Origin of the sequence: Clostridium thermarum, from assembly GCF_006351925.1 — a bacterium.
Lineage (GTDB): Bacteria > Bacillota > Clostridia > Clostridiales > Clostridiaceae > Clostridium_AU > Clostridium_AU thermarum.
The window spans coordinates 761,545-992,230 of record NZ_CP040924.1 but is presented as its reverse complement, the minus strand read 5'-3'; the positions used below and the strand labels follow the sequence as shown (position 1 = coordinate 992,230).

Sequence of the window (230,686 nt, the reverse complement as noted above, 5' to 3'; positions counted from 1 at the left end):
TCTTTCCACCGTCATTTGAATCATGGATTTATCACCAAGCAAATTTAAAAATTGCTTTGGTTTTTCGTCAGTGGATAAAGGCCAAAAACGTTCACCTTTTCCACCAGCCATTATAAGAGCACATAGCATCTAGATCAATCCTTTCGTTAAAGATGAATATACCTTCTTCTGTATTACATACTAATAATATAAAGTTAACAAAATATATCGATTTATCTATACTTTTGTTATACTCCTTAATCAAATTTCCTTGAGGAGCTTGTTAATCATTTCTTTTACATTTGATATAAGATATGGTGAATTTTCACCTAAAAAATAATCTCTTTTTACTGAGTAATTACTAAGTTTTATATTAAGTAATTCTTCCAAACAGTTATATCCTATACCATCAACACCATTAAATTCAAGTAAAAACTTAGGTGCTATAGGAATGCAATTTAGAAACATTGCTTCTAACAATACACCGCTTGTTCTATTTTCATATCCATCACCCTTATATGGTAATACGACAAATTTTGTTCTCCCAATTAAATTATAGTACTCATCATAGTCCAAATTTTTATCTATTATCTCAATATTATCTATCTTATTTTTAAGCAATGTGCTATATCTTAATTTATCACTAAACTTACCAATTATTTTTAAATTGACATTCATTTTAGAAAAAACTCTTACTAGTCCTTCTATATCCTTAACATCATTCATCGTGCCAACACATAAAACTTCATCACTCTTCGTATTGCTATCATATTTTTTATATTGGTCAGAATAATAATAATCGGGCAAAAAAATTGAATTCTTATATTGATTATTTAATCTTCTATTCGAAGTTATAATAAAACTTGCATTGTCTAGAATCTTTTTATATAAATGGTTTTTTATCATATTAATATACTTATTGCCACCACTATAATATTCCATAAAAGATGTTACTAAAATCTTTTTATTTTAAATTTTTTTACCATATAACATAAAAAATCCCAAAAAATAATCAAAATTTACAAACCATAAAATATCATTATCATCCCGTCTAAGAGATTTAAAAATACTCTTAATCTTGTAAATGAAATTTTTAACTTTTACAGTAATCCTTGAATCAAAAGTTTTAATTTTTGATTCTAACCAAGTAATCTTTCTTACTCTTTCATCTTTTATATAATCTTTATATATTTCGGGTATAGCTAAACTAACTGATATGTCTTTATCAATTATATTAAAATATTCCTTTATAATCTTAATCTGATGTCCTATCGGTTTATAATTTTCGTCACATGTTCCAATGTAGTCAATTAACTTTACTTTTATCATTATTATAAACCTCCCAATATATATCTAGTACTGCTTTAGCAGTATTTTCCCAATTAAAAATTTTTATCCTATCAAATCCTAATTGAATCATTTTTGTTCTTGTACTCTCATCTTGGGCCTTAAGTATACATTCATATAATTCATCTATGCCATTAGGATCGAATTTTAGAACTGCCCCTCCCCCAACCTCAGGCAGTGAAGACCTATTTGAACATATAACTGGCACACCATTCGCCATAGCCTCAATTATAGGTAATCCAAACCCTTCAAATAAGGATGGAAATATGAAAGTAGTTGCATTTTTATATAGTGTCACTAATTCTAAATCAGTAACATAACCAGTATAAACAACCATATTCTCTAACCCAAATTCTTTAATTTTTGTATTGATATATTCGTAATCATTTCCTTTTTTTCCACATAGAACAATTTTATAATTTGTACCTTTAAAATACTTATTGTAACATTCTACAATAACAGATGCATTCTTAGTTCTTTCTAACTCGCTAACAAATAGAAAATATCTACCTTTAGTTAATTTATATTTATTTAGTACTTCTTCAGAAGAAACCTGTTTAACATTAGTTGCTTTTTTAAAATCTACTCCATTATAGATAACTGTTATTTTTTTATTCTTGCATTTAAATCTAGACATAATACTTTGCTTTGAAAATTCAGAAATAGTAATAATCTTTGCTGATCTCTTTATTTGAACATTTACAATAACTTTTCTAATTAAAGCTTGTAGTTTCCCATACTTTTCAGGATAATAAAACTCTGCTAAATCATGTATAGTTGAAATTGTTTTGTTTCCCATTATTAATACTGGCGATGTATCAGGTATATGAATCACATCCGGCGAATATTTTAGAGTCTTCAATGGAAAAATAATTAATTGATATAAATTTCTTAGTACCTTATTTTGACTTATATTCTCTTTAATGAATGTGAAATTATTCTGTTTAATGTTATAAAAATCAAATCCTTTCATCCACCCTCCGTAATATATATAATAATTATTCTTTTTATCAACTTCAGCTAGACTTTTTATTAAATTGTTAATATATACACCCACTCCTCTTGGATTTTCTCCCATTAGGATTGCATTTATTACTATATTCATACTCTCACCATAATACCTTCATCTATTTAATTCTTCAATAAACTTAGCAACAAAATTAATATTGTTATTAAATTTGCTACTGTAGTCCAAAGATATCTCTCCATTCTCTACAGCGACAATTATTTTCTCCAAATCTTCTATATCATACACAGCTAGAACCATATTGTCCCTTTCTAATCTTTGTGTAAACTTAATTTGATGATTGTCAACATGTTCACCGAATATAGGATTTCGTGGAACAACAATTGGTTTCTTGCCATACTTCCAAGCCTGCATAATACTACCAGGTCCCCCATGAACGATAATTATGCTTGCTTCTCTTGTATACTTTTCCATTTCTTCATATCCAATGAGTTTTTTGAAATCGCAACATTCTATTTTTTCAGTTGAATATCCAGACTGAATAAATACTGTATCTTTTATCTCATTACTTTTAACAAGAGCATCTATTTTAGAAATTAATCTGTTAAATTGCTGTTCATGTGTTCCAACACTAACAAATATCATATAATTCCTCCCAGATATATTCCCTTAGGATAAAATTTTTTTTGCTCCTCCCATTGTAAAATAAACTTATCAGTAATGGGATACACCATCTTTCCAGTTAAAGTTGGTAATTCAATTCTATCAAAGACTTCTATGTATACTAATTTTGCACCTAATAACTTTCCAATGTAAAAAAACGGTACTGCCACAGCCGCTCCAGAAGAAACTATTATATCCGGTTTCTCTTTTCTTAAAACTTTAATTGCAAGGAATGTATTTTTTATTAAATTTATAATATTTCTATTAGTTGGATAGTAACACCAGTACTTTTTCTCATCTTTTAACAAACTTCTAGCGTCTTCCTTATCAAAGGTTACCCAAAAACGTTCTTGCTCTTTCCACCAATCTTTTAATAAATATAAATGTGTTAAATGTCCTCCACTAGATCCTACAAGACATATTTTCACTTAATTCACCCCATACTCTAAAAATAAATTATAAATATTCTTTTTAGTATTGAATAACTAATTTACATTAAATAAAAATAATCATAAATTTTTATAAATTGCTTATCATATTATTTTACACTAAACATTATATTGCCTTATGGGTAGCTAGTACACAGGTCAGAAGCCTATAGAAGCGACTCTTAGCAAAGGAGACCACGTGATTGGTACATTGAAGTCCAATAAAAAAATATCGCCGTTAGGCATAACAATGCACTTAAGGAATTCGCAAAGTATATCGACACCTCTACTCTCGATGTCGTTACCATCAGGGATAAGGAGTGTAGGTACCATCTTTATGAAGGACCCGTTATCAACTTTGTAAATGCCTTGATTGTTATATGTTATGAGAGAGACGGTGATGATTTCAAGGATCCTATGTATCTACTATCTACAGATGTTGAGTTAAATGCTGAAGCAGTAATATCCTACTATAAAAACAGATGGAGTATAGAAACAAACTATAAATATCCGAAAAGTAACCTAGTTTTTGATGAATACAAAGTTTGAATCATACTTTACATTAAAAGATACTTCCTACTTGTGTTTTTAACCCTTAATTTTCTGGAAATATACAGGTTACAAATACTTAGTAGTGAAGCTACTCTCGTTGATGCTTTGAGAGAACTAAGAGGAAACTCATTCAAAATGTTTGTTTACTATATTTACAGTCAGGCAAAGAAAAATGTTCCGCTTGAGATGCTACTTAATAAACTTAAGCTAACTTCTTAAAAAATTCAACTACTCACAGGATACGTCTATCCTTTTTTATTGGATATAGTATACTATAGAGTTAAAGTAATCAACAACTTGAAAACTAACATTTTAAATTGCAGAATAAAAGTTACTTTATTGACTTTTTTAACTGTAAAAGATAATAATTTAAACAGACAAATGAAACCATAAATATTGAATTACTTCTCAAAAATTCACCCTCAATAAAATTAATAATAATGTATAGGCAAATGAAAAATACATAGAAATATGCATTAATATGCTTTTTAATTTTATAATACGCTAAACATTTAATAACATAGTTAATTATCATAATAAAGAATACTATAGTTCCAATAACGCCCAAATCCAATAGAAGGTCAATATATCCATTATGTGAATGACCAATCATAAACTCATTAGCCATACTAAAATAATACGAGTAAGGATTATTATACCAAAATCCATGATACCCATACCCAAGTAATGGTTTCAACTTCATAGCTTCTATAGAGAAATTCCAGATTCCTGTTCTCCCAGTTAATGTTATATCTCTATTAAAGTACTGTAGTAACTGAGATGCAATTGACCCGAACCATTCATTATTTTGTAAAAAAAATAAAATATAAAAAATAATCCCACTTATAAAAGTACCAATAATTATAATATATGCATTGATAAATTTATAGCTTAATATTGCTACAGTAGAAATAAGTAAAATAACAAGAGATGTTGAGCTATTACTCTTGGAAACACAAAGAACAGCTAATGCCATTGCTAATAATGCGGTCAACTTTCTAAATTTAGACTTTTCAGATATAAAATTTAGTAGCGAAAAAACATAACCTAATGCCATAGTTCTTCCGAAACCATTTTTTAGTGCGAAATAACCTCTCCAATTAAAGAATCTATCATCATAATAAGTTCCTATATCTGGTAAAAATATTACTAGAAAAATAGATAAAATGGCAGAAGAAAGATTAAAAAAGCTCATATATCTTATAAATTCACATTCATCATAATAAAAAAACATATTCAAGCTATATGCTACAGTTCCAGTAAATATAAATGCATTGATTAATGTATTTCTTGAATCATATGCCCATGTACACGATAAAAATATATAGATTATAAACGTAATTATATATTTACAAGATAAAAAATCAAACTTAGCTCTTTTGATATTTAAAAAACTAACTAATAGAATTATGATGTTAGCAAACGATATCCCTATAAGAGCAATATTTGAAGATGAATAAAATCCACCTGATATAAAAAATAAAAATATAACGTTTATAATATCTCGAATTTTTTTCATAAATCACCTCATTAGTGTAGGATAATAGCCTTGAGCATAATTCTAATGCCTTGATATTACTAGCCCGTAAGGGCTAATTTTTTTTTATCACTCAAATATATGTCATAGGATTTCCTCACTTTTTGTCGAATTATACTATATAACCACACATAATATAAAAACAATAAGGAGGAAATCTCTATGTACCAACGTCAAGAAATCTTTAACATAATTGAACTTTTTACTTCTCAAAAGCTTATCAATTTTTATACAAAAATCTTCGATAATCTTGATTTATCTTCATTACCCGATAGGGTACCTTCAAAATATGGTCCTACTGGGTTTTCACGTCATGCTCTTTTTAGAGCTTTCATTGTCATGAAATGTGAAAAATTTGCCCAAATTACTGACCTTAAAGATTTTCTAGAAAATAATCTAATAATTGCTCAGCTTTGCGGTTTCAATATTTTTAAACCTTTACCTTCATACTCGGTTTTTCAGAGATTTATAAAAAATTTATCTAATTCTTATCTTAAAGAAGTCATGAAACACCAAGTTAATATTCTTAAAGAACTTGGTTTTATTGACAACAACTTTATATCAGTTGATGCCACTCCTGTTAAGGCTAATACTAAATTTAATAATCCTAAATGCTTCGCAAATAACAAATTTTCTAAAAATAATCATCCTTCTTCTGATAAAGATTGTAAATTGAGGAAATTGCACAATTAAACTTCCTCAATTATATTTAAAAATCATTACTTTTTGTTAATAATTAACTATTTTGTTCAGAAAAAGATAATAGCAAAGCCAAGGTGCTATTGCACCTGTGGATAACTTTTAAAACTAATAAATTTATCCTGCTTGCTTTAAATTTAAGTCGTTAGACTTCTGATTAACAGCAATAGTGCCTGCTACTAAAGCCATACAGTTTAGTAGAGCTACAACTTTTGCTTTTCTAATACCTGCTGAACGCAGATTATTAACATTTAGGTACTCTTTCAATCTTGAGTTACACCTCTCGATAGAGGTGCGTTGATTATAGAGTTTTTGCCAATCTTCACTGCTCCTAAGAGGATAAGAGTAATACCTATTATTCTCTTTATAGTTTACCTTTAGGCAAAATCCATAGTTTGAATTGCTACAATGCTTTGTTCCAAATGGACAATTAACCTTACCGGTTGCTTGGGGACATCTAAATTTAAGGTAGTCACCATCTTTTCCCCAGTAAGTTAATGGATATCCCATTGAGCATATGGGTTCAAACTTCTCATTAAATCCTTCTGGTGGAGCATACTGTGCCCTAGGATTGTAAGCTATAATTGGTTGTGCTTTAACATCGTGAGTAACATAATCATAAATCTTTTGAAAATCATAACCTTTATCCATAATAAAATGCTTAGGACTCAAAACTCCAGAGTAGTTGGTGATGAACTTTTTTATCAGCGGAATAGCTAAATCTCCATCACTATAACTAGCGGGAGATAGCAATATGCTTAAGGGTAGTTCACTCTTGCAATCTGCCAGTATGTGAAGCTTAAATCCGAACCAACGTATTTTATTACCATCAGTATCGTTCTTAGCTCCCCAGTTTGGAGAAACAGCATCATTCTTAAGTTTGGATTTAGGTCTAGCTTTTTCAAAAGAATCAATTTTAGTAGAATCGATTGCTACATTTGAACCATCAACAATTCCTATACTAATGGCCTTTTTAACTAAACAATCGAAGTCATATTCCAATGAAGGTATTTTGGATAGCTTAGTTAAAAATCTACTAAAGGTTGATGCTGAAGGTGTTTTCTCTAAAATGTTAAAACCACAATTATACCTAAATATAGGATCAGTCTTAAGTCTATCGACTAACTTATTAAAATATTTAATTTTTTCAACTTGCATAGCAACTAAAGCATACAATAGTGCTAGCTCATTATGCCCTTTCGGGCCACGCGTAGCGTGTAGCTGGGCTAAACCATTTAATACATTTGAAAAATCTAGTTGGGCTAGAATTAATTCAAGCCTAGTTTTAGGTTGTAATTTTATTATTTCTTCAAAGGAAAATAGGCATTCTTGTCGAATATACATAAGTATTCACTCCTCTTTGTTGTGTATTTTTGGTGATACTTAAATATTCGACATTTTGGGGTGAATTTCCTTTTTGAATAATAAAAAAGTTAGTAAAATCAATGATTATAAAATATGAAATTTACTCAATTAGGTGTTCATACTGCTAATAACTCTATGAATGTTCAAGTTTTCTAAGATAAACCCAATAATTCAAAGAAAAAATGTGAATTTTACTGGGGATATAAAAATCATGTTATTTGTGATGCTATCTCCGGTCTCCCAATTGCTGAATTTACTACAACCGCTGATGTTAATGAAATTTCTAACTTTACAGAAATACTTTCTGATACCAATGAGTGGTTTCCACTAAAAGGTAGTTATATTATTGCTGATAAAGGTTATGACTCAAAGCAAAATCATGATTTTATTCGTAATACCCTTAAAGGCCATGCCTTCATTGCATTAAATAAACGTGGGTCAAAACCTAAAAACTTAACATCAACAGGCAATGTAATATGCGATGCCGGATTAGCAATGCATAAAGATGGCAAACAATATTTTGATTCATATATTAAACAAAAGTTTTGCTGTCCGTTTAGGACTTCTAAAGATGATTCTTTATGTCCATGTAAACACGAAAAATTCTTTAATGGTAAGAAGAACAGAGGTTGTGTAAAATACATAAGCATCGGAACTGACTATAGATCCTCTATAAATCGTGATTCTATATTTTTTAAAAAAATATACAGCCTTAGAACTGAGTCTGAAAGATACAATTCTAGGTGGAAGAATCTAAATACCGAGCAAGCTTATGTTAGAAATATTAACTCTGTTACTAATTTAAATACAATGGGACATATTTGCCTTTTAACTATTGCAATTGCTGCTATAAAATCTGGTTGTGTTGATAAATACAAATCCCTATCGGGATTAAAAAGAACAGCTTAAACTAAGTTATATCAAAATTTTTAAGCATCCATTTCACCAAGGGGATAGTCTACCCTTTTTTTGTTTCTCTCATTTCAATTTAAGTTCCATTTTAGATAGTTAGGCTACGCTTAGTAAAAATTGTAATAATTTAACTTTTGTTGTTCTATTTTTTATTTAATTATGCTCATATCTATAGGATAAATAATTTCGTAGAATAACTTTTAATCATACGAAGAGCTTTCAAATCATGTTATGTTAAATTAAGTATTGATCACTTAGAATTTCTTTATATAAATTAAAATAATTATCTACACATGTTTGTAATGAAAACTTCTCAACGACTCGATTTCTGGCATTTATTGAGTAATTTTTCAGCATTTTATCATCATTTAATGCTCTTTCAATTACGCTCTGTAACTCTTTTTCGTTACCCTTTTCAACTAACCATCCGGTTTCATCAGTTATCTGTTCACTAATCCCACCTACATTAAAACTTACTACTGGCGTACCAGAAGCCATACACTCTATAATTGTACATGGGAAATTTTCTGATAGAGTTGGCATAACAAATATGTCTGCTAAAGAATATATTTCATTTAAATCTTTTTCATCGGTAATATATCCAAATTGGCGTATCATAAATTCATTTTCTAATTGACTTTCATCAAACAATTTCCCTGCTACTAATAATACGATATTTTGCTTATTCTTTAACTTATTTAATACATTCACTAAATGTCGAAATCCTTTTCTAGGATCATTTATATCAGCTGATATAAAAAGAATATATTTTTTATTTATATCTAAACCATATTTATTTCTTAATTCACTTTTATTATTATATATAAAAGTATCTATATCTACACCATTATGGATAGTTCTGATATCTAAATCCTTCAAAATAGACTTTTCAGCTAGATTTTTAAGCCACTTAGAGGGAGTAACTATATGAATATTTTTATTTGTAAAATTCTTTTTTTTCAAATTAAGCACATATCTTGAATTATCAAAGTTCATACTCGGGTGATTTTTCAGTTTATCTCCACATTTACCACAATTATATATCCATCCATCACAATCATATGCAAATGAGCATCTGCCAGTAAAAGCCCACATATCATGGAGCGTCCATACAGTAGGAATCTCCTCAGCAATTCTTTTTACGTCTTTTATATTAAAATAATTGCCATGTAAATTATGATAATTTACAATATCATAATTCTTAACTTTATCTAATACTCTTTTAGAAACAGAGTGAGAAAATGATCCCTGTAAACTAAATATCTCTCGTATAGCTTTTGAATATGCTCTCTCAAAAAAACTTAATTTCAAATCGTAGCAGTTATCATTATTACCTATTTTTTTACCAACTAGTAAATTACACTGAATCCCTTTTTTACTTAATTCATTTGTGATTTGGTAGGCTACTTTTTCTGCACCTCCACCTATATCTTGCGTGTTTATTTGAATAACTTTCATTTCTATCACCTTTTTTTATTACTTAAATTGTTTTTTCCATTTTGTTATATTCTCAAATGGAATTTTTAAGTTTAATAAGTAATCAGAATGGATTCTCTTTTCTAATTCTCTCACATCATCTCTTGAAATTATTGGAAGACCAAAATCTTGCCCCATCTCTTTTGCTCTGTTATCTATTCCAATAATTATTGCCTTTCGAGACTTCTGTATTGCTCTTATTCCAGCATGTAACCTAGTACCTATATAATCTATATCCCCATCTTCCAGAATTTTATCAAAATCGTGTAATTTAGGTGCTAATACGGATAACTTACCTTCAAATCCTAAATCCTTAATATATGAATAATCACCAACACCTTGCGGCCATAAGTATACTGTATCATAATTTTTAATGCAGCATTCTACCAATTGCTTATCTAATAACGGTTTTTTATTATAATCAGTCAATGTCAAAACTAAGTTTTTAGATTTAATTTTATTTATTTTTTTCAAAGTATTATCATCAATAGCCCATAGCGTTGGGCAGCCCGTATTTATAACTTTAATTCCTAAATTAGATAGTTTTTTTTCGGTATATGAATCTCTAACAGAATGATAAAATTCTGAACTTAGAGTCTTTTTTAAAAGGAACTTAGTGTATAGATTAGGATCCTCCTGATATTGCCACCACCCAAGCCCAATTAGTATGAGTCCACTTACATATCTATAATTATATAAATTAACATCCCATTGTTTGTACTTATTCATAAAGCTACTTAAAGAATTCGTACCTCCAAAGAATTTAAAATTACTGCTTTTTAATACTTTTAAACTTTTACCCTTAATTATTTGATAGGGTATATTATAAAAGAAGTCCTCATGAAACAATTCATTTAATTCCCTATATACCGATTCCATAATGATTTGGTTTCCCAAATTATACTCACAAACTGATGTGTCAATTATACTAATAACTTTCATTATTCCTCCAAAAGCCAATTATATTTTTTATCTTATTAAATGCTAACTTCTTCATCATACATTTTCGTGATATAAAACCGTTACGATACATTATATCAATTAATTCTGTATAGTTATCATTCTGATATGAGGCTCCCCCAATTCTAAAATTGGTAATTACTTTGTCTATTGGTTTGTATTTTACTCCATTATTAACTAATCTTAACATTAAATCTAAATCTGCAGAAATTTTATATTTTGTATTAAATACTCCATATTTATCATATACTTTTCTTTTTACAAAACATGTAGGGTGTTGTATCAAACCATTCATTTCATTAATAAAGTCATAATTATTCCTTCTTATCATATATTCCTTTCCATCTTTTATCAATCTAATTAAGCCATAAAACAAATCGACTTCAGGATTATCATTAATCGAATTAATAATATTTTCAATTGCATCAGTCTCATACCAATCATCACTATTAATTATTCCAATATAATCTCCAGAGCATAAACTTATACCTTTGTTCATTGCATCATAAATCCCATTATCTTTCTCTGAGATATATCTCATCCTACCATCAAATTTTGGTAAATATTCTTTGATAATATTTAAAGTATTGTCTGTTGATTTACCATCTACAACTATATAGTCAAAATTCTTATTAGTTTGATTCAACAAGCTCTCGAACGTATCTCTAATTGTTTTTTCACTATTATAGCAAACCGTAACCACAGTAATTAAATACTTGTCATTCATTTTTTCACCTACTTAAAATTCTATTTTTAAACTTTGAAAACAAACTTCTAAGTATATAAATTGTAAGCTCTTCCTTTAAAATAATTAATATAGTAAAATAAGTGATTATTCCAAGGACACAAGAAATAATCAAAACTTGTAAATAATCTATGAAATAATGTTTTACAATTAAAATCGTTAAAGTCATCATAATGGTACCAAAAAAATATTTTAGTAAAGATTTTGTTAGAAGTCTGATATTACTTATTTTTTTAGATATATAGACCCCATAAAAGTTACCGAATAGCTGAGATAAAGTATATACAATTGCAGCACCAATATAAGATAAATTAGGAATTAACAATAGACTTAGGCAAAGACTAATAAATGCAGTTATCAAATGAACATTTAAACTTTTTGATTCGTTACCAGTAGGTAATAACACCTGTGAATACATCAAAGTTCCTAAAGAATTAACAATTATTACGACACCTGCGATTTGCAAGCTGTATTTTGCATTAATAAATTCGCTACCTCCTAACACCATCATTACTTCATGCGATAAAACAATAACTGCACTAGTGAGGGGAATCGAGATAATATATACATAATCAACCGATTTTTCAATAGCCTTCCTATATTCATATTTATTTTTCTGAAATAAATATGAAACTCTCGGTAACATAACTTGAGTCAGCGAAGAAGAAAAAATCAAACCTAAATTTATAACTTGTTTTGTTCTTGTATAATATGCTACAGCCGTATTACTTTTAAAAAATCCTAATATAACCGAATCAAATTGCGTATAAATACTAAATACTAAACTTGCGAAGAAAAAAAATTTTATCTTTTGCAAATGATACATAAAATTAATATCTTTAAATACAATCTTCACAAACCTTTTAGAATAAATAAAATTAATAATATTTCCAAAACTATTAGCAAAAACACTTAAAATTGCATAATAAACATAATCTTCACTTGAAGTTACAGTAATAAACATTAAAATCAAAGATATAAGTTTTAGTATTATACTGCGACTAGTTATATATCCGTATTCCTCTATCCCTTGGTAAAACCAATCCATAGAAAAGATGTTTAAAAACAAATTTAGCCCAGTGACAATATATAAAGAAAGCTCAGAACTAAATTTCTCATTTGATAATAATAATGTAACATAAGCAATCACGGTGAAAACTGTTGCGAAAAATTTAATTATCATTAATTCTGAAAAAACTTTTGATAATTTCCTTTTATCTTCCCTAACCCGCGCAATCTCCCTAATTCCATATGTTGGAATACCTACTGAAGCAATAATTATAAGCCAATTTATAAGTGATATAGCTAAATTTACCTTTCCTAAATTATCAGCCATAAGCACTCTAGATACATACGGTAATGTAATAATAGGATAGATTATGTTCATTAAGGTAAAGATTAAATTAAAAATGAAATTCTTTTTTAAAGACTTTTTACTCACATTAACTCTCCATATGTTATATGAAAATATTTTTATTTTCTACAAACCATTCGTATGTTTGCCTAACACCAGTTTCTAAATCTATTTTATGTTTCCATCCTAGCGAATGAAGTTTTGTTATATCAGTTAGCTTCCTTGGCGTACCATCAGGCTTACTAGAATCAAACACTATTTCTCCATTAAATTCTACAACCTTTTTAACCAACTTCGCTAGTTCAAAAATTGATACTTCCTCACCAGTACCAATATTTACATGTTCCTCGCCATTATAATTCTTCATTAAATAAACACATGCATCAGCCATATCGTCAACATGTAAAAACTCCCTTAACGGTTTGCCACTTCCCCATACCTCAACATTATGTTCATTATTAACCTTAGCCTCATGAAACTTTCTAATTAATGCTGGTAATACATGAGAATTATTTAAGTCGAAATTATCATTAGGCCCATATAGATTAGTAGGCATACAACTTATGAAATTATCCCCATATTGTCTCTTAAAGAACTTACACATTTCAAGTCCTGCAATTTTTGCCACAGCGTAAGCTTCATTTGTTTCCTCTAAATAACCAGACAAAAGATATTCTTCCTTTATTGGCTGTGGAGCCATCTTAGGGTAAATACATGTGCTCCCCAAAAACAACAGCTTTTTAACTTTAAAATCATGAGCTGCCTTTATTATATTACTTTGTATCATTAAGTTATCGTAAATAAAATCCGCTGGATAACTATTGTTAGCATGTATTCCCCCAACCTTAGCAGCTGCTAAAATAACATATTCAGGCCTCTCTTCTTCAAAAAAATTTCTTACTTCACCTTGATTTATTAAATCAAGTTCTTGATGGGATTTTCCAATTACATTTAAATATCCTTTACTTCTTAGGTTCCTTACAATAGCAGACCCTACCAAACCTTTATGACCCGCTACATAAATCTTAGAATCTTTTTTCATCATTTCACATCCTTAAAATTAAGTTTATTTTATGTTAAGAGTTCATAAATTTCTATAATCCAATTTATAGAAACTACTTCATTTAAACTATAAATGAGCAAATTTAATAGAGTTATTTACCACAAAAATTAGTTAGACTCTCCCTAGGCAATTTTTAGAGCTTGAAAAATTTGTTCCAAAGGCACACCGGCCTTTGATTGCTCATGTATCCATGCGACTTTACTTTGCTGGACCTTCTTACGAGCAGACTTTATTCCTTTACTAAAGTTTAAGAAATCTAAACTAACCTCAAGCCCCCAATAAGTATAGGTAAGCATAAGAAGAACAAAATATTTATTAATGGCGCTTTCGCTTCTAACTTGATATTCATCAAGACCAAGGTGCCTTTTTCTCTCTCTAAAAAATATCTCAATAGGCCATCTGTAAACGTAGTGGTTTAATATATCGAGAGTATCTAAGGTATTATCAAGGCTTATGAATGCTTTTAAGGCCTTTTCGTTGAAAATGTCGTTTTTGGGGCAGCTTAGAATAATAGTAGCTTCCTCAAGGTCATTAAGTTTACCTTTGTAAGTATAAACATAGTACTCATGTTTGCGGGCTGTAACAAGGCTGACATCTTCTTGAGTAAGTGTTTTGGCAAAGGCGTGAAGTTTTATTCCTAGTCTTTCATGGCCTTTAGGATAGATAACTCTATTCGTTTTTAAGGCACCAATGTAAGTATACCTTCTCTCTGCTGACGCCTCGAAAAGAGCCTTACAGCTATACCAACTATCACACAAAACATAACCTTTATTTACGGGAAACGGCAGATTCTTAATAACTTCTTCAGCTATCTTAATTTTGCTCATGTTGTTTTTATCGTAGAGAACTATGGTATATGGTAGCACTGTATTACCACACCTTAGCATTACAGTAACCATCTGTTGACCATACACAGTCTTACCTTTTAAGCGTGAGTTATGAAATCCACACTTTTCTGTAGGACATTTCGCCTTTGACGAGGGCACAGTCTTTTCAGAGATGGTATCATCAATAATCACATAGATAGGATTGCCTGTAGTCTCAGAGAGTTTCCGTATACGCTTTATAACATGCTCCTTCAAAGATTCCATTACAAGTTTCTCTTTCCATGGGCTCTTACTTAAAAAGTGCCCTACGGAGGTCCGATGCCTATGAGAGGAGAGTTCTGCGATAGCAGAAACCTTTCCATCATAACCTCTTAGTACCATAGCACTGATAAATGCTATGACATGTTTTAACTGAGATGCTGTGAGAAATAAGTCCAAATCTAGCTTTAAAAGGAATTTGATTATGGATGATGAAGCTGTTATAATAAAGTTCTCAAGCATTTATACATTCTCCTTTGTTATGTTTTGTGTGGTAACTTAATTATAACAAGGAACTGTATAAATGTTTTTATTTTGCTCAATTTTTATGCATGGTAATTTATTCATGCGATTTTAATCATTTATAGATTTAAAGAACTCCAAGTACACTGGTTATATATGCGCAGAGCGATTAGTACAAAAAATCAATTTTTTATATAAGGTAACCCTTAATATAGATTTTTATTTGATAAAAATAATTTTACCTTTTCACAGCGTTATGAGATAGACTATATGATAATACAGTGACAAAGATATATTAATCAGTCACATTAAACTAACTGAAAATATCTTCCATAGAATAAGACTACTCTTTGAACTATAATTATCCAAAGAGTATATCACAAAATTAAACTTACATCATAAAAATACTGCTACAAAACATAATTAATCCATTTATTATCAAGAATTATATACGATTGTTATATTTATGCACTCGTACGTTCATGAATTATACAGATTGAGCCAAAAACTATTCTTACCTAGTTAGTGCAGCTTCTTTTTTACCTAAAAACTCCCTCGTTCCTATGCCAGCAATTTCTTTCATGTCCGCATCAACCATCATACTAACTAATCCTTTAAAATCAACTTTTCTTCTCCATCCAAGTTCTTTCTCCGCTTTTGTACAATTGCCCCATAAAAGCTCAACCTCTGCAGGTCTGAAATACTTAGGATTAACGTCAACAAGTAATCTACCGGTAAACTTATCGTATCCTTTCTCGTCGACTCCTGTCCCCTTCCATTCAATTTCGATACCTACTTCCTTAAATGATAATTCTACAAATTCTCTAACAGTATGAGTCTCATTTGTTGCTATTACAAAGTCTTGCGGCTTTTCTTGCTGTAATATCAGCCACATTGCTTCTACATAATCCCCAGCAAAGCCCCAGTCTCTTTTAGCATCTAAATTACCCAAGGATAGCTTTTCTTGCTTACCAGCCATAATACTTGCTACGGCTCTTGTTATCTTTCTAGTAACAAAAGTTTCACCTCTTCTTGGAGACTCATGATTAAATAATATTCCATTACAAGCAAATAGATTATATGACTCTCTATAGTTTACAGTAATCCAATATGAGTATAGTTTAGCAGCTCCATATGGGCTCTTTGGGTAAAAAGGAGTTTTTTCGCTTTGTGGCGCTGTATCTGGAAGACCACCAAACAACTCAGAAGTTGACGCTTGATAGAACTTACATTTCACACCAGTCTCTCTGATTGCATCTAGTAACCTTAATGTACCCACTCCATCTACTTCTGCAGTATACTCAGGGACTTCAAAGGAAACCTGAACATGAGATTGAGCTGCTAAATTATATATTTCATCTGGTCTAATTTTTTCTAATAATCTATTTAAATTACTTGAATCCGTTAAGTCCCCGTAATGTAAAAATAACCTCTTATTGCCTATATTCTTATCTTCAAATAAATGATCAATTCTCTTAGTGTTGATTGTACTGTGTCTCCTTATTATTCCATGAACTTCATATCCTTTTTCTAATAATAACTCCGTTAAATATGAGCCATCCTGTCCTGTAATTCCTGTTATAAGTGCCTTCTTCAAAAAAATACTCTCCTTCCAATTTCTTTAAAATTTATTTAAACTAATGTATTATATAAATATCATTTAAAGCTATTTATATATGATTCTCCATCGACGCTAATTTATCTTTACTTAATGTTATTGTTTTTCTTCCAACAGAATAATATTCTACCCCTGATCGTTCAGCTTCTATCAAACTGTAGCAATTACGGCCATCAAATATTACTGCTTCCTTCATTAGCTCCTTATATCTACATAGCCGTATACTCTTTATTTCTTCCCATTCGGTAAAAATAAATGCAACATCCGCATTCTACTAAGCCATTTCAGGGTTATTAACATAATTAATTCTACCATTAAACAACTTCCTAAATCCATCAGCTCCGATTGGGTCATAGGCATATATATTAGCACCTTCAGCTAATAGCATTCGCACATTAGGTATTGATGGTGACTCTCTTAGATCGTCTGTTCCTGGCTTAAACGTTAGTCCTAATACCGCTACCTTCAGCCCTGAAAATCTCTTAAAACGCTTTTTAGCTTTCTTAATCAATCTAAATTTTTGATTTTCATTAACCTCTATAGTAGCTTTAACAGTCTTTATCTCATAACCATGATCTTCAGCTAACCAATGAAGAGCCTTTGTATCTTTTGGAAAGCAAGATCCACCATATCCAATACCAGCTTTTAAAAATTTGTCACCAATTCTAGGGTCAAAGGACATCCCCTTCGCAACATCCTCAACATCAGCACCAACTAGCTCACATAAATTTGCTACCTCATTAATAAAAGATATCTTAAGCGCTAAAAAGTCATTCGAAGCATACTTTATCATTTCAGCACTTCTTCTATTTGTTACAACTATTGGCTGGTTAAAAGGTTCATATATACTTCTCATAATTGCTTCAGCTTCTTTCGACTCCACACCTACCACTATCCTGTGTGCCTGAAGTGTATCTTTCACAGCTGTGCCTTGAGACAAAAACTCAGGATTTGAAGCTAATTCTATTTTCACCTTATTTTTTACTATCTTATTTATATATTCCTCTATTTCATCATTAGTTCCAATAGGAACCGTAGATTTTAAAACAACAAGACAATTTTTTTCTACATTTTCAGCAATCTGCTCAACAACTGTATATATATAATCTAGATTAGCAGAACCATCTTCTTTTTCAGGCGTGCCTACTCCAATGATGATAACATCTGCATTTCTATAAGCCTCAGAGTAATTTGTAGTAAAATCCAGCCTTCTTTCTTTATAGTTTTTTTTAAGCAGCTCATCTAAACCTGGCTCATAGATTGGTGAAATTCCCCGCTTCATTTTGTTCACTTTTTTTCATCTATATCCACACAAGTAACGGTATGTCCTACATGTGCCAAACAAGCTCCAGTCACTAATCCAACATATCCCGTACCAGCTACTACAATATTCATATACTATACCCCCACAATATTCTAATTAACTTCACTTTTTACTTTCTTATTTCAAGTACTTTTACTCTACCTCGCATTCTTATCCCCAAACAACACAAAAAACGTCCTGAATATAAGTTTTATATCCAGCCAGATACTTCTATCCCGTATATACTTAATATCCAGTTCCATCCATTCTTCAAAGCCTATGCTGCTTCTGCCCATAATCTGCCAGTAGCAAGTAATTCCTGGCTTGGCCAGTAACTTTTTCTTCTGATACTCATTAAACTCCTTCACTTCCCTGGGCAGATTTGGTCTTGGTCCTACCAGGGACATGTCCCCTCTGATTACATTAAACAGCTGGGGAAGCTCGTCAATACTTGTCTTTCTGATGAACTTTCCAATTCTGGTGATTCTCGGGTCATTTTTCATCTTAAACATGGGACCTGACATCTCATTTTTATCCAGGAGCTTGTCCTTTAGCTCCTCAGCATTAATAACCATAGACCGAAACTTGTACATCTTAAATAGGTTGCCATCCTTACCTACTCTGTTCTGCGAAAAAATGGCAGGGCCTTTGGAATCCAGTTTAATGGCTATAGCCGTCAAAATCATCAGCGGACTCAGTGCAACAATACCAATTATAGATAATACCAGATCAATGATTCTCTTCATCACATAGTACCCTGCTGATTTTTCCATGGATTCTTCTGAAACTGCCTCTAGTTCTTCCGACAATATTTCCTCCATTTTTACCCTTTCCATTTAATCACCCCTTATTTTATGCAAAACCTCATATGGTAATAGCAACTTTTTTTATTATATACTACACTTTAACTTCAATGCAACGAATAAATCTTAAAAAATAACCAATTACAGCAGATTTCAGCGATTTTTGACCAATTACACTAAATTACCTCTTCTACATTAGCCTTTTTCTTATTATTTTCGTTTTGCTTTAATTTGCTAATCTCGTCACCTGTAAAATTCGACATAATTCATTTGATTCAGCCTTATAATTGCCAATATATTTTATTTATAATTTTATCCCTATTCAACTAATAATTCAACAGGTAATATCTCCGACATAAATCCTCAATATTTTACTCCATGCAAAAAGAGAGTATCCCTACTCTCTTCTAACCTTGCCCTCTTCCTTCACATATTCAGCCTCACAGCACCTGCACCTGGCTCTGTCTCCATTAAACTCCAGCTTTTCCCCGCACTCACATACATAGCCTGCAACTCTTCCCGGGTTTCCAATGACCATAGCATAATCCGGCACATCCCTGGTTACCACAGTGCCGGCCCCTATGAGGGCATATTTCCCAATGTTATGTCCGCACACAATTGTTGCATTGGCACCGATGCTGGCACCCTTTCCTATGATTGTTGGCCTGTACTCGCTTTTTCTCTCTATGAAACTTCTGGGATTTATTACATTAGTAAACACACAGGAAGGCCCTAAAAAAACCCCATCCTCACATACAACCCCGGTATAGACAGAAACGTTGTTTTGAATTTTAACTCCGTTGCCAATGATCACTCCCGGAGAAATAACAACATTCTGTCCGATATTGCAGTTCTCACCGATGCTGCAGTCCTTCATTATATGGCTGAAGTGCCAGATCTTTGTTCCTCTTCCTATCTTACAAGGCTCATCCACATAACTTGATTCATGTACAAAATAATCTCTCTCCATTGTTCATCTCTTCCTTCCAATTACTTGTATATTTTTAAGTTTTTAAGGATTTTTTTATTCACGATTCTGTAGTATACTCTAATATGAAGAATTATAAGAATTCATCTAAGTCTAAAATATTATAACATAATTAAGTAAAATACAATAAAAATAATTGATTTATTTAATCTAACAGAAAGCAGGTACCAACTGATGACCAACACATCCAACAGCAGAAGAAAAAACACAGGCCGGCAGCCGGTAGATATAAATAAGCGGACTAGGAGAGACCCCCGCTACGATAGAAAGAAGAGGAAGCTCCGTAAGAGGAAAAGAATTATCCGGTTCTTATTTCTCTCCACCCTGCTCATATTAATACTTGGGGGTTATTTGGTAAAATCTGTAGTCTTTGACCGCCTGGATAAGCTTAATACTGAAAAAATTGCTCAGGACGACGAATCCCTGGGAATAAGTAAGGAGGTCCTGGCCCAAATCGATGCTATGAACGTGGAAAATACCATTACGAATATAGCCCTCTTCGGTATAGATGCCCGTACTCCAGGGGAAGCCACCCGGTCCGATTCCATCATGATAGCTACCATAGACTATAAGCATAAGACCCTTAAGCTTTCCTCCATAATGAGAGACAGCCGGGTGGAAATTGAGGGTCACGGCCTGGACAAGATAAACCATGCCTATGCCTTTGGCGGTGCTCAGCTGGCTGTGAACACCTTAAACCGGAACTTTGATTTGAATATAAGAGACTATGTGACCATAAACTTTTACGGCTTAGAAGAAGTTATAAACAGCTTGGGTGGTATAACCATAGATGTAAAGTCCTACGAAGTGGATGAGATAAATAAGTATATCAGAGAATTGTGTGACATAGACAAGAAGGAATATACCCCTCTTACTTCAGGCGGCACCCAGCTGCTAAATGGTAGACAAGCTACTAGTTACGCCCGTATTCGCTATGTAGGCAACGGTGATTTTGAAAGAACAGACAGACAGAGAAGAGTTATGGATGAGATCTTTAAAAAGGTCCTGGCAGGAGGGGTTTCAAATTACCCTAAGGTAGTAGATGCCTTGCTGCCCTATGTAACCACCAGCTTGGATACCAATGATATATTAGCCATAGGCATAAAGTTCCTCCGTTCTGACATAAAAAGCATAACCCAGGCCCGTTTTCCTGTAGATGGCTACTGGACTTCTCCCCTGATAAACGGAATTTCCTATATCCAGCCTGCCATGCCGGAAACCAAAGAACAAATCAAAGCCTTCATCTTTGAAGACATTATGCCGGTTTCAAAATAGATAAAAACAGTGGAGCTCCAAAACTCCACTGTTTTTTATTTCAGCTTTTTAGAGATTAGTGCCAGATCAAGAACATCCACTACCCCATCATAATTGATATCATAGACTTCCTGGAAGTCCCCTTCCCCTCTCTTGGTGTTATAGGCACCTGAGGCCTTGGCTAAATCCTGTTCATCTATATTTCCGTTCTTATCTACGTCCTCAGTATTCATATTCGAATATTGCAGAATTCCTTCACCAATGGCTGTGGCAATTTTATATTGATATTCTGAGGTCAGAAGCTTTGCTTCCTCCGTTGGATTGGTTATAAAGCCGCACTCCACAAGAACCGCTGTCATATCCGTTTCCTTTATTACATGGAAGTTGGCAGTCTTGGCACCCCTGTTAACCGCCCCGGTATTTTTAATCAATCTGTCCTGTATTTTAGAAGCCAGAGCTGCTCCGCTGGCACTTCCAGGGAAGGAATAGATCTCTATGCCCTCCGGATAGCGGTAGCTAATTACATTACCCCCAGCATCTTTTACAGGTTCCACATAGGAATTTTGGTGTACAGATACAAATAAGTCTGTCATCCATCTATTGGCCGCAGTGCTTCTTTCCGCCAGCTCCATGGTCTTATCCCTATCCCTGGTCATAAATACCTCAATACCTCTTGAATCCAGTATGTCTCTGAGCTTCAAGGCAATGGACAGGTTTATGTCCTTTTCCTTTGATTGACTGTAGCCTATAGCCCCGCTGTCACTTCCTCCGTGGCCTGGGTCTACGGTAACTGTGTATAAGCCCTTTACATAGTAAGGTAAAACTATTACGGTATCATATTCCGCTGCAGAAGTTGAATCCTTAACCTCTAATCTGAAATTATGCCTGCCATGGGTTGAGGGCAGCCACTGCAGGGAAGTGTTGGGGGAGTAATCCTGTAAAAGTCTCCAGCCCTGTTTATCCTCTACATACATTCTATATAGGGTAGTCCCCCCTCCGGAAGCTGAAGCTGCCAGATTGATAACTGTATTCATCTTTTGCGGCGAGGCCTTATTCGTCTTAAAGCCTATCACCTTGCCTGTCCTCATATCTATAGTACTGCCGCTGCTTTCATTGCCATAGGCATCTAAGGCAGTAACTGTATAAATGTACTTCTCTGCTGCGTTAACATTGTAATCCTTGTAGCTGTTGACATTGTCCACTACAGCCGCTATCTTATTTGCCTCAGCAGTATTCACAATTTGTCCTGCTTTAAATCTGTAGATTACATACTTAACGGCATCGGAGGAAGGTGACTTATTCCATTTTAACTCAATATAATTACTAGATGCTACCGCAGAAGTTATGCTGGGTGCCTCCGGCGCCACTGCATCTCTCCAAGGCATAGAAGGAATAAGAGCCTTGGTAACATATAGATTATTCTTTAACTCATCGTAAATTCCCAGCTTATTGGCCAGGATATCCCTGGTGCTATAGAAGGCACTGCCCTTGATATAGGAGTTTGTCCTATTATATTTTATTTGGTTGGGTATTTCCGCCGGGTTACCCCAGGCAGCTGCTTGGCTTGTATCCCCTATTTTATAGGCAGCATGTCCAATATATAGGGCTGTGTTCCTGCCAATAACTTGGGTTGCCCACCAGTCTGTAAGGGCCTTATAGTCCGCTGCTGTATAGCCCATATTCCAGTAAATCTGAGGTATTATGTAATCTATCCAGCCATTGGTTATAAAGGCCTTGGAATCGGTATAGAGATCATAATAACTGCTCATGCCGCTGGTACCGGCACCGCCTTCTGAGGTACTGTTCTTCCATATGCCAAAGGGACTTATTCCAAATTTAACGTTGGCCTTTTCCTGCTTTATCCTGGCAGCCAGATCTCTGACAAACTTATTTACGTTGTCCCTTCGCCAGTCATCCTTACTGGAATAGCCGCTGCCATACAATCTATACTCATTGCTGTCCGGGAAATCAACCTTTACATTTTTGCCGGAGCTGTCTGTGGTATACACGGGATAGGGATAAAAGTAATCGTCCAGATGCACCGCATCTATGTTATAGTTTCTCACCACTTCAGCAATAGTGTCGATGACATACTGCCGGGCCTCCGGTATGCCCAGATTGATCCAATAGCAGGTCTTATTGCCGGAATACTTCACAATCCATTCCTTATGGGCCTTCAGGGGACTGCTGTCCGGCAGCTTGCTGATATAACTGTCTACATTGAAATTTGCCTCTGTGGAGATCCTGAAGGGATTGAACCAGGCATGAAATTCCAGATTCCTCCTGTGGGCCTCCTCCAGGGCAAAGGCCAAGGGGTCATAGCCGGGATTATTCCCCTGGGTTCCGGTGATGTACTGGGACCAAGGGGAATAGCTTGAAGGATAGAAGGCATCTCCCATGGCTCTCACCTGGAATATCAGGGCATTGAAATTGGCATTTTTTAATTTTTCCACTTTATTTATGTAATCCTGCTTCTGAGCTTCTATATTCCCGGATATCTGGGACCAATCTATGTTATAGACAGTAGACATCCAAGCCCCTCTAAATTCATACTTGTCAGGAGCCAAGTCCTCCGAAGCTGCCTTTGTATGTACATTATAGGCAGCACTGAACACCATGGCGCCGGCCACTACCCCGCAAATCAATCTTTTTAATAATTTCATAGGATCACCTCTTTTGCTTTCACATAAATTCTTATAATTTCTCATTATTCTTAAAGTTTTCATTCTATAAATTTTTACTGATTTTTATTAACACTTTTCACTTACAGGCATAATATGTAATGTTAGCATTGCTTACGGAGGTTATTATGGAGAGCTCTAACCCGTCCAGTTCTCAGTCTGCTATGAACATATCTTTTGACTATGAATCCCTTCCCGCCTACCAGGACTATCTGGAGATCCTTGTCCAAACAGAGCACATGTTTATGGAGGATGAAGCTGCATTGAATGTTCCTTCTTCCTCTGACGTAACCAGTGAATCCGGTGCAGCCCGTATAACCACAAATATAAACTATGGACAATCATTAGAAAAGATACTCAGCGATGAAAACCATGAGCTTTCCTCTGCCTGTGAAAAACTCAAAAACATGGGCGTATCGGAAGGCCTTTCCACATATATGTTTAAACTCCTCGCTTCTTATACGATAAAAAACCATAAAAAGTACAACGGTTCTACAGAAAATAAAGCAGAAAAAATTTACGACTCCCTGGACAGCAATCTGCCAATACTATCTTTATTGATGAAAAGCCACAAAGTTCCTCCTTACATCTATGAAAAGTGTTTTAAAACAGTCATACGCAGCAGCTTGAATTATTATAGGAACAATTTCTTTGACCTGCTGCTGGAGGACTGGACCTGCTGGCAAGAACTTGGGGGACGGTTCACAACTATTCCACCATTAAGCTTGTCTAGTTCCCCCGGTCAGCCCTCGAATATACGGGGACGGTTCACAACTTCTCCTCATATATGCTCTACAGATAAAGACACGTTACATGTATTTATTCGAGATTCAGATAAAAATCTCCTGCATTGTTTGAGAAATAGTGAGGAATTTGGCGAATGGGAGAGGATAGAAGGGCAAGCAGCCTCTGCTCCCTGTGCAGTAAGCCTTGATGATAAAAACCTGGTGCTTTTTGCAAAAGGTTGTGGCAATGTACTGCTGCATAGGTTCTACAAAGACCACTGGCAACCCTGGACCACCATGGGTGGTAATATAGTCTCAGCTCCCACTGCTTGTCTTACGGAAAATGGAGACCTCCACATTTTTGCCCGTGGAAGAAATAATGACTTAGTTCATATTGTAAGTGATCCGGAAGGACTTTGGAGCAGTTGGGAAAGCCTTGGCGGTGAAATAAACTCTGCCCCAAGCTGTGTATCCTGGGGGGGCAACCGGGTGGATGTCTTCGCCCGGGGAAAAGGCAATAATATGTATCATATATACTTGTCCGATAATCAATGCGGCCTATGGGAAAACCTTGGAGGCCGCTTAACCTCCGCTCCCAGCGCCACCTCCCGCACTGCCAGCCGCCTGGACGTCTTTGCCCGGGGCAGTGAAAACCAGTTACTTTGGCGGTCCTGGAAGGGAGTATGCTGGAGTGATTGGATAGATCTCGGGGGCTATCTGACCTCTGCCCCATCCGCTGCATCTATGGAACCACACAGAATAGACGTATTTGCAAAGGGGGCCGGAGATAAGCTCATTTATATTTCTAATAAGTAGTTTTTCATAACAAGAAAGGCACTGGGTATATACACATCCAGTGCCTTGTAATTTGCAATTTGTATTTTATGTTCCAAAGCTCTCAATAACATAGTGTGCTCGTCCAAAGTACTCCTCATTGATGCCATTTCAGATTTCATTGAGATCATTTCAGACTTCATTGAGGTCATTTCTGCTTTTATTGAAATTATATCCAAACATTTGTTCAGGTAAAAGGAATCCGGCCACCGGATTCCCGCCTTAACTATTAATTCTTAATTAAATCATCCGTTTCCCGTCCTCTGCCTGATAATGGTTCCACCGGTGTTAAAGCTTACAGACCTCAGTAAAATCAGAATCTGATTAGGACCTCTTCTCTCCAGTACACGGTAACCTCTTGGTGCAGCATTGGCTATGCCTTCATCATTGGGGATACAGTAGCCGTTTTCCCTGCAGGTTCCATTATCCCGTACAAGGACCTGGCCTATCAAGGCCACAGCCACCCATTCCGGCCTAAGCTGTCTTGGAATATAGGCCTGAGTCTTGTCCCATTTAGGATTTACTATAGGCTTTCTCTCCATATGCTCCGGTATAAGTACATTGCCATCCTCGCTGTGAAGTGCCGGCACAAGCACTTCCTCATAGAGCATTCTGCCCCATTCGTCCGTAAGATATTTGTTTTTCCATCTGACATCTCCGTTGTTTCCCAATACCGTGGGTGTGGCTGTAGTGACTCCAAGGATGTACCTGTCCCTGGAATTTGCCACAACTACCTTTCTCCCCTGCAAGGTCACGAAATATCCGCAATCTATAATGCGTCCACTCAGAGTTTCAAACATCTCGGCATATCCGCCTATGCCCGTAGTAGTACCCAGTTCTACCACTCCTGCCCTGTCACTGACTATTTTCCATAACTTTGCCTCTTCCTGAAGCATTCTGTAACCACCTGTCTCATTGCTCTTGCCATTATCCTGAAAAAGCTCCTTGTCCTCTGCCATGTTAAAAACCTCCGTGCCAAAATCTTATACTATATTTGTATGTTATACTCGGAAATTTTGACATAAAAAAAAGTCTACTTATGTGCAGACTTTAGACTTTTGTTTTTATAAAGTTTTAAATCTATTTAAATAGCTATGAGGAGTATCTATTAATTCTTCACCGGCATATCTTATTTTCACATTGTTTCTCCCGGAATGTTTAGCTTCGTATAGTGCCTCATCAGCAATTTGTATCATTTCATTTCTGCTGATGTCAACCCCAATGGGCTTATAACATACACCGATACTAATGGTAATATTAATGGTCTCCCCATCTAGATTAAAGCTTTGAAGCCCTATTCTCCTTCTTATCCTTTCACATACAGCAAAAACCTTGTCTGCTGACAATTGAGAAAAAATCAGGCTGAACTCCTCTCCGCCATATCTTCCCGCTATGTCACTGTCCCTTATGCTGGACTGAATGATATCAGCAACCCCTTTTAGGACCTCATTACCCTTAAGATGCCCATAGGTGTCGTTCACTTTTTTAAAATAATCTATATCCAACATGGCAAAGGCTATGGGCCCCCCTTGTCTATTCTGCTTGCTATATTCCTTTGTCAATAAATCAATGATTAAAGCGTGATTATATAACCCTGTCAATCCATCCTTCATGGCCATCTCTTCCAGCTTATCCTGATATTCCTTATACCTTAAGGCGGACTGAATTCTGGCTATAACCTCAAGGGAGTCAACCGGTTTTCTTATATAGTCAAAGGCACCTATTTCCAATGCTGTCTTTAAATATGTAGTTTCCTTTCTGGCGGTTACCATGATTACCGGTATATTTTTCAGATCATAGTCGTTTTTCAGCTCCCTGCACACTGAGAATCCATCCATCCCCGGCATAATGACATCAAGCAGGATTATATCCGGTTTAATATTCTTCACGGCATCAAACACTTCTGACCCAGACATGACAGAGAAAACTTCATAGCCTTCGCTGTGGAGTATATCTGTAATCATTGCTATATTAAGTTTACTGTCATCAGCAATCAGCACACGTTTTGCCATTCTATTACCCCAATCCACCTGTTATTTCATCTAAAACATACATTATTATTATAACTTAGCAGCGTATATGTTTACAAGCAAATAATTGTGAAGACAGCCACTTACAAGGGAAAGAAATTCCCCCATATTTTTTAACTTTTAACCGGTAATTTTAAATTATATTAAAACCATCCATCCACTTCTTGAATTATTTTGAAGTTAGTGAGGTCGTAGTGCAGAGGTGTCACTGTAGCGTATCCCTGTTTTATATAAAATGTATCCATGTCTTCTGCTTCCGGCTCAAAGATGTTTCCCTTTATATCATATAGCCTGCGGCCTTCATCTGCCTTGCCTTCAAAGTTTTTTCTTTCAACAAAATAATTACCATATACCATGTTCCCCATTCTGCAAACCTTTATGCCCTTAATTTCCTCTGCTTTCATAGGAGGCACGTTTAGGTTGAGCACCACGTCATTTTTCATGCCCTTTTCAACGGCCTTTTTTAGTACGCGGTGGGCATAATGAGCAGCTGCAGCATACTCCTCTGCCTTGTCAAACTGTTCTGTGGACACTGCTATGGAAGGAAGCTTGTATATTGAAGCCTCTACTGCTGCAGATACAGTTCCTGAATAAAGTACGTCCATTCCGAGATTAAAGCCCCTGTTAATTCCGGATACAACCATATCTACCCTTTTATCCACCATCTGATCAAGAGCCAGCCTCACACAATCTGCGGGCGTCCCGTCCACAGAGTAGGCCTTTATATTCAGATCGTCAAAATGGTGTCGTATCACCGTCAGCGGCCTTGATATGGTTATGGAATGGCCGCTGGCACTCCTCTGCTCACTGGGAGCCACCATGGTAACATCATAACACTGATGGAATTCCTTGCCCAGGGCATATATTCCCGGTGCATTTATACCATCATCATTAACTAATAATATATGTAATTTGCTGGTTCCATCATTCATCAAAGTTTCACCGGCCCTTTCTTCTGTTTCTTTTGCTGGAAATTCAGAGTCACTGAATTTCTTACTTTATAGTTATACTTCAATAAGATAGTTTTTGTAAATAGTTTGAACAGTATTTAGCTTATTAATTCAAAGATTTTATTGGCATGTCCATTAGTCTCAATAAATGGGAAAAGCTGCGTAATAGTTGTGAACCGTCCCCCAATTAACCCATCAAATCGCAGAAAAGTTGTGAACCGTCCCCTAAAAATAGATGTCTGAAAACTCAAGGATAATCTTGTCCATGGATCCTATATCCATCTTTTCGCACTTAACACAATTTGCGTTGGTTTTATACTCGATAATTTCTTCTTTGCAGCTCTTACAGGCCGCTGCCTCCAGGTATGAATTATTTATATCACCATTATATATATCACTGTTATTGAAGGAATCTTTACAATTCAAATGATAATTATCATTTGAATTGTATTCATCAGCCTTGTCAGGTATATATATTATTATGGTGGAACCTCTGTTAAGATCGCTCTGTATTCTAATGCTCCCTCTATGGATATCCACTATGGCTTTTACCAGAGCTAAACCGAGACCGCTGCCCTCTTTTGCTCTTCTCAGAGACTTGTCCACTTGCTTGAACTTATCAAATATGTCATCCAATCTGTCCTCCGGTATTCCTATGCCGTAATCCCTGACCCTAAGCTCTATGCCGTTTTCCTTATTAAACAGGTTCACTTCTATATTGTCTGATCTATCGGAGAACTTCACCGCGTTGGATAAGAGGTTTAATAGCATTCTTTCCAGCAGGTCCCTATCCACCACCATTTCCTTTTCTTCAATATCAGTATCAAAGATAATGTACTTATTCTTGTCTACCATATAGGCAGCCACAGCTCCGGTGATATCTTCAAAAAGGCTCACTATTTCCACAATGGAGTAGCTGGTAGTATAATATCCTGAATCCATGGTAGTAACATCGATGATGTTGTTTATTGTTCTTGTAAGCCTTAAGCAGTTCTGCTTCATTGTGGTATGATAAAAATCCTCCCTGCATTTAGGATTTTCCTCCCCCCTATTTTTCTCCATCACCTGAAGGCAGCTGTAGATCAGGTTTATCGGCGTTCTGAGCTCATGGGATATGTTTGAGAAGAAGTTTGAACGGATCTTTTCGTATTCCATTGCCTCCGCCAACCGCTTTTCTTCCTCCTCAAGCTTCCTCTTCATGGTTATATCTTTGCCGATGCTTAATGTAACATTCTTTCCATCCAGATTTATGCTTATGTCTGTTACTTCTAATATTTTTGCGGAGCCGTCAAAGCAGTGACAGACCAGTTCAATAGCTGGACAATCTCTCCCTTCCATCTGAGTGGTTCTGAGTCTTTCTTTCATTGTCTCTGAACCCTCAGTATCTAACATATTGAAGATTGATATCCCCTTAAGGGTTTCATCAGGACCTATGCGGAAAAAGTTTCTGTCGGCCCTATTCATAAAAACGATATTTTCTCCCTGATGAATATAAATGGCCTCCGGTGAGTTATCTACTATTTTCTGATATTTTTCCTCAGTATATTTAAGCTTTTTTTCATAATTAACCCTGCTGATTATCTGTTTTTCCAGTTCATCTACAGTGTCTTGAAGACTTTTATTTTTTAGGCTAAGGGCATAACTCATATCGATTACTTCATTATGCAAGTCCTCTAGGGGCCTTTTTATTTTATTTTCAGCCATTACCCAAAACAGCATTATATAGGTTATAAGCATCAGGGTACTTCTGGCAAGTATAATTATTTTGGAATCTTCTGAAATACAAATCCTGAATATCACTGTGATTACGTTTAACATGATAAAATTTCTAAGCCTGGGCATATTGCTGAAACCCGTTTTTTTATTCTTATGAAATATAATTGCTAAAATAACTATATAATACCCTAATAACAGGAAATATAAAAAATCATGAAACTCAATGGTGCTCAGATTCTCAATTGTCCTTAACACATTGGGCAGCCCCTCCCAGACAACCAATTGGAGAATAGAAGCAGCAACACAAAAGGCTATTGAAATTATCTTAATATTGAATCTTCTATCAGCCAGAATAGAAAACAGGAGTATTCCTGTAGCCTGCATATATGAAGCCGATAGACATAACATGGATATCAGCTGAATATCCTCTGATATATCCAGCTTTGCAGAGATTAAAATGATATAAAAAGATGAGGCAATTCCAAAGGAAATTCCCAATATTGATACGCTTCCACCTGTTAAATCCTTCTGTTTGATGGCTGAAAGAAAAAGTACCAGTATTCCCAAGGCTACTATTCCAACACCCAATACGTTAATTACTCCATCAATGCTGTGCATAGCAGCAAGAGTTATAGTAATTATAAATCCAAAATTCACCTGCATACTTTCTACTGAAAATAAGTTATCTATTGAAGCTATAAAATGCTTTTTTCTCAGATTTTTTTGATAGTTCATACTTTTCCTCCATAAGTATATTACATAGCTTGCTCTTGTGTAACCTGAACAAGTGGCACTTTAAAAATATATATTTTTACATAATTTTCTATCAAATGACCAGATTATATTATAATTTATATTTTTTACAATTACAACATACTTTCAGCGGAATTTGGTAATTTATTTACATTTTAACATTTTTGAAACAATTATTAAGTTTTATATTTTTACTGCAAAATACCCACTTACCTACATAAGCGTATCTTTGCAATACAGATAGATCTGTGCTAGAATCTTCTATCGAATTAATGAGAAACTTACCTCTTTATTAACAAATCAAGGTGATATTTCTCAATAAAATTTATGAGAAGCTATATCCCATTGTTTATACTCTATGGGATATAGCTTCTTTTATTTTTATCTTATTAGATTTTTTTCCTTTAAAAAATTTTCTGCTACTTTTTCCGGATCTTCATTTAACTTGTCAACCTTGTAGTTTAACTTTCTCATTGCCTCATCATCTATAACACCGGCAAGCTTGTTTAGTACCTCCTCCAACTCCGGGTACTTTTCTAAAGTTTCCTGTCTAACCAAAGGAGCTGCATAGTAGGGAGAGAAAAACTCCTTGTCATCCTCTAAGACTACTAAATTGAAAGCTTCCAGTAGTCCATCGGTAGAGAAGGCATCTATTACGTCTGCCTCATTACTATTTAGGGATGTATACCTCAAGCCTCCATCTACAGCTTTAACATCGCCAAAGTTCATATTATAGGTTGACTTAAGACCTAAGTATCCATCCTCCCTGTTTACAAATTCCATGTTAGACGCCAGTGTAAGTTCCTGACTTACCTTGGCCAGATCAGAAAAGGTCTTTACATTATACTTTTGGACCAATTCCGGCTTCACTGCAAGGGTGTAAGTGTTGTTAAACCCAATAGGTTGCAGCCATTTTAGGTTATATAGCTCATGAAACTTCTGTTTTACGGTGTGGTATACTCTATTGGGGTCCGTATCTGCTGGTTCCTGTAAAATGTTTACCAAACCCGTACCGGTATATTCTACATAGAGGTCCAACTCTCCGGACTTCAGTGCGTTAAAAGCTACATTGGTGCCTCCAAGGTTTAATTTTCTGACTACTTTTATATCGGTATTATCTTCTATAAGCTCAGCAAGCATATGGCCAAGGATCAGCTGCTCATTAAAATTCTTAGAACCAATTTTTAAAGTTTCCTCTTTTTTGATAATGGAATAGGCTGTAGTACCTGTAATTATTAAAGCTAAAACTGCGGCCACTGCTCGTAAATGTTTTGCATAACTTCTTCCTGGTTTCTTTCTCTTTATGCTTCCATCTGCTTTTTTTATGCCTGCCGGGGTAACCAGATTTTCAATTTTCCCAGCTATAAAGTCCATAGCTAAGGCTAAAATACAAGCTGGAATTGCTCCGGCCAAGATCATATTATTGTTTACAGTCTGAACTCCTGAGAAGACCAGGTATCCAAGTCCACCGGCCCCGATAAAGGCCGCTATAGTCATAAGTCCCACAGCGGTCACGGAGGAGATTCTGATACCTGCCATTATAACGGGCAGGGCTAAGGGAAGCTGAACCTTTCTTAGAATCTCACCCTTGGTCATCCCCATCCCTTCAGCCGCTTCTATCATATCTGGATTTATATTTGCCAGTCCGGTGAAGGTATTCTTTACAATGGGCAGTAAGGAATATAGGAAAACCATCATTATCGCCGGCTGGCTGCCGATTCCAAGTGCCGGTATCAGGAAACCTAATAGGGCCAGGCTTGGTATGGCCTGCATCACATTTGCAAAGCCTATTACCGGTGAAGCTAGTCTTTTTATTCTTGTAATTAATATGCCTAAAGGCACACCCACAAGGACAGATATTAATACTGCCAATATAGTGAGCTGTATATGTTCTAAAAATAAGGTAAATATTTGCCCTTTTCTGTGGGATACAAACTGAAAGAAACTTTGTGCGCCTACTGATGCGTCTAATAAAATACCACCAAACATGTTCATCATTAAGCATTCACCTCCAAGTCTAGATATTGTGAACTTAGTACAGACAACAGACTGCTGCGGGTTATTAGCCCTGCAAGGCGTCCACCTTTTTCTGTTACCGGCACATAAGCTATCCCCTGGTCCTGCATCTTACTCATGACCTCTATAATGGTAGCTTGAGAATCTATTGAAATCACATTGGTCTCCATAATTTCAGCTATCTTCAGGCCCCTGTCACTGTTCTTTTTAAGATCCTTCAGAGTTACAATCCCCTCTAATATTCCTTGTCTATTAACCACCAGGAGGCTGTCTACTTTATTGCTCTTCATGGTCTCTATTCCCTGCAGAACAGTTCTTGTGGCTACTGTAATAACGGGATTTTTTATCATTATATCTTCTGCCTTTATAAATTCCGGTTGATTCCATATACGGTTTTTTCCTATAAATTCTTCTGCAAAACCATGGGCAGGATTCTTCAGCAGCACCTCCGGTCTGTCATACTGAAGAAGCTTGCCGCCTTTCATAATAGCCACCTTATCCCCAAGCTTTAAAGCTTCATCCATATCATGGGTTACGAAAACAATTGTCTTCTTCATTTCCTGCTGCAGATTAAAAAGTTCGTCCTGAAGTTGTGTACGGGTAATCGGATCTAAGGCACTAAAAGGCTCGTCCATTAAAATAACTTCAGGATTCACAGCAAAGGCCCTGGCCACACCAATTCTTTGCTGCTGCCCACCGCTTAGTTCTGCCGGATATCGGTGCAGATAATCCTCCGGTTTCATGCCAACCAGCTCCAGAAGCTCCATGGTTCTGCTCTTTATCTTATGCTCTGGCCACTTTTTCAGATTAGGAACCAATGCAATATTTTCTTCTACTGTCATATGTGGAAATAGGCCTGTCTGTTGAATGACATAACCGATTTTTCTTCTTAACTCTATGGTGTCTTCATGAGCAATATCCCTGCCCTCCATCAGTATTTTGCCAGAGCTTGGAGTTATCAGTTTATTTATCATCTTTAAAGTAGTAGTTTTTCCGCAACCGCTTGGTCCAATTAAAACTGCCATCTCTCCCTTTTCTACCGTAAGTTTTAAATTATCAAGTATCACTTTGTCCTTATAACTCTTTCCAATACTTATGAATTCAATCAAATTTATTACCCCCTTTTCAATTTTGGTTTCTGACAACTTGTATTATATCATAAAGTTGTCACTAGTTAAAACTTTTTATTTATGTAAAGTTGTCAGTTGCTAGTTTTTTCTATGTCCTTCCTGATAATATTGATCCCCTTCAATTCCTTATCAGTCAGGTCTAACGGCTTTTACACACAAAAAAAACTGAGATTAGTCCAATGACCAAGTCTCAGCCTTTTTTACTTAATTATGTGATTAATTTTCTTCCTTGTAATTTTTTATGAACTCGCTTACTTTTTCGTATACGTCATTATCTCCTATGACAAATATGGTGTCCCCGGCACAGAAAGTGTAGCCAGGTCCCGGTGATACCACAGTTTCCCCTGCCCTTCTGTAAGCGATTATGGTAGCCCCGGTCTTTTGCCAGAACTTTACCTCCAGCACCTTTCTGTTTATAACCGGGCTGTCTTCTCCTATCTTTACCTCGATTAGGGCAAAGGGAGTTATATTTTTAAATCTATCTAAAAAATCCAAAACCTTCTCCAGATTCTCTTCAAATTCACGGTCTAATTCTCTCTTTTTTTCCATTATATTAAGCATATTTTCTTTAATGCTGCTTATATATTCGTTACTGCGGAATTGCTGAATGAATTTTTCTGCTGCGGTAATGGACAATATTTCTATACCACTGCCAATGTTTGCCTCCACTACTCCTGCAGCCTCTAACAAGGCCACTGCCCTTCTTATAGTTTCAGGAGATACATTATACATGCCTGCCAGGGTAGACCTGCCACTGAGCTTTTCTTTAATTTTCATCTCACCTCTGAGAATTTTATTGGCAATATCCAAAGCTATATTTCGGTAAACCGGTGTTGATGTGCTCTTCATTTTTATCCTCCAAGCTGCGAGCGTCCAAATTCATAAATGGAACTCTATATAAATCAGCTATCATTATACTACCTTTTTTCGTAATTCTCAAATATTTTCTAGCAATTCCCTATAAGAAAAAGGCATGAAGTCCGCATGCCTATAAAAGTTTATTTTTAACTTTAAATTTTGAAGTCTAACTGTTGTCCACATTATATCCCATTGTTGTCCATATTAGGTTTAGAGCCTTCCTTTCTTAAAATTCTCTGGCCCTGTAAAACTTTAAGGACAAGGAATAGGATATTACTGCAATCACTACTGCACCACCAAGTGTTAACAGGGCTAAGAGGTTGACTGATAAACCCCTAAAGATGTCTATAGCCTTCAGCAGTGATGGATTTTCCGTACAAACAATATTTTTTACAAGATTCTGCATCAGAAAGAAGAAAGTAAAGAATAGTACGAAATTCACATATTTAGATTTAATGTAGCCAAGCTTATAAAAAAACGGAAAATAGATTGAGTTCATCAACACTACGGAAAATATTGCAGTAGCTATGGTATCAAAGCCAATTTTTATTCCCCCAGTATCTATATTTAACAGTTTTAAGATAGAAACAATAATAGTGAAAATTGATGATCCAACAAGAGCATATAAGAAAATCTGAAGGTACTTCGCCAAAACAATCTCGCTTCTGGACAGAGGCAGTGAGTTCAGCACTATATCGGAATTATTTTTGTCATCGTAAGCAAGGGAAGTTGCCACCAATACATAGGTAGAACCTACTATCCCCGTGTACAAAGCTGCCTGGGGCATATCTTTAAAGGCAAAGAACAAAACCAGCATATAAACTACAACAAATACAACCATTTTTTTAAGCAGTAACAAATCTTTAATAATTAAACTAAACATACTGACTACCTCCTATACGATTCTTTGTATGGTACAGTATTATATCCTCAAGGGTAGGCTTTTCTACTATAATCTTATTTCCAAGCTGCTTTAGTATTTTATTTTTATTTCCTGTTAAGCCCTCAAATCCAAAGCTGTTCTCTTTGAGACCCACAAATTCAGCCCGTATATTACTATCAATAAATTGGTGTCCACCCTTGATAATGCTGTAATTCTCTAGGACCTCATCCTTTTGCAAGGAGAATATGAGCTCTCCATTATTTATGAGAGTTATATAATCAGCAATCTTATCCAAATCGGAAGTTATATGGGTGGAAAAAAATACTCCCTTGGCTTCGTCCTGTATTATATAGGACAAAATTTCCAGCAGCTCACTCCTTACCACCGGATCCAGCCCGGAGGTGGGTTCATCCAAAATCAGCAGGTCTGCTCCATGGCACAGAGCTAAACACAGAGAGAACTTCATCTTCATCCCCTTGGATAAGTCCTTTATCTTCTTTTTCTCCGGCAGGGCAAATTCCTTGATGTATTTTTTATAGGTGGTTTCGTCCCAATGCTTATAAAGCGGTGCAACTACGGATTTCATTTCAGCTACAGTCAGTTCTTCATAGTAATGGTTCTCATCATATACAAAGCCAATCTTATTTTTTATCTCCTTTTCACACTTTAAATTGTCTTTGCCAAACACCTTTATTTCCCCGGTGTCTCTTTTAAGAAGGTTCATTATGAGCTTTATGGTCGTACTCTTTCCAGCTCCGTTGGGGCCTATAAAGCCCATTATAAAACCTCGCTCCAGTGTAAAGCTGAGATTCTTGAGCTGGAATCCTTGAAAGCTCTTGCTTAAGTTTTTTACTTCTAATATATTGTCCATATAAATACCTCCCTCAATAAACTTGAAAAACTATGGAATGTACATATCTTACTCTGATTGATAGAGCAGTTTTATCATATCGATAAAGTCATCTAAACTTAGCCCTATTTGTTTTCCCGCCTCCATGGCCTCCGTGAGGCTTTCCTCCACTATTTTCAGCCGGCTTTCCTTTATGAGCTCCAGGTTCTGGGGAGCAACATAGGTTCCCTTTCCTTGAACTGTGACTATAAAGCCTTCTGCTTCAAGCTCATCATAGGCTCTTTTTGTGGTTATTATACTTATCTGCAGCTCTTTCGCTAAGGTCCTCATGGATGGAAGGGGCTCTCCTTCTCTTAGTTCTCCCATCATTATGGCCTGCTTTATCTGACTCACGATTTGTTCATAGATAGGCTGCTGTGACGAGTTGGATATAATGATGTTCATGACTGCTCTCCTTTTCTGTTTTTTTCCTTTTAACAGTGCTTTGGGGTTTTTGGCTTAATTAACGTTTTTGTCTTAATTAACGTTTTTCTTGAATTATTCAAGCTGTTATGTAAGTTTATACTGTATATAAACATTATATACAGTATAAACAGGTATGTCAATGGGATATGTACCATAAAATTGAAACTTGCATAATATATACTAGTGCTAAGAAGTAATTTATTCGGAGTTGAGGTCATGAATTTTAAATATGATTTTAGAAAAATAGCTAAGTCTATCAGTGACGGAGCGGCAACTGCAGCCAAAAAATCCACTGAGCTCTATGAGATCAGCAAGCTTAACTTATCCATACAGGCTCAAAAGAGAACCATAAAGGATCTGGAAGAAAAGATAGGGCATATTATCTATAAAAGGTATAGGGATAAAGGCCATGGTATGGGAAAAGCTAATGGTAAAAGCAGAGAAAAGGATCAAAATAATGACTGGGATGACATCAAGTACAAAATAGCCCTTGATGAAAAGATAATTAAGCTCTGCAAGAAGATCGATGAGGCCTATGAAACTATCAATTCCCTAAACAAGAAGATCGAAAGAATAAAAAAAGTACGGATTTGCGGCAAGTGCGGCCTTGAAATTCCCGCTTCAGCTGACCAGTGTCCCTACTGCAATGTTTCCCAGGATGACTGAGATGGTGTATAATTAATCAGGGGACGGTTCACAACTTTTCCACCTTTTTCAGGTTAAAAGGGTGGGGACGGTTCACAACTATTCTACTTTGACGAGCTTATCCTATATGATAAACTTTGGAAAGGAGGGTTTGGTTTTTTAACTGTATAAACCCATTTGCACCACCATTTATATACGGTTAGATAAGCCACAGCTTATGAGATTACTGAATAACATCAAAGATGAGTACAATTTATACAGAGCAAAGCTGGAACAAAATGATTTACGATATATCATGGAAGCTGAGAAAAAGTTAATCCGCCATCTCAGCTGGATTAAGTCTATTTTTGCGGAGCACGCACAAAATAAGAAGATGCTACAAGAACTACAAGGAAAGAAAAAGCTTAAGGCAAAGGAAATGCGTTTAAGGAATGATTTAATAGCGGAGATAACTGTTATTGAGCGGGAATGGCAATTCCTTGAGGAGGATTATGGCTTTATTAAAGAACTCATGCTGAAGTCCTCAAGGCTTCTTTGGGAAAAATACAGCCATGAGCATGATATTCCCCATACTTTTGATGAAATTATAGGCAGTGAGAAAAATTTAAAATTCTACTACAATCAAGGTATCATAAATACTTATAAGATCCGCTTTGTGCCTAAAGTTTTGAGTGATGACATAAGAAAGGCTTTCCCGGACCATCCAAAGGATGAATTTACTGAAGCTCGGGCCATGCATAGACAATTTTATATTCATGAAGGAGGTACCAATTCAGGTAAAACCTATTCCTCCATCATGCGGCTAATGTCGGCAGAAAGCGGGCTTTATCTGGCACCGCTGAGACTTCTGGCTCTGGAGATTTTTGATAGGCTTAATGCTAATAATGTGCCCTGTCATCTTAAAACCGGCGAAGAAGAAATTATCATACCAGCTGCAAGGCATACCTCTTCCACTGTTGAGAAGGTTGATTTGCAGCACGATTATGAGGTTGTGGTCATTGATGAAGCTCAAATGCTGGCAGATGTACAGAGAGGGGCGGCCTGGACCAGGGCCATTCTTGGTGTAAGAGCAAAGGAAGTACATATTTGCTGTGCTCTTCATGCTACGGAAATAGTCAAGAAGCTGGTGGAGGATTGTGGGGACAGCTGGGAGGTTATCACTCACATTAGAGATACGGAACTTACCGTGGAAAGAGATGAATTCCGCTTTCCATCATCTGTGAAGGATGGAGATGCCCTCATTGTCTTCTCCAGAAGGTCAGTTTTGACTGCGGCTGCAGCCCTAGAGGAAAAAAATATCTCCTGCAGTATGATATATGGCAGCCTGCCTCCTGAAACCCGAAGAATGCAATTTGAGAAATTTCTGTCTAAAGAAAATAAGGTTTTGGTATCCACTGATGCCATTGGCATGGGTGTTAATTTACCCATAAAGAGAGTGGTGTTTTTAGAGAAGGATAAATATGATGGTATAAAAGAGAGGCCGTTATATACTTCAGAGATTAAGCAAATCGCCGGCAGAGCGGGCAGAAAAGGGATATATGACCAGGGCTTTGTGAATACCATTTATCAGGAGGAAAAAAAGCAGATTAGCCATGCATTAACTTCACATGAGAACCCCATAGAAAAGGCCTTCCTAGCACCTACCGAAGACATCTTAAAAGTTGATGGTGAATTAGAAACCAAGCTGAAAGTTTGGGCTTCCATAGATCCTATTGAAGAATTTTACGAAAAGATCAACGTGGATAGACTCATAAATCTTATTTCCATCATTAAGCAGATGGGCATTTTCAAAAGAATCACTCAGGAAGAGGTATTTAAGTGCATCAATATCCCCTTCGATGAGGATGAAGATGCCATACTATATCTATGGAAGGATTATGTCCGCATAATTGCCAAGGATACAGATGAAAACACTCTGTTTAAGCCCTCCTTCCCGGAAGAAGAGCTCTTAAATCTTGAAATTTACTATAGAAAAATTGATTTGTATTACTCGTTCGCTAAAACTTTTAATATGGATATGGATGAAGTCTGGGTAAAAGAAGAGCGAAGACGGGTTGCCAAACTGATCGATAAGCATCTGAAAGAACGAATTCGAAGGTATAAAAAGCACTGCAGAGCCTGTGGTACTCCCCTGCCCTGGAATTTTATGTTCCCACTCTGCGACCGCTGCCACAGCCTTAAGGTTGCAGGAATGCTGGATGAGGATGATATGGACTTTGGGTTCGAAGACCTCAGCTGTGATGATATTTAAAATTAGGGGACGGTTCACAACTTTACTATACTTAGCGATGATTTACGACAAAGATCCCTTGAAAGCAACATGAGCTTTCAAGGGTAACTTTTATTGATTCTCACTGATTTTCAATTATTTAAAGTTTACACTGTGCAAAATGCACAAGATAGGAGGAATATATTATGACCCTTAACTATGCCCACCGGGGTGCTTCAGGCTATTTTCCGGAAAATACTATGATTGCCTTTGAAAAAGCTATTGAGCTTGGATGCGATGCTATCGAAACAGATGTTCAAATGACTTCTGACGGCGTGTTAGTATTAATTCATGACGAAGATGTCAGTAGAACAACCGATGGATCTGGCCTTGTTAAGGACTATACTTTCAATAATCTTCGAAAACTCAGCGCTGGCTCATGGTATGACAAAAAGTTTTCATCAGAAAAAATCCCAACTGCCGAAGAACTTATTCTGCTGACAAAGTCTAAAGGGATAAAAGTAAACTTTGAATTAAAGACTGGGATTGTCCTATATCCCGGCATAGAAGAACAAATTATTAATTTGATATATAAGTATAATATGGAACATCACGTGGTTTTATCAAGCTTTAATCATTATTCTATGGTGCATTGTAAAGAAATAGATAAAAACATAACCACAGGTTTGCTCTATGTTGAAGGCTTGTACCGTCCTGCCCTATACTGCAAGTCCATCAGCTGTGATGCAATTCACCCCGACTATCACACAGTGACAGAAGAAATAGTCCGGGAAGCAAAGCAAAATAGGATTTTAGTAAACGCCTACACTGTAGATGATGAAAACATAATGAAAACAATGTTAAGTTGGAAAATAGACGGTATTATAACCAATTATCCTGATAAACTGGCCAAGCTTAAGGAGGCTTGCCAACGTAAGAAAAGTTGTGAACCGTCCCCATAATTTTCGGGGCTGCCCTTGAGCAGCCCGTATTCTTATACTATACAATAGGTTTTATACTATAACTGTATTCATAAACTCTGTTAGCCGGCAAGGTGAATTCGCTGTGAGTTCTTGCGCCCCAGCTGTCATCGCCGCCTACTCCCATCTGCTTGTAGTTTACTCTTATGACAGTTTTGTCACTGACAGGAAGCTTATAGTGATGATCTACACCTTCCAGCTCTTCCGGAGTATACGGAAGCACATTGATTTCAAGCTGTGGATGGCCTATGACCCTTATGCCTCTTCCCTTTTCATCTGTAACTTGAGCCCATCTCACCTCAGTCTTATTGCCGCATTCTTGAGGTTTTAGGTATGGTACCATCTGCTGAGCAACTTTGCCTTGGTATATACCTATTTTTGCTCCCCTATTTCTGTCCCAATAATTCTCATGCGGTCCTTTCCCATACCACTGAAGATTTTCATACTTTTTATCCATCACCATCATCATACCTATTTCAGGAATTTCAGGCATATTCTCTCCCGGTATCAGTACTTCATTAATATCAATAGTTCCATCCCCAAGTATATTGTAATTAATCCTGCATCTAGATCTTGTGGAAGTTAATAAGTATTCAATAGATACTTTTACAGAATCGTGTCCCTCTTTGACCGCCATATGAAGCAGCTGTTTATCTTGACCCTCAGTTCTCCATAGGCCTGCTCTGTCTTGTAGCCTGTTTCCATTATCATTGTCAGTAATTGCCCTCCAGAAATTAGGAATTGGCCCTTCTCTGAATATATCGAAATCCTTATAGATGTATGATGAAATATTACCTGTTGTTTTATTGAATCTTACAGAAAAATCTTCTCCTTGAACTTTTAGTTCATTTTCGTTCTCAACCAGATTTAAATTTCCACCTGCAATTTCTTGATGGATAACCTCTAAGGCCGGTATGGGCAGTAAAAATTGCTCAAAGGCTATTTCATGACCGCCTTCAGCCCATGGAGTATCTTCCTTTAATATAAGGCTGACAGTCAATATATATTCTTCATCTAAAGAAGTCTTAGTCATAAATGGATATGGAATATTTATCACTTGTGACTGCAGCGGCGCAACATCAATATTTTGCAGGCCCTTAATTACTTCTTCGCCATTCTTACATACATTCCAAGCCAACTTAAACTCGTTTAGATTTGTGAAAAGGAACTTATTTATTATCCTAATATCACCAGTTTCTAAATTAACGGCCTCAATTTGTACATTTTGATAGCACTTCTTAACTTCAAAGATCTTTGGAGTTAAGCTTCTGTCAGCAAAAACAATCCCATTACCTGAAAAGTTGCCGTCATTTGGCCAATCTCCAAAGTCTCCACCATAGGCAAGATAATCTATCCCTCCTTCAGTTTTAGTTCTTAGAGCCTGATCTATCCAATCCCAGATGAAGCCGCCTTGTACAATATCGTATTTGTCTGTTAATTCCGTATACTTAAACAGATTTCCGCAGGAGTTGCCCATGGCATGACTATACTCACAAAGCATAAAAGGTTTCTTGGGATTATTTCTGACATATTCCTCTATATCCTGTGGTTTGGCATACATTCTGCTTTCCACATCTGATGCAGCCTCTGATGGCCTATAATTAAACACTCCCTCGTAGTGGACAACCCTTGATGGGTCCATTTCTTTAAAGAAATCATGCATCTTGATAAAGTTCTCTCCACCAAAGGCCTCATTTCCAAGGGACCATATCAATATGGACGGATGATTTTTATCCCTCTGCAGCATGCTGTTACATCGGTCCAGCAGGGCCGGCGTCCACATAGGATAATCAAAGGGAAGAGCAGTCTCCGGTGTTATTTTCCCCTGTCTTTGCCAAGTTCCATGGGTCTCTAAATTATTTTCATCAATTACATAAAGCCCATACTCATCACAAAGATCATACCATAGGGGGTTGTTCGGATAATGGGAGGTTCTAACTGCATTAATATTATGCTTCTTCATCAATATGATGTCTTTAAGCATCTCATCATATCCGATGGCTCTGCCCTTGTCGCAGCTGAATTCATGTCTATTTGTCCCCTTGAAGACTATTCTCTTTCCGTTAATTTTCATAACTCCATCTTTAATTTCAAATTTTCTAAAGCCTATTTTGCAGCTCTCAGTTTCAGTAATTTGCCCGTCCTTGTCTCGCAGGATTAATACCAGGGTATACAAATTAGGCTTTTCTGCACTCCATTTTTTAGGATTTGATACATCAGTTTTAATTTCTATTACTTTATATTCAACATTATTTAGATCTACTTTTAATGATAGAGGTTCCTCCAGTATTTCATTTCTGTTTTTATCATAAATTCTTGCTTCAAGAGTTAATGCAGAATTAACGTCGTTATGAGAATTCTCATCTGCTCCGGTGACATTGTAGTAGGTAACTTTTGCTTTTATAGTGAGCCTTCCATCTTCATAGTTCTCATCCAAATCCGCATGGGCACTGAAGTCATATATATGGTATTGCGGTGTTGAATATAAATATACATCTCTGAAAATCCCGCTAAGTCTCCAAAAATCTTGATCCTCTAGCCAGCTGGCATCGCACCAACGGTATACTTCTACAGCAAGCTTGTTGCTGCCTTCTCTCAGGTATGGCGTTATGTCAAATTCTGCTGGGTCAAAGGTATCTTCACTATAGCCTACAAAATCTCCGTTTACCCATACATAAAAAGCTGACTCCACACCCTGAAAACTAATGTAAACCGGCTGTTTTTTCCACTGGTCAGGCACTGAAAAGTATGTTACATATTGACCAACCGGATTATACTTTACCGGGGCAAAAGGTGGCTTGATATCCTCTTTGCCTTCCCAAGGATATGTGATGTTTGTATACTGTGGGTAATCATAGCCCTGCAGTTGCCAATGTCCAGGCACGTTTATCTCATCCCACTGTTCACAGTGGTAGCTATCTCTATAAAAGTCAACTTCTCTAGTGGATGGACTCTCAGCAAATCTAAACTTCCATCTTCCATTTAATAATTTATAATAATTGGAAAGTTCTCTCCTACCTTCCAGAGCTTCTTCTATGGTGTTATAAGGTATTAATGTCGCATGTGCTTCCATTCGATTAATTTCATATATCTCAGGATTATTGTTCCACTCAGGGTAACCGTTCTTTGGTGGATTATACATAAATTTTTGCTTCAATTTTAACACTCCTTCTTGTTATGTATAGAGTTATTCTATCCTTATTGGGGACGGTTCACAACTATTCCTACAAATTTATTGTAGAATAGTTGTGAACCGTCCCCTTTTTTGATTAAATCTCTTTAATTCCGTCAATAATTTAAAAAATAAATTTGTTACGAGGTGATAACTATGCCTAGAACCGCAAGGAAAAAGTCCCCAGCCGGTATTTATCATATCATGGTTAGAAGTATCAGTGAAATTATGCTATTCCGCAACTCAAAAGACAAAGAAAGATACTTAGCAATTTTGAAAAAGTACAAAGAGATCTATCTTTTTGAAGTTTATGCCTATTGTCTTATGTCAACCCACGCCCATATTGTCATTGATTGTTGTGCTGCCGATATCAGTAAAATCATGAAATCAATAAATCAGAGCTATGCAGCCTATTATAACATAAAATATCAGAGACATGGCCATGTGTTTCAAGACCGATTTAAGAGTAAGTTGGTTGATAACGACAACTATCTCTTGAATTTAACTGCGTACATTCATAATAATCCAAAGGATATCAAAGGTTATGAAAACAATGTTCATAAATACAGTTATTCCAGCTTTGGTATTTATCTTGGGATACGGTCTGACAAGTATGATATCTTAAATTATACCCATATACTTGATTACTTCAGTAAAGATATAATAAAAGCTCGTTCCTCATATGTAGATTTAGTAAATAGATTATACACTGCTGTCAATCTCAAAGAAATTGATAAGGACATAGAATTTACTCCTCAAAGCTTTGAATATCGCAGCGAAAGAAACATTATACTGAGAAATATGCCCCCTGAGGAAATAATTAATTACATCTCAAAGGTTTCTGGTATTAAATTTGATCCTCGCTTGAAACATTCACGAAAAAATACTGAATTAAAAGCCTTGTTTGTAATTATCATGCGCTCTTTAACTGATGCAAGCCTAACAAAAATATGTACTTATTTTAGTAATATAACACTAAGTAATGTTTGGAAACTTTCTGAGATGGGATTCCGCTTACTTACAACAAATATCAAGTATATGCATATTATAGATGATTTAGTTAGTAAGTATAGGAATTACATCCCATCCCCCTAATCTATAATCATTTACTATGATTTTGCTTTCTTAAGTATATTAGTAAGCATTACTCAAAAAAAATATGTAAATTTAATCATTATTAATAAACCAGTTTTTATAGACAAGCTCCTTTATGACTAGATAAATTTCATAACTAATATTTCGCTTAAACAGCTCTTTACTTATTTTCGCCATCAAACTTAATTTAAATTAAATTTGTACAAACTTCTTCGAAAAGTTAGTCTAGTTGTGAACCGTCCCCTCAAAAAAGGATACCTTCAGGTATCCTTTTAAGAGCTTGGGTTCAGTGATTTTCTTTTTAGTTTTTCCGTCATGTCGTCCAGTTTTAATAGGCCTTGTTCTCTCAGTCTCTTGTTTTCTTCTTCTATTCGCTTGGTTTCTTCTATACCTTCCATGATTGTATTCCAAGTTTTCTCCAGAGTATCTATTCTTACACTGGTGCTACCGGCCAGTTTTGCTATGTCAATGCTCTGATTCTTTATGTTTTCTGCGTTTTTCAGCAGTAATTCGTTAGTGGTTCTGTCCAACTCAGTAAGGGAGTCTGATACTATTCGCTGTCTCTTTAGGGCTACAGCCTGAACTATACCGTTTTTGAATACCGGTATTGTAATTATGAAGGCTGAATGAATTTTAGAAACCAGCTTGTAGTTACCTCTTTGTATCATTCTGATTTGAGGTGCCGTCTGCAGTGAAACCATCTTAGCTGTTTCCAGGTCGTAAACTCTTTGCTTCATCATCTCAATAGCAGTTTTCATATTTTCCAGGTTCATATAGTCCATCTGGTCCCCGGTGGCTGCAGCTTTTGCCTCCAGTGCAGGCAGGTCTTCATTTTCCAGTTTCTCAATCACTAAGTTACCGGCTACAATATACTTCTCCAATTCTTGATAGTACTGAAAATTTTGCTCATACATATTGTCCAACATTATGTTAGCATCATTGAGATCGTTCTTGTACTTTCCAAGTTCAACATAAATCTTGTCAATTTCAGAACCTATGGTTTTATATTTTCCCATTACCTTTTCAATGCTCTTCATTGGCTTATTGAACAACTTTCCAAAGAAGCCCTCAGGCTTATCTTCGAAGTCCTGCTTGTCGAACTTCTTCATGATATTGGTCAGCTCTTTGATCATAATACCTGAGCTCTCTACGGTATTAGTTTTCATGGTCTTAAGTATCTGGTCGGCAAACTTTGATATTTCCTGTGCCGGCTGATTACCGTACTCCAAAATGGCGTTAGCATCCTTCACGTTAATGGCAGATGCTATTTGAAGCACCTCTGGAGAGCGTCTTAGCTTCTCTTTGATGCTTATAACCCTCTGTTCGGTATCATCTTCCTTAATTTGCATTATTTCGTTATCGGCCATAATTCCTCACTCCTATAAATCTTAATAATTATTAAAGTCATACCAGTCAATGATTATTTATTAATTTACTCTTGCATACATTAGTATTCTGTACAAATCTAATTTTCCCTTCATATATGACATCTAAGTAGTCTTACCAGATAGAAAAATTTTAATATTACTTACCAAAAATACTCTTGAAAAAGCCCTTCTTTTTTTCCTGATATTTTTTGAAATCAAGATTGAAGCTGACTTTTTCCAGATGATGCACGTCGTAGATATCGGGATATATATAAGTTTCTATATCTGTATAGCCTGATGGGTTATAGATCATTATATCAACTCCCATGGCATTCATAAAGGAAAGCATTATGCAGTCCTCATAGGAGACATTTCCGTTCTTTTCATTATTGTATATAACAATTTTCGGTACCTGATCCGGATAGTCAAAGCTTTGGAGCAGCTGCAGCATTGACAGATCCAAATTTATAAGTACAGAAAAGATATCTACCTGAAAATCTCTGAAGGGTTGATTTTCCACATTATATACCACGGGATTCAAGCAAAGCTGCTTGATCTTCTCGGCAATGGCCCTTTGAAGGCCTATTCTCAATTCTTTATACTTCCACCAGGACATTTTCATCAATTTATTTGTGTCAAAGTCTGCCTTACCATGCTCAGGATAGACCTGTTGAAGTTTACCATACTCCAATGGTACAACCTCAATGATGGGAAGCTTATTTATAAACTTTGTATTTTTCTGTTCTACAATTTCATTAACTTCCTTCCAGTACTTGTCGATATCCTCATGAGTGCCGCTGATCTTGGCAAAGATGTTGGGTATAAATACAGTTTTATTTTCCACCTTCCAGCCATCTCGGATCATTGCCTTTTCCTTGGCCCAGAGATTTACCTCCTCATAGGTGGTTCTCATGGTAAGTGACTGAATACTGTAATCCGCAAACTGCCATGGCCTATAGAAGCTTCCGCTCTCATCGAACAGGGTCTTGTTTAGTTCCTCTCTGGCGTTGTAGGCTGTAGTCTTTATTCTGTCCTTTAGTTCCTGGGGAAAGTCTTTTATTTCTCCACGGTTCAAATATATTATTTCTCTGGAGAAGGCATTAAATTTGTCCACTTGGGCAATGCTTCCCGCATTTATCGGGTTGAAATATAATACATCACAGCCAAGTGTTGACAAAAATATGAGGAAAAAGGCCTCTTCCGGTGTTATGTTCCCATAATATAAAACCTTTGGATTGATATCAATATAGTTAAAATTGTCAAAGAGTCCTTTGCTGTATAAATTGAGCCAATGAACTCCGTAGTTTAGCACCAGCTTGAATTCCTGCATTTGTAGCTCCGCCCTGGTTCTCATATAGTAGTCAAGCATTACCTTAAAATAATTCTTCATCTGCAGGGTAAAGGCTGGATTAGACATGGACGGAAACAGGCCTGCATTATCGATGGCATTGACAATATATGAACTGTCGATACCGCTGTCAAAATTAATGTTTTTTCCTATTTCGTTCAGCTTATTCTGCATGGATAAGCCAATATTTCTATCTAAGCCCTTGTCAAACCTCATGTATAGTCTGGTAAAGGTCCTTATATCCCTATCAATTTTATATAAATTGTTGTAATATTCCTCTTCATTAGTCTTAATACCCAGGAATCTGTAGAAATACCTTGGTATCGAAATGACATAAGAGTTATAATTGAAGCCTCTTCTGTCCTTTACCGGTGTCTTTATATCCCGCATCATGTCATCGCTGAGCTCTGAATTTATAGCTTGAATATCTAGCTTATTAAAATCAACTTTATCTACCATTATTTCTCAGACACCCTCCCTTTCTTCCTTTATCCTTCTCGGCATTGTTGGCAACTTATTGTCGGCAACTTATAAAAATGACCGATATTAATAGTATATCAATAATCCGCCGAAAATGAAAGTTAGTAATTGGGGACGTATCACACTGAAAAACTCTTTTGCCGTAAAAATATAGCTCATATATTATACGACTGCTGTCTAAACATTGACTTTCTGCAGTCATATAAAAATATAAGCTAAACTTCTCATCTAAACAAGGTAAAGAATGCTCCATATTATATGGGATACATTTATCAAAAGGTAGTATAATAAACATCCGTTTATGACAATGTTTGAAATCTTTTTTTGATTTTCATCCGCTTTCTGAATTCTTATAGCCAGTATCAATATAAGTACAAAAGGCATAATTGCTTTTACAGCCAAGCTTAATGAAGTATCTTCCACAACATTTCTCATAACGATGTTTGCTTCCATATAAAGACCGGTGTTCAGCAAAACTAGGGTAAAAATTATGTCTGATAGGTTTAGTACATATATTAACGCTAGTTTTATCCTTAGTCTTAACAGGTCATAGCCTGCAAAGAATCTTACAAGCACGTCAATACCTCCAATATTTAGTTGATACAACAAAGCTATAGGGATTAAACTCAATAAGACCTTGGCGATTTATGTCGTGTGACTAATATTCTTAATTTATAATTTCCTTGATTTTCTAACTATATGTATTAACAGCTACCATATTATAAGTATTCTTTTTGAAATTAAATTATGCTGCATCAGTTGATATGATTCTACTCAGATGGACAAACATGTAAAATCCTTGTAGCCAACAATCATAATCCAAGATATTTTGTAGCTTATGAAAATGGACCGGATTTCTAAATAAGCCAGGCCTTCTTAGAGATAGAGCTTTATTGTTTCTCATTACTAAATTATTGTTTCTCGTTATTATATTATTGTTTTTCAATAATTTAATATTGATTTTTAATATATACTGTGGTAATATACTGCTATAGATTTTGAAATTTATTACAAGGAGTGTATTTATATGAAATATTACGGTAAACATTCATTAGCATCAGTTTTAAAAGTTGTCATGGACATCCTTTTGATAGTTGCTCCCATAGTTTTCCTTTTTGTATTCATTACGTCCATAAAAAATGCTGAAGGTAACTATATAAACTTAAAAAACATCATTACAACATTGTTGTACATCATTGGTGGATCCTCCCTATTGGCTATACTATTTAACTTAAGAAATATAGTGGCATCACTTATTCACAATAACCCTTTTATCATAAAGAATGTGCACAGACTAGAAAATATAGCAGTAAGCTGCTTCCTTGTTTCTGTGTGCTATGTTATAAATTTCTTTGTTAACCAACAGTTTAAGGATTTCAAATTTATTTTCATTGACAGCAGCGGTATTCATACTGATATAGAGTTCTTAATTTTCTTCTTTACAGGATGTTTTATATTGATTCTTTCAAAGGTATTTAAGCAAGCTGTAGAATTCAAGGAAGAACATGACTTTACAATATGATGGGGGTGCAAAAACTATGGCTATATTAGTAAACCTTGATGTTATGATGGCTAAACGAAAGATTTCTTTGACAGAATTAGCCGAGAGAGTGGGTATAACCAATGCAAATTTATCTATATTAAAAACCGGAAAGGCTAAGGCTATCAGATTCAGCACCTTAGATGCCATATGCCGAGAATTGAAGTGCCAGCCCGGCGATATATTAGAATATAAAGAAGGTATTGAGGTGGAATATGATGAGTAATAGAGAAAAACTTACAAGTCTATTGGGTGCTGTTTTAATAGGAATCCTCTGGGATAGGGTGCTCTACAATGGCTTTGGTGGCCTAGGATTTTCAATAGTTATGATAGCTCTTGTATTGTTTTATTATGTAATGCTAGCTGATAAACTTGAGCTAAAAGGAAATAAGGGGCTGCTTTTTCTTGCTCCACTATTTATAATTATGATCCGCAGTACCATATATGACAATAAGCCCATACAATTGCTCAATGCCTTAATTCTTCCCGTACTTATGACCGGTACAGCCATAATATTATGGTTTAAGGATATTGACTATTCTAGGCTAAGCTTTATTGGAGAGATACTTGGCCACATGATAATGTATCCTCTGATACACCTTGGCAAGCCATTTTTGGTGCTTAAAAACCGTCTATTTTCTTCAAATTCATTGAAGGCCAAAAAAGTTAATCCTTATGTGGTAACCGGAATAGTGATTTCTGTACCTTTGCTGCTGATAGTGTTAGTTTTCCTATCTTCTGCAGACATGATGTTCAGTTATTATGTGAATAAGTTTTTCAACACCCTCAACTTCCTTGATAATTGGGGGATTTCAGATGCCTTGTCACATATCATATTAGTTTTTATTTTTGCAATATACTTTTTCTCCTTTGTCTGGGGCTTCTCCGAAAGAAAAGAGCCTACAAGCAGTTCTGCTTCTGAGTTTGCAGCGGATTCTGTGACAATTTCAATCCCCTTAGCAATGTTGAATGTCATATACTTTCTTTTTGCCATAGTACAGTTTTCATATTTATATGGCAATGGTCAACTGCCAGAGGGTTATACCTATGCCGAATATGCACGAAGGGGCTTCTTTGAACTTGTAGCAGTAACAATAATCAATTTTTCCATTATATTGTTCGGCCTTACAAAAACCAAATCTACCAGAGCAAAAGTCAGTCGCTTCTGCAGTGTTTTATATACCCTCTTAGCATTATTTACTCTTAATATGCTCTATTCCGCTCATTATAAAATGAGGTTATATGAAACAACCTATGGTTACACCTATTTAAGAGTATATGTCCATCTTTTTATGGCACTGCTGCTAATTTTGAATTTGACTGCCTTAGTTGCTATCTGGTATAAGAAAATCAAGTTGCCAAAAGTATTTGTATTGGGTTCTCTAATTTTTTATACCCTGTTAAATGTGATTAATGTAGATTCCTTTATAGCTAAGCAAAACATAGAAATTTACAGACAAAATGGGAAGATAGACTTCCATTACTTAACCTCCCTATCCGATGATGCCGTTCCCTATCTCATTGAACTTACTGAGGATTCCGAGCAGGAAATACCTCCAGTGTTGGTTGAGGATCTGAATAATAGACGTGAACGGCTTATGGAACCACAAAGCTATAGTATCTTTAGATTTAATGTAAGCAAAAACCGGGCCCGAAAACTTTTAAAGTAGGGCCTGAACTTAGAGAAATTAGGGGACGGTTCACAACTAAACTACCAATTACAGATAGTTGTCCAAGCTCCAAAAATAGCTTGTACTGAATTTAAAAGGTATGAAAAGTTGTGAACCGTCCCCTTCTTTCTATCAACTTGCCAATAAACTTGTCCACTTGTTAAAAAGTTGTGAACCGTCCCCTATAATTTTTGAGAATTTAAGAATAAAATCAAGAAAAATTTTCCGGAATTGAAAAGTTTCATGCATGTCTGTCAGGCTATTGAATTTTCAAGCCAAAGGTTTAAAATTAAACTTGGTAGGTAATATAAGAATAGATAATATAAAAATTAGATTGCTATTGCACGATGCTGACAGCCTATAGAAAGGGGTACAATTGATGGGGACAGTTAGACCAATTTTAGACTTTAAGGAAATCGAAAATGCTAAAGATAGACTGCAAGATGTAGTTAAAGAAACAAAGTTAATATACAGCAATATTTTTAGCAGTGAATGTGGTAATCAAGTTTATATTAAACCTGAAAACTTACAGGTAACCGGTTCTTTTAAAATAAGAGGAGCTTATAACAAGATTGGCAAACTTAGCAGTGAAGATAAACAAAAGGGGCTTATTGCAGCTTCTGCCGGAAATCATGCTCAGGGTGTGGCTTTTGCTGCCCAGAAGTTAGGTACTCCTGCAGTAATTGTAATGCCAAAGACTACTCCCCTTATAAAGGTTGAAGCTACTAAAAATCTTGGTGCAGAGGTTATACTTCATGGTGACTGCTATGATGAAGCCTGTGCATATGCAAGGGAACTGGAAAAAGAAAAGGGATACATATTTATTCATCCCTTTGATGATTTGGATGTAATTGCCGGACAGGGAACCATCGGTATAGAAATTCTGGAAGAACTTAAAGATGCAGATTATATACTAGCTGCAGTTGGCGGCGGCGGCTTATTAACTGGTATCGCAGTCGCAGCTAAGTCCATAAATCCTAATGTAAAGGTTATTGGAGTTGAGCCGGAGGGTTCGCCTTCACTAAAGTTGTCCATAGACAGCAACAGAATCATTGACCTGGATTCTGTTAAGACCATAGCAGACGGAGCGGCTGTTAAAAAGCCCGGTGAATTAACCTTTGCTCTGACTAAAGAATATGTGGATGAAATAATCACTGTTTCTGATTACGAACTTATGGAGGCCTTTTTAATTTTATTGGAAAAGCATAAACTCATTGCTGAAAATGCAGGTGTTCTGCCTTTGGCAGGTCTCAAACGTATTGCTGATAAGGATAAGAAGGTAGTTTGTGTTGTCAGCGGTGGTAATATAGATGTGCTGACCATCTCCTCCCTTATTAATAGAGGCCTTGTATCCAGAGGTCGAGTGTTCTGCTTTACCATGGAGCTTCCGGATAAACCAGGTCAGTTAATGAGGGTTTGTGAAATACTTGCAAGAAATAATGCAAATATTATTAAGCTTGATCATAATCAATATAAGACCTTATACCGCTTTATGCAGGTTCAGCTGGAGGTTACTGTTGAGACAAACGGTCATGATCATGTTGCCAGCATAATTGACGATTTCCAAAAAGAAGGTTTTACCATAAATAAAGTTTATTAATATAAAGTTTTAATACCATGTGCATTCATTTTCTCTATAACCAGCTATATAAAAGAAGGTCATCAGACGGACTATTTTCCACATCTGATGACCTTTATCATTTATATTTTTCTTATCATGGCTAACTATTTATCTTTCATAAGTTCCTACTGGTTCTTATGCTACCTCAGTAGTATTAACCTCTACCTTTTTTCTATTCTCATATCTATCTAAGAGAAGAGTGAATAATGCAAAGATGCTCATTATTCCACCAGTGAAAAACCATGCCCCATTGATTCCTGTAAGTTTCAATATAACTCCCATAACTCCCGGGCCCAGGATTTGCCCTGCTCCCATAATAATAGGCAGTACAGAACCTATTCTTCCTCTGTGGGAAGCCGGTGTATGGTTGGCCAAGAAAGGTGACGAACTTATTGTAACAGTTATTTCTCCAAAGGTTATTATAGCTGTAGAAAAGATGTAAAAGTATATATTTCCTCCAAAGGCAAGGGATCCAAAGCCTGCTGCATATAAAATTCCTCCATAGAAGATTCTTCTTATACTCTTTTTAGAGGATAATAGCTTAGTTATCACCGGTGTCAAGAAGATAACTATTAGTGCATTGAAGCTGACAAGACGTCCATAGATCTTTGCCCCTTGCCCCACGAAACTCTGTTCCACCTGCATTGGGTATAAATAGCTCCATTGTGCATATACGAAGTTATATCCAAACATTATGAGTGCAAAGAAGATCAGTATTGGTCTTTTAATTAATATACTTAAGGTTGATCCTTCTACATGCTTTTCCAGCTCTCTGTCTTCTCCCACTATTTCCTGATTTTTATTGAAGGATTCCGGTATGAAAACCGCTATGAGCAGCATTGACAAAATAGCTGTAAATCCATCTATAAAGAACAGGAGGTTCAAATGATTCTTCAGCAGCAAACCGCCTATTGTAGGGGATACTGCAAAGCCTATATTCATTCCCATATAGAATAGTGAGTAGGCTCCATCTCTCGTCTTTGGCTCAGTTATATCAGCAATCAAGGCTGAACTGGCTGGATCCGACATGCCCATGAAAAAGCCGGCGGCTATGATCATTGGAATCATATTGATGGAAACCGGTACAAAGGCTGCAGCAATATACAAACATGCGCCAATCAAATTCAAGGTTATAATAATTTTCTTTCTGCCAAATAAATCTGTAAGTTTTCCCCCAATAACACCGCTGAACATGAAGGCAATGCCGGAAGCGGATATTAATAAACCTGCCTTATCCTCTGGTACTTCCAGCTTTATTGTTAAGATTAATGTCAACAGGGGGTAAATAAAAGCCCCCATACTGTTTATGATCCTTGCAGCAAAAAGCACCCATATTTCTCTGGATAAACCTCTGTAAGGATTAAATAGCGAACTAATTCTTGTTGATACTCTCAAGCCACCATCCCCTTCTAAATTCAGTGTAAAAGCCTTGCAACAGTTTAAAATGCATAGCCCATTAGACCGTTGTACAAGCTATATAAAAGCATGTATAGTTGTGAACCGTCCCCTATATCAGTTGCGAACCGTCCCCCATTTTCTCCATTCCCGCAGCCAGAACATCAATACAGTGGCTACCAATGAGATTATAATTGTCAAGTTCCATAGGGCCTTTAATCCGTAGGAATCAACGTACATCCCGGCCAGGGAAGTACCAAGGGCACCACCTATAGACCAGCTCAGGTTACCGAAGGCACTAAAGGTTGCCCTGTAATTGCTTGGACTATTGTTTGCCACATATACCCCGAAGCTTGTCATTACCAGAATTTCTCCGATTGTCCATATAACCGTAGACAGTACCAACATCAGCAGGCTGTCAACGTACCCTAACATACCAAAGCCCACTGCATAGGTTATTCCGGCTAGGGCCATGTTCACCAAGGGATGTAATTTTGATGTTAAGCCTGTGATTATAACTGTAAAGCCAAGCACCGTTACAGCATTTACACTCATCAAGTAACTGAATCTCTGGGCTCCGGCATCCCCAAAAATATCCGTAACCGTTAGCGGAAGTGCAAAACGGTGCTGGGTATAGATAAAAGAATAGGCTATGTAGACAAGGAAAAACAAAGCCAGCTGCGGACGCTTTGCCAATGCTACGAAGATATTTTTCTTCTCTTCCTTTTCAGCCTGGGAGTATACCACTTCCTTAGTATAGGTAGGATGGGTTTCCTTTATATTTGCTGCTACCAGATACAATGCTATAAAGGAAGTAATGACGTCGCCTATAAAAAGCATGGGCAACAAGTTATTAAATAAAAATCCTGCCACCAGTGGGCCAAGAGCAACACCTAAGTTTATGCCAAGATACTGTAAGGCAAAGCCAGCTTGCCTCTTTTCCGGCGGAAGTACATCCGTAACAATAGCGTTCATCGCCGGCCTTATAAAGCCATGGAAGAAAGAACTAAGCATAAGACAAGTTACATTTATATATGGGTCCTTTACAAAAGCACAGGGCAGCAGGATTAAGGCTGCAAGCCCTTGGGCATATAAGTAAGTCTTCTTTCTTCCAAATTTATCCGCAAAGTATCCCCCCAGAAAGGAAGCAGGGATACCAATGATTGAGCAAATTGTCACTATGGCCCCAACCAGTATGGGTTCCAGTCCAATCTTCACAGTTAGATATAGTGTCAGAAAGGGCATTACAAAATCACCAAATCTGTTAATTATCTGTGCTATAAATAAAACATACATGCTCCTCGGCAGCCCACGGTAGGTTTTAAAAAAGTTGAACTTATCTAATATTGTTTTCATGTTGCGTCCCCCTAATTTATTCAATGTATGTTGACTAGTTGTGAACCGTCCCCCTCTGTACTGCACTATGCAGCTCTATGGCAAACCTGCAGAATAGTTGTGAACCGTCCCCTATTCTACCTCTATCCCGGCCAGCCTGATTATGTGCATGGCGTTTCTTGTGGCAGATATACCTTTTCTTAATTTATAGTCAAAGTTCAATTTTCCATTATCATAATGCTCCTGGAAATGATAGTTGGCTACCTTGGGCATTTCCTTTTCCAATTCACCCAGCTCCAGGTCATGGGTTGAAACCATGCCGGAAGCGCCACGGCGGCTCAGCTGTTTTATCAGTACTGTGGCACCTTGATGCCTATCTATGGAATTTGTACCTTTAAAAATTTCATCCAGCAGGAAGAAAATTTTGCTATTTTGTTTTGAGGCACTTACTATCTTTTTTATCCTCAGTATTTCCGCATAGAAGGAAGAGATGCTCTTTTCAAGGTTATCGCTGACCCTCATGCAGGTATATACATCCATGATTGCTGCGGAAAAACTGGAGGCACAGACTGGAGCCCCGCAGTAGCTCATCACCAAGTTTATGCCTACAGTTCTCAGAAAGGTGCTCTTGCCGGACATATTGGACCCGGTGATGAAGATAACACTGCCCTGGTCTTTTATAGTAAAATCGTTAGAGACCCTCCGGTGGCCCAGCAATGGGTGTCCAAGATTCTGTGCCTTTAGCAAGCTCACCCCTTCATGGACTTCAGGAAAGCACCATTCTTCATTTTCGAAGCTTATATTGGAAAGGCTGGCCAGTGCCTCTACTTCTGCGATAATCTCAAGCCAATTTTTTAAATACCTTCCGTACTGACATTTCCATTTATACAGCATGGAGGCTATGCGGAAATCCCATAGAAGGGCTAAATTTACTATTATATAGCCCATGTTTCTTCTGTCAGCTATTAAGTCCGATATGGTCTTCAGTTCCCCTATTACCTCAGAAGCCTTTTTCCCAGTATCGGTATAGAAGCCTTTCTTCAAATCCTTCACTGCCTGTGAGGCAAATTCTTTATCTTCAATTATTTTAATGATTCTCTCATATATCTTTATTCCGTCTTTGTACTTATGTATAGTGTCTAAGGAACCGCTGAGCTTCTTGTTGGCTGCTGTCAAAACCACTATATTCAGGGCAATGATTGCCAAAATATACTTATAGGAAATCAGCTCTGTAAATATCAGCAAGAATACAATTGTAAAGAAGGCCAAGGTAAGGCCGTTAACTATAAGTTTTATCCAAATGCTATCCATCTGAACATCATTGGTCCCAGCCCACTGGAGCAGTTCTTCCGGATCTTTGGATTTATCCCTGATGAGCATGGCTTCAGCATTAATTTTCTGCCTTGTCTCAACTTCCTGGGATAATTCCTTTACGGTCTCCTGCCTTCTTTTTATCTCACTGACGTCTTTCAAAGGATTCAGAAGGTAGTCCTTCAGCTTAAGCCTGCCCATATAGGTAGCGGTGGTATTTATCCACTGAAAGAGGGAGCTGTGACCCACAATGTCCAAGTCGCCGCTGTAGGGATGGTCTTCATCTATAAACTCAGAACCATCATCCTCAAACTTGTTCCAGCCCCCCTGTACCCTCTCTATACCTCTCTTATTTATGGTCACTAAGGCTTCGGCATAATTTTTCCTTTCAATGGCCCTTTCGTGCAGTTTAACCAAGTATATAAATACGCCAATCCAAATCACAGCAACTATTGAAAAAATCACATATTGATTTAAACTATATATATAGGCAGAGACTACTACACCTATTATAAAGTCCACAAGCCTTAAATATCCGATTTGAGAAATCTCACTTTTTAGCTCTGTGCAGATTTTTTCATTTTTTTCTTTGGTCTCAATATAATAATCAATACCCTTGTTCATCAAAACACCGCCTTTCTGTACAGCTTTGTTTACTCAAATTATTATAACATAAAAATCTACAGCAGTAGACTTTTTTAATCTTTATTGTGGCATAATAGCCAAGTATAATTTTTCAGATTATAAGATATCTTAAGAAAAGCCTTGAGAGAATTACCTCAAGAAGTGCTGAATGAACTATAAAGGTCAGAGGTAAGTTTAGCTTGCCTCTGACCTTATTCTATCCGTGTTCTATAATATCTCTTAACTTTTATTTCAGAACCTTTTGCATCCTTCTTTGAGGTATATACAATGTACTCAGGTGTAACTGAACAAAGAGTCTGAGCCCCTTCCTCCTCAATGAGAATCACTTCTCCGTTTTTCATATCATAGACCCCAAGATCTGATTTGCCATTTTTCTCTTTTTCTATGCTATCAAAACTCTCTAGGCCATTTTTCTCATCTATCCATACCATAAGCTCATCACTGACAGCAGGATCCTTTTGTCCGTAGGAATCTTTTGTTATGTCTTTAGTTCCCATGGACTTAATATCATACAGCATCACATCGGCATTGCGGTTCAATTCTTGCATTAGTTGTTCCTTATCCTTTTTCTCCTTATAAGCCTGATAGCGAAAGTAAATAAAAGTTGAAATAACTACAGTAAGTACACCTAGAAAAGCCATCAATTTCTTCATAGAAAAACACTCCATACACCGTAGTACGGCAAAAAATACTGCAATAAATTCAGCCGTAATATATATATATGGAATGTTGACGTAAATTATTAATTCTATTATGATTACTTAAGGCTATTGATTATTTTCCTTGTGTGTTCGTACATTCTTTCATACTGAATTCGTTCATCCTCATAGGGATCATAATTTACTGACTGGTTAAATGAATCCAGCACATGATCCATGTCTATAACAGCATCAAATACATATGAGGCATTACCTATAAACTGTACAAGATACTTCTCTTCTCCCTCTTTATTTACTATACACTTAATCATTCCACCGTCATTGAAGATACTTATCTCCTCTTTTAGTGGACACTTACCGGCAATACAAGCTACCACCGTTGAAGCCGTCATACCTGTACCACAGGCCTTAGTTAAGCCAACGCCTCTTTCATAGGTTTTAACATATATATTATTTGCATCTATGACTTTAACAAAGTTTACATTAACCCCTTTTGGCAATAAATCCGGTGAGTTATTGGCAGTATTACCAACCTCAACCAATTCTTCCACATCTATGTCATCAACATTGGCAACAAGGTGGGGATTTGTGACGCTTACAGCACTAAAGGTCAAGTTATCAGAGAGTACATCCAACTTACCGAAGAACAGCCTATCTTGGGGATAAATTAGCGGTAAGTCCTTAACATCGAAAGTTATAGATTCAATGGCAATCTCCACAGTCTTTACACCCTCATATAAATCTTCGACGCTCTTTACTTCGTATTCCGCCTTCATAGTTTCTATCATTACTCTTTCTTTCTTAAGCTTTTCTAAAACAAATCTGCCTACGCATCTGAGGCCGTTTCCGCACATTTCCGGCTCAGACCCGTCAGCATTGAATATCCTCATCCTGGCATCACATTTATGGCTCTTTAGAACAAACAATATGCCATCCGCTCCCACTCCGTTATCTCTGTGGCAGAGCGTAACTGCGATACACTTTCTGTCTTCCTCTGTGAAATTGTATTCCTTAGATATCTCATCTATCAATATAAAGTCATTGCCCGACCCATGGCATTTCAGTATATCAATTTTCATGGAAAATCTTCCTTTCTGAATAACTTTTTATTAGTCTTATTATATATTATTCAATCCAACTATTACAATGGTAACTGCAAATAATGACTTCGTTGACGGACAAGTCTGCTAGTGGTTGTATGAATATTAGCATTTCGCCACTATGACGCTGTGTTTTAGAAAAGTGTTGATGGCAAGCCTCATTATGACTTTAAGTATTTTTTAGTTACAGCTTATTCGCATTAATGTCCAAGATTTTTCACACTTCAGTATGGAAATATTGATTATGCTGGCAGAGACTCCACGTATTTAAAATCTTCGACCCTCAGTCTTTCACCACTGAGGGAAATCATGGCTAACATATCTGCAAAGTTATAGGCCGTAAACTTGTCTCTAAGCTTTACCATCCAATGAATCCAAACCAAATAGTGGTTCAAATACCTTGTTGCCACACCCTTAAAGTGGTTCTCTATTTTATTTTTATTTCTTGTCCAAAAATACTAACATTTTGTATATGGTACTTTTTTTCTTTTATTTCAAAACTGCCTCTCATTTTATACAGCTTACAATTAAGCCTTTTGGACAGGGGAATATAGGCCATATTATTATTTGTACATAGAGTTGAGCCTTTAGGCAACTTATTTCCCAGCAAAGCAAACACTCTATCATATCTAGCCTTGCATCGGTCTGCAGCCCTTGCAAACAAGCTATCCTTTCTATCTCTGCAGCAAAGCACAGAAACCTTTCTGCTATGAAGATACTCTCCCAGCGTCATGCCCCGTTCTCTTGACGGCCTATCCATTTCAAAGATCATGCTCTTGGAATGATTTCCTTTGAAACTTTCCGCAATGAAAACCTCATCTATTTCTATTATTCCACCTAGTTGATCTTTCAGCATTGCTAATAATGCCTTTAATATTTTATGCCTCCACTGGAAGGATGTAGCTATATTTATGCCTAGTTTATGGCCACAGGCTCGAATAGAAGTAGCCTGGCTCATTAGCTTAATATATTCTCCCCATAGTTCCAAGGATTTTTTTGTGTAACTAAATGGCGTATCCGTAAATGTTGAAAAAGTTCTTTTACATATTTTGCACTTATACCGCTGACTTCCTTTTTTCGTGAAACCATTTTTGATAATATGAATGTTCTTGCATAGAGGACAACAAGCCTTATGCTCTAGATGATACTTCTTAATAAGCCCAATAAAGTCTTCATTAGTCATTGACTTATCGTCTTTAAATATTATTTCCTTTAAGTTGATAAGTTGAGATACATTTAGTGTTTTTAAAGCCTCGATAAACATTCTTAATAAGTCCATTATTATTCCCGCCTTCAGATTTTTTCGTACATGCTCCGAACTCATTTTCGGATATCTAAATTCTTGACCAGAACTAACGTTTCTAATCATCAAATTTAAATTTTTTATAAAAAAATTTATAATTAAATTTATAGCGGTTTCCAAAGAAGGGTTATGCTTGTTCAAAATACTAACAACACTCTTTTAAAACAGAGCGTTATATTGTTGTTAATTACCACTCCCGTATACACCTTTGGACCAGCCCCGCTGCCACCGCCAAATTAAGCCTGTCCGTAACATTCATAACATAAAAAATACCCCTATTGCTAGAGGTATCTTATTGTCTCACTAATATCTATTTTTTCTCGAAAACATAGAGTTTGCCGTTTTTCGCTTTTATGAAGCCCCTGCCTTTAAAGCCCCTCCTTCTCAGGATTTTCTGTATTTCAAACATGGTTCCGGCATGGCTTACTATCAGTATATTTTTTTCGGGCTGCATAAAGATGGTTTCCATTATTTCATTTATTCTTTTTAAAGTTTTTGTACGGCCTTCCGGGTGGGCAGTATGATTTCTTCCCCAGGCAATCCGATTTAGTATGGCCCATAGATTGTATGGAAGGCGGAAATTCAACTTAAAGATTGCTACTGAAGGTATTTCTCTCAGGTCATCCGTTGGAATTATTTCGCCGTGATAAATGGTTCTGGCAGTTTTTAAAGCCCTTGGCAGGCTGCTGCAGTAGCATTTGTCCCACTCTTCATCGATTACTATTTCGTTGGGTATTACATCTGCTGTGTCATAATCTCTGCTGTATTTATCATAGTCTGCGGCAGTCATGTATCTGTTCTTTTGAATGTCAACTTTGAAATGCCTAACTAATCCTATTTTCATACCTATCCCATCCTAAAAATCATATTGGTGCTTACTTTATTTTTTCCCGAATATAAATTACTTATTCAAAGGCGGGAGGCTCTGAGAACCTCATTGTAGGCCCGAAGCTTAGACATAATTTTTTCTTTAATTCCTTCCATAATGTTATTTTCCCACTTCTCCGTAAACTCTTCAGGTAATAATATCTGCAGGCAATCTTCTACGGTTCTTACGGCATATATATGGAAGAGTCCCTTTTCTACAGCCTCTACTACCCTATCCTTTAGGATTAACTCATCCAAATTTGATATAGGTATTATCACCCCATGAGACCCATCCAGTCCAAATAAAGAGCATATGTCAAAATAGCCCTCTATCTTGTCATTTACTCCACCGATAGGCTGAATTTCGCCGCGCTGATTTACTGACCCGGTTATGGCTAGGCTCTGCTTGATGGGCACCTCTGAGAGGCTGGACAATAGGGCAATCAGTTCAGCTGCTGAGGCGCTGTCACCTTCAATACCGGAGTAAAGCTGTTCGAAAACTATGCTGGCATTAAAGCTTATTGGTATGTGCTGGCCAACTAGTTGGCCCATATAGCCTGAGAGTATCAACACACCTTTGTTGTGTATGCTTCCGCTCATTTCAGCTTCACGTTCTATATTGATGATACCGTCTCGGCCAGCATAGGTGGATACGGTTATCTTATGCTGCTGACCAATGACGCAGTCCCCGTAATTGGCTACGGAAAGTCCATTTATCTGGCCTTCTCTGACCCCCTTAAGCTCTACTACATATTTTTTGCTGCTGTACATGTCCAAGACCTTTTTCCTGATGAGTCCATGCATCTGCTCATTTTCATCCAAGGCCTTCTTTATATGAGCCTCCTGGATCAGAGGAGACTTATCTACCTTGGCGAAGTAGCTGGCCATGTCAACAATTTTCAATACTTTACTCATGGAAGCCGAATATCTCCTTCTGTTTTCTACCAGTCTGCTGGAGTACTGAAGGAGCTTTATTACCCCGGCTCTGCTGATATGCGGAAGCTTATTGTTTGTGACATAATTGCTGAAGAAGCCTATAAGGTTATGAGTATTTTCTTCGTCCCCTTCTATTTCGCTGTCAAATTCTGCTTTTATTTTAAACAGCTTTTCAAAGTCCAAGTCATGCTGCAGCAGTAAGGAGTATATCAGGTTGCTTCCCAGGAGAATTATCTTTACCTTAAGAGGTATTTCCTGAGGATTTAAGGTGGAGATAGGCAGTACTTCAATATTATATTTGGAGTTTTCAATTGATACAGCTTGAAGATTTATGCATCTTTTTAAAGTCTCCCAGGACTGCCAGTAGGATAAGAGCTGCTGGGCTTTTATGATCAAGAAGCCTCCGTTGGCTTTGTGAAGATATCCAGACTTTATCAGGGTAAAATCTGTCACAAGATTTCCCAATTTATTTTCATACTCTATATTTCCAAAAAGTAGGCCCGGCTGCGCTGAATCTGCAAAGATTACCGGTGCTCCCTTGGTAGTTTCATTGCTTACGATTACATTTACCGCATATCTTCTTAAGAATAGCTTTTCTGCTTCAGGATTTTTGGGGTGATCCTCATCTTCAATAAAGTGAGCTATATTTTGTATTATGTCATTTTTTAAAGCGGTCAGAAACTTTATAGCCTTCTCATTAATACCGTATTCAGCCAGAAGCTCCTCTAACCTTCCGGAAATTATACTCTCTGATATCCTGTCATCAAGCTCCTTCAGCTCTTCCTCCATCTTTTTATTCAGGGCTCTTGTCTGCTTAATTATGTCAAAGGAAGCATTTCTGAGTATTGTTACTGACTCTTCCAATACCTCCTTTTCCTCTTCCTTCAGTTCATCATAGTCTTCTGTGGTCATTTCCTTATCTTCCTTCAGTGGTATAAAAATAAATTCCCCGGTGGAAGCCTGTTTCACACTGAAGCCGTACTTCTTTGCCTTGCTGTTTAGTTCCTTTGTAAGAGCTACCATCATTTTTTCATATTTATCTACGATACTGTTTTTCTCATTATCATAGTTCTCGGAGTTAAAATATACTGGCACTTCCTTTTCTACAAATTTAATAAATGCCTGCATATCCTCTTTAAACTTTAGTGCCGTTCCTGGCTTTAGTGATATTGCTATGGGATTATTGGGATTATCAAAATTAAAAACATAACACCAATCCTCCGGTGTTGGCATAGAATTAGCATGTTCCTCTATTTTTCTCACTATATACCCTGTCTTACCGGTGCCGGTCTTTCCTGATATATAAATATTGTATTCCTTACTCTCCATATTCAAGCCGAGATCGATTGATTCTGCGGCCCTCTTCTGCCCTATAACCTTATCATAGGGTTCAATTTCTTCTGTGGATTCAAATTGGGGTATATTACTTATGTCCAATCTCAAATCCTCAGCTTTTATCTCTATAAAATTACTCATATTCAGCCACCCCCTATTCTAATTGTACCATATTAGTTATATATTACCTACATATAAAATATGTGCCCAATTTACCAAAAATGATTACTTAAAGTAATAGCAGCATGATGCGCATTTTCAGATGTTGAATGCCATTCTTTAATCCCAAGTTCCTGTTTTGCGGCTCAAAAAAACCCTCAATCCTTATTTGCAGTTATATTTACCTTAGTTAAAATCGAAAAGCAAGAATTAGTAGAATTTCTACCAATTCTTGCTTTATTGTCTTTATCAATAGTGTTGCACTTCCTAAGTGTAACACTATAAGGTGTCACCATCCCTTTTTGGGTCTGGGTGAATAAATCCTGTAAGTATAAGTATATTGAAGAATTTACTATATATGTACCCAAAAAACGAGCTAATCTTATTTTTTCCTTTAAAATAAATATTTTACAACAATTCTTTTTATGGTATTCTATATACGAATTTGTAAAATATAGAATTGGAGGTATTAATATGAAAAAAAGTTTATCTGCCTTACTTATTTTATTTTTATTAGTCTTTTTATTGCCAAGCTCTGCATCTGCACAGAGTATCACAAGTGATACGGACATAAAAACAACTGTAGAGAAATATTTTAAAACTTATAATAAAATTTTAATTAGTAAAGATACAAATGATTTTGAATTACTAGAGTCTTTATTCTTTAATCCTCAGTCAAATAAAACATTAAATTATGAACTTGGAAGAATAAAATATTTATTGACTTCAAGCAACCTTGCTAATGCTTCTTATGAAAATATAGAAAGTAGTTACAAATATAATTCAATTACTTCACTGGAAAATACTATAACTGTTGATTTAGAGGTAACCAATTCAATTAAATTTAGTAATTTTAACGACTATCAAACAATTACAACCCCTCACAAAGTCATCCTAACAAATATCGAAGGTGAATTGTATATTTGTGATGACATATATAACGATGAATTAAAAATGTTATATGGAAATGATACGGATTTTACACAGCCAATTAATGATCTTATAAACAGTAGTAATTTAACTAATTATACATTACAATCCTCAGTGTCAATAAAAGAACCTTCAGTGACAATAGAACCTAACGCTGTTCCTGGCGATTATTACATTACTTATAATAGAACAAATGCAGTATGGTATGCTAATTATTATACAGATAATACAGGCGGAAATGATGGCTCAAGTTACAATAATGCACAGTTTAAATACTTTAGCTATGGAAATGATTGTCAAAATTTTGTTTCACAATGTATTTGGTACGGATTTGGTGGAAGAAGCAGTTCAGCTAAAGACATACCTATGGATTATTACTGGTGGGCTGATAAAAGTAGCACTGCTCCCACATGGTATTGGACATATGTTCCATACTTTCTTGATTATATTACAGCAAATTTCAAAAATAATGATTATGGAGTACAAGGACATGCAACTGATGTATCGAATATTCAACCAGGTGATTATGTATATACACCCAGCCATGTGCTAATGGTGGTTTCTACCGATGGTACTTATGCAGGAACTTATGTTTCAGCACATACATCAAATAGATTAAATGTAAAACTATCATCTCTTTATGGATCAACTCAACCATCAAATATGAAATTTGTTCATATAACAAAAGTTAAATGGAATAGCGGTCTAGAATAGAGGTGACGTTTTATGAAATCAAGATATGTCATGCTAATAATTAATTCATCGCTTATAATTCTTCTTATTGTTATAACAATAATCTTTTATAATAAAACAAGATTTTTAGAGAATAGAATTGCTAATTTATCCTCTCAGCTTAATTATAAAGACAACGAAATCAAAGAATTAAACAATAATATTCAATCAAAAAATACTACTTTGTTGCAAGCTTCAAATGTACTTAAAATTTATGATTCCTTAATTATTGATATATACGACAATATAAACGCTCCAATATATGTATATGACAGTGATACTAAAGATGTGTTTGATAAGTTTAATAGTTATATAAATAACAGTATAGATACCAAAAATGAACTGATTTTTAAAGTCGGGCCAGTAAAAAAAGATACAGATGATACATATTTCATAGAGTATATAATGTATAGCAAGCTAGCTCTTGATGAAAATCTAAGTCAAATTATTTGGGATACACCGCCACCACTATTAACACATCATGTTCTAAAATATCACAATGGTAAAATAGAAAGTATAAATTAATACTACTATTAAAAAGTGTCCGAAAAAACAGCAGCCTCTGCAGAACTAAAATGTTTTGCAAAGACCGCTGCTATGTTTTGTTCAAAGGTTATTCATCTTACTTGACCTTACGCTAAGTTCAAGGCTGTTCAGTTTTAATTGCTTTTCCCTTATAGTAAAAAAAAGGCCTTCTACATCGTAGTAAACCCAATTGTTAAAAACATCATTTAATTCATCCAATTCGCTTCTTAATTTTTCCATCAGTGAAATTTCATCAGAAAAATCTTCTCGATTATGCATAAATCCACCCCCACTTTTCTATATATATTCAAGGGGGTGGACTTTTATGCTAACTTTTTTATTATTTTTTTACCTATTATATAATGAAACTAAAGCTTTTCTCTGTTCTTCGGTGAGTTCTATTTCAGGAGAATTTTCTAAGACTGTGTCTCTGTTTTCAACAATAAGTACAACCGCATCATCACTGAGGCTGTGGGTATGGTAGACACCTTTTTTTACATTATAAAACTTTAATGGTTCCAGCCATACTCCATGGATGTTTTCCACCTTATCCTTTCCTTCTCCGATGAAAAGCATAAATTTGCCCTGGAGGAGAACGAAAACTTCGTCTGTTTCGTCATGTCTCTGCATTTTGGTTATGTTTTCGGGAAGAAGCTCATCACAATACTTTAAAACCGCTACTCTCCATTTATCATAATCAATTAAAGGCTTATATCCTTCTCCGGTATATTCTTTGACCTCTAAGAGGCTTTCACTGATGCTCATAAATAACACCTCTGTTTACATACTTAATTGGATTGAAATTTCATGAGTTTTGTCTGCCTCAAGTGCCTCTAAAACCGCTCTCTTTATCACAGCTTTGCCTCCAGCTAACTCACAGCTGACTTCACTGCCGTTAATTGTCACAGCCTGGATCCTATACTGACCATAGTCAAGCTTCTTGCTGTTATTATAGATTACCTTGATCTTTCTATCCGCAAAAAGAGCTTCTACCCCGGCAGTGCCCTGGTCATCAAATTGACTTGCCAAAAGCTTAGGTTCAATTACCAGATCCCCTAAATCACCCTTTACACCGAAGGTCTCCGTAAGCACTGTCAACAGCATCCAGCTAGCTGAACCGGTGAGGTAGTGGTACATTCCTCTTCCCTTTTCATTGATATATTCAGGTACTCCTGGATAAATTCTGCTCTTTTCAAAGTCAACACACTGTGAGTAAATTGAGTTAATTACTTCATAACCAGCCTTTGCAAAACCTCTCTTGTAAAGAGCATTGCCATACATTATTGCCATATGGCTGAACATTGCACCGTTTTCCTTATGTCCAAAGGCAAAACCAAACAACCTTCCAAGATTCTTCTTTACTTCATGGTAATTGGTATTTAACCTGTAGCCTCCAACCTTTGAATCCTTCAGGTATTTATCCGCAGATTTTATTATGGACTCTACCTGCTCATCGGTGGCAACGCCTCCCATAGCGGTGAATACCTGGCTAGTAAGGTTCATTCTGGTGCCATATTCATGGTCTCCTTCTACTCTGTTTCCATCATTATCGTAGTAGCCGTTAAACCACTGATAGCCTTCACCGTTTTTAATCCATTCCTGATGTCTTACATGATTAATTATCCAGTTACCCTTCTTTTCCAGGTCTTCAGCAAGTTTATCAACGGAAATTTCTACAGTGTTGCCAGATATACTGTGCTTGCAGCTTTCAAAATATTTCTTCAGAACATTCTTTTTATATTCAATAGAGTCATAGTTAGCTCCGGCATCCAGAGTATCAAAGAGAAGCAGCATCTCTTCAGCAACAGCAATTGACTCTATACCCTTCTTAGCCTTTAAGGCTCTTACAAGCTTTGCAATTTCCAGGAGGTTACTGCCGTAGAATGCAGTAAAGGCCACACTTTCTCCCTTTTCCGCTGCCATATCAAGAGCGTCGTTCCAATCCGCACCTTCCAGTCTGATGTTGTTATGCATGCCCACATTGAAGAAAGGTGTAAGGTTTTGAATCAGAATATGCTCTAAAATTGTACCCTTATATATGTCACCACTGGCCATTTTAAGCTTATTGCCCTGTTCAATAGACCACTCAGTGTCTCCTTCGGTACATCGGTTTATTAGTCTGTCCTTGAAGTACTCCTGCCTTTCAAGAAGGAAGTCCAGATCTCCGCTTAAATCAAGATATAGCTTAGTTGTAAGGAACGGCCATGCCCCATGATCCATCCAAACTCTTGCTATATTATTTCTGTCTGCAATAAATTCACCGGGCCTGGAACCTATGATTGTAGCATTGCTGCCGTCTATTCTAACACCCCCGTAGTTGTTGAATAGCAGATTTCTAACCTCTTTAGGTTCCATTATTAACAGTGCAAGACAGTCCTGCCACAGGTCTCTCCAGCCTCTCCCCCCTCTGCCGTAGTCATGGTGAGGTAAGAAGGAACACCCGTATATACGTCTTAATATGGGCTGAAGATTAATCCACTTCATCCAGCCGTCAAAGGTCTTATCTACAGTATGGAAAGCAGGTCTTTCTATTTTTTCTTTCCAAAAGGCCTTGTTTCTCTCTAAGGCACTGTTGAATTTTTCTAAGCTTCCATATATATCAACTAACTCACTTATTTCCTTTTCGTTTCCTTCTTCATTTATAGAAAGCATCATTATATAGGCCTTAGTTTCTCCGGGTAAGAGGTCAACAGCTTTAAATCTCAAAGCTCCTATAGCCTCATAACCTTCAAAGTGTTGTCCTTGAGCAGCGTAAGGTTCCACATTGCAAACCACTGCTTCCGGCCATTCCAGGCTTCCGCCTTCCCCTATAAATTCCTCAACTTCCGGGAAGAAACCTGCCGGTCTATCCCCATTGTCCTCGATTCCTATAACGGAATACAATACATTATTAGCTTTATGGCCTCTTTCATCGAAGGAAAGGGTTGGCTTCACAACAACCCCGTTTTCTACAGTACTAATTCTGTGCAGCAATGAGGTAACATGTCTGTGATCTCTTAAATTATCTGCAGAACGGCCGTATATTGGTACCGCTGCCGTTGGAGTTATTTTTAAAACTTTATCACCGGTATTAGTTATGCTGACCATCATAAGTTCAGTTTTATAGTTTTCTACCGGCGCAAAATTTATTACCTCAGCCTTTATACCTATATTTTTATTTTCTCTTATAAGCTTATGCCATAAGAAACCTGCTTCAAGCTTTACCTTTTCAGCTGAGTCTTCCTGGAAAGAACAAGCCACCTGACCTGGGGCGCTTCCACTTACGGACCAGGCACCAGTTCCTTCGATGTATAGCCAGAAGTTTCTTGAACTCTTATTATTGTGCAAGTCTTCTGCAGAAACCGGTGTTAATAAGAAGGTATTTTGACTGGATTTTATATCCCCGTTCAAAGTTGGAGTAATAGCAGACATCACCCCTGCTTCATTTGCCAGCGGAAAATATAAATAGCTGCTGGCTTCCGGTCTCTCCAAAGAGAAAGCTCCTTCATCAGAAATAAATTGCCATGACTTAACTGTTTTTTTATTCATTATATATCCCCCTTATTTTTGCTTATGCATCTGGATATCTATGATATCGTATACAGTAACTTCATTTTTTTCGTGAAGAGAGTGCCTTAACCCTCAATAAAATTAAGCACCTCTCCGTTTTATAGTATAACATATAAGGGAATTCCTTCAACGGTCCATTACCTGCATATAAAATATTGAGGTATAATCCAAAATTATAACACCCTGATATTTAAATGCTGAAGTACATTTATAAGACTTTCAGCACTGTTCTTAAGCTGTTTTACTTCATCTTCCGTAATTGGAACCTCTACCCTTCTCCTGATTCCTTCACTACCGATGACACAGGGAATACTCAGAGCTACATTGCTGATACCGTATTCTCCCTCCAGTGTGGTAGATACCGGCAGTACGCTGAGTTCATTTAAGAAAATGGCCTTAATCAGCCTATTTACGGTCATTGCTATTCCCGATGAGGTATAACCCTTGTACTCTACAATCTCTATTCCAACATTTCTTGCATCCTTAACTATGGCTTCCCTGTTCAGAGGTTCACCGCTGCCCAGTATGGCGTCAAACTTATCTGCAGGAATACCGGCGATATTAACTATGCTCCAAGCTGCAAAAGCGCTCTTTCCATGCTCTCCCATAATGTATCCATGGACATTCTTTGTATCCACAAGATATTTCTCAGACAGTATTCTTCTGAATCTGGCAGTATCCAGCAGTGTTCCTGTCCCAATGATTTTGCTCTTATCATAGTTAAAGTGGTTCTGGGCATAGTAAGTCAGTATATCCACAGGATTAGTTACAATAATAATTATGGCGTCTTGAGTATATTTTGTAATTTGCTCCATTACCCCTTTTAGCACTGAAACATTCTTTTCTGCCAAGGATAGTCTATCATCACTTTCACCGGGTTTTATACTTGGTCCTGCTGTGATGACAATGATCTGAGCATCTGCACAGTCTGAATAGTCTCCAACCTTCACATGGACGTTGGGGCTATAGGCAAAGGAAGTGGTATGGCTTGCATCTAAGGCCTCACCCTCTGCCTTCTTTGTATTCATATCTATAACCGCTATCTCAGCCAGCAGCTCCAAAGAAAGCAAGGCATTGATGACAGCGCTTCCCACCATTCCTGCCCCAACCACAACAACTTTATTTTTTACTGGTCTCATATGTAACACCCCAATCTTTTTTCTTTTATGCTATAGTTTAACATATATTATATATACCATAGTGCTCTGTTTTAGAAAAGTGTTGTTTACAAATAAGAGTCAGATAATACCCGAAGGTATCATCTGACTCTATTATGTTACTTAGCTTTCTAAATTATAGGTTCTTTTCGTAAGCTTCAACCATTTTCTTAACCATGGTTCCGCCTACATAACCATTTTGTCTTGAAGTAAGGTTTCCCTTGTCCTGTGCTTCATAGTTAGCTAATCCTAATTCGCTAGCAACTTCAGCCTTAAATCTGTTTAATCCAGTCTTTGCTTCTGGTACTAATACTCTGTTACTTCCAGTTTTATTTGATGCCATTTGTACTTCCTCCTTTAATTTTATATTTATTGTTTGTTGCTTTGTACTATCATTTTGCCCCATATGCGATGAGCTATTCTATTGAAATCAGGGTAATTGAGTAATAGTTTGTCTATATATGAAAGGTTATCCAATTATAAAAAAGCTTGTTAGAAATTTTATTTTTTCAACAAGCTTTTGCTGCTTATTATTTGTTTATATGGGCATCATATATCAATTTTGACAGGCCCGCAATTTTCTCATGAGGCTTAGATTCAGCAAGCCCCGGAAGGTCATTGGTGTAAACTACTAATATATAAGGTTTTTCAGTAAATATTATTCCTACATCGTGAACATAAGCAGCATAATCCCCAGTCTTATGTGCCACTATTTCCTTAGGAAGATATTTGGATAATCTATCATTGAATTGCGTTTTTTTCATAGTTTCGATTAAATGAGCATAGTGGGGATCATTTCTGTTTTCATAGAGTATTTTCAAGAGCCTGAATTCCTCTTCTGCGGTAATTAGGTTTTTAACTGTGTCATTATTGGTTCCGGCTATCCTATTGGCTATGGCTCTGACATTTTTATTGGAGCCCAGTCTTTCCATAAGCATTCTGGTGGCTATATTGTCAGAATAGATTATGGAATAATCCAAGAGCTGTTGAACAGGAAGGGGCTTTGATTTATCCTGGCTCTGGAGTTTTCCTGTGCCTGCCTCCCAGTGTTTTGACTTATCATATATGAGTTTCTCATCCAGAGAGAGCTTCCCCTCTCTGACCCAATCATAGGCAATCATATTCATTTGAACCTTGACCGTACTGGCGGCAATAAAGACTTTTTCTTCATTGACAGCAAGCTTTTGCTCTCTGTCTATATCATAATAGACTATGCCAACTTTAGAGATATCCTGTCCAAAATAATTGTTAATGTCCGTTTCCAGCTTCTGCTTCCATTGTTCAAGCTTTGCAGCTTCTTCTTCCCCACTTAATTCATTGCCCAGGGCTTTGGTAACATCTGAGTTGTTGTCATCATCTATCGTGATATTTTCAAATTTTTGTGGTACCATTGCTCTGCAGTTTATACCGGTTGGGTAACTCAGTGCCACTATAAAGCTAAATACAAAAAACGTCAAAATTAAGGTTCTGTATCTTGAGCCTTTTCTTATATCCATGTTCTTATTCCTCCTGATAGAAGTGTCAGTCATCTATCATCAGTTATTTCTTTTAATTAAGATATCATAATGTGATTATTTGCAAACTTTTAGAAATTATACCCACTGAAAAATAAAAAAGCTCGTGCCTTGCATTTACATCCATGCATAGGCTCAAGCCTTCAATAAATCAATACTTGTGTTTTTTTATGAGTTCCATGTATCTTTCCTTAACATCAGCCACTATATATTCCCAACTCTTATATAAAGTTTTATTGGCATTTAAACCGGCTGTCTTTAGGGTATCTATATTCTTTGTAATTTCGATTATTTTCTCTCCGTACTCAATTTCATCATCAGCAGAAAGAAAACCATTATATCCATCCTCTATGTCCTCTGCTGCATTTGAACCTGCTATTACAAGAGAAGGAGTTTTAACCACAGCGGCTTCCCTTACTACAATACCGAAAGTATCATATAGAGAAGGAAATAAAAACAAATCTGCCCTGACAAAAATAGCCCTCAGCAGGTCTCGGTCAGTGATTAAGCCTAGAAACTTAATGCAGTGCTGCAAATTGTTGTCTTCTACAAGCTTTTCCAGATCCTTTTTGGCTACTCCTTCTCCAACAAAGAACATTTTAAATTTTACGCCCTTCTCCTTCACATGCTTTAAAGAGTTTACCAGCATCTTTAAGTTTTTTTGCCATATGTGCTGACCAACAAACAAAAGCGTCAGTTCCTTGTCATCAACCTGTAAAAACTTGGAAGCTTTTTCTCTGCAGGCTTCTTCATCATTGCAGGGTTGAAAATCGGTACCATTATGTACTATTTCTATTCTTCCCTCATAGCCATACTCTCTCAGGGTTTTAGCAGTGGCTTGATTTACCGTCCATACTTCATCAACTTCCCTGTAAAAGTCTATAACTCTATTAACTAGGAGCTTTGCCAATGTATCAGACTTTAGAGCTTCCTTGAAATCATCGTAATACTTAGAATGAAAGGTTGTGACCACCGGTATTCCTCTCTTTTTTGCCAGCTTTAGGGCCAACTGCCCAGAACTAAAGGGGCTGTGGCAATGGACAATATCAAAAGGAATAGCTTTCACATCCTGTTTAAAAGGATAATCAAATTGAGGCATACCAAATCTATAGGGTTTTCTTACGGGAATGGGAACAGAGAAATATCTTATTACTTCAGGGTGTGTTTCATCCTCATATCCCGGAAAGCTAGGCGTTATAACATAGCTCTTACATCCCATTTTATCCAGCCAATAAGCATAATTTTTTGTAACATTTGCCACTCCATCCATTACAGGCTCATATGAGTCGTTAAATTGTCCTACGATTAATTGCATAAAAATATCTCCTTGCAGGTATTTTCCCATGGCATTACAGAAAACCACTTCGAAGCTTGAAAATGAAGTGGTATTTTAAGCCAATTTATATACACTATTATATACACTATATTATATATCATTTTTATCAAGGAAAACAACTGCAGCCTCACTGCAGCTGTTTCCGATATAATCTATTCTTTCTCTTTCTCTTTCTTTATTACTTCCTTCGCCTTCTTTTCATGCTTTTTTGCAAGTATTACAATAGGCACTGCAACTACAGCTGCTAAGGCTGCAAAAGGAATGACGCTTACTATTACCAGAACCAGGCCCTTTAGTATTTCATACAGGGAGTTTACTGAGTCCTTAAAGCTTGTAACAATCTTTTCTCCAAAGCTTACAGGTTTAGTTTTAAGTTCCGTAACTTCCTGCACTTCTCTTAAAGTAATGGTTACAGTAGCCAAGGCAACTAAATTGTCATATTTCTTTAAGGTTCCGGTAAGATTCTCTATATCTGTTCGAACTTCAGAGAGCCTTTTTTCTAATTCAATTATATCGGTCAGCTTTTCACTTTTTTCAAGAATGGTGAGCAGCCTTTCTTCTTCTATTTTCAAGGTCTTCAACCTTGCTTCAGTGTCAAAATATTGAGCTGTTATGTCTTCCCCATTTTCACTGCTGGATATAACTACACCGATAGTTTCAACATCCTGCAGGAAAGTGTTTAATTTATCAACGGGTATTCTTATCACAAACTCACCATAGCGGTCTCCTACATAGTTTCCGTTAAGCAGTCTGCCGCCGCTGGTATTTGAGCTTTGAATATATCCCTTGTCTCTTATGGTTCTTTCATTTATAAAATTTACCGCTTTATCAAATTCTATTGTTTCGATTTCCTTTCTTACAGTTTTTATCACCTTTCTGTCTGTGCCCACTTCCTGGTCCACTGCCATGCTTAAATCAGAGGTTTTATTGGATAAGCCTCCTCTGCCACTGCTCGCTTCTGCCTTTGGCTCTTCTGACCTTGAAGGAGCAGTCTGACCATTAGCAGAGTATTCTGCATAATCACTTTCGGACTTCATCTTACCGCAGCCAATGGTCATCACCAGCATGAATGCCATTAGCGGAACCAGCAGCTTTTTAATTCCCTTTTTCATAATAATTTCCCCCTACCTTCTTATTAAATTTTAAATTCTACAGAATTTAATAGGTATATATACCCTCTACATAATACTAGACGTAAAGTATTTGAAAAAAGTTTCAGTATAATGAAACGTTATTTTAATTAAATACATAAAAGCCTTGTCCAGCCAATCAAACCGGACAAGACTTTTATGCACTATACATACTTATTGGTTTCTGCATCATCTTTGAGTTTGTTTACAAGATGCTTTATTTCTTGGTCTTTGTTTCTGTCCATAACCAAAATCACGTCATCGGATTCAACTATGACCAAATCTTTGATTCCAAAGCCTATTATTAATTTATCCCCGGAGAATATTGTGCAGTTTTCACTTTCTTCCAAAAAGGTTTTACCGGTGACGTTATTTCCCCGGAAATGACTCAAGAACCTTGCTACTGATTCAAAGGTGCCAATGTCGTCCCATTCAAATTCGCACTTTATAACATAGCCCTTTCTTGTCTTTTGCATGATTCCAAAGTCTATTGAAATACCGTCAATTATGGCATACTGCTCCTTAATAACTTCTGCCTCATCTTCCATACCAATGTGCTGATAAATTTCCATTAAATTCTTGTATAGTTTTGGAAGATACTTTTCCATCTCTCTAAGCAGTACATCTGCTCTCATAACAAACATTCCGCTGTTCCAGAGATAGGTGCCTTTTAGCAGAAAGTCCTTGGCCACTTCCAGGTTAGGCTTTTCTGTAAAGCGCTCTACCCTGTAGGCTGTCATGCCCGTATTTACCCTGCTGCCCATCTGAATATAACCATATCCTGTCTCCGGCCTTGTGGGCTCTATGCCAATAGTAACTATACCTCTGCGCTTCTCTGCAATTTCCACCGCCTGTTGAATTGTATCTATAAAAACTTTCTCTCCATTTATATAGTGGTCTGAAGGAAACACCATCATTACAGCATCCTTATCTTTCTTTAAAAGTTTTACAGCAGAAAGTCCTATGCAGGTAGCGGTTTCTTTATTAGCAGGCTCTGCAAATATATTTTTTTCATCTATTTCCTGCAATTCTGTTTTAACTTTGTCAATGTACTCTTCATTGGTAACTATATAAATGTTATCTTTGCTTACTATTGGCTTTATCCTGTCAATGGTGTTCCTGAGAAAACTCTTATTGTTTATCAACTTTAAAAACTGCTTAGGCTTATTGGACCTGGATAGGGGATAGAGCCTTGTCCCTCTGCCTCCTGCAAGTATCAGTGCATATAACAAACATCATCACTCCAAGTATAGCTATAATTTATAATATGTCAGAAATATATCTTTGTGAAAGGATTTGATTGGTTTAGAACCTTGGATTATAATATTTTAGTCCTAGTAAATTCAACAAAATCTGAATTTTATGAATACTTCGCATTAACTAACGTTTACAATTACCATAAGCTGTGATAGAATGTAATCAGGAGATTTTAATGATTAATTTAATATAATAATAAAACTAACTGGGTGGTGTTTATTATGTTTTCCAAGAAACAACGGAAAAAGTTTTCCTTCGATTTCAGACTGCCTAAATTTACAGGAAGATCTAAAAAGATGAAAAACAAAAAAAACATTAATTTTAACCTGAAATTGTTTAGTAAATCTATCAAGTCAAAGATGAGTATTTTTAAACTTATTGTCCTGACTTGCAGTTTAATACTTGTGGTATCATTATCGTCATCAACTATTATAGGTTTTAATATTACAAGGGCAAGGGTTGAAAAGGATTTCACCAACTCTGCAAAGCAATTATTAATACAAAACAGAAACTACATAGACTTTCTTAACGAATTTGTTGAGGCCACCTCTATGCAGGTAATAAGCGATAGACAGTTAATTAACGGATTGATTAATGAATATGATGATATTTACCAGGGTTTTGAAAAAAACAGGGAGCGTCAACAGAAGCTGTCAATTTTGACTTCTTTGGGTTCAAACTCAATCATAAGTTCAATTACAATTTATAATGAGAATGGAAATTCGGTAAGTTCAGTAGGCACGTCACAAGATAAAATAGAAGCCGCAAAAAAAGAAAGCTGGTATCAGGAAGCTGTAGCTGCTAACGGAAAATCCATCTGGGTGCCTCTGCATAAGGATACAATACTCCATAGCCAAAATGCCGCTAACTGCATCAGTAATGTAAGATTATTAAAAACCGATACCTCAAAGGCTGCCGGCGTTTTAAAAATAAATGTAACTTTAAACAGATTGGAAGAAAAGATTGGTTCCTCTACTATAGGCAACAGCGGTTACATAAAGGTATTGGATAAGAATGGCTTTATTATAACTTCCAATACTGCCGTAAACCCTGGGGATAAAGAATCTGATGAATTCTTAGCAAAGATAAATGCAAATATAGGGAAAACCTTCACCGAGGTAATAGACGGTAAAAAAATGGTGGTATTAAGCGAAGTTTCTGAAAACACCGGCTGGAAGTTTATTGCTTTGATACCACAAGATGATCTTTATACTTCAGCTAATACTATTGGTATAACTAATATTACTATAGCCTTAATATTCTTAATTTTTTCACTTATTGCAACAACCTTGTTAAGCAGAAAAATTTCTAAGCCTTTACAGACTATTGTTGAAGGTACAAGAACCCTGGCAGAAGGAGACTTTACCGTATATCTGCCGGAATCAAGCATAAAAGAAATTGACGAGTTATCGCATAATTTTAATGCCATGGTTTATGAACTGAAAAATATCTTACAGGCAACTAAGAATCTTTCTGCCGATTCAACAGATACGGCTATAAAGCTTCAGGAGATTTCTCAGAACCTTAAAGATGCTTCAGAAGCTACTGCTGCCACCGTAAATACCATTGCAGACGGGTCTTCAAAGCAGACCGATGAAATATCAAATTGTGTGGAATTTACAAGACAATTTAATGAAGAAATCGGTCTAACTATAGATCATATCAACACTATACAGAGTACAACAGATTCAACCTTAGAAATAATTGAGCAAAAGTCCAAGGTAATAAATGAGTTAAAGGAGTCTTCTTCTGAAAATAAAGCGACTATTGAACTGGTTGCAGCAACAATAAATAAGCTTGGTAACAACACCAAGGATATTTTAACTATACTTAAGAATATTAATGATATTACTGACAGAACTAACCTGCTGTCATTAAATGCAGCCATAGAAGCTGCCAGAGCCGGTGAAGCCGGAAGAGGTTTTGCTGTTGTTGCCAATGAAGTTAGAAATCTGGCAGATCAAAGCAAGCATTCTGCTGAAGAGATAAAGAAGATTATTGACAACATTCAAAAGGCAATTCAGGAATCTATTAACATTACAAAGAAAGCTACAACTAACTTCGAAGATGAGTTCCAGAAGGTGGATAATACAATCGAGGCCTTTACTATAATCAGAAAATCCTTCGAAACAATACTTGGAATGATTGAAGAATCCAGCGGTTCCATTGCAAAACTTGAAAGAGACAAGGAAACTTTAATTAAGAGTATTGATAATATCTCTGCTATTTCTCAGGATAATTCAGCTGCCACAGAGGAAGTATCCGCTACTGTAGAGGAGCAAGCTGCTTCCAACTCTGAAGTGTACATGCTGGCAACAAATCTTACTGAGAAATCTAAGGAATTAAACAACGTAATAGAAAAGTTCAAACTTTAAAGAAACAAGCTGTGCAGAGCACAGCTTGTTTTTATCTTGATATTCTATTTTACTAGGCAGCATTTTTTATAATTCCCACCACTACGCCTAAAACAGCAGCTTCCCTGTTTTTTATTGATATGGGTGAGTACTTCTCATTTTCCGGCATAAGGAGAATATCGTCTTTCTCTATGCATAGCCTTTTTAGAGTAGCACTGCCTTCAATGTTTACAGCCACTATATCCCTGTTAGATGCCATGGTTTGCTTTCTTATAACCACCAGGTCTCCATCCTCTATGCCTGCACCTATCATACTTTCTCCCTTAACCCTAAGCATGAAACAGTCCTTCATGCCCTTTACCCAGTAATGGGGCAGATTAAAGGAATCCTCAACTTCAGGATTAATAGCAATAGGATCACCGGCAGCAATGTTGCTATATACCGGCAAGGCTGTAAGTTCCTCCTTGCTGCACACAAGATCCTTGTCATCTTGTAAAAGTATAAGTTCTTCATAATTTGAAGTGTCCCTTATAAATTCGAAACTTTTATTATGTCTGATATCCACATATAAGTACTTTTCCATAAATCTGCTGTTCCCTCTATTTAATTTTTTAACTTCCTCATTTGAGACGGCTTCTGTATTTATTATGGCCTTCTTAAGGTAAGAATTCTTTATATTCCCCTCAAAGCCAAGGTCTTTCTGTTTTCTTCCCTTTATAATCCAACCGCCGTTATGTGATTCTATTTTATGGTTCACAGTAAGCATCATGCTGGAATAAGCCTTTTTGCTGTTTAAGGCCATTAGGATGTTTAATTGTACTCTTGTCAGTTCATGAGCATCATCTATAACCATATGTGTGTATCTGTCATTCCTATTTATAATAGCTTCCAAGGCCAGTAATTCCTTATCTACTTCATCTATAAGTCCTTTAGATTTAAGTTTTTCATTATAAAGAAGCATGAGCTTATAGATTGCCTCTCTTTGTAATGAATTTTTTATAAGCCTTGGGGTATTTGAGTTATTGCTTCGTCTGCCAACCCTGTCAGCCCTCATATAATCTTCTATATTTCTATAATCGCAGGATTTTATCCAATTAATTTCTTCCAAAATAAAATCCTCGTTACACTCTCTTATAAATTTCACTCTTTTATACTGTGCTTTTAAGTCTTCTATGCACTGTCTAATTATTTGTAGTTTTTCTTCTTTACTAACTAATATAAGACTTAAGTTATTTTCACTTTTGTATAAGTTAAAGTATTTATTAACTATATCTTCTACGGTAAAAAAATGTACCGGTTCTTCCTTCCCTAAAGAAAATAGTGTTATATAGTCATATGTATACTGTTCTTCAGCTTCACTGTAGAACTTTTTTAGCGCATGGATATTGTCCTTCTTTCCAGAGGCTACTAAGACTCTTTCATCCTCATAAAGGCAGTAGCTGCTTTTTAAATAAAAGGCTCTGTAGGCTGCGGTCATAGACTTACCTGTCCCCTGCATCCCCTTCACCATGGTCAAGCCAAATGGCTTTCCAAAGATTATCTTCTTTACTGCTGCATCCATCTTCATGTCTTCACCTCCGTTACAGGTAATCACCAATAGATTGATTCCTTTATATTACAGCAAATTTAAACAAGTACTTCTATATTATACACTAGTTCTACAGATTTTTTAATACCAAATGTATTTTTGTTGATGAAAAAACATAAAAAATAAAAAGCACCTGGAGTGCTTTTTATCTTAAGAGAAATCTTAAATTACTGTTTAAATATTCCATAACCTTATCTGCAATGATTTTATGACCTTCCTTGTTAGGATGGATTCCATCTATGCACAAATATCTGTTGTATTCCTTTTGGTTTAAAAAGGCATTTCGAACATCAATCAGCTCAATATTATTTTTCCTGGCTGTTTCCTCAACTTTAACACTATACTGTTCCTGCCAATGGAATATTCTGTTGATATCGCCTAACCATTGACGCACGTTGTCCTCAGCCTTGCTATCATTTTTGCAAACCCATTTAAAATAGCGGTTTGAATCTAGGGGTGGCAAGGTCATTAGTACTGGAAAAATGTTCAGTTTCTTAAAATAATCAATAATATTGTTTAAGGTACTTTCAAAGGTGCTCAATTCCGTCTTTGGCAGATAGTTTCCTTCAGGATTAGCTGCTATGGCATCCCAGTCAAAGTCACAATCATTACCACCAAATTCAATAAAAACAATATCGGGATTTCGTTTTAATACATCAGTCTCTAATTTCTGTGCCCCTCTGATAATATTATTGCCAAACTTACCCAAATTGTACATGACACCCTTCAGGTTATCCGCAATTATATTTGCAAAGCTCTCCTTCAGTACCACGTATCGCCCCTTGATTTCATCATAGACTACCCCCTTTGAAATGGAGTCTCCGTACAATACTAAATTGTAACAATCCTTGATATTCATATTTCTAACCTCCCAACACAAATTCTCACAAATATAATTATGTCCTATATTACACATGTTTATTTATGTAGTTTTAAATACTACTACAACTATATACTAATAGTATCATCTTGTGGTAAATATGTCAAGAATATGGACAAAAAAGTTAAAACCTTTCTACATTTCAGGTAGAAAGGTCTCCCTTAATTATTAATTATTAATTATTAATTATTAGTTTCCAAGGAATTTAGCCATATCAGCCTTTGCATCTCCGCTGATTAACTGTAAGCTGAAGGTATCTTGAAGTACCTTTAATACTCCTGGGCTGATGAACTTAGGAGCACTTGGTCCTACATGGATATTCTTTACTCCAAGGCTGAATAATCCGAGTAGGATTGCAACTGCCTTTTGTTCGAACCATGATAATACTATGCTCAATGGAAGTTCATTTACTGTGCATTCAAAGGCTTCAGCTAAAGCTAGAGCAATCTTTACAGCTGAGCCGGAGTTATTGCATTGTCCAAGGTCTATATATCTTGGAATATCAGTGCCAGGTACTGTTCCGAAATCTACATCGTTGAATCTGAACTTACCGCAGGAAGTAGTTAAGATTACACATTCCTGTGGAAGACTTGTAGCTAATTCTCTATAGTAGTCTCTGCCCTTTGTCGGAGCGTCACATCCAGCTATAACGAAGAATCTCTTGATCTTGCCGGCCTTTACTGCATCAATTATTTCCGGTGCTATGTTTAGAACTGTGCTGTGGTGGAAACCAGTTACTACAGTTTTATCGGATTTAATATTAGCTGGTGCTAATTCTAAAGCTCTCTTAATGATTGGTGAGAAGTCATTATTCTTTATCTTTGGTACTCCTTCTAGTCCGGCTGTACCATATGTCCAGAATCTATCTCCATAGTGTCCTGTAGTGATTGGCATTAAGCAGTTTGTTGTACCAAGTATTGCTCCAGGGAATTCTTCAAATAGCTTTCTTTGATCATACCATGCCTTACCTACATTACCTTTTAAGTGTGAATATTTCTTTAACTCTGGGTATCCATGAGCTGGAAGCATTTCTGAGTGTGTATATATATTGATTCCCTTACCTTCAGTCTGCTTCAATAATTCTTCTAGAGCTGATAGGTTGTGTCCTGTAACCAATATGCAGTGGCCTTCAACCTTATCCTGTGAAACTCTGACAGGTGTTGGTGTACCAAATCTTGAAGTATGAGCCCCATCAAGTACGTCCATTATTTTTACAGTTGCTGATCCAACTTTTAATACCATATTGATATGCTCTTCAAGATTAAAGTTTGAATTTGTCAATGTTGTATACAATGCCTCATGAGTTATAGCATTTACTTCTTCACTGTGAAGACCTAATTCTCTTGCATGAGTTGCATAAGCTGCTACTCCCTTTAGACCAAGTATCATTATATCCTGTAAGCTTGCTATATCAGGATTCTTACCGCAAACTCCGAATTTAGTACATCCTGTGGCAGGTGTTTGCTCACACTGGTAGCAGAACATTGGATTTACATTAGTATTAGTTGTACCACACATATATCAATCGCTCCTTAATTTAAATATTTCTCAATAATTTTTTGACTAAGCTTGATTACATTTATATTTTAATAGATTTGTTTTATAAGCACGGTGATATATGTTACGGTTTTTAGATTTGTTATAATAATTTTGGGATGGGAACAGTAAAAAAGACCTATGGCTCTTTTTCAGTCCATAGGTCTTTTTTGATAAGCTTCACAACTACTTTCTTTCTTCCATTTGAATATACGCTTTCTTTTCACTGACACTCTTGTAAGCAGGTCTTATAATCTTAGGCTCGCTTACAAGCTGTTCTATTCTGTGGGCGCACCAGCCTGGTATTCTTGCTGCAGCAAAAATAGGAGTATACAGGTCTCTGGGAATATTCAGCATATCATAGACAAAGCCTGAGTAAAAGTCTACATTGGCGGCAATTTCTCTGTTTTGTCTTTCCTTAAATATCTCAATAGAAATATCTTCAATACTTCTGTACAGCTGATATTCATCCATTCTATCTTTATCAAGAGCCAGTTCTTTAGCCTTTTCTCTTAACAAGGATGCTCTAGGATCTGACTTGGTGTAGATTGCGTGTCCCATACCAAATATAAGTCCGGATCCATCAAAAGCTTCTTTGTTCAGAATCTTGTCAAGCAGGTCTCTGATTTCATTTTTATCTTTCCAGTTCTTCAGGTTAGCCTTTATATAGTCAATCATCTCCATGACCTTTATATTGGCCCCACCATGTTTTGGTCCCTTCAGCGATCCTACTGCAGCAGCTATAGCTGAATAGGTATCTGTACCTGTTGAAGAAACCACGTGGGTTGCAAAGGCAGAGTTATTACCTCCGCCATGTTCTGCATGAAGAACCATTGCCAAGTCCAGAAGTTCAGCTTCCTTTTCAGTATAGGCATTGTCCGGTCTTATCATATACAGAATATTTTCAGCGGTTCCTAAATCAGGCTGAGGTGAGTGTATATACAAGCTCTTGAAATCATAATAGTGAGCCTTGGCCTGATACCCATAGGCCACCATGCTGGGGAACCTTGCAATGAGCTCAATACTCTGTCTTAAAACATTCTTTATACTTGTGTCATCAGGATTTTTATCATAGGAATAGCAGACCAAAATACTTCTCATCAGCTTATTCATAATATCCTTACTGGGCGCTTTAAGAATCATATCCTCAATAAAGCCATAGGGTAAGGTTCTCACTGATGCAAGTATTTCTTTAAATTCCTCTAATTCATTTTTAGTCGGTAAAACACCAAAGAGAAGTAAGTAGCATACTTCTTCGAAGCCAAATCGCTTATCCTTTTGAAAGCCATTGACAATATCCTTAATGTCTATGCCTCTGTAAAGCAATCTACCCTCTGAGGGTATTTTTTCACCTTCATCAACTAAATAACCATGAACATCACCTATTTTGGTGAGGCCCACAATTACGCCGGTACCATTACTGTTTCTTAGCCCCCGTTTTACGTCATGGATAGTATAGTACTGCTGCTCAATGTAATTATTTTCTTCAGCTAAAGCTGCAAGGCCTGCGATCTTATCAATATAAGATGCATTAGTCATTATCATCCCCCCTGTATATGTGTATAAATATACATTATTTAGATCCCCAAATATATTATTTATTTTAACATACAGAGGCTGGTTATGGAATAATTATTTTCATTTATTCTGCTGTAAATGGCTGTAATTCTCTATTCCATTCACTTTTTAACAATCCATAAAGATACAGGTGGTATCTTCTTCCATCTCTGCATATGTATTCTCTATAGAGTCCTTCTCTTATAAATCCTGCTTTTTCGTACAATTTTATAGCCGCCTTGTTATATTCTATTACATTAAGTTGAATTTTGTGAAAATTCAGTTCATTGAATCCATAATCGATAAGCAGATTTAATATTTCAGAGCCAAGACCTTTTCCTCTGAAATTCAAATCTCCTATGCCTAGAAATAAGAAAGCAGTGCCATTGGACCATACAATTTCATCAAAGCCTGCCACTCCTATAAGCTGTTGAGTTTCTGCAGTTCTAACAGCCAGTAAAAGGCGTTCTTCACTGTCTTCGTAGCAGTTTATCATTTCTACTATCTTTTTCTTGCTCAAGGGCATGGCAGGCACTATGTCGTAGTGCCTCATGAACTTCACGTTGCCAAACCACTGCTGGAGGATATTTTCTTCCCCTTCTTTTAAGGCTGTTAATATTATATTCTGACCCTGTAACAGATTTCTCATGTTATCCCTCTATATCAACAATGAATTTTTTCTCTAATTTAATTGGCCCGTAGGACTTTTTCGCCTTTCTCAAACCTTTAATTCCCCCGTCCTCTTGCCTGTTAACATATTTCACATCACTAAAATATTGCTCCAGAAAGACTTTATTTATAAAAGCATATATTCCACTATAGTTATTATTTCCTTTTTCTATATGGATTACTGCTAAGTCCTCCCTAAGCTTTTCCCCCAAGGTAAAACCAACAACATTGTCATCTGCAAGGACGGCCATGCCTTCCAAGTTCAGCTCCTCCACATGGGTTATTATATCCTCAATGGCCTTTTGCTCATAAAGGAGCTCCTCATTCACATTTTCCTTGCCTTCCAGCCATTTTCGGGCCATGGATATGCATTCTTCACCTACACCATCTTCTTTTATGTCCTTTATTGTGTAAGAATAGGATTTTATAAAACTGTTATAATGATTTTTCTTGCCGTGATACTTTTTACCCGTCAGGTTGATCAGTTCTGAGGTGTCATATATATAGTCAAAATTATTTTCGTCCTCAAAATACTTTACCTTATCTCCATAGATGTTTATCAAGGCCAGTAAAAAGTCTTCTTCCACATCTCTTAAAAGATGATCTATTCCTGGACGAGAATTTTGAATTTTAATAAGTTCATCTATAACGTTTTTAATTCTATGGTCTTCTATACCAATTGGCGGCATAAAATAGCGGCCTTTATTCTTTTCATCCTTTCTTACTATCAGGGAATTCTGCAAAATACAATACTCTGGTTTGCACATATGTCTCCACATATATAATGTTGAAAAAGCATATTCATAGGTTCCATATTTATATACTTTCAAGTATTTATCGAATATATCCTTGTCTTCAAGCTGTAATGCCTTAAATTCTGTCATTAAATTCATCCCCCGATTTTCATCCTTTTATAAATATGATTTTCTTTTCATAATAATTTAATTCTAACATAGTAATTTATAATATCAATGTACTTTCTTAATTCATTTTAACATTATTGATTATCAATTAGAAAAAGCACCTCCTGCAGGAGATGCTTTTTTCTAAAAGGTGTTACTTTAAAATGGCCGTTGATCTTGCCGGCATTGTTAAATTTCCATTCTTTAATATAATCTTTTTATCATCTGTTGTTAAGCTTTCCTTAAGCTTTAACTTTGAATATTCTTCACTTGAAAGCTTTAGTTCAACCTGATCTACTGACAGGTTGTGAACAATATATACCTTTGATCCTTCGTATTCTAAACTATAAGCACACAGTGCATCATTTCCAAGATCTATAGAAGTCAATACTCCTCTTTGAATTTCAGGATTTTCATTTTTTATTCTTATGGCTTTTTTATAAAATTGCAGAAGTGAATTTTCATCTTTTTCCTGTTCCATGACTCCGGCCTCTATAGTGCCTTTATAGTCAGCATTTGGCGGAGCATAGGTAATTCCCGTCTTGTCAGCAGCAGACCACAATAAAGGCAGTCTTTTGTTTTCATCTTTTCCGGATCCAAGGGTTCCTATCTCTTCGCCGTAGTAAATAAAGGAATTTCCAGGCATCATTAGGTACAGAGCCGCAGCCATTTTTTCAGAAGCTAAATCCCCACCTAAGAATCCTGCACTTCTTCCCATATCATGATTAGATATAAACGGAGCATCCATGGCCTTTGGATTAGTCTCTTTTATTTTCTTCTGATATTCTTCCAAGGTCTTGCTAAGTTGTGCTCCATTTTTACTTCGCACAGCAGCTACTATTTTACCAGTGGTATCAGCCAGAGGGAAATTGAAAAAGCTATCCACTCCGCTCTTATAGTATTCAGCTATGGAATTCGCATCAGACCATGCTTCTCCAACTATATAAATATCACTGTCATAGCTTTTCATTTTGTCATTGAAGAACTTTAAAAACTCTACATTTTTAGAAATGTTACCTGTATAGAAAGAAGTAACGGCATCAAGCCTATAACCTGCTACACCTTTGTCTATCCAAAACTTGCCTATATCTTCGATTTCTTTTCTTACCTCTGGATTATCAAGGTTTAAATCCGGCATCTGATCCCAGAAAACTCCTTCATAATACCAGCCGGTGGGCATACCCACAGAGTGATATCCAGATTTCTTTTCCTGACTGAAATTATAATAGTTAACATATTTATTATGTTCTCTGCAAAGTTCAGCATGAACACAAACATCCTGTCCGCAGGGTTCTATGGCTAAGCTTTTCACCGCTGATAAAAACCAAGGATGCTTTGCTGAAGTATGATTCAGAACCAGATCAATAATAATTTTTATGCCTCTTTCCTTAGACTTTGCAATTAACTGTTCAAAGTCTTCCATAGTGCCGTATTGAGGATCTATGGAATAATAATCTGTCACATCATACTTATGATAGGTTGGTGACGGCATAATGGGCATAAGCCATATTCCGTCTATACCCAGGTCATTTTTTGTTTTAAAATCATTGTCCTTTAAATAGTCCAGCTTTTCTACAATCCCTTTAAGGTCCCCTATTCCGTCACCATCAGAATCGTAGAAGGAACGTACAAATATTTCATAATAGTTTCTGTAATTATCCTCTATGATGTTGACCTTTTCCTGGTTACCGCACCCTGCCATAAAGGACATCATAAAAATTATAAATACCAATAAGCCCTTTTTCATTACCTATATTTCCTCCAATATAACTTAGCCCTTTACAGAACCTCCAGTAACACCTTCAACATAGTTCTTCTGCATTATGATAAATAAGATGGTAATTGGTATTGCAATTAATACCGCACCTGCACAGAACTGGGTGAAATAATTGTATATATTTTCTCTGGTGGTCATCTGATATAGTCCGACAGCGATGGTGTAATTATTGTAATTGTCCTTCATTATTACACTGGCAAATATAAAATCCATCCAAGGCGCCAGGAAGGAAGTTAATACAGTATAGGTTATGATTGGCCTTGAAAGCGGTAAGGTTATCTTCCAGAATATTTGGCTCCTGGTAGCCCCGTCAATGGTAGCTGCCTCATCTAAGGCCCTGGGAATAGTATCAAAGAAGCCCTTTGAAATATAGTATCCCAGTCCAGCTCCACCGGAATAAACTAAAACCAGTGCAGTAAGTGATTGTTCAAGCCCTATAGCCTTTATAATATGGTATATAACGATCATAGACATAAATCCAGGGAACATTCCAAGGACCAAAGCAACGTTCATCAAGGGTTTTCTCAACTTAAATCTAAGTCTGCTTAGTGCATAGCTCACTCCCAGAGTATACAGAGTGGATAATATGCAGCTGAAGATTGCAACGACCAAGGTGTTTCTGAACCATCTAGGATAGTTGAACAATTGAGTATTAGTAAACAGTTTAATATAATTATCAAAAGTATATTCCTTTGGTAAAATATAAGGTGTATAAGCTCCCGGTTCTTTTCTCAAGGAGGCTATTACAAGCCAAACCAAGGGGATAATCCAAATTATAGCTAGCACTGTTAGAAGGAAATATATCAATCCATTTGCAATAGCAGTTCTTGTTTTAAAGCTGTTTAGCCCGGACTTTTTTCCCTTATTACTATATAAATTTTCTCTATTAATCATTGAAAAGTGTCCTCCTTTTGAACAGATGCAGACCTGTTGTAGGTTATCAGTGACAGTGTAGCACTAATTACAAATACAATAATTCCTATAGTAGAAGCTAAGGAATAATTTTGCTCGTTTACTGTAAGTTTATAGAGCCATGTTACAAGCAAATCTGTTTCTCCGGCTTGGAAATACTTCAAAGTCATAGGTCCTCCGCCCGTTAATAGGAATATAACATTGAAGTTATTGATATTTCCAATAAACTGTGTAATTAAATACGGTGTAGTTACAAAAAGCATATATGGAAGAGTAATCTTTCTGAAAATAGTTACAGGACCAGCTCCATCAATTTTTGCACTTTCATACAATTCTTCAGGGATATTCATTAGAATTCCAGAAGTTATAAGCATGGTATATGGAATACCTATCCACATATTTACTATAATTACAGTAAGCTTAGCATTTGTTCCATCTGTTAAGAATTTTATTGGTTCTTTTATCCATCCTAGATTTTGCAAGAGTACATTTACCGGTCCCAACTCTTGAAGCATTCTTGACATAAGCAGTAAGGTTACAAACTGAGGAACAGCTATAGTCAAAACGAATATTGTTCTCCAGAAGCCTTTAAACTTTATGCCTTTCTTATTTATCATAATGGCTAATATCATGCCAAGTATATAGTTACTAAAAGTGGCACAAATAGCCCAGATAATAGTCCATATGAAAAGTTGAGTGAAAGTATGGGATTGAAGCGGATTATTCCAAAATATATTTTTAAAGTTTTCTAATCCAACCCAGGTAAACAATTTTCCCGGTGGCTGGTGAGTTTTATCAAAATTAGTAAACGCAATTAAGATCATAAAAATAATTGGTAATATAACAGTACAAATAACTCCTAAAGCAGGTAAAGTTAAAAGAGTCTTATGAAAATTATTATCGAATAATGATTTCAAGTCCTCTATAAAACTGTTTGGTTTCTTACCAGCTTTTTTTAGTTGTTCATTATAATATGATTCAGATACACTCTTTGCATAAACAATAATCATTGCTATAGAAATAACTATAGTTATTACGCTGAATAGTAGAATCAGCATAGAGTTATCCCCAGGAACATTTTCATAAATTTGCAGTTCTTCATTCCAAATCTGTGTCTGTGCAGCTGTTCCCAAGGTTCCTATTTTACTTAAATAATCCAAACCATAAGTGGCCATATATGTCAAGTAGGTTAATTGCAAGGCTAAGTACAGCAATCCCTTTACTATTTGTCCTCTTAAAACACAACCAAGCCCCATGACAATGCAGCTTAACTTTGAAACAATATTACCTTTTGTCAAGGCGTGAATAAGATTCTTAAATATACTATCTTTGGGCACCTTAATATTTTCCATAATACCTCCATTACTATCAAATGAATTTTCGGAGGCCATTCGCTCCGTTATTTTTTGTGATATTTTAAAACCTGCATAGGCTAGTATAGAAAAACAGCCAGAAATACTTCCAGCCGTTTTTCTACAGTATTAATAAAATTATTGTTGAATTTGTTGTACCATTGCATCTAATTGTTCTTTAATTGATTTTGAATAATCCTTAGCTTCCATAGCAGTTCCGAAAGCTTCTGCTGGTGCCCAATAGCTGCCAGATACATCTTTTTGAGATGTTGCATATTTGCTTTGTTCTGATAATGCAGCCAATGGAAGATTTGCTTTAACTTCTGCACTTTCAGCAACTTTCTTGTTTGAAGGTCCCATAGCTCTTTCTTTGAATCTTAAAGCTTGGTTTTCTTCATTTGTCAGCCACTCAGCTAAATCCATTGCATCTACAGGGGACTTTGTCTGGCTGTTAACACCAACTAGCTTATAACCAGCAAAGCTACCCATTTGTACTTGTTTTCCATCAACAGTGAAGGTTGGAAGTTTTGCTGCACCAAAATTATCGCCTAACTTTGATTTAATAGCCTCTGCATTCCAAGTACCTGAAACACCGGCTGCTATAGTTTCACCGAACCCACCAGTTAATACAGCGTCATCGCCAGTTAAGAAAGCCTTATGAGCAGTAAATGCCTTTATAGCTTCTCCGACTTTAACTCCAGTTTCGTTGTTCCAATCAATAACCTGCTTTCCGTCTTTCATTGTTAATGTTCCACCAGCACCAAGGAAGAAGGAAGCAATGTACCATCCGTTAGATACATCCATAAATACTTTCTTTCCAGCCTTATCAGCAGCTGCAAGTATACCGTCTAATGTTTTAACATCTTCATCACTTACAACACTCTTATCATAATACATAAAGTAACCATTATCAGCTGTCATTGGATAAGCATATAATTTATCGCCAGCTGTTGCAGCTTCTATTGAACCTTCGCTGTTAGCAGCAATTATAGCATCTTTATTTCTAGTAACTTCATATAATCCACCGGCATTAACAAGATCATAAAGCTGGTCGTTAGCAAAGCTGAAAACATCGGCAGCAGCAGCTGGATCTTCTAAGTATCTGGTCTTAGCGTCTGCTTCACTTACTACACCTAGTTCAATGGTGTATTCCTTGTCTGGATGAGCAGCCTTAAAGGATTCAATCATCTTGCCCAATAGAGCTTGGTCTTCCTGTGAACCCCAAACCTTTAATGAAACTTTTTGTTTTTCAGTTGCAGGCGCCTTGGTTTCATCTCCTCCAGTTTTTGCTGGTTCCTCTGTTTTTGCCTTACAGCCAACAAATAAGGAACCTACCACTATTGCAGACAGAACCAAGGACATAACCTTTCTAGACTTTTTTAACATGAAAATCCCTCCATTTTAAATATACTATTTTAAAATCCTGCTTATGCATAAGATTCTAGTAACGAATTGACCCTGTATAACTCTCTTTCTTCAACAACATTACACTTTTCCGGAGCTTTTTATACTGCTAAGTTTTTTGCTCCTTCACCTCTTATCCCTTTCTTCATTACGTCTTAACAATTTGTGCAAACGTTAGCACTAACTTTATAATACCATACCATTTTAAATTATTCAATATCTACTTTCAGATAATTTGAAATAAATTCAGAATTTTTTCTTGTTTTATTGTTAGTTTATATTCAAATCATTGAAAAATCGAAGTAATTTTTGTAATAATACACAATAACCTGTTTTCAATAAGATCTTGCTAATTTCTCTCCAGACCGCTATATTACTGCATTTGAGGGGAAAATCCAATAATTTTATATTAATATTATATATAATTGAGAAAAACTTATTCTAAAAACATGTTTTATTCAATTAATATCTTTAATAAAAGAAATTTTAAAGCATAATTCACGGCCATTATTTGTCATCAAAAATATATAATAACAAATTCCTAAAGCAGTAAACGTTTAATGTTTCACGGTGTTCTGCAACCGATTTCCTTAATCATAGGATCATATATTTCATTTTACTGATTTTAACATGGGGTGATTCCTTTGTGGTAAGGTGTTCTTTCCTGAAATCGTCAACTAACTTCGTCGGTGTAAAAAAAGAGGTGTAAAAGATAGCAGCGACTAAATAAATATGACATATTAACAATCTGCATAAAAATACGCCCGGAATTTCCGGGCGTATTTTTATAGCGTTTTTTTACTTTTGCTCTGTTGTTTCTTGTGTTTCCTCAGGAGTATACACCTTTATACTGTCATATACCGCTTGATTTTTTACTATTTCATTCTTTGGATCCTTTACCCATTGTTCTATAAGATCACTAAACTTCTTTTCTATAAGCTTGCTGTTTATCAGAGATTTAACAGCATCCAGGCCTGTTTTCTCCAGTTTAATTACATGATAGCCGTATTCGGTTTTAACCAGTCCAACATCTCCAACCTTTGCACTAAAGGACCAATCTTCAAACTCCTGTACCATCTGTCCCTTACCAAAGGTATATTCTCCTCCCTTATCCTTTGAACCTGGATCCTCTGTATATTGTTTTGCAAGTTCTCCAATATCTTCCCCAGCTTTGACACGTGCTAATATATCTTCTGCCTTCTTCTTAGCCTCATCCTGTTTCTCCTGAGATAATGGTTTTCTTGTGGTCTGGTCTACTGTCATAAATAGAACATGCTTAACTGTTACCTGGTCTCCATACTCTTCTTTATTCTCTTCATAATACTGCTTTATTTCTTCATCAGTAAACTTAGTTTTCTCAATGTCACCCTTGTAATAATTCTGGATTATATTGAAATCGTTGCTCATAGCTTTTACCTGGTCTACAGACAGACCATATTTTTTCTCAAAGGCAATTAGTCCTTCTTGTCCTTGTCCTAAAGATGCTACAAGCTCATCCAATTCAGCATTTGTATTCTTTACTTCTTCTTCATCTGCCTTATAGCCCGCAGACTTAGCAGCTTCTAACAACAGCTTGAATTCTCTTGCACTCTCTAATGCCAGCTCCTTAGCATACTCCTGGGCCGGTTTATCTCCGAGAGTTCCCTCCCAAAGTTCCTTTCTGCCAGCTTCATCTTGTATATAAGTCATTTGTTCAATCTTATTCTTTGTATCCATTAGAAAGTAAGTATATTCTTTCTCAGTTATCTTATATTTATCAACTGTGGCTACATAATTTTCTTCCGTTTTCTTCGCTCCACATCCGGTGAGCATAGCTGTCAGCATCAAGCCTGCTACTAGTACTGTCAGGTTTTTTTTCATGTTTTTTTCTCCTTTCGATTTCACACCATTAAGACCCCTAAACAAGGTAACATATCCTGTACTAGCTGCTCCCCTGCTTGCATGGTATAGGTTTTCATTCTGCCATATGACGTCTTTAAATTTTTTGATACCAGTCTCTATTATTCCATATATAGCGATAAAATTCAATGTTTTTATTTTGTTGTGGTTAGTGCCTGTGGAAGAAAATTGCCAGATAAAAAAACTAAGACTATGGCCTTAGTTTTTTTATAAGTTGTAAACTTCCATATTGTCAATAGCGTCTTGGACTAGCTTTTCGATGTCCAATACACTTTCTGAGTTTCTTATGAGGTCAACTCTTGGTCTAGTCTTTGGATGTTTTGGTACAAATATTGTACAGCAATCTTCGTAGGGCAGGATTGAGGTTTCATAGGTTCCAATCTGCCTTGAAATCTCCATTATATCTGTCTTATCAGTAGCTATTAAAGGTCTGAACACCGGTCTGTCAGCAACGTCGTTACTTACCATAAGGCCTTCCATAGTCTGACTGGCTACCTGTCCGATACTTTCGCCGGTGGTTACGGAATTAATGTTATATTTCTCGGCCACTGCACAGGCAAGTCTCATCATAAATCTTCTCATTATAATAGTCAGTTCGTTTTCCGGACATTTATCTATTATGGCCATTTGGATATCAGTGAAGGGAGCAACGTAGAGAGTGATATGTCCGGTATAACCCTTTAATATTCTTGCTAAGTCCTTTACCTTTTCCTTAGCTCTTTCACTGGTGTAAGGATGGCTATGGAAGTATATGCAGCTTAGTTCTACACCTCTTCGTGCCATCATGTAGCCTGCCACCGGTGAATCTATGCCCCCAGATAGCATGAGCATGGTACTGCCGTCCATGCCATAGGGCAGGCCTCCTACAGCCTTTATTCTTTTTGAATATACATAGGCACGTTCTCTGACTTCAACATTTAATACTCTTTGTGGTTTATGTACATCTACCTTTAATCCCTTCACATTTCTTAGTACTATTGCTCCTACTTCACGGCTAAGTTCCATGGAGTTCAGCGGAAAGGCTTTATTTGCTCTGTTGCTTTCAACTTTGAAAGTAGCATTCCCAAAGTCTTCTGCTTCCTTTATTGCCTGAGCACCTATAGCCTCCATAGTTGGCTCAACTTCCGTAACAATACATACCTCTTCCACACCAAATACTCTTCTAACCTTCTCCACAACTTCATCTAGATTTTCACTGTAGATGAACCATCTTCCCTGGTCAGATATGAATTCATATTGACTGCCCTTGAGCACTGCTGCTATATTGCTTTTAAGCTTTCTTTCAAAGCTGCTTCTGTTTAGTCCTTTTAAAAATATTTCTGATGAATACTTAATCAGTAATAGTTTTCTCATCCTAATTTCTCCTTAAAAACTTTAAACTTTTTTCCAATACCTCAATGGTATAATCTACTTCTTCTTTTGAGTTGAACTCACTAAAGCTAAACCTTATGGTTCCCTTTAGCTCCTCAGTTTTAAGTCCGATAGCCTTCAATACGTGGCTATCTCCATGCCCCTTTGAGGAGCAGGCAGACCCGGTAGAAACATACACGCCTTTTTCCTCCAATAGATGAAGCAGAACTTCCCCTCTTATACCTGGGAAGCTAACACTTAAAATATATGGAGAAAAGTGCTCTGTATTGGGACTATTTATCCTTATCCCTTTTATATTTCCAAGTCTCTCTATAAAATATTCTTTCAATCCCATTACTTTGTTGTAGTTGTCATAAAGGTTAGTATGAACCTTCTCTGCCGCCTCTACAAAACCTGCAATCCCCGGAAGATTTTCTGTACCTGAACGGAAGTTCCTTTCCTGGCCTCCTCCACTAATAAGTGCCTTTGGGGATAATCCTTTCTTAATGTATGAAAATCCTACCCCTCTTGGCCCGTGTATTTTATGTCCACTGACAGAAAGCAGATCAATTTGAGCCTTTTTCACATCTATTTTGAGCTTTCCATAACCTTGTACGGCATCAACATGAAATTTAACCCTGGGACTATTTTCTTTTATCAATTTACCTATGGCCTCAAGATCCTGGACTACACCAATTTCATTGTTTACATGCATTATAGTTATAAGCCTTGTATCGTTATTCAAGCTATTTTTAAGTTCCTCAAGAGATATTCTTCCGTCACTGTCCACACCTAAATATGTTACCTTTATACCTGACCCTTCTAAATCTTTTAATGTATTCAGCACACTGGGATGCTCAATTACAGAGGTTATTACATGGGCACCGGGAGCTGTAAAGCCCTTTATTAGAAAGTTATTGCTTTCACTGCCGCCGGAAGTAAAAATTATTTCCTCCGGACTGCAGTTCAGTGTCTTTGCAGCCCTTTCTCTTGCATCCTTTAGTTTTTTCTCTGCCTTCAGCCCGATACCATGAGCAGAAGAAGGATTTCCAAAATTGTTTCTCATAGTATCCGCCACAGCTTCGATTACTTCCTCATAGGGCTTGGTGGTAGCACCATTGTCAAAATACACAAGCATATAACCACTTCCTTATAATGTGATGAATATTGAATAATTATTAATTCTTAGTTATTTATTATTGTCCAATTGCAGAACCTCATTCATACTTCCCGTTCTATAGCCCTGCATATCCATTGTTACATATTTGAAGCCTATGTCCTTAAGCCTCTTTACTATCTTATCCATAAGCTCCAAATCGAAAAGTTTCAGCATTTCCTCCGGGCTTACCTCTATTCTTGCTATTTCTTCATGATGTCTTACTCTTAGCTGTCTAAAGCCCAAATCTATCAGATACTGTTCAGCATCTTCTACCATTTTGAGTTTCTCTCTTGTTATCTCATGTCCATAGGGGAATCTTGAAGCAAGACATGCAAAGGAAGGTTTATTCCAACTAGGTACCCCCATTATCTTTGACAACTGACGAATATCTTTTTTTGTGAACATGGCCTCTTTCAAGGGGCTTCTTACACCCATTTCCTTTGCGGCCTTCATACCAGGTCTGTAGTCACCTAAGTCGTCATAGTTACTTCCGTCCAAAAGTACATTTATACTATGCTTTTCTGCAATATTTTTAACTTGAGTCATCAATTCTTTTTTACAATAATAGCATCTATCTTTTGGATTCTTTGAAAAACCTTCTATATCTAACTCTTCAGAATAGATAACAATATGTTTTACTCCTAATTTTTCTATGTATTGACAAGCCTCATTAAACTCTCTTTCCGGATAGGTCGAGGATCTTGCGGTTATTGCAATAATCTTGTCCCCAAGCACTTCCTTTGCCACTGTGAGTAAAAAAGTACTGTCCACACCTCCTGAATAAGCAAGAGCAGCACTTCCCATATCTCTTAATATACTTTTTAATTGCTCTAATTTTACATCTGATTCACTCAATTCTATTCCCCCATTTATTTAATCCTAAATTATTCATTAAACTACCATAAACTGTCTTACCAAATATCGAGTCTCATCTAACTTATTATATCAAATAATGCAATTCAAACAACAGTCTTGAATCCTTTTCTTGCAAAACAAAATAAAAAGGAATTCTGGCAATGTAGAATTCCTTTGTACCATATATAATATCTGTTAATTATCACCAAATAATACTGTTGATAAGTATCTTTCACCGGTGTCTGGTAATAATACAACTATTCTCTTACCCTTGTTTTCTTCCCTCTTAGCCAATTCAGTTGCTGCATAAAGTGCTGCACCAGAGGATATTCCAACTAATAATCCTTCTGCTTTTGCTACTTCTCTTGAAGTTTCAAAGGCATCTTCATTCTTAACCTTAATAATTTCATCAATAACTTCGGTGTTCAATATATCTGGTACGAACCCTGCACCAATTCCCTGTATCTTATGAGGACCTGGCTTGCCTCCTGATAGTACCGGTGAGTCAAATGGTTCAACTGCTACTATTTTAACATTAGGATTTGCAGCCTTTAATACTTCACCAACACCTGTTACAGTACCGCCGGTACCTACTCCTGCCACAAAAATGTCAACCTTGCCATCGGTATCTCTCAATATTTCCTGTGCAGTTGTATTTCTGTGTATTTCAGGATTTGCTGGGTTAGCAAATTGTTGTGGGATAAAGGCGTTAGGTATTTCTGCTGCTAATTCTTGGGCCTTTTGTATTGCTCCCTTCATACCTTCAGAACCAGGAGTTAAAACCAATTCTGCTCCCAAGGCCTTTAAGAGTTTTCTTCTTTCAATGCTCATTGTTTCTGGCATTGTCAATATTAGTCTATATCCCTTAGCTGCTGATACAAAAGCTAAACCTATTCCAGTATTTCCGCTAGTTGGCTCAATAATTACAGTACCTTCCTTAATAAGTCCCTTTTTCTCTGCAGCGGTAATCATTGCAAAGGCAATTCTATCCTTAACTGAACCGGCAGGGTTAAAATATTCAAGCTTTGCAACGACTTCAGCACCTAGTCCCTTTTTTCTGTTGTAAGATGTTAATTCTAATAGTGGTGTATTGCCTATTAAGTCTGTTAAATTCTTTGCTATCTTTGCCATTTTTATTCCTCCTAAATCATATTATATATAAACATTGTATAATTCCTATTGGTTTACTATGTATTCTATGATACTATTATATGTGTAAAGCAAAAATTTGTCAATAACAATTATCTAAATTTCTTTTATTCTTATATTTCTATTCTTTATAATGATTATTCTTTATGTTTTCTATACTAAAGAATGATTCCTTAACATTATAAAAAAAATGAAAATGCCAAAAATCTTTAGCATTTTCATCCATAACAAAATATTCATCTTACTCTAAAGCTACAGCTGCCTGTAACCTTATATATTCTACAATATTCTGCTTATCCTCTATACTCTTTTTAAAGGAATATGAAAGAGTTCCAGAGGGTTCAAGCTTGTCATTTTTTATTCTATAATAACCTTGGCTTAAGCCTACACATACATAACCGTCCTTGTATCCCTGTCCCTTATAGGTTTCCAGAAACAGCAAAACCTTCTCTCCCTCTTTAACAGCAGGGTCTTGTGCAATATCCATTTGAATAACGTTTACAGATTCACTATCCAGCAATATATTTCCTTTCAATATTTCAAGAACCTTAACTTCTGACACTTTATAATTTATCCTTTTTTCCTTTACACTATCCTTCTTGCCTATTACCTCGCCAACAATTATCATTGGAGATTCCTCAATCAATTGATCTATGTTTTCAGCATTATAAGCTTTACCAGAAATGGCCATAACTCTATTTTGGGACAATTTTATAGAAGCAGTAGCTATGGTGATTATGAGAGATATCACAAGGAATATAATGTAATATCTTCTTGTCATATGTATCACTCCCTACAAATAAATTATCACTTAACAACAATATAAGTAATTATCTGTAGGACAATTTTATCATAAACTTTGCTCATTTTTCAATATTTTCCATGCGACCTAAAGTACCAAACTTTATATGGAAAATAAGCTTATTTGTCAGGAATAAAAGAAAATTGCGTATTAACGCAATTTTTTCAAATATGAAACAGCTCCAACCTCAATAACTGATTATTCATTAAAATAATTGTATTGACAAACAATATATGTTCATGTAATATACATATAAAACCAAATATTTTAGTCTATCAAGAGTGGTGGAGGGACTGGCCCTATGAAACCCGGCAACCTGTATAAGCAAGGTGCTAATTCCAGCAGCAGTTAGCTGAAAGATAGAAGCGCCATGTTTATTGACCTCTTCTATCTGAAGAGGTTTTTTTAATGAAGAAAAACATAACTTGGGGAAAAGTTTTTCTTATAATTTTAAATTTCAAATAAAAAGGGGGCTTTTATAATGAATGATCATATGGCAGTTCTCAACGCCCATAAATACATAATTTAGATCAAGTGGAGGGAAGTTATATGCCAATTAAGATACCAAACAATTTACCTGCTAAAGAATTATTAAACAGTGAGAATATTTTTGTTATGGATGAAGACAGGGCTTATCATCAAGATATCAGACCTTTAAAAATAGCTATATTAAACCTTATGCCTATAAAGGTTACTACAGAAAACCAGTTGCTGAGGCTTTTGGGTAATACACCGCTTCAGGTGGAAATAACCCTGCTTTATCAGGAAAGCTACAAGTCAAAACATACCCCGGAGGAACATCTTATAACCTTTTATAGTACCTTCAACGAGGTAAAGGATAAGAAGTTTGATGGGCTTATTATTACCGGTGCTCCGGTAGAGCAGATGGCCTTTGAGGAAGTAGACTATTGGGAAGAGTTAGCAGCCATTATGGAATGGAGCAAGACGAACATAACCTCTACCTTTCACATTTGCTGGGCAGCTCAAGCCGGTTTATACTATCACTATAATATAGCTAAATATCCTCTCTCGGAAAAGATGTTTGGGGTTTTTCCCCACAGGATCAATTATCGAAATGAAAAGCTGGTCAGGGGCTTTGATGATGTATTCTATGCGCCGCATTCAAGACACACCGAAGTGAGAAAAGAAGACATAGCAAAAATATCTGAACTACTTATATTGACAGAATCAGAAGAGAGCGGTGTTCACATAGTTGCTTCAAAGGATGGAAAGCAGATCTTCGTCATGGGCCATTCCGAATACGATGCCAACTCCTTAAAGTGGGAGTATGACAGAGATATATCCAAGGGCTTGGATATAACAATACCTAAAAACTACTTCCCGGAAGATGATCCAACAAAAGCACCAATTGTAAACTGGCGCGGTCATGCTAATCTGCTGTTTTCAAACTGGCTGAATTACTATGTATATCAAGAAACGCCTTACTTATTATAATTAAATGTCAAGAATGAATGAAGATTTTTCTCAGTGAAGATGAGAAAAATCTTTTATTATAATTAATTATAACTCTCTTTAGCTGCTGAACATCAACCCTTACTATTATATCCTTGTAGTCTGCCCCGTTAAAGCTTATAGTCATCCCTCTCTTCTCCAAATCAAACTGGAGCTCTTCCATGCAATCAATCAAACACTTAACTATATTAATATCATTGAAATTGAATTCCAGCTTACTCAAATCCAGCTTGGAATACAGGAATAACTCATCTATTAATTTATCCGCAGCCACTGCCTTCTTGTATATGGTATTTATATACTTATTCATTTTCTCCGGGGTGTCTGCAACCCCATCCCTTATGCCTTCCACGTAACCCTTTATAGCCGTAATTGGAGTTCTCATGTCATTAAAAGCTATGCCTAGCTCACCAATCTCATCATCTGAATCTATATCTACATTAAAATCCAGATCCCCCTCTTTAATTTTAGGTATTGTCAAAAGTTACTACGTAACTTTTGAATAAACTCTTTGATTTTGAATAATTTATATAGATGACTTGCATCCCCCTAAAGATTAGGTATCTTTGAGTTGCACAAACAAAGAAAAGTAACCTAAGAAAGGAGCAAGCTATCATCATGGTTAATAAATTTTTGGTGCAGTATATAGTGTATCTGCACAACTTATTGATTTTATTGGTAAACATATTGTTTGTTAAGAAGTTCAGCTACAGGTACGATGAACCGGTTAGAAAGGAATATCGTAAGCTTGTAGTGGACAAACCTCCTATATTTGAAACTCCAGAGAAGCTTGATTATAAACAGCTTCTTGAAGAATATAAAACTAATCACGGAAAGGAACTATCACCGGTAAAACCAAGAAAGGGCAAAGTTCCTGTGTCAAAGGATATAGTGTGCGTAGTATGTGGTGCTCCGCACAATTACATATATGACAATAATGGTGGTAAGGGTCAATATCAATGCAAGATATGCAAGAATTCCTTTACACCCAATAAACAGCTTAAAAGTGTCATACTAAAATGCCCGCACTGTGGAAAAACCCTTGAAAAAATCAAAGAAAGAAATGGCTTTGATATATATAAGTGCAAGAATAACCACTGCTCTTACTATCAGGATAAGTTATCTTCTATGAGTAAACAAGAGAAACAAGAGTATAAGAGCAATCCTGAGAAATTCAAGCTAAGGTACATATATAGAGCCTTTAAGTTTGACTTTAAGCCCTTAAGCAAAGAGAGCAATAAGGAATTTAGAGTAAATCTATCCCGACTTAGAGTTACTCCTCACACTTTAGGTCTAATACTGACTTACCATGTTAACTATGGCCTATCGGCCAGGAAAACTGCAGCTTTGATGAAAGATATCCATGGACTAGATATATCTCATCAGACAGTATTAAACTACTGCGATTGGGTATCCTTAGCCGTTAAACCTTTGGTAGATAACTATCCCTACGAGCTTTCAGACAGCTTCTGTGGAGATGAAACCTACATCAGAGTTAAAGGCAAATGGCACTATATTTTCTTTGATGCGGTAAAGAAAATAATATTATCTTACCGGGTTTCTCCAAACAGAGATACTTTGACAGCGATAAAAGTTATTGATGACGTTCTTATCAAACTTAAAAGCATACCAACAAATCTTAACTTAGTTACAGATGGAAACCCAATCCAACTGCGTTTTCATAAATTTTTTACACTACCAAACCTTTATTGCAATTGTATCCCATTTTCTACAAGTTCCATTATGGTGATAGCATTAAGCTTGTCTACTATAGCAGTATCTACATCAAGAAGTTCCTTTAGAACAGAATACCTTTGACTCAACTTTTCCAATAAGCTTATTTGTCCTGCATTATACTGCTCGTCAATTGCAGTCAGTTGCCTATCCAAAATACCTTTTCTTTGCTTCATTGAATCATATTTATTTAAACTGTCTCTAAATGAGTTATACTGCTGTTCTACATATAAGCTCAGCTCCTTATCAAGAGTATCTTTATTTAAAAGCAACTTTGATAGTTCCGTATTTACGGCTATAAAAGATGAATCTGCCTCTCCTACATAGCTCTTTATAGTATTTGCTAAGACTGACTGTAAGGCTATATTAGCATTGGTTTCTGCCAATTGCAGATTGTTTTCTTTGCACTTACCTATTAAAGTATCTAAGCTGTATGTATCTTCTCCTTGCACATCTGTTGGTATAATAAAATTCGGGTCAAATACAACATCCTTATTTTCATTTAATTTTACTTTCATCTCACTTTTTCCGAGTTCAATGGTATATGTAATGCTACTTATATTATCAGAGATAAGTTTTTTTCTGCTCTTTAACTCATCTACAATAAGCTGAGTGCTTAAACCTTGATTTACCTTTTCTTCTTCTACCTCTATTTGTTTGTTTATTAGTTCAAGTTCACTTTCAGCTAAAGTTAACTGTTTCATTAGTAGGCAAATATTATAATACTGAACCTGAAGCTGATACTTTTCAACTAATTTCTGCTGTTTTAGTTTTTTCTGATACTGCCCCATCTGAAAATATAACCTATCTACTTGATTTTGTTGAATTGCAGTCTGCTTCTTATACTCAATTAATTGCTTATAAGCTTCATTATACTGGCTATCAATAGCTTTTTTCTCTAGGTCTACCATTTGCATATTGACACTATCTGTTTCAACATATTGCTTCAAATCATCAAGGTTTTTATTGGTATATACCCTTCCAGCTGCATAGGCAGTAGTAACTGAAAACATCAGTATAAGTCCTATTGTTACGGCAGTAATTTTTCTATTCTTAATCATTATATAAACTCATCCCTTCACCATAGTTTTAATCTTTTAAGTTTATCTTTTCTAAGAGCCAATACAGAACCTTCTTAGAATCAGTTATCACTTGAGCTTCACAAGTCATACCAATCTTTACGGAATTCTCTGTACCCTTTCTACTGTAAAGAGGTTTATTTTCTAAAGAAGCTTCTACTATATAGTAATTAGCTCCACTTTCTTTATCAACCCTTGCATCGGTGGATATTCTTGTTACTACACCTTCTAAGTCACCGTATTCACTATAAGGCAATGCTTGGAACCGATACTTGATGGTTTGCCCTAGTTTAATATTAGCTATATCCTTGTTATACACATATATTTGTACCTTATATTCCGTATCTGCATCAGTAATTATAGTTGCTACTTCACTACCAGCCTGCAGTAGTTCTCCAGAATTTACTTCCATATACATATTTACAACTCCATCGATTGGTGCAACAACAGTAGTCTCTTCCAAATTAAGCTCTATATTTTTAAGTTCACTTTGAAGATTGTCTAGATTATTTCTATTGCTGGTTAATGTGTCTTCGATTTGTATTAGATTGTCCAAATAATATTTTTCTAGTATTATCTCTTTGCTTTGCCCCTTTTGGGCATAGGTATCAAGGTTAAGCTTAGCCTTTTCTATAGAATTTTCAAGATCACTGATACTGTTTTTGTTTTGCTCAATGCTTGAGGTCACTTCTATAAGAAAATCACTTTTATACTTTCTAAGATCCATAGATGCCATGTCTAATTGATTTTTAATATCTTCTACTTCTCTTCTGGCGATGCCACCAACCTCGTAGAGTTTACTATAGCTGTTATAGATGATCTCCTTTTGGTCGTGTATTCTTTGAAGTCTTTCTTTATTCAAAAGATAGTTATTAAATTTTTCGTAGAACTCTAGATTTGCCGGGTTTATCATATTTGTATCATTTTCAATGGAGGTCTTTAGTTCATCCAAGTTACTTAAGGTAATCTTAATCTTTTCCAGCTTTTCTCCTGCAGCCTTTTGGGTCAACTGAGCCTCCTTCATTGCCTGCTCAAAATCAATTAAAGCATTATCGATTTGTTCAATACTTGATTCCTTATCATTTACATATTTCAAGTATCGGTTATAATAGTACGCTTCTTTCTCATTGTTTTTATCAAAAAGATTCTTGCCACTCTTGATACTCTCTTTAAGCTTTACTAAATTCTCTATCTCCAGGGTAAGTTTTTCTATCTGCTTTTTAGTCTCTTCTCTATTGATGATTAAACCCTTAGCTTCTATAGTATAAAGAATATCACCCTTCTTTACAGTTTTACCTTCATCAATGTTAACCTTGTCCACCTTACCTGTTACAGTATTTCTTATTGCAGCGGTTTTATCTCCAGGTCTTACTACACCACTGGCTTTTACATATTCGTCAATTTCTCCAAAATAGGACCAAGTTAAAGCAACCAGTATAACTGCTATAAAAATATATATAAAAGAAACTATAAAGGAATGTGGCTTTCTCTCCAGCATTTCACGACTGTCGGTTATACTGTTTAAGTCCTGTATATAAGCTCTCATAACTACATCACACCGCCTTCCAAAGTTGCAGCTGCTTGTTCCATAGTCTCTTCATCAGGAAGTTGTTCCTTCCACAGCCTATAGTAGTATCCTTTTTTATCCAGTAATGACTTATGCTCTCCTTCTTCAATTATCTCTCCCTTATCAATAACAAAAATTCTGTCGCAGCGCTTTATTGTGCTTAACCTGTGAGCAATAATGAAGGTAGTTATACCTTTAGTAAAGGAGTTTATGGTATTCTCAATAGCCTTTTCTGTTATGGAATCCAGGTTTGAGGTAGCCTCATCCATAATCATAATTTCCGGCTTACGAAGTATGGCCCTAGCTATGGCTAATCTTTGCCTTTGACCTCCTGAAAGATTAGAGGCACCTTCTTCTAAAAGAGTATCGTATCTTAGCGGGAGAGAATTTATAAAATCATGTAACTGAGCTTTTTTGCAAGCTTCCAAGATTTCCTCATAGCTAACCTCCTCGTTAGCAAACTCTAGATTTTCCTTTATAGTCCCACTGAAGAAAAAGGATTCTTGGGATATATAGGCAATTTTATCTCTTAAGACCTCTTTACTAATGTCCTTTATGTTATAACCGTTTATTAATATTTCTCCCTTTTCACACTGATAAAAATTCATTAGCAGCTTAGCAATGGTAGTTTTGCCGGATCCGCTCTCCCCTACCAATGCAATCTTCTCCCCAGGCTTAACATTCATATTGATATTCTTTAAAACAAGCTGTCTTGTACCATATCTAAAATCCACATTTCTAAACTCTATATTGCCCATTATAGTTTTCGGATTGATCTTCTTTTCTTCCCCAACCTTCTCAAGCTCTAAATCTAATATCTCCCCAAGCCTGTCTGCAGCTACCATAGCACTTTGAATAGTAGGCTGTAGATTGATCATTCTTTCTATAGGCTCAATGAAATAAGCTAGCAATGAGTTAAATGTTATTAGCTCACCGAGGGTTATCTCACCCTTTAGGGTTAGGTAAGCTCCCATCCATAAAATCGTTATAGAAAAAATAGATTTTACTGTACTCTTGAGAGTTCCTTGAATATTACTGATAAAACTAAACTTAAATATAGTTCTTACAAGCTTTATATACCTTTTTTCTGTTTCAAGATTGACTTTTCTCTCACCATTAAAGGCTTTTACAGTTTCTACGCCCTTGAGCGACTCTACAAGATAGGAAGTAAGCTTAGCGTTATCCTCCATCGTTGCCCTATTAGAGTTTTCAATTGATTTTCGAAAGGCAAATAGAAGAATTACGTATAACACTATAGGTATTATAGTGACAGAAAACAAGGTTTTATTCTGACTATATAGTACCGCACCACCAACAATAGCCATAAGGCTATCAATCATCAATGTCAATGTAGCAGATGAAATTGCATCCCTGATCTTACCGGCATCATTAAATCGGGATACAATTTCGCCGATTTGCCTTGTACCAAAAAAATTCATAGGAAGATTAACCACATGCTCATAATAGCCAAGTAGTAATGGTATATCTATATTTTGGGAAAGATATACAAGCAAATGAGCCCTAAAAAACTCCGTTAATATCTTGAATAGATTTAACAAAACCATTCCAATGGAAATTACAATAAGAGTTTTTCTTAAATTATTGGGTACAATGTCGTCCATAATAGCTTTAAAGTAAAATGAACCTATAATTCCTAGAACTGTAATTAGTACAGATGCAAAAAATATGTTGATTAAAAGTCCTTTCTGAGGTCTCATAAGACCAGAAAATCTCTGAAAAAGCCCCTTTGTTTCGTCTCCCTTTTCAAATTTAGCACTGGGAACCATTAATATAAGAACTCCAGTCCAAATTTTGAAGAAATCCTCCGGTGTATATTTATTCATCCCTCTCCCTGGGTCTGCCACTAATATTTCAATCCTTGATACTTTATGTATAACTACATAGTGTAGTAATGATCCATCAATAATAACATGAGCAATAGCTGGCAAGGGGAACTCACTAAAAATATCCTCAGGCTTAGAAGCCTTTACTCCCTTTGCTGTGAAGCCTAGTTCTTCTGCAGCTTTAACAACACCATAGGCGCTGGTCCCCATCTTATCGGTCCCGGCAATTTCTCTAATCTTTGATATCGGGATCTTTAATCCATGTTGCTTTGATATGGTGGCTATGCAAGCGCATGCGCAGTCCTTAATATCATGCTGTTTTATGCATACATATCTTTTAAATGGGTTTCTCATAATTTCCTCCTTATTATGTGTATATAAATATTAATTTTCTTATTTTTTATCATATATTTATTTTACACTATTTACAAAAAAAAATAAAGATGGTAATATATAGTTAATGTTAGGCTATTACATTTTTTATTTTTATATTAAATTTATCCATATAATTCCATTATTGCGTATTTATTTGCATGGGAGGGTTTTTAATTGATATTAGAAAAACAAGAATTGATTTTTCAAAATGTAATTTCGCTTAGAAAAAAGATGGCTCAACATGAAGTTATGTCAGAATTAGAGAAGCTTAATAAGTTCATAAAAGAGAGAGGTGCCGAAAAGATTGCTCCTGTTATTACAACTACTTTTGGAGTAGAAAACAGTGGCTTCTTACAAACCATTGATATAGAAATTCTTATACCGATAAACAAAGAAATTGCTACTGATAATGAGTACAAGCTAAAAAAAGATTTTTATTTAACAAATGCATTGAAGGTAACTCATATTGGTAATCTTTCTATGTTACAAAATACATATAATACTTTAAATAGATATATACGAGAAAAAGGTATGCAACCTATTACATCTGTTTATAGTATTACAGTTAAAGACATAACAGATTCATCTAATGCAGATGAGTCAATTATTGATCTCTATATTGGTGTTAGCCCAAACGTTCTCTAGTCTGATATTACGTTTGTAAATTCTTAATACCTTTTTTATTACAGTATTATTTATATAACATATCACTAAGTACAGATGTATTGCTACTTTAAAGCATATACTTACTCATTAATATTTTCTGTTTACTATAATTAAAATAAATCTTACTAACTGATTGTATTAGTTTTCTAGTACAAAGCGCGCTGTAGAAAACTAATAAATATAAAATTTTTAGGAGGAATTCAAAATGGATTTAAACTTTAACAATTCTATGTTGATTGAAGTAAGCACAGATGACTTACAAAATATTAATGGTGGATTTCTTGGAACAGTTCTATTTACTATTGCTGGCGTTAAGGTAACTATAGGTATGTGCATGGCAGCAGGATCAGCTATTGGATTAGTTGCAGGTGGAGCAGTAATTTTAAAATAATTATTTAGGAGGATGAGAAGATATGAATACTAATTTTCATGAATTAAGTGCATCAGAGATGCAAGAAATAAATGGTGGCTTACCATTTGTATTAGGTGTACTAGCAGCAGCTGGCATTGTTCTTGGTACTGGTGTTGTTGTTGCAGGTGCTGTTGTAATTGTTGGGAAAGTAGCGCAAAAAATATCTGATTGGATTGGCTAGCTTTCATATGAATAATATAAGTATAGTTGATATCATTACATATTTATTAGGTGTTGGTTTTATTCTAGGTCTAGTTATAGGATTCTTTATTCTACACAAATTAAAAAGAAATAATAACATAAAAAGTGGAGGTATCTTAAATTATATGGATAAATACTTTCAAATTGGAACCCCAGAGTGGCAAATTACCGTTAAATGGTGCCTTCGTATAGGTGTCATAATAGGATTGATTTGCGGATTATCTATTTTATTAAAAGTACTATAGAAAATAATTATGTATAATTTTTTAAACTGTACTTTTAAAACATATATTTGAGTGATAAAAAAAGGGGAGCTTCCATAGTGTTGTTTCTCACACTACTGTGCCGGAATTTTTCCACGATATCATTCCGTTAGAATTTCCAATTGTTACAGAGAAGTTGGAAGCGCTAGCGGAATTTTATTTTAAAAAAATGCTGCCTAAACGGCAGCATAGATATTATTTAAACTCGTTCTTTATAACTCTCTTTACTAAAATATCATCAATAAGTTTTTTCTCATGAATATATCCTTCCAACAAGCATTTCTCACAAAGATTGTTTATTTTTCTAGGTATCCCTGCAGTATACTGAAATATCTCATTGATAGCTTCATCAGTAAACAATGGTGTTCCTAAACCTGCAACTTTAAGATGAGTTAGTATGTAGTCCTCTGTACCAGGCCTGTCTAGTCCGTCAAGGTGATAATTTACCATAACTCTTTGAGCAATAGCTTCCAGAGTTCTTAACTTAAGCCTTTGTCTAAGTTCCGGCTGGCCTACTAGTATCAAACTCAGTGGAGACATTGAATCCATATCAAAATTTATAAGAAATCTTATTTCTTCAAGCATAGCATCACTTAGAAGATGTGCTTCATCCACTACAATGACTGGAATCTTATTTGCATTAAACATGGACAGGACTGCTTTATTCACCATAAGCTTTGCCTCCGGCTTAGCGTAGACAGTGTTTAAATTCAGTTGTTTCAGTATCTCATTGTAGAATATCTTTGGAGTAAGGGCTGATTGGGATATGTATATATAAGTGTAAATATTGTTATTTAGCTCTTCACGAATACACCTTAAAACTGTCGTTTTGCCGGCACCGACAGGGCCGGTTATTACCGCGAATGTTCTTTTCTCCATGGCATATTTAAGTCTGTGTTTGACTTCTACAAAGTCTTGATGCTGGTAGAGCTCTTTAGTATCTATGCTTCGCATAAAGGGAGTCTTTTTGAAACCATAGTATGATTCATACATCCTAAGCCCTCCCTTCCTTACCATAGAGTTTAGTGAAACTCATTCTATTTTTCTTGTCTACAAGGTCCTGCTCTTGTTTTTGTTTTAGCAAGTCCAAATAGCTCAGTTGACCTTCAACAATAACTGGTGGTGATGCAACTGCACCGGATTTATACTCATCATAGGTTTTAAATGTTATTTGAAAAGGCTTTGCGTCAGCAAACTTATCACCTTGGTAGTATACTTCAATTTTTGTCAGGTCTGAAGGATGATATTTTACTTGAATTGTTTTTCGTGCAAGTCTTGGATCAATTTCATACTGGTTGCCACCCCCCTGTGTTAAGATAATTGTCGTAAGAAGTCATGTGTGATATTCTCGTACAGAGGAGAGATGATTATTATGGCAAGAGAAATTAGAAGATATAGTAAGGAAGAAATAGCCGGGCATGTGGCTAGATTATTCCCACCAGAGAATAAATCTTTAGGAGAGCTATCAATTGAAACAGGGATAAGTAAGTCAACCTTAGCAACATGGAAGAAGAAAGCTGAAAAGGAAAAGGGCCATACTAAACCTAGAAGAAACCTAACCCCTAATGAAAGATTTTTAGTAGTTATGGAGGCTTATAGCCTATCAGAAATTGAGTTATCAAGATACTGCAGGGAAAAAGGTTTATACTACGAAGAAGTTAAATCGTGGATTAGCGCTTGCGCTACTGCCACTGACAAAACAGAAGAGAGAGAGGATATAAAGGAACTAAGAGCGAGCAAAGCAGCAGATGCTAAGCGTATTAAGGAACTTGAAAAAGAACTTAATAGAAAGGAAAAAGCACTAGCTGAAGCCGCTGCATTACTGATACTTAGAAAAAAGTTACAAGCGATCTTAGAGGAAAACGTGGAAGATTAATAAGCCTCTCTGATCGCAAAAAAGTAGTTAACTTAATCAATGAAGCAAAGGACTCTGGAGCAAGGCTTTATAAAGCCTGTGACATAGTTGGAATAAGCGTCAGGACCTTTCAGCGATGGTATGTTGATGGTGAGGTTAAAGAGGATAAAAGACCAACGGCAGTGCGACCAGAACCTTCAAATAAGTTCACAGAAGAAGAATATAATAGCGTGCTAAACGTTTTAACCATGCCAGAATATGCAGATTTACCACCTTCTCAGATAGTGCCAGCGCTAGCGGATAAAGGCGTATACATAGCATCAGAATCAACAATGTACAGGATTTTAAGAAATGAAAAGATGCAACGTCACAGAGGCCGCTCAAAGCCACCAGAAAAAAGAAAATATCCACAGACTCATATAGCTAAAGGACCAAATCAAGTCTGGACATGGGATATAACGTGGTTACCAACAATAATAGCAGGAATGTATTATAAACTATATATGATTGTGGATATCTTCAGCAGAAAAATAGTAGGCTGGGAAGTGTGGACAGAAGAAACTGGAGAATTAGCATCAATACTTGTGGAGAAATCTATAGTAAATGAAAAAATCATAGGAAGACCTCTAGTCTTGCACTCTGATAACGGTGGCCCCATGAGGTCATACACATTAAAAGCAAAGCTTGAATCTCTGGGTGTCATGTCGTCATTCTCAAGGCCTAGAGTTAGTAATGACAATCCTTATTCAGAGGCTTTATTTAGAACATGTAAATACAGGCCAGGTTATCCACAGAAAGGCTTTGTAGACATTGAAAAGGCTAGAGAATGGGTGCTACAATTTGTGGATTGGTACAATAATAAGCACTACCACAGTGGATTAAACTTTGTAACCCCAAGTTCAAGACATAGTGGACAAGCAGAAAAGATAATGACAAACAGAAAAAAGGTGTATATGGCAGCCAAAATGCTGCATCCCTTAAGATTTAATAGAGGTATTAGAAAATTTGATTTACCAGAAAGCGTTACACTAAATCCAGAAAAGGAGGTCGTTGAGGAAAATATTGGATAAATAACCCCCGCTTTTACGACATTCGTTATATAATTGAAATTGATTGAATATTCAAAAATAAATCAAGAGAAATCGAACGCTAAAATTTCATACGACAACTACCTTGACAAACAGCGCCCTGCAATGATTTCAAAGATTACAGACAAAGTAATGGACACGGCTATCGCCTGGCAAAATAGGGCGTTAGACCCGGTTTACCCAATTGTCTATATGGATGCTGTTCATTTTAAGGTTAAAGATGATCATAGAATCGTCAATAAAGCTGCGTATATTTGTATGGCTCTTGATATGAAGGGTTATAAAGATATACTAGGAATTTGAATTGGAGAACAAGAAGGTGCTAAGTTTTGGCTGTCAGTTTGCAATGATCTCAAGAACAGAGACGTCAAAGATATTATTCTAGCATGCATGGATGGACTTAAAGGACTTCCTGAAGCCATAAAGGCTGTTTTTCCAGATGTTAATATTCAAAGTTGCGTCATACACCAGATTAGAAATTCTATAAAGTGATTAAACCACAAAAACCAGTTATTCTTCATCCGTTAGGATGAGAAGACTACTTCTACTTCCGCTATTCTACAGTAGAAGTTACCGAAAAATTTAATAAAAAGGTAAAAAACAAATTGGCTAAAGCGACTTCTCCTTTCTTAAGGAGCTGCGCTAGCAGCTTTTTAAAATTATAGGCTGCGATTTTAAATCCAACCCATAATTTTGAGCGCAAAAGTCCCCTGACGGGCATGGTGTCAATTCTATACCTTCTTCTAAGTACAGAAGGTATACCCTCAACACCTGCTCGCTGATTCGTAAGTTCTATATATTCTGGCAGAGACATTTTAGCCCTTTGAAGGTCTTTATTGTATCTTTTTTCGCTAACACGTACAATGTTAAACTCCTTTTGTTGTTTAATCGGGCATTGGTCTCTAAGGGGACATTTTTCACAATCCGACTTTTTAAACTTAGCACTATATGATTTTGAGCTGTTATAAGACTCGACGGGCTCATTACCACTCGGACATTTGCTTATTACATTTTTATCTTTATCCACAGCAAAATCAGAGTAAGGCAATTTATCTGTGGATGGTTTTCTTCCAACAAGTTCTCCTGGTATTAGTTCGATACCTTTTTCTAAAGCAGATTCAGCTTTTTCTTGTTCATGGTAAGCACCATCGATTATAACTTGTACTTTATCTTCATCACTTTTCTTAGAAGCGATAGCTTCAATAACATCATCAGAAAAGCTTGAATCGCTGTAGATATTAGGTTTTAGATCTTAATTTGTGATAATACCACCTGTAACATCATTAAAAGCTTCAACCACATTTACAACATAACCAGTATTGTCACCATATTTTTTTCTGTATGTTGCATCAGGATCTGTTGGATTTTGAAGACTTGTTGAAGATATATCTTTACCTGCTTTCCCAGTAATATTATTGTTTGAGTCTTTATCGGTATGATCTCCAAGCATTCTAATAAGAAGCTGATAACTATCCAAATTAGTTACTGTTTCTCCAGCTTGTGAACAGACTTCAAGTAGAGCCAAGGAATGTTTTAGAAGCATTGAAAGCTTAGAATCAGCTTGTGAATCCTGAGTTCTGTATATTGTGTCGTTTTTATGACCTTTTTCAAGATAAACAAGGCAATCTTGAGGAATGAGCGATTCATTTACTTCCTTTAACTCCTTAATAAATCTGCTGTTAACAGAGTAAATTAGCTCTAATCGGCTAAGCTTTTTACAGGAAGAACTAACCATAAGCGAATCAACTCTAACCTTTTTATTATCAATGCAAAGAAAAATAGCCGAAGCTTCAGCTAACGCTTCAACTTCTAATTTAATTAAGTCTATTCCAGTAGATTACTCATAGTCAATAACCCTATTTCTGAAATTGGTTAAAGTATTGATGGATACTGGTTGTTTATCATAATTAGTTGTACAAAGGGCGTACTGGTATCTTTTATCAAAATGAAGTGAGCCTATGAGCTCTTCATCAGACTGTTGAAATATTTCTTTTATCATAAGAAGGCCTATAATCACATTAACAGGAGTATTAGGTCTTGAAGCTTGATCATAACTATAAATTACAGAAAAACGGTCCTCATTTATTAGAGGGAAAATCTGAGCCCTAAAAGCTTGAGCCCAATTTTTCTTTAGAATATCTTGAAGATATTTTGGCATTTGAGCAATAGGGTCTAATAATGAAGTTTGTTGAACGTTATTTCTGCAAAACATAGTAAAATCTCCTTTGTGATAATATTATTATTTTTATAGGTACATTTGACCCCGGGTCAAATGACCAAATACTATTATATCATGGGGCGCTACGCTTGGGAATTATTACTAGCTTTTTGTAGGATAATCATAATAGCTTTCTATTCTGCCCAAAGTACACTCTAAGTTGCTCAGGAATAGTAAAAACCATATGCCTATGTTTTGTTTTTATAAGCTTTCCTAAAAGCTCTTCAACTCTATTATCAACATAAACCTTACCACATGATGTACAAAATCTGCTTTTGCACGTAACCCCCTCCTTACTTGTTTCCCCACAGTTCGGACATTCAAACTCTATATAACCTTTATCCAAATCTCCACAATACATTATTTTGTTTACCTCTTGTTAAACAACCTTTCTTATCTTGTGACCACAAAGTTTTGTAAATCCACGTCAGTGGTCTTTGAAGATTCTCTTTATAATATCACTTTTCAACAATATCACCCAATAAATTATTCTAATAAAAAGTCTGCCAAATTTCACTAACATTATTTTACATAGCCCGTCAGAGCAGAAAAACAGAGCCCTCACGGGCTCTGAAAAATTATAATTTCCTATACAAAAATAAAGGGCCTCTTTTGATTTTGAGATTCCCCCTATCTTTTATGTCCTGTTTTAGCCTTTTAATTCATGTAAGTTGTTAGCAACTCCTTTATTTGATTATTTATTTTTTCTACATCAATATCACTTATTACAACACCCTCAAAGTTAAGCTTATTTCTCAATAAATCAGCTATAACTGCCTTTGACATGGAGGCCGGATTCTCCTTATCTATCTGAGGTAAAAGTATGTGGGCTATCATCACTGCCTCCGCATTGTTTTTTATGGCTTCTTTAAAAGGAACTAGTTCAAGGCTTTCCAGTCTTTCCAGGTCGTTATTTACTACCGGTAGCCCTTTATGTGAGTCCACTGAAGTATCTCCATGGCCCGGAAAATGTTTTACCACCGGTATTACATTTCCCATCCGTAAGCCCAGCATAGTCTGGACTCCAAGTTTGCTTACTATTTCTGGGTCTGAACTGAAGGATCTGTTGCCAATCACAGGATTTTGGGGATTACTGTTGACGTCCAGAACCGGAGCAAAGTTCATATTTAAAGCCAAAAGAACTTATTTCTTCGGCAATGGTTTGCCCTATCTTTCTGGAAAACTCTTCATTGTTAATGTTCCCTATAGTCTTATTTGTGGGAAAGTCTTTGAACTCATTAGGCATCCTGGATACCCTTCCACCTTCTTCGTCAACAGATAGGAATAGGGGAATTTTATTTTTAGAATTCTCCTCTTTTATTGAATTCAATAAGTCAAGTAACTGCTTTGTACTTTGAATATTATCAGCAAAAAGAATGTAGCCTCCAACCTTGTAATTATCCAACAGTTCCTTGGCCCTTTCATCTAAACTATATCCATCTAAGCCCACAATAAGCATTTGCCCAATCTTTTCCTCTAGAGTCATCACTTTGATCTGCTCTTCTATTGGGTCCGGATCTATCAGTATTGACTGAAAAAAAACAATGTAGTATTATCAAGATAACAAATAGGAATAGTTTATAATCTGATTTTTGTATATAGAAGAAGGTGATTAATAGATGAAGTTATCCACTAAAGGTAGATACGGCCTGAGGTCTATGGTAGATATAGCATTGAATTCCAATGGCGATTTTATACCACTTAAGCAAATTGCTGAAAGACAAAATATATCTGAGAATTATCTTGAGCAGGTATTTTCTACTCTGAGGAAGGCAGACCTAGTTAAAAGTGTAAGAGGATCACAAGGCGGCTATGCTCTTTCCAAGCCTGCCTCAAAAATAACTGTAGGTGAGGTTCTTCGAGCCTTGGAAGGTGAGTTAAGCATCACCGGTGACGACAATGATGAACCAGGTTTCGAGAAGAATATTGAGGACTGTATAAAAATAGCTGTATGGCAGGAAGTAAATAAAAGCATTAATGCTGTAGTAGATTCAATAACACTGGAAGACCTAGTAGAACAGTATAAAAAATTAAATGCCGAGTTTACATTCGATTTTATAATCTGATTCAGCTTTATTATTTGCTTTGACCTAAACACAGATTTTAATGACTATACTAAAGACACAGAAGACTTTGTGAATTTCTACTGTGTCTTCAGTATTTTGAATAAATCCAGTGTTTTTTTACCCTTTAATCCCATATGGCTGAAATCAAATGCAGTCACATTATCTCCTATACCTCTTTATATAGTCTTCAAAATCCCACTGTTGTAAGAATTTCTTTGCTGTAATATAACCAGATTCGTACAGCTTCCTTGTTTGTTCTTTAGAAATATCAAATTGCAAGGTCCCTATTCCAAGGGTTGGTATATTCATTGTTCTTACCTGATCCTTATCCTTCAAATAAATTTCCTCATTTTTATCTAACATAGCCCCCATCACATCTAAGGCATAGGAAATGATGTCTTTTTTGCCCATGGCGTGTCTACTTTTTGAATTCTCCCACAGCCTGAAGCCAAAAGTTGGCCACCGTGGCTTGCCCTGAACGTCAAAAATCCAAACAGGAAAATTGCTTACCAGTCCACCGTCAACCATGAGGTTGACCTGATTATTCTTTATTATTTTTGCCGGTGTAAAGAAGAAGGGTATAGCAATGCTCATGCTGACAGCCTTTGCAATGCTGAATTCCAAAGGGTCTATTCCAAATAACGCCAAATCATCCGGCAAAATAAGCATCCTCCTGTTGGTTACATCTGTTGCAATTATTTTTAGCTTACTCTCTCCCTTCTCAATTATATCCTTAAACTTTTCTTTTCCTTTTGCCTTGAGAAGCTTCCCAATCCAGGTTTCTATATTATTGGTGGAATAGATTCCCTTGTACATTAACAGCTTGGCTATCATTGTAATCAAAAACATATCCCCATTACAACCCTTAAGCAATTTTACATAGTTGACCTTCATTAGTATTTCTGATAATTCCTTCCCAGTATAACCTGCAGCTAACAAGGCTGCAGCAATTGCTCCTGCTGATGTGCCTGCCAGGTGGTTCCACTGGTAACCGGCTTCTTCCAGGGCAGTTACTGCCCCTGCCAGTGCTATTCCTTTTACCCCTCCGCCTTCAAAAACAGCATCTGCCTTCATATGCATTCCCCCTAAAAAGAATCATGTCGGTCCTTCGTCGGCTATAATATATATTATGCTTATGTACCTGTAAGGAATCCATTTGGAAAAGAAAAAGCACTGAAACCATCAGTGCCTTTCATTTATTTCTTATTATTTTTTATTTTTCTCTTGATTTTTGAGTACTTTAGATTTTGCTTGATTATTTGGCTTTATGTTTTTATTTATTTCTTTATTAGTATTTACTTCCTTTGCTTTATTAGTATTTACTTCCTTTGCTTTTTTATCATTTTCCTTATCTACATTGTTAATAGTTTCTGTTTTTACTGGTTCAGCCTGATTAACGGATTCTGCTGCAGGTTCTTGATCAGCTTTAGTTTCTTTAGCATCTGATACGTCCTTAACTACGTTAGTTTTTTCTACTTCAGTAATTTTGCTATCAGCTATAACTTTATCCTCAACCTTTTCTTCCCCTATCAGCTTAATCAGAGCTTTTCTTGCTTCATTTGTTTCCTTAATGGTTGTCTGTTTTTCCTGAAAAGCAGTTTTATACTCTGTCCTTTCTGTGTTATAGGTTTCCTCCGCAGCCCTTAATATCTCTTCTGCCTTTTTTATCTTTTCCTCATCCCCTGATTTTTCTGCCTTATTTAAGGCTACTCTTGAAGCATTATATGCTTGCCTTGCTCCATTGAGTTCATGTCTTGCATCAACCATTGCTCGTAAAGCTTCTTTTCTGACAGCTTGAAGAGCCTTTATTTCTCCTATTATATCTAGCGATTCTTCAGGTAGTTGTTGCTCGACTTCCTCTAATTGTTTCTCAGTTTCCTCTTGAACCTCTTCAATTACCTGATGAACCTCATCTATCTCTGTTTGAGTATCATTATTTACTTCACTGCCTTCTTCGGCAATTTCTTCAATGTTTTTATCTATATTTTCCTCTTCTGTATTTTCACCAATTTCTTCTTGAAGTTTGTCCTGTGCATCGCTTAGGGTTTCATGGTATTCTACTAGTGCTTCTTCGGATAATTCCACCTCTTTTTGTTCTGCCATGACTAGTGATTCTGCTAATCTTTCCTTAGCAAATTGTAGCAGCTTTTTTATCTTTCCACTATCAGAAAAAGTAAAAGTAATACTTACCTTTTCAAAAAATCTGTCAATCCTATAAGTAAACTCATTAGGAGTAACACCGGCTGTCTCTGTGTAATTGTTCACCTCGTCAGCATGTACTCTCACTCCTAAGTTTGATAAGATAAAGAAAGCAGATGTGAATATTGCAAAGGTTACTTTTTTCATTTTCTATTCCTCCTTTTTCTCTTTTACCTATATATACGGAGTAGGAATAAAATTTAGGGAGGTCATTATTCCAGAATTTTTATTTGACCAAGCCCCTCTCAAATTGTTAATATAATACGTATTAACTGATAAGAGGTGACTCTTCGTGAATACTAAATATATTAATCTGACTAACAGAGATGCATTTATTGAATCAAATAGAGACTTTATATATAAAACTACCTATAATGTATGCAAGAGAAGTATCAGCTGGCAGAATGATGATGAGCTCAGTATCGCACTTATTGCCTTTAATAAAGCTTGTGATACATACGAGGACTCAAAAGGTGATTTCTTTGCTTATTGCAGAGTTATTATCAGAAATGCTTTAATTGATTACTTTAGAAAAAATGGTCAGAATCCCTTGCTATCTTTTGACGATGCTGAATCCATCGGCGATTATATAGATAGCAAGTTGTCCATGGATCAGTTTACCTTAGAGGTGGAAAATTCCCGCAGGGCAGAAGAGATAGCCCTATTTTCTAAAGAATTATCAAAGTATGGTTTAGATTTCAATGTTCTAGCTGATTGCTCTCCCAGTCATACTGATACCAGGAATTCTTTACTAAACCTTGCCGCAGCCTGCAGCAGCAATGAAAGTATTCTTCAAACTATCAAAACTAAAAAACTTCTCCCCATCAAAGAAATTTGTCTTTTTACCGGCGCCAAAAAAAAGACTCTGGAGAAATGGAGAAGATATCTGCTAGCATTAATACTTATTCTGTCTAGTGACGAATATCCCTACATCAAATCTTATTTAAATATAAAAGCAGGTGAATAGTATGAAAAAGTCAGGAATTGTTACACAAATTAAAAATAGATATGTCTGCCTTCTAGCCCCTTCAGGTGAGTTTGTAAAGGTAAAATACAAAGGTACTTCTCCTTCCATTGGTGAAATCTACACCGGTGAGCTATATGCTGCACCAAGGCTGAAAATGCCACTAATAGCCGCTTCTATGGCATTTATCCTCTTCTCCGGAGGACTCTATAGTTACTATATGCCGGCTTATGCCGTAACCGTTGAAATTAATCCTTCCGTAAAGCTGCATGTAAATATGTGGGACCGAATTGTAAAGGCAGAACCTATAAATGAAGATGGAAAAAAACTCCTAAACTCAGTAAAGGTCACAAATATGAACATAGATGGCGGCCTGGAAGCCCTTGTTACTGAAGCTAAAGAAGATAAATTTATCGATGAAGCTTCTACAAGCGACAATATTGTAAAAATTACTATAGAAGGTAGGACGGTTTCCGATTCATCACTGGAGCATTTCAAAGAAGCCCTGAAGGAAGAAAAGATTAACTTTCAAATTATAGCTAATGATAAAACCTCTCAGTCTACGGAGGCTCAACAGCAGCCTGAAAAAGATCAAAATATAAATAGCAGCAAGTCTTCATCAGACAATAGTAGCAAAAATAAGTCCAAAGTTGAAGAGGACAAAATTAAAGATAGGGATAAATTAAAGGATAAGGAAGACAAGGATAAAAATAAGGACAATAATAATATAGATGATAAAATAAAAGATACCAAAGAAAATAAAGTCAACACTGGTAATGAGAAAAAGAATGAGGATGAGAAGAAAAAGGAAGACAACCCAAATATATCCAATAATAAAAAATCTTTTAACAAAAATTATAAGTCCAACTCCAAGATAATCAATACTAAAAATAAATCTAATAAGGAATAATAAGTGTAAAGAAATCCTATGGCTTTTATAGTATAGGGTTTCTTTAATTTCGTTCTAATGATAAAATAGTATTAGCTTATCTTCTTATGGGGGGTAGTAGTGTGGACATAAAGTATATCATGCAGAAGAGCAGGTATAAGTTTGTACATGATAATAAAGCTGTGCTCTATGATGTTACAAAATTATCATTGTACAAGAAAGAACTTTCATTGTTTATTAAAGAACTGTATATATATAATGTATCATTAAAAAATCTGGCCAAGGAAACCCCACGGCCAGTAATAAAAGATGAATTACTGAACCTTGCAATAATTTGCAGTGAAAATGAACGTTTTGCTAATTGGATAAAAGTGCACAGATTGCTCCCTTATAAAAATCTCAGTTCAATAAGCGGGAAGCCTCAGAAGTTTTTTGAAAGATGGTCAAATTACTTAATGGCCTATTTTATAATTATTCATAATAACTATAGCCATATCTATTCTTTTATGAATATCAAAGCTATTGAACCCTTTACAAGAGAAAAAAAAATCACCGATACTAATCCTGAAGAGAAAGATACCTCTAGTGATACTTTGGCAGGCTTAGTATTAAAGGTTAAAGCTAATGGGTGTTACATATTGACCTCATGTGGTACTTTTGCCTTCATTAAAAATAATGGTGATACTTCAATGGGGGAGTTATGTTCAGGACAAATAACAAAAGAGCGAGACTATTTCAAAGTCACCGCAAGGATTTTTATTGCTGTACTGACTTTGACCCTGATTACTTCCTTCTATCTTTATAATCTCAAAGGTAGAACCGTTGTAATTCAAGGAAAGCTATCTATGACCATTGAGACAAATAAATGGGATAAAGTGATTACTTCAACCGCTCTTAATCCAACTAGTTATGACCTAAATAAAGGCATTAAAACCTTTAACAGATCTCTTGACTCAGTACTTTCCTCTTTATTAGAAGCTGCCGTTTCACAGAACTATATAGATGAAAAAAGCACCACTGTTATCTACATATCCGGTGGTACTGCTGATTATCCTAATATTGAAAAGACTAAGCAATACATAGAGGACAATAAGTTATCTGTTACTATTAATTTCAATGGGATAAATCTGTCTTCAGAAGAAGAATAAAAACGGACTGCTGCACTAAGCTAGAACATTGCGTCACAATGCAATGTTATAGTTTATAATTGACAATGGGCAATTGTCCATTGTCAATTAAACTTGTTCCGTCATTTCCTTATGTTTTGCAATATCCCATTTAGTTCCCCATTGTGTCTTATAGTCCAAGTAGATTATCTATGGCCTTAATATCAAAGCCTTTAACAATATCCTCATCTATTTTTATTACAGGTACACTCATAAATCCTAATGCCATCAATTCTTTTCTATATTCAGGCTTTGTAACATTCCTCTCTTCGTAAGAAACGCCCTTCTGCTTTAGATAGTCCTTTACAGCAACGCAATACGGACAAGAGTTTGATGTGTATACTATTACTTCCTGCATTATATTTCCTCCTTAATAAAGTTGTTTAAAACTCATACAAATACCCCTACAAGGTATAAATTAATTATATTCTTTCTTATAGTATAATTCAATATGTAGATTATCAAACTTCCAGATTTATTTCTATAACGAATTAAGTATTACAATCCCACTATGTTTATTGTATAATTTTATAGAAAAGACCATAAAATCTATTCATATGAAAGTTAAAAGTAAATTGTCTTCATGAGGTGAAAATATTGAATAAATCAAAAGATATAATTGTTCATGCTGAAAAGGGTGAATTTATTCGTTTAAATAAGTTCTTGGGGGAAAGTGGATTTTGCTCCAGGAGAGAAGCTGATGCCCTGATTGAGCAGGGGCGGGTTACGGTAAACAGCCAGAAGGCTGTTCAGGGAATGAAAGTAAGTTCCAAGGACCAAATAAGGGTTGATGGCAAATTAATAACAGTCAAAAGAAAGATGGTCTACATAGCCTTTAATAAGCCTGTTGGTATTACTTGTACCACAGAACATAGGGTTGAAGGTAATATTGTAGATTTTATTAAGCATCCTGTACGTATATTCCCTATCGGACGTTTAGATAAGGACTCAGAAGGCCTTATCTTTCTTACGAATGACGGCGACATAGTAAATAAAATACTAAGAGCAGGCAACAATCATGAAAAAGAATACGTAGTAACGGTAGATAAACCTATCACTCCGGAATTTATCAAGGGTATGGCCTCTGGTGTAAGAATTCTTGGAACGGTTACTAAAAAGTGTTGGGTGAAACAAGAAGGTAAATATGTATTCAGAATTATTTTGACTCAAGGCTTAAATAGACAAATACGAAGAATGTGCGAGGTATTTGGCTACAGGGTTACTAAGTTGAAGCGGGTCAGAATTATGAATGTAAAATTAGAGAACCTTCCTATTGGTAAGTGGCGTAATTTGACAGAGGAAGAACTTAAAGAAATAAACAGACTTATATCAGGTTCAATCAAGACCAAAGAAGGTTCAACTCTCTCTGATTTTGACTAGCCGGTATCAACCCTCACTTTCGGTTCATATTCCAGACTTTCCAGCAAGAACTCTTTATCTCCCTTAAAGTTGAAACAACTCAGTTTATCATCTTCCTCGAATATGAGCAAAAATGGTTTCTCATTTTCAGGGAACATAATAATCACTTGGTCTATGTTCATTTTTTTGCCGGTAACCTCTGCCCTAACCGCTGGTGCCAGAGGTACCTTTACCGCAAATCCACTGTCAGGTATTGGATTAAACTTAGGATACAATCCACTTATTCCATAAATATAATTTTCCGTGAGTTTTTGAACCTCGTAATCTACAGGTATTATTTTTTCTACTGTTTCATTATTTATATCAAAAATTTCAATAACTCCAAAACTGGCTGCTGTGGCTACTTTGCCATTGAACGCCCACAATATCAGTAAGCTTATCCAGACTTTTTTTATCAATTCCGATCACCTCCTTATTAAATTTCCCAATTGTCCTTAAATAAATCCGCAAATTATAAAACAAATTGAAATAATGATAAAGGGAAGCCTCCATTGACTTCCCTTTATGAAACTTCCTTAAGCTGAATCCTTACCTCTTTAGCGTTATTCACATTACTTTTATAACTTTTTCTATAGTTGTACTCTCCGTAAAAGCAAATTGCAACTGTTCCTAAAAATAACACCACTGAAACTATAACAAGTATTAAATTGGTATACCTTTTTTTCATCAGATGGTTCTCCTTTGTAAGTTATTTACTCATTCTGATGAAATTATGTACAGTTGTATTGAACTTTATTCATACCCATTGTGGAATACTTGTGAATTTAAAGCAGGTAATTATTGTAATTAATCTTTCATATTACTTTTTATACCACTTTTATATTTCATATGTTTAACAAAACTATAAAAAATGTAAATGATACACATTATCCACAGGTATGCTGTGTAAAACTTGTTAGTTTCTTGTTAATCATTTGTCAATACCATTAATTTCCTTTAATGAATTCATTTAATTTATTCAGAAATTTTCTTATCACTTACATGTTATCTACATTTTCCACAGTGTTGTTGATAACTTGTGTATAATTTTGTTTAAAGCCCCGTCTATTGCATCAATCTCCCTTTGATTATCAATCTATGGGTTGCTACTCTAATGGGAGTGCAGGTTACCAGGGTTATGGTCGCCTCCTTGGTTGGCTCTAATACGGCTACTTCTGTTGGCTCAACTACCGTCTTTTCATATACCTCGTATTCAAAGGTACCTTTTTCCGTCTTAGCTATAATCTTGTCCCCTTTTTCTAATTCATCCAGCCTATTAAAATACTCACTGTAAGTATAACTTCTATGACCAGCTACACAGAAATTTCCATTTTCTCCAGGCATGGCTGTATTTTCAAAGTGACCCACCGCATATTTTAGATCTTTAGGCTCAGTGCCTTGGACTACGGCCACCGTTAATTCAATTCTCGGAATTTCTAATATGGCAATAGCCTTATTATTTTCCCCTGCTGATTTTACTTCCTCCGGATTATTCTCTAGGTTATTATCAACAGCTACAGCATCTCTTTCATCTCCGGAAGAAGCAGCGCCATTATCCTCCATAGTATCTTGTCCAATTTTATAGAGCACTCTTTCATATTCTGCAAGCAGCTCTTTTTGTTTTCTTTCTCCCATATAGCTTATATAAAATGCCATACCAATGATGATACATCCGATTAATATCAATAGTATGCCAAAGGTCCTTCGTCTCATAATGATCCCTCCATCCATTGGTACTTATTAAAGTCCATATATGTATATTAATTATATATTTATTTTATATCTGCTGTATACGTAATTTTTCATATAATACACTTAACAATATACGGTTTTTATGCTATTATATAAGTATAGACAGAATATTCTGTAATTTGGTGAAATACATAAGCTGACTACTAATATCAAAGGAGTGTCTTATATGAATAATAAGGTAATATATGTAGACTTCAATAGCAGAACACAGAAAAGTAGTCCTAAAACACAAAATGTCGGTATGGTTAGATCATTTTATAATAAATTAAAAAACATGTTCACCTTCTCCTCTAATAGTAAACCGGAAAATGGTGTTTATAATTTTAAGAAAACAATGTAAACGTTAACCCTCTAAATATTTAGTTCCTCTAGGCCCTGTTTCAATATGGGCCTAATTTTTTTCACGTAAATTACCACATTGTATGTTATAATAAAACAAAATCACATTATAGGAGGCAATGATAAAATGAGAATCGGTATGGGCTATGATGTACATCGGTTAGTGGAAGATAGAAAACTAATAATAGGCGGTGTTGATATTCCATATGAAAAAGGACTTTTAGGGCACTCTGACGCCGATGTACTTCTACATGCTGTTATGGATAGTCTGCTGGGAGCTGCTGCCTTGGGGGATATAGGAAAGCACTTTCCAGATACGGATGTAAAATATAAAGGCGCTTCCAGCCTTTTATTGCTTAAAGATGTTGGGGAGTTACTTAAGGACAAAGGTTACTCTGTAGTAAATATAGATGCCACAATTATTGCCCAAAAGCCAAAGATGGCCCCACACATCCCCAGTATGCGTCAAAACATAGCTGAAACACTAGGGCTGGATATTGACAGGATCAGCATAAAGGCCACTACAGAGGAAGGCCTGGGCTTTACCGGCTCCGGTGAAGGCATTTCTGCGCAAAGCATATGCTTGATAGAAAAAACTGCGTAAAACGCATTTTTTTCTATAATTACTAATTAGTATTGAGCAATTAGTAATTATGGTGAATTTTTCATCGTTTCACTACGAAAAATCTTATTTAAAAGGTAAGGAATTCAGCTCCGCTGAATTCCTTACATAACTATTTATTACTCATTGCTCATTACTCATTAACTTAAAGTAGTATTATGTTATTCTTCCTATAGAAGTCCACCATTTCATCAGGCCATACTGAGGACTGAACTTCACCGATGTGGGCTTTTCTCAGGAAGTACATGCATATTCTGGACTGTCCTATTCCTCCGCCCATAGTATATGGAAGTTCTCCATTTAATAGACGTCTGTGGAATTCCAACTCTTTTCTATCTTGGCAGCCACTAACTTCAAGTTGATAATTAAGGGCTTCTTCATCAACTCTGATCCCCATAGATGACAACTCTAAAGCTATTCCCAATACAGGGTACCAGAATAGTATGTCTCCATTAAGCTTCCAATCGTCATAATCCGGTGAACGACCGTCATGCTTTTCTCCTGACTTTAGCTTATCACCTATTTGCATAACAAAAACTGCGCCCTTTTCCTTGCTGATTATATTTTCTCTTTCCTTTGGAGTCATTTTAGGATACATATCCTCTAGCTCTTGAGAAGTAATAAAATATATGTCCTCCGGTAAGATCTTTTCAATTTCAGGATATAGTGAGTTTACATAGCTTTCTGTTTGTTTGAAAACACTGTATATCTTTCTTACGGTAGACTTTAAGGTCTCCAAATTTCTATCTTCTTTGTTAATTACCTTTTCCCAATCCCACTGATCTACATATATGGAATGAATATTATCCAGCACTTCGTCCCTTCTAATGGCATTCATGTCAGTGTATAGGCCTTCTCCCGGTTCAAAACCATATCTATATAAGGCCATTCTCTTCCACTTTGCCAAAGATTGAACTATTTCAAAGTCTCCCTCAGCGTCCAATGCATCGAAGCTAACAGGTCTCTCTACTCCATTCAGATTATCATTTATACCGGTACTTCTCTTAACAAATAATGGTGCGGATACTCTCAGTAAATTTAATTCTTTAGCTAATTCTCTTTCAAAAAAATCCTTAACTTGCTTTATACCCCTTTCTGTCTCCTTTAGACCAAAGATATTTTTGTAGTCTTCTGGAATCGTATATGTCTTTTTTAGCTGCAATTCTAGTCCCCCTATCACACTTATTAATTATAAATATTATTATATATCTAACTATCAACAAAATCACTAATATTTTATTATAATTATAATATTTTTTCAAATTTAATTACTATCTATCAACATTTATTAACAAATGTAACCACTTTGGTAATCATTAACGCTTTAAAGCGGTTAGATTATTGACAGCTCCCTTTATCTTATCAAGCAAGTCTTGAACATTATCAATAGTGCCATTTTTAGCGGAAGATAATTTCACAGTAGAATCTGAAATAGAAATTATTGTATCCAGATAACCGGTGTAAGCACTGTGAAACCCATCCAGTTTACTGCTATGTTCCAACTGCTTTAACTCTTCTCTGTAACTATGCAGATTTTTGTTTTCCTGCTTTAGTGTATCTACAGCCTCTTCATTCAGCTTATTTGTTTCCAATACTTCTTTAATATTTCCAACAGAAGTGCTAATCTTGCCAGTTAACCCGGCGATACTTTTGCCATACTTAAAATTAGTGACATAAGCATTAAATTCATCTATAGGTGATACCCCATATACAAATATATCTACTAGTCCAATTCCTACAATAACCAATAAGATAAATATTGCCAGCTTTACGGCTTTTTTAAATAAGGATATTACTAAAAGTATCACCGCTAATAAAATCAAGCCAATTATTATGTAGCTTTTGTCCATACCTTTTCCCCCTTTGATAATTCTTAACCTTTCATTAAAAGATTTAATTGTCATCTCCTTCATATATTATATATGAAGTGTCCTATAAAGAAAAGTATGCAATAACTGTCAGGTTGATTACATACTTTAACTGTTTTATCAATTATTTTTTACAAGGTCACCATACCCTCAACAAGAGATTAAAGTTTTGATACATATGGATTGCCTTTTATATAAAATCTCCAAGGATAAAATCGTGCTTCTTCTGCATAATCGATTAAAATATACGTATATATGACCAGCTTCTCCATACATAACATCATTTCTGGCAGTTCTTCGCCCGCCAAAGGAGTGGGCTGCCTTATCCTTTTCCCCCATATAAGCTTCTACCTCAACTATCTTACCTATAAGAAGACAATCTCCAAGTCTTCTGACAAGATATTTTCCAAGCAGTTCTTGAGCCACTACCAAGGTGTCTCTGCTGTAAAAATCTCTATCTAATTTTTTCATCGTTCATCATCCTAATCAACTCGTCTTTTTTTGATTTTATAGTAATATTCTTTTGTATCCTTTTCTATAGGCTTAAAAGTATAGCCGGCGGATTTGTAATATTGGATAATGTAAGGCAGTGCCTTCAAGGTGTTTTTATTGTTGGAGTTACAATGTGCCAATAAAAAAACATTATTTTTGTCACCCTTTATCTTTTTTGCATTATTAATTAACTTCTCAACAGAAGCTGCTCCATTTACTCCATCACCTAAATCTGCATTCCAATCATATATTCTGTAGCCACTGTCATGGAGTTTATCCAGTAGTTCATAGGAAAGAATTTTGTCACTGCCTCCCGGAAACCTTATGGCCTGTGCCTTATAGTTTAAGAGTTTCTCAACCAGTTCCCCCGTTTGATCCATCTCTTCTATAAAGGCTTCATCATTTTTGTAGATCTTTGAAAATTTATGGCTGTAGGTGTGCAAGCCTATACTGTGCCCTTTCTCATAGATTTTTCTAAGTTCACTTTCTCTTCCAATCACTTCTTTACCTACTATAAAAAAGGTGGCCTTTACTTCATGCTCTGCAAGCACATCAAGGATTTTATCTGTAATTCCCGGTATCGGACCATCGTCAAAGGTTAAATACACTACTTTTTCTTCCTTATTTGCAGAATCTGGCTTTTGGGTAACATCATCCTCTTTTGCAAATACTCCTATATTAAATAATTGAACTGTCAAAAACACTGACACTATTCTGGCAAATACTGCTTTAAAACCCTTAGCTTTCATCTTGACCTCCCAAGTTACTGCAAAGCTTTATATTAATCATTCAACCTCCCAAAACTCTTTCAGCATCAACGCAAAATTTTCAGTATTTCTTACTATTCTGGCGTGTTTCCAATGTTCAGGAAAAAGCGGCCTGTATTGGTAAGATGTAAATCGGTCATCTATCAACAGGACGACCCCTCTGTCCTCTGCTGATCTGATTACCCTCCCGGCTGCTTGGAGTACCTTGTTCATGCCAGGATAGGTATAAGCATAATCATAGCCCATATCATTGACTTCATCAAAATAGTCCTTGATAATATTTCTTTCTAAGCAGAGCTGCGGAAGCCCTACACCTACTATAGCGGTACCTATCAGTCTGTCGCCCTTTAAATCTATGCCTTCTGAAAAAATACCTCCTAAAACTACGAAGGCGACTAAGCTTTCCTGGGGATTGTCTGAAAAGGCCTTAAGGAATTCATCTCGTTCATTCTCATCCATCTCACCTTGTTGCATTATAACCTTTATGTCACTATATTTTTGAACAAAACGGTTGAAGGTATCTGTCATATATTTGTATGAAGGAAAGAAAATCATATAATTCCCCAGCTTGGCTTTTATCATCCTAAATACGTATTCAACTATAATATCAAAGGTGTTCTCACGATGTCTATACCTGGTGGAAACTGTATCGGCGATCAGCAGGCACTGATTTTCCTGTGGAAAGGGCGAAGGAAGTTTTATTACATAGTCATTTTCCTTCCCTCCAAGTATGTCCTTGAAATATGACATAGGAGTCAGTGTTGCAGAAAATAACACTGCTGCCCTTCCTTTGTCCAGATGCTCATTTATGAGTTTTCCCGGATGCATACAGAAGAGCTTTATTGTGACATCATTACCACTATCCTCTACGTAGGTAAGATAGTTATCATCATATAGTTCCCAAACCCTTATAAAGGCCAACACATCAAAGTACAGTTGAAGCAGGTCTTCGTGGCCTTCCTTTCCTTCATTGGCTGCTAGCCAGTCTTCTGACACCTTAACAAGTTTTCTTAAAAGCGGATACATATCCTCAGGCAGGTCCTTTTGAACCAAAAACCCTTCTCTATCCAAGGACTTTTTTAAAGAAAGCATATAAGTATTAAGTTTCCCTAAAGTCCTTGAAATACTCCCTTCAACTTCCTTCATTATTTTTTTCAATTTTAGAAAGGGGGACTTGGAAAGTTTGGCAGAATACATCTCTCTGGCTCTATCCACTAAATTATGAGCTTCATCAATCAAAAAAGCATAATCCCCTTTAGTCTCAAAAAATCTTTTTAAACTCACTCTTGGATCAAAGACATAATTATAGTCGCAAATAACGCAGTCACACCACAAGGTTAAATCCAAAGAAAATTCGAAGGGACAAATTTTGTGCTTAAGGGCGTAACTTTCTATCTTTTCTCTGGTCAATTCATCTTCAGCTGTAATTATATCTTCGATAGCATCGTTGACCCTGTCAAAGTGTCCTTTTGCATAGATGCACTGTTCCGGATTGCAGACTGATCCCTTACTGAAGCATATTTTCTCCTTTGCTGTCAAGGTCACAGTCTTAAGCGCCAATTGCCCATCCCTCATCTTCTTCACAGCTTCCTCTGCCACCTGCCTGGTTATGGTCTTTGCAGTTAAATAAAATATTTTGGATACATGGCCTTCTGCCATTGACTTTACCGCAGGGAAGATTGTGGAAACAGTTTTCCCTATTCCCGTTGGTGCCTGTACAAATATTCTTTTTCCCTCAGCTATGGTCTTATACACAGAAACAGCTAACTCCCGCTGACCTTTCCTGTAGCTTTCAAATGGAAATTTAAGCCCCTTAATTGACTTATTCCTTAGCAAAATCCAGTCTTCTGACATTCTGGCCCACTTATAGTATTTATCTATCAGACTCAAGAAAAAATCTTCTAATTCTTCCCGGCTATAGGTCTTGACAAATACCTTTATGTCTTCATTTTCCACATCACAGTAGGTCAATTGAACATCCATATCTGACTTTTCATTTTGTAAGGCATAGATATATGCATAACACTTAGCCTGGGCCCAATGAAGCGTATTATACTCTTCATCAATATGTTCTAATTTCTGTGTGGTAGTTTTTATCTCATCAATAACCACATTGCTGTTATCATCGTCTTTTCCGGGCAATATTATACCGTCAGCTCTTCCTTCTACACTAAAAGTTATTCCCTTTTGCTGAAACTTATAAACAAGAGCTGCCTCTGCAAGATATTCCCAACCTATTTCACTAAACTTTTTCTTATTCAATTTCTGAAGCTTTTGATGAAGCCTTGTTCCTTCAACTGCTCTGCCTGATGTCATAAACCTGGTATCCAAATTGCCGCCTCTTAAGATAAATTCCACCAGATTTCTGACGGATATTCTTATTTCGTTTGAATTTGTCATTTTAAATCAACCTTTTTAGTTATTATTTTGCTTCATCTGAATCTTATAAGTTCTCAATAATTTAAGATAATAATAGTATACCTCTCTTTTATAATCGAAACAAAATAAAATTAAACACGGAAAAAACGGAGGACACTAAGAACACTGAATTTTAATGATGCTAAAATCATCTGCACTAAAGGATTTTTCGGAAGTTCCTTTGAGGTAATTACGGATGATGATAGTTGCTAATAAAGCACAAGAAATCGGGGATTCACTCCCCGATTTCTTACTCTGCTTTATATTCTGCTACTATTTTTTGAACCAATTTCTTGATAGCACTTGCTTGAGCTATCAGGATCATAACTACAAGGAAGACCAATATCCGTTCTTCTTCGTCCTCTGTCAAATTATTTTCTTTTATGAATTCATGTAACTTGGTTTCATTAAAGTAATCTGCATTCAAAAATTCATCGAAACTGTGGTCCTGGATTTCTGAAAATATTTTGTATGCATCTTCCCACGAAATTATATCATCGGTCCTATCATTGATTTCGTTAAAAGCAAGTCGAAAGACCTTTTTAATTTCTTCAGTAGTTAGTACAGGTCTCATGTAACTTAATAAAACCATTTGAGCCAGATGTAATTTTGTGTAACCTCTCTTTTTTCCATCCTCAGGTTTTGATATCACTTCACTTTTTATATAATTTTGTACAATATTGCTAGTATACTTTTCTTCTGAAAACTTATCGTTCAAATAATCGATAACTTGTGATAAAAAAAAGTCATATTTAGGCAAGTCTTCATATGGAACCAAATTATTTTCTGACACGGACTTGGCAAGTTGTCTAATATAGTCCATATTGAATTTTGGTCTTTCCATAAAACTCATCTCCCTTTATTATTAAAACTTATTAAGCCTTTACATCATATTGATTAATAATTAGTATTCTTTAATTATATTATAAGGTATATTTAAACTTATTACAAGTTAAATCATATATCAAAATACAAAAACATGTATATCAGTTTATAGTTTTCGATTATTGTCTTAAATCTAGTACATTTTTTTCAAAAGAAAGTGAAAAAAGCATGTTCAAACATGCTTTTTAAAAACTCACTATATTATAAATTATTCTCTATTTCTTTTGCCTCAATGTCTTCATCAATATCATCGTTCATTGAGTTGCTGTCTTCATCTTCCTTTTCTTGTCCAGAAGCACTGGTTATTCTATCTTCTATTTCCTTCATTATGTCCTTCTCATAGTACATGATTATATATGATGCAACGCTTGCAAAGAAGAAAAATGAAACAGAAGGAAATTTTTTAATAAGGAAGATCACAACAACAATGGCAGCTATATTCATAACGGTTATCTTAAATTTCTTTACAGCATAATAAAATGATAATTTTATTACATCAGAAGTCTTTAAGTAAAAACGTGAAACTATAGGAAATACATATAGGGATAATATTATCATTATTATTATTAAACCATTAAATATGGCTATTGGAATAACACCATTCTCCTTTGTTGAAAAAAACTGAATATCAACCAGCATTATTGCTATCATCAGTGTTCCGAGAAACCATATAAGAAATGATTGTTTAAAATTTTGCTTATAGGCTCTAAAGAAATCTTTTGTAACAGTGTTAAGATCTTTTTCCCTAACTAATTTTCCCATAACCGAAAAAAGCGCTGTGAGTGATGGACCTACCGGCAAAGCAGCTATAAAAAAGAGTACAAAATAACTGGCATTAACTTCCGCCGGATCAATGGGTGTTAATAAAAATAATAGTAATAACAAGTTTGTCAAAATAAAATAAATATTTGTAATCGAAAACCAATATATGTAGTTAGTTATCGTATACAAGGGACTTTCAAAAAAATTTCTTTTAGCCATAATCATCCTCCATTCCTGTAATTACCTCATAACATATTTTAGACTATTTTTTTTCTTTAAGCAACTTAAATTATACAACATCACTAATGTATAACCACAACAAAAAATGGCAATAATTAAGTATAGAAATATAGAAGATATAATGAAAATAAATAATAAAAATATTACATTTTTTTACACTCACCTTTTTTCTTGTATATAAAATGAAGATACCTGGCTAAATTACAGCCATTATTTTCTATTAATGATGTCATTTTACACCTTTTTTTATTTATTTTATTATAACAAGAAGTTAATTTCATACAGTTACTTGAAATTATTATTAATAAAACTTTGAATCAATACTTATTCGACAAAATATTCTGTATGTAATCCATATAATTACTATTTTATATTGTAAATTTTTATGACAATATTACATTTTTGTGGTAAATATTATCTATTTGACAATGAGAAACTTTAAACCCTAGTATTTTCAACGTTTTTTAACAATATGCAATAAAAGGAACTATTCATAATAAATATTGACATTTCAATTATATGGTAGTATATTACCTTATGTAATATTTGTTGAAGAAATTTGTAATTTGTTGAAAAGCTTAATAAAAAACAATTGACTTTTAATGACATATTTGCTATAATTTAATTGCAAATGTGTCGAAAGATGTATATAGGGAGGAACATAAAATGAAATCAACAGGTGTAGTAAGAAGAGTAGATGAATTAGGAAGAATAGTTATTCCAATAGAGCTAAGAAGAACTTTGGATATAGCAGAAAAGGATGCCTTAGAAATATATGTAGATGGCGAGCAGATAATTCTAAAGAAATACGAGCCAGCATGTATCTTCTGTGGCGATGCCAGAGATGTTGTAAACTACAAAGGAAAGAACATCTGCAAACATTGCTTAAACGAATTAAAAGCTGATAAGTAATAAAAAAACTGCGTTGAAACGCAGTTTTTTTATTACTGAGTAATTAGTGATGAGTAGTTAGTAATTTTAGCAGAAATTCAGCTCCGCTGAATTTCATCCATAATTACTCATTACTCATCACTCATTACTAATTGAAAAAGTGCTTCGCACTTTCCTTCCATTGTTATTCAAATGCGGATCTATCAACGAGCCATTTATTTAACCCTTCGTGCTCCCATATAGTCCTTTCTGTTTAACGGTGATATTTTAACCACATCACCGGTTTGTGGGGCATGGATATAACAGTCATCACCAATGTATATTCCTACATGATGAGGGGTTCCGTAGCCAAAGAACACTAGGTCACCAGGTTGCAGGTTGTCTCTGGATATTGGGGTTCCCACATTTATTTGTGTATAGGTTGTCCTAGGTAAATATACACCAAAGTGAGCAAATACATATCTTACGTATCCGGAACAATCGAAACCTTCCTGTGGAGTATTACCTCCCCATTTGTATTTTATACCTCTAAAGGTTAACGCATACTGAACTACCTCATCGGTAGAATAATTGACTTCACCTCTTGAGGGTTTTTTACTATTAGAGATGGCAGTTGAGATTTCTCTTTCCTTTTGTTTGATTTTAGCGTCCAGATCATTTATTAAATTAAAATAGTAGTCAACTTTTTGGTCAAACTCGTCCATTTGTTTTTCATATTGCGCCAGCAGCAGTTTCTGATCTGCCTTTGACTCATCTAAAGCTGCCTTCTTTGCTTCATTTTCAGCTTTCAGAGTTTCTATTCTGGTCTTTTCTTCTTCCAACTGTCTCTTCTTGTCATCAAGGTCTTGTCTCTTTTGTTCCATTTCCTCAATAACTTTTTTATCAAAGCTGGCCATTTTATTTATTGCTTCTACTCTGTTTACTAAATCTGTAAATCCCTTTGCCTTTAGAATTATACCCACATATCCATTGGTACCATTCTTATACATAGCTCTCATTCTGGCATCTAAAAGCTCCTGCTGCTGTTTCAAGGCCTCTTCTGCCTCTGCAACTGCTTTTTCTGTTTCGACTATGTTAGCCTCTGTTACCGCAAGGTCATTCTTATTTTGCTCAATATCCATAAGAAGTCCTTCAATCTTTGAGTCCAGCTGCTGTAAAGCTATTTCTATATCTTCTGCCTCATTTTTCGTTGCATTATAAGAGTCAACATAGGCTTTTCTTTGTCTTTTTGCATCATCCCGCTGTTCTACCAGCTCCTGCTTTTGCTGCTGTAATTCCGTTATGGTATCCGCAAGCACGGTAACATTCATAGTAAACACTAATCCTAAAGATATTATAGCACTGAATAATTTTTTACTCAAAACAACTCCCACTCCTAAGCTCAATGGCAGCCGGAGCGGTTCCACCCCCTCATGTTATGTATCAAAACTTCATATTTAGACAAACAAGAAAATATATGCTTGTCTAAAGGTGTCTGAATATATTATAAATCATATAATAAAAAGCCACAATGAAAATATTGTGACTTTTTTGAAAAATTATATATTTATTGAGTGGGCATATACTTCTGATTTTGACAACCCTCTATCTTTAGCCACTTTTTTTATGGCGTCCTTTTTATTAAAGCCTTGGTCTATATACTTTAGAATGTGTTCTTCTATAGTAAGTTCCTCCCAAAGAGCTCTTTCTTCTTTAATAATTTCTTCTTCACTTTTCCCTTGAAGTACCAGGACATATTCTCCTCTGGGTTGATTTTCCTTATAATGTGTTATTGCATCATCTAAAGTCATGCGAAGTATCTGTTCATGAAGTTTTGTCAATTCTCTGCATATGGCTATATTTCGATTTCCAAAGCTTTCCCTGAGGAAACTCAAAGTTTCTCTCAAGCGATGGGGTGCTTCATAAAAGATAATAGTTTCCCTGCGGTCTTTTAAATCTTCTACTAAGTTATTCCTATCTTTATTTTCTCTGGGTATAAAGCCCTTAAAGATAAAGGCTGTAGTATCTAGGCCTGAATATACCAAGGCTGTGGTCACCGCTGTAGCACCTGGCAAGACTTCGAAATCAAAGCCTTCCTCTATGCATCGCTTTACTATTACACTGCCTGGATCAGAAATTCCCGGAGTTCCGGCATCTGTCACTATGGCCACACTCTCCCCTGCTTTCAGCCTTTCAATTAAATCTTCACCCTTTTGATTTTCATTATGTTGATGATAGCTGATTAAAGGCTTTTTAATTTCAAAGTGATTCAGCAGCTTCAAGGTCTGTCTGGTATCCTCCGCAGCAATAAGATCAACTTCTTTTAAGACTTCTAAGGCCCGTAAGGTTATGTCCTTTAGGTTACCTATGGGAGTTGGCACCATGTATAACCTTCCCATTCCCATACTATTCCCCTCTTCCGTATATTCTATCTATTTCATCACTATAGCCACCTTCGTCCTTATACACATAAAGAGGCGGCTCCCACTTCAAGAAGGCTCCACCGTCCCGCTGTCCTTCTATAAGAACGATGTTAGGTGCCTTTTTTGTGTTGGGATGAACCATTCTGATATTTTTAGGCTCAATTTTATGTTTTCTCATAGTACATAATATATCTGCCATCCTTTCCGGCCTATGTACCATAAAAAATCTGCCATTGTCCTTCAACAAGATTCGGGATGCAATAATTACGTCTTCTAAACTTGCTAATATTTCATGTCTTGCAATGGCAGTTTTATCCTGAGTATTTATTATACCTGCCCCCTTCAGTTTATAAGGTGGATTTACAGTTACCACATCAGCCTTTTGAAGGTTCTTTAATAATTTCTGTTCCTTCAAATCCCCTTGTATAAAGCTAACCCTATCTCCCAGAGAGTTATATGCTACACTTCTGTTTGCCATTTCCACCATTTCCTCTTGTATCTCCAAACCAACAATGGAGGCTGCCTCAGTTTTGCCCGCGAGAATAAAGGGAATAATACCGGTACCGCTGCAAAGGTCAATTACTCTCATGCCTCTTTTAACCTTTGCAAAATTTGCCAGCAGTACAGCATCAACACCGAATCTGAAGGCTTCCTTCTTTTGAATGATATGTATACCTTTTAACTGTAAGTCATCTAAAGTTTCATCTTCTTTTATCCATTGCTCCATAGTCTCACTCTTTCAGATTAATATAAAAAGTGATATGAAAATCATATCACTATTATAAATAATATACCAATTAATTTGTTATTTCAATTTATATTCTATAACTACATCATTTCCTGCCTGTACTTTCTTTCCTATATTTAAGGAAGTAAAATTCACCATGTCATGGTTAGTTATTAATACAGGTGTTATAAGAGAACAACTTCGGGATTTTACAAAGTTTCTATCCACTTTCAGGATTGGATCTCCGGCTTTAACCTTCTGACCTTCCTCCACTAATCTTATAAATCCTTCTCCACCCAAGGTTATAGTGTCCAGACCAATATGAACAAGAACTTCTACATCATTATCTAGTAGCATACCAAATGCATGATTTGTCTTGAAAATTAAACTTATTTCACCGTCTGCCGGTGCAACAACTATATCGTCTGTAGAATCGATGGCTATTCCTTCTCCTACCATTTTATCTGCAAATATTTCATCAGGAACAGTAGACAAATCCAACACCTTTCCGCTAACCGGTGCCAGAAGTCTAAAATTACGTTTCAAAAAGTCTAACATTTCGTTCCTCCTATACATTTTAAATAACGTATACAGTTATTATAAGCTTACTACCAGGCATTGTCAATGTAACGGAAAAGTTGAAAATTGTTATGAAAAAATCTAGTCCCTATACAGATAGCTGTCCTTAGGCCTTTCAATTATCTTCACCTTCTCCACCACCAGAACCGGGACTTCTCCCTTGGAGGCTTGTTTGAATCTGCCTTTTACCTCTACCCATTGTCCCCCCTTAATGGATGAGGATTTATTGTATTGACTTCTTATACCAATAATTTCTGTATCAGCTGCACAGCAGGAAACTACCATTCGTGACAGCAGGAAACTATCCCATATATCTTTTTCCTTTACAACAAAGCCTTTTATTATTACGGACTTATCTTTATAGTCCTCCAGGTGTCCGTATATTTCTTTTATAGTAGTAAAAAAGTTATCGTTGTTGAATATTATATGGTCATTCTCCATAAGCATATTGCCATCACCATGGGAATGTGAGTGGTCATGGTGATGTTCCCCGGTACTTAGGGATTTATAAAACATTAAATTAACGCCTCTGTTAATAGCTGAACTTTCACTGAGTTCTGTAGGTTTAAAAAACAAATAGATTACCACAGGTATTAAGAATAGAATATATCCGTATTTTATCTCTTCACTGTAGCCAGCCTTAAATATATTAATAAAATTATATATCAGCATTACTGCAATAGCAGCTGCTCCAAATATTGAGTATTTTACCATTTCAGGATGTATGAAATTTCTGATATCACCGTTGTAAATCATTCTGGTGAAGGTATATAGCAAGAGAAATAGTACCGCAGACCATACAGCTGCATCTAGATTTAATCTCTTCATAACTACTTCACCTCCTTATAAACCATAGGGCAGTAACGACAGTGTGACGGCAGCTAGGAAGCAGATGGAGGTTATCACAAATATGAGCTTTATTACAAAATTCAGTTTAAAATTGGATAGCAGCATTATTGCATTCTTTATGTCTATCATTGGCCCAAAGATTAAAAAAGCCAATACCGAGCTTCCCGTGAATTGATTAAAGAAGGTTCTACCTATGAAGGCATCTGTTTCAGAGCAAATAGACAACAGGAAGGCTATGAGCATCATTGTTATGATAGAGCTCACTCTTCCTTCTGCGATGCTTAACACGGTTTCTCTTGGTATGAAGGATTGAAATATGGAGGACAGCAAGGCTCCAATTATGAAAAAACGTCCTATTTCATAGAATTCCTCACTTACATGTCCTACTATTCTCTTTATGATACCTTCTTCATGATGACCAACACAATCATGATGATGGCCACAGTGTTCATGTGTGTGGTGATAGTGATGTATTTCATCCTTCAGCGGATTTTTACCGGTGAGTTCTCCAGCTAAGAAACCAATGATCATAGAGCAGATAATCCCCAGAATAAACCTTAGAAAGGGCATATGTGGATATCCCAAAAAACCGTAGTATGTAGACATAAATACCACCGGGTTTACTATAGGCACTGCAGTCATAAAGGTAATTGCCATCCCTATTGGCATTCCCTTTTTCACTAACCTTCTGACGATTGGAATGATAGCGCATTCACATACGGGAAAAAAAATCCCGGCCACTGCCATAGCCAGATGAGATAGAAACCTGCTTCTGAACCGGAGTCTGCTTATAGTATCCTCTGATATTTTTAATTGTATGATGGATGAAACAAGGGCTCCCAATATCAAAAACGGAAATCCTTCTAGAATTAAACTGATAAAAATAGTGCCAAAATTTTTAATTTGGTCCATTTAGTACCCCCTATATAATTGTTATACTTTTATACATACTAATTTATGAGCATATAAGTCACTTTAGTCTTTATAAATGCTAAAAAAACTTGCAAATTACATATTTTGCGTTATACTTTTAATTATCGGATTAAAAACTGAAAGGATGGTACTTTTAACATGGAAAACATTTTAGTGAAGGAGTTATACAGAAACACCGAAGCTTACATAGATAAGACCGTTACTGTTTCCGGATGGGTGAGAACTCTGAGAGCCTCCAATGCTTTTGGCTTTATAGAGTTAAACGACGGAAGTTTTATTAAGAACATTCAGATTGTATTTGAGCAGAAGCTAGAAAACTTTAAAGAGATATCTAAGTTAAATGTAAGTTCTTCAATAAAAGTTACGGGAAAGTTAGTGGCAACCCCACAGGCAAAGCAGCCATTTGAAATCCAGGCAGATGCTGTAGTTATTGAAGGTCTCTCTACACCGGATTATCCTCTGCAGAAGAAGAGACACAGCTTTGAGTTCCTAAGAGAAATTGCTCATCTCAGACCAAGAAGCAATACCTTCTCAGCAGTATTTAGAGTGCGTTCTTTAGCAGCTTATGCTATACATAAGTTTTTCCAGGAAAGAGGCTTTATATATACACACACACCCATCATAACAGGTAGTGATTGTGAGGGTGCTGGTGAAATGTTCAGAGTTACCACTCTGGATTTAAATAACGCTCCAAGAACTAAAGAAGGAACCATCGACTTTGAAGAAGACTTTTTCGGAAAAGAAACTAACCTTACTGTAAGCGGTCAGTTGGCAGCAGAAGCTTATGCCCTAGCTTTCAGAAATGTTTACACCTTTGGACCAACTTTTAGAGCTGAAAATTCAAATACTACAAGACATGCTGCAGAGTTCTGGATGATTGAGCCTGAAATGGCCTTTGCAGACTTGCAGGATGATATGCGACTGGCAGAAGATATGATCAAATATATAATTAATTATGTTATGGAAAATGCTCCAGAAGAAATGCAATTCTTCAATCAGTTTATAGATAAAGAGCTTTTAGAAAGATTAAACAACGTAGTTTCTTCAGACTTTGCCCGTGTTACTTACACTGAAGCAATAGAATTATTAAAAAATTCCGGAGAACAGTTCTCCTATCCTGTAGAATGGGGTGCTGACTTACAGACAGAACATGAAAGATACCTAACAGAAAAGATATTTAAAAAGCCGGTATTCGTAACAGATTATCCAAAGGATATAAAGGCCTTCTATATGAGATTGAATGATGATAATAAGACAGTTGCGGCTACTGACCTCTTAGTACCAGGTGTAGGTGAAATAATCGGAGGAAGCCAAAGAGAGGAAAGACTTGAAGTATTGGAAAGAAGAATGGATGAACTAGGTCTTAAGAAAGAGGATTACTGGTGGTACTTAGAGCTGAGAAAGTACGGCGGAACAAAACATGCCGGCTTCGGTCTGGGCTTTGAAAGAATAATAATGTACATCACAGGTATGAGTAATATCAGAGACGTAATTCCATTCCCAAGAACACCTAAAAACGCTTTATTCTAATTAGTAATGAGTAATGTATAATGAATAATTTCGGTGGATTTTTCTCCACTTACGTTTCCAAAAATCTCTAATATTTTAAAATCATCATGCAAATTGCATGATGATTTTTTAATTAAAGAAATTCAGCCAAATGGCTGAATTTCATCCTTAATTACTCATTGCTCATTACTAATCACTAATTAATCCAGTTTTGTTTGCTGTTTGGCGGCTTCCTTCCCAACTTCCTCCGGATAGCTAGGGTAGATGCCCATAATTGTAAAGAGTTCCTCAAAGAGCTGTCTTGCAGCTGGAACTGCTGTCAAGGAAGCGTAGTACTTTTCCGGGTCTGGTTCTTCTATAGTTACTATCAGTGTAACTTTTGGATCATCTGCAGGAGCCATTCCTGCAAAGGAGGATATATATTTACCCTCCAGGTATCCTCCGGTAACTGTATCAACCTTGCTGGCTGTTCCGGTCTTTCCGGCAATTCTATAGCCAGGAATATCTGTAGCTGTGGAAGTTCCCTCTTTTACTACCTTTTCCATATAGGTTCTAAGTTCTGCTGCTTGATCTTTACTCAGTACAGTTCTCACATCATAGTTGTCATACTGCTTGTCAACAACTTTTTCTCCATTTTGGTAATGATACACTTCTTTCATAAGATGAGGTCTAATCCAAGTACCTCCATTGGCAACGGCATTAAAGGCTGCCAGATACTGTAGTTGAGTTACAGCTAATCCATGTCCATAAGCTATGGTAGCTATGTCAACAGGTCCAATATTATCAAGACTTCTTACCACACCAGCGCTTTCTCCAGGCAAGTCTACACCGGTCTTGGTGCTAAAGCCCATGAGCTTTAAATAATTATATAGATTTTCCTTACCGATCTTTTCCGCTAATTGAACAAAACCTACGTTGCAGGAGTTTTTGATTATATCAGAAATGTCCTGTAAGCCGTGTCCCTCTCTCTTATCACAATAAAGAGTTATACCTGCTACAGTTATGCTGCCACTACAATAAAATTCTTTACCTCCTTCTAAAGAATGATTATGTAGAGCTGCGGCTGCAGTTATTACTTTAAATATAGACCCCGGCTCAAATACATCACTTATAGCTCTATTCTTCCACAATTCCTGTATATCCTGGTCCGTATCTGCACCAGCATTAGGATTATTAGGATCATAACTTGGATAGTTTACCATGGCCAATACTTCACCAGTCTTGGGGTCCATTATGGTTATTCTGACAGAAGCGGCTTTGTTATCTTCAAGAGTTTTCTTAGCCACCCTCTCAGCCAGTTCCTGTATTCTTTCATCTATGGTTAGCATGATACTCTTTCCATTAATAGGTTCTATCACTACGGACTCAGTATATGGCAAGCTGTTGTTAACAGCATCGGTTTCAACAACTTTTACCCCCGGCATTCCGGTTAGTTCCTGATTATAACTTAACTCTATCCCGGTTACCGGGTCTCCATTCATATTTATGTGCCCTAACACATTGGCAAGGAAGCTTTCGTTGGGATAGAACCTCTTTATATCATCAGAGATTATGATTCCCTTCAGCTTAAGTGCCTTTACTTTTTCTACAGTATCCATTTCTGCCATGCGTTTAAGAGATACAAATTGAAGCGGTTCCCCATTACTGTCCTTGCTATCCATTATCTTTTTCATTTTAGCCTTGTCCATGTCTAGAATATCTGCCAAATCCTCAGTAACAGCCTCTTCAGAAAGCTTGGCCTTCTCAAGATAGGATTTAAGTACACTTAAATCCGCATCTATTCTATACACTTTTAAACTTGTAGCCAGTTCAGATCCATTTCTATCTACAATAGTGCCCCTCTGAGGAGCAATTTCTATGTTTTTTATCTGGCGCTTCAGGGCAATAAGCCTGTATTCTACTCCCTCAAAGCCCATTAAATATATCAATCTTCCAATTAGTCCAACAAATAAAGCAGAAATACCTAATGCAATAACAAAAAGTCTTCCTTTTTTAATTTTAGGTTTATTTTTTGGTTTTACTCTATGTTTAATTTTGTTTTCACTCAATATTATCACCAGCCCGTATAGTTAATCTGCATTATATGTTTCTTCACTTTCAATTATACCACTTAATAAATGAATATTTAATACTCAACTATTAACAAAGGGAGCCCTTGGGCTCCCTTTTAGTAATCCAGCGTAAGTACCTTACCATATTTGAGACTATTTTTCACATCTATTATTCTTTGATTGGCTGAGCCCCTATATTTTAGACCTTCCGGCCTGTTATCCTGCTCAAATCTTCCATCCACCAGTACATCTATACTGTTTAGAAATTCCTCCCAGCCCTTATACTTATGGGCATTTTCTCTTATGTACTCAAAGGTATATCCAGTATAGGACCATATATTTAGTCCCTTTTCCTTTAGCTTTGCTGCTATATATGCAAATTTATCTGCCTGCTCTAGGGGGTCTCCGCCACTGAAGGTCACTCCCTTAAGCATTGGATTTTTCAATATATCTGCTACCAGATCATCAGCACAAAAGGTCTTTCCTCCATCAAAGCAATGGGTATCCGGATTGAAGCAGCCCTTGCAGTTATGTCTGCAGCCTTGAGAAAAAAGCACTCTCCTTATACCGGGGCCATTTACTAAACTTTCGTAGGCGATGCCGGATAATCTTACATATACCTTTTCTTCCATAATCCTTCACCTTCTTAGTAAGTATGTTTTTTGGTGACGTGAGAGATTCTGTCTGCTCTCTCTGCCTGCTTGCCGGCACCAAATCTTTCATCTAAGCTCAGGTAACCGGTAACCCTTGATACTCCTTGTAAATTATGACTTCCGCACTTTGGGCACTTGCTTTGTGAGACGTTCAAATATGTTCCGCACTCTCTGCAGTATCTTATATGGAAGTTAATCCCCATATAGCTTATATTTGTATGCTTGTAAGCATAGTCTAAAATGTCCATGATTACATCGCCGGTAGGCATGTCATCCAATTCTATGTAAGTGATGTGACCGGCATTACATAGCTTGTGGAAGGGAGCCTCAATATCAATCTTATCCTTTATTGATATTGGAAAACCAACGGGAACGTGGTAGCTGTTTGTGTAATAGTCCTTATCAGTAACCCCAGGTAGCATACCAAATATCTTTCTATCCTGAAGTATAAATCTTCCGCTTAGGCCCTCTGCGGGTGTTGCATAGGTACTCCAGTTCAGCTTATCTTCCTGGGTAATTTTATCAGTGTAATTTCTTATGTGAGTTATTATTCTCAAACCTAATTCTCTTGCACTTTCATCCTCTGCATGATGTTTTCCTATTAAGGCAGTTAAAGTTTCTGCCAAGCCAATGAAACCTATGGACCAAGTTCCCTGTTTTAATATGGGCTCAATTGAATCCTCCGGTGAAAGATTTTCTGACCCCTTCATCAGTCCCTGACCTGCAACGAAAGGTAGGTCCTTTACTTTTAGTTTCTTTAATATTCCATATCTATGCATCAAAGCTTCTCTTGATAACTCCAATCTGTTATCCAGTAGTTCAAAGAATTTATCTATATCACCTTTTGCCAGAATACCCAGTCTTGGCAAGTTTATTGTGGCCGGTGCTATATTTCCTCTTCCCTTTGTGCCCTGTTCTCCGTTTATATTTGATATAACATAGGTTCTACAGCCCATGGTTGCAGGCAGTATACCTTTTTCGTAATAAGCTTTGTTAAAATCTGAATCCAGATTCATAAATGTTGGATTCATTCTCTTTGCAGCTACCCTACAAGCCAGCTCATATAAATAGTAGTAAGGGTCTTCCTTCTCTCTGTTTACCCCTTCCTTCACTCTGAATATGATGTTTGGAAATATAGGCTGCTCTCCTTTTCCCAATCCTTTTTCATATTCAAGAAGGAATATCTCACATACCAGGGCTGCATCTGCAGTTTCCGGTATTCCTATGTTAATTGATGAAAAGGGTACCTGCGACCCTGCTCTGGAATGCATTGTGTTCAGGTTATATACAATTCCCTGCATGGCCTGAGCTACTGTTTTTCTTAACTTCTTATGGATTTGAACTGATATCTGTTCTTCTGTAAGCCCTAATTCCTCAAGTTCTTTCCTTATTTCCTGTCTGGTAGGCTCTACGAATATCCCCATATCATTATCAAAATCCGGATGAGACTGGCCTCCGAACATATCGTTTTGAGTTGATTGCAGCAATATACAGGATAGCTCTGCAGCAGATTCAATTCTCTTAGGTTTGTTAATTGTACCATAGCCGGTATTAAAGCCTCTTTCCAGTATCTCTCTGGTTGGTATATGTAAACAATTTGTGGTCAAATTGTAGCTATCTAGATCATGGTAGTATACATCTCCGTTTTCATGGGCCTTTGCCAGATGCTTTGGCATGGATGCAAGGTTATGCCACTTGTTAGACTCACTAGCGATTCTCAGCAATTTTGAACTAAAGTTGTTTCCTACATTAGCGTTATCTCTATCTGTTTCTACCCCAATTTGTTTGATGGCTTTCATTAAGTCAGATTTAATTTCTCTTATCTTGGTTCTTTCTTTTCTGTAATTTGAATATGCATTCCCTATTTCTATGAAGCCGTTTTCAATTAATGTCTCTTCTACAAGATTTTGAATCTGTTCCACTGATACATCTTCACATTCTAAATCCTCAAGCTTTTTGATAACCTTCTGTGTTAAATCAATGGCTTCACTTTCTTTTAATTGAAAAGCTATCTCTTGTGCAGCACCTTTTATAGCTTCTGTGATTTTGATGGAATTGAAGTCTGCCTGTCTTCCGTCCCTCTTCACAACATGTAGCATATCACTAACCCCCATTACACAATATATAGTACTTTGCTATTATACTCTACTAAAAAAATATTGGCAATTTGAAAATATTCCTTTCTATTCAGCTACAACATATTACTTCAAAATACCTCCTTATTTTACCGTTTTTTATATTCATATTACTGTTGACATTGGTAACTTTCATAATTTTATATCTTTTACATATAAATACAGTTGTGGTATACTTTTTATATACTCAATGTGCAAGTTAAAGATTAGCTGCAAGACTGGAGGTTTGTTGATGAATAACAAGACAAGACGAGGACGGAATATGGGTATTAGACTCCTTACAACAGTTTCGTTACTTATTGTGGGCTCTATAGTTGGATATTTAGCCCTGGGAGATAGAGAAGAGTCTGAAACTGCAGCTCCGGTAATAAGCCAAAAAGAGGCACAGCCGACTCCTACTCCTTCAACTGCTCCACCACACGAGAAGGAAATGGAAAAACTCCCCAAGTATCTATCCCCCTATACAGGAGAAGAAATTTCAAAGGAAACACGTGAGAACATACCTTTTATGGTTATTATCGAAAACTCAAGGGCTTCACGTCCACAATCCGGGTTATCGGAAGCAGACATTATTTATGAAACTATGGCTGAAGGAGGAATCCCCAGATTCATTGCTGTTTTTCATTCCTCTTCGCCAAAGGAAATCGGTCCAGTCAGAAGTGCCAGACCTTATTTTCTAACCCTTGCCAAGGAATATAACCTGCCTTTTGGCCACTGTGGCGGCAGTGCAGAAGCCTTGGACATTATAAAAGATGAGAAACTTATGAGTATGAATGAATTCAGCTATGGTGGTTACTATTGGAGAGATGACAGCCGAAAGGCCCCTCATAATCTCTATACCTCTGCTGATAAGTTAAGAAGACTTATTACCAATAAAAGTATGATCCAAGTGCCAGCTTCTTCTCTGATATTTAATATGGATTCCTGGAATAAAAGTCTTGCCTCAGCAGAAAATGTAGACTTAAAGCTAAGCCCGTACTACAGCACTTCCTACAGCTACAAGGATGGCCTATACTATAAATATATGGACGGCATCATTGCCACAGATAAGTCCAACGGTAAAGAATTAACCGCTTCCAACATAGTAATCCAAACTACAGATATAAAGATTCTTGATGATTACGGACGACTAGATATAAAGCTGGCAGGTGCAGGCACCGGTTATGTCATAAGCGGGGGCAAGTGCATTAATGTAATTTGGAGTAAGGCTGATGATAAATCACCAACAGTATTGAAAGACGAAAAAGGTAATGCCATAGCTCTTACGCCCGGTAAAACCTGGTGGCATATTGCTGATAATAATTTAAAACTAGAAATAAAATAGGAGTGATGTAACATGAAAATGGATATTAGAAAACTTACTAGAACCTCTCTTTTGCTTGCTTTGGCAATTGTTTTTCAAACCATAGGTAGAGCCTATCCCATATTAAGCCAGTTCTTTGTGGGTCCAATGGTGAACACTATCTTTATAGTTTGTCTTATAATGAATGGCTTAGGCTGGTCTGTACTAGTAGCAATGCTGACTCCGGTACTGGCTTGGTCCCTTGGACAGCTTCCTCAACCCCTAGGCCCAATAATTCCCGTTATAGCCTTGGGCAATATTACCTTCATTATTGTATTTCATTTTGGACGTAAGCTTATTAAACGTGAAATGTTGCTCACTGACTTGATTTCTGTAATCTGTGCTGCTTTTCTGAAATTTTGCGTAATTTTCTTCGGAGTAAAAGCCCTCCTGCAGCTGCTAAGCCTGGCTCAGCAAGCAGAAAAAGCCGCCACCAAGCTAATGGGAATAAATCAGTTTATCACAGCCTTGGCTGGCGGAATAATAGCGCTAGCTATCGTTAAGCTAATGGAAAACAGACTGAAAGGGCAAATGAATACTTCACAATAGCATAAGCTATTTTCGAAACTGAAGGAAAAGGTCACAAAAAGTATAATTGTACAGAATTGCCGCACAATATATGTGAGGTGATTCATTTATGAAAGGTAAAGTTCTGGATAAAAATATTACCGATGCTTTTATTGCATTAGAAACGGGGGAAACCATTGACGTTTCAACGTCTCGTCTTCCGAAGGACGTTAAGATTGGAGATACTGTGGATATACCCATCAACAATACTTCTATAAGCAATGATAAGCTTGTTGACTTTTTCTAGATAATATAATAATATTAACTTAGCAATAAAATAGTATAAATTGGTTGCTAGGGGTGCCTCGGGCTGAGAAATGAATTTTTATTCGTTAACCCTCAAACCTGATCTGGTTAGTACCAGCGTAGGGAAGCAGAGATGAGAAGTTTATCTTAGCTATTATCCATACGGGTAATAGCTTTTTTAAATTTCCTCCCGTAGTGCTCCTTTGAAAAGGAGGTATTTTTATGAACAAGCTTTTCGAAAGTTTGAAAAGTTTACCTGAAAATTTCAATGAAATTTTCAAACATCCCACTTCTATAATTACACTTATGGGTGTAGTTGTACTTATACTGGCTGTAATAAAAATTAAGTCAGTAAAAATCAATACAAGGATTATGGCTCAAATAGGTATTGTAATAGCACTCTCCACTGTACTAAGCATGATTGCAATAGTAAAGATGCCTTATGGGGGCAGTGTGACCCTTGCAAGCATGGTACCAATAATACTTTTATCCATGGTGCACGGGCCGGAGATTGGCTTGCTGGCAGGATTTTTGTACGGCATTGTCCAATTTATCTTGGGACCATATGTGCTGCATCCTATACAAGTACTTTTCGATTATCCTCTTCCTTTCATGGCCTTAGGTCTGGCTGGATACTTCAAGGATAACAAAATACTTGGAACCGTGACTGCAGTAGGTAGCAGACTCCTTTTCCACTACCTGGCAGGTATAATATTCTGGGGAAGCTATGCTTCGGAATATAACATGTCACCATATATATATTCCCTCTTATACAATGGTGCATACTTACTGCCTGAATTAATTATCTCCGCAGTAATTATAAACTTGGTACCAATTAAAAGCCTTAAGAAGATTTTAATTGGCACCAGCAGCTCTGCAGCATAAAGTCAAATATATATTTCTGAAGGCTAAAAGCGGGCATTGCCCGCTTTTTTCATCCTGTATGTGCATTCTTGATTTTTTTCTGTATGTTTATGTTTACTCTTCTACAGCTATAGCATTAACTGGACAGCTGCTTTCAGCTTCCTTTGCACTATCTTCAGCACCAGATGGAACCTCATCACCTATTGTGCCAGCTTTACCATCATCCTGCATTTCAAAAACCTCAGGACAAATAGATGGACATAGTCCACATCCTATACAAGTATCCTTATCAACTGCTGCTTTCATACAGACACCTCCAAGATTTATATTATTAATTTGTTCATACAAATATATTCTATACTATTTTACCAATAATATTCTTATAATTAAAGGTATTAAAAATATACCTTTCTACTTCACCATTCTCCATGCTCTCTGTTAAATCCAAATCCATGGGTAACTCTGCTATCAGTGGTAGACCTAAGTACTGAGCCTGTTCCTCTGCAGTTTTTTTGCTGAACAGTCTTATTTTTTCTTCACAACTACCGCATTTAACATAGGACATATTTTCTACCACCCCTGATATTGGCACGTTAAGCTTTTGAGCCATTATAACAACCTTTTTTACAATCATGGATACCATGTCCTGTGGTGTTGATACAATTATTAATGAAGTTAATGGAAAGCTCTGCATTACTGTGAGGGCAATGTCTCCTGTACCCGGAGGCATATCTATAAGCAGATAATCCAGCTCTCCCCAGATTGTATCTGAAAACATCTGATTCAGAACTCCATTTATTACTGGTCCTCTCCAGATTACAGGCTGTTCTTCTTCCTGAGTCAGTAAATTCAAGGATATTACCTTTATTCCACTGTTGCTCCTCACTGGCTCAAACCTGATTTCATCTTTATTTTCACCCGGCAGTATTTGAGCTCTCTTATCTTGTATCCCAAAGAATCTGGGCATGGACGGCCCTGTTATATCCGCGTCTAATACGCCCACACTAAAACCTTGTTTTACAAGCTCTAGGGCAGTAAGTCCTGTTACCGTTGATTTACCTACACCGCCTTTACCGCTTATAATTCCAATAATACTCTTTATATTGCCAAACTTAGGGAAGAGTTTTGAGCAGGAATCTCCTACAGTACTGCAACTCCCCTTGCTTGCACAATTATCACATTTACTCATGTGTTCACAACCTTTCTAGAACTTATCCGGCTTTGTGTCAGTGATCCGGATCTCCCATTCTCCATTTTCATGGACATTATTGATGTAGTATTTTGTTTCACTGTTGTCCTTTTTATCATATACCGTCATTATTGCTTTGTAAACCGTGGTTTTATAGCCTTGGGTCTTTATAGTCACCAATACATCGAATTGATCGCTATTTTTTTCTACTAGCTTTGCAGTGGTCATTGTTTCAGCCAGATTTTCCTTAAACTCCTCAATCTCCAAGGATAACATATACTTGGCAGCCTCAATATCCTGTGACAAGTCAATACCCACATTGCTGCTGTTTTTCGTAATATTGCCGCCATATTGCTCAAGAAAGGAGATTATGGAGCCATAGTAAGTAGTTTTAAACTCCCTGGGAGCTCTATAGTTCCAGAGATTTTTTATTATGTCATAGTCTATTCTTTTGGATACTATGTAAGTATTTTCTTGATTGTATAAATTTCCATAATCATTTTTATCTATTCCGGTTATATAGTTAAATGTATGTATTGTCCCGCCTTCATGTATTTCAAAGATATAGTCCGGCTCTAAGGAAGACTTTTGCTCCACTTTTTTCGCAGAGGATAGTATTTCATAAAGTTCTCGAATGGTCCTCTTATCGGTAACAATAAATCTAAATCCCTTGTCCCTGGTACTCTGTATAATAATTTTGTCCGCCTTATTGTCTTTAATATACTCAAAGTCATTATTCTTTAGTCCAACCTTTAGTTTTAATTGCTCAATCTTACTGCAGCCTATTGAGGCTGTAAGCATTATTAAGGTTAAAGTTAAAATGGTTAACTGCTTTAATCTCACTTTCATATATAAGGGCTGTTTGGTGACAGCTCTCTCCTTTCTTTAGGTTATACTTTAAATTATCTGCCTGAAGCTTGAACCGCATTATTATAATTAAAAAGAGAAGCATTAAGCTTCTCTATACTATAAATAAAATTATAATACTATTAGTATAATTTATCAAACATAATTGAACTACTTCTTTTCAAAGTTATTTACTATAGCTTCAAAAATAGTTGGCATATTTTCTCTAAAGTTATCTTTATTTACATAAAAAGCCATTCTAAAGAATGTATCACCTTGATCTATAAAATATTCATAGGCTTTAATATTGTTTCCGCTGGGAGTTATGGCATTGTAGGTCAACAGATATGCCGGCTCGCCTTTTACTTCCACGGGTTTATATTTATACTCACTTACCCTGTCCGGCTTAAATCCGCTTCCCTTACTGTTTTCAATGAAAGTTTTCAGGTCCATTTGCCTTAATTTCCACAACTCTGCAAAGCCATAGATATCAGCTTCTTTTGAAATAAAACTACTATGGTATAAAATTTCTCCCCCACCTAAATCCTCCACGGTATTTTCCCATGTACTCGGAAGCTTATATGCCAGATTGCTGTTATCAATGTCAAATTGCTTCAAAGTCTCTAAGCCGCTTTGCATCAAGGCCGTCATTTTTAGTCTGTTGCTGAGCCGTATTTCAGCCCCCATCAGCACTAGCATAAGACCAATAATGATGATTGTTACGCCTAGTCGTTTCCTATTTAATACAATTACCTTCATTCCTCATATTCTCTCCCTAAAAGTATTAATGCTAAATTATATTAAAACTTCTGGGAAAATATAACCTATGAGTTTTAAGGTTTCTTTACAGGTATAACAATAGTTGAGGTTCTGAAATCATAGAACATTAACCAGTAACCGAATTCCTGTCCCCTTGTATCTAAATTATTTTCCGATACCCAGGTTACAAAGCCTGATTTACCACCAAAGGGCTGATCCTTTATATCTCTGGTGCCCGGTATTCCATACACAATATATTTCATTTTACCTGCATCATCATATTTGTAGCCCAATAAGTAGTGTCCATGATTCTTAATATAGGGATAGTAGCTTATCATAGGATAATAAACTATTGTATACTTGTTATAGTCAGAAACGTTGCAGAGATCTTGCAAGCCATTAACCTTTACCCTATACCATCTGCACTTTTTAATTTCGTTACAGATATTCTTAACTTCCTCAAAGTCCTCAGCCACTAATCTGAAGAATTCTCCAACTGTTCCTATTGGATACTCAACTTCCTTAACTGTCTCTTCACGCTCTTTTCTAATATCCTGCCCATTAAAAGTAAAATCCGCTTCTTCTTCAGTCTCAGCAGGGCTTTCTTGGTCAGATTGTACTGGGGGTTTATCACTATTTTCTGCTTTTTGCTCCACCTGAAGCTTTAACTTTTCCTGACGTATTTCCTCTATTTTATCTTCATATTCATCAAAAATAGCTGTATGTGACTCAATGTTTTCAGCTACATCAGCAACATTGCTGACTTCAACTATTTTCTTCTCTGTGTCTTCATTTTTCACGCCCTGACTGTCTGTTGCTTCATCCTCCGCAGAAGCTTTGTGTTCGTTCCTGCTTTCATCATATATTTCAAAGTTTCTCCAATCTGCAGGAGCATCTGAAGTCACAAAACCACTCATGACAGAGATGATGCCATTTTCATCCTGTTTAACCACAGCAGCGCCGGTTACCAGGTCTAAGTCTAACCCGCTTCCCGCTATATTGCCCGTATTATACTCATATGTTACCTCTGCCCTTCCATGCTCATCTATGTTCATTATTCCCAGTTTAATTAACTTTTTTGCGTCTTTCTTACTACAAATCAAAACCATATAATAGGGCTCAAAGTCCTTTTTTAGGTTTTGTACATAATAAGTAACCTTACACTTATCATTTTTTGTCTCCAGCTTAGTATAACCGGAAGGCAACTTATCTGGAGATTCAGAATATCCGTTCTGGTCCTGTTGTAATATGATAAAATATCTACTATAGACTTTTTTCTGTGCCACCCTAATGTACCTCCATTATATTTATTCAATATAATATATGAAGCACATCAGAAAAAGTGACCACTAAGCCAAAATTTTATTGTAAGTCCTTAATGGCATCTGCCAACCTTGCAAATTCCCCAATGGATAGAGTTTCTCCCCTTCTTCTCGGATCGATTCCCGCTATTTCAAAAGCCTTTGTTATATCCTCCTTACTGAGTTTTACGTTTTTAAGGGCATTAGAAAGGGTCTTTCTTCTCATATTAAAGGAATCCCTTATCAAATCAAAGAACAGTTTCTCATCCTTAACCTTAACCCTTGGTGTCTCCAATCTTTCCAGGTTTATTACCATTGATTCTACCTTAGGCTGAGGAATAAAGCTGCTGGGAGCTACTTTTCTGATAATCCTGGTGTTGCAGTAGTATTGCACAAGCAGTGTAAGGGAACCATAATCCTTTCCTCCGGGAACAGCATCTATACGTTCCGCTACTTCCTTCTGAATCATAATGGTCAAGGATTTAAAGGGATATCCCCCTGTTAACAACTTTAATATTATGGGTGTTGTTACGTAATAAGGCAGATTAGCTACCAACTTGACACTGTTTTCTTCTCCGATTAACTCATTGAAATCCACCTTCAAAGCATCCTTATTTATAAGGATAAAGTTATCAAAATCCTTTAACTCATTCTGCAAAATCGGTATTAAGTCTGAGTCCAATTCTATAGCACATACCTTCTTTGCCTTCTTAAGCAATTCTCTGGTTAATGTGCCTACGCCCGGTCCAATTTCAATTACAAAGTCATCTTTACAAATTTCAGCCCCTTCAACTATATCTTCTAAAACTGAATCATCTATTAAAAAATTCTGTCCCAAACTTTTAGTGAATTTAAAGCCATACTTTCTGACTATATCCTTGGTATTGTAATTATCCATCCTATCAATCTCCATACTCATATTTATTCTTCTATCTTTTTTATAGCCTTAACAAATTCTTCTTTTGTTATTCCAAAGTTATTTAGTCTCGATAGAAATGCCACAGCATTGCCATAGCCTATACCTAATATTTTACCCAGCTTTGCCCTTCTTTCTCCGGCTTCCTTGGTACCGGTCAACTTAAAATAAAACAGATCCTGCATTGTGAACTCAGTCCTCTTTTCCTTGGTTTCACAATGTGCATTTTCCAAGGCTTCAATAATTGCCTTTGGTGAAGCGTTTTCCACCCCTACATCTCCATCCTTAGTACCTTCCTTTCTTGAAATGTAGGCATGCTTCACGCCTTCAACTCTTTTGGCAATGATTTTTCTTATCTTATCACCGGCAAAATCCGGGTCTGTAAGGATGATAACTCCCTGCCTGTCCTGGGCTTCCCGAATCTTGCTTATGATTTTTTCATTAATACCAAATCCACCTACTGCTATAACTTCTGCGTCCACAGCCCGCTTTACCGCAGCAACATCGTCCCTTCCTTCAACTATTATAACTTCCTTTATCATTTCACTTACTTTTCCTCCAAGTTATCTAATTCAGTATGTCTATATATGTACATTTTTATTATTTCCTAAATTGCTTAATAATGCAATCTATAAGTCCATAATAAAATAGAAGCCCTTAGGCTTCTATTTTAAGATGTATACATTTTTGTATTTTACTCCCCACTTCATGGCTTCGCTATGTGTATCAAAATAGACATCAATTTTGCTGCCTTTTATAGCTCCACCAACATCCTCGGTTATGGCAAATCCATAACCTTCAACATATACCTTTGTTCCTAGGGGAATAACATTGGGGTCCACAGCAATAGTGCTGTATCCATTTGGGTCTCGTTTAGCAATTGTTCCTGTAGCCGTTATAGCATACCCATCGCTCGTCCTGTGTTTTCCTGTACATTCGTAACAAGGACAATATGCTGTAGCCTTAACTCTAATTGCTTTTCTGTAAAGAACCTGTTCACCACCACGAGATACATTCAGCACTCCTAAAGTACCTTGAAGTAATACCTTCTGAACCGGCTGTTTTGTAATTGCATCACTAATAACGGTTCTGGCTACTTCTTTTCCATCTTCGTAAACTACCCTGGTAGTAATTTCTCTTTCTCCAGGCTCACCTTCCTGCACAACCTTTGTAACATTGCTGGCAAGATTGTTGTCCTTTCTTATCTCTGTAGCATAGTCAATGGTTTGAACATCCTTAACTATCTCAGAGGTTACTCGTGTGATGGTAATATTCATACCATCGGTGATGGACTGAGTCTTTAACGGAGACACTCTGTCATAGTCACTTACAGTGATACCTTCAGCCAACAGCATATCTTCAATGCTGGATTCTGCGGTAGCAATCTGCAGTGTTTTTCCATCTACTGCAACATTTACATTTACAGCTCTCTTTATTATTATTTTATCTCCATCTTTAACCTCGCTGTCTAAACCGGGTTGGATTTTATCCTTTGGCCCTACAGTTATGTTGTTTCTTTCCAATGTTTTTTCAACACTGGAAGTGTAAGTTATTATATTTGCTTCTTCTCCGTCAATTATAACTGTAACATTCTTTCTCATGTTATACAGTACTGTTACACAACCAATAATTAACAGTACTAACATGAAAGTAGATTTGGAGCCAATGGCAAAAAACCTCTTTAGATTCTTGCTTAGCTTTTCCATGAAACTTTTCCTCCCTTTTTACAGAAGCACTTCAAACTCAAAACTCTAAATGTCGCTTCTGTCTGTAATTCGACTGTTTCTAATGCACCCTGTGCATAAAAATTATAATAAATTGTATGATGCCTAATTACATTTCACAGTCTCATATACAGTGGGATAAATCATAACCCGGTAAAAAATGGCTACATCTAATTATATGCCAATTTTTCCATTTATAAACATGTTGTTTTAATTTAACATGAATTACCAACTTCAAATAGCACTGTTTTATTCTACACTATAATTACAAATTTAGCAAGTCCCCAATATTTTCTCTAGTCTTATAGCACATTTCCTCTACTGTAACACCCTTTATTTTAGCCATTTCTTCCAGAATGTAGAGTATGTAGTCAGAACGGTTTCTCTTTCCCCTATAAGGTGTAGGAGCCATATACGGACAATCTGTTTCCACAAGCAACCGATCCATAGGTACTTCCTTAACAACCTCAACTATTTTTTTTGCATTCTTAAAGGTTACCACACCGGTTATGCCTATATAATACCCTTCCTTAAGACACTGCTTTGCAAATTCAACACTTCCTGAAAAGCAGTGGAGTACCCCTTTAACCTTTGGAAATTCTTTAATAATCTTTAAGGTATCCTCATGGGCTTCCCTGTCATGTATTACCACTGGCAAGCCTAGCTCCTCCGCTAAAGCCATCTGTTTTCTGAAAGTGCTTTGCTGAACTTCTCTTGGCGGGTTTTCTTCCCAATAATAATCAAGACCTATTTCACCAATAGCCTTTACCTTTTGGTGCTTAGCCATGGCTTTTATCTCTTCAAAAACAGCTTCATCAAGCTGATCTGCATGTTCAGGATGTATACCTACTGCTGCATAGAATATATCATATTTTTCTGCCAGTTTTAGGGACATTCTAGCACCTTCAATAGTTGATCCGCAGTTCAGTACTCCTACAACACCGGCCTCTTGAATTTCCTTTATTACCTGTTCCCTATCTTCGTTAAAATCACCATCATCGTAATGAGCATGAGAATCAAATATATTAAGCTTCATAATACCACCCCGATTGATTTTCTTGGTAACTATGATACCTTAACCATTGTGGAAAAACAAGACTTAATGGAAAGAAGTATATGGCTCTGTTTTAGGAATGTGTTGATGAGCAATTAAAACCTGTTCATCAATTGTTCTCCAAAACAATAAGGTATGCGCTCGTATATCTGAAGTTCAGTCGAAATAATCATTTTTAATGATGACTAATACAAAGCAACTCTCTAAGTCCCCCCCCTTTTTCGTGTTCCACCTGTTCTCCGTGGATTCCGTGTTAAAATTTATTACTTCTCAATTTTCATTTAAACCGAATTTGGGTAGCTATTGCAATCATAAATATAGTATAATTACAAATAAAAGTAAGGAGTGACTAATTTGAAAAGATTTAAAAAAATCCTGTTACTAATGATGTGCATTTTAATGGTAAGTATATTGTTTACAGGTTGTATTCCCGGTGACGGTAGTTACAGTTCATCTGATCCGGCGAACTTTTTATCCGGTATCTGGCATGGTTGGATTGCGCCTATATCCTTGGTAGGATCACTATTTAACAGCAAGCTGAGAATTTATGAGACAATAAATACCGGTTGGTGGTATGACTTTGGATTTTACATAGCAATAATCAGCGGATTTGGTGGAATTTCCTTAAGCAGAAAGAAGAAAAAGTCTAAACAGTAATTTTCCTCCTGAAGTAATTCTTCTTAAAGTATAATTATCTCAATTTTAGTTAAACTATAATTGGGCAATAATTATAGCCCACGCATTTTTTTATTTTTAGGAGGTTTTTCACAATGGAAGGTACAGTTAAATGGTTCAATGCACAAAAGGGATTTGGTTTTATAACTACTGATGAGGGCAAGGATGTGTTTGTTCATTATTCAAGTATTATAAGTAACGGCTTTAAATCCCTAGAGGAAGGTCAAAAAGTACGTTTTGATCTTACCGAAGGTGAAAAGGGCGAACAGGCTACAAATGTAACTAAAATTTAAGGCATAGCCTATTTTCTTGTATATGATGCATTTGGAGAATTCTGCAGAAAGCTGAATTTAACACAAAAGCCCCTCGTCCTTGTATAAACAAGGACGAGGGGTAAACTCCGCAGTACCACCTTTGTTTGTATAAAAATACACACTCTATAAAGCACATATATATATTCATAGTCAAGAATTTTCTTTTTTATTTCACTATCTGTATAGTGCTGATAAAAGAGGTGATAGGATTCCCATTATAGCACCCAAAAGTGCTCCTAGCCAGGTTATGGCGTTGAGTTCTCGTTTTGCTATGGATATTATTATTTCTTCTGCGAATGCAACGTCAAAGGAATTTATACGATCTTCCACTATCTTTGGTATATCCATAGCTTCAATGACAGCTAAAGCATCTTTCTCCAGGAATTTATTAAATATACCTTCCCAAGCTTCAGTTGCAATATCAATCACTACATCCACTTCTTCACCTATGAGCTGAGCAGGAGATACCTTTAACAGTTCCTCTATAAGCTTTGATAATAGACTCTCCAACAGGTCACAAAATCTTTCTCCTTCAGCAAATTCAACTAATTTCTTTAAAATAAATTCAGAGGATAAATTCACATAGTTGTCATTAATAGTTGAAAGTAATTCGTCTAAGGTTGTATATTTTGAAGTGGACTGCTCTAATTCCCTGAATATCTTTTCTATGAAGGCATCAGCGAGCACCTTTTCAGAGAGTAAAGTCACTAGTCCCTCTGTCACTATTGTCCTGTCCTCCACAGAAACCTTTTTGAAAAGTTCAGTTATTTTCTCATTGGTAAGCTTATCTATTCCATCATTTATTAAAAGAGCTATATTTCTTTGATTTTCATCTTCTTTAAAGTATTCTTCCAAGGCCCCTATCAGCTTGGCATAAACCCCATCAACCTTTATAAAGGCTGCCACCAGAGGATTTAGATTTGTATTTATCATGGAGGAGATAGCACTCTTTAACCTCTCACTGACTGAGGGCTGCTTCAGCATCTCATGTATTGTGTCACAAATATCTTTTCTTGAACTGTATACATAGACCTTTAGTGAAGCAGTAATACCTTCCGGTATTACATCCTTTATAGTCTTATCTGAATTCTCAAGACTTTCTATTCCATTTTCTATGTATCCTTTTAACTTATTTCTGAAACTATCAGAGTCTCTTAGCTTTTTTAATTTCTCTATGGTAAATTCCTTAGTTTGAGATAAATAAGCACTGCTGGTAATATATTCCATAGGCACCCTGCAGACTTTGCCTATAAACTCCTTAAGCACAATTTCAAAATTTTCTCTGCTGGCTGAGGTTAAGACAATTTCCCTAATTTTCGCCACAGCCCGTGAGTTTATATTTTCTATGAGCCCATGATACCTGTCCCCAAGAGTGTTTTTCAACAGTTCCTTTAAAGAAGTACTGTTATTTTTTATCGCTCGTACCTTTTCGCTAATCCACTTTTTTATATGGTTATCCATCTTTTCATTGGCAAGGGCTTCTACCAGGGTCTCTTTGGTCAGAAGATGCTCTCCTATGGTCTTTCCAACACTGGCTGATATTCTATACCTTTCTTTTGGTATAAGACCGGGTGTGAAGGGTAATCTTTTTCCCAGAATCTTTATTTCTTTATGCGGCCTAAACAACATCTTTATTGCCAGCCAATTAGTTATGTATCCGATAGCTGCCCCGATAAAAACAGAAATAATATAGTTCATTATATACTTCATAGTATACCTCTCACCGTAAATACTTAATATTTGATTAACATAATACTATTATTATAGTTTTACCTTTATATTAATTCAATACTGGCAGCATTAATTATTCATTGAGGAAATATGGTTGAAAGTTTGTTCATAATCATATATGATTAATAATGATTATCAATTAAATATCGGAGGAAGTAATTATGAATATAAGTACCTATATAGTCGATCTTGTCAAGATGCCTCTATTTAGAGACTTTAAGCCGGAAGAGCTGATGGAGTTTTTTACTTCATGTGACTATTCTATAGCCTCATATGGTAAGGACGATATGATTTTTATTGAAGATGAGACTTGTTCAAATTTAAGTATAGTATTAGAGGGCATGGTTGAAATTCAAAAGATCGATGCTTCGGGAAAAATACTGACAGTAGCTCAGTTTGAACAGGGAGATACTTTTGGCGAGAATCTTATTTTCGGAGATAAAAACCTTTACCCCATGACAGTGGTGTCAAAGTCAAAATCTATGGTATTACATATACCAAAGACTTCCGTTGTGGTACTTTGTCAGAAGAATACAACCTTTCTTTATCAATTCCTCAGAGCCCTTTCTAATCGAGCTGTTAACCTAAGTTCAAAGCTAAAACAGGTAACCTTGAAGACAATAAGGCAAAAGATTTGTGAGTTTCTTTCTAACAAGTATGAAAAGTCAGGTAAAGTACAAGTAAAGCTTGGCATGTCAAAAAGGGAGTGGGCAGATAAGATGGGGGTTCAGAGACCCTCCTTGTCAAGAGAATTAATTAAGATGAAAGATGAAGGTATTATAGACTATGACAAGGATACAATAATAATATTGGATTTGGAGGCCTTAGAAAGAAATAAAATTTAACACATTCTTCACAGTTTTATATTTCAATTTGTCCAAAAATGTGATAGACTTAAAATAGAGTTAGTCATTTTTTTAACAATCATTGTTGCTCAATTTAACACATCTTTTATATCTCATTGGCATCAAATTATGTTATAAAGTCCTGCTGAAAAAGGTGATTCATTGTTTCACCCCATTCCGAATGAATGCATGTATTTCTACAGGACTTTGTATAACTAGGATGTTCCCCGCATACTTCAACCGGAACATCCTTTAAATTTTTCTTATACTAATCAACCAATCTCTTTTCACCGGTTATTTCCTGAATTGGTGTTCTAAACAACCTCTTCCACCACGTGTACACTGGCCGGCGGAAGACAATTTTGTACCTTTGGTCCAATAACAGCTTTCGTCCTGACAAAAATACGTTCAGAACTGTTTGAGAAATATTTCACAATATCATCCTTATCCACAAAGGTAATGTCCAAGTGAAAGGTATGGACCGGATGTCCCGGAGTATGTTCAGGATGATGAATTTCTTCAATGGAGCCCAAATACCCATATTATAGCCACTTACTCTCTAATTCCTCCACTATGGTAATATACTTCTTTTGCAAGTTTTCGCTTTCTGCAGTGTCTTCAACCTTTTTACAGCTTTCATTTACATAATTCATAGCGTCTTCTTTAAGAGAACGTCTAGCAAAGGTATATATTACTTTATCTTCCTTATCGATGTGTCTGTTAAGCAGATCTGCATATCCTATGGCATTGGCAATAACATCAACTCTGGAATCCAAATCACCGTTCTTAACTCTTCGAAGGGCTTCATCCAGATTCTTGATAAATAGTCTTCCAAAGTCATGCTCTACAAGCATCCCTGATACTGGAGCACCTGCAAGAGTTTCCCCAATGTCCTCCCGCATCTTTTTAAAGAGTATTTCCTCTTCTTTATTGTGGTGATGTTTGTCTGCATAGTTTCTTACAAACTCAATTATTCTCTTAAAGTCCTCGAAGGGAACCTCATTTCCATTCAAAACCCCAATGCTTATCTTTCTTATAACCGCTAAGGTTCTTTTTATATACTTGTGCTCATACATCATCAGCTCGATTGCATCCATTTTTAACATCTCCTTTAATTTATATTCATTAGCTAAGCGCTACACCATTACAATCACTTTTAAAGTACCTGTAACTACTTATAAAAAATAGTTTTCCCTAATTATATAAAAGAAATTCATATCATTATAATACGCCTTATGCTTCCAATAGTCCGTAACACATATTACCGTCATTAAATATTAAATAATTCTTTTATCTCTTCATCGGTTAATTTTGATAGCAGACTTAGGTCGCCACTGCTGCCTTCTACAACTTTATCAAAAATCTCTTTTTTCTTTTCTTGGAGATTGTATATTTTTTCTTCTATACTGTCCTTAGCAATAAGCTTGATGACTTCTACAGTCTTTTTTTGTCCAATTCTGTGGGCCCTGTCCGTTGCCTGCTGCTCCACCGCCGGATTCCACCATGGATCAAAATGGATAACTATATCTGCTCCAGTAAGATTTAAACCGGTTCCCCCTGCCTTTAAGGAAATCAGGAATACATCTGTATTACCAGCATTAAAGACTTTTACCAGAGTGTTCCTATCTTCTGACGGTGTACTTCCATCCAGATAAGTATACTTAATAGATTTATTTTCCAGTCTCCTGCCAATATTTCTTAACACAGTGGTAAACTGTGAAAAAATCAGCACCCTATGCTTTTGTCCCAAAACCTCTTCAAGCAGCTCTTCCAGTGCCTGCATCTTTCCGCTGTCCCCTTCATAGTTTTCTAAAAACACGGAAGGATCACAGCAGATCTGCCGTAACCGGGTCAGAAGAGCTATCAGTTGAAATCTATTATTTTTACCTACTGCATTAAGGAACTCAGTTGCAACAGTTTCCTGAGCAGTGAGAAGGTATGCGGTATACAGCTTTCTTTGTTCCTCGGTCATATCTACTATGAGCTTACGTTCTATCTTGGGAGGCAGCTCTGCAACTACTTCCCTTTTTAGTCTCCTTAATATAAAGGGATGTATATGCTTATTTAAAGCTGTCAAAGCCTCTTCATCCTCTTCTCTCACGATTGGTATCTCATAACGTTCAACGAATCTGTGATGATTAAACAGATAACCAGGCATGATGAAATCAAATATAGACCACAGTTCCATAAGAGAATTTTCCAGCGGCGTACCGGTGAGGGCAAAGCAGCCTTCTGCCTTCACAGATTTTACAGCTATAGTACTCTGAGCTAAAGGATTTTTAATCTGCTGCGCCTCATCTAGGATACAATATTTAAATTTTATATCCTTATAGCTGTCTATATCCCTTCTTATAAGTGGGTATGAAGTTATCACCATATCATGTTGATTTATCTTTTTTCTCAGTTCTTCTCTATCTTCAGGGCTTCCAGTAATAACTATAGTTTTAAGTTCAGGGGCAAACTTCTCCACTTCAGACTGCCAATTATATATCAATGTGGTTGGGGCAATTACAAGCGAAGGCAAATCCCCCTTCTCTGTAGCGATAAAAGCTATAGTCTGAAGGGTCTTACCAAGTCCCATTTCGTCTGCCAGTATGCCTCCAAAGCCAAAATGAGCCAGTGTTTTTAGCCACTTGAAGCCGTCCTTTTGATACTTTCTCATTATCTTATCCAGATGGTCCGGCAGGGTAAAGTCTATATCTTTTTCCTCTCTAATATCAGCAATAAACTTTTTAAAGCTATAATCTTTTTTAAAGTAAGGCATATCATCACTAAAGGCGTCGTTTAAATAAAAGGCATTATATCTTGAAACAGCTGTACGCCCGCTGTTTAGCAGGTCTTTTTCATTGATACTCAGATAATCCATCACGGTAATAATTTTTTTCAGCTGCTCATCTTTAAGATTTACAAAGCCCCCTTCCTTCAGCTTATAGTATTTTTTCTTCTGTCTTGCGGCCATTAGTATACCTCTAAGTTCCTTAGGATTTATATCTTCCATTTCAAAGTCAAATTCCAGAAGTCCCTGGCTATTGACCCTTATTCCACCTCTAACATGGGCGCTGTTATACACCCTCATGTTTTTAAAGGCCTGGGAATAATAAACCTCACTAAATTCCTTTAATTTGTCTATGCCTTCCTCAAGAAAACTGATAAGCTCTTCGTCCTTTTCCAATACAAACTTTTCTTTATTTCTCCTAAAGCCAAAACTCTCAACCCCGGAAATCACTAGGCCCTCTTTTGAAACGTCTCTTAGCAGAATACCTTGGACACCTTCAACAGTTTCTTCCTTTACCGCATTTATCTCTATATCTCCATAACTAAATTTAATCTCTGCAGATATGCCTTCACTATCCTTATCCAGGTAAATCTTAGCAACAAGGGGTGCTTCATAAAAACTCTCTTCTATGCTGCTGTCCAGTTTCAAAAATTTACTGATATTTTTAAGTCCAGGTATCAGGTAGGAAGCAACTCTGTGCCCATCCCCCATATCAAAATGAATTTTACGGCTTCTTTCACTCATAAAAGCATTATATAAAGGAACATAAATTCTTAACTGCTCATTTGAAGGAACATAAATATTGCCTTTATAAAAAAAGTACTTCCCTTTTCCACTTAAGGGCCTTGGCACTTCATCTTCATGTCTTAGGAGTATTTCCTTATCCACCCGGCTCATTTCAAAGCTGAGGGGCATATCCTCATACAATACTTTTATATTACTATACTTTTCAGTTTGAATGGTGGCGTTTATTTCCCTATCCTTTAAAAGGCTGAAAAGTCTGCTTAGCTGCCTTTCCATGAAATACACTCTTTTCCCTGATATCAAAACTCCATTGCCACCTTCAGCAGCACTAAGCATCTGATCCATTTCACTGACTTCCAGCAGAAACTCTATGAGCTTTTTGTCTTCCACAGTAAACTGCTGTTCCAATGGTTTAAAAATAAAGCCTTTGCCAAATTCCAGTTCTTGAACTCTCTCAACCGCCTGAAGAAATTGTTTCATATTTTTCACAACATATAATTTATCCAACCCCACCTTTAATTCCAGAGAAGAATTTATATTTTCATACAAATTATAGTTGTAACTTATATCTAGTCTTAATGTTTTCTTGATATCAGAGAATTTTAATGTGTTATACTTAATATCTTTAAGGAGCTTATCTAACTTATTTCTACCATAGATTGATTCTGCTTTTTCGCAGTATTCTTTGATGAACTTCAGCATTACCGCTACAATATGCTTACAGAAACCCAGTTTTCTATGATTATCACTAAAAAATGGACAATCGCAGTTTACCGTCATAAAACCGCTTCTGTCACTCAGCATTATTTCAACAAAATATTCATCAAAATAAGAGGCCTCAACAGCGGCCTCAATATCATAAACAACAAAACCTCCGCTTCTATAGTACTCTCTTTCAACCTTTATATCCGATACCTTCCCGGACTTATAATATTCTTCTCCTCTTTCATATATAATACTGCTGCAATGCTCCTTAATGAGCTTTTCCGAGATGTTCATGTTCATCTTCATCCCCTCAATCCTCTTAAATCTATTAAAATAAGTCTATTGTATAAATACTTTCCACTTCTTAAATTTCTATAACAGTTTATTTTTTATATAATTAATAATTTTATCATAAAAAAATGTTAAGATATACGGATTCTGCTTTTCCTGCAAAAATATATCTATAATATATTTTTTATAATAGTAAATAACAGATTTACAATATAAACATTTACTTTAAGTATATATTTATTATGAGAATTTGAAACTTTCGCCTATTTCATTATTCATAAATTTTCAACACAATCTTTCATAGTCATTGCAGCATCTCATTTTAAGCGCCTTCATAATTCGCATAATATTATATTATTTTTTATATTGAAATTTTTAAAAATAAAACTTGCACTTTTATCAGTTTTACATTAATATATAAGTAGTGCAGATTCATTAAAACAAAGTAAGGAGTTTTGATATGGAAAAGTCGATTTTCAAAAAGCTAGTAGTACAAAAAGATCTGGAAACTTTACTTCAAAATAAAGAAATAATATTAGTAGAAAGCAGAGAAGATATTTTTGACCTTGCCATGGGCAGAAGTGATAAAAGCATCTTTGAGGTTGCTTATGAAACTCCTGGAAAAGGAAATGTGGTTGAAGCTACAGTTGTTAAATGCAAAAATGGTATTTCAATAAACTATACCGAGCCATATATGAGAAGAAGAGATCCTGACAGTATGGTAATTGCTGATGATAAGCCTACAGATAAGCCTAGATTCATCGATAGATTCGGTTATGATTTTAAAGAGTTAAGATCCCAAACCTTTCATTGGCTGCAGGATCAAGATGAGTTAATATTGCTACCTTTCTGGGCTGGTGGTAAGGAATATGGTTATGAAGCACTCTTAGTTGCTCCTTCAAATGCAGGATTTTTTGTTGGTGCTTTGGCGGACATTCAAGGCTTTATACCTAAGAGCAAGATTCCAAGCAGCTTTAAACCCAGAGCAGTGATATATCTGGCTCCGCCCTTCAGACACACTCACTTTAACGGCAAACAGATAGTTGTTCATAATAGAACTGAAAACACTCATGAATTATTCTGTTATAATCTATATCCGGGCCCAAGTGCAAAAAAGGGTGTCTATAGTGTACTATTAGATATCGGAGAAGAAGAAGGTTGGACAACACTTCATGCTTCCGCTGTTAAAATAACTACTCCATATGAAAATACCTTCATTATTATACATGAAGGCGCCAGCGGCGGCGGTAAAAGTGAAATGACTGAACAATTCCACAGAGAGCCGGACGGAAGGCTGCTAATCGGTACCAATCTTAAGACTAATGAAAAATTCTACCTTGATATAAAAGAACCCTGTGAGCTTCAGCCGGTAACGGACGATATGGCTCTTGCTATTCCGTCTCTTCAGAACGGCAGAAAATTAGTTATTAAGGATGCAGAAAATGGTTGGTTCTTAAGAATAGACCATATAAATGAATATGGTACTGCTCCGGATATTGAAAAACTTACAATTTATCCTCCAGACCCATTAATATTCCTCAATATTGACGGAAAGCCTGAAGCTACATGTTTAATCTGGGAACACACAATGGATGCACCGGGTAAACCTTGTCCAAACCCAAGAACCATACTTCCAAGAAGGTTTATCCAAGGTATTGTAAACGAACCGGTGGAGGTTGATATAAGAAGCTTTGGTGTAAGAACTCCTCCAAGCACCAAGGATCATCCAAGCTACGGTATAATAGGCTTATTCCACATACTTCCACCTGCTTTAGCTTGGTTGTGGAGACTAGTTGCTCCCAGAGGTCATGCTAACCCAAGTGTTATTTCCGCAGAGGGAATGAGCAGCGAAGGTGTTGGATCCTACTGGCCTTTCGCAACCGGAAGAATGGTTGATCAGGCAAATATCTTATTGAGGCAGATTATAGAAACTCCTGCTACTAAATATATATTGATACCAAATCAGCATATCGGAGTATATAAGGTAGGATTCATGGGACAATGGATTGCAAGAGAGTATCTTTCAAGAAGAGGTAACTTTAACTTCAAGAAGGAACCACTTGTACCATCAAGATCTCCAATCCTTGGCTATGCTTTGGAATCCTTAAAGCTGGACGGTCAATCTATACCAAAAGACTTACTACAGGTTGATCTTCAAAAGGAAAATGGGCCTGAAGGCTATGATGCCGGTGCTGCTATATTAACAAGTTTCTTCAAGAAAGAACTGCAGAAGTTCCTTGTGCCGGATCTTGATCCACTGGGAAGACAGATTATCGAAACCTGCTTAAGGGATGGTTCATTACAGGAATATGTTGATTTAATAAAATAAAAAAATAGACTGCGTTTGCGGTCTATTTTTTTACCCTCCTAGAGTTATGTCTTGTTGGTTGTACCAACTAAGTGCCTGATAAAAATGCTCCGGTTTAAAATCTGGCCAAAAATCATCTACTACATAAAAGTCTGAGTAAATAGTCTGTACCGGTAAAAAGCCGCTGAGTCTCCTTCTGCCACCCCATCGAATTATTAGGTCTACCCTTGAAATATCAGAGGATTTTATGTACTTTGAAATACTCTTTTTACTGGTGTTAGCAGTTTTCAACTGATTTAAGTCCCATTCCCAACCATAGTTCACCAGCAAATTGACCTTTAATCCTCCCTTTCCAAAAATTTTTCTGCTTGTAAAGGGCAGCAGTTCCTTAGGAAACATTGGGGATTCACTATTGCCTACCACCAGTATTGACGCATCTTCCTTCGAGAGCATATAAACAGCCTTTATACAACTCTCTGTAAAAGCCCGTCTCTGTTCTACAGGCCTTTTGGTATTATCTGTTGTGAAGCCATAGAAGGTGAGTTCTTTTACCCCTACCTCTTTACAGAGTCTAAAAACCTCCGCAGCAGGATTAAGCCCAGGCTCATACCCCTTGTCCTTTGTCAATCCCTTTGCTACAGCCCATCTTCTATTACCATCAGGTATTATTCCAATATGATTGGGTATTCTCATTACATCCACTCCAAGTCTTAATAGTACTTACATAACAATAGATTTTAACTGAATTATTGCCAAATACTTATAAAACTATGCATAAAACAATTTTAAATTTTCTAAGCAGGTTAAATATATTCTATTTGAATTACCCTGCTTTCTTTAATTATAAAATATAAATTTTCCTTGAAAACTACAACTATAATCCATAAAATATTACTTATATATAATAACTATTCAGGAGGACCTATGAAAAATGATTTTAATAATAGAAAATGGCTGGTAGTCTTTGGAGCTGTATTAATTCAGCTTTGTATCGGAGCAGTGTATACATGGAGCTTGTTTAATGAACCTTTGGTTTCAAAGTTTGGTTGGAAAAGGTCAGGTGTAGTTTTTACCTTCTCTATAACAATAGCCGTTTTCTCCCTCTTTACTATTGTGGGGGGAAGATTGCTATCAAAGCTTAAGGTAAGGTGGGTGGCCTCTTTAGGAGCTGTTTTCTTAGGTATAGGACTTATGCTATCAAGTACAGCATCATCTCTTACAGAATTGTATTTATACTATGGTTTAATTGGCGGCATTGGAATTGGTATTTCATATGTATGCCCCCTATCAACCTGCATAAAATGGTTTCCTGACAAGAAAGGCTTCATAACAGGAATTATAGTAGGAGCTTTCGGTCTTGGCAGCCTTATTTTTAAATCAGTTGCACAATACTTTATAACTACCAGAGGGGTTTCTGAAGCCTTCTTCTTTCTTGGGATTATCTATATGGTACTGTCTTTATTTGGTTCACAATTTCTCCAGGTACCTGATGGAAGTACTTTGCAAACTACAAGTTCCTCAGGTAAAGTAATAGAATTTAACACTGGAGAGCTGCTTCATCACCCTACCTTCTATCTGCTTTGGATTATATTCTTATTTGGCTGTGTCAGCGGTTTAAAGATAATTGGTTTAGCAAAGGATATTGGCATAGAATTGGTTAAATTAACACCGGAAACAGCTGCAAATACAGTTTCTGTAATTGCTATATTTAATGCTTGCGGCAGATTATTTTGGGGGGCACTTTCTGACAGGATAGGCAGAATAAGAACTGTCCGTTATATGTTTGTAATTACCGCTATTGCAATGATTATAAAGAGCTTTGTTGCTCTTAATTTTACAGTATTTTTTATAACCACAGCAATGATAGCTTTATGTTTTGGTGGTTTCCTGGCTGTATTTCCAACCATAACTGCAGATTTCTTCGGCATGAAAAATCTTGCTGTAAACTATGGTCTTATGTTTCAAGCCAATGGTATGGCTGCTATTATCGGTCCCATTGTGGCAGCATCCATGTCCTTTAAAGCTTCTTTTATATTAGCTGCTTTTTTATCAATTCTTGCTCTTATAATTACACTGTTTATAAAGAAACCTGTTCATATTTAGTTTTTCTCATCCCTTTGTATATAAAACATGATATTTCATAATTCACATGAGAAAGAGATTGAATTTTTATTCAATCTCTTTCTATGTCTTGCTTAAAACATAAGCTATCTAACTTCACTTCCGGTTGGCAGCTCACCTTCTATGGTTACAGCAAAGAGCTTGCTGTCATCGTCACTGGAAGCTGCTAGTATCATACCTTGAGAAAGCTCTCCTCTGAGTGTAACTGGTTTAAGATTTGCAACTAGTACGATTGACTTGCCAATTAGGTCTTCAGGTCTGTAGTATTGGGCGATCCCGGATACAACCTGTCGCTCTTCCCCACCTAAATCAACTTTTAGCTTCAGTAGTTTCTTGGCTCCCTTTATGGGTTCACAGTGAAGTACCTTAGCTATTCTTAGGTCAAGCTTTGCAAAGTCATCTATAGTTATTTCTTCCTTCAAAGGTTTCATTGCAGGTCTGTTTGCAGCTTCTGCTTCCTTTATGGCTGCTTCTTTCAAAGCCTCAAACTCTGCTAACTTAGCTTCTACATCAATTCTTGGGAATATTACGGCTCCTTTGTTCACCTTTGTACCTGCTCTAGTTCCATCAAAGGCTGATAGGCTTTCCCAAGTGGTTAATTCTATATTTAACTGTTCATTTATTTTAACACTTGTTGAAGGTAAAAATGGTGCTATAAATGTAGAAACAAATCTTAAGGCTTCAACTAAGTTGTAAAGCACTGTTCCCAATCTTTCTTTCTTAGCTTCATCTCTTGCCAGTATCCATGGTGTAGTCTCATCAATATATTTATTAGCCCTTCCTATGAGTTCCCAAATTTTATCCAGTGCCTCAGGCAGTCTTAAATTATCGATGGCCTTATCTACTTCAGCCGGTGTCTTTAATGCCAAGGAAATCAGGTCATTATCTGTTTCTTCCTTTGCTGTTGGAGCCGGTATTACTCCTTCGAAATACTTATCCACCATTGCTACGGTTCTGGAAACAAGGTTTCCAAGGTCATTAGCAAGGTCTGAGTTTATCTTCTTTATAAATATCTCATTGTTAAATAGTCCATCAGAACCAAAGGGGATTTCTCTTAGCAAGTAGTATCTTACAGCATCAACTCCAAAGTGGTTTACCAGCACAACCGGATCTACTACATTTCCCTTTGATTTTGACATCTTTCCTCCGTCAACCAAAAGCCACCCGTGTCCAAACACCTGCTTTGGAAGCTCTAAGCCAAGAGCCATCAGCATAATTGGCCAGTAAATTGTATGGAATCTTAGGATATCCTTACCAATTAGGTGTACATCCGCCGGCCAATATCTGTCATAATCATTGTAGGCATCATTTCCATAACCTAGAGCAGTTATATAGTTTGAAAGAGCATCTATCCAGACATATATTACATGGCCCGGGTCAAATTCAACAGGTATACCCCAGTTGAAGGAGGTTCTTGATACACAAAGGTCCTGTAAACCAGGTTTTAAGAAGTTATTAACCATTTCATTCTTTCTTGATTCCGGCTGAATGAAATCAGGATGATCTTCTATATACTTAAGTAATTGGTCTGCATATTTGCTCATCTTGAAGAAATATGCTTCTTCCTTAGCCTTTTCAACCGGTCTGCCACAGTCAGGACACTTTCCATCATTTAATTGAGTTTCCGTCCAGAAGGCCTCACAAGGAGTACAGTACCAGCCTTCATAAGAGCCTTTATATATATCCCCCTGCTTATATAACTTTGTAAATATATCCTGAACTGCTTTTTGATGATAGTCATCAGTGGTTCTAATAAATCTGTCATAGCTGATATCCATAAGCTTCCAAAGTTCTTTTATTCCTGCTACAATCTCATCTACATAAGCCTTTGGAGTAACTCCTTTTTCCTCAGCTATTCTCTGTATCTTTTGTCCATGTTCATCGGTTCCTGTAAGGAACATTACATCATAGCCTCGGAATCTCTTATATCTTGCCAGAGCATCTGCCGCAACTGTAGTATAAGTATTTCCTATGTGCAGGTTTGCAGATGGATAATAGATCGGCGTAGTAATGTAATAAGTTTTTTTAGTCATGTTCATTCCTCCTAAATGCTTTATAATTTATTTATCAATTAAGTATGATATTCCACTTCAGTTATTGAACTTAATCATCTTTTTTATATCATATATAGTTCCCAAATTGCCCTTGTATCAAGCAAAAAGCCTCTATGTGAACAGAAATTCACATAGAGGCGTTATATACGCGTTACCACTCTAATTCATACCCATGTTGCCATGGATACCTCCATAAGTGACTCCACTTTGTCTATAGACTCAGTTTTTATCACCCTGCATTTTAACGGTTGCGTTCCGTACTGCCTTATCCCAAAATAGTGTTGCAGGTTCAGGCAGTCAACTCCGGGACCATGTTCATAAACCTTCCTGCCGCAGGCTTTCACCTAACCCTGCTCTCTTTTAGACATTTCAATCTACTACTCTTCCCATCACAGTATTTAACATTTAACTTTATATTATTATAATCCATACCAGTTGTCAAGAAAAATTCCCCAATGTGGATTTTATATGTTATGTACTACTCTTTTTGATCTCTTGGTGACATCTATATTTCCTTTTTCATAACCTTTGATAAAAAGAGAGACTGGCAGTCTCCCTTTTACTCCATCGGCTTCTTCCCTACCGCTGCCAGGTATATAACAAATTCATCCTCCCCATCCAAACGGAGAGCCTTGTCTATAGTTTGCTGGTCATAGGTACCAATGGCACAAGTTCCACAATTTACGGATTCACCTGCTATGTATAGGTTTTGACATACATGTCCCACGTCGATGAGAATCTTTTTATGAGCGGTTATATCAAACTTGTATTCCGCTCTATAAGGTATGCAGCTCCAAGCAAACAATACTGCTGCTTTTTCTGCAAAGTGAGGCACATAAGGCTGGTCCGGCGTTGCCTCATCGATAACGTTCTCAATGTTATCGCTACCATACATAAAATATAGAGCATGCCTTAAGGGTAGATATCTGTATACCCCTTTCTGTAGTCCTTCCACTCTTGTTATCAGTAGATAGGTCTCGAAGGAATGGGTTGCTCCGCTGGCAGGTACAGTTCTTAAGGTACCTATATTATCCCCTATAATACACTTTATACCTTGTGTAGCCCAAAGCATATAAGAAAGCTCGTCCAACGTAATAAACTCACTAGAGTAAATTCGTACACTTCTCCTGTCGTTGATACAGGCATACAACTCATTTTTAGTGATAACATCGCTGCGCATCTGTGGCAGGTCTATTACATTATCATCTTCGTCATAGGGCTTTAAGATATTCGGCTGCGGCATATTCTTCTGTCTGTCTGTTATTATCTGTCTTAAAATATTATGATTAGCCTTCAAAAACTGCCTATTCTCTTTAAACCTATTCATAACAAAACCTCTCTTTATGTTGAGGAAATTGTACAGCCCATAAAGGCCATGCAATTTCCTGTAAATTTACTATCTCTTCATAAACCCTTCAATTTCATCAGCAGTTTTAATTATATAATTCGAAAGCACTTCACAGCCGTCTTCGGTGACAACCACGTCATCCTCAATTCTTATTCCTATGGCTTCCTCTTCAATGTAAAGCCCAGGTTCAACTGTTAGTACCATTCCCGGCTTCAGTTCCACTTCTCTGCTTCCTACATCATGAGTATCCAAGCCTAGATGATGACTTACTCCATGATAGTAGTACTTAGAGAGTTCTTCATCTGAATGAGCCAAGCCTATTTTACTTAGTTCCTCCAAGAGAACCCTTCTGGTTATTAAATTAATCTCTTTGAATGGAATTCCTGGCTTAATTGCCTTTATAGTTTCAAGCTGAGCTTTTAAAACTATATTGTAAATCTCTTTCTGTCTTTCAGTGAACTTACCACTTACCGGAAAGGTTCGGGTTATGTCAGCGCTATAATAATTTAACTGGGCTCCTAAATCCATAAGCAGTAAATCCTGCTCTCCAATTTTACAATTATTTTCGCTATAATGTAATACAGTGGCATTTTTACCTGAGGCAGCAATGGTTTTAAAAGCAAAATCCTTTACTCCCCTGGTTTTTAATTCAAAATCAAAGTATGCTTCTACTGCATATTCCATCATACCCGGTCTTGCATTTTTCATAGCACTTTGTATGCCTTCCCAAGTTATAGCAATTGCTTTTCTTATTTCCTCTACTTCTTCCTGTGATTTTATCATCCTCTGTTCCGCTATAATCTGGTATACATTTTTTATGCTGCTATAGGGATATTTTTTTTTCAGGTCCAGTGCAAACCTTTCAGTACTTGAGCTCTCCTCTTCCCAAGATTCTCTTTCCAAATCTAAATAGATATTCTCCACTGAACCTGTAAAGATCATCCTATGAATCAAGGCTTCAAACTCTTCTCTATAAGCAATACTTTGTATACCTGACTTTTCTCTGGCTTCTTCTTCACTTATAGCTTTTCCAACCCACTTTTCCATCACGGGATCAGCCTTATGTATAAACAGCTTTTCCTCTGTAACTCCCTTTACCTTACTCAATAGAAGAATTATATTTTTCTCATCTATACCGGTGAGATAGTAAAAATTTCTATTTGGCGTAAAGTTATATGCTTCATCAGCACTCTTTTTGGGCGCCTTTCCAGAGAAAAGTACCACTATGGAATTATCTTGTATCTTATCAATGAGCTTATTTCTATTGTTTTGAAAAAATCCTTTATTCATTAATAAACCTCCCGTCGATTTTAATACACTGCTGTCATTATAAATCTATTATACCTCCACAATCAAACTTTGTGAATAGTGTGCAAATTCTTTTGTAATTTAATATAAAAATTAGTAAAATTTTTGCACTTTTTATATGACAGCATCTAAATATTTTATAAAAAAAGAACCCTTACAGGAAGAGTTCTTTTCATCAATCCATTTTATGCTTTTTTATTTCACCAATTATTACTCCGATAACTACACCCAGCACCCCGCCGGCTGATAGCCCTAGCATTATATTACCCACTAATGCCCCTGCAACTATTCCAGCTCCTGTACCAAAACATATTCCCAGAGCAACTTCTTTGTTATCCTCTGTTGAATCACTTTTATTATTGAAATTTTCAACCATATTCTTCGAGTAAATCTCAATCCCCTCCCATAAATTATTCTCACTACCCTATACTTATAAGACGAAAAAAATAAGAAAAAGTTTCATCATTTTTATGTATTTTTTATATATTTTTTATAATTCTATTTTATTGAACCACCTTTGACCTTGATTCATAATTAGGTAGAAGAGGATTAAGTTTAATATTCCGCTTACAGCGGTCACAAAAATAAAAGCATACCAAAGATTAAGCTTAAGTACTATGACAGCAAATATGAATAAGGCAGCTATAGCCCAGCTTGCAAACATTGTAATCATAAAATTAGTATTTTGTTTTACGGCCTTCTGCTCGTTATCCCAGTTTAGTTTAGGAAATCTTAATTCTAACAATATACCTATAAATGAGGTCATAAGCATTCCTAAAAGGATAACTGTTATTCCGAGAATTACTACAAGTAATGGAATATCAATAAAGTATAGGGCTATTCCCAAGGTAGCAAATATAGCTATGGAGCTTAGGATTATTCCCGGCATAATCCTAGCTAGTATCTGATCTTTAAAACTAATGGGAAGATATTTGCTTATAAACAGATTATTGCCCTCCCTGGATATTGATGTGGACGCTATTCCGTTTCCTCCCGAGAATACCACTGACATTGCAAATAATGCCACTAATATTATTCCCAACAACCTTGTATCTTTAAGTGCTTCCATTAACCCTTTAATTTCCCGGCTGTTTAAGGAGCCTGAGCTAAAGATACCAATTCCAAGAATTATAGGCCACATGAAGCTTGAAATAACACAATTCATTAAGTATGAAGGAGTTCTGAATAATATTTTTAATTCCTTCATCATAAAAGCCTTTAAGGCTGAACTTTGTACAATAGTCTTCTCAAGCTGCTTTCCGGAAAGTTTTTTTCTTTTGGAGTAAACTTCCGCATTTCCCAATACTCCTTTGAAATACAGCATTTCCCCAATGATGAAAAATATAAAAGTCAGTGCCAAATTAATTACCAAAAACAATAATAGATTAACTATACCTCTAGTTTCATTATTAGATACTAAGGATATAGAAGCAACTTTGGCAGTAGGAAATATTTTTGACACTATGCTTATAAGTGAATTATTTCCTTCATATAAGAGCTTTAACATGGCCTCAGGATCTGATTCATTCTTCCCCATTCCCTGCATAAATATATTAACTCCTATACCAAAGGCTAAGCCAATTACTCCACCTGCTATCCTTAGGGCATCCTTATGTTTACCGATATTGGTAAACCTCATAATGATCATATTCAACAGTGAAGCCAAGATTAGGGGAATTATAGGAACAAGCAAAAATATAATTAAAGAATATAGATAATATACAATGCTGGAACCACTCTTTATTCCATAGGCTATAAATGCCGGCAGCAGCATTACAGCCTCCGTTAAATACTCATATAGCAAAACAGTTATGAATTTTGCTCCTAATATTTGCGATGGTTTTAAAGGTAATGGCAGGAGCAGCTCCACATCCCTTGAGAAGTAGAATACCCCCAGTACATAGAATATACCAAATAAAAATATGGTTACACTCACTGCTCCAATGGCAAGAGTGAGTAATGCCCCCTGCTGCTGAATGGTCTCCAGCATGTCATACATTTTACCAAATAAGATTCCTATTGGCAGACTAAAGGAGGCCCCAAAAATACTAAGCAGCAAAATCATCGTCAAATATGGCGATATCTTTGTTTTTTTCTTCTTACCTAAGGAAGATAGATTACTCTTTAGCAGTACTTTTGATAATATCCATAACTTACTCATTTTCAGTCAACTCCAAGAACATTTTTTCAAGGGACTCATTACTCTTAAAATGCTCCCTCATCTCACCAATGCTGCCGCAGAACAATATCTTCCCCTTGTTAATAATGGCTACCCTATCACATACCTTCTCAGCCACATCCAAAACATGGGTGGAGAAAAATACGGTTTTTCCGCTATCCGCCTGCTCCCTCATCATTTCCTTTAAAATATAGGAGGACTTAGGATCAAGACCCGTTAAAGGCTCATCCAGTATCCACACTTTAGGCTCGTGTATCAAGGCCCCCATAATCACTATTTTTTGCCTCATACCATGGGAATAACTTTGTATCTGATCTCCCAGAGCATTTGTCATTTCAAATCTCTCTGCAAGCATCTCAATTTTACTTTTTCTGTTTTCCCTTGGAACCTCATAGATATCCGCCATAAAGTTCAAATACTCTATGCCCTTTAATCTTAAAAACATGTCAGGGCTATCCGGTACATAGGCAAATTGCTTTTTTGCCTCCAGGGGCCTTTCGCTGTTGTCTATACCGTTTATTTTGATACTTCCCCCATCCTTATCTATAATTCCGGTGATCATTTTTATAGTGGTGGTTTTTCCTGCGCCATTAGGACCTAAGAAGCCGAAGATCTCTCCATCATTAATAGTAATATTTAAGTTATCTACAGCTTTTACTTTCCCGTTATAGCTTTTACTTAAATTAGAAAGTTCTATCATTTTTTCCCCTCATTTCTCTATATAATTAACATTTATTATTTACCTATTATTATATATGTAAAACTTTCCACTATCAACCTAATAAAGTTCTTGCTAAGGTCACTGCCATTATAATTGCTGTGATGTCTGCTATAATCGCCGCCCAAAGAGTATGTCTGATTTTCTTTATACCCACAGCCCCATAGTATACAGTCAGGGTATAAAATATGGTTTCAGTTGTCCCCATTATAATGGATGCTATTATTCCAATGGCGCTATCTGCACCATACTGTTTTAGTATGTCTGTAAATACTCCCATGGCACCGCTTCCGGACAAAGGCTTGATAAAAATCAAGGGTACAATCTCACTGGGTAGTCCGATTAGCTTAACTACCGGGGCTATAAGAGCTGTAAAATAACCTAAGACCCCTGAAGCACGAAAAACTCCAACCCCTACCAGCATAGCCAGGAGATAAGGAAATATTCGTATACATATGGAAATGCCATCTTTGGCCCCTTCCACAAAGCATTCATATACCTTTACACCCTTTAAAATGCCATATATGGTAACTGATCCAACAATTATAGGTATTATGGCTAGTATTATGTAATTCATCACTCCCACCCCTTAGAAAAACTTTTCAAGAATCTTACAGCAGATAACTCCAACCAAGGCTGCCGTGGCAGTGGCCAAAATGGCGGGAAGAATTATCATCCCTGGGTTAGATGAGCCGGCTGCAGCTCTCAAGGATATTACCGTTGCAGGCAACAGCTGAATACAGGCGGCATTCATTACCAAGAAAAGGGCCATATCATCGCTGGCAGTCTCTTTATCAGGATTCAACCTCTGCATCTCCTCCATTGCCTTTATTCCAAAAGGAGTAGCAGCATTGGATAGGCCCATCATATTTGCGGTGAGGTTCATTACTATTGCTCCCAATGCGCTTTTGTCTCTTCCAGCAGATTTATAGATTTTCTTTAAAACAGGCTCCATCAAGGCTGCCAGCTTTCCTGTAAGTCCGCTTTTTTCGGCAATTTTCATAACTCCGCACCAAAGGCAGAGCAGACCTACCATACCTATGAGCAATTCTACCGGAGAGTTTGCCGCCTTGATTATAGACTGGGAGATTGCTTCCCCCTTGCCTGTAATTAGCCCCACAATTATTCCACAAGCTAAAATAAAGAACCATATGTAGTTTATCAAGTTTATCCTCCTAAAACATACTTCTCAGAACATTTATATGACCTCTGTCAAATATAGAGACCAAGGAAGTTTTAAAAATTAATTTATATTTATTAGCTTTTTTATTGAAATTAAAATCTTTAAATGATACCATTTAATTAGCAACAATATTTATGGAGGACAAGATGATATTAAGAGATATAATGAAGTATATTGAAAGTGAGTACGAAGTAATAAACATGACACCTTGTGAAGTGTGTGGTGGTGAATTTATTGCGGAAGCCCTTCAAATTTCACTGATAGATGGTGAACCTTTTGATATATGCGAATGTATTTGTTCAAGCTGTGGTTATGAAAAGGAGTTTATGTTTCATGCTCCTTTTATATATGAAAAGTCATATAAATATAGACATAATCTAAACTAAAGGGGACAAAGAGAATGGAACAGACTAATTTAGATATTGCTAAACAAGAGATAGAAGAAGCACTTAAATTAGTAGAGGATATGGAGGCAGCCCTAAGTACAGTTGACTCACCAAAGGATTTAATCAAGGAAAAATTTGATGTGCTTTCAAAAAAGGTTCAAGAGTTGGAGAACATATTGAAAACAGAAGGAATATTATAAAAAAGTGGCCTTAGGCCACTTTTTTTTAGATGACAGCTATTAGAATTTAGACTTTAGATGTAAATTCTGCTAAGAGCAGAATATTTTTTTAGTAAATATATTCTAATTGCAACTTTCTTCCATGCTGTTTCAACCATTCCACTGCCTCTTTATAGTTAGGCATATACTTTTCTACTTCTAACCAAAATAACTTAGAATGATTTCTTTGTAAAATATGGCATAATTCATGAATCACAACATAATCCAATACCCATAAGGGTGCCATTACAAGCTTCCAGTTATAGTTTATGTTATTCTTAGAAGAGCAGCTGCCCCATAGGGTTTTCTGCTCCTTTATGTATATTCTGTTTACATGCACACCAATAATTTTGCTATAATGTGAGGTTCTATCCTGAAGTACCCTTTTGGCTATTTTTTTATACAGCTGCAAAGCCACTTCTTTACATGCAGCTCTCCTATCATCGTATTTTATTGAAGAAGGTATTGCAATAGTAAACTCCTTGCCGTCGAACCCACCGTACATTCTGCTCCCCTCCTTAACCTCCACCTTGCAAGTATATTCTTGTCCTGAATAGAGAAGTTTTTCTCCATCACAAAACTCTCTTATCCTTCTGCTTTTCTGAAGCTTTTCCATGGCTTTAAGTCTATTACCTAGCCAGGTTTCCTTTTCCTTTAAAAATCTTTCTATTAATTCTTTACTGCATCTACGGGGTGCTTTAATTATTATCTTACCTTCTTCATTTATAGATAGCTCAAGTGTTTTTCGGTTGTTTCTAATTATCACATACTCAATGTTTTTATCTGCAATTTGAACTCTCTGCATTAATAACCCTCCAGCCCTGAATAATTAGTGTATTTCAATGTTAAATATTGTATAATATAAGTAAGATGCTTCAGCCAAAATGTCAGTAACATTTTTTTCAGCTATCATGACAATAAGACCCTTAAAGGCTTTAACCTATCTGTGAGCCAATTAGATGCTGCCACTGCACTTAGAGAAATATACAATGAACAAGTATCTTATATAAACATTGTAGGCGAATGGGTTTACTTTATCAACAATAAAGGTTATATCTGCAAGATCAAGCAAACCGGTGAAAACTTTACTATAGTAAAATCTGGAAGGTTTTACAATCTTTTAGTTTACGACAATAATCTATATTTTATGGAGGACACTAAAATAATGACAGTACCGCTGCAGTCTCCCAATGAAATGCGTCAAATTACCTCTGGTGCCTACACTTATACCATAAGTGATGACGGTAAAAGCCTGTTCTATATGGAGCAAGACCTTGATCCCCTAAAAAGGAACTTTTATCAGGTGACCTTAACTGATTTTAGTAAAAAGTTATTCTTCAATTCAGAGGATAAATATAGTATTACAGGTATGCATACCTATAATGATTACAAATTCAAAGAATCTTGAAATTCACAGGAAATACCTGGTTACAGTTCTGGAGGAAATTATACAGATTCCCAACTTAATCTATGCAACTTCCCCAATTCATGTCTTTGGCAATAAGGCTTACTTTATAGCAGGCAGTATGGGCAGGAAACAGAATATAGTTACAGCATGTTCTGGGTCGACTTCGATAGTAAGACCATAAAAGCAAATAAAGCCTATGATTTATATAAATAAGAAAAGAAAGTATCAGTTAATTTAACCGATACTTTCTTTTTATTATCTCTTTGTTGAATCTCTTTCAATAATTTCATAAGGAAGAATGTAATTCTTCTCTTCCAATTCTTTCTTGTTAATAGTTTTAATAAGCATTCTCATACCTACAGATCCCATATCATACATTGGTTGAGCCACTGTAGTGAGCTTTGGATAAAATATGGATGATGAATAGATATTGTCAAAACCTATTACATCAACATCTTCAGGCACTCTTATTCCTTTATCTCTTAGTGAATTTATGGCACCCATGGCTATTTCATCTGAGGCACAGAACAGAGCATCAAAAGTTCCCTTTTCCAATATTTTGTTTACTCCTTCATAGCCTTCATGAGCTTTTTGTTCGCCAAAGTAAACAAAGTTTTCATCAATTTCCATGCCCTTTTCCTTTAAGGCATCTTCATAGCCGAAGTATCTAACTGCCGCAGCATTCACTTCATCCTTATGCACACCTATGTAGGCAACCTTTTTATTACCCTTATTTAAAAGAAACATGGTTGCGTCGTAGGCCGCTTCCCTATTATCGATTGAAACGCTTGGGAAAGTCTTATCCTTGTCTGAAGTTACTACAAGAACGGTTTTAAGGTCAAGCTCTTTTATTAATTCAACTATCTCAGGCTCAAGAGAGCTGCTCATGTATAAAACTCCGTCTACCATCTTTTCCTTTAGTACTCTCAAATATTCCTTTTCTTTTTCAAGGTCTGAATCTGAGTTACAAAGTATTATATTATAGTCGTAAATATTTGCCACGTCTTCTGTCCCTCTAACAATCTCAGGATAGAACTGGCTTGATATATCAGGAATTAATATTCCTACTGTCCTAGTTCTCTGTGTCTTTAAGCTTCTGGCCACAATATTAGGCCTATAGCCCAGTTTTTTTATGGCATCCTGAACCTTCTTTTTTGTATCTTCATTTACAACGTCAACATCATTTAATACCCTTGATACTGTTGCTATAGAAACACCGGCTTCTTTTGCAACATCTTTAATTGAAACTGACATATTATTCACTCCCCAATGATACAATTTATTATTCTCAATACTCCATACCGTCAGCCAATAGAGATTTTGTAATTAAATATAATTATACTTATAAATTGAAAGCTTTACAAGATAAAATACTTATTTTATGAAAACATTATGAAAACAATATTAATTATTGCTTACTTCCCCTTGCATATATATTCGCTAAACCATTGAATCCTAACTCCTGCAAAACCTGTATGATGATATCCTTTATTTTATAGCTTTCTATCATATTTATACCAAGTTTGTTTAATTCCCTGGTAATACTATTAGCAATATTCTCGGCATCAGATTCATTAATTGATTCATTTAAATCGTCAGAGGCCCTTTCAATAGATAATACTGTCTTCCTGAGGTCGAAGTCCTGTATTCTTCTGTCTTTTTTTATTACCTTCATATATAGCCCTCCTTCTGTTAAATTATTATGTTCCTTATACTTCTATTTTACATAATTCTTCATTATTTTTAAAGCATTTTTCAGAATTTTCTTGAATATATAAAACTATGTTGCTTATCTGAATTTTATTGCTTGGCAATTTTATTATAAACATAACATATCCTTATCTTAAATAAAGAGAGCTGCCGGTCTTTTTTGTGCGACAGCCCCAAATGTGTACAATCCGATATTAGATTTTAGAGGAAATTAGAACATAAGGCATAATTTTTATTTATCATCTAATACAATAGATTACAGATAAGTAGTTACAAATTTAATAGAATATAAATCACAGGTGAGGAGATCGTCAGAATCTGCTTCTTGAATTACTACATAGTCTATGCCAACCTGCCTTAATATTCCTCTTCTATCTGTGAGTATGCTTTCACCAATAAGAAATTCAATTCTAACGTTTTTTCCTATTTGAGTTCGCAGATATCCCTGTGTATATAAATAACTTTCTGGCGTTGGTGTTTGAAGCCCTAAACCAGGAATAACCTGTTGTACTTGGCCAGGGGTTGCCTGAGGTACTGCCTGTATTTGCTGTGCTGCTCCCGGTACTTGCTGTCCAGCTCCCACAGCAGCAGGTCCTCCAACCAATTCTCCACTGGGAGTCACTGAAAAACTCGGAAATGTAGGTTGTGTAGAACCGAAAAATATTGGTGCCGGTGCGCCTGCCGCAAAAGCAGATGTTCCAGGTGAAAAGGGCCCTGCTGTTGTTCCAGGAACAAATTCTCTCATTTCTTCCATGGATAAATATTCTTCACTCATTTATAGCCTCCTGAAAAATTACTCATATAAATAAGTATGTAAGAGTATACTTACTAGATTATTATATGTTGCTCTTTACGGTTGGTGACAGAAAAAAATGCGGAAAATCTTATACATAAAGATTTTCCGCAATATTAATTACTTAACTACTTCAACAGCCATTTTTAGCTTTTCACCGTTAATATTAAATTCTATACCTGCCTTATCGCTTCCGTATACAACTTCAACAGTCAGAGTTTCTCTCTTTATTACATCCTCAAATTTCTTACCTACAGCCTCTAACATGTCATTGCCGGCTATATAGAGATTGATTCTGTCAGCAACTTCAAAGCCGCTTTCTTTTCTCATATTCTGAATCTTGCTGACAATTTCTCTAAGGTGTCCTTCCTCTCTCAATTCATCACTGATATGAGTATCAAGTACTACACCTATTGTTCCTTCACCGGCAAAAGCAAAACCTTCCAAGCCCTGCATTGTAACCAGCAAGTTCTCCTTGTTGAGCTCAATTTCTGTTCCATCAACGTTGATTACTACAGACTTACCGCTTTGTACTTCCTGAGCAAGCTCCATCTGATTTCTGCTGGCAATTTCTTTTCTTATTGCAGGAATCATCTTACCGTAAGACTTTCCCAATACAGGAAGATTTGGCTTAATTTCAAAATTAACATACTTTGAAAGATCGGCACCAAATTGAACCTTCTTAATGTTCAACTCATCTTTAATTATATCTCCGTAGTACTCAGGAAGTGCTGCAGTACTTACAAGCATTTCTGACAATGGCTGTCTATTCTTAATATTGGCACCATTTCTTGCGCTTCTACCAAGCTTAACAATGCTGTAAGCAAGGTCCATAGCCTTCTCCAGGTCCTTATCTACCGTATCAGCATTGTACTCCGGCCACATGCATAGATGTATGCTCTCCGGTGCAGAAGGATCCAAGTTTACAACCAAGTTTTGGTAAATCTCTTCAGTCATGAATGGTACAAATGGAGCTGCTACCTTACAAAGTGTAACAAGAACTCTATATAAAGTTACATAAGCTCCAATCTTATCGTCTGTTAACTCTTCACTCCAATATCTGGCTCTGTTTCTTCTTACATACCAATTTGATAGCTCATCAGTAAAGGACTCTATTGCTAGTGCAGCTTGAGTTATTCTGTATCCATCCAGATCTTCATCCACAGTCTTCACTAAGGTATTAAGCTTTGACATAATCCACTTATCCATAACATTTCCGGATTCAAAGTCTGCATGCTTTGTAGGATCGAAATTGTCTAAGCTTGCATAAAGCACATAGAAGGAGTAAACATTCCACAGTGTGCTTAAGAACTTTCTTTGAGTCTCAGCTACATCATCCTCAGAGAATCTGGTTGGCAGCCATGGAGCACTGGCAGTGTAAAAATGCCATCTTGTTGCGTCAGAGCCTTGATGCTCAATTACCTCGAATGGGTCTACAACATTTCCCTTATGCTTTGACATCTTTAAGCCGTGCTTATCAAGTACGTGGCCTAATACTACGCAGTTCTCAAAAGGATTAGTATCAAATATTGCCGTGGAAATAGCAAGCAGTGTATAGAACCATCCTCTAGTTTGATCTACTGCCTCTGATATAAATTGTGCAGGGAAGTTAGCTTCAAATAATTCCTTATTCTCAAAGGGGTAATGATGCTGGGCAAAAGGCATAGATCCTGAGTCAAACCAGCAGTCAATAACCTCGCCGGTTCTTGTCATTTCCCCTCCACACTTTTCACATCTTAACTTTACAGCATCAATATAAGGCTTATGAAGCTCTATATTTTCAGGAGTATTTATTCCCTTTTGCTTTAGTTCTTCTATGCTGCCGATACATTCCTTGTGGCCGCAGTCACATTGCCAAATTGGCAGCGGAGTTCCCCAGTATCTATCTCTTGAAATACCCCAGTCTATAACATTTTCAAGGAACTTACCAAATCTACCGGTTCTTATATTGTCAGGATACCAGTTGATCTTATTATTGTTTTCAAGCAATTTATCTCTAAGGGCAGTCATCTTTACAAACCAGCTGTCCTTTGGATAGTAAAGCAGCGGTGTGTCACATCTCCAGCAGTGTGGATAGGAGTGAGTGAACTTTTCTGACTTATAGAGCATGTTATGTTCTGCCATATATTCTAGTATTTTTGGATCTGCCTTCTTAACAAATACTCCAGCCCATGGCTCAACACTCTCAACGAACTTTCCTTCTCCATCTACCAGATTGATAAGCGGTAATCCATATTTCTGACCAACAAGATTATCGTCTTCTCCATAAGCAGGTGCAATATGAACTACTCCTGTACCGTCAGTCAAGGTAACAAAGTCTCCATGGATAACATAGAAGGCCTTCTTATCCGGAGTGGCAAAGGGGAATAATTGCTCATATTCCATTCCTAAGATATCTTCGCCTTTGAACTCTCTTATAACTTCATGTTCATGGTTTAATACAGATAAGAGGTCTTTAGCGAGTATAAAATACTCATCATGAACTTTTACCTCTGCATAATCATATTTTCTATTTACCGCTAAGGCAACGTTGGAAGGTAAAGTCCATGGAGTTGTTGTCCAAGCAAGTATATACTTGTTAGTTTCTCCCTTTATCTTGAACTTTACAAAAGCAGTTGCTTCCTTAACATCCTTGTAGCCTTGTGCAACTTCATGTGATGAAAGACCAGTTCCGCATCTTGGGCAGTATGGTACTATTTTATGACCCTTGTATAAAAGATCCTTTTCCCACATTTTCTTTAGTGCCCACCATTCGGATTCAATGTAATCATTGTGATAGGTTACATAAGGATTATCCATATCAACCCAATAACCAATTTTTTTAGACATATCCTCCCACATATTAACGTAGGTAAATACGCTTTCCTTACAATGCTTTATAAACTCTTCTACACCATACTCTTCTATCTGAGGTTTCCCTGAGATACCCAGCTTCTTTTCTATTTCAAGTTCTACCGGAAGTCCATGTGTGTCCCAACCGGCTTTTCTTAATACCTTATATCCCTTCATAACCTTATATCTTGGTATAAGGTCCTTAATAACTCTTGTTATAATATGACCAACATGGGGCTTACCATTTGCTGTTGGCGGTCCGTCATAAAAAGTAAAGTATTCACCTTCTTTGTTCATGTCAAAGTTTTTTTGAATCACATTCTTCTCTTCCCAAAGCTTTCGTATGTCTTTTTCAATTTGTACAAAGCCCTTGGAAGAATCTACTTTTTTGTACATCTTGTTTCCCCTTTCCTTCCATTGTATAGTCTACTTTTCAGATATTAATGAATTATATACTAGTATAACCAAATTATGTTATTAAAAACTCATTAAAAGTGAGAGTATTTATATGTATTGTTTTAAACTCTATAAGTAAATAAAAAACTTCGCCCTACAGGACGAAGTTATATTCGCAATACCACCTCTAAAGTACACAAATCAAGTACATATTCAGAATCAATAAAGCTTAATTCCAGTCTATACTCTATCCTGTAACGTAGGCTTACGGACTCGCTTACTCAGTATTATGAAACACTATTTCAGCTATCAGCTCCACGGTGATTTTCCTTAAACGTTCGCTATGGCTTTCCACCAACCGCCACTCTCTTTAAGCTCTCTGCTTAAGTACTTATCCGCTTCACAGCATTTCGGCTATCTTAGATTATAGTACAGTTAGCGATTATTGTCAATTACTTTTGATATAGTAAGGCATATAAGAAAATTGCGTCACAACGCAATTTCTTTCATATGCGAATTTTTATTTTAATTCAAATAAATCACTAGTAGCAAATTTGTACAGAAATCATATGATATATTAGAATCCAAAGAAAACCGGCATTCTGTTGACTGTGTAACGTACGGCACAGTTGATACATGCCATAAATTGCTGCAAGATAATAAAAAATAAAACTTATTTGAAAGGTGGATTAAAAAATGAGTAGATGTCATTGTAGACCTATGTGTGAACCAAAACCCGTTTGCATGCCATACACAGGTGATAAGAATTGTATCTGCGATTTCCCAACCCTTATCATACTAATTCTTATAGTTCTTCAATTCTCAAAGCATGGAAAAGGCTTCGGATTTGACAAGGACGATGACTATGATGATTGCGACAGAAAAGGCAAAGGAAATGACGTAATAGGAAACGGAGTATTATTCATAATCGCATTATTCTTCTTATCCTGCGCTGGCTGCGGAAGAGGCAGATACTAAGCAAAAAAAGAATGAGGGCTATGATAGCCCTCATTCTCTTTTATACCATTTCTGGTTGTTTAATCTGTATTCCGGTAATTACCTTAACAGGACATTTGAAAGCACACAGACCACAGTTTGTACACTTAGTATAATCCACAGAAGCTATATTATTGTCCACAGCAATTGCCTGTACAGGACAATTCTTTTCACATATTCTACAAGCAATACATCCCTTTGAGCAATTTTCTCTTGTAGTCTTACCAATATCCTTTGAATTACATGCCACTCTATAAGCATTATCCATTGGCACTGATTCAATAAGATTCTGAGGACAAGCTTTTATACAAGCTCCACAATTTACGCATTTTACTTCGTCAACCACTGCCACCCCATCAACTACAGCTATGGCACCGAACTTACAAGCCTTCACGCAGTCACCGCAGCCAAAACAGCCGTATGAACAGCCTGCCAGACCTTCCAGAGCCGCAGCTTCCTTACAGGTAGTTACTCCCTGCAAGTCCGCTTTTATCTTTCTGGAAGAACAATTGCCGCTGCATTTAACAAAGGCAACTTTCTTAGCCACCTCCACTGCAACTTCTCCTATTTGAGCTCCCATAATCTCAGCTATTTTTGAAGCACAGGCAGCACCACCTACGGTACAGGCAGTTAATGGTGCTCCTTCTTCTACTATTGCAGTTGCATAGGCCTCACAACCTGCATAACCGCAGCCACCACAGTTGGCTCCTGGCAGTACTTCTCTTATCTTTGGTATTCTTTCATCCATTTCAACGTGAAATTTCTTTGCGGCATAGCCCAGCAGAACACCGAAGAGTAAACCTAAAAACCCTAAGCTTAGAACAGCACTTAATATATTCATGTAATCCATAACGCTCTACCTCCCCTTACCTATCTTATTAGTCCTTGGAAGCCCAAAAATGCTATGGACATGAGACAGGCTGTAAAAAGGGTTATTGGAAGTCCTCTGAGTGTTTCCGGTATATTTTCATTGCTGTCTACGTTCTGTCTGATAAAGGACATAAGTACTATAGCAAGCATAAATCCAAGAGCAGAGGCAATTCCGTTAGCTACTGATTCCAGTAAATTATATGATTCCTGAACATTTAACATGGTCATACCTAAAACAGCACAGTTTGTTGTAATAAGTGGAAGATATATTCCCAGAGCCTTATACAAGCCAGGTGAATATTTCTTTATAACCATTTCAACAAACTGCACCAAGGCAGCTATAACAAGAATGAAAGCTATTGTTGATAAGTATTCCAATTTCAAAGGAATCAATATAAAGGTATTAACTATATAGGTCATTAAGGAAGCTATTATCATAACAAAGGTAACAGCTAATCCCATACCAATGGCTGCTTCTTTCTTTTTGGAAACCCCAAGAAAGGAGCATATGCCCAAAAATTTAGAAAGCACATAGTTATTGATGAATATGCCACTTATAAAAATCAAAAATATCTCCATACTAATGTACCTCCCTTACACGTTGTTTCCATGGCACTGAGATGCCATGCTGCAGCTCGAACAGTTATGATCTAAAGTTTTAGCTTTAGTCCCGGCTTTCTTCGCCTTTTTAATGTTCACATAATTGATTACAGCCATTAGTGTTCCAAGAGTAAAGAAGGCTCCCGGTGCCAATATCATAATTGATGCCGGTTTGTATGCTTCAGGCATAACCTGAGTTCCAAAGAAGGTACCTGCACCCAGAATTTCTCTTATGGTACCTACAGCAAGTAAGCCTGCAGTAAAGCCTAATCCCATTCCTATAGCATCAAAAATTGCTGGTAAGATAGGATTTCTGTTAGCATAGGCTTCTGCTCTACCTAATATAATACAGTTAACAACTATCAAGGGTATAAATATACCAAGAGATTTATATAAGGCCGGTACATAGCCCTCCATTAACATTTGAACCACAGTAACTAAGGATGCGATTATTACTATATATCCGGGAATTCTAATTTTATCCGGTATAACCTTTCTCAGTGCTGAAATCATTGCATTTGAAAATATTAAAACTACCATTGTAGCTAAGCCCATACCTAATGCATTTTCCGCAGAGGTTGTAACCGCTAGAGTTGGACACATGGCTAAAACCTGAACAAAAGTTGGGTTTTCGGTGATTAATCCATTCTTAAATCTCTCAACTAACTTATTCATTTTTCCACTCCTTTTCTCAAAGCTTTTGTCACTCACTTGCACCAGAGGTTCCATCTGATGCTGCTTCACTTGCACCCGAAGCTGCATCAGAGCCACTGGCGCCAGAAGTAGCATCTGATTCGCTAGCACCGGAGGTTCCATCGGTTTCTTCCAATTCAAAATCAACGCCCTTTATAGTTTTCATATAGTAAGAAATTGCAGTATTAACTCCTGTTCCTACAGCTCTTGAAGATACTGTAGCACCGCTTATTGCATCAACTTCGTTTTCGGCAGAAGCTTGCCCTTTAACTATAGAAATGCCCTTTTCTACAGGCTTACTCACAAACCCACTTCTAAACTTTTCCTCAACTATTTTTGCTCCCAGACCAGGTGTTTCAGAATGTCCAATTACTTTTATTCCAGACAACTTATCTTCTTTAGAAATAGCAACAAACATTTCTATATTCCCATGGAAGCCAGTTGTCGTAACCTTGATTATATGTCCCAGTACTTCGCTATCCCCCTGAACCTCAAAAGCTTCCTCCACCTTTGTCTTTTCAGACTCATCACCGCTAGGAACCTCAAGAACAGTTTTGCCTGTTGCTCCAGGCAAAAGCTCAGCTAAGTCGCTTGAGGAAATCGCCTTGTTCTCAGCTATGGTTTCTGCTGTAAGGTCGTTGACAAATCCTATTGAAAGTCCAGAAAGAGCTGTTATTATAAATAAAATCAAACCTAGTTTTAAATTTTCCCGCATTACTTAGCAGCCTCCTTTACTGTTTTCTTGGAAGTAAAGTGGTCTATAACCGGAGTAAATAAGTTTAAGATTATTACTGCATAATATGGTCCCTCAGAATTATATCCTAAAATCATAATTATCATGGATACTATTCCAAAACCTAAGCCAAATATAGCTTGTCCTAAAGCACTTTTAGGTGTAGTATGTGGCTCTGTAGCCATAAACACCGCAGCAAAGAATAGTGATCCAACCAGTAATTTAGATTGTACATCATAGCCTAATAGTGCCGCCATGGCAGCTGAAGATAATATTGCAACTAACGGGGTAACTATAGAAATCTTTCTTCTTATAACTAAATATAGTCCACCCAGTAATATTGCAGCTATTGATACTTCCCCCATATTTCCTTTTACTTGTCCAATTACCATAGACAACAATTTTGAGTCAAATACCGGTGCAGTTCTCTCAGCAGAAAAATCTGATGGCTTTATCATAGCTGCTGCCCATGAAGCTATGATAAAAGCTTTTGCAGCTCCTGCCGGATTCATAAAATTGTTTCCAAGCCCACCAAAGAACAACTTAACAACAACTGTAGCAAATATTGAACCTACTGCTGCAACCCATAGCGGAATAAAAGGTGGCAGAATAAGGGCTACAATTATCCCTGTTACTACAGCGCTTAAATCTTTAATAGTCTGTTTTCTTTTTACTATTACATTGAATACTGCCTCGGCTATAACGCTGGCTACCGCACCAACCGCTATAACTCCTAAAGTTGAGAATCCGTAAAAATACGTACCTGCCACGATTACCGGCAGTAAGGCTATTAATACGTCGATCATCTGTTAATTCACCTCTTTGTTAAATTTTAAATGCTGTAATTTTGTGCTAGTATTTTAGCATAATCGGTGAGTAAACTATGCTGTTATGTACTGTAAATGAATGAAACGGTTTACTCCCAATCATATTATATCGTGAAATCAGGCTAAATGGTATGTCAAATAATGGTATATATTACCTCTTTATCAGCTATTTTTTGTCTGATAGTTACCAAATTAACAATTAAACTTTAAGTAAAATCAGATAAAATCATGTAAATTCAATGGATAGCAACATTTTAACAGACATATATTTTGTTATTTTATTAACAATTACTAATTTTTTGTTAATAAAATATTTATATTTTTTTTCGACTTCTATTAAAGGAGTAGTCTCCACAGACTACTCCTTTAACATTATCCCCTATTCACCTGATGTATGGATTGGCCCTTTATAGCCATCACAGCCTCTGAAAAGGCTTCTGCCAAGGTAGGATGTGCATGCATGGTCTCTATTACATCCTCAACCCTTAAGCCAGTACTTACCACCAGTGTGCCTTCATGTATTATATCTGAGGCATGAGGCCCCATTATATGAATTCCTATGATCTCCTCTATTTTTTCGCCTTCCACTTCATCCCTGGCTTTCGATATAACCTTTACCATACCTTCCGGTTCTCCTAGGGTAAGGGCCTTCCCATTTGCACCGAAAAGAAATTTACCCATCTTATAGTTTATCCCCTGCTCCTTAGCCATTTCTTCAGTAATACCAACGGAAGCTATTTCAGGGAAAGTAAATATACAGGAAGGTACTACACTTTTATCATCCGATTCTCTTCCTATTACAATATGCTCAGCTGCTTTTATTCCCTGATGGGCGGCGGCATGGGCTAACATTGCCTTCCCATTGATATCACCAATGGCATATATGCCTTTTACATTGGTTCTGAAGTTACTGTCTACCTCCACCCCTTTTCTATCAAAGCCTATACCGGCAGCCTGCAAGTTTAATTCTTCTATCAGAGGTACACGTCCAACGGAAAGCAGCACTTTTTCCGCAGCTATTTTAGTTGTGCTCTTTTTTGTTTCACAGTTTAGGATATATTCATACTCCGACTTTTCAATACCAATGACTTTAGTTGAAGCAAATATCTCCATCCCCTTTTTCTTCTGTATAGCTGTGAATCTCTTAATAATATCTGAATCGGCCATAGGCAAAATACTGGGCATATATTCCACAACAGTGACCTTTGTTCCCAGTGCATTAAAAATGGCCGCAAACTCCATGCCAATAACCCCACCTCCTATCACAGCAAGGCTTTTTGGCACTTCAGTAAAATCCAGAATGTCATCACTTAGCATTATCCCTTCTAAGTTAGCTCCAGGGATAGGCGGAAGCATTGGCTTGGATCCGGAGGCTATGATTATGTCATTTCCCCTTAATTCTTCCTCGCTTCCATCATCCTTTATGACTGTTACGGTACTTTCATTCTTAAACTGGGCCCTTCCTTTAACCACCTCAACCTTATTGGCTTTTAAAAGCTGTTGAATTCCGGACACTAGTTGCTTAACAATGGTTCTTTTTCTTTCTTGGATTTTATTTACATCAATGCCATACCCTTCAACCCTTATCCCAAACTGATCAACATTTCTCAGGGTATTTACTATTTCTGCAGTTCTATACAATGCTTTTGTTGGAATACATCCACGGTTTAAACAGGTCCCCCCCAATTCATCCTTTTCAACAAGGGTAACTTTAGCCCCTAACTGAGCTGCCCTAATAGCAGCCGTATATCCCGCCGGCCCTCCTCCGATGATAATTATACTCTTATCCATTAATTCACCTACTCTTTGTGAAATCTATTATTTAAAAGAATACTTTATATCAGCTGTCAAATGTCAATTGTCAATTTTCAAGTATTCTTCCGCCATCTCAGTATCGGTATCCTTGCCGCCCTCACCTCATCAAGCCTACGCACTACAGTATTGTGGGGTGCAGTTTTCAGAACTTCCGGATCCTCTCTTGCCTCCTGAGATATTTTAATCATAGCTTCAATAAAGGCATCTATAGTTTCCAGGCTTTCTGTTTCTGTGGGTTCCACCATTATGGCACTATCCACAATAAGCGGGAAGTATATGGTTGGCGGATGATAGCCATAGTCCAGCAGTCTCTTTGCCATGTCCAAGGTAGTAACGGTATGGGCACCTTCTTCCAGGCCCCCCAGTACAAATTCATGCTTACATACCTCGTCTATTGGCAGGAAATAATGGTGTTTTAACCGTTCCTTCATATAGTTGGCATTTAGGACTGCCATTTCGCTGGTCTTCTTTAAACCATCTGCCCCCATAGTAAGTATATAGGTATAAGCTCTTACCAAAACTCCAAAGTTGCCATAGAAGCTCCTCACCTTACCAATGCTTAGAGGCCTGTCATAATCTAGCCTATATAGATCTCCTTCTTTATTGACTACTGGTACCGGCAGGAAGGGTTCCAACTGCTTCTTTACCCCTACAGGCCCACTTCCGGGACCTCCTCCGCCATGAGGAGTGGCAAAGGTCTTATGGAGATTTAAATGAACAACATCAAAGCCCATATCTCCAGGCCGTGTTATTCCCATTATGGCATTCATATTTGCCCCGTCGTAATATAGCAGTCCTCCAGTCTCATGAACAAGCTGTGCTATCTCTTGGATATTCTTTTCAAAAAGCCCTAGGGTACTTGGATTAGTGAGCATTAATCCTGCAGTTTCTTCATTTAATACTGACTTTAGACTTTCCAAATCCACAGCACCTTTACTGTCAGATTTTACTTCCACCACCTGAAAACCGGCAACGGATGCAGAAGCAGGATTAGTTCCATGAGCTGAATCCGGCACAATTATCTTCTTTCTTTTATACTCGCCACGGCTCTCATGATAAGCCTTAATAATCATAAGTCCCATTAATTCACCATGGGCCCCTGCTGCGGGCTGCAGGGACATAGCATCCATACCGGTGATTTCACATAGGGCTAAGCTTAAGTTATACATCAGCTCCAGCGCTCCCTGTACAGTTTCCTCCCTCTGATAGGGATGAATATCTCTAAAACCTGATAAGATTGCCATATCTTCATTAATCTTCGGGTTGTATTTCATGGTACAAGAGCCTAGTGGATAAAAGCCGGTATCCACACCATAGTTCTTATTTGAAAGCAAGGTGTAATGTCTTATGACATCAACTTCACTGACCTCCGGTAGGTCTAATTCAGATTTTCTTAATAAGTTTTCTGGAATCATTTCTTCCGTAGAGCATTCCGGCACATCACATTGGGGCAGAGAATAGGCTTTTCTTCCCTCTTTGGAAACTTCAAAAATTAAAGCATTGTATTCCTTCATACTATTTCCTCCATTATCTGGACAAGGTTATCTATTTCAGACTTTGTTCTCTTCTCTGTAACACAGAGTAATGAACCGTCCCTATATCGGGGATAATCCCTACCTAAATCATAGCCTCCCAATATTCCATTAGTTAAAAGCTGTTCATTTAGTTTAGAAATATCCACTGGTGACTTCACTGCAAATTCCATAAAGAAAGGCTTGTTAAACAATGGTGCGTACTTACCGGTCTTGATTAATTGCTTGTATGCATAGTGGGCCTTTTTCATGCTTTGCTGCGCTACCTCTTTAATTCCCTGCTTTCCTAAGGTAGTCATGTATACCGCTGCTGCCAAAGCATTTAAGGAATGGTTGGAGCAAATATTTGAGCTGGCCTTTTCTCTTCTTATATGCTGTTCTCTTGCCTGCAGGGTCAATACAAAAGCCCTCTTGCCTTCTACATCCACTGTTTGGCCTACTATTCTTCCCGGTAACTTTCTCATTAATTTTGCACTGACAGCCATAAAGCCTAAGTGCGGCCCTCCAAAGCTCATACTGTTTCCTAAGCTTTGACCATCTCCAACGGCAATATCTGCCCCGATTTCTCCCGGTGTTTTAAGCAGTGCCATGGCTATAGGTTCCACATTCATAATTAACAGAGCTTTATTTTCATGGGTAACTTTTTCAATCTCAGAATAGTCCTCCGCTATTCCAAAAAAGTTTGGATTCTGTACTATTACTCCTGCTGTATCCTTGTCAATTAAGCCTTTCAGATGGTCTATGTCAGTAACCCCTTCATTTACTTCTGCTTCAATAAGACATGCTTCATGAACCTTCATATAGGTAGCTAAAACTCTTCTTACTTCCGGGTGCACAGTTTTGGATACGATTATTTTCTTTCTTCTGGTATTATCTACAGCCATCATGGCCGCCTCTGCGCAAGCAGTAGCTCCATCGTACATAGAAGCATTAGCTGTATCCATTCCTGTTAAATCTGCTATCATAGTTTGATACTCAAAAATGGCCTGCAAGGTACCTTGGCTTATTTCCGGTTGATAAGGGGTATAGGAGGTATAAAATTCTGACCGTCCGATTATATGTTTTATTATTGAGGGTATATAGCGGTCATAAACTCCTGCCCCTAAAAAGCAAACTAATTCCTTTAAATTTCTATTTCTGTTTGCCATGCTTTCAAGCTCATTTGTCACTTCCAGCTCAGCCTTGGATTTTTGCAGCTTTAATCCATCCTTTAGCCTAATACTCTCAGGAATATCCTTAAAAAGTTCTTCAATTGATTCTACCCCAATAGTCTTCAGCATCAGCTCTTCGTCTTGAATTCTATTTGCAATGTAAGGATACATATTATCTCTCCTCAGCACAGAATTTAGTATATTCCTCAGGGCTCATTAAGTCTTCCAGTTTTTCACCATCTTCAAGTTGAACACATACCATCCAAGCGTCATAGGGCTCTTCATTCACAAGCCCCGGTTCATCAACAATGGCTTCATTTGCTTCTATTATGGTACCTGCTACAGGCAAATAAACATCAGAGGCTGCCTTTACTGATTCCACCACTGCAAAGCTATCCCCGGCAGCAAATTCACTGCCTGTCTCAGGCAGTTCTACATAAACTATGGCTCCCAGTGCATTCTGTGCATAATCTGTAATACCCACATAGGCCTTTTCTCCTTCTTTTCTAACCCACTCATGATTCTTTGTGTACAATAATCCTTCTAAAACTTTCATGAAAAATACCCCCTATTATTTTTTATAATTTTTATTGTAAAATTTCTTATTTATAACTCTAGCCTTAACCGGCTTATTTCTTATGACAATATTGATTTCCGTATCTATTTCGGAAAAATTGCTGTCCACAAGTGCAAGGCCAATATTTTTCTTCAGGCTAGGTGCCATATATCCGGTAGTCACAATACCTATATTTTTTCCCTCCACTGAAACTTCATAGCCATGCCTTGCTATTCCTCTGTCTAACATTTCAAAACCTATAAGTTTTCTTTTCAAGCCCTCCTCTTTCTGTTTTAACAAAGGCGCTTTGCCTATAAAGTTATCTTTATTCAGTTTGACAAAGATATTTAGGCCTGCTTCCAAAGGTGTTATGTTTTCTGATATCTCGTTGCCATACAGCGGCAGACATGCTTCAAATCTTAGGGTATCCCTGCAGCCCAGGCCAGCAGGAACCAGTCCTAATACTTTCCCAACTTCCATTAGGTCCTCCCAGACCTTTTCTATATATTTATTATCAGCATATATTTCAAAGCCATCCTCACCTGTATAACCTGACCTAGATATCAGGCACTTTACTCCATTGATGTGGACATCGTCCATAAAGTTAAAAAACTTTAGTTGAGATAAATCCTGTGCTGTAAGCTTTTGGAGTATTTCCTCCGATTTGGGTCCCTGAAGAGCAAGTTCGGATATATCAGCTGACCTATTGATAATCTGAACATGGTATCCGGCAGCATTCTCTGTGATCCACACGTAATCTTTTTCAATATTGCTGGCATTGACTACTATATAAAAGTATTCTCGGCTAAACTTATATATGAGTACATCATCCACCACTCCACCATGTGGATAACACATCAAGGCGTAAATAATTTGCCCGATACCGATGGTACTTACATCATTAGTAACTAAATACTGCATAAATTCTTCTGCCTGTATGCCCTTAACCTCAATCTCCCCCATATGGGAGACATCAAATAACCCGGCAGTCTTTCTTACAGCCTCGTGCTCCTGTAATATGCCTTCATACTGTACCGGCAGGGACCAACCTGCAAAATCTATTATTTTCCCTCCATATTTTTGGTGTACGTTAAACAAGGCGGTTTTCTTTAAATGCTCCACTTACCTTCCCTCCAAAATTTTTATATGTCTTAACTAATAAAAAAGAGATGTGACAGGATGCTAAACACACACCTTCACATCTCTCTGTTTCTTTACCTGAAAGCTTTCACGGCATAATCATGCTACATGATTTCTCCTTCGGTGCCGTCATACACGGACTTTTCAGAGTTCCATCAAGTAACGATACCTTTGCCTGAAAGTTTCTATATAAATATAGGCTTTATTTATATATTGCTCCTTCGGCCACTCTAGGGAGTGTCTCTCGTTACTTTCATATGGATCAACTTGTTAAATTATACTTTTATTATAGCATTTGTTTCCTAATTTTTCAATTATTCAGAAAACTATAAAGCTGCTGCTAGGAAAATTAATACAAAGTTTTGGTTGAACTTCTATATGGACGCGGTTATGTGTCCTCTATCACTTACATTAATAAAAAAATAATTAGAAAAATTCAGCTCCGCTGAATTTCATCCACAATTACTCATTATTCCTTTCTCATTAAAAGAGGGACTCCATTTATGAAGTCCCTCTTCCTACCAAGTCCTATTTCTTAGCAGAACCGTTGATTATGCTGTTTATTTTATCCTGTATCATAGAAAAAGCCGCATGATTCATGCCACCTTCGGGTACTATGATATCCGCTCTCTTTTTGCTAGGTTCAATAAAGGCTTCATGCATTGGTCTCACTGTATTTAAGTATTGGTTTATTACAGAATCTATGCTTCTGCCTCTTTCCTTAGTGTCTCTCTCTAATCTTCTGATAAATCTTATGTCCGCATCGGTATCAACGAATATTTTTATATCCATCAAGTCCACTAACTCTTGATTTTCAAATAGTAATATCCCTTCAATAATAATGACCTTTTTGGGCTGTTCCTTTACGGTTTCCTCCAGTCTTCTATGTTCTACAAAGGAATATACAGGTCTTTCTATTTCTTTAAAGGCTTTCAACTTTTTTATCTGCTCTATCATCAGCGCTGTATCGAAGGAATTTGGATGGTCATAATTCAACTTTACTCTTTCCTCAAAGGGAAGGTCATTATTTGACTTATAATAATAATCCTGACATAGAAGGATCACATCATCATCAAAGTCTTCTTTCAGCCTTCTGGCTAAGGTTGTTTTTCCCGAGCCTGTTCCTCCTGCAATTCCTATAACAAATGCTTCACTCATCTTCATACACCTCATAATGGTATGACAGTATCTTTTGTCATTCACCTTTTATTTTTTTCTCTGTGGTCAATTATAACATTGACTATTTTAGATGTGAATACTGAAATTAAAAACTTTAATGCATAAAAAAGTGCTTCCCACTTTCTTTCATGTACGTATTAGTTGAATTATTCTGTAGCCCTCTAGGAAAACTTATATATGAAGAAGAATTTTTCAAGGATAATTATTGTAGTTTGTCGAAAAACAAATTATAATGACTTTTAAATACAGTTTACTCGAACGGAGGATTGCTATGTATAAGTTAATTCTTGTAGATGATGAAGAAGAGGTACGTAAGGGTGTGTTAAAAAAAATCGAATGGGAAAAATACGGCTTTGAAATCGTCGGTGAAGCTGAAAATGGAAGAGAAGCCCTGGATATGGTTGAAAGAACCTTTCCTGATTTAGTAATTACAGATATAAAAATGCCCTTTATGAATGGTATTGAACTTGCAGAACATCTAAAGGATATGAGTCCTACCACAAAAGTAATTATCCTTACCGGTTTTGATGAGTTTGAATATGCTCATAAGGCCATAAAATTGAATGTAATTGAATATATTCTAAAACCTGTTTCTGCAAAGGAACTGATAGAAGTCTTGATAAAGACCAAAGCGTTGCTTGATGAAGAAATAATGGAAAGGAAAAATATAGAGGCTTTAAGAGAAAATTATGTGAGAAGCCTACCACTGTTAAAAGAGAAATTCCTCGCAGCCCTAATCACTAACACAATGAGCAAAACAGAAATCGAAGAAAGATCTAAAAATTATAATATTGATTTAAACGGTAACAATTTTGTTGTCTCAACAGTTAGGGTAGAAAATCACTCCTATCAAGCAAGCTATGAAGAAAAGGAACTCTTTGCCTTCGCCCTCCTAAATGTTATAAATGAGATAATTTCAAAATATGGTGTAGGCACTGCATTTATGTACGGCAGCGATGTTGTTATTATTTGTGTATTTAAAAATATAGAAAAGGAAGCTTCCGCCAAGAGAGCTTTAAAGATATTAGAAGAATTACAGCTGACAATTAAAAAGTACATAAACTTGAGTGCAACTATCGGAGTTGGTAACTTTTGTCCTGATGTAACTTTAATAAGCAACTCCTACAAAAATTCCTTGACGGCCTTAGATTACAGAGTACTTCTGGGCACCGACAGAATTATCTGGATTGAAGATGTAGAGCCAAAGAGCAATGACAAACTACATTTTGATAGTGCCAAGGAACATGCTTTAAGCAGCAGCTTGAAAGTGGGCACTGAAGAAGACATTAACAAAACTATCGATGAGTTCTTTAATGAAATTTCCTGTTCAAAGGCATCTATTAAAGACTATCAGATCTATCTTATGGAAATAATAACTGCCATACTTAAGGTAGCAAAGGGTTCTGACATCAATCTTTCAGAGATTTTGGCAGAAGGTTATAATTTGTTCACAGACTTGTTCAGCTTTAATGATCTCAATGAGATAAAGACCTGGCTAAAGAACATTTGTATAAAAATAATGGAAAAAATTTCTCTTGGAAGGCAGGATATCAGTAAGTCTATTGTGAAAGAAGCCAAAGAATACATTGAATCACACTATATGGAGAGTAATCTAGGAATAAATGACCTATGTTCCTTTCTTCATATAAGTCCAACTTATTTTAGCTCAATATTTAAAAAAGAGACAAAAATGACCTTTGTTAACTATCTCACTCAAGTCAGAATGAATGCGGCTAAGGAACTTTTAAAAACTACAAATTTGAAAGCCTTTGAAATTGCTGAAAAGGTAGGTTACTCAGAACCAAACTATTTCAGCTACAGCTTCAAAAGGAACTTTGGCATTTCCCCTTCTGAATTTAGAAGTAAATCTTTATGACTCTGATTAGGAGATGAAATTTTTGAGATACATTAGATTTAAAAGCCTACAATTTATTCTTACAATAACTATAACTTTGATAACTACCTTTGCCATGCTTTTTGTGGGCATTACTTTATTTCGAACCTTCTCAGAATCTATGGAAAGAAATGCTGCAAAAAACAATCAGCAAATAATCAGTCAAGTGGCGCTAAACCTTGAAAGCTATATAGGAAACGTGGTAAGAGTTGCCAACACTTTAAATGACAAAATAACTTCTAACCCTTCATTGCCAAACGAGAGCCTGCAGAATCTCATGAATATTACTTTGAGCTCCAGAAAAGACATTGTTTCAATCGCCCTATTCACAGTTGAGGGTGAACTAATTATGAGTGAACCTCAACTTCCTCTAAAAAATCACATTGACATTACAGAGCAGCAATGGTTTAGCAAAGCAGCAAGCTACCCTTACCTAAATCACTTTTCGACACCCCATGTACAAAACTTGTTCGATGGTCCGGATAACTGGGTAGTCTCACTGAGTCGCGGTGTTACCTTTGAGTTGGAAGAAAAAAAAGTATTTGGAGTTCTAGTGGTTGATATGAACTTTAGCGCCATTGAAGCAGTTTGCAATACGGTAAGCTTAGGGGAGAGAGGTTATGTATACATCATAGATGATAATGAAAACTATATTTACCACCCTCAACAGCAGCTTATTAACGTGGGGCTGAAAAAAGAATATAACAGAGATGTATTGATCTACTCTTCCGGTAATTTTATTTATGATACTGATGGCGAATTGAGAAGCGTCACTGTTAATACTAGTTATTACACCTATTGGAAGTTAGTTGGAGTTTCCTTTATGGATGAAATAATTTCTGCCAGACGGAATATTGTTCACTATATAAGATGGAGCATTATTTTTGGAATTATATTTTTTCTCATAATAGGTATCTTTGTATCTGCAAAGATTTCTAAACCAATACGGGAACTGGAGAGGTCAATGAGATTAGTAGAGAAAGGTAATTTTGATATCCACATCAATGTAACAGGTGAAGAGGAAGTTGTGAAGCTTTCAAATACCTTTAATAAGATGGTTACGAGGATCAGAGAACTCATGGATCAAATTGTTCTGGAACAGGAGGCCAAGCGAAAAAGTGAATTTGAGGCCTTGCAATCTCAAATAAATCCGCACTTTCTCTACAACACCTTGGATTCTATCGTATGGATGGCTGAAAACGAAAAACAGGAAGATGTGGTTACTATGGTAACTGCCCTGGCAAAGCTCTTTAGAATCAGCATCAGCAAAGGTAAAAATATAATAACTGTAGAGCAAGAAATTGAGCATGCCCGAAATTACTTAATAATCCAAAAGATACGTTATAAAAATAAATTTGACTATGAGATCCATGTTCAAGAAGAAGCCCTCAGATATAAAACTCTTAAACTAATACTTCAACCTGTGATTGAAAATTCTATTTACCATGGTATTGAATACATGGTGGATAAGGGATTGATTAAAATTTCTGCTGAGATTGTCCATAACAAGTTATTGTTCACTGTCAGTGATAATGGCCTGGGTATGCCCCCTGAGGTTTTAGAATCTCTTTTATCAAAGGAATCAAAAAGTAACAAGGGTTCCGGAGTGGGTGTAAAAAATGTCCATGAAAGAATACAGCTAAGTTTTGGTAAGGAATATGGTTTACAAATTGAGAGTGAGCAGGAAGTTGGAACCATTGTTAAGCTATTGCTTCCATTAATCGACGATAGTATATAATAAATTCAGCATTATATATAAAAAAAAGTAGATTTTTTATATAAATAGCATAGATTTTTGTATTAAAAAGTAGAATTATGGGTGCTATCATTATACCTGTGAGGAGGAGAAAACGTTTCATCAGAAAAACATATTACTTCGCTCAAAAGAAAAAATTATTATTAGGGGGAATTCAAATGAACAAAAAGTTTTTAGTTGTTCCTGTAGTTGCTGCATTACTAGTAAGCGGATTAGGTGGATGTAAAAAAGAAAGCACTGGTACAGGACTTCCTCAAATAGGTACTACAATTTACAAATATGATGACAACTTTATGTCATTCGTACGTATGGCTATTGATAAGGAAGCCAACGGTAAGGCACAGCTTATAATGAATGACTCACAAAACGATCAAGCAAAGCAAAATGAACAAGTTCAAACTATGATTTCAAAGGGCGTTAAGTCTTTAGCTATCAACCTAGTTGATCCAAAAGCAGCTCAAGGTATCATAGATATGGCAAAGGAAAAGAATCTACCAGTAATATTCTTTAACAAAGAACCTGAAGCTTCTGCATTAGCAAGCTATGATAAAGCTTATTATGTAGGAACTGAATCAAAGGAATCCGGAGTTCTTCAAGGTAAATTAGTTGCTGACTCTTGGAAAGCAAATCCAGCTTGGGACAAGAATGGTGATGGTAAGATTCAATATGTACTGTTAAAAGGAGAGCCTGGACATCCAGATGCTGAGGCTAGAACACAATATGTTATAGAAGAAGTTAAGAACCAGGGAATTGAAGTTGAAGAGCTTGCCTTAGATACAGCTATGTGGGATTCCGCAAAGGCTACAGATAAGATGGATGCTTGGATATCAAAATTCGGTGATAAGATAGAATATGTAATTGCCAACAACGATGGTATGGCTTTAGGTGCATTAGCATCTCTTGAAAAAGCAGGATACTTCAAAGATAACAAATTCATGCCAATAGTTGGTGTAGATGCTATTCCAGACGTATTAAACAAGATTAAAGAAGGTAAGATCGTTGGAACAGTTCTAAACGATGCTAAGAACCAAGGTAAGGCTACTTTTGAATTAGCATTAAATGCAGCAAATGGTAAAGATGTTCTTGAAGGAACAAGCTGGAAGTTAGATGACAAAAAAGCTGTTAGAGTTCCTTACGTTATAATAAACAAAGACAATGTAAGCGTTGGAGAAGAAGCGTATAAATAACAAGTGCTTGTAATATGAGACACACTTTATAGTGCGTCTCATATTCATTAAAGCAACACTAAGATGGAGGTGTATACCATGAGCAATGTAGCTGCTGTAAAAGCTAAAGAGGACTTTGTTCTTGAGATGATTAATATAACTAAAGAGTTTCCGGGTGTTAAAGCATTGTCCGGAGTAACCTTAAGAGTACGTCCCGGTACTGTTCATTCACTGATGGGTGAAAATGGTGCAGGTAAGTCTACACTTATGAAATGTCTCTTTGGAATATACCGTCCCGACGGAGGGGAAATTATTTTCAGAGGACAAAAGGTTCAGTTTGCAAATTCTAAACAAGCTCTTGATATGGGCGTTTCCATGGTCCATCAGGAATTGAACCAGGTTAGACAAAGAAATGTTATGGATAATATTTGGTTAGGACGTTATCCTAAAAAAGGACTATTTATAGATGAACAAAAGATGTATAAAGATACTAAAGAAATATTTGAAGAACTTGAGATAGATATTGATCCCAGACAGAAAATCAATACCCTTTCAGTTTCTCAAATGCAGATGATTGAAATAGCAAAGGCAGTTTCCTATGATTCCAAGATAATAGTAATGGATGAACCAACTTCTTCATTAACTGAAAAAGAAGTTTCTCACCTTTTCAGAATTATAGACAAGTTAAAGAAGAAAAATGTAGGTATAATATATATATCTCATAAGATGGAGGAAATCCTCAAAATATCAGAAGAAGTAACAATAATGAGAGATGGTCAGTGGATTGCTACAAAGGATGCAAAGGAATTAACTACTGATGCAATTATAAAGATGATGGTTGGAAGAGACCTATCCAATCGTTTCCCTGAGAAAATAAACAAGCCTAAGGAAGTTATTTTAAAGGTGGAAAACCTGACAGCTTTAAATCAACCTTCAATACAGGATGTAAGCTTTGACCTAAGAGCTGGAGAAATCCTTGGTGTTGCAGGACTTGTAGGTGCTAAGAGAACAGAAGTGTTAGAGTCACTATTCGGAATGAGAAAAATTAGTTCAGGAAAAATATATCTTCATGGTAAGGAAATAAAAAATACTAATGCTCATGTGGCCATGAACAACGGCTTTGCATTAGTTACTGAAGAAAGAAGAGTCACCGGAATATTCGATAGATTATCAATAAGCTTTAATTCTATTATATCCAATATTGATAATTATACTAATAAATTCGGTCTGCTATCATCAAAAAATATTCAGAAGGATACTCAATGGGTAATAGATTCCATGAGAGTAAAGACACCATCACAAAAGACTGCTATAGGTACATTATCAGGAGGAAATCAGCAGAAGGTTATTATAGGAAGATGGTTATTAACTAAGCCTGAAGTTCTTATGCTTGATGAACCTACAAGAGGTATTGACGTTGGAGCTAAATTCGAAATATATCAGTTAATGAATAAACTGGCTGCGGAAGGTAAAGGTATCATAATGGTATCCTCAGAAATGCCGGAGTTATTAGGTGTAACAGATAGAATTCTTGTAATGAGTAATGGAAGAGTTGCAGGAATTGTTGATACAAAGACTACAACACAAGAAGAAATAATGCGATTATCCGCATTATATTTATAGGATAGGAGGTATCATCATGAGTTTTATTAGAAATTTTTCAGACAGGAAATATAGAAAAGAATGGTTTATGGATAATGCCATATACTTAGTTTTGGTTTTTATGTGTGTAGGTATGGTTATAGCTGAACCGGGCTTTCTGTCTATAGACAATCTTAGAAACATTTTAACCCAATCTTCAACCCGTGTAATTATAGCCCTGGGAGTTGCAGGTATACTTATAGTTCAAGGAACTGACCTTTCTGCAGGACGTATGGTTGGTATGGCAGCAGTTGTATCTGCCTCACTGCTTCAAGCTATTGATTACGGCTACAGAATGTACCCCAATCTTCAAAAGTTACCGGTTATTGTTCCTATTTTATTAGCCGTAGCTATTTGTGGAATATTTGGTCTTATCAACGGTTTAATTGTTGCTGCCCTAAAGGTTCCACCATTTATTACAACTCTAGGTATGAGCGTTATTGTTTATGGACTAACTTCTATATACTATGATAGACCACCGCTGGGTGCACAGCCAATCGGTGGACTTGATAAAGACTTTAAGATATTAGCCTCCGGAAGCATTGGCTCAGGAGACTTCAGAATTCCTTATCTGGTATTGTTTGCAATTATTGTTACTATATTTATGTGGATCTTATGGAATAAGACACGTTTTGGTAAGAATATGTATGCTATCGGTGGAAATCCTGAAGCTGCAGCGGTATCCGGTGTTAATGTTGTTAAAAATCTTGTACTTATTTACATGTTAGCAGGTGTTCTTTACGGTTTTGCTGGGACCTTGGAAGCAGCCCGTGTAACCAGTGCTACTAATAATACCGGTAACATGTATGAGCTTGATGCCATCGCTGCCTGTGTTGTTGGAGGAGTATCCCTATCCGGTGGTATTGGTACAGTACCAGGAATTATAACCGGTGTGCTTATATTCCAGGTTATAAACTATGGACTAACCTTCTTAAATATAAGTCCGTATTTACAGTATATAGTTAAGGGCTTAATCATTATTATTGCCGTTGCTATAGACATAAGAAAGTATATAAAGAAGAAATAACAAATTTATTCCCTCTATCTTAAGTACCCGTTCCTTCATGGAACGGGTACTTTTTATTATTTTCATTTAAAGTAATTTACTTTTATAACTCTGTAGGATACTTCATATTCCATTGGTTTCTTAAAGTATCCATTATATTCATTACCTGTAGGGAAAACTTCCAAGTCATAATATCTGATTGAAGTTTTCCTTCTCTTATGCAACTATTTACTTCTTCTGTTTCATAGTTATATCCGTTGCCTGTAAAATCACATTCTATTACTGTCTCTGCCCCATTTTTTATTAAATAGGCCTTTCTTGCCATCCAAAAATTCGGTATTTTTATATAGCCCTCAGTGCCATATACATAGGCACATTTGTCTGTATCTGTTCTAACAGCAAAGTTCAGTATTGCCATTTTTCCGTCCTCATAGCCTAGAATTGCAGCTGCTTGCTCGTCTACTTCTGTCTTTCCTATTTCTGCAAAGCTTGTTATTACTGTTGGATACTTTTCAAGAATGTGTTCCGCAAAGGCTATGGTATAAACACCTACATCCAATAAGGCTCCGCCGGCCAATCTCTTACTAAAGAGCCTTGACTCAGGATTCATTGGTGCCATAAAGGAAAAGTCAGCCTTTACAAGTCTCAGTTCTCCAATGGTGCCCTCATCTACCAGCTTTTTCACTTCTCTTATTACCGGTAAAAACCTCATCCACATTGCTTCCATATAAAAGGTATTATGCTTTTCTGCTGTATCTATAACTTCCTTTAGCTCTTTTGAATTTAATGTGGCAGGTTTTTCGCATAATACAGCCTTGCCATGCTGCAGGCACATTATTGACATGTCCTTATGAAAGCTATGGGGTGTGGCTATGTATATTGCATCAACTTCATCGTCCTTCACTATTTCCTCGTAGCTTCCATAGGCTTTCCTAATATTGAACTTCTTTGCAAATTCTTCTGCCCTGCTTAAGTCTCTAGAAGCAACTGCCACTATTTCAGCATTGGTGACAGCTTTCATTCCTTCTGCAAAGGCTATACTGATGTTTCCCGGAGCGATGATTCCCCATCTAATCTTTCTTTCTTGAACTTTACTACTCATTTTAACTCTCCTCTTATCACACTCTAATTAAAAATGTTTTTTATCAGTAAGAATTTTTTATCTTGGACAGCTCTATTGTTTATGTACTCCCTAACCGTTTCAAATTCCAGATCAAGATTAGAATTATACTTACCGATAACATGACATAAAGTGTAGTTATCACTAGGCAGTTTCACATCCTCCCATAACTCTGAACTACTTTTTCTATGCTTTTCAAAGCTGTCCATGGCTGCTAATATTATATCACAAATTTCCAGTACATTTCTTTCATTCTTAACACAATATTGAAGGGAAATATCCAAAATATCAGTATTAATATTATTCTCTCTGCTGTGTATGTGTGAGTAAAGAACGGTCCCTTTCTGATAATTAGTTTCTGAGCCTATGGAATTATAATAGGCAAGTTCCAGCTGGAGTGCTGCAAGATTAGGATTTATATTCTTAGTGTATAAAAGCCGCTGAAGCTCTTTTGAATTCCGGATAGATTTGCTAAAAAATAAAGGATACCTGCATGGATAGTTACACTTAAAACTGAACTCTTCTATATCCTGAAAGGTTTTCCTTGTTTCCTTGCTCAATTTTATGCCATATATATCTACATACTTTTCCAGATCCTCAATGACCGTAAGAGGGTTCATGGGCATCTCTTGTACCTCCTCATTTTTATTACCATTTCTTTGTTTAAACCAACAACTTCTGCAATGTCTAAAATTGCATCCATGCTTCCCATGTCCAGTCCCTCTGTAATTTATACCAAACCTCTTTCCCATATTTCTTAAGTTAGCAAACATTTGCTTTAGAGCCGCCTCAGGAAAGCCCTGTGTTATAACAATGCCCTTTCCGGCTCCTATATATATTATTTTATTAATAATATATCCATAAATTTGACTAGTTATGTAGAAGGTTTTGGATTATCTTAGTAAATATCCGAAAACTCATTATCTATCTTTTCAATACTGGCTTGAGCCGTTAATCTCTGTAAATCTAGTTCCCTGTTCTTAACTTCTACCAGCATTGCCGGAAGTACTACTATGAATTCACATTTCAACTTTTCCTCTACGTAATTCTTTTCCACCACAGTTCCCCATGCTCCCAAACTATTGACAAATGTCTTCTTCTTTTATAGTTATTACTTCTTTGGAAGTTCCAACAGCTAGTTCTTCAGTCATTATTCTATTGGCTTGTTTCATTCTTATCCTCTCGAAAAGCTGCCTAGCCAACCTTGCATTTCCAAAGCTTTTATCCCTTGATGAATATAGTTCCTTTAACACATTGTAAAGGACCCTTTCTGCTTTCTCCTCAAGTATATAATCATTTTCCAAGCAGTACTTTTTAAAAATTTCCATAAGTTCATCCGGGTTGTAATCCGGAAAATGCATGGTAAATCCCACTCTGCTTTTTATACCTGGGTTTAGATTTAAAAGTTCCTCTATTTCTTCCGTATACCCAGCCAATATTACCATTAGCTTATCCCGATTATCCTCCATCTCTTTTATCAAGGTTGCAAGAGCTTCCTTCCCATAGTCATTTTCCCCACCTTGGGCCAGGGTATATGCCTCATCGATAAAGAGTACACCGCCATAAGCTTCTTTAATCTTATACAAGGTCTTAGATGAAGTCTGTCCTATGTATTCTCCTACTAAGTCTTCCCTGGTTACCTCAATCAGCTGCCCCCTTTTTAGTACTCCTATTTCCTTAAACAATCTGCTTATGAGCCTTGCTACAGTGGTCTTACCGGTGCCTGGGTTGCCGGTAAAGACCATGTTCAAAGTGATTTCTTCGTTTCTGTAACCCAACTCTTTCCTTCTTTTCTGTAAGTGAATGAAATCAATTAATTCCTTTACAGATGCTTTGACCTCTTTAAGCCCAATAAGTTTATTTAGTTCCCCTAATATTGAGTTAACTTCTTGCTCTTTTACTTCCAGTGAACTTAAGCCAAAATCAACAGCGGATAGCTTTTTTAACTCTTCCTGGGATGCTTTGCTTACAACTGTTCTATAGGCCTTTTCCCTTATAGCATCTTCAACTACATTTCTTACCGTTCTTCCATTAGCGAAAGACGTATCCACCATTAGCCTGCGTATTTTTTCTTTGAACGCTTCTACTGCTGATTCATCCATTTCATAATATTTCTCTGCCGCCACCTTTTTTGCTATTAGCAGCAGCTGCTCTTCTGTATAATCTTCAAAGTTTATTTGTACATTTATCCTGCTCTTAAGCCCAGGATTTGCCTGCATGAGTTTGTTTATCTCACGGTAATATCCAGCAAGAATGACAACAAATTTCCCTCGATTATCTTCCATGGCTTTAACAAGAGTATCTACCGCCTCTACACCATAGTCATTTGGATTTTCTGACCGATACAGAGAATATGCCTCATCAATGAACAGAATTCCGTCCATAGCACTCTCAATAACCTTTCTTGTCAATATAGCAGTCTGTCCAACATATTGTCCTACTATTTTTGACCTGTCAACTTCAACAACATGGCCTTTGTTTAACACTCCTGCTTGTACTAATATTTCTCCCAACAATCTGGCTATGGTTGTCTTACCTGTACCTGGATTTCCTGTAAACATAAAGTGATAGCTTAAATTTTGCTCAGTTAATTTAAGAACCTGGCTTCGGTCTCTTTCATAGTTGAGATAATTCATTATACTGTAAAGTTCTCTTTTAACATTTTCCAGACCGATAAGAGAATCTAATTTTTTCTTAATTTCAAACCATTTATCCTTATTGGCTGATAGACTTGCCTTTGTATTGGTGTCATCATTACACTCCCCATTAACTACATTCTCTGATGGGGCTTTGATATCTTTAGCTTCCATGACTTCACTTTGGCCATGCTCTCTATGCTGTAAAGCATTAGTACTTTGAGTTGGAACCCACAGTTTTCTTGCGATGTGTTCTCTGAATTCTGACAGTTGTACTGTCTTTCTCAATTCTATTGCCTTGTCTATATACTGTACTGCTTCCTCATAGTTATGAATTTTTTCCAAGAACTTTCCTAATGTAAAATATATATAATGTAATACATTTGTATTGTTTATGCTCTCTTTCTGAGAACTTTCAACAGCATCAAGAGTTTTTAAATAATTTCCCTTTGCCTTTTCTTTTTCCCCACGATATTCAGCCAGCTTTGCATCGTATAAATATTGAAGTGCTTTCTCTTTAGTCTTGATTAAGGCTTCTCCAAAAGTTTTAACCGCTTCCACATCTTCTTTTAGTTCCTCTAAGACCTGTGCCTTTTGAATATATATGGGTAAATACCTGTCGTCTAACTTTAAGGCTTCATTGCACTTAGCTAAAACCATTTTATATTGCTTTTCCTCTAACAGATTTATATTCCCTTTTGCTATTTCCTCAGGAGTGATTTTCTTTTTTTCTTGGATAAAGTCAAAAAGTCTGTTTAAGGTCTTTAGTCTCTTTATTTCCCTTGATTGGTCACCCTTGCTTTCAAGCTTATTACTACTTACCTTCAATGATAAATTCTTCAGACTGAATTCCTTGAGTAAAGCATCTATATACTTTTCCATAGAAACATTGCCCTGCTGTCTAAGGCTGACATATCCAGGATATTCAACAGCCTCAATACCAAAGTAGGGTATGTTGTTTTTCTTTATATAATTAAGCCATCTGACCTTCTGCTTATAAACAGCCTTCCTATTGTCCCATCCCCAGGCCAAAAGGGTCCAAGGAATTTTATCTGAGTTCAATATATAATCACGGTAGCCTTTGAATAAAACTTCTCTATTAACCTCTTCAGCTGGAGATTCAAGCTCAAAAATCGTACTTGGTGCATCTAACAATGAGAAAAGGTTGTATATGTATAGTGTTCCCTCCAGCTTCTCACCCTGGTATAATTTTTCAACAAACTTAATTACATGTAATATGGCCTCATCAGGTTTGATGACACCAATAAATTCACGCCCTTCGTTTATTGGACCATGTATAGAGTCCCCTTGCCTCAAGCGCAGCAATACCAGGATTACACATCACACAAGCCCCAATGATATTTTCACTGTTTCCCCACTGCAGATATGTGGCAGGTCTATATATACCCATGCCGTATTTTACAAAAGTCCCGTACATTATTGCTTTGCTCATATAGGTCCTCCTTTCTATGGTCTAATAATTATATTGAGTATTTCTACATAATATTGTGTTTTTCCTCTAATTGCGATGACAAAAATTTAGTATAAAAAAGTTCGTTGTAATTGTTATATGGTTAATATTTACAGAGCCTAAGAATTATGTTTGTATAAGAAAAAGGTGCCTTGTTTAAGACACCTTTTTATAAGAATTGTTTATTCTAGCTCAAATGTGATTTTATCTATAGTAACTGTACTTCCTGCACCAGGTGCACAGAATAGTGATAGTGTATTTGCTCCAGCTGCTAATGTTACATTAAATTTAGTCTGAACATACTCAGTTGATGGACCACATGCTCCATTCCCAATTTTTGTACCAGTATTATCCCTTATCTCACAATACAAACCAGCAGGTGAACATTTTGCATATATTGTAACAGCGTAAGATCCTTCTTCTGGAGCTTCAACATCAAATGTAATTCTTCCTGGTTCATTAGAAGATATGCTGTCTGTATTTTTAGTAAATACCGCATCCATTGATATGGTATCTTCTGCCTCTACTGTGATTATTAAGGTTCTGTAGGCGGTGGTGTTTCTTCATCATCAACAACCTTAGTAATTACAATATCATCAAAATATATTGTATGAGGAGTTCCACGTAATACATCAGTAATGTCTTCACCTGTCTTTCCAAAGAAGAAAATCATCTTTGTAGTCTCACTCTTTGTTACGGTGAATTCATAAGAGTAATTATTCATGTCTGTTGTAAGGTTATCAGTAACATCAAAATAGCGGTAATTGCCTGCTCCTTCGATTACCACACCAAAGCTTCTCCCCACAGAGGCTCTGGCCTTAAAGGTTAAATTGTATTTTACATTTGGCTCGAAGTTGAAATCAGTTTGTATAAACTGTACAGACCATGGTTCAACACCAAAACCACTAATATCAATCTTTGCTTCACCGTCTACTACATTGATTGCCACGTAACCATCACTCCAACCAGTCCATGGAGCAGCTCCTGCCGCAAAGTCACCATTTACAACCAAGTTAGTGTTACCTGGTACAGTAACAGGCACCAAGGCAGCAATTGCATCTGTCAGTACAGTTACAGCAGCATCTACTTCTGCCTGAGTAGTATCTTCCTTTGAATTAACAGCTTTTGCATTTGTCAATGCAGTCTGTAATGTAGTCCAAGAATCTGCTGTGTAGTTCCCTTCCACTTTTGCTTCTGCTTCACTAATTTTAGCTGCCAGATGGGTTTTATTTACTGACGGGGCTGTACTGCCATCACCTATTACTTGAATTGTTATGTCATCAAGATATATATCAGTTACAGCGGCACCACCGGTCACATTACCTACTTCAAATACCATCTTGATATTATCGAAAGTAGGCTCTGTTACAGTGAATGCAAAAGTATATTGCTGTTCTGTAGTAGTTAAATCTATTATCTTTGTAGGAGCGTAGTTTGTAAACCATGGATCTGCTGTTAAGGCTTTACCAATGTTTACATTCATCTTTCTGGCTATTCCCGCCCTAGCTTTAAAACTTACTACATAGGTCTTTCCATTTTCCAGACATATTCCCTGCTGGAAAACTTGTGGTGAATATGCAGCGCCACCTACAGAAGTTAAGCTGATCTTCATCTTTCCATCTTCTGCATTTACTGTTCCGTTGGCAAATCCTGCCCACTGGTCTCCCCACCAGTGTTCCCAGCCTGCCGTATCTGTTGTAAAGTCACCGTTTGACAGTTTATTAGCTGCATTGGTTACTATTATAGAATTAGGTACTTTCACAGAAATTGCTTCTTGAATTTTTATATCATCAAGGTAAATATCAGTTACAGCGGCACCACCGGTCACATTACCTACTTCAAATACCATCTTGATATTATCGAAAGTAGACTCTGTTACAGTGAATACAAAAGTATATTGCTGTTCTGTAGTAGTTAAATCTATTACCTTTGTAGGAGCGTAGTTTGTAAACCATGGATCTGCTGTTAAGGCTTTACCGATGTTTACATTCATCTTTCTGGCTATTCCCGCCCTAGCTTTAAAACTTACTACATAGGTCTTTCCATTTTCCAGACGTATTCCCTGCTGGAAAACTTGTGGTGAATATGCAGCGCCACCTACAGAAGTTAAGCTGATCTTCATCTTTCCATCTTCTGCATTTACTGTTCCGTTGGCAAATCCTGCCCACTGGTCTCCCCACCAGTGTTCCCAGCCTGCTGTATCTGTTGTAAAATCACCATTATCCACAAGATTTACACCATGTGCAACTATATTAGTATCTTTTAGGTCAATTATTGGCTCCCCACCTGTAACTTCCTTAACTTGAACATCATCGATATAAATCTTATGAACTACATTAGGTGTAGTTGCAGATCCATTTGTTACGTTACCAATACAGAAATTCAACTTTAGACGTCCATCTGCTGCTGGAGTTATTGTTGCTGTATAACCAACAGTATTATCACTTGTTATGTCAAATAATCTGTCTCCTCCAATATGGGTGTATTCTACACGAATTGGTCTGTTTACTGTTGACCATGCCCTGAAGCTTAATTCGTAAGTCTTTCCTGCTGCTAATTGAATTCCTTCCTGGTAGAACTGAGTACTCCAATTTTCAGAGGATATACTATTAATAGTGATTTCTGCTGCTCCGTCTTTAATTTCAAAAGCAGAAGAACTGTCATGTGACCAAATTGACCATGATGCCTTTCCATTAGTCATATCACCATTAATAACCAGGTTACCATCATTAGGCAGTATTGTCTGTATAACAGTTGCTGATACAAATCCATCAGCTTCTGCAGTTATAGTATAACTGCCTGCTGTTGAAAAAATACCAGTAATGAAACTAATATTTCCTGCAGACACGGTATACTTATCTGCTGCCAATGTACTTCCATTTACCTTTATGGCAGTAATGGCATCTCTCCATTCTGAATTATCAATAAAGGTAACCTCTATTGCATTACCAGACTTATTATCTGCAGTATCTGCAACTAACATTGGCGCCTGCTTATAGGGCGGATTTTTTACCTGGAATACAACATCATCAATGTAAATATCACCCGCAGCAGCTGCAGCTGTTTTTCCTAATTGATATTTAAGTGTTACTACATCATCCACAGTTGGTTTGATAGTATAAGTGAAGGTCTGCCAATAGTTTGTTAATTGTATTGAACCGGAATCAAAGGCTCTTGCATAAGATGCATTTTCCATTGTTACCAGAATATCACGGCTTACAGAAGACTTTGCCTTAAATGAGAATGTATATTCAATCCCTCTTTTAATGCTCATGCCACCTTGCATAAGCATTATGTTCCAAGCTTCACTTCCAAGAGTTGTTGCAGATATTTTAGCTGCTCCATTATCTACTGCGAAATTAGCATTGGCACCCTGTGTAAATTGTTCCCAAGCAGTAATGCCGTGAGCAAAATCACCATTCTTTAATGGATATAAATCTACTCCGGTATAATCTATACTTGTCTTGATGAGTTTTACATCATCCAAGAATACTGTAGACTCATTGCCACCAAGCATAAATACTAAGTTAGATTCTAAGTCAGTTATATCTCCCATGGTAAAGGATAATCGGAAAGTTTCGTAGGAGGTTGTTAAATTTACTTCCTTTTCAGCAAAGCTTGTAGCTCCGTCTTTGCTGGTAAGTTTTACTTTAGCAGTTCTGTCAGCAGCTGCTTTTGCCTTAAAGGTTAGTAAATAATCGCTGTTCTTTGTTAACTGTATTGCGCCTTGCTCCACAGTTACATCCTCAGCAGCATTTCCTCCCTTTACTATATTGACATTGAGTTCCCTGGTTGCTTCCGGAACAAACATTGCTGCAGCAGCATTTGCAGATTTGTTAAGTGTCCAGTAAGCTAATCTATCAATGGTATACTTGTCAAAGGCACCATTATATACATGGTTTCCGCTGTTGGGAAGAGGATCCTTTGACTTATTTGGATCCACTGATGGCGGATCAACTTCTACAAGCCTTACATTTCCAATCCAAACCGGTCCTGTAGTAGTTGCACAGTTAAATTCTATACGGGTTAAGATATCTGAGTCCTTTGTCATCTGGAATACTTTCTTAAAGGATTGAACGTCGGTTGTTAAATTAATAGTATAACTATCAGAATAAGCTGCCCAGCCTACTGTAGAGCCTCCGCCTAGTTTTGTTACTATTGTCCTGTTCTTATCGGCCTTTGCATCAAAGGAAAACTCATACCATCTGCCTTTTCCTAAGGTGGTATGCTGCTCAAGCTGTACAGAGTAATTCTGATTACCTGCATTGGTTACATCAACCTTCGCAAAATTCCTGCCATCAATCCTTTCTACGGTTACAGTTGCTTGACCTCCAAATTGTGCGTTGTGGATGAAATTCCACCCATTACCAAATTCTGCGTCTATACCTTCACGGTTATCTTTAATGCCATTTTCAAAATTGGTATCATACACTAAATTCAGTGCATTACCTTCTTCATCATGATGAGGTCTAGCACCTGCCGGTAATTCTTCTACCTCAAGTCTTGGTTCTACCGGAGTCTTGTAAGGTCTGCCAGTAAGTTCATAAACTCTTACATAGTCAACTTCCATTGCTGGATTGTCTTCAAATTCCTGTGCTCCCGGAACTACGTTTCCCACATAGTTTCCGCCTACAGCAAGGTTAAGAATAATGTAGAATTCTTGGTCGAATGGTGCTGGGAAGGCATACTTTTCATCACCATCACTTCCATTTGTATACCAGTTGTTCTGTGTATGATATACTACGCCATCAACCAGCCATCTAATTTCACCCGGTTCCCATTCTACAGCATAGGTATGGTAATCACCTATACCAGTACCTTCTTCAAAATGATGTGTACCTCCGGCATACTTATTATTGGGCCATGAGCCTCCAAAATGTATTGTTCCATTTACATGACCTGGTTGATGACCAATGGCTTCCATAATATCCAATTCTCCGGAGGATGCCCAACCACCATAAACATCATTCTTCGGCATCATCCAGAAGGCCGGCCAGAACCCTTGTCCCACTGGCATTTTTATCCTTGCTTCTATCTTACCATATTTCTTAGCATATGTTGGCTTAGTCCATATTCTGCCTGAGGTATATGGCTTTCCACCAACCCTCTCCATTTTAGGAGTTATTATCAGGGTATCATTCTTAATCTCAATATTATTCTTTGCATAATATTCTTGTTCGTTATTTCCCCAGCCATCAAGTCCATACTCTGCTCCGGTTCCTATCTGGTAACCCCATTTATCTAAATCCAAACCATTTGTATCTAGATTTGTTCCTGATCTATCGAATTCATCGGACCATACCAGTGTCCAAAGAGCCGGCACAATCACTTTTACTGATGTGGTAATAGTTGTACCAGGTACCCTGCCCACAAATGTATACGTTGCCCCTTCTTCAACATTTCCATTATAACCAGTTGTATCCCATACTACGGCCACACTATTCGTAACTCCGTTTGACCAAGTTGCTTGTACAGTTCCTGGTAAAGCCAGGTTTTCAACAGGAGTTCCATAATATACGTTGATAGGCTGTGGAGCTGTAACAGATACAATATATGGTGCTGCTACACTTACAGCTGTAGTATAAACATTTATTGTTACAGTTTTAGTTGATCCTTCAACGGTTCCTGTAAGAACATAACTCTTCGCTGCCGTTGATGTTGAATCATAAGCAGATGTGTCCCAAGTAACCTTCGTATTTTCTATAACACCATTTGACATAAATACTTTTACTGTCTTAGGCAGTATATTTTCTAAATTCGCTAAGCTTGTACCAGCATACACTGTAATTGATGAAGGCTGCATTACGTAAATGATAGAAGGTCCTCCAACCTTTACATCAATACTAGTTGTTAACTTTGTACCTTCAAGTACCCCCTTAAAGGTGTAAGTAGTTTCTTTTGAAACGTTACCATCGTAGCTTGAGGTATCCCAAGTTACATCAACACCATTTAAAGCTCCATTAGAAAGATAAACTAAAACACCTGCCGGTAACTTTACTTTTAGCTGGGCTAAGGATGTTCCATTTGCAACAGTTATTGGCTCAGGTGCCACTATTGATGCTATAGAGGGTGCTGCAACCTTAACGGTTATGGTAGTATTTTTCTCGGTTCCTTCAACATCTCCTGTAAATACATATTCAGTTTCCCTTAATACCTTACCGTTATATTTTGAGGTATCCCATACTACCTTTGCACTTGCAGCAGTTTTATCCGACTTTACCACAGTAACTGTCTTAGGCAGATTCAGCTTGTCTACTGTTGTTCCATTTGCAACACTAATTTGCTCCGGTGTTTTAATGGATATAACAAAAGGATTGGCTAAAATTACTTTTATTTTTGCTGTTAATTTTGTTCCTTTAACCGTACCCGTAAAAGTAAAGGTATGTGAGGACTTAACATTAGATACATATCCTTTTGTGTTCCAAGTAACATCCGCTTTGGACTTTGTACCATTTGACATAACAACGTCAACTTGTTTTGGAAGCAGCTTCTGTAAGGTAACCTCTCTGGTTCCGTTATCCACGTAGAAATCAGCCGGATTAACTACCCTTTTAATTGTACCTGTAGCTGCATTTGCTTCTACTGCTGGAATAAAAGCTGCATTTCCAATGATAAAGCATAGCATTGCAAACAGCGCAATAATCTGCTTACCATGTCTCTTAAATGAGCAAAATAGATTTTTCATGTTTAGCTCCTCTCTGAAAAAGATTTTCACAGTCTTTTTAAATATAAGTTTTCCATGATGCTGAGACTTCAGATTGTTTTCTCCATCCTATCCCCCCTTATGTTTTCAGTTAAGCTATTCAGAAAATACAATAAAGCCATAATTTATATATAGCTAAATTTTAATGACACCGTTTTCATTTTACAGTTTAATTCTACCTTCTGTGTAAATATATGATAAGTAAAAAAATTTCATATTTGGTGTGGTTTTTTTGGATTATTACATTATGCCAACTATTTAATTTTCTAACAAAAAAACTGCACCTAAACATTTATTCAGGTGCAGTTTCATATGTTATTTAATTTATGCCAGATATGCTTCTATAGACTTTACATTTCCGTTTCTTACAGCTTCAGCAAATGGGCTTCCAATTGTATCACCTTGTATTTCAGCCTCTTCTCCTTGCACTGTAGTAAGTACCATTTTCTCAATCTTTACGCCACCATCTCCATAGGTATCAGCCTTCTTTGGGTTATGATAGGTTACAGCTGTTTTACCTAGGAATTTGAAGCCAGCTTTTCCTTCTTCATCGAAGAAGTCAGCAGAAAGAATAGGACTCAAGGTCAGCTTCAATTCATTATTTTCATAAGTGAATACCTTTTTTCCTGCCATCATTATAAACCACATGCTTAGCACTTCGGAAGTAGAACCACTGAGTCTGGCCTGGAAGCCTCGTCCGTGCATTGATTCATCCGGATTTACTGAGCTTGCAATAAAGGAGGAGTTCTCAAGGATACTTCTGCCGTAAACTGCCGGGTTTAAGAATGGTATCAATGCAGTTTTAATATCCTCATAGTATTCCTTATATAAACCAGCTTTTAGTATTGCCAGTAAGTACTTATATTCCATGTGAAGGAATACCGCCTCTCTTTCCAGCCAGCCAGCAGTAAAGGCTCTTACTCTTCCGATTTCATTTCCGAAAGCATCTATTGGCTCGGAAGTTTTATACATTCCCAACTTTCTATCATACATGTTACTTGCTTTTACTTCCCTGTAAAGTACTGATGCAGCCTCTTTATCCTTCATACTCTTTAGAATACGGGCCGGGGCTTCCAAGAACAAGGGCAGCGGCTCGCACTCAAATTCTGTGACTTTCACATTTTGATAGCCATTTACCGGATTAGTTTTTCCTTCTAACACTTCATACTTAGTAGCTTTGTATGTGAAATAAGTTGGATAAACTCCATTACCATACTTTAAGGATTTGCTTAGGCCCTGTTCAATCTTATTGTCAAATTTCTTGAATACTTCAAGAATTCTCTTAGTATTTAATGTCTTTTCCTCTCCATCAATTCCATAATATACCTTATCTCTGTATTCTTCTCTAGCAGAAGCCACTTTATCCCAGTAATCAAAGTCATTAAGCTTTCCGTCTATATATTGATTTAGAAGTTCTTCAGCCTTGTCTAACAGTTCTGCAATCTCAACAGGAAGCTTAACTTCCTTATCAAACTTAGCAGATACTTCTATAATAAATTCCACTATTCTCTTAAGTTCTGCAGTTTCATTCATAGCAGACCCGAAGAGTCCTGGCAGACCATTCATGGCATCGTTCCAGCCTGGTTTTTCGCCTTCCATTTCGATACCCATGCCATAAGGATCCATAGTTACAAACTTATTTAAAGCCAAGGATACCAGCTTTGCGTATAAGTTTGTTTCATATATATCACCTAACCCGTGCTTGGTCTTTAGCCAATTAGTGCCCTTTATACTAATTCCCAGCTTATGGCATTTTTCTTCATCTTCCATTATAGCCCCATACTGACGCACTTTTCCTTTAGTTATTACATGCTTTTCTACTCTCTTTAACACCCTTACAGGACTGTCAAAGAAACGATAAGACTTATCCTCAAAGACAAAGTTTTCTATGGTATCAGGATAAACCAATAGGTAAGTGTCAACTAAGTCCATATTGTATGTCCAGTGATCTGACCAGTAACCTTCGCCAAACTCAGCTTCGTAGTTTTGTTCAGATACTTCAAGGGCTTTTTGTAATAACTCTTCCTTTGATAATGAAAGCTTAACATCATTGTCAACAATATAGGATATAAGTTTTCCCGGAGTATATTTGTCCTTTAAGATCTTTTCTATGCCCTCTTTATCACTGATAACAAATTCCAAAATACCATCAAGAGCCTTTTCATTTAACTTAAAAGTTGAACCTTTAACAGATAGTGGATTATATCCATCTACCTGAATTAAACTCATAAACTGCTTAACATTAAAATCCTTAACTTCAGGGTAGATTAGTACATCGTTTCTTCTATTCTGATTTACATCTCTAAAGTTTCCATTTCCCTGTGAATAGTAAGCCGGTTCTAATGAGAAGAAGTTATATTCCCTTTCTGTATCACCATGTTTTCTTGAAAACACATGATAAACATGGTTCTTTTCACCAGACTTGAAGATTAATGGCTTTCCACCTCTCAGCATATTGTCCAGGAAGCTTTGGTCTATATACTTATCAAAGTTGTTGTGAGCAGTGTTTGTGTTTACATCGCTGACTAACTCATCTATCAATTCTACTGCTTCCTTTTGCTTTTTCTCAATATATTCAAGGGTAAAATCATTCTTTCTTCTATTAATAAGTTCTTCAGCAGCAACATGTCCTATTACCGTGTATATTACAAACTTATCTTTTAAAACAGTCTTAGTGCCTGTAAATCCCCCCGGGATCTTATTTTCCGCTACCTGCTTTCTGCTTAACAGCTCATCTATGGAGCAATCCCAGCCATCAGGCTTTGTAAGTGATGTATTATTTCCGAAAATGATATCCATATCAAATATTGGAGAAACTAAGCCCTTACTTTCGGAAGTGAAGGACAAATAAAAATGTCCTTTGTTAACTTCTCCCACTTCTGAGCTGTCAGAAGTTGTTGCTCGAACCTTATAGTATGGAATATTATTTTCCAGGTTTATTACATCAAACCAGGCTCTTGCTAAGTTGGCTATTGCTTGGAAAGCTGCATTACTATAGCCAAATGGAATAATCTGTGTTAATCCATCCAGAACTTCAATTTCCTTTTCAACTGCATCCAGGTTTTTGATTTCTACTTTTCTTACAATGGCCGCAAAGGTTTCTCTTGGCATTGTAAAGTATGTAACTGTCACTGCAATTTTCAAGTTATCATTTACTTCTTCAACTTTAAATAGATTCTTTTCTATTATCATTCTCCTCTTAACACTGTCATTGGACATAGAAGAGAATATTTCATGAATAGAGCCCTTATATTTTATAAAGGTTCTGAAACCCTGAAGTTCTATATTTTTATACATAGTAACTGCAGGCATAAACTCCATAATAGTACTATCTTTATCATTTACTCCAAAGCTTCCCAAGCCCTGACCTCTATTGCAATAAAATGACCACATGGGTATGCCATCTATACCTGCAACACCAGGCAAGAAGCTGGCAAAGGTTTTTGCTTTGTCATAGTCTTCAATGATAAATTGTCCTTCCTTGTTTAGATCATACCTAACTGACATGTTTATTCCTCCTTATTTGTACCATCATTTTGCTTTGAAGCCTTTGATTCTTTAAAGAAATTTCTTTTATATTCTATAGGCGAAACCCCGGTTATGCTTCTAAAATGCTTGGAGAATTGTTTAGAATCGTCATAACCAACCATTTTGCCCACTTCATACACTTTACTCTCATCACTTTTCAGAATCTCTTTTGCTTTATTGATTCTAACTCGTTTCAGATAACTGACAAAATTTTCACCGGTATGCTCCTTAAATACTTGAGAAAAATATGAATAATTTAAGGAGACCTCATTGGATACTGTAGCTAAATTTATGTCCTTATGGTAGTTATTATTAATAAACTCTATGGCCTTATCGATTTTATCCTTATTTCCATATATCTCTTTCATGGTTTTAATATATTCATTAATGGAAATAATAAAATCTTTTAGCTCATGATAATATTGTTTATAGTTTTTGAAATTATATATACTCTTAAACTTTTGGATCTTTTTCAGCATATCTTCCTCATTTGAAAAAATTCTAGCTTCGATTTCATCCAAAACCATATGGTTTATCAACTTATTAGTTTCCTCCAGGTAACATATGCTAAAATTTCTAAATTTATTTTCATTAAAAATTTCATCAAAGAGACTGTAAATCTCTTTATCCCTATCTGTACCCAGCATATTACCCAGCTTTTCAATCTTGTCTGATTGTAAATTATAGTCCTTATTTCTGTCTTGAATATCTGAGTATTTAATCACTGTATTGCCATGATAATTAATGAATATTCTATATTTTAAGGCCTCTTCTGCTTGAGCAAAACAAGGTTTTAATGACATAATACCTTGACCTGGATTACTTAATCCAATATGATATCTAAATCTGTAATCGTTCAAACACTTTTGCTTAATAATTTCAAAAACGCTTATGTCCTGTGAAATAATCACCAGCCCATTATGCCATTGAAAAGTTTTAAAACCACTATGCTGTGATTCTTTACCATATCTATCAAGTATAATATTTATCTCATTAGAAATGTCCTGCTTTAAGCTTACATCTGTTTCAAGTTTGTTGTTCTCTTCTTTTATCAACAAGCCTATATAATACTTATGGTTTAATAAATCAAACTGCAGTCTTTTTCCAATGTTTTCAATTTCAGCCTCAGAAATATCAGTCCTCAAAATAATATTCTTTATTTCGGCTTCAATGTATTCATCTATGTGTACACTATATGCATTCTTTACAGCTTCTGTTTCCTCAGATTTCTTTATTATATTTTCAATCTTATCAAGACTTTCATATAATTCTTCTCTCTTAATAGGCTTTAATAAATAGTTTTGTACTCCACATTTCAGTGCTTCTACAGCATAGTTAAAATCGTCATAACCACTTAGTATTAATATTAGCGGTTTAAATTTAAACTCCTGCAGTTTTTTGATAAAAGTTATTCCATCCATTTCGGGCATCCTTATATCTGTTATAACTATATCAATTTTTTCTTTGCTTACAATATCTAGTGCCTCAAGTCCATTAGAGCATAAAACTACATCATAAAAGTCTTTTGCTTTTCTTTCTATCATTGTTTTTACGCCGGTTCTAATTAGCTTTTCATCATCAACAACCAAAACTTTTCTCATAGCATCTATCTCCTATTATTTAATAAGGCAGAGTTACAATAACGCTAGTGTATGAATCAACTTCGCTTAATATTTCGATACCATATTCATCTCCATAAAAAAGTTTAATCCTCTCATTAACATTTTTAAGTCCAATACCAGTAGATGCTTTTTTCTTATTTTCATTTACTTCATCATTATCTGACTTTTTAAAGTTTGAGATTTTTTTGTTTAGTTTTTCTACTTCATCCTTTGGTATACCTACTCCGTTATCAGTAACGGATACCTTAAAAAATATCCCCTGCAAATAGGCTTTTACACAGATGTTGAATTTTTCATCATCCATCATGTTCTTTAGTCCATGCTTTACTGAGTTTTCCACTATGGGCTGCAAAGACATCTTTAAGATTTCATGTTCAAGAAGATTTTCTTCTATCTCCAAAATTAAGTTTATTTTATTGTCAAATCTTACATTCATTAATGTAATATAATTCTGAATATGGGCTATCTCTTCATGCAATGTGGAAAATTCACTGTTCCACTTCATGTTATATCTCATCATTGCTCCCAGTGAGTAAATAGAATCAGCAATCATATATTGCTCATCTATTTCTGCCATCATCTTTATATTTTCCAAGGTATTATATATAAAATGTGAATCAATTTGATTGTGCAGAGCTCTTAGTTCAGCCTCCTTGGTAACGGACCTTTTATCTACTGCATCCTGAATTAATTCATTAATTTTTTTCAAAGTTTTTCTGAAATGATGGGCTAGTTCCCCTATTTCGTCACTGCCTCTTATAGGTATATCTATATTAAAATCTCCCTGCTGCATTCTTTTCATGGACTGAATAATAACATAGAGTCTCTTAAGAAGTATTGAGGTTATAAAATATATGACAATAGAAAGAATAGCTATAATAATTACAGAGCCCAATATATATACAATTTTCATCTGCTTTGTATAATGGATAAGTTCGTCCATGGATACTACATTTAATATATCCAGGCCTAATTCCTCAATTTCGGTATATATAACGATCATATCTTTTTTATTATATGTTAAGGTAAAATTATCACTGTTTTCTTTCTTATTTTTTAAATATTCCTGCAATAGGAAGTGTGAAGGCAAGAAATTTTCCTTTAGAAATTTGCTGTTTTCATTAGTATAAATATTATTTGACTTATCTATTACATAGAATTGACCTTCTGTTTTTTCATTTTCACTAAACATCTTAGTAAAAAAAACTTTAGAAGGCATGTTTACTCTTATGACGCCGATATTCCTGTTTTCAATTATTGCCCTGCAAAATCCCACTACTGGCTCGCCATCTCCATTTGCATTTCTGAAAGTATCAAATATAATATCATCATAGTTTACGCTGAGATCCAAATAGAATTTACCATTGGCCTCCATAGTTTTTTTATACCAGTACTTATCATTAGCCCTATAGTCTTTAAATATCAAAGGCCATATTTCCATAACGTTTTTATTGCTGCTGAAAAAATTAATACTCTTTATTGATGGGTTACTATATTGCATCCTTAAAATATTGTTCAAGGTGTCCTGATTAAATTCAACTAATTCATCAATGTTATACTCATCAGATGACTTCATATAAGCCATAAACTTGTCATCGGTAATAACCATCTGTGACATCTTTACCAATGCTTGAAAGTTTCTGTTAATACTGGCTTTCTCAGCTTCTAACTGGTACCTGTTTTCACTGATAGCATCTTTTTTCAGATTATTTTCAAATCCCCTGATTGTGAGTAAAGAAAAAGCTATAGTTGGAATAGTAATGATAACTATATATGAATAAATGAGCTTTTTAACTAATTTCAAATTACGTAGATCATTCATCTTTTCACGTATAAAATTTTTCAATGAAAACTTATCATTAGTATTATCCATAACGCATCAACCTCATACTCATTTTTCTATATTATATCATTTATACTTCTGCTATACTAATGTATAAATATATATTAAGGCCCAGCTATGCTGGACCTTAATATAACTTTATTATTACATACCAAGCTTTTTCTTGTTCTTTTCTAACTGTGCTGCCCTGTAAGCGCTAACTTTATCAAGTCCTAATTCTATTCTCTTTGCTTGCCATGCCTGCCAAATCTGATCGAATTCTGCTTCAGTCTTAGCATTTAATAACTTAGGCAATGTCTTACCCCATTCTTGTGCCATTGTTGAAGCTGCTATACCTTCTTCTGAAGTACCAGTTGGGTCTATACCATCATATAATGCATAGCTTACAGTCTTACCCTTTGTCCAGTCTTCCAACTGCTTAGCTGGTTCTGCTGCAGGAGGAGCCCATTGCAGGTTCATGTTAGTATCCATCAGCATCCAGTGCTTGAAGGATGCACCATACTCTTTATCAAATTTAGTTCTGTCTGTATTTAGTACCTGTAAAACTTCTGGTAAGAATTGTTCTTTACCATCTATTACATCATATGTGAAACCTTTTTTACCTAAATATAGGTCTTTGTTACCTTCTTCACTGATAAGGTAGCTTAAGAACTTAATTGCTCTTTCTGGATCCTTGTTATCCTTGGAAATCAATGTAACAGTCCATCCAGCAAGTCCATCACCAGCTAGCTTAGGTGCGTCCAAATTGGAGTTTGCAGGTCCGTCAACAGCTATATATACCTTGTTTGGATCTGCAGCATAAAGTGCCTGTAACTGAGCGGACATATCGCTTCTCTGATATATCATTGCGAAGTATCTGCCTTGAGCAATCTTTTCTTCCATCTGAGCTCTCTTATCTACGAATATATCCTTGGATAATAAGCCCATTTCATTAGCAGTTCTGAATGTCTTTAACCACTTAATGTAATCTGGATCTGTGCTTCTGTCATATAGCTTACCATCTTTTTCGTATGGTATAGCTAGGAAGTTCTGTAAGTATCCTTCTAAGCTGTAGTTACCAGCGTCAGTAAATTCATGCAAACCAAGCGGAATTAATGGTTGTCCGTTAACTTCTGGGAACTTTTCTTTTGCAGCCTTTAAGGCATTTAAGAATCCTTCTGGAGTTCTCATATCTGGCTTTCCTAATGCTTCATACATATCCTTTCTTACAAGGAATGTCTGATTTGATGGTTTTAAATTAGCATATTTTTCGAAGTCCTTTGGCGATGAGGAAGCATTTGGGTATCCGTATACATTTCCATTGTCCTGTCTGTACCACGCCAACTTCTGTTCATCAGCAACTTTGTAGAAATACATATCATACTTGTCAGCTAATTCATTTAAAGGTAAAACCATTTCACCTTCAATCATTTTCTTAACTGCATCTTCCCACCAGCCAAGTGTTATAAAGTCTGGAACTGAACCTGAGGCAAGCATTGTGTTAAGAGCTTCTGCTTCGTTACCAGCCGGAACGATGTAGTTAATGCTTACACCAGTCTTTTCAGTAATATACTTTGCAATAGGGTCATCCCACTTGGATGCAAACCATGAGAAATTGATATACCAATCGAAAGTGATTGGTGAAGTATCACCTTTCCAACCAGGCTCAACATCTGCAGGAGCTGTTGTTTCTCCAGCAGAAGGTGTAGTAGTTTCTGTTGGTGTTGGTGAATCAGATGGTGTATCCTTCTTACATCCAGAGAACAGTCCTACACTTAAAACTGCAGTCATTGCTAGAGCTAGTAATGTAGACAATCTTTTTTTGTTCATTTTTATCCCCCTTAAAATATATTTTATATTTACTTGCTAATGTGCTATACACAAAAGCAAATGTGTTATACGATTTCATTATACCATGTTTTTTTCGAAATGCTATCTTTTTTTTAATTTTAGCCTTTTACTGCTCCTAAAAGCATTCCTTTGACAAAATATTTCTGCAAGAAAGGGTATACACAAACTATTGGAGCCGTAGTAATTACCATTGTTGCCAGCTTAACTGATTCTGCTGTAGTTGTTCTGCCTACAATTCCTGAAGCGGCACCGTTGGCCATTTGGTTTGCACCTGAAGCAGCTACTATTCTGTAAAGATAGGTCTGTATAGGCTGCATATTTTGCTTTCTTTGCATGTATATTACTCCGGTAAAATAATCGTTCCATTGATATACTCCATGGAAGAGAGCAATAGTAGCAAGCACTGGCAGTGATACTTTTAATATTACCTTTGTAAATATCTGAAAATCACTGGCTCCATCAATCTTAGCCGCTTCTTCCAATCCAGCAGGAATTTCTCTGAAGAAGGATACAAATATGAGTAAGTCGAATATAGCAAAAGCTGCTGGTATTATATAAACTAAAAAGTTATTTAAAAGTCCTAGACTTTTGATTAATAGGAAGGTAGGTATCAATCCACCTCCAAAGAACATTGTTATTATACCCAAAGTCATGTAAAACTTTCGTCCAACCAGGTCTTGTCTTGAAAAAGCATAAGCAACCATAGCAGTAAAGAAAACATGAACTACTGTTCCTATAACAGTTTTGGCTACAGTTGTAGCAAAAGCCGACATTATACCACTGCTAGCAAATACTGTCTTATAATTCTCTAAACTAAACATTCTAGGCCACCAGTAAATTCCGCCTCTCATGGCATCTGTACCATTGTTGAATGAATTTACTATTGTAAACCATATAGGATATAAGGTGAGAAAACATATAATAGCCATTACAATAACATTAACTATGTCAAAAATTGTTTCACCCTTGGTCTTTCTACTTCCAATTGCCATCTTCATTGTCTTCCCTCCTTAAAGTATTGATGATCCACTAATTTTATTGTTAATTTTGTTTGCTGTAAATAACAGAATAAAGGCAATTACTGATTTAAACATACCAATAGCTGTAGCATATGAGTGTCTTCCCATTTGAAGACCCATTCTATAAACGAATATATCTATTACTTCACTAGTAGGCTGATTCAATGAATTTCTCAATACAAATATTTGATCAAAGTTAGAATTCAACACACCTGCTACCGCTAATATAAATAACATTGATATTGTAGGTCTGATACTTGGTAATGTTATACTCCACATTTTTCTGAATCTTCCGGCACCATCCACTGTTGCTGCCTCATACATTTCAGGGTCAATACTTGAAATTGCCGCCAGATATATGATTGCAGACCAGCCAAGTTCCTTCCAAACGTTTGAAATAATGGCCAATCCCCAGAAATACTGAGGTTCACCTAAAAAGTAAATAGGTTCCTTAATTATATTAAGAGCTATAAATATTTTATTTATAATACCTACATCTGACAGCCAGTTTGTTAACATACCTCCTAGAATAACCCAGGATAAGAAGTGTGGTAAGTATGAAACAGTCTGAACAAACTTCTTATACTTTACTGATTTAATTTCGTTAAGAAACAGCGCAAAAATTATAGGCAGAGGGAATGTTATCACCAAAGAATATATACTTAATCCCAAAGTATTTTTTACTGAAGACCAGAAATTCTCATCTTCCAAAAACGCTTTAAAATGTTTTAAACCAACCCAAGGTGCCTGAGACATTGGTTTAATTATATTGTAATCTTTGAAAGCTATCTGTAATCCAACCATAGGAGCATAGTTAAAAACTAACATCCATGCAAGCCCTAGCAGAGCCATTAGCTGCAGCTGCTTTTGTGATAGGATTTTTTTTATTGATTTGCTGAGTTTATTCATAGGCTTCTTTCCCATGTCTTTTATTACGGTTTCAACTTCATTCACATTTGTTTCCACGTGTAAGCCTCCCTTTCTATTGATATACGATCAAACACCCTAATGCTGTAATCTGAGACCGTTTTCAAATTTCTATTTTAATTTTACTGTTTGTCCACACTTTTCGTAAGCTATTATATTTTATTTTAGGTGTCATTTTTTTGGGTTAGTGTTCCCACGAAAGATTAATTCCTTAAAATATTTTCCAATCAATTAATAAAAACTAATTATTAATTATTCATTTAAGAATCCTACTGTGTTAGAATAAAGACTGCAATATAGTTAAAAATATGAACTAATGAAATATCTATAGTAAAGTGAGGTATGTATTTTGATTAAAATAGGTGATTATAATACTTTAAAGGTGGCACGAAAGGCTGGCTTTGGCTACTTTTTAGATGCAGGTGGAAGTAGAACTTCGGAGGATATATTACTGCCCAAAAACAGCACCCTTGGTTCTGATCTAAATGTTGGTGATGAGGTTGAAGTTTTTATATACCGAGATTCAAAGGATAGACCCATAGCTACCATGAAAAAGCCCTTGGCAAAGGTTGGTGACTTGGCTTACTTAAGAGTGGTATCCACCACGAAAATAGGAAGTTTTGTGGATTTTGGCTTGGAAAGAGATATACTAGTCCCTTTGAAAGAGAAGCTTTATGAGCTTCAGGAGGGTAAATCCTATTTGTTTTATATTTACTTGGACAAAACCGAAAGAATTGCAGCCACCACAGATATAGAACGTTACCTTGACATTGCTGACCAGCACTCCATTGGAGATCATGTACGAGGAACAGTGTACGGCTTCCAAACCAACAAGAGTGCACTTATCGCCATTGACAACTTGTACAAAGGCCTTATATTAAAAACTGAATACTTTATGGAATTAAACCATGGGGATGTACTGGATTTGACAGTTATAAAAATTTATGATGACGGAAGGTTAGGGCTCAGTCCTAGAAAGGCACCGAAAGAGCAGCGCTTAGAACTTCAAGAAATCATATTGGAGTATTTACATGATCATAATGGGTTTATGCCCTATAACGATAAAAGCTCACCCGAGGATATTTATAAAGTCTTCCACACCAGCAAAAATAACTTTAAAAATTCCTTAGGCGGACTTATGAAAAAAGGTCTCATCCTTCAAGAAGAGAATGGCACCAGACTAAAATAGCAGGCTTAGAGCCTGTTATTTTTTACTCCTATACATTTATACTTTAGCCAGGAGTTAAACCATAAAGTTTACTCTTTATTTCACGAATAACTATATATAAAATAAAGGTGCCAAGGAGCTGTAACTATGAAATTTTCATTTAAGTCCAAATTATTTATATTATTTATTTTAATAATATTATTCACTGCCATCCCCATAGGAATCCTTACATATAAAACCATTTATTCTTCATTGGAAAGTAATATTTTTTTCACTGCAGAAAAAGGAATGCTTGATGTAGATAGAGAATTGATAAATGCCCTTAATAACATCAAGAATGATACTAAATTACTCACTTATAATCATTATATCTTACAAACAGATCAAACAGTGTCCGGTGTTCTGAATGCTTCTAATGATATTAACCAAAAAAAGTATTCAGAAAATGCTCCTGGCATAGAAGGCCTAATATATAGTGAACTGAAAAAATATGCTGTAACTCACACTGAAGCAGCCTTGGTATATGTGGGTACAGCCTGGGGAGGTTTTGTAAGATATCCTGATGGGGTACCGGTAAACGGCTATGACCCACGAGAAAGACCCTGGTATCAGCAAGCCATAGAAGCTCCAGATGATGTCATATTAACAGCCCCTTATATTTCTAAGGATGAAAATCAATCACTTATTGTCACCACTTCTTCTGCCATTAAAGACAGTAATGGTAACATTATAGGTGTGGTTGGTATGGATATAACTTTAGAAAGTATCTCTAATTTAGTAAGTAAAATTAAAATTGGAGATTCCGGCTATATAGTTTTATATACCGCAGACGGCACCATAATCTCTCATCCTGATAGCAGTCTTATTTTTAAGAACTTAAAGGAAATATTGATAATGAAGTGTCAATAGCTAGATTTGTCATAGAGGACTTTGATAAGCTTTTTACAACTAAAAATGAGTCCTTCAAAACCAAAATAAATAACTCACCAGTGTTGGTTAATACCTTCACTTCCCCCTCAACGGGATGGAAAATGGCTTCTATTGTAGAAAGTCATGAATTGACTAGTAAAGCAAATGACATAGGATATTATATTGTTGCCATAATTCTGTGTATATTAGTGGTGGCTATAATTATAGCTGACTTTGCTTCCTACAAAATTTCAAAGCCTCTAAGAGATCTTACCTATCTGATGGTAGAAGCCGGAAATGGCAATCTGGCTGTTAGAGCTAAAATAAATACAAAGGATGAATTCGGGCAACTTTCCTCTAGTTTTAACAGTATGATTAATAAGTTAAGTATCAGCTATGATGAACTTACTGCTGTTCACGAAGAACTTGTTGCCACTGACGAGGAACTTCGTGCACAGTATGACGAACTTCAGAGTAATGAAGAAGCTCTGCGTAACAGTGAAGAAAGATATCGATTAGCCTTGGCAGGCGCCAATGATGTTATATGGGAATGGAACCTAGAGACTGGTGATTTTTTCGCCTCGGAGAAGTGGTATGATATTACAGGCTATAGCTCTTCAGGTATTTTTACTTATGAAAAGATCATTAATGAGATAATTCATCCTGAAGATGTTTCTAGTTTTGTACTTAGGTTACAAAATCACTTGGAAGGAAAAGATAACTTTTTTAAAGCTGAGTTCAGAATCAGGATGAAAAACAGCAATTATATCTGGATTTACTGCAGAGGAAAAGCTCTGAGAGATAAAAATGGCAAGTCAATAAAAATGGCAGGTTCAATGACTGATATTTCCGAAAGAAAAAAAACTGAAGAAAAAATGCAACATATGGCTTATTACGATTCCCTTACAGATCTTCCAAATCGAGCATTGCTAATGAAAACTTTAGAGTCAGAGTTAGCCAAAGCTTCTGTGTCAAGCTCACAGGGGGCCCTGTTTTTTATAGACATTGATAGCTTCAAAAATATAAATGATACCTTAGGCCATAATTATGGAGATCTGGTTTTAATTGAACTTTCTGATAGACTTAAGAACTTTATAAAGCATAAAGATTCTGTATTCAGATTTAGCGGTGATGAATTTATAATACTTCACCCCTTACTTAATAAGGAAGACCCTGTAGATTATGCAGAGCACCTTCTACAAATATTCAGCAATCCTCTTCAAATACAAGAAAAACTAATCCATATTACCGCCAGTGTTGGTATAGCACTGTATCCTAAGCATGGTACGGAAGCTTCTATCCTCTTAAAAAATGCTGATACTGCTATGTACAAAGCTAAGGAACGTGGAAAAAGCATGTATAGCTTCTATAGTGATGAAATGTACCTAGAGCTGCAGAGAAAAACCAGCATAGAAGCGGTTTTAAGAAGGGCTATTGAATATAATGAATTATCTTTATTTTATCAACCTCAATATGATATCAAAACCGGCTTGA

At 36.2% G+C, this 230,686-nt stretch carries 198 protein-coding genes, 7 pseudogenes, 4 riboswitches and 2 other annotated features (2 of these 211 running past the window's edge); of the genes and pseudogenes, 52 read left to right on the top strand and 153 right to left on the bottom strand.

What is annotated here, in order from left to right:
- From FHY60_RS04245 to pssD, 6 genes are all read right to left on the bottom strand, one after another.
- On the bottom strand, nt 1-129 hold the start of the coding sequence (locus FHY60_RS04245; RefSeq protein ID WP_139903749.1) for a mannose-1-phosphate guanylyltransferase. 942 nt of this gene lie to the left of the window's left edge; only the first 129 of its 1,071 coding nucleotides appear in the window; its start codon is at nt 127-129; the stop codon falls past the left edge of the window.
- Nucleotides 130-240: 111 nt separating this feature from the next.
- Nucleotides 241-885 (bottom strand): glycosyltransferase, encoded by a 645-nt coding sequence (locus FHY60_RS04240; protein ID WP_341472555.1) that lies wholly within the window; start codon nt 883-885, stop codon nt 241-243.
- Between the two features lie 63 nt (nt 886-948).
- Nucleotides 949-1,308, bottom strand: coding sequence for a hypothetical protein (locus FHY60_RS04235; RefSeq protein ID WP_139903745.1), 360 nt, complete (start codon nt 1,306-1,308; stop codon nt 949-951).
- Nucleotides 1,286-2,431, bottom strand: a complete 1,146-nt coding sequence (locus tag FHY60_RS04230; protein ID WP_139903743.1) for a glycosyltransferase family 4 protein — start codon at nt 2,429-2,431, stop codon at nt 1,286-1,288. The genes FHY60_RS04235 and FHY60_RS04230 overlap by 23 nt, the downstream gene beginning before the upstream one ends.
- Before the next feature lie 18 nt (nt 2,432-2,449).
- Nucleotides 2,450-2,938 (bottom strand): glycosyltransferase, encoded by a 489-nt coding sequence (locus FHY60_RS04225; RefSeq protein WP_139903742.1) that lies wholly within the window; start codon nt 2,936-2,938, stop codon nt 2,450-2,452.
- Entirely contained in the window at nt 2,935-3,384 is a 450-nt protein-coding gene (gene pssD / locus FHY60_RS04220) for a PssD/Cps14F family polysaccharide biosynthesis glycosyltransferase (protein WP_139903740.1), read from the bottom strand. The genes FHY60_RS04225 and pssD overlap by 4 nt, the downstream gene beginning before the upstream one ends.
- 369 nt (nt 3,385-3,753) lie before the next feature.
- Here pssD and FHY60_RS17800 point away from each other — a divergent pair, with 369 nt between their 5' ends.
- Nucleotides 3,754-3,933: a hypothetical protein gene (locus FHY60_RS17800; protein WP_180375467.1), complete on the top strand. Its 180-nt coding sequence runs from the start codon at nt 3,754-3,756 to the stop codon at nt 3,931-3,933.
- Between the two features lie 334 nt (nt 3,934-4,267).
- On the opposite strand, the gene FHY60_RS04215 is transcribed toward FHY60_RS17800, so the two are convergent.
- On the bottom strand, nt 4,268-5,455 hold the full coding sequence (locus FHY60_RS04215) for an O-antigen ligase family protein (RefSeq protein ID WP_139903738.1): 1,188 nt from the start codon (nt 5,453-5,455) through the stop codon (nt 4,268-4,270).
- A 180-nt stretch (nt 5,456-5,635) separates the two neighbouring features.
- Here FHY60_RS04215 and FHY60_RS04210 point away from each other — a divergent pair, with 180 nt between their 5' ends.
- Entirely contained in the window at nt 5,636-6,166 is a 531-nt protein-coding gene (locus tag FHY60_RS04210) for a transposase (RefSeq protein ID WP_139903737.1), read from the top strand.
- A 123-nt stretch (nt 6,167-6,289) separates the two neighbouring features.
- On the opposite strand, the gene FHY60_RS04205 is transcribed toward FHY60_RS04210, so the two are convergent.
- Nucleotides 6,290-7,516, bottom strand: coding sequence for a transposase (locus FHY60_RS04205; protein ID WP_139903735.1), 1,227 nt, complete (start codon nt 7,514-7,516; stop codon nt 6,290-6,292).
- A gap of 207 nt (nt 7,517-7,723) precedes the next feature.
- On the opposite strand from FHY60_RS04205, the pseudogene FHY60_RS04200 reads away from it, so the two are divergent.
- A pseudogene (locus tag FHY60_RS04200) lies at nt 7,724-8,446 on the top strand (transposase); the annotation flags it as partial.
- 237 nt (nt 8,447-8,683) lie between these two features.
- Here the strand turns inward: FHY60_RS04200 and FHY60_RS04195 are convergent.
- The 10 genes and pseudogenes from FHY60_RS04195 to FHY60_RS04150 all read right to left on the bottom strand — a co-directional run bounded on the left by FHY60_RS04195 (nt 8,684) and on the right by FHY60_RS04150 (nt 20,069).
- On the bottom strand, nt 8,684-9,907 hold the full coding sequence (locus FHY60_RS04195) for a glycosyltransferase (RefSeq protein WP_139903733.1): 1,224 nt from the start codon (nt 9,905-9,907) through the stop codon (nt 8,684-8,686).
- An 18-nt stretch (nt 9,908-9,925) separates the two neighbouring features.
- Nucleotides 9,926-10,867, bottom strand: a complete 942-nt coding sequence (locus tag FHY60_RS04190) for a polysaccharide pyruvyl transferase family protein (RefSeq protein WP_139903731.1) — start codon at nt 10,865-10,867, stop codon at nt 9,926-9,928.
- Nucleotides 10,854-11,612, bottom strand: coding sequence for a glycosyltransferase family 2 protein (locus tag FHY60_RS04185; RefSeq protein WP_139903730.1), 759 nt, complete (start codon nt 11,610-11,612; stop codon nt 10,854-10,856). Before FHY60_RS04185 ends, FHY60_RS04190 begins: the two co-directional genes overlap by 14 nt.
- A 4-nt stretch (nt 11,613-11,616) precedes the next feature.
- A complete protein-coding gene (locus FHY60_RS04180) occupies nt 11,617-13,071 on the bottom strand; it encodes a flippase (RefSeq protein ID WP_139903728.1) in 1,455 nt (484 codons plus the stop codon).
- A gap of 16 nt (nt 13,072-13,087) precedes the next feature.
- The gene (gene fcl, locus FHY60_RS04175; RefSeq protein ID WP_139906284.1) at nt 13,088-14,026 is read right to left on the bottom strand and encodes a GDP-L-fucose synthase; all 939 of its coding nucleotides are present in this window, start codon (nt 14,024-14,026) and stop codon (nt 13,088-13,090) included.
- A gap of 143 nt (nt 14,027-14,169) precedes the next feature.
- Nucleotides 14,170-15,375 (bottom strand): IS701 family transposase, encoded by a 1,206-nt coding sequence (locus tag FHY60_RS04170; RefSeq protein ID WP_139903726.1) that lies wholly within the window; start codon nt 15,373-15,375, stop codon nt 14,170-14,172.
- Nucleotides 15,376-15,889: 514 nt separating this feature from the next.
- On the bottom strand, nt 15,890-16,972 hold the full coding sequence (gene gmd / locus FHY60_RS04165; RefSeq protein WP_139903724.1) for a GDP-mannose 4,6-dehydratase: 1,083 nt from the start codon (nt 16,970-16,972) through the stop codon (nt 15,890-15,892).
- 73 nt (nt 16,973-17,045) lie between these two features.
- Nucleotides 17,046-18,388, bottom strand: a pseudogene (locus FHY60_RS04160) (UDP-glucose dehydrogenase family protein).
- A 66-nt stretch (nt 18,389-18,454) separates the two neighbouring features.
- The gene (locus FHY60_RS04155) at nt 18,455-19,132 is read right to left on the bottom strand and encodes a sugar transferase (RefSeq protein WP_139903722.1); all 678 of its coding nucleotides are present in this window, start codon (nt 19,130-19,132) and stop codon (nt 18,455-18,457) included.
- 364 nt (nt 19,133-19,496) lie between these two features.
- Complete coding sequence (locus FHY60_RS04150) at nt 19,497-20,069, bottom strand: acyltransferase (protein ID WP_139903720.1); 573 nt, start codon at nt 20,067-20,069, stop codon at nt 19,497-19,499.
- A gap of 192 nt (nt 20,070-20,261) precedes the next feature.
- On the opposite strand from FHY60_RS04150, the gene FHY60_RS04145 reads away from it, so the two are divergent.
- Nucleotides 20,262-21,362, top strand: a complete 1,101-nt coding sequence (locus FHY60_RS04145; protein WP_139903718.1) for an LCP family protein — start codon at nt 20,262-20,264, stop codon at nt 21,360-21,362.
- 35 nt (nt 21,363-21,397) lie between these two features.
- Here FHY60_RS04145 and FHY60_RS04140 read toward each other — a convergent pair whose 3' ends face one another.
- Nucleotides 21,398-24,004: a family 10 glycosylhydrolase gene (locus tag FHY60_RS04140; protein ID WP_163215981.1), complete on the bottom strand. Its 2,607-nt coding sequence runs from the start codon at nt 24,002-24,004 to the stop codon at nt 21,398-21,400.
- Between the two features lie 146 nt (nt 24,005-24,150).
- Here FHY60_RS04140 and FHY60_RS04135 point away from each other — a divergent pair, with 146 nt between their 5' ends.
- On the top strand, nt 24,151-25,563 hold the full coding sequence (locus tag FHY60_RS04135) for a PLL family lectin (protein ID WP_139903714.1): 1,413 nt from the start codon (nt 24,151-24,153) through the stop codon (nt 25,561-25,563).
- Here FHY60_RS04135 and FHY60_RS17795 read toward each other — a convergent pair.
- The 11 genes from FHY60_RS17795 to FHY60_RS04085 form a co-directional block, all read right to left on the bottom strand.
- On the bottom strand, nt 25,545-25,703 hold the full coding sequence (locus tag FHY60_RS17795) for a hypothetical protein (RefSeq protein ID WP_180375466.1): 159 nt from the start codon (nt 25,701-25,703) through the stop codon (nt 25,545-25,547). The genes FHY60_RS04135 and FHY60_RS17795 overlap by 19 nt on opposite strands.
- A 123-nt stretch (nt 25,704-25,826) precedes the next feature.
- Nucleotides 25,827-26,540 (bottom strand): peptidase G2 autoproteolytic cleavage domain-containing protein, encoded by a 714-nt coding sequence (locus tag FHY60_RS04130; protein WP_139903712.1) that lies wholly within the window; start codon nt 26,538-26,540, stop codon nt 25,827-25,829.
- A 105-nt stretch (nt 26,541-26,645) separates the two neighbouring features.
- A complete protein-coding gene (locus FHY60_RS04125; protein WP_139903710.1) occupies nt 26,646-27,593 on the bottom strand; it encodes a diguanylate cyclase in 948 nt (315 codons plus the stop codon).
- A gap of 161 nt (nt 27,594-27,754) precedes the next feature.
- A complete protein-coding gene (gene surE, locus FHY60_RS04120; RefSeq protein WP_139903708.1) occupies nt 27,755-28,543 on the bottom strand; it encodes a 5'/3'-nucleotidase SurE in 789 nt (262 codons plus the stop codon).
- A 243-nt stretch (nt 28,544-28,786) separates the two neighbouring features.
- The gene (locus tag FHY60_RS04115; protein ID WP_139903707.1) at nt 28,787-31,012 is read right to left on the bottom strand and encodes an ATP-binding protein; all 2,226 of its coding nucleotides are present in this window, start codon (nt 31,010-31,012) and stop codon (nt 28,787-28,789) included.
- Between the two features lie 399 nt (nt 31,013-31,411).
- Nucleotides 31,412-33,028: an ABC transporter permease/substrate-binding protein gene (locus tag FHY60_RS04110; RefSeq protein ID WP_423243575.1), complete on the bottom strand. Its 1,617-nt coding sequence runs from the start codon at nt 33,026-33,028 to the stop codon at nt 31,412-31,414.
- Nucleotides 33,028-34,155 (bottom strand): ABC transporter ATP-binding protein, encoded by a 1,128-nt coding sequence (locus FHY60_RS04105; protein WP_139903706.1) that lies wholly within the window; start codon nt 34,153-34,155, stop codon nt 33,028-33,030. The genes FHY60_RS04110 and FHY60_RS04105 overlap by 1 nt, the downstream gene beginning before the upstream one ends.
- 237 nt (nt 34,156-34,392) lie before the next feature.
- Entirely contained in the window at nt 34,393-35,025 is a 633-nt protein-coding gene (locus FHY60_RS04100; protein WP_139903704.1) for a GntR family transcriptional regulator, read from the bottom strand.
- Between the two features lie 235 nt (nt 35,026-35,260).
- Complete coding sequence (locus FHY60_RS04095; protein WP_139903702.1) at nt 35,261-35,917, bottom strand: ABC-2 transporter permease; 657 nt, start codon at nt 35,915-35,917, stop codon at nt 35,261-35,263.
- Nucleotides 35,910-36,788 carry an ABC transporter ATP-binding protein gene (locus FHY60_RS04090; RefSeq protein ID WP_139903701.1) on the bottom strand — a complete coding sequence of 293 codons (879 nt, stop codon included), beginning with the start codon at nt 36,786-36,788 and terminating at the stop codon, nt 35,910-35,912. Before FHY60_RS04090 ends, FHY60_RS04095 begins: the two co-directional genes overlap by 8 nt.
- 48 nt (nt 36,789-36,836) lie before the next feature.
- Nucleotides 36,837-37,211 carry a GntR family transcriptional regulator gene (locus FHY60_RS04085; RefSeq protein ID WP_139903699.1) on the bottom strand — a complete coding sequence of 125 codons (375 nt, stop codon included), beginning with the start codon at nt 37,209-37,211 and terminating at the stop codon, nt 36,837-36,839.
- 237 nt (nt 37,212-37,448) lie between these two features.
- Here FHY60_RS04085 and FHY60_RS04080 point away from each other — a divergent pair, with 237 nt between their 5' ends.
- From FHY60_RS04080 to FHY60_RS04070, 3 genes are all read left to right on the top strand, one after another.
- Nucleotides 37,449-37,898, top strand: coding sequence for a hypothetical protein (locus tag FHY60_RS04080; RefSeq protein WP_139903697.1), 450 nt, complete (start codon nt 37,449-37,451; stop codon nt 37,896-37,898).
- A 196-nt stretch (nt 37,899-38,094) separates the two neighbouring features.
- On the top strand, nt 38,095-40,128 hold the full coding sequence (locus FHY60_RS04075; RefSeq protein ID WP_139903696.1) for a helicase-related protein: 2,034 nt from the start codon (nt 38,095-38,097) through the stop codon (nt 40,126-40,128).
- 164 nt (nt 40,129-40,292) lie between these two features.
- Nucleotides 40,293-41,048 carry a glycerophosphodiester phosphodiesterase gene (locus FHY60_RS04070; protein WP_139903694.1) on the top strand — a complete coding sequence of 252 codons (756 nt, stop codon included), beginning with the start codon at nt 40,293-40,295 and terminating at the stop codon, nt 41,046-41,048.
- A 37-nt stretch (nt 41,049-41,085) separates the two neighbouring features.
- Here FHY60_RS04070 and lacZ read toward each other — a convergent pair whose 3' ends face one another.
- Complete coding sequence (gene lacZ / locus FHY60_RS04065; RefSeq protein ID WP_139903692.1) at nt 41,086-44,223, bottom strand: beta-galactosidase, LacZ type; 3,138 nt, start codon at nt 44,221-44,223, stop codon at nt 41,086-41,088.
- 171 nt (nt 44,224-44,394) lie between these two features.
- Between lacZ and FHY60_RS04060 the strand changes: the two genes are divergently transcribed.
- Nucleotides 44,395-45,333 (top strand): transposase, encoded by a 939-nt coding sequence (locus FHY60_RS04060; protein ID WP_139903690.1) that lies wholly within the window; start codon nt 44,395-44,397, stop codon nt 45,331-45,333.
- Between the two features lie 272 nt (nt 45,334-45,605).
- Here FHY60_RS04060 and FHY60_RS04055 read toward each other — a convergent pair whose 3' ends face one another.
- The 3 genes from FHY60_RS04055 to FHY60_RS04045 form a co-directional block, all read right to left on the bottom strand.
- A complete protein-coding gene (locus FHY60_RS04055) occupies nt 45,606-46,700 on the bottom strand; it encodes a toxic anion resistance protein (protein ID WP_139903688.1) in 1,095 nt (364 codons plus the stop codon).
- Between the two features lie 157 nt (nt 46,701-46,857).
- Complete coding sequence (locus tag FHY60_RS04050) at nt 46,858-48,507, bottom strand: YceG family protein (protein WP_139903687.1); 1,650 nt, start codon at nt 48,505-48,507, stop codon at nt 46,858-46,860.
- A gap of 249 nt (nt 48,508-48,756) precedes the next feature.
- On the bottom strand, nt 48,757-49,104 hold the full coding sequence (locus FHY60_RS04045) for a DUF5658 family protein (RefSeq protein WP_243122219.1): 348 nt from the start codon (nt 49,102-49,104) through the stop codon (nt 48,757-48,759).
- A 451-nt stretch (nt 49,105-49,555) separates the two neighbouring features.
- Here FHY60_RS04045 and FHY60_RS04040 point away from each other — a divergent pair, with 451 nt between their 5' ends.
- From FHY60_RS04040 to ilvA, 4 genes are all read left to right on the top strand, one after another.
- Entirely contained in the window at nt 49,556-50,050 is a 495-nt protein-coding gene (locus FHY60_RS04040) for a DUF2975 domain-containing protein (RefSeq protein WP_139903684.1), read from the top strand.
- A 16-nt stretch (nt 50,051-50,066) separates the two neighbouring features.
- The gene (locus FHY60_RS04035) at nt 50,067-50,294 is read left to right on the top strand and encodes a helix-turn-helix domain-containing protein (protein WP_139903683.1); all 228 of its coding nucleotides are present in this window, start codon (nt 50,067-50,069) and stop codon (nt 50,292-50,294) included.
- Nucleotides 50,287-51,738 (top strand): DUF4153 domain-containing protein, encoded by a 1,452-nt coding sequence (locus FHY60_RS04030; RefSeq protein ID WP_163215973.1) that lies wholly within the window; start codon nt 50,287-50,289, stop codon nt 51,736-51,738. Before FHY60_RS04035 ends, FHY60_RS04030 begins: the two co-directional genes overlap by 8 nt.
- A gap of 379 nt (nt 51,739-52,117) precedes the next feature.
- Entirely contained in the window at nt 52,118-53,338 is a 1,221-nt protein-coding gene (gene ilvA / locus FHY60_RS04025) for a threonine ammonia-lyase (protein WP_139903680.1), read from the top strand.
- Nucleotides 53,339-53,494: 156 nt separating this feature from the next.
- On the opposite strand, the gene FHY60_RS04020 is transcribed toward ilvA, so the two are convergent.
- From FHY60_RS04020 to FHY60_RS03985, 9 genes are all read right to left on the bottom strand, one after another.
- Nucleotides 53,495-54,754: an MFS transporter gene (locus FHY60_RS04020; protein ID WP_139903678.1), complete on the bottom strand. Its 1,260-nt coding sequence runs from the start codon at nt 54,752-54,754 to the stop codon at nt 53,495-53,497.
- A gap of 117 nt (nt 54,755-54,871) precedes the next feature.
- Nucleotides 54,872-56,110 (bottom strand): MDR family MFS transporter, encoded by a 1,239-nt coding sequence (locus FHY60_RS04015; protein ID WP_139903677.1) that lies wholly within the window; start codon nt 56,108-56,110, stop codon nt 54,872-54,874.
- A 111-nt stretch (nt 56,111-56,221) separates the two neighbouring features.
- Nucleotides 56,222-58,024 carry a MutS family DNA mismatch repair protein gene (locus tag FHY60_RS04010; RefSeq protein ID WP_139903675.1) on the bottom strand — a complete coding sequence of 601 codons (1,803 nt, stop codon included), beginning with the start codon at nt 58,022-58,024 and terminating at the stop codon, nt 56,222-56,224.
- A gap of 212 nt (nt 58,025-58,236) precedes the next feature.
- A complete protein-coding gene (locus tag FHY60_RS04005; RefSeq protein ID WP_139903673.1) occupies nt 58,237-58,698 on the bottom strand; it encodes a hypothetical protein in 462 nt (153 codons plus the stop codon).
- Nucleotides 58,699-58,802: 104 nt separating this feature from the next.
- Entirely contained in the window at nt 58,803-59,783 is a 981-nt protein-coding gene (dapF, locus tag FHY60_RS04000) for a diaminopimelate epimerase (protein ID WP_139903671.1), read from the bottom strand.
- A gap of 263 nt (nt 59,784-60,046) precedes the next feature.
- Entirely contained in the window at nt 60,047-60,214 is a 168-nt protein-coding gene (locus FHY60_RS17790) for a hypothetical protein (protein ID WP_180375465.1), read from the bottom strand.
- Nucleotides 60,215-60,231: 17 nt separating this feature from the next.
- Nucleotides 60,232-61,083 (bottom strand): IS1595 family transposase, encoded by an 852-nt coding sequence (locus FHY60_RS03995; RefSeq protein ID WP_180375464.1) that lies wholly within the window; start codon nt 61,081-61,083, stop codon nt 60,232-60,234.
- Nucleotides 61,084-61,417: 334 nt separating this feature from the next.
- The gene (locus FHY60_RS03990; protein ID WP_139903667.1) at nt 61,418-61,951 is read right to left on the bottom strand and encodes a histidine phosphatase family protein; all 534 of its coding nucleotides are present in this window, start codon (nt 61,949-61,951) and stop codon (nt 61,418-61,420) included.
- 65 nt (nt 61,952-62,016) lie between these two features.
- On the bottom strand, nt 62,017-64,386 hold the full coding sequence (locus tag FHY60_RS03985; RefSeq protein ID WP_139903665.1) for a Lon protease family protein: 2,370 nt from the start codon (nt 64,384-64,386) through the stop codon (nt 62,017-62,019).
- 492 nt (nt 64,387-64,878) lie between these two features.
- On the opposite strand from FHY60_RS03985, the gene FHY60_RS03980 reads away from it, so the two are divergent.
- Both FHY60_RS03980 and FHY60_RS03975 read left to right on the top strand, forming a co-directional pair.
- Nucleotides 64,879-66,048 (top strand): amidase domain-containing protein, encoded by a 1,170-nt coding sequence (locus tag FHY60_RS03980; protein WP_139903663.1) that lies wholly within the window; start codon nt 64,879-64,881, stop codon nt 66,046-66,048.
- A 12-nt stretch (nt 66,049-66,060) separates the two neighbouring features.
- Nucleotides 66,061-66,591 carry a hypothetical protein gene (locus FHY60_RS03975; protein ID WP_139903662.1) on the top strand — a complete coding sequence of 177 codons (531 nt, stop codon included), beginning with the start codon at nt 66,061-66,063 and terminating at the stop codon, nt 66,589-66,591.
- Between the two features lie 81 nt (nt 66,592-66,672).
- On the opposite strand, the gene FHY60_RS03970 is transcribed toward FHY60_RS03975, so the two are convergent.
- From FHY60_RS03970 to FHY60_RS03930, 9 genes are all read right to left on the bottom strand, one after another.
- Nucleotides 66,673-66,870 (bottom strand): hypothetical protein, encoded by a 198-nt coding sequence (locus tag FHY60_RS03970; protein ID WP_139903660.1) that lies wholly within the window; start codon nt 66,868-66,870, stop codon nt 66,673-66,675.
- 69 nt (nt 66,871-66,939) lie between these two features.
- Complete coding sequence (locus tag FHY60_RS03965) at nt 66,940-67,356, bottom strand: cupin domain-containing protein (protein WP_139903659.1); 417 nt, start codon at nt 67,354-67,356, stop codon at nt 66,940-66,942.
- A gap of 15 nt (nt 67,357-67,371) precedes the next feature.
- Nucleotides 67,372-70,119, bottom strand: a complete 2,748-nt coding sequence (locus FHY60_RS03960; RefSeq protein ID WP_139903657.1) for a GH36-type glycosyl hydrolase domain-containing protein — start codon at nt 70,117-70,119, stop codon at nt 67,372-67,374.
- Nucleotides 70,120-70,313: 194 nt separating this feature from the next.
- Nucleotides 70,314-71,279 carry an L-lactate dehydrogenase gene (locus FHY60_RS03955; RefSeq protein ID WP_139903655.1) on the bottom strand — a complete coding sequence of 322 codons (966 nt, stop codon included), beginning with the start codon at nt 71,277-71,279 and terminating at the stop codon, nt 70,314-70,316.
- Between the two features lie 154 nt (nt 71,280-71,433).
- Nucleotides 71,434-71,640, bottom strand: coding sequence for an alpha/beta-type small acid-soluble spore protein (locus FHY60_RS03950; protein WP_139903653.1), 207 nt, complete (start codon nt 71,638-71,640; stop codon nt 71,434-71,436).
- Between the two features lie 187 nt (nt 71,641-71,827).
- Entirely contained in the window at nt 71,828-72,793 is a 966-nt protein-coding gene (locus FHY60_RS03945) for a serine hydrolase (protein ID WP_163215965.1), read from the bottom strand.
- Nucleotides 72,794-72,962: 169 nt separating this feature from the next.
- Complete coding sequence (locus tag FHY60_RS03940) at nt 72,963-74,126, bottom strand: glycosyltransferase (protein ID WP_243122218.1); 1,164 nt, start codon at nt 74,124-74,126, stop codon at nt 72,963-72,965.
- Nucleotides 74,127-74,299: 173 nt separating this feature from the next.
- Nucleotides 74,300-75,259, bottom strand: coding sequence for a DUF4349 domain-containing protein (locus tag FHY60_RS03935; RefSeq protein WP_139903648.1), 960 nt, complete (start codon nt 75,257-75,259; stop codon nt 74,300-74,302).
- Between the two features lie 182 nt (nt 75,260-75,441).
- Complete coding sequence (locus FHY60_RS03930; RefSeq protein ID WP_139903646.1) at nt 75,442-76,509, bottom strand: mannose-1-phosphate guanylyltransferase; 1,068 nt, start codon at nt 76,507-76,509, stop codon at nt 75,442-75,444.
- Between the two features lie 246 nt (nt 76,510-76,755).
- Here FHY60_RS03930 and FHY60_RS03925 point away from each other — a divergent pair, with 246 nt between their 5' ends.
- Nucleotides 76,756-78,909 carry a methyl-accepting chemotaxis protein gene (locus tag FHY60_RS03925; protein ID WP_139903645.1) on the top strand — a complete coding sequence of 718 codons (2,154 nt, stop codon included), beginning with the start codon at nt 76,756-76,758 and terminating at the stop codon, nt 78,907-78,909.
- A 52-nt stretch (nt 78,910-78,961) separates the two neighbouring features.
- Here FHY60_RS03925 and lexA read toward each other — a convergent pair whose 3' ends face one another.
- The 16 genes from lexA to FHY60_RS03845 all read right to left on the bottom strand — a co-directional run bounded on the left by lexA (nt 78,962) and on the right by FHY60_RS03845 (nt 98,658).
- A complete protein-coding gene (lexA, locus tag FHY60_RS03920; protein WP_139903643.1) occupies nt 78,962-80,455 on the bottom strand; it encodes a transcriptional repressor LexA in 1,494 nt (497 codons plus the stop codon).
- Between the two features lie 166 nt (nt 80,456-80,621).
- On the bottom strand, nt 80,622-81,335 hold the full coding sequence (locus FHY60_RS03915; RefSeq protein ID WP_139903641.1) for an SGNH/GDSL hydrolase family protein: 714 nt from the start codon (nt 81,333-81,335) through the stop codon (nt 80,622-80,624).
- 210 nt (nt 81,336-81,545) lie between these two features.
- A complete protein-coding gene (hcp, locus tag FHY60_RS03910; protein ID WP_139906281.1) occupies nt 81,546-82,841 on the bottom strand; it encodes a hydroxylamine reductase in 1,296 nt (431 codons plus the stop codon).
- Nucleotides 82,842-83,078: 237 nt separating this feature from the next.
- A complete protein-coding gene (locus FHY60_RS03905; RefSeq protein WP_139903639.1) occupies nt 83,079-84,431 on the bottom strand; it encodes a citrate/2-methylcitrate synthase in 1,353 nt (450 codons plus the stop codon).
- Between the two features lie 103 nt (nt 84,432-84,534).
- Nucleotides 84,535-85,098 carry a GNAT family N-acetyltransferase gene (locus tag FHY60_RS03900; RefSeq protein ID WP_139903637.1) on the bottom strand — a complete coding sequence of 188 codons (564 nt, stop codon included), beginning with the start codon at nt 85,096-85,098 and terminating at the stop codon, nt 84,535-84,537.
- 1 nt (nt 85,099) lies between these two features.
- Nucleotides 85,100-86,002: a DUF2156 domain-containing protein gene (locus FHY60_RS03895; RefSeq protein WP_163215962.1), complete on the bottom strand. Its 903-nt coding sequence runs from the start codon at nt 86,000-86,002 to the stop codon at nt 85,100-85,102.
- A 172-nt stretch (nt 86,003-86,174) separates the two neighbouring features.
- Complete coding sequence (locus FHY60_RS03890) at nt 86,175-87,767, bottom strand: alpha-amylase family glycosyl hydrolase (RefSeq protein WP_139903634.1); 1,593 nt, start codon at nt 87,765-87,767, stop codon at nt 86,175-86,177.
- A gap of 24 nt (nt 87,768-87,791) precedes the next feature.
- Nucleotides 87,792-88,691 (bottom strand): sugar ABC transporter permease, encoded by a 900-nt coding sequence (locus FHY60_RS03885; RefSeq protein ID WP_139903632.1) that lies wholly within the window; start codon nt 88,689-88,691, stop codon nt 87,792-87,794.
- Nucleotides 88,688-90,061 (bottom strand): carbohydrate ABC transporter permease, encoded by a 1,374-nt coding sequence (locus FHY60_RS03880; protein ID WP_243122217.1) that lies wholly within the window; start codon nt 90,059-90,061, stop codon nt 88,688-88,690. The genes FHY60_RS03885 and FHY60_RS03880 overlap by 4 nt, the downstream gene beginning before the upstream one ends.
- 138 nt (nt 90,062-90,199) lie before the next feature.
- On the bottom strand, nt 90,200-91,447 hold the full coding sequence (locus FHY60_RS03875) for an extracellular solute-binding protein (protein ID WP_139903628.1): 1,248 nt from the start codon (nt 91,445-91,447) through the stop codon (nt 90,200-90,202).
- An 816-nt stretch (nt 91,448-92,263) separates the two neighbouring features.
- Nucleotides 92,264-93,325 carry a peptidylprolyl isomerase gene (locus FHY60_RS03870; RefSeq protein WP_139903626.1) on the bottom strand — a complete coding sequence of 354 codons (1,062 nt, stop codon included), beginning with the start codon at nt 93,323-93,325 and terminating at the stop codon, nt 92,264-92,266.
- A 246-nt stretch (nt 93,326-93,571) separates the two neighbouring features.
- Complete coding sequence (thiI, locus tag FHY60_RS03865; protein ID WP_139903625.1) at nt 93,572-94,717, bottom strand: tRNA uracil 4-sulfurtransferase ThiI; 1,146 nt, start codon at nt 94,715-94,717, stop codon at nt 93,572-93,574.
- A 1-nt stretch (nt 94,718) separates the two neighbouring features.
- Nucleotides 94,719-95,852 (bottom strand): cysteine desulfurase family protein, encoded by a 1,134-nt coding sequence (locus FHY60_RS03860; protein WP_139903623.1) that lies wholly within the window; start codon nt 95,850-95,852, stop codon nt 94,719-94,721.
- A 51-nt stretch (nt 95,853-95,903) separates the two neighbouring features.
- Complete coding sequence (gene larE, locus FHY60_RS03855) at nt 95,904-96,728, bottom strand: ATP-dependent sacrificial sulfur transferase LarE (RefSeq protein WP_139903621.1); 825 nt, start codon at nt 96,726-96,728, stop codon at nt 95,904-95,906.
- Nucleotides 96,729-96,923: 195 nt separating this feature from the next.
- Entirely contained in the window at nt 96,924-97,859 is a 936-nt protein-coding gene (gene cysK / locus FHY60_RS03850; RefSeq protein WP_139903620.1) for a cysteine synthase A, read from the bottom strand.
- A gap of 259 nt (nt 97,860-98,118) precedes the next feature.
- Nucleotides 98,119-98,658, bottom strand: a complete 540-nt coding sequence (locus tag FHY60_RS03845) for a hypothetical protein (RefSeq protein WP_139903619.1) — start codon at nt 98,656-98,658, stop codon at nt 98,119-98,121.
- 290 nt (nt 98,659-98,948) lie between these two features.
- Nucleotides 98,949-99,045: riboswitch (SAM riboswitch) on the top strand.
- 183 nt (nt 99,046-99,228) lie between these two features.
- On the opposite strand from FHY60_RS03845, the gene metA reads away from it, so the two are divergent.
- The gene (gene metA, locus FHY60_RS03840) at nt 99,229-100,134 is read left to right on the top strand and encodes a homoserine O-acetyltransferase MetA (protein WP_139903618.1); all 906 of its coding nucleotides are present in this window, start codon (nt 99,229-99,231) and stop codon (nt 100,132-100,134) included.
- Between the two features lie 7 nt (nt 100,135-100,141).
- Here metA and FHY60_RS03835 read toward each other — a convergent pair whose 3' ends face one another.
- Nucleotides 100,142-100,633, bottom strand: coding sequence for a histidine kinase dimerization/phospho-acceptor domain-containing protein (locus tag FHY60_RS03835; protein WP_139903617.1), 492 nt, complete (start codon nt 100,631-100,633; stop codon nt 100,142-100,144).
- A 137-nt stretch (nt 100,634-100,770) separates the two neighbouring features.
- Between FHY60_RS03835 and FHY60_RS03830 the strand changes: the two genes are divergently transcribed.
- Entirely contained in the window at nt 100,771-101,970 is a 1,200-nt protein-coding gene (locus FHY60_RS03830; protein WP_139903616.1) for a DDE-type integrase/transposase/recombinase, read from the top strand.
- On the opposite strand, the gene FHY60_RS03825 is transcribed toward FHY60_RS03830, so the two are convergent.
- Genes FHY60_RS03825 through FHY60_RS03815 form a run of 3 tightly spaced genes read right to left on the bottom strand, consistent with a single transcriptional unit; the run spans nt 101,859 to nt 106,730 of the window.
- Nucleotides 101,859-102,947: a hypothetical protein gene (locus tag FHY60_RS03825; RefSeq protein WP_139903614.1), complete on the bottom strand. Its 1,089-nt coding sequence runs from the start codon at nt 102,945-102,947 to the stop codon at nt 101,859-101,861. The two genes, FHY60_RS03830 and FHY60_RS03825, sit on opposite strands and share 112 nt — an antisense overlap.
- A 28-nt stretch (nt 102,948-102,975) precedes the next feature.
- Nucleotides 102,976-104,511 (bottom strand): HlyD family secretion protein, encoded by a 1,536-nt coding sequence (locus FHY60_RS03820; RefSeq protein ID WP_139903613.1) that lies wholly within the window; start codon nt 104,509-104,511, stop codon nt 102,976-102,978.
- 2 nt (nt 104,512-104,513) lie between these two features.
- Nucleotides 104,514-106,730: a peptidase domain-containing ABC transporter gene (locus FHY60_RS03815; protein WP_139903611.1), complete on the bottom strand. Its 2,217-nt coding sequence runs from the start codon at nt 106,728-106,730 to the stop codon at nt 104,514-104,516.
- A gap of 195 nt (nt 106,731-106,925) precedes the next feature.
- Here FHY60_RS03815 and FHY60_RS03810 point away from each other — a divergent pair, with 195 nt between their 5' ends.
- The 3 genes from FHY60_RS03810 to FHY60_RS03800 all read left to right on the top strand — a co-directional run bounded on the left by FHY60_RS03810 (nt 106,926) and on the right by FHY60_RS03800 (nt 108,010).
- Entirely contained in the window at nt 106,926-107,396 is a 471-nt protein-coding gene (locus FHY60_RS03810; RefSeq protein WP_139903609.1) for a GyrI-like domain-containing protein, read from the top strand.
- Nucleotides 107,397-107,622: 226 nt separating this feature from the next.
- Nucleotides 107,623-107,808, top strand: coding sequence for a class IIb bacteriocin, lactobin A/cerein 7B family (locus FHY60_RS03805; RefSeq protein WP_139903607.1), 186 nt, complete (start codon nt 107,623-107,625; stop codon nt 107,806-107,808).
- Between the two features lie 22 nt (nt 107,809-107,830).
- The gene (locus FHY60_RS03800; RefSeq protein ID WP_139903606.1) at nt 107,831-108,010 is read left to right on the top strand and encodes a bacteriocin; all 180 of its coding nucleotides are present in this window, start codon (nt 107,831-107,833) and stop codon (nt 108,008-108,010) included.
- Between the two features lie 478 nt (nt 108,011-108,488).
- On the opposite strand, the gene FHY60_RS03795 is transcribed toward FHY60_RS03800, so the two are convergent.
- Both FHY60_RS03795 and FHY60_RS18605 read right to left on the bottom strand, forming a co-directional pair.
- A complete protein-coding gene (locus FHY60_RS03795) occupies nt 108,489-109,286 on the bottom strand; it encodes an ExeA family protein (protein ID WP_139903604.1) in 798 nt (265 codons plus the stop codon).
- Nucleotide 109,287: 1 nt separating this feature from the next.
- Nucleotides 109,288-109,611, bottom strand: coding sequence for a Mu transposase C-terminal domain-containing protein (locus tag FHY60_RS18605; protein WP_341472554.1), 324 nt, complete (start codon nt 109,609-109,611; stop codon nt 109,288-109,290).
- Nucleotides 109,612-109,677: 66 nt separating this feature from the next.
- Between FHY60_RS18605 and FHY60_RS03785 the strand changes: the two are divergent.
- Both FHY60_RS03785 and FHY60_RS03780 read left to right on the top strand, forming a co-directional pair.
- Nucleotides 109,678-111,218 (top strand): annotated as a pseudogene (locus FHY60_RS03785) (IS3 family transposase).
- A gap of 117 nt (nt 111,219-111,335) precedes the next feature.
- Nucleotides 111,336-111,725, top strand: a pseudogene (locus FHY60_RS03780) (IS256 family transposase); the annotation flags it as partial.
- Between the two features lie 64 nt (nt 111,726-111,789).
- On the opposite strand, the gene FHY60_RS03775 reads toward FHY60_RS03780, so the two are convergent.
- The 6 genes and pseudogenes from FHY60_RS03775 to FHY60_RS18430 all read right to left on the bottom strand — a co-directional run bounded on the left by FHY60_RS03775 (nt 111,790) and on the right by FHY60_RS18430 (nt 114,940).
- Nucleotides 111,790-112,284 (bottom strand): transposase, encoded by a 495-nt coding sequence (locus FHY60_RS03775; protein ID WP_180375454.1) that lies wholly within the window; start codon nt 112,282-112,284, stop codon nt 111,790-111,792.
- Nucleotides 112,285-112,488: 204 nt separating this feature from the next.
- On the bottom strand, nt 112,489-112,971 hold the full coding sequence (locus FHY60_RS03770; RefSeq protein ID WP_139903602.1) for a hypothetical protein: 483 nt from the start codon (nt 112,969-112,971) through the stop codon (nt 112,489-112,491).
- 102 nt (nt 112,972-113,073) lie between these two features.
- Entirely contained in the window at nt 113,074-113,448 is a 375-nt protein-coding gene (locus FHY60_RS03765) for a transposase (RefSeq protein ID WP_139903600.1), read from the bottom strand.
- A gap of 130 nt (nt 113,449-113,578) precedes the next feature.
- Nucleotides 113,579-113,830 (bottom strand): annotated as a pseudogene (locus tag FHY60_RS03760) (transposase zinc-binding domain-containing protein); the annotation flags it as partial.
- Between the two features lie 281 nt (nt 113,831-114,111).
- Nucleotides 114,112-114,591, bottom strand: coding sequence for a glycoside hydrolase family 3 N-terminal domain-containing protein (locus tag FHY60_RS18435; protein WP_279230443.1), 480 nt, complete (start codon nt 114,589-114,591; stop codon nt 114,112-114,114).
- Entirely contained in the window at nt 114,545-114,940 is a 396-nt protein-coding gene (locus FHY60_RS18430; RefSeq protein ID WP_279230465.1) for a glycoside hydrolase family 3 N-terminal domain-containing protein, read from the bottom strand. The genes FHY60_RS18435 and FHY60_RS18430 overlap by 47 nt, the downstream gene beginning before the upstream one ends.
- A 133-nt stretch (nt 114,941-115,073) precedes the next feature.
- Here FHY60_RS18430 and FHY60_RS03750 point away from each other — a divergent pair, with 133 nt between their 5' ends.
- Nucleotides 115,074-115,520: an RrF2 family transcriptional regulator gene (locus FHY60_RS03750; RefSeq protein ID WP_139903597.1), complete on the top strand. Its 447-nt coding sequence runs from the start codon at nt 115,074-115,076 to the stop codon at nt 115,518-115,520.
- 159 nt (nt 115,521-115,679) lie between these two features.
- Here the strand turns inward: FHY60_RS03750 and FHY60_RS03745 are convergent, their stop codons facing one another.
- Both FHY60_RS03745 and FHY60_RS03740 read right to left on the bottom strand, forming a co-directional pair.
- Nucleotides 115,680-116,594, bottom strand: a complete 915-nt coding sequence (locus FHY60_RS03745; RefSeq protein WP_139903595.1) for a patatin-like phospholipase family protein — start codon at nt 116,592-116,594, stop codon at nt 115,680-115,682.
- Nucleotides 116,595-116,726: 132 nt separating this feature from the next.
- Nucleotides 116,727-117,866, bottom strand: a complete 1,140-nt coding sequence (locus FHY60_RS03740; protein WP_139903593.1) for a DUF5667 domain-containing protein — start codon at nt 117,864-117,866, stop codon at nt 116,727-116,729.
- A gap of 145 nt (nt 117,867-118,011) precedes the next feature.
- Here FHY60_RS03740 and FHY60_RS03735 point away from each other — a divergent pair, with 145 nt between their 5' ends.
- The 3 genes from FHY60_RS03735 to FHY60_RS03725 all read left to right on the top strand — a co-directional run bounded on the left by FHY60_RS03735 (nt 118,012) and on the right by FHY60_RS03725 (nt 120,720).
- A complete protein-coding gene (locus FHY60_RS03735) occupies nt 118,012-118,686 on the top strand; it encodes a sigma factor (RefSeq protein WP_139903592.1) in 675 nt (224 codons plus the stop codon).
- Between the two features lies 1 nt (nt 118,687).
- Entirely contained in the window at nt 118,688-119,593 is a 906-nt protein-coding gene (locus FHY60_RS03730; protein WP_139903590.1) for an anti-sigma-I factor RsgI family protein, read from the top strand.
- 101 nt (nt 119,594-119,694) lie between these two features.
- Nucleotides 119,695-120,720, top strand: coding sequence for an anti-sigma-I factor RsgI family protein (locus tag FHY60_RS03725; RefSeq protein ID WP_139903588.1), 1,026 nt, complete (start codon nt 119,695-119,697; stop codon nt 120,718-120,720).
- Nucleotides 120,721-120,868: 148 nt separating this feature from the next.
- Here the strand turns inward: FHY60_RS03725 and FHY60_RS03720 are convergent, their stop codons facing one another.
- Entirely contained in the window at nt 120,869-121,096 is a 228-nt protein-coding gene (locus FHY60_RS03720; RefSeq protein WP_139903586.1) for a glutaredoxin family protein, read from the bottom strand.
- 230 nt (nt 121,097-121,326) lie between these two features.
- Between FHY60_RS03720 and rluF the strand changes: the two genes are divergently transcribed.
- Nucleotides 121,327-122,118 (top strand): 23S rRNA pseudouridine(2604) synthase RluF, encoded by a 792-nt coding sequence (gene rluF, locus FHY60_RS03715; protein ID WP_243122216.1) that lies wholly within the window; start codon nt 121,327-121,329, stop codon nt 122,116-122,118.
- Here the strand turns inward: rluF and FHY60_RS03710 are convergent.
- From FHY60_RS03710 to FHY60_RS03705, 3 genes are all read right to left on the bottom strand, one after another.
- The gene (locus tag FHY60_RS03710; protein ID WP_139903583.1) at nt 122,115-122,555 is read right to left on the bottom strand and encodes a hypothetical protein; all 441 of its coding nucleotides are present in this window, start codon (nt 122,553-122,555) and stop codon (nt 122,115-122,117) included. The two genes, rluF and FHY60_RS03710, sit on opposite strands and share 4 nt — an antisense overlap.
- Before the next feature lie 104 nt (nt 122,556-122,659).
- Nucleotides 122,660-122,824 (bottom strand): hypothetical protein, encoded by a 165-nt coding sequence (locus FHY60_RS17785; RefSeq protein ID WP_163215726.1) that lies wholly within the window; start codon nt 122,822-122,824, stop codon nt 122,660-122,662.
- Between the two features lie 377 nt (nt 122,825-123,201).
- Complete coding sequence (locus FHY60_RS03705; protein WP_243122215.1) at nt 123,202-123,849, bottom strand: class D sortase; 648 nt, start codon at nt 123,847-123,849, stop codon at nt 123,202-123,204.
- Nucleotides 123,850-124,354: 505 nt separating this feature from the next.
- Here FHY60_RS03705 and ispF point away from each other — a divergent pair.
- Nucleotides 124,355-124,831, top strand: coding sequence for a 2-C-methyl-D-erythritol 2,4-cyclodiphosphate synthase (ispF, locus tag FHY60_RS03700; RefSeq protein WP_139903581.1), 477 nt, complete (start codon nt 124,355-124,357; stop codon nt 124,829-124,831).
- Between the two features lie 163 nt (nt 124,832-124,994).
- On the opposite strand, the gene asnA is transcribed toward ispF, so the two are convergent.
- From asnA to FHY60_RS03665, 7 genes and pseudogenes are all read right to left on the bottom strand, one after another.
- Nucleotides 124,995-126,011 carry an aspartate--ammonia ligase gene (gene asnA, locus FHY60_RS03695; protein WP_139903579.1) on the bottom strand — a complete coding sequence of 339 codons (1,017 nt, stop codon included), beginning with the start codon at nt 126,009-126,011 and terminating at the stop codon, nt 124,995-124,997.
- 154 nt (nt 126,012-126,165) lie between these two features.
- Nucleotides 126,166-126,699, bottom strand: a complete 534-nt coding sequence (locus FHY60_RS03690; RefSeq protein ID WP_139903577.1) for an MreC domain-containing protein — start codon at nt 126,697-126,699, stop codon at nt 126,166-126,168.
- A gap of 258 nt (nt 126,700-126,957) precedes the next feature.
- Nucleotides 126,958-127,188: pseudogene (locus FHY60_RS03685) on the bottom strand (DNA-3-methyladenine glycosylase); the annotation flags it as partial.
- A gap of 11 nt (nt 127,189-127,199) precedes the next feature.
- Nucleotides 127,200-127,958, bottom strand: coding sequence for a polysaccharide deacetylase family protein (locus FHY60_RS03680; RefSeq protein ID WP_139903573.1), 759 nt, complete (start codon nt 127,956-127,958; stop codon nt 127,200-127,202).
- A gap of 36 nt (nt 127,959-127,994) precedes the next feature.
- Nucleotides 127,995-130,376, bottom strand: a complete 2,382-nt coding sequence (locus FHY60_RS03675; protein ID WP_139903572.1) for an ATP-dependent DNA helicase — start codon at nt 130,374-130,376, stop codon at nt 127,995-127,997.
- Nucleotides 130,377-130,644: 268 nt separating this feature from the next.
- On the bottom strand, nt 130,645-131,238 hold the full coding sequence (locus tag FHY60_RS03670) for a DUF1836 domain-containing protein (protein WP_139903570.1): 594 nt from the start codon (nt 131,236-131,238) through the stop codon (nt 130,645-130,647).
- A gap of 242 nt (nt 131,239-131,480) precedes the next feature.
- Nucleotides 131,481-132,260: a YesL family protein gene (locus FHY60_RS03665; RefSeq protein ID WP_163215724.1), complete on the bottom strand. Its 780-nt coding sequence runs from the start codon at nt 132,258-132,260 to the stop codon at nt 131,481-131,483.
- 687 nt (nt 132,261-132,947) lie between these two features.
- Between FHY60_RS03665 and FHY60_RS03660 the strand changes: the two genes are divergently transcribed.
- Nucleotides 132,948-133,193: an AbrB/MazE/SpoVT family DNA-binding domain-containing protein gene (locus FHY60_RS03660; RefSeq protein WP_139903566.1), complete on the top strand. Its 246-nt coding sequence runs from the start codon at nt 132,948-132,950 to the stop codon at nt 133,191-133,193.
- A 194-nt stretch (nt 133,194-133,387) separates the two neighbouring features.
- Here the strand turns inward: FHY60_RS03660 and FHY60_RS03655 are convergent, their stop codons facing one another.
- The 6 genes from FHY60_RS03655 to FHY60_RS03630 form a co-directional block, all read right to left on the bottom strand.
- On the bottom strand, nt 133,388-134,533 hold the full coding sequence (locus FHY60_RS03655; RefSeq protein ID WP_139903564.1) for a C40 family peptidase: 1,146 nt from the start codon (nt 134,531-134,533) through the stop codon (nt 133,388-133,390).
- A gap of 177 nt (nt 134,534-134,710) precedes the next feature.
- Complete coding sequence (gene rsmI / locus FHY60_RS03650; protein ID WP_139903562.1) at nt 134,711-135,556, bottom strand: 16S rRNA (cytidine(1402)-2'-O)-methyltransferase; 846 nt, start codon at nt 135,554-135,556, stop codon at nt 134,711-134,713.
- 1 nt (nt 135,557) lies between these two features.
- Nucleotides 135,558-136,301, bottom strand: a complete 744-nt coding sequence (locus tag FHY60_RS03645) for a tRNA1(Val) (adenine(37)-N6)-methyltransferase (protein WP_139903560.1) — start codon at nt 136,299-136,301, stop codon at nt 135,558-135,560.
- A 78-nt stretch (nt 136,302-136,379) separates the two neighbouring features.
- A complete protein-coding gene (locus FHY60_RS03640) occupies nt 136,380-136,859 on the bottom strand; it encodes a PTS sugar transporter subunit IIA (RefSeq protein ID WP_139903558.1) in 480 nt (159 codons plus the stop codon).
- 102 nt (nt 136,860-136,961) lie between these two features.
- Nucleotides 136,962-137,708 carry a TIGR03943 family putative permease subunit gene (locus tag FHY60_RS03635; RefSeq protein WP_139903556.1) on the bottom strand — a complete coding sequence of 249 codons (747 nt, stop codon included), beginning with the start codon at nt 137,706-137,708 and terminating at the stop codon, nt 136,962-136,964.
- 15 nt (nt 137,709-137,723) lie between these two features.
- Nucleotides 137,724-138,641 (bottom strand): permease, encoded by a 918-nt coding sequence (locus FHY60_RS03630; RefSeq protein ID WP_139903555.1) that lies wholly within the window; start codon nt 138,639-138,641, stop codon nt 137,724-137,726.
- A 159-nt stretch (nt 138,642-138,800) separates the two neighbouring features.
- On the opposite strand from FHY60_RS03630, the gene asnS reads away from it, so the two are divergent.
- Nucleotides 138,801-140,192 (top strand): asparagine--tRNA ligase, encoded by a 1,392-nt coding sequence (gene asnS / locus FHY60_RS03625; RefSeq protein ID WP_139903553.1) that lies wholly within the window; start codon nt 138,801-138,803, stop codon nt 140,190-140,192.
- Nucleotides 140,193-140,371: 179 nt separating this feature from the next.
- Here the strand turns inward: asnS and FHY60_RS03620 are convergent, their stop codons facing one another.
- The 3 genes from FHY60_RS03620 to FHY60_RS03610 all read right to left on the bottom strand — a co-directional run bounded on the left by FHY60_RS03620 (nt 140,372) and on the right by FHY60_RS03610 (nt 144,974).
- The gene (locus FHY60_RS03620) at nt 140,372-142,219 is read right to left on the bottom strand and encodes a peptidoglycan D,D-transpeptidase FtsI family protein (RefSeq protein ID WP_139903551.1); all 1,848 of its coding nucleotides are present in this window, start codon (nt 142,217-142,219) and stop codon (nt 140,372-140,374) included.
- A gap of 119 nt (nt 142,220-142,338) precedes the next feature.
- Entirely contained in the window at nt 142,339-142,854 is a 516-nt protein-coding gene (nrdG, locus tag FHY60_RS03615) for an anaerobic ribonucleoside-triphosphate reductase activating protein (protein WP_139903549.1), read from the bottom strand.
- 14 nt (nt 142,855-142,868) lie between these two features.
- Nucleotides 142,869-144,974, bottom strand: coding sequence for an anaerobic ribonucleoside triphosphate reductase (locus FHY60_RS03610; protein WP_139903548.1), 2,106 nt, complete (start codon nt 144,972-144,974; stop codon nt 142,869-142,871).
- A gap of 268 nt (nt 144,975-145,242) precedes the next feature.
- Between FHY60_RS03610 and FHY60_RS03605 the strand changes: the two genes are divergently transcribed.
- The 4 genes from FHY60_RS03605 to thiT all read left to right on the top strand — a co-directional run bounded on the left by FHY60_RS03605 (nt 145,243) and on the right by thiT (nt 148,050).
- Nucleotides 145,243-146,334, top strand: coding sequence for a DUF3048 domain-containing protein (locus FHY60_RS03605; protein WP_163215723.1), 1,092 nt, complete (start codon nt 145,243-145,245; stop codon nt 146,332-146,334).
- 12 nt (nt 146,335-146,346) lie between these two features.
- On the top strand, nt 146,347-146,901 hold the full coding sequence (locus FHY60_RS03600) for an ECF transporter S component (RefSeq protein ID WP_139903545.1): 555 nt from the start codon (nt 146,347-146,349) through the stop codon (nt 146,899-146,901).
- A gap of 88 nt (nt 146,902-146,989) precedes the next feature.
- A complete protein-coding gene (locus FHY60_RS17780) occupies nt 146,990-147,166 on the top strand; it encodes a hypothetical protein (protein ID WP_163215722.1) in 177 nt (58 codons plus the stop codon).
- 39 nt (nt 147,167-147,205) lie between these two features.
- A riboswitch (TPP riboswitch) is annotated at nt 147,206-147,308 on the top strand.
- Nucleotides 147,309-147,387: 79 nt separating this feature from the next.
- Entirely contained in the window at nt 147,388-148,050 is a 663-nt protein-coding gene (gene thiT, locus FHY60_RS03595) for an energy-coupled thiamine transporter ThiT (protein ID WP_139903539.1), read from the top strand.
- 93 nt (nt 148,051-148,143) lie between these two features.
- Here thiT and FHY60_RS03590 read toward each other — a convergent pair whose 3' ends face one another.
- The 9 genes from FHY60_RS03590 to FHY60_RS03550 form a co-directional block, all read right to left on the bottom strand.
- Nucleotides 148,144-148,335: a ferredoxin gene (locus FHY60_RS03590; protein WP_139903537.1), complete on the bottom strand. Its 192-nt coding sequence runs from the start codon at nt 148,333-148,335 to the stop codon at nt 148,144-148,146.
- Between the two features lie 49 nt (nt 148,336-148,384).
- Entirely contained in the window at nt 148,385-149,218 is an 834-nt protein-coding gene (locus FHY60_RS03585; RefSeq protein ID WP_139903535.1) for an Mrp/NBP35 family ATP-binding protein, read from the bottom strand.
- Between the two features lie 15 nt (nt 149,219-149,233).
- Nucleotides 149,234-150,067, bottom strand: coding sequence for a YhfM domain-containing protein (locus FHY60_RS03580; RefSeq protein WP_139903533.1), 834 nt, complete (start codon nt 150,065-150,067; stop codon nt 149,234-149,236).
- A gap of 168 nt (nt 150,068-150,235) precedes the next feature.
- Entirely contained in the window at nt 150,236-150,823 is a 588-nt protein-coding gene (locus tag FHY60_RS03575; RefSeq protein ID WP_139903532.1) for a PsbP-related protein, read from the bottom strand.
- Between the two features lie 74 nt (nt 150,824-150,897).
- A complete protein-coding gene (locus FHY60_RS03570) occupies nt 150,898-152,109 on the bottom strand; it encodes a DUF7922 domain-containing protein (protein ID WP_139903530.1) in 1,212 nt (403 codons plus the stop codon).
- A 76-nt stretch (nt 152,110-152,185) separates the two neighbouring features.
- Complete coding sequence (rsmA, locus tag FHY60_RS03565) at nt 152,186-153,022, bottom strand: 16S rRNA (adenine(1518)-N(6)/adenine(1519)-N(6))-dimethyltransferase RsmA (protein WP_423243574.1); 837 nt, start codon at nt 153,020-153,022, stop codon at nt 152,186-152,188.
- A gap of 23 nt (nt 153,023-153,045) precedes the next feature.
- Nucleotides 153,046-153,582 carry a ribonuclease M5 gene (rnmV, locus tag FHY60_RS03560; RefSeq protein WP_139903529.1) on the bottom strand — a complete coding sequence of 179 codons (537 nt, stop codon included), beginning with the start codon at nt 153,580-153,582 and terminating at the stop codon, nt 153,046-153,048.
- 123 nt (nt 153,583-153,705) lie between these two features.
- Nucleotides 153,706-154,746 (bottom strand): 3D domain-containing protein, encoded by a 1,041-nt coding sequence (locus tag FHY60_RS03555; RefSeq protein ID WP_139903527.1) that lies wholly within the window; start codon nt 154,744-154,746, stop codon nt 153,706-153,708.
- A 283-nt stretch (nt 154,747-155,029) separates the two neighbouring features.
- Nucleotides 155,030-155,800, bottom strand: coding sequence for a TatD family hydrolase (locus tag FHY60_RS03550; RefSeq protein WP_139903524.1), 771 nt, complete (start codon nt 155,798-155,800; stop codon nt 155,030-155,032).
- Between the two features lie 402 nt (nt 155,801-156,202).
- Between FHY60_RS03550 and FHY60_RS03545 the strand changes: the two genes are divergently transcribed.
- Both FHY60_RS03545 and FHY60_RS03540 read left to right on the top strand, forming a co-directional pair.
- On the top strand, nt 156,203-156,475 hold the full coding sequence (locus FHY60_RS03545; protein ID WP_139906277.1) for a hypothetical protein: 273 nt from the start codon (nt 156,203-156,205) through the stop codon (nt 156,473-156,475).
- A gap of 113 nt (nt 156,476-156,588) precedes the next feature.
- Nucleotides 156,589-156,786 carry a cold-shock protein gene (locus tag FHY60_RS03540; RefSeq protein WP_139903523.1) on the top strand — a complete coding sequence of 66 codons (198 nt, stop codon included), beginning with the start codon at nt 156,589-156,591 and terminating at the stop codon, nt 156,784-156,786.
- A 195-nt stretch (nt 156,787-156,981) separates the two neighbouring features.
- Here the strand turns inward: FHY60_RS03540 and FHY60_RS03535 are convergent, their stop codons facing one another.
- Nucleotides 156,982-158,517, bottom strand: a complete 1,536-nt coding sequence (locus tag FHY60_RS03535; RefSeq protein WP_139903521.1) for a DUF445 family protein — start codon at nt 158,515-158,517, stop codon at nt 156,982-156,984.
- 182 nt (nt 158,518-158,699) lie between these two features.
- Between FHY60_RS03535 and FHY60_RS03530 the strand changes: the two genes are divergently transcribed.
- Nucleotides 158,700-159,383, top strand: coding sequence for a Crp/Fnr family transcriptional regulator (locus FHY60_RS03530; protein ID WP_243122214.1), 684 nt, complete (start codon nt 158,700-158,702; stop codon nt 159,381-159,383).
- A gap of 317 nt (nt 159,384-159,700) precedes the next feature.
- On the opposite strand, the pseudogene FHY60_RS03525 reads toward FHY60_RS03530, so the two are convergent.
- The 3 genes and pseudogenes from FHY60_RS03525 to FHY60_RS03515 form a co-directional block, all read right to left on the bottom strand.
- Nucleotides 159,701-159,859: pseudogene (locus FHY60_RS03525) on the bottom strand (PAS domain-containing protein); the annotation flags it as partial.
- A 66-nt stretch (nt 159,860-159,925) separates the two neighbouring features.
- Complete coding sequence (locus FHY60_RS03520) at nt 159,926-160,480, bottom strand: hemerythrin domain-containing protein (protein WP_139903519.1); 555 nt, start codon at nt 160,478-160,480, stop codon at nt 159,926-159,928.
- 173 nt (nt 160,481-160,653) lie between these two features.
- Nucleotides 160,654-163,914, bottom strand: coding sequence for a DEAD/DEAH box helicase (locus FHY60_RS03515; RefSeq protein WP_139903517.1), 3,261 nt, complete (start codon nt 163,912-163,914; stop codon nt 160,654-160,656).
- Nucleotides 163,915-164,359: 445 nt separating this feature from the next.
- Here FHY60_RS03515 and FHY60_RS03510 point away from each other — a divergent pair, with 445 nt between their 5' ends.
- Nucleotides 164,360-166,228: a DUF4914 family protein gene (locus tag FHY60_RS03510; protein WP_139903515.1), complete on the top strand. Its 1,869-nt coding sequence runs from the start codon at nt 164,360-164,362 to the stop codon at nt 166,226-166,228.
- A gap of 30 nt (nt 166,229-166,258) precedes the next feature.
- Here FHY60_RS03510 and FHY60_RS03505 read toward each other — a convergent pair whose 3' ends face one another.
- The gene (locus FHY60_RS03505; protein ID WP_139903513.1) at nt 166,259-166,900 is read right to left on the bottom strand and encodes an undecaprenyl diphosphate synthase family protein; all 642 of its coding nucleotides are present in this window, start codon (nt 166,898-166,900) and stop codon (nt 166,259-166,261) included.
- Nucleotides 166,901-167,131: 231 nt separating this feature from the next.
- On the opposite strand from FHY60_RS03505, the gene FHY60_RS03500 reads away from it, so the two are divergent.
- A complete protein-coding gene (locus FHY60_RS03500; protein WP_139903511.1) occupies nt 167,132-168,310 on the top strand; it encodes an L-lactate MFS transporter in 1,179 nt (392 codons plus the stop codon).
- 104 nt (nt 168,311-168,414) lie between these two features.
- Here FHY60_RS03500 and metG read toward each other — a convergent pair whose 3' ends face one another.
- The 8 genes from metG to FHY60_RS03460 all read right to left on the bottom strand — a co-directional run bounded on the left by metG (nt 168,415) and on the right by FHY60_RS03460 (nt 177,100).
- Nucleotides 168,415-170,361: a methionine--tRNA ligase gene (gene metG / locus FHY60_RS03495; protein ID WP_139903509.1), complete on the bottom strand. Its 1,947-nt coding sequence runs from the start codon at nt 170,359-170,361 to the stop codon at nt 168,415-168,417.
- 151 nt (nt 170,362-170,512) lie between these two features.
- Nucleotides 170,513-170,784, bottom strand: a binding site (T-box leader).
- A gap of 157 nt (nt 170,785-170,941) precedes the next feature.
- Nucleotides 170,942-171,709, bottom strand: a complete 768-nt coding sequence (locus FHY60_RS03490) for a SagB/ThcOx family dehydrogenase (RefSeq protein WP_139903507.1) — start codon at nt 171,707-171,709, stop codon at nt 170,942-170,944.
- Nucleotides 171,710-171,778: 69 nt separating this feature from the next.
- Nucleotides 171,779-173,020, bottom strand: coding sequence for an aminopeptidase P family protein (locus FHY60_RS03485; protein WP_139903505.1), 1,242 nt, complete (start codon nt 173,018-173,020; stop codon nt 171,779-171,781).
- 193 nt (nt 173,021-173,213) lie between these two features.
- Nucleotides 173,214-173,414 carry a hypothetical protein gene (locus tag FHY60_RS03480; RefSeq protein ID WP_139903503.1) on the bottom strand — a complete coding sequence of 67 codons (201 nt, stop codon included), beginning with the start codon at nt 173,412-173,414 and terminating at the stop codon, nt 173,214-173,216.
- Between the two features lie 114 nt (nt 173,415-173,528).
- Entirely contained in the window at nt 173,529-175,199 is a 1,671-nt protein-coding gene (locus FHY60_RS03475) for a putative ABC transporter permease subunit (protein ID WP_139903501.1), read from the bottom strand.
- Nucleotides 175,192-175,917, bottom strand: a complete 726-nt coding sequence (locus FHY60_RS03470) for an ABC transporter ATP-binding protein (RefSeq protein ID WP_139903500.1) — start codon at nt 175,915-175,917, stop codon at nt 175,192-175,194. Before FHY60_RS03470 ends, FHY60_RS03475 begins: the two co-directional genes overlap by 8 nt.
- 73 nt (nt 175,918-175,990) lie before the next feature.
- Nucleotides 175,991-176,512: a spore maturation protein gene (locus tag FHY60_RS03465; protein WP_139903498.1), complete on the bottom strand. Its 522-nt coding sequence runs from the start codon at nt 176,510-176,512 to the stop codon at nt 175,991-175,993.
- Between the two features lie 12 nt (nt 176,513-176,524).
- Nucleotides 176,525-177,100 carry a nucleoside recognition domain-containing protein gene (locus FHY60_RS03460; protein ID WP_139903496.1) on the bottom strand — a complete coding sequence of 192 codons (576 nt, stop codon included), beginning with the start codon at nt 177,098-177,100 and terminating at the stop codon, nt 176,525-176,527.
- A gap of 164 nt (nt 177,101-177,264) precedes the next feature.
- On the opposite strand from FHY60_RS03460, the gene FHY60_RS03455 reads away from it, so the two are divergent.
- Together FHY60_RS03455 and FHY60_RS03450 are read left to right on the top strand one after the other, a co-directional pair.
- The gene (locus tag FHY60_RS03455) at nt 177,265-177,504 is read left to right on the top strand and encodes a metal-binding protein (protein ID WP_139903495.1); all 240 of its coding nucleotides are present in this window, start codon (nt 177,265-177,267) and stop codon (nt 177,502-177,504) included.
- 14 nt (nt 177,505-177,518) lie between these two features.
- Nucleotides 177,519-177,704 (top strand): hypothetical protein, encoded by a 186-nt coding sequence (locus FHY60_RS03450; RefSeq protein WP_139903494.1) that lies wholly within the window; start codon nt 177,519-177,521, stop codon nt 177,702-177,704.
- Nucleotides 177,705-177,792: 88 nt separating this feature from the next.
- On the opposite strand, the gene FHY60_RS03445 is transcribed toward FHY60_RS03450, so the two are convergent.
- Nucleotides 177,793-178,527, bottom strand: coding sequence for a M48 family metallopeptidase (locus FHY60_RS03445; protein WP_139903492.1), 735 nt, complete (start codon nt 178,525-178,527; stop codon nt 177,793-177,795).
- A gap of 141 nt (nt 178,528-178,668) precedes the next feature.
- On the opposite strand from FHY60_RS03445, the gene FHY60_RS03440 reads away from it, so the two are divergent.
- Nucleotides 178,669-179,130 carry a DUF5050 domain-containing protein gene (locus FHY60_RS03440; RefSeq protein ID WP_243122213.1) on the top strand — a complete coding sequence of 154 codons (462 nt, stop codon included), beginning with the start codon at nt 178,669-178,671 and terminating at the stop codon, nt 179,128-179,130.
- A gap of 255 nt (nt 179,131-179,385) precedes the next feature.
- On the opposite strand, the gene FHY60_RS03435 is transcribed toward FHY60_RS03440, so the two are convergent.
- From FHY60_RS03435 to ileS, 4 genes are all read right to left on the bottom strand, one after another.
- Nucleotides 179,386-180,384 (bottom strand): LacI family DNA-binding transcriptional regulator, encoded by a 999-nt coding sequence (locus tag FHY60_RS03435; RefSeq protein WP_139903489.1) that lies wholly within the window; start codon nt 180,382-180,384, stop codon nt 179,386-179,388.
- 154 nt (nt 180,385-180,538) lie between these two features.
- On the bottom strand, nt 180,539-180,805 hold the full coding sequence (locus tag FHY60_RS03430) for an ATP cone domain-containing protein (RefSeq protein ID WP_139903487.1): 267 nt from the start codon (nt 180,803-180,805) through the stop codon (nt 180,539-180,541).
- 291 nt (nt 180,806-181,096) lie between these two features.
- Nucleotides 181,097-181,615 carry a hypothetical protein gene (locus tag FHY60_RS03425; protein ID WP_139903485.1) on the bottom strand — a complete coding sequence of 173 codons (519 nt, stop codon included), beginning with the start codon at nt 181,613-181,615 and terminating at the stop codon, nt 181,097-181,099.
- A gap of 138 nt (nt 181,616-181,753) precedes the next feature.
- On the bottom strand, nt 181,754-184,861 hold the full coding sequence (gene ileS, locus FHY60_RS03420) for an isoleucine--tRNA ligase (protein ID WP_139903484.1): 3,108 nt from the start codon (nt 184,859-184,861) through the stop codon (nt 181,754-181,756).
- Nucleotides 184,862-185,015: 154 nt separating this feature from the next.
- Nucleotides 185,016-185,274: a binding site (T-box leader), on the bottom strand.
- A gap of 283 nt (nt 185,275-185,557) precedes the next feature.
- On the opposite strand from ileS, the gene FHY60_RS03415 reads away from it, so the two are divergent.
- Nucleotides 185,558-185,839, top strand: coding sequence for a hypothetical protein (locus FHY60_RS03415; RefSeq protein WP_243122212.1), 282 nt, complete (start codon nt 185,558-185,560; stop codon nt 185,837-185,839).
- A 40-nt stretch (nt 185,840-185,879) separates the two neighbouring features.
- Here the strand turns inward: FHY60_RS03415 and FHY60_RS03410 are convergent, their stop codons facing one another.
- The 11 genes from FHY60_RS03410 to udk all read right to left on the bottom strand — a co-directional run bounded on the left by FHY60_RS03410 (nt 185,880) and on the right by udk (nt 196,932).
- Nucleotides 185,880-186,707: an RnfABCDGE type electron transport complex subunit B gene (locus FHY60_RS03410; RefSeq protein ID WP_139903482.1), complete on the bottom strand. Its 828-nt coding sequence runs from the start codon at nt 186,705-186,707 to the stop codon at nt 185,880-185,882.
- A gap of 20 nt (nt 186,708-186,727) precedes the next feature.
- The gene (rsxA, locus tag FHY60_RS03405; protein WP_139903480.1) at nt 186,728-187,306 is read right to left on the bottom strand and encodes an electron transport complex subunit RsxA; all 579 of its coding nucleotides are present in this window, start codon (nt 187,304-187,306) and stop codon (nt 186,728-186,730) included.
- Between the two features lie 15 nt (nt 187,307-187,321).
- On the bottom strand, nt 187,322-188,002 hold the full coding sequence (gene rsxE, locus FHY60_RS03400; RefSeq protein WP_139903478.1) for an electron transport complex subunit RsxE: 681 nt from the start codon (nt 188,000-188,002) through the stop codon (nt 187,322-187,324).
- Between the two features lie 28 nt (nt 188,003-188,030).
- Nucleotides 188,031-188,735, bottom strand: a complete 705-nt coding sequence (locus FHY60_RS03395) for an RnfABCDGE type electron transport complex subunit G (RefSeq protein ID WP_139903477.1) — start codon at nt 188,733-188,735, stop codon at nt 188,031-188,033.
- On the bottom strand, nt 188,735-189,559 hold the full coding sequence (locus FHY60_RS03390; RefSeq protein WP_139903475.1) for an RnfABCDGE type electron transport complex subunit D: 825 nt from the start codon (nt 189,557-189,559) through the stop codon (nt 188,735-188,737). Before FHY60_RS03390 ends, FHY60_RS03395 begins: the two co-directional genes overlap by 1 nt.
- Before the next feature lie 393 nt (nt 189,560-189,952).
- The gene (lpdA, locus tag FHY60_RS03385) at nt 189,953-191,371 is read right to left on the bottom strand and encodes a dihydrolipoyl dehydrogenase (protein ID WP_139903473.1); all 1,419 of its coding nucleotides are present in this window, start codon (nt 191,369-191,371) and stop codon (nt 189,953-189,955) included.
- Nucleotides 191,372-191,448: 77 nt separating this feature from the next.
- The gene (gcvPB, locus tag FHY60_RS03380; RefSeq protein WP_139903471.1) at nt 191,449-192,909 is read right to left on the bottom strand and encodes an aminomethyl-transferring glycine dehydrogenase subunit GcvPB; all 1,461 of its coding nucleotides are present in this window, start codon (nt 192,907-192,909) and stop codon (nt 191,449-191,451) included.
- Complete coding sequence (gene gcvPA, locus FHY60_RS03375; protein WP_139903469.1) at nt 192,906-194,249, bottom strand: aminomethyl-transferring glycine dehydrogenase subunit GcvPA; 1,344 nt, start codon at nt 194,247-194,249, stop codon at nt 192,906-192,908. Before gcvPA ends, gcvPB begins: the two co-directional genes overlap by 4 nt.
- A 1-nt stretch (nt 194,250) precedes the next feature.
- Nucleotides 194,251-194,634, bottom strand: coding sequence for a glycine cleavage system protein GcvH (gene gcvH, locus FHY60_RS03370; RefSeq protein WP_139903467.1), 384 nt, complete (start codon nt 194,632-194,634; stop codon nt 194,251-194,253).
- Nucleotides 194,635-194,649: 15 nt separating this feature from the next.
- Nucleotides 194,650-195,756: a glycine cleavage system aminomethyltransferase GcvT gene (gene gcvT / locus FHY60_RS03365; protein ID WP_139903466.1), complete on the bottom strand. Its 1,107-nt coding sequence runs from the start codon at nt 195,754-195,756 to the stop codon at nt 194,650-194,652.
- 82 nt (nt 195,757-195,838) lie between these two features.
- A riboswitch (glycine riboswitch) is annotated at nt 195,839-195,924 on the bottom strand.
- Between the two features lie 3 nt (nt 195,925-195,927).
- Nucleotides 195,928-196,031: riboswitch (glycine riboswitch) on the bottom strand.
- A gap of 271 nt (nt 196,032-196,302) precedes the next feature.
- Nucleotides 196,303-196,932: a uridine kinase gene (gene udk / locus FHY60_RS03360; protein ID WP_139903464.1), complete on the bottom strand. Its 630-nt coding sequence runs from the start codon at nt 196,930-196,932 to the stop codon at nt 196,303-196,305.
- A gap of 292 nt (nt 196,933-197,224) precedes the next feature.
- Between udk and FHY60_RS03355 the strand changes: the two genes are divergently transcribed.
- From FHY60_RS03355 to mglC, 5 genes are all read left to right on the top strand, one after another.
- The gene (locus FHY60_RS03355) at nt 197,225-198,829 is read left to right on the top strand and encodes a response regulator transcription factor (RefSeq protein WP_139903462.1); all 1,605 of its coding nucleotides are present in this window, start codon (nt 197,225-197,227) and stop codon (nt 198,827-198,829) included.
- Nucleotides 198,830-198,842: 13 nt separating this feature from the next.
- Nucleotides 198,843-200,585 (top strand): sensor histidine kinase, encoded by a 1,743-nt coding sequence (locus FHY60_RS03350; protein WP_139903460.1) that lies wholly within the window; start codon nt 198,843-198,845, stop codon nt 200,583-200,585.
- Nucleotides 200,586-200,761: 176 nt separating this feature from the next.
- A complete protein-coding gene (mglB, locus tag FHY60_RS03345) occupies nt 200,762-201,790 on the top strand; it encodes a galactose/glucose ABC transporter substrate-binding protein MglB (RefSeq protein WP_139903458.1) in 1,029 nt (342 codons plus the stop codon).
- A 78-nt stretch (nt 201,791-201,868) separates the two neighbouring features.
- Nucleotides 201,869-203,392 carry a galactose/methyl galactoside ABC transporter ATP-binding protein MglA gene (mglA, locus tag FHY60_RS03340; RefSeq protein ID WP_139903456.1) on the top strand — a complete coding sequence of 508 codons (1,524 nt, stop codon included), beginning with the start codon at nt 201,869-201,871 and terminating at the stop codon, nt 203,390-203,392.
- A gap of 16 nt (nt 203,393-203,408) precedes the next feature.
- Nucleotides 203,409-204,437: a galactose/methyl galactoside ABC transporter permease MglC gene (gene mglC / locus FHY60_RS03335; protein ID WP_139903455.1), complete on the top strand. Its 1,029-nt coding sequence runs from the start codon at nt 203,409-203,411 to the stop codon at nt 204,435-204,437.
- 82 nt (nt 204,438-204,519) lie between these two features.
- Here mglC and FHY60_RS03330 read toward each other — a convergent pair whose 3' ends face one another.
- From FHY60_RS03330 to FHY60_RS03275, 13 genes are all read right to left on the bottom strand, one after another.
- A complete protein-coding gene (locus tag FHY60_RS03330) occupies nt 204,520-205,518 on the bottom strand; it encodes a Gfo/Idh/MocA family protein (protein ID WP_139903453.1) in 999 nt (332 codons plus the stop codon).
- Between the two features lie 23 nt (nt 205,519-205,541).
- Nucleotides 205,542-206,156, bottom strand: a complete 615-nt coding sequence (locus tag FHY60_RS03325; RefSeq protein WP_180375463.1) for a hypothetical protein — start codon at nt 206,154-206,156, stop codon at nt 205,542-205,544.
- Between the two features lie 278 nt (nt 206,157-206,434).
- Nucleotides 206,435-206,593, bottom strand: coding sequence for a hypothetical protein (locus FHY60_RS17775; RefSeq protein WP_163215721.1), 159 nt, complete (start codon nt 206,591-206,593; stop codon nt 206,435-206,437).
- 22 nt (nt 206,594-206,615) lie between these two features.
- On the bottom strand, nt 206,616-209,489 hold the full coding sequence (locus FHY60_RS03320; protein ID WP_139903449.1) for an AAA family ATPase: 2,874 nt from the start codon (nt 209,487-209,489) through the stop codon (nt 206,616-206,618).
- On the bottom strand, nt 209,443-209,625 hold the full coding sequence (locus FHY60_RS03315; protein ID WP_139903447.1) for a hypothetical protein: 183 nt from the start codon (nt 209,623-209,625) through the stop codon (nt 209,443-209,445). Before FHY60_RS03315 ends, FHY60_RS03320 begins: the two co-directional genes overlap by 47 nt.
- 200 nt (nt 209,626-209,825) lie before the next feature.
- Nucleotides 209,826-210,146: a carbohydrate-binding protein gene (locus FHY60_RS03310; protein WP_139903445.1), complete on the bottom strand. Its 321-nt coding sequence runs from the start codon at nt 210,144-210,146 to the stop codon at nt 209,826-209,828.
- A 32-nt stretch (nt 210,147-210,178) separates the two neighbouring features.
- The gene (locus FHY60_RS03305) at nt 210,179-216,328 is read right to left on the bottom strand and encodes a carbohydrate binding domain-containing protein (protein ID WP_139903443.1); all 6,150 of its coding nucleotides are present in this window, start codon (nt 216,326-216,328) and stop codon (nt 210,179-210,181) included.
- A gap of 342 nt (nt 216,329-216,670) precedes the next feature.
- Complete coding sequence (locus tag FHY60_RS03300) at nt 216,671-219,853, bottom strand: cellobiose phosphorylase (protein WP_139903440.1); 3,183 nt, start codon at nt 219,851-219,853, stop codon at nt 216,671-216,673.
- Between the two features lie 2 nt (nt 219,854-219,855).
- The gene (locus tag FHY60_RS03295) at nt 219,856-221,475 is read right to left on the bottom strand and encodes a response regulator transcription factor (RefSeq protein ID WP_139903439.1); all 1,620 of its coding nucleotides are present in this window, start codon (nt 221,473-221,475) and stop codon (nt 219,856-219,858) included.
- Between the two features lie 19 nt (nt 221,476-221,494).
- Nucleotides 221,495-223,369: a cache domain-containing sensor histidine kinase gene (locus tag FHY60_RS03290; protein ID WP_139903435.1), complete on the bottom strand. Its 1,875-nt coding sequence runs from the start codon at nt 223,367-223,369 to the stop codon at nt 221,495-221,497.
- 114 nt (nt 223,370-223,483) lie between these two features.
- Nucleotides 223,484-225,148 (bottom strand): type 2 periplasmic-binding domain-containing protein, encoded by a 1,665-nt coding sequence (locus FHY60_RS03285; RefSeq protein ID WP_139903430.1) that lies wholly within the window; start codon nt 225,146-225,148, stop codon nt 223,484-223,486.
- A 119-nt stretch (nt 225,149-225,267) separates the two neighbouring features.
- Nucleotides 225,268-226,167 carry a carbohydrate ABC transporter permease gene (locus FHY60_RS03280; protein WP_207671440.1) on the bottom strand — a complete coding sequence of 300 codons (900 nt, stop codon included), beginning with the start codon at nt 226,165-226,167 and terminating at the stop codon, nt 225,268-225,270.
- A gap of 12 nt (nt 226,168-226,179) precedes the next feature.
- Nucleotides 226,180-227,154: an ABC transporter permease gene (locus FHY60_RS03275; protein WP_243122211.1), complete on the bottom strand. Its 975-nt coding sequence runs from the start codon at nt 227,152-227,154 to the stop codon at nt 226,180-226,182.
- 310 nt (nt 227,155-227,464) lie between these two features.
- On the opposite strand from FHY60_RS03275, the gene FHY60_RS03270 reads away from it, so the two are divergent.
- The 3 genes from FHY60_RS03270 to FHY60_RS03265 form a co-directional block, all read left to right on the top strand.
- Nucleotides 227,465-228,304, top strand: a complete 840-nt coding sequence (locus FHY60_RS03270; protein WP_139903427.1) for a CvfB family protein — start codon at nt 227,465-227,467, stop codon at nt 228,302-228,304.
- A gap of 126 nt (nt 228,305-228,430) precedes the next feature.
- Nucleotides 228,431-229,192, top strand: coding sequence for a cache domain-containing protein (locus FHY60_RS18230; RefSeq protein ID WP_243122210.1), 762 nt, complete (start codon nt 228,431-228,433; stop codon nt 229,190-229,192).
- A protein-coding gene (locus tag FHY60_RS03265) for an EAL domain-containing protein (protein WP_243122209.1) crosses the window boundary here: on the top strand, nt 229,183-230,686 show its 5' portion. The gene runs 665 nt beyond the window's last position; 1,504 of the gene's 2,169 nt are visible here — the first part of the coding sequence; it begins with the start codon at nt 229,183-229,185; its stop codon lies beyond the right edge, outside the window. The genes FHY60_RS18230 and FHY60_RS03265 overlap by 10 nt, the downstream gene beginning before the upstream one ends.

What these genes read in the sequence shown, in the direction of transcription:
- FHY60_RS04240 (WP_341472555.1), bottom strand. Translation starts at nt 885, where the DNA reads ATGATAAAAAACCATTTATATAAAAAGATTCTAGACAATGCAAGTTTT.
- FHY60_RS04235 (WP_139903745.1), bottom strand. Translation starts at nt 1,308, where the DNA reads ATGATAAAAGTAAAGTTAATTGACTACATTGGAACATGTGACGAAAAT.
- FHY60_RS04230 (WP_139903743.1), bottom strand. Translation starts at nt 2,431, where the DNA reads ATGAATATAGTAATAAATGCAATCCTAATGGGAGAAAATCCAAGAGGA.
- FHY60_RS04225 (WP_139903742.1), bottom strand. Translation starts at nt 2,938, where the DNA reads ATGATATTTGTTAGTGTTGGAACACATGAACAGCAATTTAACAGATTA.
- FHY60_RS04215 (WP_139903738.1), bottom strand. Translation starts at nt 5,455, where the DNA reads ATGAAAAAAATTCGAGATATTATAAACGTTATATTTTTATTTTTTATA.
- FHY60_RS04210 (WP_139903737.1), top strand. Translation starts at nt 5,636, where the DNA reads ATGTACCAACGTCAAGAAATCTTTAACATAATTGAACTTTTTACTTCT.
- FHY60_RS04205 (WP_139903735.1), bottom strand. Translation starts at nt 7,516, where the DNA reads ATGTATATTCGACAAGAATGCCTATTTTCCTTTGAAGAAATAATAAAA.
- FHY60_RS04195 (WP_139903733.1), bottom strand. Translation starts at nt 9,907, where the DNA reads ATGAAAGTTATTCAAATAAACACGCAAGATATAGGTGGAGGTGCAGAA.
- FHY60_RS04190 (WP_139903731.1), bottom strand. Translation starts at nt 10,867, where the DNA reads ATGAAAGTTATTAGTATAATTGACACATCAGTTTGTGAGTATAATTTG.
- FHY60_RS04185 (WP_139903730.1), bottom strand. Translation starts at nt 11,612, where the DNA reads ATGAATGACAAGTATTTAATTACTGTGGTTACGGTTTGCTATAATAGT.
- fcl (WP_139906284.1), bottom strand. Translation starts at nt 14,026, where the DNA reads ATGAAAAAAGATTCTAAGATTTATGTAGCGGGTCATAAAGGTTTGGTA.
- FHY60_RS04170 (WP_139903726.1), bottom strand. Translation starts at nt 15,375, where the DNA reads ATGCTTGAGAACTTTATTATAACAGCTTCATCATCCATAATCAAATTC.
- FHY60_RS04155 (WP_139903722.1), bottom strand. Translation starts at nt 19,132, where the DNA reads ATGGAAAGGGTAAAAATGGAGGAAATATTGTCGGAAGAACTAGAGGCA.
- FHY60_RS04150 (WP_139903720.1), bottom strand. Translation starts at nt 20,069, where the DNA reads ATGGAGAGAGATTATTTTGTACATGAATCAAGTTATGTGGATGAGCCT.
- FHY60_RS04145 (WP_139903718.1), top strand. Translation starts at nt 20,262, where the DNA reads ATGACCAACACATCCAACAGCAGAAGAAAAAACACAGGCCGGCAGCCG.
- FHY60_RS04140 (WP_163215981.1), bottom strand. Translation starts at nt 24,004, where the DNA reads ATGAAATTATTAAAAAGATTGATTTGCGGGGTAGTGGCCGGCGCCATG.
- FHY60_RS04135 (WP_139903714.1), top strand. Translation starts at nt 24,151, where the DNA reads ATGGAGAGCTCTAACCCGTCCAGTTCTCAGTCTGCTATGAACATATCT.
- FHY60_RS17795 (WP_180375466.1), bottom strand. Translation starts at nt 25,703, where the DNA reads ATGAAATCTGAAATGGCATCAATGAGGAGTACTTTGGACGAGCACACT.
- FHY60_RS04130 (WP_139903712.1), bottom strand. Translation starts at nt 26,540, where the DNA reads ATGGCAGAGGACAAGGAGCTTTTTCAGGATAATGGCAAGAGCAATGAG.
- FHY60_RS04125 (WP_139903710.1), bottom strand. Translation starts at nt 27,593, where the DNA reads ATGGCAAAACGTGTGCTGATTGCTGATGACAGTAAACTTAATATAGCA.
- surE (WP_139903708.1), bottom strand. Translation starts at nt 28,543, where the DNA reads ATGAATGATGGAACCAGCAAATTACATATATTATTAGTTAATGATGAT.
- FHY60_RS04115 (WP_139903707.1), bottom strand. Translation starts at nt 31,012, where the DNA reads ATGAACTATCAAAAAAATCTGAGAAAAAAGCATTTTATAGCTTCAATA.
- FHY60_RS04110 (WP_423243575.1), bottom strand. Translation starts at nt 33,028, where the DNA reads ATGATGAACATGTTTGGTGGTATTTTATTAGACGCATCAGTAGGCGCA.
- FHY60_RS04100 (WP_139903704.1), bottom strand. Translation starts at nt 35,025, where the DNA reads ATGAAGAGCACATCAACACCGGTTTACCGAAATATAGCTTTGGATATT.
- FHY60_RS04095 (WP_139903702.1), bottom strand. Translation starts at nt 35,917, where the DNA reads ATGTTTAGTTTAATTATTAAAGATTTGTTACTGCTTAAAAAAATGGTT.
- FHY60_RS04090 (WP_139903701.1), bottom strand. Translation starts at nt 36,788, where the DNA reads ATGGACAATATATTAGAAGTAAAAAACTTAAGCAAGAGCTTTCAAGGA.
- FHY60_RS04085 (WP_139903699.1), bottom strand. Translation starts at nt 37,211, where the DNA reads ATGAACATCATTATATCCAACTCGTCACAGCAGCCTATCTATGAACAA.
- FHY60_RS04080 (WP_139903697.1), top strand. Translation starts at nt 37,449, where the DNA reads ATGAATTTTAAATATGATTTTAGAAAAATAGCTAAGTCTATCAGTGAC.
- FHY60_RS04075 (WP_139903696.1), top strand. Translation starts at nt 38,095, where the DNA reads ATGAGATTACTGAATAACATCAAAGATGAGTACAATTTATACAGAGCA.
- FHY60_RS04070 (WP_139903694.1), top strand. Translation starts at nt 40,293, where the DNA reads ATGACCCTTAACTATGCCCACCGGGGTGCTTCAGGCTATTTTCCGGAA.
- FHY60_RS04060 (WP_139903690.1), top strand. Translation starts at nt 44,395, where the DNA reads ATGCCTAGAACCGCAAGGAAAAAGTCCCCAGCCGGTATTTATCATATC.
- FHY60_RS04055 (WP_139903688.1), bottom strand. Translation starts at nt 46,700, where the DNA reads ATGGCCGATAACGAAATAATGCAAATTAAGGAAGATGATACCGAACAG.
- FHY60_RS04050 (WP_139903687.1), bottom strand. Translation starts at nt 48,507, where the DNA reads ATGGTAGATAAAGTTGATTTTAATAAGCTAGATATTCAAGCTATAAAT.
- FHY60_RS04040 (WP_139903684.1), top strand. Translation starts at nt 49,556, where the DNA reads ATGAAATATTACGGTAAACATTCATTAGCATCAGTTTTAAAAGTTGTC.
- FHY60_RS04035 (WP_139903683.1), top strand. Translation starts at nt 50,067, where the DNA reads ATGGCTATATTAGTAAACCTTGATGTTATGATGGCTAAACGAAAGATT.
- FHY60_RS04030 (WP_163215973.1), top strand. Translation starts at nt 50,287, where the DNA reads ATGAGTAATAGAGAAAAACTTACAAGTCTATTGGGTGCTGTTTTAATA.
- ilvA (WP_139903680.1), top strand. Translation starts at nt 52,118, where the DNA reads ATGGGGACAGTTAGACCAATTTTAGACTTTAAGGAAATCGAAAATGCT.
- FHY60_RS04015 (WP_139903677.1), bottom strand. Translation starts at nt 56,110, where the DNA reads ATGAAAACAATATTAGATAAGTTCAACTTTTTTAAAACCTACCGTGGG.
- FHY60_RS04010 (WP_139903675.1), bottom strand. Translation starts at nt 58,024, where the DNA reads ATGAACAAGGGTATTGATTATTATATTGAGACCAAAGAAAAAAATGAA.
- FHY60_RS04005 (WP_139903673.1), bottom strand. Translation starts at nt 58,698, where the DNA reads ATGAAGAAATTGATGGCTTTTCTAGGTGTACTTACTGTAGTTATTTCA.
- dapF (WP_139903671.1), bottom strand. Translation starts at nt 59,783, where the DNA reads ATGAAAATTGATATACTGAAATGCCATGGGTCGGGCAATGACTTTATA.
- FHY60_RS03995 (WP_180375464.1), bottom strand. Translation starts at nt 61,083, where the DNA reads ATGGACTTATTAAGAATGTTTATCGAGGCTTTAAAAACACTAAATGTA.
- FHY60_RS03990 (WP_139903667.1), bottom strand. Translation starts at nt 61,951, where the DNA reads ATGAAAATAGGATTAGTTAGGCATTTCAAAGTTGACATTCAAAAGAAC.
- FHY60_RS03985 (WP_139903665.1), bottom strand. Translation starts at nt 64,386, where the DNA reads ATGAGTAATTTTATAGAGATAAAAGCTGAGGATTTGAGATTGGACATA.
- FHY60_RS03980 (WP_139903663.1), top strand. Translation starts at nt 64,879, where the DNA reads ATGAAAAAAAGTTTATCTGCCTTACTTATTTTATTTTTATTAGTCTTT.
- FHY60_RS03975 (WP_139903662.1), top strand. Translation starts at nt 66,061, where the DNA reads ATGAAATCAAGATATGTCATGCTAATAATTAATTCATCGCTTATAATT.
- FHY60_RS03970 (WP_139903660.1), bottom strand. Translation starts at nt 66,870, where the DNA reads ATGCATAATCGAGAAGATTTTTCTGATGAAATTTCACTGATGGAAAAA.
- FHY60_RS03965 (WP_139903659.1), bottom strand. Translation starts at nt 67,356, where the DNA reads ATGAGCATCAGTGAAAGCCTCTTAGAGGTCAAAGAATATACCGGAGAA.
- FHY60_RS03960 (WP_139903657.1), bottom strand. Translation starts at nt 70,119, where the DNA reads ATGAATAAAAAAACAGTTAAGTCATGGCAATTTATTTCTGATGAAGGA.
- FHY60_RS03955 (WP_139903655.1), bottom strand. Translation starts at nt 71,279, where the DNA reads ATGAGACCAGTAAAAAATAAAGTTGTTGTGGTTGGGGCAGGAATGGTG.
- FHY60_RS03950 (WP_139903653.1), bottom strand. Translation starts at nt 71,640, where the DNA reads ATGGCATCAAATAAAACTGGAAGTAACAGAGTATTAGTACCAGAAGCA.
- FHY60_RS03945 (WP_163215965.1), bottom strand. Translation starts at nt 72,793, where the DNA reads ATGGATATAAGAAAAGGCTCAAGATACAGAACCTTAATTTTGACGTTT.
- FHY60_RS03940 (WP_243122218.1), bottom strand. Translation starts at nt 74,126, where the DNA reads ATGCAATTAATCGTAGGACAATTTAACGACTCATATGAGCCTGTAATG.
- FHY60_RS03935 (WP_139903648.1), bottom strand. Translation starts at nt 75,259, where the DNA reads ATGAAAAAGGGAATTAAAAAGCTGCTGGTTCCGCTAATGGCATTCATG.
- FHY60_RS03925 (WP_139903645.1), top strand. Translation starts at nt 76,756, where the DNA reads ATGTTTTCCAAGAAACAACGGAAAAAGTTTTCCTTCGATTTCAGACTG.
- lexA (WP_139903643.1), bottom strand. Translation starts at nt 80,455, where the DNA reads ATGAAGATGGATGCAGCAGTAAAGAAGATAATCTTTGGAAAGCCATTT.
- FHY60_RS03915 (WP_139903641.1), bottom strand. Translation starts at nt 81,335, where the DNA reads ATGAATATCAAGGATTGTTACAATTTAGTATTGTACGGAGACTCCATT.
- hcp (WP_139906281.1), bottom strand. Translation starts at nt 82,841, where the DNA reads ATGTTCTGCTACCAGTGTGAGCAAACACCTGCCACAGGATGTACTAAA.
- FHY60_RS03905 (WP_139903639.1), bottom strand. Translation starts at nt 84,431, where the DNA reads ATGACTAATGCATCTTATATTGATAAGATCGCAGGCCTTGCAGCTTTA.
- FHY60_RS03900 (WP_139903637.1), bottom strand. Translation starts at nt 85,098, where the DNA reads ATGAGAAATCTGTTACAGGGTCAGAATATAATATTAACAGCCTTAAAA.
- FHY60_RS03895 (WP_163215962.1), bottom strand. Translation starts at nt 86,002, where the DNA reads ATGACAGAATTTAAGGCATTACAGCTTGAAGACAAGGATATATTCGAT.
- FHY60_RS03890 (WP_139903634.1), bottom strand. Translation starts at nt 87,767, where the DNA reads ATGAAAAAGGGCTTATTGGTATTTATAATTTTTATGATGTCCTTTATG.
- FHY60_RS03885 (WP_139903632.1), bottom strand. Translation starts at nt 88,691, where the DNA reads ATGATTAATAGAGAAAATTTATATAGTAATAAGGGAAAAAAGTCCGGG.
- FHY60_RS03880 (WP_243122217.1), bottom strand. Translation starts at nt 90,061, where the DNA reads ATGGAAAATATTAAGGTGCCCAAAGATAGTATATTTAAGAATCTTATT.
- FHY60_RS03875 (WP_139903628.1), bottom strand. Translation starts at nt 91,447, where the DNA reads ATGTTAAAAAAGTCTAGAAAGGTTATGTCCTTGGTTCTGTCTGCAATA.
- FHY60_RS03870 (WP_139903626.1), bottom strand. Translation starts at nt 93,325, where the DNA reads ATGAAAAAAAACCTGACAGTACTAGTAGCAGGCTTGATGCTGACAGCT.
- thiI (WP_139903625.1), bottom strand. Translation starts at nt 94,717, where the DNA reads ATGAGAAAACTATTACTGATTAAGTATTCATCAGAAATATTTTTAAAA.
- FHY60_RS03860 (WP_139903623.1), bottom strand. Translation starts at nt 95,852, where the DNA reads ATGCTTGTGTATTTTGACAATGGTGCTACCACCAAGCCCTATGAGGAA.
- cysK (WP_139903620.1), bottom strand. Translation starts at nt 97,859, where the DNA reads ATGGCAAAGATAGCAAAGAATTTAACAGACTTAATAGGCAATACACCA.
- FHY60_RS03845 (WP_139903619.1), bottom strand. Translation starts at nt 98,658, where the DNA reads ATGACAAGAAGATATTACATTATATTCCTTGTGATATCTCTCATAATC.
- metA (WP_139903618.1), top strand. Translation starts at nt 99,229, where the DNA reads ATGCCAATTAAGATACCAAACAATTTACCTGCTAAAGAATTATTAAAC.
- FHY60_RS03830 (WP_139903616.1), top strand. Translation starts at nt 100,771, where the DNA reads ATGGTTAATAAATTTTTGGTGCAGTATATAGTGTATCTGCACAACTTA.
- FHY60_RS03825 (WP_139903614.1), bottom strand. Translation starts at nt 102,947, where the DNA reads ATGATTAAGAATAGAAAAATTACTGCCGTAACAATAGGACTTATACTG.
- FHY60_RS03820 (WP_139903613.1), bottom strand. Translation starts at nt 104,511, where the DNA reads ATGAGAGCTTATATACAGGACTTAAACAGTATAACCGACAGTCGTGAA.
- FHY60_RS03815 (WP_139903611.1), bottom strand. Translation starts at nt 106,730, where the DNA reads ATGAGAAACCCATTTAAAAGATATGTATGCATAAAACAGCATGATATT.
- FHY60_RS03805 (WP_139903607.1), top strand. Translation starts at nt 107,623, where the DNA reads ATGGATTTAAACTTTAACAATTCTATGTTGATTGAAGTAAGCACAGAT.
- FHY60_RS03800 (WP_139903606.1), top strand. Translation starts at nt 107,831, where the DNA reads ATGAATACTAATTTTCATGAATTAAGTGCATCAGAGATGCAAGAAATA.
- FHY60_RS03795 (WP_139903604.1), bottom strand. Translation starts at nt 109,286, where the DNA reads ATGTATGAATCATACTATGGTTTCAAAAAGACTCCCTTTATGCGAAGC.
- FHY60_RS03770 (WP_139903602.1), bottom strand. Translation starts at nt 112,971, where the DNA reads ATGGTTAGTTCTTCCTGTAAAAAGCTTAGCCGATTAGAGCTAATTTAC.
- FHY60_RS03765 (WP_139903600.1), bottom strand. Translation starts at nt 113,448, where the DNA reads ATGTTTTGCAGAAATAACGTTCAACAAACTTCATTATTAGACCCTATT.
- FHY60_RS18430 (WP_279230465.1), bottom strand. Translation starts at nt 114,940, where the DNA reads ATGACTCTAGAGGAAAAGATTGGGCAAATGCTTATTGTGGGCTTAGAT.
- FHY60_RS03750 (WP_139903597.1), top strand. Translation starts at nt 115,074, where the DNA reads ATGAAGTTATCCACTAAAGGTAGATACGGCCTGAGGTCTATGGTAGAT.
- FHY60_RS03745 (WP_139903595.1), bottom strand. Translation starts at nt 116,594, where the DNA reads ATGAAGGCAGATGCTGTTTTTGAAGGCGGAGGGGTAAAAGGAATAGCA.
- FHY60_RS03740 (WP_139903593.1), bottom strand. Translation starts at nt 117,866, where the DNA reads ATGAAAAAAGTAACCTTTGCAATATTCACATCTGCTTTCTTTATCTTA.
- FHY60_RS03730 (WP_139903590.1), top strand. Translation starts at nt 118,688, where the DNA reads ATGAAAAAGTCAGGAATTGTTACACAAATTAAAAATAGATATGTCTGC.
- FHY60_RS03720 (WP_139903586.1), bottom strand. Translation starts at nt 121,096, where the DNA reads ATGCAGGAAGTAATAGTATACACATCAAACTCTTGTCCGTATTGCGTT.
- FHY60_RS17785 (WP_163215726.1), bottom strand. Translation starts at nt 122,824, where the DNA reads ATGAAAAAAAGGTATACCAATTTAATACTTGTTATAGTTTCAGTGGTG.
- FHY60_RS03705 (WP_243122215.1), bottom strand. Translation starts at nt 123,849, where the DNA reads ATGAGACGAAGGACCTTTGGCATACTATTGATATTAATCGGATGTATC.
- ispF (WP_139903581.1), top strand. Translation starts at nt 124,355, where the DNA reads ATGAGAATCGGTATGGGCTATGATGTACATCGGTTAGTGGAAGATAGA.
- FHY60_RS03690 (WP_139903577.1), bottom strand. Translation starts at nt 126,699, where the DNA reads ATGGACAAAAGCTACATAATAATTGGCTTGATTTTATTAGCGGTGATA.
- FHY60_RS03680 (WP_139903573.1), bottom strand. Translation starts at nt 127,958, where the DNA reads ATGAAAGCTAAGGGTTTTAAAGCAGTATTTGCCAGAATAGTGTCAGTG.
- FHY60_RS03675 (WP_139903572.1), bottom strand. Translation starts at nt 130,376, where the DNA reads ATGACAAATTCAAACGAAATAAGAATATCCGTCAGAAATCTGGTGGAA.
- FHY60_RS03670 (WP_139903570.1), bottom strand. Translation starts at nt 131,238, where the DNA reads ATGGAAAGACCAAAATTCAATATGGACTATATTAGACAACTTGCCAAG.
- FHY60_RS03665 (WP_163215724.1), bottom strand. Translation starts at nt 132,260, where the DNA reads ATGGCTAAAAGAAATTTTTTTGAAAGTCCCTTGTATACGATAACTAAC.
- FHY60_RS03660 (WP_139903566.1), top strand. Translation starts at nt 132,948, where the DNA reads ATGAAATCAACAGGTGTAGTAAGAAGAGTAGATGAATTAGGAAGAATA.
- rsmI (WP_139903562.1), bottom strand. Translation starts at nt 135,556, where the DNA reads ATGGGAATGGGAAGGTTATACATGGTGCCAACTCCCATAGGTAACCTA.
- FHY60_RS03645 (WP_139903560.1), bottom strand. Translation starts at nt 136,301, where the DNA reads ATGGAGCAATGGATAAAAGAAGATGAAACTTTAGATGACTTACAGTTA.
- FHY60_RS03640 (WP_139903558.1), bottom strand. Translation starts at nt 136,859, where the DNA reads ATGTTAGACTTTTTGAAACGTAATTTTAGACTTCTGGCACCGGTTAGC.
- FHY60_RS03635 (WP_139903556.1), bottom strand. Translation starts at nt 137,708, where the DNA reads ATGAAGAGATTAAATCTAGATGCAGCTGTATGGTCTGCGGTACTATTT.
- FHY60_RS03630 (WP_139903555.1), bottom strand. Translation starts at nt 138,641, where the DNA reads ATGGACCAAATTAAAAATTTTGGCACTATTTTTATCAGTTTAATTCTA.
- asnS (WP_139903553.1), top strand. Translation starts at nt 138,801, where the DNA reads ATGGAAAACATTTTAGTGAAGGAGTTATACAGAAACACCGAAGCTTAC.
- nrdG (WP_139903549.1), bottom strand. Translation starts at nt 142,854, where the DNA reads ATGGAAGAAAAGGTATATGTAAGATTATCCGGCATCGCCTACGAAAGT.
- FHY60_RS03610 (WP_139903548.1), bottom strand. Translation starts at nt 144,974, where the DNA reads ATGCTACATGTTGTGAAGAGGGACGGAAGACAGGCAGACTTCAATTCC.
- FHY60_RS03605 (WP_163215723.1), top strand. Translation starts at nt 145,243, where the DNA reads ATGAATAACAAGACAAGACGAGGACGGAATATGGGTATTAGACTCCTT.
- FHY60_RS03600 (WP_139903545.1), top strand. Translation starts at nt 146,347, where the DNA reads ATGAAAATGGATATTAGAAAACTTACTAGAACCTCTCTTTTGCTTGCT.
- FHY60_RS17780 (WP_163215722.1), top strand. Translation starts at nt 146,990, where the DNA reads ATGAAAGGTAAAGTTCTGGATAAAAATATTACCGATGCTTTTATTGCA.
- thiT (WP_139903539.1), top strand. Translation starts at nt 147,388, where the DNA reads ATGAACAAGCTTTTCGAAAGTTTGAAAAGTTTACCTGAAAATTTCAAT.
- FHY60_RS03590 (WP_139903537.1), bottom strand. Translation starts at nt 148,335, where the DNA reads ATGAAAGCAGCAGTTGATAAGGATACTTGTATAGGATGTGGACTATGT.
- FHY60_RS03585 (WP_139903535.1), bottom strand. Translation starts at nt 149,218, where the DNA reads ATGAGTAAATGTGATAATTGTGCAAGCAAGGGGAGTTGCAGTACTGTA.
- FHY60_RS03580 (WP_139903533.1), bottom strand. Translation starts at nt 150,067, where the DNA reads ATGAAAGTGAGATTAAAGCAGTTAACCATTTTAACTTTAACCTTAATA.
- FHY60_RS03575 (WP_139903532.1), bottom strand. Translation starts at nt 150,823, where the DNA reads ATGAAGGTAATTGTATTAAATAGGAAACGACTAGGCGTAACAATCATC.
- rsmA (WP_423243574.1), bottom strand. Translation starts at nt 153,022, where the DNA reads ATGGATAATTACAATACCAAGGATATAGTCAGAAAGTATGGCTTTAAA.
- rnmV (WP_139903529.1), bottom strand. Translation starts at nt 153,582, where the DNA reads ATGATAAAGGAAGTTATAATAGTTGAAGGAAGGGACGATGTTGCTGCG.
- FHY60_RS03555 (WP_139903527.1), bottom strand. Translation starts at nt 154,746, where the DNA reads ATGGAAAAGCTAAGCAAGAATCTAAAGAGGTTTTTTGCCATTGGCTCC.
- FHY60_RS03550 (WP_139903524.1), bottom strand. Translation starts at nt 155,800, where the DNA reads ATGAAGCTTAATATATTTGATTCTCATGCTCATTACGATGATGGTGAT.
- FHY60_RS03545 (WP_139906277.1), top strand. Translation starts at nt 156,203, where the DNA reads ATGATGTGCATTTTAATGGTAAGTATATTGTTTACAGGTTGTATTCCC.
- FHY60_RS03540 (WP_139903523.1), top strand. Translation starts at nt 156,589, where the DNA reads ATGGAAGGTACAGTTAAATGGTTCAATGCACAAAAGGGATTTGGTTTT.
- FHY60_RS03535 (WP_139903521.1), bottom strand. Translation starts at nt 158,517, where the DNA reads ATGAAGTATATAATGAACTATATTATTTCTGTTTTTATCGGGGCAGCT.
- FHY60_RS03530 (WP_243122214.1), top strand. Translation starts at nt 158,700, where the DNA reads ATGAATATAAGTACCTATATAGTCGATCTTGTCAAGATGCCTCTATTT.
- FHY60_RS03520 (WP_139903519.1), bottom strand. Translation starts at nt 160,480, where the DNA reads ATGGATGCAATCGAGCTGATGATGTATGAGCACAAGTATATAAAAAGA.
- FHY60_RS03515 (WP_139903517.1), bottom strand. Translation starts at nt 163,914, where the DNA reads ATGAAGATGAACATGAACATCTCGGAAAAGCTCATTAAGGAGCATTGC.
- FHY60_RS03510 (WP_139903515.1), top strand. Translation starts at nt 164,360, where the DNA reads ATGGAAAAGTCGATTTTCAAAAAGCTAGTAGTACAAAAAGATCTGGAA.
- FHY60_RS03505 (WP_139903513.1), bottom strand. Translation starts at nt 166,900, where the DNA reads ATGAGAATACCCAATCATATTGGAATAATACCTGATGGTAATAGAAGA.
- FHY60_RS03500 (WP_139903511.1), top strand. Translation starts at nt 167,132, where the DNA reads ATGAAAAATGATTTTAATAATAGAAAATGGCTGGTAGTCTTTGGAGCT.
- metG (WP_139903509.1), bottom strand. Translation starts at nt 170,361, where the DNA reads ATGACTAAAAAAACTTATTACATTACTACGCCGATCTATTATCCATCT.
- FHY60_RS03490 (WP_139903507.1), bottom strand. Translation starts at nt 171,709, where the DNA reads ATGAATAGGTTTAAAGAGAATAGGCAGTTTTTGAAGGCTAATCATAAT.
- FHY60_RS03485 (WP_139903505.1), bottom strand. Translation starts at nt 173,020, where the DNA reads ATGAATAAAGGATTTTTTCAAAACAATAGAAATAAGCTCATTGATAAG.
- FHY60_RS03480 (WP_139903503.1), bottom strand. Translation starts at nt 173,414, where the DNA reads ATGGTTGAAAATTTCAATAATAAAAGTGATTCAACAGAGGATAACAAA.
- FHY60_RS03475 (WP_139903501.1), bottom strand. Translation starts at nt 175,199, where the DNA reads ATGAGTAAGTTATGGATATTATCAAAAGTACTGCTAAAGAGTAATCTA.
- FHY60_RS03470 (WP_139903500.1), bottom strand. Translation starts at nt 175,917, where the DNA reads ATGATAGAACTTTCTAATTTAAGTAAAAGCTATAACGGGAAAGTAAAA.
- FHY60_RS03465 (WP_139903498.1), bottom strand. Translation starts at nt 176,512, where the DNA reads ATGAATTACATAATACTAGCCATAATACCTATAATTGTTGGATCAGTT.
- FHY60_RS03455 (WP_139903495.1), top strand. Translation starts at nt 177,265, where the DNA reads ATGATATTAAGAGATATAATGAAGTATATTGAAAGTGAGTACGAAGTA.
- FHY60_RS03450 (WP_139903494.1), top strand. Translation starts at nt 177,519, where the DNA reads ATGGAACAGACTAATTTAGATATTGCTAAACAAGAGATAGAAGAAGCA.
- FHY60_RS03445 (WP_139903492.1), bottom strand. Translation starts at nt 178,527, where the DNA reads ATGCAGAGAGTTCAAATTGCAGATAAAAACATTGAGTATGTGATAATT.
- FHY60_RS03435 (WP_139903489.1), bottom strand. Translation starts at nt 180,384, where the DNA reads ATGTCAGTTTCAATTAAAGATGTTGCAAAAGAAGCCGGTGTTTCTATA.
- FHY60_RS03430 (WP_139903487.1), bottom strand. Translation starts at nt 180,805, where the DNA reads ATGAAGGTAATAAAAAAAGACAGAAGAATACAGGACTTCGACCTCAGG.
- FHY60_RS03425 (WP_139903485.1), bottom strand. Translation starts at nt 181,615, where the DNA reads ATGAGTGAAGAATATTTATCCATGGAAGAAATGAGAGAATTTGTTCCT.
- ileS (WP_139903484.1), bottom strand. Translation starts at nt 184,861, where the DNA reads ATGTACAAAAAAGTAGATTCTTCCAAGGGCTTTGTACAAATTGAAAAA.
- FHY60_RS03415 (WP_243122212.1), top strand. Translation starts at nt 185,558, where the DNA reads ATGAGTAGATGTCATTGTAGACCTATGTGTGAACCAAAACCCGTTTGC.
- FHY60_RS03410 (WP_139903482.1), bottom strand. Translation starts at nt 186,707, where the DNA reads ATGGATTACATGAATATATTAAGTGCTGTTCTAAGCTTAGGGTTTTTA.
- rsxA (WP_139903480.1), bottom strand. Translation starts at nt 187,306, where the DNA reads ATGGAGATATTTTTGATTTTTATAAGTGGCATATTCATCAATAACTAT.
- rsxE (WP_139903478.1), bottom strand. Translation starts at nt 188,002, where the DNA reads ATGAATAAGTTAGTTGAGAGATTTAAGAATGGATTAATCACCGAAAAC.
- FHY60_RS03395 (WP_139903477.1), bottom strand. Translation starts at nt 188,735, where the DNA reads ATGCGGGAAAATTTAAAACTAGGTTTGATTTTATTTATAATAACAGCT.
- FHY60_RS03390 (WP_139903475.1), bottom strand. Translation starts at nt 189,559, where the DNA reads ATGATCGACGTATTAATAGCCTTACTGCCGGTAATCGTGGCAGGTACG.
- lpdA (WP_139903473.1), bottom strand. Translation starts at nt 191,371, where the DNA reads ATGGATAAGAGTATAATTATCATCGGAGGAGGGCCGGCGGGATATACG.
- gcvPB (WP_139903471.1), bottom strand. Translation starts at nt 192,909, where the DNA reads ATGAAGGAATACAATGCTTTAATTTTTGAAGTTTCCAAAGAGGGAAGA.
- gcvPA (WP_139903469.1), bottom strand. Translation starts at nt 194,249, where the DNA reads ATGTATCCTTACATTGCAAATAGAATTCAAGACGAAGAGCTGATGCTG.
- gcvH (WP_139903467.1), bottom strand. Translation starts at nt 194,634, where the DNA reads ATGAAAGTTTTAGAAGGATTATTGTACACAAAGAATCATGAGTGGGTT.
- udk (WP_139903464.1), bottom strand. Translation starts at nt 196,932, where the DNA reads ATGAGTGAAGCATTTGTTATAGGAATTGCAGGAGGAACAGGCTCGGGA.
- FHY60_RS03355 (WP_139903462.1), top strand. Translation starts at nt 197,225, where the DNA reads ATGTATAAGTTAATTCTTGTAGATGATGAAGAAGAGGTACGTAAGGGT.
- FHY60_RS03350 (WP_139903460.1), top strand. Translation starts at nt 198,843, where the DNA reads ATGAAATTTTTGAGATACATTAGATTTAAAAGCCTACAATTTATTCTT.
- mglB (WP_139903458.1), top strand. Translation starts at nt 200,762, where the DNA reads ATGAACAAAAAGTTTTTAGTTGTTCCTGTAGTTGCTGCATTACTAGTA.
- mglA (WP_139903456.1), top strand. Translation starts at nt 201,869, where the DNA reads ATGAGCAATGTAGCTGCTGTAAAAGCTAAAGAGGACTTTGTTCTTGAG.
- mglC (WP_139903455.1), top strand. Translation starts at nt 203,409, where the DNA reads ATGAGTTTTATTAGAAATTTTTCAGACAGGAAATATAGAAAAGAATGG.
- FHY60_RS03330 (WP_139903453.1), bottom strand. Translation starts at nt 205,518, where the DNA reads ATGAGTAGTAAAGTTCAAGAAAGAAAGATTAGATGGGGAATCATCGCT.
- FHY60_RS03325 (WP_180375463.1), bottom strand. Translation starts at nt 206,156, where the DNA reads ATGAACCCTCTTACGGTCATTGAGGATCTGGAAAAGTATGTAGATATA.
- FHY60_RS03315 (WP_139903447.1), bottom strand. Translation starts at nt 209,625, where the DNA reads ATGAGCAAAGCAATAATGTACGGGACTTTTGTAAAATACGGCATGGGT.
- FHY60_RS03310 (WP_139903445.1), bottom strand. Translation starts at nt 210,146, where the DNA reads ATGGATGCGGTATTTACTAAAAATACAGACAGCATATCTTCTAATGAA.
- FHY60_RS03305 (WP_139903443.1), bottom strand. Translation starts at nt 216,328, where the DNA reads ATGAAAAATCTATTTTGCTCATTTAAGAGACATGGTAAGCAGATTATT.
- FHY60_RS03300 (WP_139903440.1), bottom strand. Translation starts at nt 219,853, where the DNA reads ATGTCAGTTAGGTATGATCTAAACAAGGAAGGACAATTTATCATTGAA.
- FHY60_RS03295 (WP_139903439.1), bottom strand. Translation starts at nt 221,475, where the DNA reads ATGAGAAAAGTTTTGGTTGTTGATGATGAAAAGCTAATTAGAACCGGC.
- FHY60_RS03290 (WP_139903435.1), bottom strand. Translation starts at nt 223,369, where the DNA reads ATGGATAATACTAATGATAAGTTTTCATTGAAAAATTTTATACGTGAA.
- FHY60_RS03285 (WP_139903430.1), bottom strand. Translation starts at nt 225,148, where the DNA reads ATGAACAAAAAAAGATTGTCTACATTACTAGCTCTAGCAATGACTGCA.
- FHY60_RS03280 (WP_207671440.1), bottom strand. Translation starts at nt 226,167, where the DNA reads ATGAAGATGGCAATTGGAAGTAGAAAGACCAAGGGTGAAACAATTTTT.
- FHY60_RS18230 (WP_243122210.1), top strand. Translation starts at nt 228,431, where the DNA reads ATGAAATTTTCATTTAAGTCCAAATTATTTATATTATTTATTTTAATA.